Origin of the sequence: Vibrio hippocampi (genome assembly GCF_921292975.1) — a bacterium.
Lineage (GTDB): Bacteria > Pseudomonadota > Gammaproteobacteria > Enterobacterales > Vibrionaceae > Vibrio > Vibrio hippocampi.
On sequence record NZ_CAKLCM010000001.1, the window covers coordinates 288,358 to 497,506 of the forward strand.

Below are 209,149 nucleotides of genomic sequence, written 5' to 3' on the forward strand. Positions count from 1 at the left end.
TAATAGGTTGGGCAAAAAAGTTGACTGAGTTAGGTTTTTGTTCCGGTAATGCAAGCCATCACTTAATATTGTCTATCAATGTGATCTTAATCATGTTTTATGTTGGGCAAAATGCAGATTTAGCCCAGAGAGTAATAAAAATAACCAATGGAAATCACCATGAACCATAAAAACTGGCAGCCTACGGCAAGTATGGCGTTGTTGAAGCAACGTTCTGAAATTATTAATAATATTCGTCAGTTTTTTGTATCAAGAAATGTAATGGAAGTTGATACGCCGGCAATGAGTCATGCCACTGTAACCGATGTTCACTTGCATACTTTCAAGACTGATTTTGTCGGTCCTGGCTATGCCGATGGTCAGACGCTTTATTTGATGACAAGTCCTGAGTTCCATATGAAACGATTGCTGGCAGCGGGCAGTGGCTCAATCTTTCAAATCAATAAAGCATTTCGCAACGAGGAAAGTGGTCGTTACCACAACCCGGAATTTACCATGTTGGAGTGGTATCGCGTTGGTTTCGATCATCATCAACTGATGGATGAGATGGACGAGTTGTTGCAAGGGGTACTCACAACGACCCAAGCAGAGCGTATGACTTATCAGCAGGCATTTATGACTCATTTAGATTTATGTCCGTTATCGGCAGACATCCAGATATTGCGAGATAAGGCGACAGAACTGGGGTTAGGTGATATTGCTGAAAATGAGCAGGATAGAGATACGCTATTGCAACTCTTGTTTAGTTTGCATGTTGAAACAAATATTGGTCAATCGTGCCCTGCATTTGTCTACGATTTTCCGGCTTCTCAAGCCGCTTTGGCTAAAGTGAACCCATCTGACTCAAGAGTGGCTGACCGCTTTGAGGTTTACTTTAAAGGTATTGAATTGGCGAATGGTTTCCACGAGCTTGATAACCCGAGTGAGCAACTGCAAAGGTTTGAGCAAGATAATCAAAAGCGCGTGCAAATGGGACTGAAACCTCAGCAAATCGACGACCATTTGATTGAAGCATTGAAAGCAGGATTACCGTCTTGCGCTGGAGTCGCGTTAGGTATTGATAGACTAATTATGTTGGCGCTGGGCGCCAAACACATCGACCAAGTTGTGGCTTTTCCTTTCGATATTGCTTAACTCACCAAGATGCTGGTACCGATAACGGCAAGTATCGCACCCGCCCAAGCGTAACGGTTTGGGCGTTGTCGTGTGTATAGCCACAAGAGAGGCAGAATCATAATCGGAGTAGTAGAGGAGAGCAGTGCCACCATACCGACATTGCCGGTCTGAAGCGCATACAGAATCAAGGTCATCCCTACCGCCATCGCCAAAAAGCCATTCAGTGCAGTGATACCAAAGATAGACACGTTTATAGGCTGAGTCGCTTTGGCAAGCTTTGCCCCGCTGATAAAAAATAGACTGTGGGCGATAAACGCAGAAATCATACGGATGGCTGACGCGGCGATAGGATCAACATCGGTCAACATCACTGGTTTAGCGATCACGCCTCCCAAAGCCTGACAGATGGCGGCTGTGATCCCAAGTCCAACACCCACCCAAATATTGCCGCTCATTGAGTCAAGTTGATGGGTATTATTCTTGCGACCAAAAAAGATTGCTGTGGCTACCCCAGCAAACACCAGTGATGAACCGAGTAATTCCCAAGAGGTCATGGTTTCAGAAAATAGAAAGTAACCCAGAATGGCAGAGAAAACGGCATGGCAAGAGAATAACAGTCCAGCCTGACGAGGTCCCATTCGATTCAAGCAAGCAAATAGCGCAGTATCACCAATAAAGATGCCAATCAGTCCGGACAACACCATCGGTAGGATATGTGGGCTTTCTATACTTGCCCATCCTCCAAACACAGCGGCCATGATGGTAAGAATCACAGATACGCATCCCATGCGCCAGCGACTGTATGCGAAGGTACCAAGGTGTTTGGCGGGTTTGACGGAAATAATACTGGCGACAGCCCACAAAAAGGCCGCTAAGAGGGCAAGCCACTCGAAACCCATAATTGTCCTACTTTACGTGTTAAATATTGGCTAGGTTTTTACTACGTGACTGCACAAAGTGCAAACGATAGCGGAAGTGAGCGAATGAAATGTTGTTGTTCAACAGTACATCCGCCACACCACAATGAACAACTTGATTTGTCGAGCATGCCAATTAAGTCAATATTAACGCGGCAATGTAGACAATCACTAAGCCGATCATCCCCATGAGTAAGCCAGTTTTTGCCATATCTTTGCTCTCAATCAGCCCGGTTGAATAGGCTAATGAGTTAGGAGGCGTGGAGACGGGGAGTATCATCCCCAATGAGGCAGAAAAGGCGACGACAACCAGCAGACCTTGCAGCCCACCCACATCGCTCAATCCCTGCATCGAAGCGCCAATAGCTGCCGCAATCGGCATTAATAGGTTAGCCGTTGCGGTATTAGACATAAAGTTGGCCATTAACCAGCAGATGATGGATAAGGTTAGCAAAACGGCAATAGGACTGAGCATGTCATAATCTATCGCGTGAGCTAATGCGACGGCCAGTCCGGTTTTATCAAGCCCGATACCAATCGCAATACCACCGGCAACGAGCCACAGCACATCCCAGTTAATCAGTTTAAGTTCCTCTTTACCCATAATGCCGGTAAGAGTGAAGACCGCCAATGGGACGACAGAAACCACATAGGTGTTCATGCCATGCAGCTGAGTCGTCATCCACAGTAAAATCGTTGCAGCAAAGGTGACGTAGACCACGAGCGCACGCCAGTTAGTTTGAAAGGCTCCGCCTAGCTTGAGGGTGAGGCTTTGCTGGGAACAGGGAAAAAGTTTTTGTAGCAGTATCCAGGCAATGGCGAGTTGCACAATAACAAAAGGCAACCCCATCATCATCCATTCCAAAAAGGTGATGGCGTTCTCTCCGGTGAGGTATTGCAATGCAATGGCATTGGGCGGCGTACCGATAGGTGTCGCAATGCCCCCCGTATTCGCCGCAATAGGGATACACAACACTAAGGCTTTGATACCGAGATCGCCTTTTGGTGCGGAAGCAACAATAGGTCCAAGCAGCGCCAGCATCATAACGGTCGTTGCCGTGTTAGACATAAACATGGAAAACACCGCAGTGATGAGCATAAGACCCAACATGATAAATTTGGGTTGGTGACCAAATGGCTTAAGTAAAACTCGGGCGAGGTTGTTGTCTAGTTCATACTTTGAGGCGGCAATCGCCAATGCAAAGCCCCCCATAAAGAGAATAATAATCGGTGATGAGAAGGCAGCAAGAATATCGGTATAAGGGATAAGTGCGCCAAGAGGTTGGCTGTCAGGCGATGCCCTAAAGTGCAATAAGCCTTTGTCTGAAATCATCACTAATTCAAGCGCAATGATTAAAATCGAGGTAGCAAACACGGGAACAGGCTCTAATACCCAAAGTAGCGCCGCGAGCAAAAAAATCGCCAGTAACCGATGTTGGATCAGCGTTAAATCATCAATCGGAATCGCGCTACTCGGCAGCGCTAGCACCAAAAGTGGGATAGCAAAACAGATCAAAAGCTTTAATAACACGCTGAAATTAATTTTTGCCATAAACGTTATAGCCCTAAAAGTAAGCACTCAGCTTAGCTTAATTGAATCGGCAAATAGCAACTTAGAGTGAGATGGAATTTTTTGAATGTCGAGAAGTGTTTTTCGGGGAGTTTTGCTTTAGGTCAAAAGATGGGTAGGTTGGTTTGGTCAGTGAAGTAAACTTATTGATTGCCAGGACCTAGAGAGTGGTACGCACACTACCTTTTAAATTCATTGAATTGGTTTAATGGTTAATTGGTACTGTGCTAACTAAAAATGGTAAATTATTCGGATAGTATCTCTACGCCATAAATCGATAATCCGAGACTAGCGTTGCAACTGCCACCTAACAATAACATAACTTTCTTCTGTTGTGCCTGTGCGCTTGAGGCAGCAGAGAAAATCGGTTGAGTTCTGCTACTGCTACTGTTCGATAACGTTGCCATTTTTTTTCGGTTAGTAGTACTGCATGTCGTATTAGGAGTCTCTTCAACGTGAATCATCGTTCTGTAGCTATCTTTGATATATGTAGTAACTTTACTAATCGTGTAAGGACCGTACCAGTTGCTACCACTTGGAGCCCAAGAACTAGCAAAGCTATTGAAGCTTATAACAGTCGTAACTAACAAGCCTAATATCTGAATTGCCTTTAACATAATATTCCCACCTTAATTTAAATTATCAATCAATAGTAATAACAAACAGTGACGGAACTTTTAACAGGTATTAGGAAGAGTAATATAGTTGTAGAAAAAGGTTAAGAAATTAATTTAAATTAAAATATAGCGTGGGATTCTTAATTTAAATTAAATGTGACATGCTGCGGTTGACAATACTTTTCGTTAGTTTGAAACTGGTTTGGTCACATTTTTAGGAGAAGCTATGATTATCTTTCAAAGGAAAAAACTGGCTTTTATTATAGCGGCATTCTTAATTCTGTTGTTAATGGTGAATTATTTTATCTGGAATAATAAGAGATTGTTAATTCACAGTGATACCAATGCTAACTCCAGTGATGTTTACTATGATGACTATTCAGTGGATAAACTTAACTCGCAAGCACCTATAGTTAAATTACGTAAAGAATTGTTGAATCACAATGTGGATGAAATTCCATGGGATACATTACATCAAGGTGATGATGTAGTTGAAAGAATTAAAATGGTGGAAGAGAGAATAAGTAATCTAGAAGAAGGTATTAAGTAACGATCCATTAATGTCCACACTATGCAAAGAGTGTGAACAATTGAGGAATAGAACTCCACTTATACCGTATGGGATTTGTAAGGATGGGCACAATATGATACGTATTCTAATCTTTGTATATACTGCATTATTCTCAAATTTTGTGTCTTCTCAAGTAGGCACACTCCCCGGTGAATTAGTTGTCCAGCATGGTGTATCTCAATACCAAATACCCATTGAACTTCCAGAGGGTAGAGGTGGGAACACACCGCAACTTGGTCTTATATACTCAAGTCAAAACCCTGCTTCAGGCATAGTGGGTTCAGGTTTCTCTATTTCTGGCTTATCTGCCATTAGCCGATGTGGCATGCAAATTTCGATTGATGGCTATAGTCAAGCACCAAACAATGCATTAAATGATAACTTTTGTCTGGATGGCACTAGATTAATGTTATCTAAAGGCAGTAACGGATTGGATGGTGCAGAGTATCGCCCACACATTGATAACTTTAGTCATATTATTTTAAATAATAATGCTTCATCTGATGATAGCTACTTCAAAATATTCACCAAATCTGGTGATGTTTTAACTTATGGTAAAAAATTTGATAATAACTTATGGCTGTTGACGAAAATTGATGACCGAACAGGAAAAAATAGCATTGAGTATTATTACAATAATAATGCTCAGATTGAAAGGATAACTTATGACCAATATGAATTAGTGTTTGTTTATCGTTTGTATTCTGGTCTTAATGGTAAATATGTCAGTTATTTTAATAGAACTAATAACAATATACGTAAAAGCAATAAATTACTTGATAAAATTCAGATTAAGTTAAATGGTAAAATAAAAAATTACTATAAAATCAGAAGGAAAGGCAAAAGTTCTGATGATGTTACATCAGTGACAGGGCAGTTGATTTCGGGTATTACGTATTGTGATAAAAAAGGGGCTTGTCTACCAGAGACAAAATTCGAGTGGCTTAGTGAACGCCCATTTGATAGTTATTCTCGCCATCTAATCCCTAAATGGGGAGTAGATATTGGTGGGCAGTCAGGAAATGGTTTTATTGATGCAACGGGTGACCAAAATATTGACTATTGTCGCGTGTCAGCGAATAACAAGATAGAGTGCCAGTTTAATTTTGGTCAACAAGGAGGTGCAAATACACATGAGTTTTTATTATCTCCAGCGATAAATAAGTCCTATTGGTGGGGGTGGACAGACTTTAATGGTGATGGGAGAGATCAGTTATGCCGAATTAACAGTGGTCAGTTTGTTTGTACTGAGTTTCGTTCGAATGGTCAGCAGGTTAATACCAAAATCGCTGTCGATTATTTGCCTAAGAGTGTCCAAAAAACGTGGGTATTTGATTTTACTGGTAATGGATTGCCTGATTTATGTCGAATTACAGGTAACGACTCATTAGTATGCAACGAAAACACTGATGGACGTAAGTTAAACGATATATATATTTACCCACGATTAGAGTTAGCTCCAGATGACTATATGTGGTGGGCTGACATTGATGGGAACGGATTCCAAGACTTTTGTCGAGCGACTGATAGAAGTAGGAATGCTGAGCTCACTTGTACTCGTTTTAATGCGGGGCAAGTAATTGGTTCAAAAGATGAAAAATTGTCGATTACAGATTTAGGTTGGCGATGGTGGGTTGGTGGTCGTGGTTATGACACTCGTCGATGGTGGGTAGATGTTAATGGTGATGGTGCAACTGACTATTGCCGCAATACTGGGAATAAGTCAGGCACAGGTAGCAATATAACTTGTTCCTTAGGATCTTTGGGTGATATTGACCGTTTTGATGCTGATATTGTATTGGTCGGAGGAAGCGATTGGCAAGGGAATTGGGGTGATAGCCAAAGCCATTGGTGGCTGGATACTAATAAAGACGGTCAATTGGAATTTTGTCGCCTAATCAGTGGAACCATGCATTGTACTACGATGACTGGAGAAACATCAGTGTTTTCACTCAGCGAAAGTGGTTCCACGCAAGCGGGGACTGGCAGTCGTCGATGGTTTATGGATCTAAATGGTGATGGTGAAATAGAGTATTGCCGCAATGTTAATGCAACCTCAGGAAGCAGTAGCGCACTAGACTGCCAAAATATCCATACCGAATTATATTCGCCTTCATTGTTGAAAGCTGTGACAAATGGTCTAGGGTTCACTTCGCAAGTGGAATACGATCGTCATAAAAATATTGGTAAACCTCAATGGTCGACAGAGTTAAAACACCCATACGTTTCAGGTAACAAAAATGCATTACTTGTTTCTAAAATGGTGTCAGACAATGGCGTAGGTGGAAAAGCTTATACCGAATTTTTCTATGGTCCCACTCGTTATCATCTCCATGGAGAGGGACATTCCGGCTTTGCATGGATAAAGCAACGAGAATATCGTGATGAGGATAATATTGGTCGAGGACGAGAGATCTTCTACCGTACAGACTATCCTTTCACTCAATCGCTCTCTAAAAGTAAAGAGTATCTTTTAGATATGGAGCAACTTAATGGTGATAAATGGAATTTCTCCACCGCTAAATTGCTCAATCAAACGATCTTAACCTATGACGTAACAAGGTTCGGACAGAGTGGGAAAGCCAATAAACATGCCTACGACATTCAGACGATCTTAAATGAGCAAGCTCAACTTCCGATAACAGGGGTGGTGGAAGAGTATCGATATAAAGGAAAAACCTACATTAAGCCTATAGATAAAATTGATGGTTCGATATCAAATAACAAACTAGAACTTGAAAAGTACTATCTTCTGGAAAATAAAGCGGGAATTTATTCGAATATCAATTTTGTCGAAGGCAAGATTTTTATCGCGACTTATACAAAAGTAAGCGTTGAGCAATCAGCAGTACTTGACAAAGTTCTTAGAACCCCAACCTCGACCTACATTATCCCAAGTAATACCGATACAGGACCATTGGGATTACAGTATGAATATTCGCCAACTTCTGTTCGTTATGCAGTTTATGTCGATAAACAAATAGACACTAGTTACGATTTGAATGGTCGACTTCTTTCCAGCGTTACGACACAGAATCAGCAAATAGATTCCTTTGGTAATGTGGGACTTACCTCTGTTAGCACGACTTCAGTAAATCCAGTGTCGGGAAGATCAGAAACCTTTATTACTGAAACTCACAACCAATATGATAACGATGAGTCTCAATGGTTGCTTGGACGCTTGACTTCATCCAGGGTTATTCATACCGCACCTGACGGAGCGAAGTCTGCTAGACAGTCTAGTTTCTCCTATGACTCAAATACTGGATATTTAGTTGATGAGGTAATTGAACCTGATCATAAGCTGTCAGTGACTAAAGTGTATACGAGAAATGCTGAAGGTGTCATTGTTGGCACGCGCACGACAGCATGGAATGGTCAAGGGACACAGACGCGCAGAGGCGCAATGCTACTTACCTACTCGGGAGATTCTGTTAGCCAGTCCAGTACCAATGCGTTGGGATTCAAATCTTCGATAGTGACTGATCGCTATACAGGATTAAGCACTGCAAATGATATCAATAATCTAAAAACTATTACTGAACGAGATGGGTTTGGTCGAGTTGTTAAATCAAGAGTGCAAGCCAAGGTCGGATTTAATGATACTAGCATTCAATACCATCCTATTAATCGGAGCCAATGTATTCATAAGCCTCAGCATGCTGTGTATTGCGTGATTACCAATACACGAGGCTTGGGGATGGGGAACCAGATTGTCTATTACGATAGCTTACAACGTGAGCTACGAACGGCTCATTTGGGGCTCAATTATCGTTGGATTTTGAAAGACAGTATTTACAATAGTAAAGCTCAGTTATACAAAGTTTCTCGTCCATATTTTGCAGATGAAACTCCGCAATTTTCGATAACAAACTATGACGAACTTGGTAGGGTTATTTCAATTTCTGAGCCAGGGCCTGCGGGAGAAAAGCACTCACTTATTCGCTATCAATACGGCGCAAATTGGGTCAAACAATTTGATGCATTAGACAAAGTGACGACCACCTATTTCAATGCCAAAGGTTGGGAAATCAAAGTCGCACAGCCTCATGGTGCGAGTCTGGAAAAAAGTTATTCACCAACAGGTAAACTCATCCGGGCTAAAGGAGCGGACGGAGCGATTATTACCAATAGGTATGATGTCCTTGGTAATAAAGAGTTCACTGATGACCCAGATCTCGGACAGTGGCGTTATACCTACAATGGCTTTGGCGAGTTGATTTCGCAGACAGACGCAAAAGGGCAAACAACTCAAACCCACTACGACAAGCTGGGTCGCACGGTATCTAAAACGGTAGAAACGAAAGACAATAATGGAAAAGTGACCACGAATACCTCGCAGTGGTTTTATGATAGTTACGGCAACAATAAATGGAACGGGGCGCTGTTGAGAACACAAACCCCGGAGACGATCAAGAATCGTACTTTTGATAGCGTAGGGCAACTTTCTCGTGAACAACTGATTACTGCCAAACATACTTTTACCCGATCATTTACCTATAATAAATACGGACAAGTTACTCAAGAAAAACGACCAAATAGCTTTGAACTCAATTATGACTATGACTACTTTACCGGTGTTACCAAAGGAATTTGGGGCAATAAATCGCAAATATCGGTGCAGTTCTCAGAGGCTGAATATCGCAGTGTTATTCAGCCTTTGTTGATCGAGGCAGTCGAACGAGCGACACGCTATTTATCTCGAGCAAATGATCTTGTTGAACAGCTCAAATTTTATGATAAACGTATAGAGATTTATCAGCAATTAATCAGTCAAACTATGAATGTCTCGGAAGATAGCGCAGACATTTACACAGCAGCAGCAGGTAAGGCATTAACAGTCCATGAGCACTGGAATGGAGTTCAATACTTACAGATACCCGATACGATCATTGTTATTCCAAACCAACCTTTATTGATCAGTAGCATGCCCGCTAAGTTTCACCTAAAGCTTGAGGGTAACGCCTTGAGTAAGGTCAGTTTAGAAGAGTGGCAGCATGTGCAAGCACAACTAACTCAGAAAGAACGACAAGTGTTTTATGACCGACTCAATGGTCAAGGTATGATCATTGGTCAAGAGGTGATTGATGATATTCCAGAAATTTATGATGATCCAACACTGAGTGCGTTTGAAAAACTTAGACTATATGCGCAAGAGATCCAGAGGTTAGAGTATGTACAAAACAACCTACACCAACAAGCACACAGCTATGTTGATGCAGCAGAGCAGTTAGTCACCCTATCCAAACAAACACAGTTAATTGCGGATCGTTACAAAGCGATGAGGAGCGACAGTCTTAAGGAGTACTATAACCTTAGAGTATTACCATCCGCTGAGCTTGCAAAGGGTAAGATCTATTATTGGCGCATCAATGGATTAGATGCAGAAGGTCGAGTTCGCTCTGAACTTTATGGTAACGGATTGTCAAATGTTTACGATTATCATGAAGGCACAGGGCAACTGCTGAGCATTAACACGCAGTCAGGAGGGCAAACGCTTCGTCAACTGCATTATGTTTATGACCGAATGGATAATGTTCGTGAACGGCGTGATCTAGTTAATCATATTCAAGATAGATATCAATATGATCACCTTAATCGCCTTACCAATAACACGTTAACAGCACTGGGTGATCACCACACCTCAAATCCATTATTCAATAAGTCTTATCGGGTTAACTATAACAAAGCCGGTAATATTGCATTTAAAACCGACGTTGGTGCTTATCAATATACCGATAGTAAACATCGTCATGCCGTTACTAAAGCAGGCACCAAAATCTATACCTATGATGATAATGGAAATATGTTGTCAGGAGATGGTAGAACAATAAGCTGGAATGGCTTTAATAAGCCGATAAAAATTAGCAAAGGGAGTCAGTGGGTCCGCTTTTCTTATGATGAAAATCGCCAACGTTATCTAAAACAAAATCAACTGGGTGATAAAACGTGGTATTTAGGTAAAGACTATGAGCGGATTGATCTTGCCAACGGTGAAGTAGAGCATAAGCAGTTTATCAATGTCGGAGGTAAACTTATTGCGGTCAATATCGATCGTAAAAAATCAAATGCCAAGGGACAAACAGCCTCATTTGATCGACAAATCCGCTTTACTCACAGCGATGCATTAGGTTCTCACGATCTTATTACCGATATTTGGGGAAATATAGTCGAGAGAAAAAGCTATGACGCATGGGGTAAAGAGCGTGCTTTTGAGTGGGATAAAGGTACGTCATTTATTGAACAAGCATTATTTACAAATAGAGGCTATACCGGACACGAGCAACTAGATGAAGTCGATCTTATCCATATGAATGGTCGACTTTACGACGCCACATTAGCACGCTTTATTAGTGCAGACAGCTTTGTCCCCTCTCCAAGCGATAGTCAATCTTTTAATCGCTATAGCTATGTGCATAACAATCCGATGAAATACACCGATCCATCGGGACACTTTTTGAAGAAAGTTTTTAAAGAGATAGGACGGGTATTCAAGCAAATAGGAAACTTTATTAAAGATTACTGGCGTATTATAGCGACAATAGCGATCAGTATTATTGCCCCATATGCAGCGCCGTTCTTGCTTGGTGTCGCTTCGTTAACAGCAGCGCAAGCGATAATGGTGGGATTTGTCGCTGGTGCTATTGGGGGAGCTATTGCCGGGCGCTCTTTTAAATCAGCGTTGATCGGCGGAATATCAGGTGCGATGTTTGGTGCTTTACATGAGTTCAATCCGAGTGGGATTGAACAAATGGTAAGCAAAGCAGTAGCTCATGGTGTTGCAGGAGGGGCGTCATCAGTGATGCAAGGAGGCAGCTTTGGTGAGGGATTTCTGTCGGCGGCAGTGATGCAAAGTATTAGTTTAAGCCCTGCGGGTGGTGCCATGAGCAAACTGAGTTCTCATAACTTTGGGAACATGGTGTACAACGCGGTTGCCAGTGCAACTATAGGTGGAACGGTATCAGCACTGACGGGAGGTAAGTTTAAGAATGGTGCAGTGAGCGGTGCGTTTTCTCGGATGTTGAATGATATGCTAAATAGTATTGCAGCAGTAAGACAAAGTTTGGCAGAAGCCGCTTTAAATAGTGAGGGTGATACTCGCTATGCTCAAGCTGTAAAAAATGGACGTTTTAGAGAAGGTTCTTGGAAGTGTAACCAATTTGTTGCTGATAAGTTGGCTGAGGTAGGTATTAATCCGGTGATGCTTGAAGATGGAAGTCCTGAGTATATGACAGCAAATGGTTGGGCGAATCCTAACTATCATATATCAGGTTGGGAAATCGTAAATAGCCCTATGCCCGGAGATATTGCTGCTATTCCGCGCAGTGGAAGAGACTCTGGTCATGTAGGAATATATATCAAGGATAGAGGACCTTTTCGAAGTAATGTTATGGCAGCAAATAAACTTAGTGTTGGTTGGTCACAATCACACCTTCGAAATGATTATATTAATTCATGGGCTGGTGCTAGTGGTAATACAGTATATAGGAGATATGTAGGACAATGAAAAAAAGTAAAATTAACTCAACGTTACTACTAATAATTTCGTTATTAATGCTTACATTTGTAATGTATTCATGTTTTGATGAACCCAATGATACTATCTCAGATAAGTTATTGGTGATGAATGATAATGACGCCAAGCAATTGCTGCTTGAGAAAACAACAGTGTTACATCAATGGTTTGTGAAACAAAGTCGTAAGGACAATGCTACGGATCGATATGTGTTTGCCAATGCTTTGTATCAAGATTTATATCGGCATCCTTATCGGCATTTGCGATATACCAAAGAGCTACTAGTAGATGACAGTGTTGATTTAGAGGTAAAGAAACTATTAATTAAAGTCTCTCAGTGCTTAAGTTTTGAGGATTACCTTTCATTAGGTGATTTAATATTTGATGGTGGTAATTCAACCCTAATGCGTGTTTTTACTTTCCCAGGGCCTGAGTATGGTTTAGTGATAGTTGATAATTATCGTGACTCTTCTGTTATTGAATTATTAAATGCGATAGTTATTAAGTACCCAGAATTAGCAAGTTCGATAGAGTTAACTCAGTCTGGAAGTGATTATAGACTAACAAAAGCGTATAGAAATGCGGGTGAATCGTATCCGGTATTAAAGTGTCGTGATTAAGCTAAAAGTCGCACTGACTTTGAATGAGGCAGATCCTTTTACGCGGTAATGAATTAGACTCTCAATATTTTGAGAACATAAGAGATGGCTGTTTGAAGATGAAAATGAACTGGAAAGCAGTTTAGAATAGTACGATGGACGTGATTATAGAGAGAGTGCGAATGTACAGGTGCTGGGTGGATTAAACCGACCAGTAAGAATTAAAATTGAAAAGTTAAGGTTCATTGAGTTATTTATTGAGGGTTGATATTAATTGTTGGTGCTAGTGGTAATACGGTATATAGGAGGTATGTAGGACAATGAAAAAAAGTAAAATTAACCCAACGTTACTACTAATAATTCCGTTATTAATGTTTACACTTGTAATTCATTCATGTTTTGATGAACCCAATGAAACTATCTCAGACAAGTTATTGGTGATGAATGATAATGACGCCAAGCAATTGCTGCTTGAGAAAACAACAGTGTTACATCAATGGTTTGTGAAACAAAGTCGTAAGGACAATGCTACGGATCGATATGTGTTTGCCAATGCTTTGTATCAAGATTTATATCGGCATCCTTATCGGCATTTGCGATATACCAAAGAGCTACTAGTAGATGACAGTGTTGATTTAGAGGTAAAGAAACTATTAATTAAAGTCTCTCAGTGCTTAAGTTTTGAGGATTACCTTTCATTAGGTGATTTAATATTTGATGGCGGTGATTCAAGCCTAATGTATGTTTTTACTTTCCCAGGACCCGAGTATGGTTTAGTGATAGTTGATAATTATCGTGACTCTTCTGTTATTGAATTATTAAATGTGATAGTTATTAAGTACCCAGAATTAGCAAGTTCGATAGAGTTAATTCAGTCTGGTAGTAGTTATAGAAAAGCAAAAGCGTATAGAAATTCGGGTGAAGCGTATCCGGTATTAAAGTGTAGTGATTAAGCTTTGAAGGAGCGTTACGAACTTTACTCTGATTTTCAATGGAGCTGAACCGATTACTTCACAGTGAAGCTTAGCCTTTCACCATCTTTTGAAGAATCGTTTCATGGTGTACAACGCGGTTGCCAGTGCAACTATAGGTGGAACAGTATCAGAAGTGACTGGAGGTAAGTTTACGAATGGTGCGGTGAGCGGTGCGTTTTTTCGGATGTTGAATGATTGAGTAACTAACGCTCATCAGAAGATGATTAAGGCTAAGTTGCTAACAGTATTGGCTATGCATTATCACATACGGAACGTTTTAAAGATATTAAATATTTCTATCACCCCAGTACATTGCATCGTTCTTTAGATAGTATAGTGAACAAATAATGGAAATATAATCATGACACAAACTAAAAAAATGCTCTCTATGATTTTTTGTTACTTAAATCCAATTGCAATTTATTGGTATCTGTCTTTTTATCGCGACTTAGAGCAAGCTGTTTGTGTGTTATTGTTCTGTTTGATTTTTAGTCTTATCTATTTTCGGATGGTGCGTTTTGATAAATTAGAACTCAATTTAATTGTAAAGACAATGATTTTTAGTTCTATTTTGAGTGTCGTTTGCTCTATGTTATATCAATATGTGTTTGATGGGATGATATTTGGTGATGGATTTCATCATAACCCAATTATATTTGATGTGTTATTGTTTTACGTTGCCACCGTATTTATTACGCCTTGTTTTTGGGTGAATTTAGCCTGCTGCTTGGTTGTTTTCCTTAAACGTAAACACCTCAGTTATTTATATGGAAATAAGCTTTTTCATGCTATGTTTCTATCTTACTTTAACCCTGTTTTCGTTTTTTGGTTATATTTGTCTTACAAAGAAATATTTGAGCTTGTTTTTGTTTATATTCTTTCTTTTTTTACATCTTGTATCTTCATTGTTTGTCGAAAATACAAGATAAAACACATAGATGTGTTTTTCTTTCCTTTAGTTCAGTTTTTGTTCGTTCAATATCTATTTGTTTACATATACATTCATTTGTTTGGGTATTATTACTCTGTCACCATATGGTCAATAATTAAGGGTGCCTTTATTTCAATTTTTTCCACACCACTAGTTTGGATGTATATAACATGCTACTACTTGATTTTTAGAACATATAATTGCAATTTACTAGATAAAATTAGGCTGAATATTATAATTGGCAAGGAAACTACAATTGCAGTAGTTGTTTCTGTTTTTGTGTTTGGTATTGTATATTTGTCGACTATCAGTATGATTTCATTTCCTTTGCTTAGTATAAGCTATCCAGTGAAAGCCAGTTATTGTCATGGGATGTCTAATAATAATGGTTATAAGTTGCATATAGAGGGCGATGGTGACTATATCTCTTCGGGATTTTATATTGAATCAATAAGCAAAGAGCAGTGTGAAATTATCACAGACTCCATATCAAAAGCAAAATATTTAACAGTAAGTTACTTCTATAATGCTAAACGTTCCGAAGCTGTTATGGTATATAAGTTAGTTTCTGGTGGAGATGTGATATATAACCATAATATAAGTGCATACTTATCTGGGGGGTGAGTTATTATTCCTATGTGTTTTATTTGGTAACGATTTCATATGAACCAGTAGACAAAGGATATTATCCGAAAGGTATAAGGGGAGAAACTATGAGGTTGACGGACGTTATAGGTAAGCATGCTAACTATTTAACCTACATTAGTGCTTTTGATGGTGATGTTATGGAGCTTGACTTCACTTTAAGTCGCTCAGAGGTAGCGATTGTTAGTCGTCAATTTTATGTGGCAAATCCTTTTACATGTGACTAGAGTGTCGGGAATGCATTATCTAAAATACCAAGATTTAAAAATGTGAGTGGTTGGCATCCATCTAGGTTATAGCGGTCCTTGAGTAAGGAAATAGAAAAGTGATGAATATGAAGTCAACAAGGTTATATTGGTCATTGGATTTAGGTGTTTTTTCTATAGGAGTTACATTTTAGTGATTGATAAAATAATAATCATAGCGATGACACAGACTCTAGTTGAGCCTGTGTCATCGTTTTTTATGAGGCTAGGCTATCTTCAGGGTTCTCTTTATTCGCAGTCTTAGCACGCGCATACGCGGTTCCCATCACTGTTGGGCGATTGTTTTCCATACTTGAATCAAACTCAATCTGATCTTTAGCAAACAGGTTAATCACGGTTGAGCCAAGCTTGAAGCGACCCATCTCTTCACCTTTTTTAAGCACAATCGCTTTGGTGCCCTCTGCGGGATAGTCCCACTTGTAAACCGTGTTGCCTCTTGGTGGAGTCACTGTGCCACTCCAAATAAGCTCGATGCTGCCGACGATAGTGGCACCAACAAGCACTTGAGCCATAGGACCAAATTCAGTATCGAAGATACATACCACACGCTCGTTACGAGCAAACAGGTTAGGAACATTTTCAGCGGTCAGTGGATTCACCGAAAATAGGTCGCCGGGTACATAAATCATCTGGCGAAGTGTACCATCACAAGGCATATGCACGCGGTGGTAATCGCGAGGTGATAGGTAGAGTGTGGCAAATTCACCGCCAGCAAACTCCTCAGCAAGTTGGCTGTCGCCCCCCAGCAGCTCTAATGCAGAGTAGTGATGACCTTTCGCTTGGACTAAATTACCGTCGGTCAGTGGACCAAATTGGCTAACACAAGCATCGGCAGGGTGAGTGATCACCTCTGAGCCTTCAGTCAGCGGGCGGGCGTCAGGTTTTAGTTCTCGCACAAAGAAGTCATTAAAGGTTTTGTAGTGCGTTATTTCAGGATGTAAGGCTTCATCCATGTTCACTTTGTACTGTTTTACAAACCAACGAATGATCGCTGTTGTTAGGCCGCCAGCTTTAGCTGATGCAAGCTTACCAACTAAACGTGTTAGGCCGTGTTGAGGTATGCAATACTGCAGTCCAACCTTAATCTTATCCATTGTGTCGTATCCAATCTTGAGTTGAAAATGAGGTTAAAGGTTGGAGGTATCACGTTGACAACCTCCAACAAAAGAGTGGCAGAGTATACTAATTCCTAACTCGGGTATAGGGTTTGCCCGTCGGTTAGAATCAGTTTAGATCGGCTTTTTTGTTGCGAGAAAACTGTCGGTTAGCTTTTACTTCGCCCATGCTCTCGATGATTCTATGGTAGTTATCAAAGCGTACCGAATTGATTTTACCGTCTTCTACCGCCTCTCTGAGTATACAGCCGGGATCATCAAGGTGTTTACAGTCCCGGAATTTACAGCCGCCGAGGAAAGGACGAAACTCAACAAAGGCTTCGGTGACTTCTTGCGCTTCTAAATGCCAAAGCCCAAACTCACGAACGCCCGGAGAGTCGATCAAATCGCCCCCTGACGGAAAGTGATACAACCTTGCTGCGGTTGTCGTGTGTTGCCCCAAACCGGAATTAGTAGAGACTTCACCTTCTTCAACATTTAACTCGGGCATGAGTGCGTTGACTAGGCTAGATTTGCCCACACCAGACTGACCAACGAAGATATTGGTTTTATCTTTGAGGTGTTGTTCGAGTTCTGGGATACCTTCGCCACTCTCTTTGCTGACGCAGAGAACCGAGTAACCAATTTGTTTGTAGATCTCAAGCTGAGCATAAAACGCTTCACGGCTCTCTTCTGGCAATAAATCAATTTTATTGAGGACAATCAGTGGCGCAATTTGCAATGTTTCTGAGGCAATCAAATAGCGGTCAATAATGTTCAGAGATAGCTCAGGCACGACGGATGACACGATCACCATTTGATCGACGTTCGCAGCGACTGGCTTTAGACCATCGTAATAATCTGGGCGAGTCAGTACCGATGTTCTTGGTTCTACCGCTTCAACCACACCAGAAATACCGTGCATAGACTCCATGCCAATCCGCCAAGCGACTCTGTCTCCAGAGACTAGAGATTCGATACTGCGACGTAGGTTGCAACGATGGATCTCTTGGGTCTCCATATCCTCAATATCGGCATGTTGACCAAATCGAGAGATCACTAAACCCTGCTTAACATTACCAAGCATGGTTTCATCCCATTGGAATGCATCCTCTTGGTTGAGCTTCTTCTTTTGATTGCTGCGTACTCGACGTACTTGACCTTTGGTCAGTTTTTTCTTTTTCGCCACGTTATATCTCTGATGTAAATTACATCAAACCATTTGGGTTACTGAATTTAATTTGGTTATAGTACCTCTTTTGGCACAAAACAAATAGACGAGGACACCATGTCTTTTAGTGATGACAACCTAATCTGGGTCGATCTTGAGATGACAGGACTGGATCCTGAGCAACATAAAATTATCGAAATCGCCAGTATCGTAACGGATAGTCAGCTTAATATTTTGGCGGAAGGACCAGTGATTGCCATTTCTCAACCTCAACAAGAACTGGATAAGATGGATGACTGGTGCACCAACACACATACCAACAGTGGTTTAGTGGCAAGGGTACAAGCGAGCAGCATTACTGAACAGCAAGCGGTTGAGCAGACGATTGCTTTTCTTGAGCAATGGGTACCAAAAGGGAAGTCACCTATTTGTGGTAACAGTATTGGTCAAGATCGTCGTTTTTTATATAAGCATATGCCTGAGCTTGAGGAGTACTTCCATTATCGCTATGTGGATGTGAGTACGATTAAAGAGTTGACTCGTCGTTGGCAGCCAGAACTGTTGGATGGTTTTAGCAAAGCGGGTACGCATTTGGCGCTGGATGACATTCGAGAATCAATTGCTGAACTCAAGTACTACCGAGAAAACGTGTTTAAAATCTAAGTAAGCTATTGGGCTGTGGTCAAATAATGTCATTCAAGGGATGATTTTGAGTGTTTTTTCACCGATCGCAAAAAAAATGCATTTTTTTTAAAAGAGTGCTTGCATCACAAAAAAATGGTCTTATAATTCGCAGCCCTGAACGACGAAAGTCGTCAGTGCGACACTAGCTCAGTTGGTAGAGCGCAACCTTGCCAAGGTTGAGGTCACGAGTTCGAACCTCGTGTGTCGCTCCACTTTTTTCAAGTGGATTACAAAGTTTCATCGTACTTAACGGTGACGCAATACGGACGCGGGGTGGAGCAGCTTGGTAGCTCGTCGGGCTCATAACCCGAAGGTCGTCGGTTCAAATCCGGCCCCCGCAACCAAATTCAATCAATAGCGTTTGCTGTTGATATGCGACACTAGCTCAGTTGGTAGAGCGCAACCTTGCCAAGGTTGAGGTCACGAGTTCGAACCTCGTGTGTCGCTCCATTTTTCTTAAAATGGACACAAAGTTTTCATCGTACTTAACGGTGACACAATACGGACGCGGGGTGGAGCAGCTTGGTAGCTCGTCGGGCTCATAACCCGAAGGTCGTCGGTTCAAATCCGGCCCCCGCAACCAAATTCAGTCAATAGCGTTTGCTGTTGATATGCGACACTAGCTCAGTTGGTAGAGCGCAACCTTGCCAAGGTTGAGGTCACGAGTTCGAACCTCGTGTGTCGCTCCATTTTCTTAAAGTGGACACAAAGTTTTCATCGTACTTAACGGTGACACAATACGGACGCGGGGTGGAGCAGCTTGGTAGCTCGTCGGGCTCATAACCCGAAGGTCGTCGGTTCAAATCCGGCCCCCGCAACCAAATTCAATCAATAGCATTTGCTGTTGATATGCGACACTAGCTCAGTTGGTAGAGCGCAACCTTGCCAAGGTTGAGGTCACGAGTTCGAACCTCGTGTGTCGCTCCATTTTTCTTAAAATGGACACAAAGTTTTCATCGTACTTAACGATGACACAATACGGACGCGGGGTGGAGCAGCTTGGTAGCTCGTCGGGCTCATAACCCGAAGGTCGTCGGTTCAAATCCGGCCCCCGCAACCAAATTCAATCAATAGCGTTTGCTGTTGATATGCGACACTAGCTCAGTTGGTAGAGCGCAACCTTGCCAAGGTTGAGGTCACGAGTTCGAACCTCGTGTGTCGCTCCATTTTCTTTTTTGCGGAGTCTCTCTACGATTGGAGACACAAAGTTGCGAAACTTAGTCCTGCCCCGCTAGCTCTTTTCTCATGCTGAGAAGCATAATCAAAATAAAAAGCAACTTGTGATAAGCAAGCGATTTTTTGTCGCTGGTAACTCGTTATTTTTTACCGCAATACCCCATTAAGCATAGCTATCGCAGCCGCGGTTTGTCGGTCATTTACATTTAAGTCAACAGACTTATCCACACAATATGAACTGTGGATAACTTGGTTGATAAATTGCGACCAACCAAGATCTACCGATAATTCCTGAAAGCTACTTACAGCATGCTTGTATATAATTCAACAGTGAAAAATCACCTTATGCATTGTTTTTAAAGGCTTTTTGTCTTTTGGTGTTATTTTTGCTTAAGGGATCAAAAGATCAAAAACTGCTGTTTTTTTGATCCTTATCATATATTGACACTGTGTTTAACCTGATTTATCACCGACTAAGCTAGCGATATTATGTAGTTTTTCCACACATTCAAAATTGGGATGTTAGTCAAGAAAATTTTCTTGAATCCGCTATGTTACTGAAAGCTTTAAGCATCTCTTGGAAGCCCCTTTCGAATGACTCGGATAAGACGCAGGTTTTGGCGGTCATCAGTAAAGGAGGCTTGAGACAGTTGCTGATTGATTGCCCAGTCAATATGTTCATCTAAGAGTGCACTTTGACCCTTTATTTGTTCTAGGGCTTCAACATAAGCTTGTTTGAAAGCAGCATTACCGATAGCAATAACGATGTTTCTTTGCCATTGTTCATGTCCGATACGGCGGATTGCAGAGCCTTGCATTTGCTCTAAGAAGCGAGCCTCGTCCCACGCCAGTAAAGCAAGTAGATCGATATCCTGTAATGCATTTCTTCTTTGGAAATCCGGTCGTTCACTTAACGGTGCTTGTCTGTTCCAAGGGCAAACCAATTGGCAGTCATCGCAACCGTAAATACGATTGCCAATAGCCTTTCGGAATTCTTCAGGAATCACACCACTATATTCTATGGTGAGATAAGAGATACAGCGGCGTGCATCAATGACACCATTGTCTAAAATTGCATTCGTAGGGCATGAGGTTACGCACGCTTGGCATTTGCCACATTCATTGCTGACGGGAGAATTCACGGGTAAGGGGAGGTCTATGAACAGTTCACCGAGAAAGAACCACGAGCCAGCCTCTTTATCGAGTAATAGCGAATGTTTACCAATCCAACCTAATCCCGCTTTTTGAGCGATGGGTCTTTCTAGCACGGGGGCAGAGTCTACAAACGGACGGTAGCCGAGTTTGCTGGTTTCAAGTTCGATCCGTTGACCAAGCTTTTTTAGTTGATTGCGCATCAACTTATGATAATCGCGACCTAGCGCGTAGCGACTGATATAACCGGAATGTTTGTTCTCGAGGTTAGAGGCAAACTGAGCGTCTTCAGGAAGGTAATCCATACGCACACTGATAATACGACAGGTACTTGGGTGCAGTTTATCGGGATGGATACGAAGATCTCTATGGGTCTCCATCCATGCCATTTCACCGTGATATCCCTGACTTAGCCAATGCTCTAAAATAGGCTCTTGGTCTAAAAGATCGATATCACTGATGCCAACTTTCTGAAAGCCAAGCTCTTTTGCCCAGATTCTTATGTCGGCAGTTAACTGCTCTAAGTTCATATTACTCACTCATTTGAAACAACTTAGGCATACACAGTTTGTTACTAGAGTATACCCTTAATAGATGCTCATTTTTGTCGCAATATAGTAGGGTTCGCGACAAAAAAATGCTAAATTCGGCAACTTATCATTTTATCAGAACCTTAGTGATTATGTCGTTTCGTTGTCGCATCACTAAGGACTGAATACAAATATAGCGTCGAACCCAATTAGGTGACGGAATTTCTGCCTAGAGTAACTTGGGCTGAGAGTCTATTTTCTCTATTGGGTACACGAGTTAAAATGAAGTAATATCGATAGAATGATGATTGGCTAACGTGTTGCTTTGTATGCTAATTGTCATAAAATCACCCAGAGAAAATATAATGAGTACTAAAAAATTCGCCCTAAAGGATGAATCGGAAACGATTTTAATTGGAACTAAACTTGCCGCTCTTTGCTCAAAACAGACAACGATCTATTTGCATGGTGACCTAGGAGCGGGAAAAACCACATTTAGTCGTGGGTTTATCCAGAGCATGGGTCATGCAGGCAATGTGAAAAGTCCAACTTATACACTGGTAGAGCCGTATCAACTTGCTCTGTGGAATGTTTATCACTTTGACCTTTATCGTTTGGGCGATCCGGAAGAACTCGAATTTATGGGTATTCGTGACTATTTTTCTGATGATGCGATATGTCTGGTAGAGTGGCCTGAGAAAGGGCAAGGCTTATTACCTGAAGCAGATTTAGATATTGAACTTAAGTATGCGGACAACGCGAGAGAAATCGTGTTAACTGCCAATAATGAATATGGAAATAGGCTAGTCAGTCAATTGGAGCTAAATTGATTCAGAGTTTGGTCAACAACCTCATTCGTGTTGTGTTGTTATGTATAAGTTTTTTACCGGTCGTTGTGTTCGCTAATGCATTGGAAGGGGTGAGGGTTTGGCCGTCACCTGATGAAACACGAGTGGTGATCGATCTAAAGTCTGAAGCAGACTTTAGTTACTTCTCATTGTCGGAACCTCATCGAATCGTTATCGACCTGAAGAAGACTTCAATCAACACCAAATTGCCGATATCGGTAACCAAGAGCCCGGTATTGGGCAAAATTCGCAAAAGTTCACCGCCTGAAAAGTCGACCTCCCGACTCGTGTTTGAGCTTAAGCAATCTGTCACGCCTAATATCTTTAAGTTGAGCCCGACTCCGGGCGGTCAATATGGTCATCGCTTGGTGGTGGACTTACCCCATACAAAAGTGACGACAGCAGCTCCTTCCGCACCTCAAAGTGATACTAAAGTTAGCAAAGACGCTTCTCAGCTATTGGGCAACGCTGATATCGTCGTGGCGATTGATGCGGGTCATGGTGGAGAAGATCCTGGCTCTATTGGTCCGACTCGGAAATACGAAAAGCATGTGACCTTGAGTGTTTCTAAGAAGTTGGCAGCGCAACTCAATGCGATTCCAGGAATGAAAGCCGTTATGACTAGGCGCGGTGACTACTTTGTTAACCTAAACCGTCGTTCTGAAATTGCACGAAAGAATAAAGCGCATTTGTTGGTGTCGGTCCACGCCGATGCATTTACCACGCCTCAGCCTCGAGGTGCTTCGGTCTTCGTCCTCAATACTAAGCGAGCCAATACCGAGATCGCCCGCTGGGTCGAGAACCACGAGAAGCAATCTGAACTGCTCGGGGGAGCGGGTCAAGTACTGGCAAAGAACAATAACGACCGAAATGTAAGCCAGACACTGCTTGATTTGCAGTTTAGCCACTCTCAGAAAGAGGGCTATAAAGTTGCAAGCAAGATATTAAAAGAGATGGGCAAGGTCGCTCGTTTACATAAGAAAGAGCCAGTGAATGCGAGCCTCGCGGTGTTAAAATCGCCAGATATTCCCTCTGTTCTGGTTGAGACGGGCTTTATTTCTAATCCAGCAGAAGAGAAATTGCTGACCACAAGAAGCCATCAAGACAAGTTAGCAAGAGCCTTGGCAAAGGCCATTGTTCAGTACTTTGAAGCCAATCCACCGGAAGGCACTTTGTTTGCCAATCGCGGAAAACAGATCAAGCACTCTGTAAAACGTGGGGAGTCACTGTCAATCATTGCCCAGAAGTATGGTTCTTCAGTTTCGGCAATTAAATCCGCCAACAAGCTGAAAAGTTCTTCCCTGGCCATTGGTCAGGTATTAGTCATACCGGGAGCCGGCGCACCGATAGTTGTTAGCTCAAAAGTGAATACGGTGGAAACCAAAGAGATCACCCATACGGTTGTCAAAGGCGATTATCTCGGAAAGATTGCCAGCAAATATAAGGTGCCGGTGTCGGACATCAAACGGGAAAATAATCTCCGCTCAGACGTGTTAAAACTGGGGCAAAAACTGAAGATTACCGTCAGTCTCAAAGATCTTCCGGTTCGCAAGCACACAGTCAAGCGTGGAGAGTATCTAGGCAAGATTGCGTCTCAATATGGTGTGCCAATTCAGAGCATTAGAACGGCGAACAAACTCCGTTCAGATTCATTGGCGGTGGGTCAGGTTCTGGTCATTCCTAATAAATAACCAATCACAGTTGGAGTGAATCAATGACGATCAAAATCTTACCAGCTCGATTAGCTAACCAGATCGCTGCTGGTGAGGTCGTAGAGCGTCCTGCTTCAGTGGTCAAAGAGCTTGTCGAGAATAGCCTAGATTCTGGGGCAACTCGTATCGATATTGATATCGATAAGGGTGGTGCCAAGCTGATAAGGGTACGAGACAATGGCAAAGGGATCGTCAAAGACGAGTTGGAGCTTGCTCTTAGCCGTCACGCCACCTCAAAAATTCATACCCTAGATGACCTAGAGGCTATCATGAGCCTCGGTTTTCGTGGTGAGGCATTGGCAAGTATTAGCTCGGTAGCACGGTTAACGCTAACCTCTCGACCTGCGGCTCAGGAGCAGGCATGGAGTGCTTACGCCGAAGGACGTGATATGTCGGTAAAGCTCAAACCCGCTGCGCATCCCATTGGCACCACAGTCGAAGTGTTGGACCTGTTTTTTAACACTCCCGCTCGTCGTAAGTTTCTTCGAACCGATAAAACCGAATTTACCCATATTGACGAGTTGCTAAAGCGTATTGCTTTAAGCCGTTTTGATGTCTCGATTAACCTGAAGCACAACGGTAAATTAGTTCGCCAATACCGAGCCGCAAAAACCGAAATACAGGCAGAGAAACGAATTGCCTCTGTGTGTGGCGCACCATTTGTGCGAAATATGCTGCGAATTGAGTTAGAGCATCAAGGACTCACACTTTCCGGTTGGATTACGACTCCAGAGGGGGCAAGACCTCAAAGCGACTTGCAATACTGCTATGTCAATGGTCGCATGATGAGAGATAAGCTTATCAATCATGCCATCCGTCAGAGTTATGAGTCGAGTTTAGCGCCGGATCAGTATGCGGCATATGTGTTGTTTATTGAAATCGATGCTCATCAAGTGGATGTCAATGTCCACCCAGCAAAACATGAAGTTCGTTTCCATCAAGCGCGCCTGGTCCATGACTTTATCTATCAAGCATTAAGTAGTGCATTGTCTCAAGCATCGGCAATTGAAGCGCCAGAAGTCACTCAGTCAGCCTATCATATTGAAGAGCCAAAACTGGGCGCTGTCTCGCCGCAAACGGTAGCGGCAGAGGAAACAAAAGACACTTTGGCTGAGAGAGAATGGTCAGAAACGTCCTCCTCTTCGGTTTCGCCAAGTGTTCTAGAGGCGGTTGAAAATATCCCTGCTTATCCTGGTAGAACGGATTACGCGAAACCAGCGGCAAAAGAGGCGAACCGTGATTCTTCTCATCAATCCACGAGTCCGACGGATTATGGGCGACAAGGGTCAGAGTGGACAGCGACGAAAAATACAGGGTCTCAGCAGCGAAGTTCGCAACGTAAGCCGAATGAAAGCGGTCCATCATTAGAACAGTCGGCACTATATCAAGAACTCCTTAAAACGCCGGAAATTGAGAAACAATCACCGCGCCAACCTGAGCCATCTAACCGCCAGCAGAATGTGGTCGATTTACCTGCTATTACTCAGATAGGTAAGGCAGTGTCGATTGTCGCGCAGCGATTTGTGTTGGTACTGGACAAGCCGACCTCTGCGTGTGGTTTGGTGTCACTAGCGACGGCTGAACGCTATAAGTTATCGGCACAATTAAATCCTCAACTGCAAACGCTAAAATCACAACCATTACTGGTCCCTTTGTCGCTTAAGGTGAATGCTGAGCAGATGCAGGCTTTAGAAACTTGCCAACAGAAGTTGTTACCGTTCGGTATTGATATCAAGAAAAGAAACAATGAAACCGTGATGGTGATGGGAGTTCCAGCTCCGTTGCGTCAACAGAATTTACAATTGTTAATTGATGAAATGCTGTCATACTTAGCGACCCAAAGTGAATCTGAATTGTTTGCAAGTCAGCTAAACATTTGGCTGACAGACAAAGTTCTGCATACCCCAGCATCATACACCCTGTCTGAGGCGGTGCAGTTACTGGCGAATCTTGAGCAACTTTATAATGGCGATTTGCCACTTTCCGATACACAATTTGTGCGACCCGTTGATTTTTCTGCAACCTTAACAGCGTTTTTATTATGAATGAACCATTACCTTTAGTGATCTTTTTGATGGGGCCAACGGCTTCAGGAAAAACAGAGCTAGCTATCCGTTTGAGACAACAGTTCCCTGTAGAAATTATTAGTGTTGACTCGGCGCTGATTTATAAGGGGATGGATATTGGAACCGCTAAGCCTGATGCAGAAGAGTTGCGCTTAGCGCCACATCGTTTGATCGACATTTTGGATCCTGCGGAGTCGTACTCTGCGGCGGACTTTCGTCGTGATGCACTAGCAGAAATCGCGAAAATACACGCTGAAGGCAAGATCCCTCTTCTTGTCGGTGGCACTATGATGTATTTCAAAGCGCTGCTACAAGGTTTGTCGCCTTTACCGGCAGCCGATCCCACAATACGAGCACAGATTGAAGCGGAAGTGGCGGAAAAAGGTTGGCAGGCGCTGCATGATGAACTTTCTGCGATTGATCCTGTCTCAGCAAAGAGGATACATCCAAACGATCCTCAAAGGCTTTCACGAGCCATCGAGGTTTATCGTATTTCGGGTAAATCCCTCACTGAGTTAACGGAAACTAAGGGAGAACCTCTGCCGTTTCGAGTCAAGCAGTTTGCCGTTGCACCTGAAGACCGTTCAGTATTGCACAAGCGTATTGAAGCAAGATTCGAGAAAATGGTGCAATCAGGCTTTGAAGAAGAGGTAAGAGCATTGTATGCTCGTGAGGATCTGCATTTAGATCTTCCATCCATCCGTTGTGTGGGTTATCGACAGATGTGGGAATACTTGGATGGGCAAGGCACGTTAGAAGATGCAATTTATCGGGGCATCTGTGCCACCCGTCAATTGGCCAAACGTCAAATCACCTGGTTAAGGAGTTGGGATGATTTAGTTTGGTTGGATAGCGAACATATTGAGAATTCAACGAAAACTCTCTCACAGGCCGTAGCATCTGAAGGCTTTAACTGTGTATAATGTGTTCGCTTTTGCGTGTTTACTCCTAAAAAGGATCAGAGTTTTATTTTCAAAGTCCAGAGTTGATCTATGATTATAAAACTGAGGGGTACATATTTGGTTTAGCTCAGATGCAAGGGCCGCAGCGACATTGCAGTGCGCCGATAGCTAAATAATTAAAACTACAAATATTAATATAAGGAAAATAAAAATGGCTAAGGGGCAATCTCTTCAAGACCCATTCCTAAATGCGCTTCGTCGTGAGCGTATTCCAGTTTCAATCTACCTTGTGAACGGTATTAAACTTCAAGGTCAGATCGAGTCGTTTGATCAATTTGTGATCCTGTTGAAAAACACAGTAAACCAAATGGTATATAAGCATGCAATTTCAACGGTAGTGCCAGCACGCGCAGTGAGTCATCACACTGGTGAACGCACAGGTAGTGACCGTCAACAAGAGAAATCAGACGATTAATCACCATATAAACCCAGAACTTAATAGGAGTTGAACGCTTGTTTGACCGTTATGAATCCGGTGAACAGGCTGTACTTGTTCATATCAACTTCACGCAGGAAGGTGAGTGGGAAGACCTGAGCGAATTTGAAATGCTGGTCTCTTCTGCTGGCGTTAATACTTTACAAGTAGTAACAGGAAGTCGGCAGTCCCCTCTCCCGAGATACTACGTTGGAGAAGGTAAAGCCCAAGAAATTGCGCAAGTTGTGCAGTTAACTGGCGCTGATATCGTGATTTTCAATCATTCCTTGTCTCCAGCTCAAGAGCGTAACCTAGAAAGTCTATGCAAATGTCGAGTATTAGATCGTACTGGTCTGATCCTCGACATTTTTGCCCAAAGAGCGAGAACTTATGAGGGTAAATTGCAAGTAGAGCTTGCGCAATTGCGTCATATTTCAACTCGACTTATTCGTGGCTGGACTCACCTTGAGCGACAAAAAGGGGGGATCGGTCTGCGTGGTCCGGGTGAAACTCAGTTAGAGACGGATAGACGACTTTTACGAGATCGAATTAAAGCGATCTTGCGTCGTTTAGAAAAAGTTGCCAAGCAGCGTGAACAAGGCAGGCGTGCGCGGAATAGAGCAGAAATACCGACGATTTCTCTGGTTGGTTATACCAACGCAGGAAAGTCGACACTGTTCAATAGAATCACAGAGGCGGGAGTGTATGCAGCAGACCAACTGTTTGCCACACTGGACCCGACTTTAAGAAAGATACAACTAGCGGATGTGGGACCGGCGATATTGGCTGATACCGTTGGATTTATTCGACATCTACCTCATGATTTAGTGGCAGCATTTAAAGCGACCTTGCAAGAAACGCAAGAAGCTGACATTTTGTTACATGTTGTTGATGCCAGTGATGAACGTTTTCGTGAGAATATTCAAGCCGTTCATGATGTGCTAGAAGAAATCGAGGCGATCGAAGTTCCGTCTTTGGTCGTAATGAACAAAATAGACAATCTGGAAGGCCAACGTCCACGCATTGAGCGTGATGATGAAGGGCTTCCGAGAGCCGTATGGGTCTCGGCCATGGAAGGTCAGGGCATCGAGCTTCTATTTGAAGCCTTAACCGAGCGGCTAGCAAGCCAAATGGTTCAATATCAATTGCGAATTCCACCTCAGTATCAAGGGCGTTTTCGCAGTGTGTTTTATCAAATGAACTGTATTCAAAGTGAAGAATATGATTCAGATGGTAACTTATTGATTGATATTCGGATGCAGCAAACAGATTGGTCTAGACTTGATAAAAGAGAAGGGGCAGTTTTGAGTGACTTTATCGTTACTTAAAGGACTGCTACAGTATAACGTCATATTAAATGATGGAGCTTCCAAATGGCGTGGAATGAGCCTGGTAATAATAATGGAAACAATGGCCGCGATAATGACCCTTGGGGCAATAACAATCGTGGCGGTCGCAATTCAGGCGGCCGAGAACAAGGTCCGCCCGATCTAGATGAAGTTTTTAACAAGCTAAGTCAAAAACTGGGTGGTAAGTTTGGTAATCGCAGTGGAGGCAGCAAACGCTCTGGTGGCGGAGGCGGTTTTCTTGCTCTTATGGCAGTCGTTATTTTGGGTTTCGCTTGGTTTGTATCAGGCTTTTACACCATTAGCGAAGCCGAGCGAGGTGTTGTGCTGCGTTTAGGTAAGTTTGACCGTATTGTCGGACCTGGTCTGAACTGGCGTCCAACGTTCATCGACGAGTATCAAGCTGTTAACGTGCAAGCGATTCGCTCTCTTCGAGCATCAGGTACCATGTTAACTAAAGACGAAAACGTCGTAACGGTAGCAATGGATGTGCAATACCGCGTATCGGATCCCTATAAGTATCTGTATGTGGTAACTAACGCTGACGACAGCTTGAGCCAAGCAACAGACTCTGCGTTGCGTGCGGTGATTGGTGACTCGCTAATGGATAGTATCCTAACCAGTGGTCGTCAATTGATTCGTCAAAGCACTCAAGAAACCTTGAATGAGATTATCGACAACTATGACATGGGTCTATCGATTGTCGATGTGAACTTCCAGTCTGCGCGTCCGCCAGAGCAAGTAAAAGATGCATTTGATGATGCTATTGCAGCTCGAGAGGATGAGGAGCGTTATGTTCGTGAAGCGGAAGCTTATAAGAACGAAATTACGCCTAAAGCAACGGGTCGTGCTGAAAGACTGAAGAAAGAAGCACAAGGTTACTCTGAGCGCATCACTAACGAAGCGCTCGGTCAAGTAGCGCAGTTTGAGAAGCTGTTACCAGAATATCAAGCGGCTCCTGAAGTCACGCGAAATCGTCTTTACCTAGATACGATGGAAGAAGTGTACTCAGCGACGTCAAAAGTGCTGATCGATTCTGAATCCAGTGGCAACTTACTGTATCTGCCTATCGATAAGTTAGCGGGTCAAGAAGGAAGCAAAACTAACCGTAAGCCTCAAGAAACTTCAGTCTATGAAGAGATCCAGCTTGATGCTCCGATAGTTGATTCCTCGTCGAGCAACAGTTCGACTCGCAATAACACGACACGTCAAGGGAGATACTAATCATGCGTAAATTGGCAATACCTGTTATCGTCATTGCACTTGCATTGATGCTTATGTCTCTGTTCGTGATCCCTGAAAACGAGCGTGGCATTGTGATTCGATTTGGTCGAGTACTTAAAGACAATACGGAAACGGATATGTCTCGTATTTACGGACCGGGTCTGCACTTTAAGATGCCTCTGTTTGACCGTGTGCAAACATTGGATGCGCGTATTCAAACAATGGATGGTCAAGGCGACCGTTTTGTAACGTCAGAGAAAAAAGACGTGATCATCAATACCTATGTTAAGTGGAAAATCGAAGATTTCGGTCAATACTACCTAGCAACAGGTGGCGGTAATGCTTTGACTGCGCAGGCACTTTTAGAACGTAAAGTAACGGATGTTCTAAGGTCTGAAATTGGTTCAAGAGAGATCAAGCAGATTGTTTCTGGTCCACGCAACAAGGATATCCTCCCTGATAGCGACAGTGACGAAGTGACGACTGAAGCGGCTAAGCAGGCTTTAGAGATCGATGGTGAGCGTGACAAGGTCCAGCTAAACGTACTTCAAGATACTCAAGAAAGTGCTATGAAGGATTTGGGTGTGCGTGTGGTTGATTTCCGTATTAAGAAAATCAACCTACCTGATGAGATCAGTGACTCTATCTATCGCCGTATGAGAGCAGAGCGTGAGTCAGTGGCTCGTAAGCACCGTTCTCAAGGTCGTGAAAAAGCGGAAGTTATTCGTGCACAAGCAGAGCTAGAAGTGGCTACCGTACTGGCAGAAGCGGATAAGACAGCTCGAGTGACTCGAGGTGAAGCGGATGCACAAGCAGCGAAAATTTATTCTGGTGCTTATAGCAAAGATCCTGAATTTTATAGCTTCTTGCGTTCTCTAGACGCTTATAAAACTTCATTCTCTGATAAGAGTGACATCTTAGTGCTAGATCCGAGCAGTGACTTCTTCCGTTATATGAATGATGCGAACGGTCAAATGTCAAAATAATACTTTAACCTTTAAAGGTTGATGGTAATGTCAAAGGGGCTTCTTGATGGAAGCCCCTTTTTTATGCTTGTGGTTTGTTTTAGTGAATGGAGAACATCATGACGAATGCGTTATGGATAGCTTTTGGTTTAGTTTTAGTCGTAGAGGGGGTGGGACCGCTGCTCGCACCGACTCAGTGGCAAAGTATGGTGATGAAATTGTCACAACAACCTTCAACTTCTTTGCGCCGTATGGGTGGATGTTTAGTCGTCGCGGGTTTAGTTATCGTGTATATGATGACACGTTAGATCATTTTTTTGGGGCTAGGAAGCTTGGTGCTTCCAAGTTGTTATAACGAAGGTGAATTAAAAAAAACGGCGATAACCAAGGTTTGTTTTTGTTTTTAATAATTAGCAGCTTAGTCTCGAGGCATTCGTCGATGTTTAAAAAATGACTGCATGAATTCAAATTCGGTGCTAAAATCCATTTTTAACTAGCAATCAGATTGGAAAGATGGGTAATAACGTAGTTGTTCTGGGCACCCAATGGGGTGACGAAGGTAAAGGTAAAATCGTAGACCTTTTGACTGAAGATGCAAAATACGTGGTTCGCTATCAAGGCGGTCACAATGCAGGTCATACTCTTGTCATTGACGGTGAAAAAACCGTTCTTCACTTGATTCCATCAGGTATTCTTCGCGATAACATCAAATGTATCATTGGTAACGGTGTTGTACTTTCACCAGACGCGCTTATCAAGGAAATGAAGCCGCTTGAAGAACGCGGTATTCCAGTACGTGAACGTCTATTCATTTCTGAAGCTTGTCCTCTAATTCTTCCTTACCATATTGCGATTGACCAAGCGCGTGAAATCGCTCGTGGTAAAAAAGCGATTGGTACAACGGGTCGTGGTATCGGTCCGGCTTATGAAGACAAAGTTGCTCGTCGCGGTTTACGCGTCGGTGACCTGTTCGACAAAGAAGTCTTTGCTGAAAAGTTAAAAGAAGTGATGGAATTCCATAACTTCCAACTAGAGCATTTCTATAAAGCTGAAACGGTTAGCTATGAAGCCGTGCTTGAGCAAGTGATGGGTTATGCTGATCTGTTAACATCAATGGTTATTGACGTTACAGACGAACTTGACGCAGCTCGTAAACGTGGTGACAAGATCATGTTTGAAGGCGCTCAAGGTACATTGCTTGACATCGACCACGGTACTTATCCGTATGTAACGTCTTCAAACACAACCGCTGGTGGTGTTGCTGCAGGCTCAGGCTTTGGTCCTCGCCATATTGGTTACATTCTAGGTATCACAAAAGCTTACTGTACTCGAGTAGGCTCTGGTCCGTTCCCGACCGAACTTTATGATGGTCTAGACAAGCAAGACCCAGTGGGTAAACACCTTGGTGATGTAGGTCAAGAGTTTGGTGCAACAACGGGACGTTTACGTCGTACCGGTTGGTTTGATGCTGTTGCTATGCGTCGTGCTGTCCAGATTAACTCTATCTCTGGTTTCTGCCTAACTAAACTAGACGTATTAGACGGTCTAGAAGAGCTAAAAATCTGTACAGGTTACAAGATGAAAGATGGCTCTATTCTGGAAGTGTCTCCAATGGCGGCAGAGTCTTTTGAACAAGCAACGCCTATCTACGAAACCATGCCAGGTTGGTCTGAAAATACTTTTGGTGCAACGTCAATTGAGCAGCTTCCACAGACAGCGCTTGACTACATTAAACGTATCGAAGAGTTAACAGGCGTGCCTGTTGATATTATCTCTACCGGTCCAGACCGTAACGAGACGATTATTAAGATTCACCCATTCGAATCTTAATCCTAATCTTGAAAAAACCAGCTTCGGCTGGTTTTTTTGTCTCTATCATTCGTTAATCACAAAAAACACTCGGTAAGCTTATCGTGCCTATGGCAAAATATTGCCGTATTGCTGTTTTTTTGTCTAAAGCCCGGTATAAAGCTGCCGATAAAAAAGAACAGTAAGTAAACCAGTGAGGTTTGCTTAATAGGCTTGTAATGAATGAGAAGAGGTGGTCGTACGGTGATTAGGCGACACAAATTGGCAGCGTTGATATGTACAGCTCTTTTGAGTTGGTCTAGTGCTTCTCAGGCAAAGGAGATCAGTGCTCCGATCCCTATTTACTCAGAAAATGAGTTAATCAATCTTATTGAGCAAAATACCCATCTAGCACGCGTAAAAGCCGACAACTGCCAGCTTGTAGAAGATATTATGGCGCGCGCGACGCGTATCAGTTTACCTGCTTATGAGTTCCTTTATGGTGACATGTTAGCGTGGGGAGTCTGCGTTCAGCAGGACGTTGAACTCGGTCTATATTATATGGAGAATGCAGCGCATCAAGGCTTACCCGTCGCTTTAGAGCAATTGGGACGTTATTACTCCAGAGGTACCTTTGTTCAGCAAGACAAAGAGCGAGCCATTCCTTACTTTAGAGAGGCGGCGTCAATGGGTAATATTGATGCACGCATTCAATTAGCTGAACTACTGCTTCGTGATTATGGCAGCCCCCTCGACTATGAAGACGCCTATCGCTGGCTTTACAACTCAATCACGCCAGATAATCGTAAGCACAAACGTATTTCCATGCTGCGACTTGGTTTGGAACAGCGCATGCCACAAAATATTATTGCGAGAGCCAAGCGCCGAACTACTTTCTGGTAACCGCAACTACCATTAACAAACCCTTACCGACAGCAGAGGGTTTGCGGTATTCATTCTGGTGTTTTTTAAAAGCATTTCTGTAGCTTATTCAGAGACTCAGATATACTAGAGCCATACCTTCCTTTCTAGACAGGCCCGCGTATGTCAGAGACTATCCAAAACGACCCATTTGCCGATCGTGAATCCCAAAATTACTCCAACCCTATTCCTAGCCGAGAATTCATTATTGAATATTTGGAGCAGGCGGGTGTGCCTTTAAATCGCAATGATCTGTTTGAGGCTTTGCAATTAAAGGGAGAAGAACATTACGAGGGATTGCGTCGTCGACTGCGTGCGATGGAGCGAGATGGTCAACTGGTGTTTACCCGCCGTCAATGTTATGCGTTGCCGGAAAAACTGGAATTGATAAAAGGCTATGTTATTGGTCATAAAGATGGTCATGGTTGGGTACGTCCAGAAGGAAGCGTAGGCAAAGAGAGTGATATTCTGTTGCCTCATCATCAAATGCGTACACTTTTGCATGGTGACTTTGTTTTGGTTCAGCCATCAGGCACCGATAAACGAGGTCGTAAAGAAGGGCGTTTGGTACGTGTGCTGGAAGAGCGCAAAGCGCAAGTGGTTGGTCGCTTTTTCTTGGAATATGGTTATGCCTACGTTGTTGCCGATGATTCACGCATTAGCCAAGACATACTGATTCCTAACGAGCATCGTGGTGGTGCGAGAATGGGTAATGTCGTTGTGGTTGAAGTGACAGATAGAGGCAGTCGCTCGAAGGGCATGGTTGGGCGAGTAGTTGAGGTATTGGGTGAAAATATGGCACCCGGTATGGAGATTCAGATAGCAATTCGCACTCACCAAATCCCGCATGAATGGCCACAAGAGGTGGACAAGCAGGTAACGCAATTTGGCGAGTTTGTCCCTGAAGAGGCTAAGCAAGGGCGTGTAGACTTAAGAGATCTGCCTTTGGTCACTATTGATGGCGAAGATGCTCGCGACTTTGATGACGCGGTTTACTGTGAGCGTAAGAAAAGCGGTGGTTGGCGTCTTTGGGTCGCGATTGCAGATGTGAGTTATTACGTTCGTCCCGATACAGCTTTAGACAAAGAAGCGATTCAAAGAGGCAACTCAGTTTATTTCCCCTCTCAGGTCGTGCCGATGCTTCCAGAGGTATTGTCGAACGGTCTTTGCTCTCTTAATCCACAGGTTGACCGTCTCTGTATGGTGTGTGAAATGACGATCTCCGATACAGGTAAGCTATCGGGTTACAAGCACTATGAAGCGGTCATGAACTCTCATGCTCGACTCACTTACAATAAAGTGCATGACATCTTAGAAGGTGATGAAGAACTGACTCAGCGCTATCAATCCGTCGTTCCTCATTTGCAAGAGCTTCACAGCATGTATCAAGTGCTGAAAAACTCCAGAGATCAACGTGGTGCGATTGAGTTTGAAACCGTTGAAACCAAGTTTATTTTTAATGCGGAGAGAAAAATTGACCGCATAGAACCGGTTATCCGCAATGACGCGCACAAAATTATCGAAGAGTGTATGATTCTCGCCAATATCGCATCGGCTTCGCTAGTCGAAAAAGCGAAAGAGGCGGCGCTGTACCGTATTCATGAATCTCCCGGAGAGGAACGTTTACAGGGTTTCCGAGATTTTCTCGGTGAGTTAGGGCTTAACCTTTCGGGAGGCTTAGAGCCATCACCTACCGATTACGCCTCATTGATCAAACAAATTGGTGAGAGACAAGATAAAGAGCTGATCCAAACCATGCTGCTACGTTCGATGAAGCAAGCGGTCTATAATGCCGATAACGCAGGGCACTTTGGTCTAGCACTTAAACGTTATGCACACTTTACGTCACCGATTCGACGTTATCCGGATCTGCTGCTGCACCGCGCGATTAAGTATCTGATTGCCAAACAGAACGGCACTAACACCGAACGATGGACGCCAACGGGTGGATACCACTACTCGTTTGACGACATGGATTTCTATGGTGAGCAGTGTTCGATGACCGAGCGTCGAGCCGATGATGCGACTCGAGATGTGGCCGATTGGCTTAAGTGTGAGTATATGCAGGACCATGTGGGTGAAGAACTCGATGGTGTAATTGCCAATGTAACTGGCTTCGGTTTCTTTGTGCGTCTCACTGAGCTGCATATTGATGGTCTGGTACATATCTCGACACTCGCTAATGATTACTATCAATTTGACCCAATCGGACAGCGATTGATTGGTGAAAGCTTCGGTGCGATTTATCGCCTTGGTGATGCGGTTAAGGTGAAAGTTCTATCCGTTAACCTTGATGATAAACAGATTGATTTTGAGTTAGTCGAAACCAGTCGCCCGCTTCGTGGCAAAGGTAAAACAGCCAAGAAGCGGGCTGCAGAAGCACAAAAGAAAGCCAAAGAGAAAAAGCGTGGTGTTGCATCAAAGGGTAAAGCGACAAGAAAAGCCAAACCAATGGTGGAAGCGACGGTGCGTCCTGATGGTCAGCAAGATAGCAAACCAAACAAGCGCCACAAAAAATCGAAAGCGAGTAAAGCCCGTAAAAATAAGGCTCCTCGCTCTACTAGTAAGTAACTAATTAATAAAAGTAACCGATTCAAGGTCTAATCCATGAGTAATGAATTTATTTACGGCATCCATGCAGTAAAAGCGGTTTTAGATAAAGACCCTGCACGCTTCATCGAGGCGTTTGTATTGAAGGGACGTCAAGACGACCGTTTGATGCCAGTACTGAATGAACTGAACCAGTTTGGCATCTCAATCCAGCAAATGGGACGTAAGGCACTGGATGACAAAGCGAAAGGCGCCAATCATCAAGGGATTATTGCGCGCGTTAAGCCGGCAAAAGCGCTAAATGAACACGATTTAGAGCAAATCATTGCCCAAAGCAACCAGCCTTTGCTGCTGATTCTTGACGGTGTGACAGATCCTCATAACCTAGGTGCTTGTTTGCGTAATGCCGATGCCGCTGGTGTGGCTGCCGTGATCGTTCCTAAGGATAAATCAGCACCGTTAACGGCAACGGTGAGCAAAGTAGCCTGTGGCGCAGCGGAAACCGTTCCTTTGGTGCGAGTCACCAATCTAGCAAGAACAATGCGCGCTATTCAGGAGCAGGGTATTTGGATTGTTGGAACAGCGGGTGAAGCAACACATGATATATACCAAGCTAAGCTCGATGGTCCGCTCGCTATTGTCATGGGCGCAGAAGGTGACGGTATGCGCCGCCTAACTCGAGAAACGTGTGATGACTTAATTAAAATCCCTATGGCAGGTTCAGTCTCTAGCCTAAACGTATCGGTCGCCTCAGGTATCTGCCTGTTTGAAGCGGTAAGACAGCGCTTAAGTCGATAGCATCACCGCCAATCGAATCAATAATAAAAAGCGGACTTTCGATAATGAAAGTCCGCTTTTTTAGGTTTTTAACGCGGTTTCAGATAGGCGATACGGTGCATTAATAGTGTGGAGGCGGGGTTTCCTCTGTAGCGTCAGCAAGGTTCGAAGTGTCCATGTTTTTTACTTTTCCAACCACGTACTTCATCTGATCTTGCATCTTAGTGATCAGCAGTTGCTGTTGAGTCAGTGCGTCATTTAACTCTTCAATGGTTTGTTCTTGGAATGCGACTTTGCACTCCAAATCATTAATACGCTCTTCAAGAGTTTCAATTTGTGAATTATTCATCGCAATTACTCGTCAATTTGCCAAGCCTGTACTACGCCCGCTGATGAGGCTGAAACCACCATCTCTGAGCTATGGAATGCGGCATCATACACTACTCCTCTCGGTGGGCGCACATCTTTTAACATGGCAACTTCATAGCTGTCCATCAAAGAGCCTGTGGAGGTGTCCCATACCATTAATCTGGACGCCGGCGTGCCGGTAGCAAGTTTGCTGCCGTCGTCAGAAAAGCGTGCGCTTGAGAAGATCAACTGTCGATGCCAACTACTCAGTTTCGCTTGCTGTTGACCTGTACTCAGATCCCAAATGATAGCGTTGTTACCGCTGTCTGAAGTCAGAGCTAGGTGTCCGTCTCTCTGTAGTTCGGTCGTACCAACTCTTTGATCATGTTGGAAGCGGTGAATTATCTGTCCGGTGCTGGTATCCCAAAAATAGGCGTTATGGTCATTGCCACCGGATAGAGCATATTTTCCATTGGGTGATAAGGCAACCGTGTTGACTTTTTCTTGGTGGGCAAGGAACTCTAGGCGCCGACCAGTGACTAAGTCAATGAAGATGGCTTTTCCGTTACTTAAGCCAAGAAGTACCAATGTGCCGTTGTTACTGATTGCGATATCTTGAATCAACCCATCGGAAATGGACCATAGTCCTTTGGATTGTGACCATGCGAGATCCCAAATGGCGAAGTTGGTTTGAGTCGCGGTAATCGCAAAGCGCGCATTATCAGAAAATCTCATAAGAGAGATGATGTTTTGTTCAGGGTCTTGGATGCCAAGCTTAGCTAATAATGTGTTTTGCTCTAGATCCCACAACTGTAAATGTTGTTGCTTAGAGTAAAGCAAAGCAAATCGAGCATCGCGGCTCAGTGCTAAACTGGTTGAACCTTCTGGTGCGAGCGGCCAGGTTTTGTCAGCTTGGGTTTGAAAAAAACACCCATTTAACAGGCTGATGACAATAAGACAGGTTACAGAATGAGATATTATTCGCATCATTACCTATATTCCATGTTGAGACTTGAGCATTAGAGAGTATATTTATATTCTATAATCAAGAAAAATCACTAGATTTAGATAGTTACGCATACTGTCAATAATGACAAGCTTTGCAAATGTTAATGGCTGTTAGATCTATAATACTTCCATAATCGGAGAAATAAATGAAATCACTATTTAAAGTGTCGTTACTTGCAGCGACTGTTATGTTAGCTGTAGGTTGTCAAAAAGAAGAGGCACCGAAAGAAGTTAAGCCAACAGCACAAGTGGAAGCCGAAGCGCCTAAAGCGGTGGTATTCAAATCTGAAGATGACAAAGCGGCCTATGCGATTGGTGTTTCTTTTGCAAACTATCTAAGTGCGAGCCTAGACAAGCCAGCGGAATTCGGTATCGAGCTTAAGAAAGAGCTGGTACTTAAAGGTATTGAGCAAGCATTTGCAGACAAGGCTGAGTTGACAGAAGATGAGATTCGCCAAACGCTGGAAAGTTTGGATCAGCGCGTTGCAGAAACGATGCAAAAGCAAGTAGAAGAAAAAGCAGCAGCCACTAAACAAGAAGGCGATGCGTTCCGTGCTGAATTTGAGAAGCAAGAGGGCGTCGTAAAAGCCGATTCTGGTCTGCTATATCAAGTAGAGGCGCAAGGTGAAGGCGAGCAACCAAAAGAGACAGACACGGTTGTTGTGCACTATAAAGGTACATTAATCGACGGCACTCAGTTTGATAGCTCCTACGATCGTGGTGAGCCAGCCACTTTCCCACTTAACCGTGTTATTCCTGGTTGGACGGAAGGCGTACAGTTGATGAAGCCTGGTGCAAAATACAAATTTGTTATTCCGCCAGAGCTCGCATACGGTGAGCAAGATACCCCAACGATTCCAGCAAACTCAACGTTAGTATTTGAAGTTGAACTACTATCGGTTGAAAATGAACAAGCATCGGGTCAATAAGCCCTAAATTTAAATGATTAAAAGCTCGCTTCGGCGAGCTTTTTTTATTGCATCAGTAACCAAGTTTTTTGTCCTAAATCACTAGTTGATGACTTTGTTTGAGGTAGCGTTCAAAATTTCTGATAAACTTACATAAATTTTTTAAGTTTTCTCTATTGGACAGGGTCGACATATTGTGACGGACATAGCTAATCCTGATGAGTTGCTTGAAATGGAGTCGGTTGATGTGGCGCCATTTAGTGAGCACGATAAAATCATTTTAAAATCTTACGAAGCGGTGGTAGACGGATTGGCGAGTCTAATCGGTCCCTTTTGTGAGATTGTTTTGCACTCTTTAGAAGATCTCAACACTTCTGCAGTAAAGATAGCCAATGGTGAAAATACAGGTCGCCAGGTAGGTTCGCCGATTACGGACTTAGCACTAAAGATGCTAAAAGATATTGAAGGCTCTGAGCGTAACTTCTCTCGCTCTTACTTTACTCGAGCGAAAGGTGGCGTCTTTATGAAGTCGATCACGATTGCCATCAGGAACGGTGATAATCGAGTGATTGGTCTTTTGTGTATCAACGTTAATCTCGATGCCCCATTCTCTCAGATCCTACAATCATTCATGCCGACGCAAGAAGCTAAAGAGGCCGCTTCATCGGTAAACTTTGCCAGTGATGTAGAAGAACTTGTCGACCAAACGGTTGAACGTACGATTGAAGATATCAATGCAGACAAGTCAGTTTCAAATAACACTAAGAACAGACAGATCGTGATGGAACTGTTTGATAAAGGCATTTTTGATATTAAAGATGCGATTAACCGCGTCGCTGACAGATTGAACATCTCAAAGCATACGGTTTACCTCTATATCCGTCAGCGCAAAACTGAGGACGAGTAGCGTGTCTTCTCTGACTTACTCTTTGGTGGTTAACGGTTCTGTCTATGGCTCACAGTCTGCAAGAAGCGCTTATCTATTTGCTCAAGCGTTGATTGCTCGAGGGCATAAATTAGTCAGTGTGTTCTTTTACCAAGATGGCATTTTGAATGCATCGAGCCTGACGGTGCCCGCCAATGATGAGTTCGATTTGGTGAGAGCATGGCAAAAGTTGGCGGAAGAACATAACGTTAAACTAGAAACTTGTGTGGCTGCGTCGTTAAGGCGAGGGGTAGTCAGTTCAGAAGAGGCAAATCAGCACCAATTAACCGCGAGTAACTTAGCCCCAGGGTTTGAGTTAGCGGGTCTAGGTGGACTGGCGACAGCGTTATTAACCCAAGATAGAGTGGTGCAGTTCTAAATGTTAGGTTTTGTATTTCATTCTTTGCCTCACTCAAGCTCGTCTGGTCGAGAAGGACTGGACGCACTATTAGCGACGTCGGCATTTACTGAAGATATCAAAGTATTCTTTATTGCTGGTGGTGTGAATCAATTGCGTAAAGGGCAACAGGCAGAAACGGTACTAAGTAAAGACTATATTAGTGCGTATAGATTATTAGAACTTTACGATATTGAGCAGATCTATATTTGCGAGCAGAGCTTAAACCAATACGGACTAACGTTGACAGATTGCGTGATAGAAGGAGAGCTCCTATCACATCATGCGATAACCGCAGAACTTAGCCAATGCAGTAAAGTCGTGAGCTTTTAAGGTGCTTTATGTTACATATCATCAAAAATAAAGCGGGCTTAGAGGCTGCTTCTGTTTTTTTATCCTCGCAAGATGAGCTGATTTTGATTGAAGAGGCCAGCTATTTGACCAAACTTTGCTCAGAGAGTATCACTGAACGAAGTTTTGTATTACTTGAGGACCTTTTGGCTCGAGGGATCAATAAAGAGCAAGTGGCATCTTGTGAAGTTGTTGATTTTTCGGGTTTTGTTAGGCTTACTGAGCGTCACGATTCCAGCCTTACTTGGGAATAGAACCCCCATTCTATCTACGGATTATTGTTACAGGTTAAAAAAGATCTGTATATTTCTTGACACACCCCTCACTGCTGCATAGAATTTTGCGTCCCTAATTGCCATTGGTAGTTAGGGCTAGATTTTTCACAAAGCTTACTTTCAAGTAAATCAGGAGCTAGTTAATGGCAACTATTAACCAGTTGGTACGTAAGCCTCGTGCAAAGCAAGTTGTTAAAAGCAACGTGCCAGCACTAGAAGCGTGCCCACAAAAACGTGGTGTATGTACTCGTGTATATACTACTACACCTAAAAAACCTAACTCAGCACTTCGTAAAGTTTGTCGTGTACGTTTGACAAACGGTTTCGAAGTAACTTCGTACATCGGTGGTGAAGGTCACAACCTTCAAGAGCACTCGGTTGTTCTAATCCGTGGCGGTCGTGTTAAAGACCTTCCTGGTGTACGTTACCACACTGTTCGCGGCGCACTTGACTGTGCTGGCGTAAATGACCGTAAACAAGGTCGTTCTAAGTACGGTGTGAAGCGTCCTAAGTCTTAATGCCCTTCTTTTTAAAGAGAAGCGTTAAGTAAGGCCAAACACTAAAATTAAATTTTAATTTTTGAAGAAACTGTAAAGTTTTGGATAACCTGAAGAATAAGACAACGGAGAAATTCCATGCCACGTCGTCGCGTAATTGGTCAGCGTAAGATCCTTCCAGATCCGAAGTTTAAATCTGAACTGCTGGCAAAATTCGTTAACATCCTTATGGTTGACGGAAAAAAATCTACTGCAGAGAAAATCGTTTACACTGCACTAGATGCAATGGCTGAGAAGTCTGGCAAAGACCACTTAGCTGTATTTGAAGAAGCTCTTGAAAATGTTCGCCCAGCGGTAGAAGTTAAATCTCGCCGTGTAGGTGGTTCAACTTACCAAGTACCTGTAGAAGTTCGTCCGGTTCGCCGTAACGCACTTGCTATGCGTTGGTTGGTTGAAGCTGCGCGTAAGCGTGGTGAAAAATCTATGGCTCAACGCCTAGCTGCTGAAATGCTAGATGCGTCTGAGAACAAAGGTACTGCGGTTAAGAAACGTGAAGACGTTCACCGCATGGCTGATGCTAACAAAGCGTTTGCTCATTACCGTTGGTAATACCTTTTCAGTGCTGCGAGTCTCCCTCGCAGCACTTTTCTATACTCTAAGGAACCCCTTAGTAAGAGGATACAATCGTGGCTCGTAAAACTCCTATTGAGCGCTATCGTAATATCGGTATCGTTGCTCACGTAGATGCAGGTAAAACAACCACTTCAGAGCGTATTCTGTTCTACACTGGCCTTTCTCACAAAATCGGCGAAGTTCACGATGGTGCTGCAACCATGGACTGGATGGAGCAGGAGCAAGAGCGTGGTATTACTATCACATCTGCTGCTACAACTACCTTCTGGCGTGGTATGGAAGCACAATTCCAAGATCATCGCATCAACATCATTGATACCCCTGGACACGTAGACTTTACTATCGAAGTAGAGCGTTCTTTACGTGTGCTTGATGGTGCAGTGGTCGTATTCTGTGGCTCATCAGGTGTTGAACCTCAGTCTGAAACTGTATGGCGTCAAGCAGACAAGTACCACGTTCCACGTATGGTATTTGTTAATAAGATGGACCGTGCAGGCGCAGACTTCCTACGCGTTGTGAATCAAATTAAAGATCGTCTTGGTGCGAACCCAGTTCCTATCCAGTTAAATATTGGTGCGGAAGATGAGTTCACAGGTGTCATCGACCTTATCAAGATGAAAGCAATCAACTGGAATGATGCCGATCAAGGCATGACTTTCGAATACGAAGATATTCCAGCGGAATTGCAAGAAGAAGCGGAAGAGTGGCGTAACAATCTTGTTGAAGCCGCTGCTGAAGCGAATGAAGAACTCATGGACAAGTATCTTGAAGAAGGTGAGCTTTCTGAAGCTGACATCAAGACTGGTCTGCGTACACGTACACTAAATAACGAAATTGTACTCGCTACTTGCGGTAGTGCATTTAAAAATAAAGGTGTGCAAGCGGTACTGGACGCGGTTGTTGAGTATCTTCCTTCTCCAATTGATGTTCCTGCAATCAAAGGTGTGGATGAAAATGAAAACGAGGTCGAGCGTCATGCTGACGATAACGAACCGTTTTCTGCATTGGCATTTAAGATCGCAACAGACCCATTCGTGGGAACACTCGCATTTATGCGCGTCTATTCAGGCGTAGTGAATTCTGGTGATGCTGTTTATAACTCAGTCAAACAGCAAAAAGAGCGCTTTGGACGTATCGTTCAGATGCACTCGAATAAGCGTGAAGAAGTTAAAGAAGTTCGTGCGGGTGATATCGCAGCAGCGATTGGTCTAAAAGACGTTACAACAGGCGATACCTTATGCGACCTGAATCACAAGGTGATTCTAGAGCGCATGGAGTTCCCAGAACCTGTTATCCAAATTGCTGTAGAACCTCGTTCTCAGGCAGACCAAGAAAAAATGGGTATTGCACTAGGTAAACTAGCTGCAGAAGACCCATCGTTCCGTGTTGAAACTGATGATGAATCTGGCCAGACACTGATTTCTGGTATGGGTGAACTTCACCTCGATATCATCGTTGATCGCATGAAACGTGAATTCAGTGTTGATTGCAACGTGGGTAAACCTCAGGTTGCATACCGTGAAACTATTCGCGGCAGCACGGAAGTTGAAGGCAAATTTGTTCGTCAATCTGGTGGTCGTGGTCAATATGGTCACGTATGGCTGAAGCTTGAACCAGCAGAAGTGGGCGAAGGGTTTGTATTCGTTGACGAGATCGTGGGTGGTGCGGTTCCTAAGGAATACATCAGCTCGGTATCGAAAGGTATCGAAGAACAAATGAACAACGGTGTTCTCGCTGGTTATCCAGTACTGGATATTAAAGCGACCTTGTTCGACGGTTCTTACCATGATGTCGACTCAAATGAGATGGCGTTTAAGATCGCCGGCTCAATGGCTTTCAGGAAAGGTGCGTTAGAAGCGCAACCAGTGCTTCTTGAGCCTATGATGAAGGTTGAAGTAACGACTCCAGAAGATTGGATGGGTGATGTTGTAGGCGATCTAAACCGTCGTCGCGGCATGATCGAGGGTATGGATGAAGGCCACGCAGGTTTAAAAGTAATCCGTGCTCAAGTACCACTCTCTGCCATGTTTGGTTACGCAACTGATTTGCGCTCTGCAACTCAAGGTCGTGCGTCTTATTCGATGGAATTTAGTGAATATGCTGAAGTTCCAAAGAATGTGGCGGACGCAATTATTGCACAGCGTAGCTAATCAGCTATTGTTTAGTAATGAACCTATTGCGCTGAGTAAAATTGGCGCATAAAATAGCAATTTCTGGCGCGCTCCGAATTTTAATTGTTTATCGGGGTGAATCATAACTAGGAAGGAACACGATCGTGTCTAAAGAAAAATTTGAACGTACGAAACCGCACGTAAACGTTGGTACAATCGGCCACGTTGACCACGGTAAAACAACTCTTACTGCTGCAATCTGTACTACACTTGCAAAAGTTTACGGCGGTGTAGCGAAAGACTTCGCATCTATCGATAACGCTCCAGAAGAGCGTGAGCGCGGTATCACAATCGCAACTTCTCACGTTGAGTACGATACTCCAGCTCGTCACTACGCACACGTAGACTGCCCAGGACACGCGGATTATGTTAAAAACATGATCACTGGTGCTGCGCAAATGGACGGTGGTATCCTAGTTGTTGCTGCAACTGACGGTCCAATGCCTCAGACTCGTGAGCACATCCTACTTGGCCGTCAGGTTGGTATCCCATACATCATCGTGTTCATGAACAAATGTGACATGGTTGATGATGAAGAGCTTCTAGAGCTAGTAGAAATGGAAGTTCGTGAACTTCTATCTGAGTACGATTTCCCAGGTGATGACCTACCAGTTATCCAAGGTTCTGCACTAGGCGCTCTAAACGGCGAAGAGCAGTGGGAAGCGAAAATTGTTGAACTTGCTGAAGCACTAGACAGCTACATCCCAGAGCCAGAGCGTGCAGTAGACCTACCGTTCCTACTACCAATCGAAGACGTATTCTCGATCCAAGGTCGTGGTACAGTTGTAACTGGTCGTATCGAGCGCGGTATCCTACGTGTAGGTGACGAAGTAGAAATCGTTGGTATCAAAGATACGACTACAACGACTTGTACTGGTGTTGAAATGTTCCGTAAGCTTCTTGACGAAGGTCGTGCAGGTGAGAACGTTGGTGCACTTCTACGTGGTACTAAGCGTGATGACGTTGAACGTGGTCAAGTTCTAGCGGCACCGGGTTCAATCAACCCACATACTAAGTTCGAATCAGAAGTATACGTACTGTCTAAAGATGAAGGTGGTCGTCACACTCCATTCTTCAAAGGCTACCGTCCACAGTTCTACTTCCGTACAACTGACGTAACTGGTGATATCTCTCTACCAGAAGGCGTAGAAATGGTAATGCCAGGCGACAACATCCAAATGCAAGTTGAGCTAATCGCTCCAATCGCAATGGATGAAGGCCTACGTTTCGCTATCCGTGAAGGTGGCCGTACAGTAGGTGCTGGTGTTGTTGCTAAGATCTTTGACTAATATTGATTAGTTGAAATCTGCGATAATCGCATCGAAAAAGAGGAGCTTAAGCTCCTCTTTTTTTATTTGGAAAAATCATAAAATTATTCAATATGTTAGTGATGTCCAGGATGATAAGCTGCGAAATCAACACAAAAAGCACTAGAAACACTAACGATTCTCGTTTATATTCACCTTTAAGGTTTATTAAAGGTTCTATTATGTTTGTTTGTCTTTGCCACGGTGTCTCTGATAAGAAATTACGTAAGCTCGTCATTGAAGACGGTATCAGCGATATGCGTACCATTCGGAAGTGCACTTCTCTTGGCTCACAGTGCGGCAAATGCATCAAACAAGCGAAAGAAATCCTGGATGAAACTCAGTCTGTGATGTTTGCAAAAGTAAGCTAACACAAGACAACAGCCCTAGACTTTGACACTTCGCCGATTGGTTCTACAGTTAATAGTGAGCCAAAGAGGAGAGTTTGTCATGAAAGGCGATCCAATCATAATTCAACATCTCAATAAAATCCTAGGTAACGAACTCGTTGCCATCAATCAATATTTCCTACATGCAAGAATGTATAAAGACTGGGGTCTGAAACATTTGGCAGATAAGGAATACCATGAATCTATCGATGAAATGAAACATGCCGATCACCTTATCGAGCGCATTCTATTTCTTGAAGGACTACCCAACCTTCAAGACTTAGGGAAGTTAATGATAGGTGAAGATACCAAAGAGATGCTGGAATGCGACCTAAAGTTAGAAATGATGGCAATTCCAGATCTTAAAGATGCCATTGCTTACGCCGAAGATACCAGAGACTTTGTGTCGAGAGACCTGTTTCAGGATATCTTAGAGGATGAGGAAGAGCATGTAGATTGGCTAGAAACCCAACTTGGGTTAATTGACAAAGTCGGTCTTGAAAATTATCTACAAGCCCAGTTTATAGAAGAAGACTAACCGTCCCATCTCACTCTATAGTGAAAAATTTGGACTCTAGCAGAAGCTAGACAGTATATATCAAGCTGCTAGAGTTCGACCATTCCTGGAAACAGCCACTTGGCGTTATTTCTGATTATTTTTCCCGCAATGGTTGCATCATGAAATGTGATCTGTATAATGCACGCCACTGGTTAAGCCAGTTGTGAACCAATGAGCATCGAGGAGTAAGTATTACCCTAGGTAATGACTTAGTAATGTAGACTCAGCTTATGTTCGCGGTTAATACAATTAGCTATCTTTTCTTTGAGGAAAACTATCCCCGAACGTGATTTCGGCATATAGGGATAGTTAATAGAAAATTAACTGACAATACTTCCTAATCTTGGAGGTTACGGTTTCACATAAATCAATCGGCATTCACTCGTCTTAACGAGTTTGAGTGGCGATATTGTTTGTGTAATTAATTAATAATTGGAGCTCTGTCTCATGCAGAACCAACGTATTCGTATCCGTCTAAAGGCTTTCGATTACAAACTAATCGACCAGTCTACAGCGGAAATCGTTGAAACAGCAAAGCGTACCGGCGCACAGGTTCGTGGTCCAATTCCACTACCTACTCGTAAAGAGCGCTTCACTGTTCTTATCTCTCCACACGTCAACAAAGATGCACGTGACCAGTACGAAATTCGTACTCACAAGCGTTTGATCGACATCGTTGAGCCAACAGACAAAACTGTTGACGCTCTAATGCGTCTAGATCTTGCTGCTGGCGTTGATGTACAAATCAGCCTAGGTTAAGGGAGATTAGAATAATGATTGGTCTAGTCGGACGTAAAGTGGGTATGACCCGCGTATTTACTGATGAAGGCGTTTCTATCCCTGTAACAGTTGTTGAGGTTGAAGCGAACCGTGTAACTCAAGTGCGTTCACTTGAAGCAGATGGTTATGCAGCAATCCAGGTAACTGCAGGTGCTAAGAAAGCTAGCCGTGTATCAAAGCCAGAAGCTGGTCACTTTGCGAAAGCAGGTGTTGAAGCTGGTCGTGGTCTTTGGGAATTCCGTTTGGAAAACGGCGAAGAGTTCGAAGTTGGCGCTGAGCTAAACGTAGAACTATTCAACGACGTTAAAAAAGTAGACGTTACTGGTACATCTAAAGGTAAAGGCTTCCAAGGCGCTGTTAAGCGTTGGAACTTCTCTACTCAAGATATGACTCACGGTAACTCTTTGTCTCACCGTGCACCGGGTTCAATTGGTCAATGCCAAACTCCAGGTCGCGTATTTAAAGGCAAAAAAATGGCAGGTCACATGGGTGCTGAGCGTGTAACGACTCAAAACCTAGAGATCGTACGTGTTGACGCTGAGCGCAATCTGCTTCTTATTAAAGGTGCAGTCCCAGGCGCAACTGGCGGCAACGTGATCGTTAAACCAGCTATTAAAGCATAACGTCTAGGAGTAAGTAATGGAATTGATGGTTAAAGGTGCTGATGCACTAACTGTTTCCGAGACTACTTTCGGACGTGACTTCAACGAAGCTCTTGTACACCAAGTAGTTGTTGCTTATGCAGCAGGTGCTCGTCAAGGTACTCGTGCTCAAAAGACTCGTTCTGAAGTATCTGGCGGTGGCGCTAAGCCATGGCGCCAAAAAGGTACTGGCCGTGCACGTGCTGGTACAATTCGTAGCCCTATCTGGCGTACAGGTGGTGTTACTTTTGCTGCGAAACCACAAGATCACAGCCAAAAAGTAAACAAAAAAATGTACCGCGGTGCTATGAAGAGCATTCTTTCTGAGCTAGTTCGTCAAGAGCGTTTAATCGTTGTTGATAACTTCTCTGTAGAAGCTCCAAAGACTAAAGAGCTAGTTGCTAAGCTTAAAGAGCTTGAGCTAACTGACGCTTTAATCATAACTAGTGAAGTAGATGAAAATCTTTTCCTAGCGGCTCGTAACCTGTACAAAGTTGACGCTCGCGACGTAGCTGGTATTGACCCAGTTTCTCTAATCGCGTTTGACAAGGTTGTAATTACTGCAGAAGCAGTGAAGCAAGTTGAGGAGATGCTAGCATGATCACTGAAGAGCGTATCCTAAAAGTTCTACGTGCTCCACACATCTCTGAGAAAGCAACTATGGCTGCAGAGAAAGCGAACACTATCGTTTTCAAAGTAGCAAAAGATGCAACTAAGAAAGAGATCAAAGCAGCTGTAGAAAAGCTATTTGAAGTTGAAGTTAAGTCTGTAAATACTCTTGTTCTTAAGGGTAAGACTAAACGTCAAGGTCTACGCCAAGGTCGCCGCAGCGACGTTAAGAAAGCGTACGTTACTTTGGCGGAAGGTCAAGATCTTGACTTTGTTGGCGGCGCGGAATAACAGGAGTAGTTAAACAATGGCTATTGTTAAATGTAAGCCGACTTCCCCTGGTCGTCGTCACGTAGTTAAAGTTGTTAACGCTGACCTACACAAGGGTAAGCCATATGCACCACTTCTAGAGAAAAACTCTAAAAACGGTGGTCGTAACAACAACGGTCGTATCACAGTACGTCACATCGGTGGTGGTCACAAGCATCACTATCGTATCGTTGACTTTAAACGTACTAAAGATGGCATCCCAGCGAAAGTTGAGCGCCTAGAATACGATCCAAACCGTAGCGCAAATATTGCTCTAGTTCTGTACGCAGACGGTGAGCGCCGCTACATCATTGCACCAAAAGGCATCCAAGCGGGTGACCAAATCCAATCTGGTGTTGATGCGCCTATTAAAGCAGGTAACACTCTGCCAATGCGCAACATCCCAGTAGGTTCTACTGTTCACTGTGTTGAACTAAAACCTGGTAAAGGTGCACAAATTGCTCGTTCTGCAGGTGCATACGCACAAATCATCGCTCGCGATGGTGCATATGTAACTCTACGCCTACGTTCTGGCGAAATGCGCAAAGTACTTTCTGAAGGCCGTGCAACAATCGGTGAAGTTGGTAACTCTGAGCATATGCTACGTGAACTAGGTAAAGCTGGTGCTAGCCGCTGGCGCGGTGTTCGTCCAACCGTTCGCGGTGTGGTAATGAACCCGGTAGACCACCCACACGGTGGTGGTGAAGGCCGTACTTCTGGTGGTCGTCATCCAGTATCTCCTTGGGGTCAGCCAACTAAAGGCTTTAAGACTCGTAAGAACAAGCGCACTGACAAGTACATCGTACGTCGTCGTAATAAGTAATCTATAAAGAGGAATCGCCATGCCACGTTCTCTCAAGAAAGGTCCATTTATTGACCTACACTTGCTGAAGAAGGTAGAGAAAGCGGTGGAAAGCGGAGACAAAAAGCCTGTTAAGACTTGGTCCCGTCGTTCAATGATCATTCCATCAATGATTGGTTTGACCATCGCTGTCCATAATGGTCGTCAGCACGTACCAGTTTTCGTTACCGAAGAAATGATCGGTCACAAACTGGGTGAATTTGCACCAACTCGCACTTATCGCGGCCACGCTGCAGATAAGAAAGCTAAGAAGAAATAAGGAGTAGATGATGGAAGCTATCGCTAAACATAACTTTGCTCGTATTTCTCCTCAGAAAGCTCGCTTAGTTGCAGACCAAATCCGCGGTAAAAACGTGGATCAAGCTCTAGAACTTCTTACTTTCAGCAACAAGAAAGCTGCTGAACTAATCAAGAAAGTTCTAGAATCAGCAATCGCGAATGCGGAACATAACGAAGGTGCAGATATCGACGATCTTTCAGTCGCTAAAATCTTCGTAGATGAAGGTCCTATCATGAAGCGTATTATGCCTCGTGCTAAAGGCCGTGCCGACCGTATCTTGAAGCGTTCTTGCCACATCACAGTTGTTGTTGCAGACGCTTAAGACTAGGAGATAAGCAATGGGTCAGAAAGTACATCCAAATGGTATTCGTCTTGGCATCGTTAAGCCTTGGAATGCTACATGGTTTGCTAACACCAAAGAATTCGCTGACAACCTAGACGGCGACTTCAAGGTACGTCAGTTCCTTACTAAGGAACTAGCAAAAGCGTCTCTATCACGCATCGTTATCGAGCGTCCAGCGAAGAGCATCCGTGTGACTATTCACACTGCTCGCCCTGGTGTTGTTATCGGTAAGAAAGGTGAAGACGTTGAGAAGCTACGCGCAGCTGTAGCTAAAATCGCAGGTGTACCAGCGCAAATTAACATCGCTGAAGTACGTAAGCCTGAGCTAGACGGTCAATTAGTGGCTGATAGCATCGCGTCTCAACTTGAGCGTCGTGTTATGTTCCGTCGCGCTATGAAGCGTGCGGTACAAAATGCTATGCGTCTTGGCGCTAAAGGTATCAAAGTGGAAGTAAGCGGTCGTCTAGGCGGCGCTGAAATCGCACGTTCTGAATGGTATCGTGAAGGTCGTGTGCCTCTACATACTCTACGTGCAGACATTGATTACGCAACTTCTTCGGCTCACACTCAATACGGTGTGATCGGCATTAAAGTTTGGATCTTCAAAGGTGAGATTCTAGGCGGTATGCCAGCAGCTAACGCTGTAGAGCCAAAAGGCGACAAGCCTAAGAAGCAGCGCAAAGGCCGTAAGTAAGGAGTCGAACGATGCTACAACCTAAACGTACTAAGTTCCGTAAGGTTCAGACTGGTCGCAACCGCGGTCTAGCTAAAGGTACAGACGTAAGCTTCGGCACATTCGGTCTTAAGGCTGTTGGTCGTGGTCGTCTTACTGCTCGTCAGATCGAAGCGGCACGTCGTGCAATGACGCGTCATGTTAAGCGTCAAGGTAAAATCTGGATCCGTGTGTTCCCAGACAAACCAATCACAGAAAAACCACTTGAAGTTCGTCAAGGTAAGGGTAAAGGTAACGTTGAGTACTGGGTAGCCCAAATCCAACCTGGTAAGGTTATGTACGAAATGGACGGTGTACCTGAAGAGTTGGCACGTGAAGCGTTCCGCCTAGCGGCTCGCAAACTGCCGTTCAAAACTACATTTGTAACTAAGCAGGTGATGTGATGAAAGCACAAGAACTACGCGAAAAAAGCGTTGAAGAGCTTAACGCTGAGCTATTGAATTTGCTACGTGAACAGTTCAACTTGCGTATGCAAGCTGCAACTGGTCAGCTACAGCAAACTCATACTCTTAAAGCTGTACGCCGTGATATCGCACGTGTGAAAACTGTTTTGACTGAGAAGGCAGGCGCATAATGAGCGACAATATTCGTACTGAGCAAGGTCGTGTGATCAGCGACAAGATGGACAAGTCTATCGTAGTTGCGATCGAGCGTATGGTGAAACACCCAATTTACGGTAAATTCGTAAAGCGCACGACCAAACTACACGCACATGACGAGAACAACGAGTGTGGCCTAGGCGACACAGTTGAGATCCAAGAGTGCCGTCCACTGTCTAAGAAAAAGTCTTGGACACTGGTTAAAGTAGTAGAAAAGGCGAAAATTTAATCAATTTTCTCTTTTGAAATCAAGCGGCTCCAAATTTTTCTTGGGGCCGCTTATTTTTTGGCTACCCAATCTAAAAAAAGGGTGGTACAATTCGCGTCCCTTTTAAAGAGGCAGCCCGACCCGAGAGGGTCTAGTTTTTAATATTTAGCGGAGCACTAACAATGATCCAAATGCAAAGTACACTTGACGCTGCAGATAACTCTGGCGCGCGCAAGGTAATGTGTATTAAGGTTCTGGGTGGCTCACACCGTCGTTATGCACATATCGGTGATATCATCAAAGTTACTGTCAAGGAAGCAATTCCACGCGGTAAAGTAAAAAAAGGTGATGTACTGAAGGCGGTTGTAGTTCGCACCCGTAAAGGCGTACGTCGTCCAGACGGTTCTGTCATTCGCTTCGACCGCAATGCTTGTGTACTGTTGAACGACACTACTGAGCAACCAGTCGGCACACGTATCTTTGGTCCAGTGACTCGTGAACTTCGTAACGCGAAATTCATGAAGATTGTTTCACTAGCACCTGAAGTACTGTAAGGAGCTATAAAATGGCAGCTAAAATCCGTCGTAATGACGAAGTAATCGTTCTTGCTGGTAAAGATAAAGGCAAGAAAGGTAAAGTAACTAAGGTTCTAGCAACTGGTAAAGTTATCGTTGAAGGTATCAACCTTGTTAAGAAGCACCAAAAGCCGGTTCCGGCTATGGGGCAACAAGGTGGCATCGTTGAACAAGAAGCAGCTATTGATGCTTCTAACGTTGCAATCTTTAACGCGGCTACTGGTAAAGCAGACCGTATCGGTTTCCGTATCGAAGATGGTAAGAAAGTTCGTTTCTTTAAGTCTAACGGCGAAACTGTTTCTAACTAATTAGAAGTAATTTGGAGTTCTACTATGGCGAAACTGCATGATTACTACAAGTCGTCTGTAGTTGCTGAATTGACCAAACAATTCGGCTACTCAAGCGTCATGCAAGTCCCTAGGATTGATAAAATCACCCTAAACATGGGCGTTGGTGAAGCAATCAACGATAAGAAACTGCTAGAAAACGCAGCCTCTGATATGACTCTGATCGCTGGTCAGAAGCCTCTTATCACTAAAGCGCGTAAATCTGTTGCAGGTTTTAAAATTCGTGAAGGCTACCCAATTGGTTGTAAAGTAACCTTGCGTGGCGAACGCATGTGGGAATTTTTAGAGCGTTTAATCTCTATCGCACTTCCACGTGTACGTGATTTCCGTGGTGTTAGCGCTAAGTCTTTTGACGGTCGCGGTAACTACAGCATGGGCGTTCGCGAGCAAATCATCTTCCCGGAAATCGACTACGATAAAGTTGATCGCGTTCGCGGCCTAGACATCACTATTACGACGTCTGCTGCAAACGATGAGGAAGGCCGTGCTCTGCTGGCTGCCTTTAACTTCCCATTCCGTAAGTAAGGTGAAGGGTTACTGTTATGGCTAAACAATCAATGAAAGCGCGCGAAACTAAACGCGCGAAGCTAGTAGCAAAGTACGCTGAGAAGCGTGCAGCTCTAAAAGCTATCATCAGCGATGTAAACGCATCTGAAGAAGATCGTTGGAATGCAGTTCTTAAACTGCAAGCTCTTCCACGTGATTCAAGTGCCTCACGTCAGCGCAACCGTTGCAACCAAACTGGTCGTCCACACGGTTACCTACGTAAGTTCGGTCTAAGCCGCATCAAAGTTCGCGAAGCTTGCATGAAAGGCGAGATTCCTGGACTTCGTAAGGCTAGCTGGTAATTGCCACTTAATCATTTGGAGTAAAACATATGAGCATGCAAGATCCGATTTCGGATATGCTGACCCGCATTCGTAACGGTCAGGCAGCAAACAAAGTTGCTGTTAAAATGCCTTCTTCAAAGCTTAAAGTTGCAATTGCTGCTTTGCTAAAGGCTGAAGGTTATATCGTTGATTTCGCTGTTGAAGGCGAAACAAAACCTGAGCTAGAAGTTACACTTAAGTACTTCCAAGCTAAACCTGTAATCGAGCAAATCAAACGTGTATCTCGTCCTGGTCTTCGTGTTTACAAGAAGAACAACGAGCTACCATCTGTAATGGGTGGTTTGGGTATTGCTGTGGTATCTACTTCCAAGGGTCTGATGTCAGACCGCGCTGCTCGCAAAGCACGCCTTGGCGGTGAGATCATCTGCTACGTAGCTTAATAAGGAGTAGACTATGTCTCGTGTTGCTAAAGCACCTGTCGCTATTCCAGCTGGCGTAGAGGTGAAACTAAACGGCCAAGAAGTTACTGTTAAAGGTAGCAAAGGCGAACTAACTCGCGTTCTTAACGACGCTGTAGTTGTTGCACAGGAAGATAACAACCTAACTTTCGGTCCGAAAGAAGGTGTTGCTAACGCTTGGGCACAAGCAGGTACTGCTCGTGCACTAGTTAACAACATGGTTGTTGGTGTTACTGAAGGCTTTACTAAGAAGTTAACTCTTAAAGGTGTTGGTTACCGTGCTGCTATCAAAGGCAACGCTGTAGGTCTAACACTTGGGTTTTCTCACCCTGTTGAGCACGAGTTGCCAGCGGGAATTAAAGCAGAATGTCCAAGCCAAACTGAAATCGTGATCACCGGTTGTGACAAGCAACTAGTTGGTCAGGTTGCGGCTGACATTCGTTCTTACCGTGAGCCTGAGCCTTATAAAGGTAAAGGTGTTCGTTACGCAGATGAAAATGTGCGTACTAAAGAAGCTAAGAAGAAGTAAGGTAACACTATGGATAAGAAAGCATCTCGCATCCGTCGTGCTACACGCGCACGTCGTAAGATTGCAGTACTGGGTGCAACTCGCCTAGTAGTACACCGTACTCCTCGTCACGTGTACGCTCAGGTTATCGCATCAAACGGCTCTGAGGTTATCGCAGCTGCTTCTACTGTAGAAAAAGCGATCCGTGAGCAAGTGAAGAACACTGGTAACATCGATGCAGCTAAAGCAGTAGGTAAAGCTATTGCAGAACGCGCTCTTGAAAAAGGCGTTTCGGCTGTTGCATTTGATCGTTCTGGTTTCCAATACCACGGTCGAGTAGCGGCGCTAGCAGATTCTGCTCGCGAAGCTGGTCTGAAATTCTAAGGTAGGGTTGGAAGATGGCTAAAGAACAACAACAAGCTAATGATTTGCAAGAAAAGCTAATCGCAGTTAACCGTGTTTCTAAGACGGTTAAAGGTGGTCGAATCATGAGCTTCACTGCACTAACAGTAGTTGGTGACGGTAATGGTCGTGTAGGTTTCGGTTACGGCAAAGCTCGTGAAGTACCTGCAGCGATTCAAAAAGCAATGGAAAAAGCGCGTCGTAACATGACTACTATCGCGTTAAACGAAGGCACTCTTCACCACCCGGTGAAAGGTCGCCACTCTGGCTCTAAAGTTTACATGCAGCCAGCAGCAGAAGGTACGGGTGTTATCGCAGGTGGTGCGATGCGTGCAGTACTAGAAGTTGCAGGTGTACACAACGTACTATCTAAAGCATACGGTTCTACGAACCCTATCAACATCGTTCGTGCAACGATCGACGCTCTAGGTAGCATGAAGTCACCAGAAATGGTTGCTGCTAAACGTGGTCTAACTGTTGAATCTATTTCGGAGTAAGAACACCATGGCAACTATCAAAGTAACTCAAACTAAGAGCTCTATTGGTCGCCTACCTAAGCACAAAGCTACTTTGCGCGGTTTAGGCCTTCGTAAAATCAACCACACAGTAGAACTTGAAGATACACCGTGCGTTCGCGGTATGATCAACAAGGTTTACTACATGGTTAAAGTTGAGGAGTAATCAGAATGCGTTTGAATACTCTATCACCGGCTGCGGGTTCTAAGCCTTCTAAGAAGCGCGTAGGTCGTGGTATCGGTTCTGGCCTTGGTAAAACAGGTGGCCGTGGCCATAAAGGTCAAAAGTCTCGTTCTGGCGGCAGTGTTCGTCCAGGTTTTGAAGGCGGTCAAATGCCTTTGAAACAGCGTCTACCTAAGTTCGGTTTCACTTCTCGTAAGAGCCTAGTGTCTGCTGAAGTTCGTCTAGCTGAGCTAGCGAAAGTAACAGGTGACGTTGTTGATCTTAACAGCCTTAAAGCAGCTAACGTGATCACTAAGAACATCGAATTTGTTAAAGTTGTTCTTTCAGGTGAAATCACTAAAGCTGTGACTGTTAAAGGTCTACGCGTGACTAAAGGCGCTAAAGCTGCAATCGAAGCTGCAGGCGGTAAAATCGAGGAATAATCTCGAGGGATGAGGTACAGATGGCTAAGAAACCAGGACAAGATTTTAACAGTGCTAAGAGCGGCTTAAACGAGCTTAAGTCGAGACTTTTATTCGTGATAGGTGCACTTTTAGTGTTCCGTGCCGGCTCTTTTGTGCCGATTCCTGGTATTGACGCGGCTGTACTTGCCGATTTGTTCGAACAGCAAAAAGGTACCATCGTTGAAATGTTTAACATGTTCTCCGGTGGTGCATTAGAGCGTGCATCTATTTTAGCACTGGGCATCATGCCGTATATTTCGGCGTCGATTGTTGTCCAGTTGCTAACGGTAGTTCATCCAGCGTTAGCCGAACTCAAGAAAGAGGGTGAGGCAGGGCGTCGTAAGATTAGCCAATATACGCGTTATGGTACGCTTGTACTTGCAACATTCCAGGCAATAGGTATCGCAACTGGCCTTCCAAACATGGTCAATAATCTGGTTGTTATCAACCAAACCATGTTTACGCTAATTGCAACCGTAAGTTTAGTAACTGGTACCATGTTCTTAATGTGGTTAGGTGAACAAATTACAGAGCGTGGAATTGGTAATGGTATTTCCATTCTAATTTTTGCAGGTATTGTTGCTGGATTGCCTTCGGCAATTGGTCAAACAATCGAGCAAGCGCGTCAAGGTGAACTGCACGTACTTCTTCTACTGTTGATTGCTGTACTTGCTTTCGCAGTGATTTACTTTGTGGTGTATATGGAACGTGGTCAACGTCGTATCGTCGTTAACTACGCCAAACGCCAACAAGGCCGTAAGGTTTTCGCTGCACAAAGCACTCACTTGCCACTTAAAATTAATATGGCAGGTGTTATTCCAGCAATCTTTGCATCGAGCATTATTTTGTTCCCAGGAACATTAGCTCAGTGGTTTGGTCAGAATGGCGAGAGCAGCGCGTTCGGTTGGTTAACTGACGTGTCATTGGCTCTGAGCCCGGGTCAGCCATTATATGTAATGCTATATGCAGCAGCGATTATCTTCTTCTGTTTCTTCTACACGGCGTTGGTATTCAACCCGCGTGAAACAGCAGATAATCTGAAGAAGTCCGGTGCATTCGTACCCGGCATCCGCCCAGGAGAGCAGACAGCGAAGTATATTGATAAAGTAATGACCAGACTAACCCTAGCGGGTGCTCTATACATTACCTTTATCTGTCTGATTCCCGAGTTCATGATGGTCGCGTGGAACGTACGTTTCTACTTCGGCGGTACATCACTACTAATCGTAGTCGTTGTTATCATGGACTTTATGGCACAGGTACAGACTCATCTGATGTCACAACAGTATGATTCTGTGTTGAAGAAAGCAAATCTGAAGGGCTACGGTCGTTAATCGACGGTAGAACCAGATTTCATTTACGGAGTTTAGCAATGAAAGTTCGTGCTTCCGTTAAAAAAATCTGCCGTAACTGTAAAGTTATCAAGCGCAACGGTGTTGTTCGCGTAATTTGCAGTGAGCCAAAGCATAAACAGCGCCAAGGCTAATAAAGCAGAAATTTTTACTTGAAATATGAGGTATGGTCGAGTATATTCCTCGGCCTACCTTTTGCGTGCAAAAGAAGTAGCACCACCGCAGCGTATCCATAACGGGCTTTGCTGCGGCTATTCTTTTATGAAACTAGGAGTGAATAATGGCCCGTATAGCAGGCATTAACATTCCTGATCAAAAACATGCTGTAATCGCACTAACTGCGATCTACGGCGTTGGTAAGACTCGCTCTCAAGCTATCCTAGCTGAAGTGGGTATTGCTGAAAATGTTAAGATCAGTGAACTATCTGATGAACAGATCGATCAACTGCGTGATGGTGTAGCTAAATACACTGTAGAAGGTGATCTACGTCGTGAAGTATCAATGAACATCAAGCGTCTTATGGACCTTGGTTGTTATCGTGGTCTTCGTCATCGTCGCAGTCTACCACTACGTGGACAGCGTACTAAAACCAACGCTCGCACCCGCAAGGGTCCGCGTAAGCCGATCAAGAAATAATCGGGAAGGTAGAGTACAATGGCTAAACAACCAACTCGCGCTCGTAAGCGCGTACGCAAGCAAGTTGCCGATGGCGTTGCGCACATCCATGCTTCTTTCAATAACACAATCGTTACCATCACTGACCGTCAAGGTAATGCTCTAGCTTGGGCTACTGCAGGTGGTTCAGGTTTCCGTGGTTCTCGTAAGTCTACTCCGTTCGCTGCACAGGTTGCTGCTGAGCGTTGTGCTGAAATGGCTAAAGAATACGGTCTAAAGAACTTGGAAGTTATGGTTAAGGGTCCAGGTCCAGGTCGTGAATCTACGGTTCGCGCACTGAACGCTGCTGGTTTCCGTATCACAAACATTGTTGATGCGACACCAATCCCTCATAACGGTTGTCGTCCACCTAAGAAACGTCGCGTATAACGTTTCTAGGATATTTGGAGAAGAATCATGGCAAGATATTTGGGTCCTAAGCTGAAGCTTAGCCGTCGCGAAGGTACTGACTTATTCCTTAAGTCTGGTGTACGCGCGATCGATACCAAGTGTAAAATTGATAACGCACCAGGTGTACACGGCGCTCGTCGCGGTCGTCTATCTGAGTATGGCGTTCAGCTTCGTGAGAAGCAAAAAGTTCGTCGTATCTACGGCGTTCTAGAAAAACAATTCCGTAACTACTACAAAGAAGCAGCTCGCCTTAAAGGCAACACTGGTGAAAACCTACTTCAGCTTCTTGAAGGTCGTCTAGATAACGTAGTTTACCGCATGGGCTTTGGCGCAACTCGCGCAGAAGCACGTCAGCTAGTTAGCCATAAAGCTATCCTAGTTAACGGTAATGTTGTAAACGTTCCTTCTTTCAAAGTTGCGGCTAACGACGTTGTTTCAATCCGCGAGAAAGCTAAACAGCAATCTCGTATTAAAGCGGCTCTAGAAGTTGCTGAACAACGTGAAAAACCAACTTGGATTGAAGTAGATGCCGGTAAGATGGAAGGTACATTCAAGCGTATGCCTGAGCGTTCAGATCTATCTGCTGACATCAACGAACACTTGATCGTCGAGCTTTACTCTAAGTAAGGTTTAAACTAAAGAGAGGACACAATGCAGGGTTCTGTAACAGAATTTCTTAAGCCACGTCTTGTTGACATCGAACAAGTTAGCACGACACACGCAAAAGTAACTCTTGAGCCATTGGAGCGTGGTTTCGGCCATACTCTAGGTAATGCACTTCGCCGAATTTTGCTTTCGTCAATGCCAGGTTGCGCAGTGACTGAAGTTGAAATCGACGGCGTTCTGCACGAGTACAGCACTAAAGAAGGCGTTCAAGAGGATATCCTAGAGATACTTCTTAACTTGAAAGGTCTAGCTGTCCGCGTTGCCGAAGGCCGAGATGAAGTGTTTATTACACTAAACAAATCAGGCTCAGGCCCTGTTGTTGCAGGTGACATCACCCATGATGGTGATGTAGAGATCGCTAACCCAGAACACGTTATTTGTCACCTAACGGATGACAACGCTGAGATCGCTATGCGTATCAAAGTAGAACGTGGTCGCGGTTACGTTCCAGCTTCAGCTCGTATCCATACCGAAGAAGATGAGCGTCCAATTGGTCGTTTGCTTGTCGATGCTACTTACAGCCCAGTAGACAAAATTGCCTACGCAGTTGAAGCAGCACGTGTTGAGCAACGTACTGACTTAGACAAGCTTGTTATCGATATGGAAACGAACGGTACTCTTGAACCTGAGGAAGCAATCCGTCGCGCAGCTACTATCCTAGCTGAGCAATTGGATGCATTCGTAGATCTTCGTGATGTACGTGTTCCTGAGGAGAAAGAAGAGAAGCCGGAGTTCGATCCGATTCTACTGCGTCCTGTAGACGATCTTGAACTAACAGTTCGCTCTGCTAACTGTCTTAAAGCAGAAGCGATTCACTACATCGGTGATCTTGTACAGCGTACTGAGGTTGAGCTACTTAAAACGCCAAACCTTGGTAAAAAATCTCTTACTGAGATTAAAGACGTACTTGCATCACGTGGTCTGTCTCTGGGCATGCGCCTAGAAAACTGGCCACCAGCGTCTATCGCTGAAGATTAATCGATACTAGTTAGAAGGATTAGGTCATGCGCCATCGTAAGAGTGGTCGTCAACTCAACCGCAACAGCAGTCATCGCAAAGCGATGTTCAGCAATATGGCTAGCTCTCTTGTACGTCATGAAGTAATCAAGACTACATTGCCTAAAGCAAAAGAGCTACGTCGCGTAGTTGAGCCTTTGATTACACTAGCTAAGACTGACAGTGTTGCTAACCGTCGTCTTGCATTTGCACGTACTCGTGATAACGAAGTAGTTGCAAAACTATTTAACGAACTAGGTCCACGTTTTGCTGCTCGTCAGGGCGGTTACACTCGTATCCTAAAAGCTGGCTTCCGTGCTGGCGACAAAGCTCCAATGGCTTACATTGAGCTTGTAGATCGCCCAGAAGCATCTGAAGAAGCTGCTGCTGAGTAATCAGTAAGTTCGTAAGAAACACAAAAGCCGAGCAATAGCTCGGCTTTTTTGTATCTGAAATTCGCCTATTGCCATAAAGACGTTAACGAGTCCGTTAACCCTGAACTAGCTCCCTGAGTGCCTAAGTATTGCAAAATAATAGGTGCAAACTGGCTTATCATTGAAGGATCAAGTCCCACCGCAGAAAATGCGCTTTGTACACTCTCCATATTTTGTACCGACGACAATAGACCGCTATCGGTTAGGGTGCTCATTCCTGGAATTAAACTTGATAGCTCACTGGTTTGTGATTCTCCAAGGCTGCTTTGCGCCAGAGACAGTAATGCCCCCGCTCCAGCTGTTGCTTGCTGTGGTGAGACTGACAAACCACTCACCAAATTATCGATGACTGGCGTGGAATCTTGCTGACTTTGCGCTGATGATAAGAGGTTATTCACTGAATCCGAATTGAAACTGGATAGGTCAATCGCTGATGCTGACACGGATAGGCTCAGTGCCGAAATGAAAGTTACTGTTTTTAGCATAGTTCTAGTTCCTTTGAAGACTACACCTCTAATTTTAGACAAAAAAAAAGCAGTGAACAGTCACTGCTTTGATAATCTTAATAAAAAAGTGTTAAGCGATGATATCTAGAAGCTCAACTTCAAATACAAGTGCTGCGAATGGAGGAATTGCTGCACCTGCACCGCGCTCACCGTATGCAAGGTCTTGAGGGATATAAAGTTTCCACTTTGAGCCAACAGGCATCAATTGTAGCGCTTCTACCCAACCTTTGATTACACCTGTTACCGGGAATTCAGCGGGTTGACCGCGAGATACTGAGCTATCAAATACAGTACCGTCTGTTAGTTCACCGTGGTAGTGAACACGAACAGTTTTATCTGCCGATGGAACTTCACCGGTACCTTCAGTCAGTACTTCGTATTGAAGACCTGACTCAAGAACAGTCACTTCTGGGCGTAGTGCATTGTCTTTAAGGAATGCTTCACCGTCTGCAGCAGCAACTTTAGCCGCTTCTTGACGTAGTGCTTCTGCACGAGTGTGTAGCTCTTGCAGTGCTTGGTTAATTTCGTCTACTTCAATCTCTGGCATGTCACCAGTTAGTGCAGTGGCGATGCCTTTTGCAATAGCATCAACATTTAGGCCTTCTAGACCACTACCTGCAAGTTGTTGGCCCATTTGTAGACCAATACCGTAGCTTGCTTTTTGTTCTACAGTCTCTAATTTCACGTCAGACATGACGGTCTCTCTTAGCTTAACGAATGGAACGCAAAGGATAACAGTTTCGCAACTAAAGCTAAATGCTAACGATTGGATTTCCTTAATATTATCGATAGTCCGATCCAACGTGTGATTCTTAACATTAATCCCATGAAAAGGAGACGATTTTTCTATACTCTAACCTAAGCTTTTTTTAAACTGTTGGTCTTCGTATTGGGAGATATGGGTCAATGAATCGTCGCAATAAACCGCAAACTGAGCCACTTAGCCAACGTTTTTCACGTTGGTGTGATACTGCGCGAACCTCGCTATCGAGCAACGCTTCATCGACGCCGAACCAGTCGCGGTCTTTTAGAACGTTTTGGCATAACTTACCTATTATGCACCAACGTATTCTCATGGTAGTTGTTCCACTATATCTTTTGGTTATATTGCTCCCAAGCGAGATGTTTTCAGCAAAGCAACAGCCGTCAGCACAGGAACGTGTTGAAGTTTCTGTCTCTCCGCGCTCGCTAGCAGAAACGGATGTTGAAATCGTTACTGAGACTCCAGCAGAGCCTCAATGGAAAGAGTATACGGTCAAAAAAGGCGATACCTTGGCTCAAGTGTTCCGCGTTAACCGGATCTCAATGGCGGATCTTAATGCGTTAGCTCAAATCGAAGGTGAAGATAAGCCTTTGAGTCGTATAAAGCAGGGGCAGTTGATTCGTTTTAAATATGACGTTGAGGGTAAGTTGGACATTTTACAGATAGAAAAAGGGACGGATTCAGTGATGTTTTTCCGACTGTCCGATGGCGGCTTTGGTCGAAGCAAATAGTGATCTATTTGCTTCGATAGGTAATATTATCCTTTTAATTTCATATCGATATGAGGGATGTCATCCTCTAGATACTCTTCACTGCATGCGATAAATCCATGTCGGCCATAGTAATCTTGTAAATGGAATTGAGCACCAATCTTTATCTCTTCATTCGGCCATAGCTTTTGACACTCTTCAGTCGCGGTTTGTATTAGCAGATGTCCAAGTCCTTCCCCCCTTCTTGAGTGTGAGGTCGCCACTCTACCAATACTGACTTGTTGGTATGTGATCCCTTTAGGAAGTAGCCGCGCACAAGCAACGAGAGTTCTACCATCGTAACCGAGTAGATGATGAACGCCTGGTTTATCATCATTATTGTCGAGTTCAGGATAGGGACAATTTTGTTCCACCACGAATACGTCAACGCGAAGCTTGAGTAACTGGTAAAGTTCGGTGGTGCTCAGTTGCTCAAATAGTTTTAGTTTCCACTCTATCATGGTGCGATTCCTTTGTACTTCAATCACATCAGACTAAACCCAACGGCTAACAATTTCTACTAGTCGAGACGGTTTAATCCATTGAACTATTGGTTTTTGGAATAAAAAATGAAATTTTAGAATTTCAGGTAATATGCTTTGGTTGTCATAATGCAGCAATCACCTATACAAAGGATTGTTCCATGAGACCAGATATGCACCAAGATAAACAGGTAGAATCAACCCCAAGGCTGATTACTAACCAAGATAAACCAATATTAAACAAGTCGTCTCTTAACAAAGGTGAAGTTGCTTTGATTGGTGCTGGTCCCGGAGATCCAGAGCTACTGACCCTGAAAGCATTGAATTTGCTGCAACAAGCTGACGTCGTGCTATATGACTACTTAGTTTCTGACGAAATCATGAGCTTGATCCCTGACTCAACCAAGCTTGTCTGTGTAGGAAAAAAGGCGGGTTATCATAGCGTACCTCAAGAGCAAACAAACCAATTGTTGGTACAATACGCCCAACAAAACCTGCGTGTGGTTCGAATCAAAGGCGGTGATCCTTTTGTCTTCGGTCGAGGTGGGGAAGAGTTACAAGTACTTGCGCAACAAGGCATACCGTTTCAGGTTGTACCGGGGATCACTGCGGCAGCCGGTGCGACGGCTTATGCAGGCATCCCTCTTACACATAGAGACTACGCACAATCTGCTCTGTTTGTGACTGGGCACTTAAAGCCTGACAGCAATGATTTGGATTGGTCGACATTAGCTCGCGGTAATCAAACTCTAGTGATTTACATGGGATTACTTAAGTCCGAATCGATAGCCCAAAAGCTCATTCAGTACGGTCGCTCTCCTTCTGTTCCGGTTGCTATTATAGAGCGCGGGACTCAAGCGAACCAGAAGGTGTTGCGAGGTGAACTACAACACTTATCAGAATTGGCAAAGGGCGCGCAATCGCCTGCGTTGATCGTTGTGGGAGAAGTGGTTTCTTTGGCTGACGAGCTCGCTTGGTTTAATCGACAGCCCAATGAGCTGCCATTAGCAAAGTTGGCTTAAACGGTATGGTGGATCGGTCCTGATACATCGCCTTTCACAGTAAATTTTCGGTTGAGTAAATCGATTAATTTTTCTTGATAATGGGTGTTGATTCGGTTGCCCAGCAACTGGCATAACTCGATTCCGGTTGGAGTGAATCGATAGTAGGTGAGTGTTATCCCCTTAGACTTGGCATGTAGGGCGACTTCAGTACCTTGGTATGCCAGTTTAAGGGCAGAGTTGACCTCAATCTCTCCAGACTCAAGTTCAGTCGTTAATAAGATACCCAATTCCATCAAAAGCAGTAGACTGGAGTAGGGGAGTTGGAATTCCCCTAAACTGAGCTCATCAACACTTTCTCGTTTAGAAAAGCTAAAAAAGCCAGCTTGGTGTCGAACTCCAAGCAATAGCTTACGGCTACTATCGGTACCAAAAGTACAAGCCAGAGAGGCTGCTCTTTGCAGTGTTTGTGCTTCTTTTGGTGTCATATCCTTGAGCGTTTTTAGTGCTTTTAGTGAGGTTGAACCTGGATTAGTCACTTCCCTTTTCAGCACTTGAGCCCATAGTTTCTGCATCGAACTGTTATGGATCTCCTGAGCCATTTCAAAGTAACGCGTCAACCAATCAAAATCTGGCTCTCCTGCGACCTCTTTATTACAGGTGTCTAATGTTGCTTTGATAATCTGCTCAAGGTTTTTTTGGCGGTGTTCTTTGCGCTGTTTTTCTCTTAGCATCGCGCGTTCGAATAGAGTCTTGCTCGGCGCTTCTTCCGATACCATCGCATCCAGGGAGTGCGCTTGTGCAATGGCAATCACTTGACTTGCACTATCTTTCATATGTCGCTTTTTTGCCGAATGTTCAGCTTTATGAGTGGAATTTGTGGTCGATGTTTGGATTTCTGTAGGAAGCTTGCTACTCATAATCAACAGTCTCGTGCTTAGCCGAAAAATAACACAAGTGTTTAATTTAGCGATGTTTAGAGCAACTGACTAGCGATATTTTGTCTTTGAATACGGATAGAGAATATGGATGTGAACGAAAGGTGATTTATTGATAATAATTTGTTAATATTGTCGTATGGTTAAGGAGGCGCTTATGAGATATACGGATAATCACAGAGTGAGGCGTCATATGGCAACGGTTTTATTATTAGTGAGTTACGTTGCTATATTAGTATTTCTCTCACAATATATTGTGTGAAAGGGCTTAATGTTAGTTAAGCCCTTTTTTACATATGAGTAACAATATTGTGTTTACATATCGTCGTACGGCTCAATTTTGATGCCATCGATCAGGTAGCCAGTCTCGGCTAGATCAGAGGTGGTTGACTCAGTTTTTAACTGACCGACTACGTAGACGACATCCCATAATTGCTGTATCGGCGCACCTTGTTCGAATTTTACGTAGATAATTTGATTTGGTGGCGGTGGTGGTACGTGGATACAGGCACCAAAATACGGAACCAACAGAAATTCAGTGACTTTTTCTTCATCTCCCTCAAGTGGAATAACAAAGCCGGGAATTTTTACCGCGCTGCCATTGAGCTCTTGTCTTACCGTGCCTAATTTTGATTGTTCCGCTGTCATGCCTGAATGGTCAGGCATCGGCATCCCCATCGCATTAAACTGATTGCGTTCGGCTTCGGGTATTAGGTCTATCCAGTCCAAGGTAAGTACATCAGCATCTTCAATGCTAGCTTGAGCAGGGCTGATGAGCCCCAAGCTAAGAACGACAAGTACGCCCAGCAGCTTAATCAATTTCATTTGAGTGTTAAATCCTTATGGTCATGCCATCACTGAGTGACTGCCTATAGGCTCTTATTGCAGGGAAAATACCGATCACGATCCCCGCTAATTGAACCAAGAGCAATAGTGTCCACTCATGCGAGGTGATCGCCGTGAGGTTGATATTGATACCATAGTTTGCACTAATTATTGGGGCAGCGATAGCCAAAAGCGTGTACACACCAATGATTCCTACAGCGATACCGATAGCCGTCAGTGTACTTGCCTCACTCACCAATAAAATAAAGATATGTTTAGGTCTTGCCCCCATTGCTCTTAGTATTGCCATCTCGCGTCTGCGCTCTTGCAGGCTGGTCAATAAGCTCGACAGCATGCCCATTAGACCCGCCGCAACGACAAAGACAGAGACAATTAATAGAGCTTGCTCCGCAACAGCCATCATGCCCCAGAGTTCATGCAATGCCACACCAGGAAGAATAGCGCTCAGTGGCTCTTGTCGATAGGTATTGATTTCTCGTTGTAAGGCAAAGGTTTGGATTTTACTTTTCAGACCAATCAGCATCGCGGTGATCTGTTTGGGTTGGAACTGAGTGTTTTCTAGTTGTTGTTTACTAGGATTGTTGCCTAAATTCGCTCCCGACTCCCACCCAACGTGAATTGCTTCAATCGCCTCTAAAGAGACGTGAACTGATTTGTCGACAGGCGTCCCGGTTGGTGCCAAGATGCCGACCACTTTGAAGGGTAGATTGTCATGACGACTGAAACCCACATCACTAATTCCGTGCGCGATAATGATCTCACTACCTATCTGATATCCAAGTGCTTTTGCGACATCTGCCCCCAATACAGTTTCAAACAGACCCTCAAACTCTCTTCCTTGAGCCAAGGCTAAAGGCCGTTTCTGTCCATAGCGATAGTGTTCAAAATAACTATGATTGGTTCCAATCACACGAAAGCCTTTGTGCGAATCACCTAAAGAAATAGGGATAGCCCATTTGACGGTTCTGTGTTGGCTAAATTCCTGATAGCTTTTCCAATCAATATTATTAGTGGCATTGCCAATTCTAAATACCGAATATAGCAGCAAGTTTACTTGACCTGAGCGACCGCCCACGATCAAATCAGTTCCGGAAATCGTATTGGCGAAGCTGCTTTTGGCTTGAGTGCGAATTCGCTCTACACCCATTAAAAGGACAACGGAAATGGCGACCGTGATGATGGTGAGAATGGCGGTCGTTTTGCGGTTTAACAAACTTTTCCATGCGAGTTTGACAGTAATACTCATGATCCGGACACCTGATTAATATCCATAAGGTTTTCGCTGCGGGTGAAGAGTGATTCGAGAGTTGGGTCGTGACTAACAAAAACCAAGGTGGAATTGGCTTGGTTTGCTTGTTCCATTAACAACGAGATAAAGGCTTCTCGATTATCATGGTCAAGTGCTGAAGTTGGTTCGTCAGCAATCAGTAATTCGGGTTGACCGATCAATGCTCTTGCCGCAGCGACTCTTTGTTGTTGACCGATACTCAGCTCAACAACGGGCTTATTGATGAGTGATTTTGGTAGCCTCAACTGATCGAGTAGTAATTTGGCTTCTTGATCGAGTGACCCTTGTACCTTACTTTTTCGCTTAGGGGAGAAGCGACAAGGTAAGGTGACATTGTCAATAACAGATAGATAAGGTAGCAAGTTAAATTGCTGAAAAATATAGCCGACATGATCAGCCCTAAAGCGATCTCTTTGACTGGCGGAAAGCGCGTTTAGCTCTTGACCAAGCGCAGATAAAGAGCCGCTGGAAACCGTGTTTATACCCGTAATCAAACTGAGTAAGGTCGACTTACCGCAACCGCTCGGTCCTTTTAAAAATAGGTGCTGTCCTTGCTCAATATTAAGGCTGGGTATGTCTAACGTGGGGGCTTGGTCTGCTTTCCAGCGAAAGGTTGCGTTGGATAAGGTGATGATGGGCGCCATACGTTCCTCAAAAGATTAGCGAGGGTAACCGATGATTGGATTACCCTCGTGACAGACTAAAATTGAATTCTAGTTTGTTTAGATGTTAGTTCAGTCGCAGTTTGTGCACTATCAGTCAGTAAGTTTACTGACACTTTTTCAGTGGATGGGAACAGTGTAAACCACTTGGTATCGACATAGTCCAATTTTTCTAGATTCTGGCATGAGAACTGGTATTGCGCAGTAAATTCACCATGCCCGTCATGCCCGTCGTGGTCTTTGTGATCATCATGGTGCTTGCCATGATCGTGGTCTTTGTGATCATCGTGATGCTTGTCATGGTCATGATCTTTGTGATCGTCATGGTCTTTATGATCATCATGATGTTTCTCGTGGTCATGCTCCTTATGTTCGTCATGACCATGTTCATCGTGTGACTCTAAAGTATTGTCAACGTGAACATCAGCAAGCACGCAGTTTGCAGCACTTGGAATGGTGAAAATACCGTCAACAGCTTTTAATGTTTTGACCGCGTCGGCAATTTTTTGCTTGTCGGCGTCGTTTACTGGCGCGTGTTCAAAGCCAACGATATCCGCGCCAGGTGCGGTGATTTCGACTAGAAGGTCACTGCCATCCTGAGCAATATTGAACTCAACATGCCCATGAACGTGGGCATCATGTTGACGAAACTCATCAGCTGCAATCGCAGAGTGGCAAGCGATTAAGCCAGCAATTAAAGTCAATTGGGTTTTCATTAAAGTATCTCTCCATGTCAATTCGAGGAAAAACTCAGGTGCTTGAGAAACGCCCGAGTTTTCAAAAGTGTGTGAGGAGTGAGCAAGTTTAATGAATCACGACCGCAAACGACGGAGCGTGTCATCCTTTGAAGTTTAACGACTAAAGGCTAAAACTGACTCAAGTTCTCGATAATCTCACAGTAAATTTGTTATGTTATACTATAACAATTACTGGCTTATGTCAGAGGTATTATAATGATAATCAATCAATTTGACGCTAAAGCGACAAAGGAAGCGAATGGCTTCCTGTTTTGTAATGCGATGCAATTAAGCCAAATGATACAACTAAGCTAAATATTATCAGAAATGAGAGTGAGTACAGTTTGGCGCTCTTGTTCTGACAGTGCACCCTGTTTGATAAATAACACTTTACCTACTTTGTCGAGAACGATGATGGTTGACGTCTCTTCAGGCAACTTCCAAAACGAAGTGACAATGCCGTGTTGATCTAACACCATTGAAGACCAAGGAAATTCTCTTTTACTCTCTTCGGCTGAAGACTTTACAAACGAACCTGTGCCCCAAATGGCGTCATCTTGGTTGATAATTGTTGTGGTTTGATAGTCTGCTTCTGGGTAATTAGCGGCAGTGATATCTGCCATCAGTGGTGCATTCATTTTTTTTGCACTACTTCTTCCAGCGATTGCTTGAATCACTCGTACTTTACCGAGCATCTGCTGGCTATCCCATACTTGATAGTTAATTTCATCAGCTTGAATAATGAGTTCGCCATAATCTTTTACTGATACTGAAGGAATGGCTTGGCCTACGTTCAGATTGAGAGCAAGTGCTAAGGAGGGGAAACAAAATAGCGATGCAAGTAAAGTCAGTTTTTTCATTTTATTGTTCCAGTACAGTCGGTTGAGTTTCTAAACCTTAGGCTAAGGAGTGGATAAGCTCAACTAAAGGTTAGATAAATGAGTGCAATAAACTTATAAAACTCACGCACTAATATAATGATTTATAGCAATTAACTCTAAATGTTAATAACCCTTTTCTAGTGTTGATTTTTGAGTATACTTGTTGCGTGGAATAGTGGGTGCAGTCAAGGACTATTGACAACAATAAGTTTCGCTAGAAACAACAAAAAAAGCACTTTTACCCAAATGGATTATTGAGGCTAGGTTCGTTCATGTTACGTAATTTTTCAGTTTATCGCCCGAGGCAGATAGCAAAGTTTGTCAAAGTTTTGTTTAAGGGGCAGTTTTTTATCTCAGGGATTGGTCTTTTCTGCTTTGACAACGGTAAGGTGCTATTGCCAGACGTCGAAGATCAGCGAAAATTAGATGCTTACAAAGAAATTAATTTAGCGATTGCGCTGCTTTAGTCGTGGGAATTCAGTTGCGACAATTTAGTTGCGACAATAAGCAAAAGCCCTTCTCGGTTTGATACCGAGAAGGGCTTTTGATTGTGGTGATAATTATCAACTCATTAGTGATAGCCGCAAGCTACGCTTTAGGTTGCAAGCTCGGAGGGAAACAGATGCCTGTACCGCCAATGCCGCAGTAACCGTCGGGATTTTTTGCTAAATATTGTTGATGGTACAGCTCGGCAAAATAGTAGTCACCCAGTGGCAGTATTTCGGTTGTGATCGTGTCGCTGTCACCTAGAAGTTGTTGATAAGTTTGCAACGTCTGTTGGGCAACCTCGGTCTGTTCAGCATTGCGAGTGTAGATGGCTGAACGGTACTGAGTGCCTTTGTCGTTTCCTTGTTGCATGCCTTGTGTTGGGTCGTGTTTTTCCCAAAATAGCTTCAAAATTTCAACCAGTGAGGTGACTTGGGTATCAAGCACAACACGAACCACTTCGGTATGTCCGGTTAAACCGGTGCAGACTTCTTCATAAGTTGGGTTGGGAGTGAATCCTCCAGAGTAACCAACTGAGGTGGAAACGACGCCATCAAGTTGCCAGAGCAAGCGTTCAGCACCCCAAAAGCAGCCAAGACCCAGCACAATGCTATCTTCATGGCTTTGCAATGGTGCGGTTAAGCAACTTTGATTTACAAAATGTGGCTCTGTGATTGTGATTGGTGTTTCTCTACCGGGCAGTGCATCTGCCGCTGAGATCATATCCATTTTTCCCATCAAGGATTCCTTTTGTGATCTATTATTGTTCTAAATGCTGACAATAAAACCTATAAATAATCTTTATTCATTAAAGGTTTACTAGTCTATTACAGACATGATTTTTTTTTGCGGTTATTATCTTAGATAACCTTTTGACCAACTACTATAGCCTCGACCATAAGCATGATAAAGAGAGTACTAACACCTCTAATTGTTTTTTTTCTATCAGCCCCAGCAGCTGCCAACGATATCTCTTTAGATATTGAAGGGTTGAGTGGTGCTTTGGAGGATAATGTAGAGGCCTATATTTCTGCCATTAAACCGAGTGAGTACTCCACCTCTCTGCGTTTCCAATCGCGTTTAACCAAAGAGATTCAAACCGCTTTGAATGCACTGGGTTATTACAATTCTACGATAGACTTTGTGGTAAGTGATCAAAACGACGAAATAACGGTCAATGTGAAACCTGGGAAGCCGACTCTATTGACGGAGGTGGATATTGTCATTGACGGTGAGGCAAGAACGGACAAAGACTTTTCGCAAGTGATTAGTGAGTCGAAGCTCAAGCTAGGCAAACGCCTTAATCACGGTGACTACGATGCACTCAAGTCAACCTTACGTAATCTTGCTTTGCAAAAAGGGTATTTTGATGGTGAGTATACCGCCAGTCGCCTTGAGGTGATTCCAGAGTTAAACCAGGCGAGGGTAAAGCTACATTATGATAGTGGAATTCGATATCAGTTCGGTCAATCGACGATTACAGGCAGCCAGATAGATGAACAGAAGGTTCAGTCATTACAACCTTACCAAGTCGGCGATGATTATCAGGTCGCTAAGGTTGGTGAACATAACCAGAATCTTTCCAACACAGAGTGGTTTTCCTCCGTGTTTGTTGAGCCAGACTTAAGCCAAGTTGATAAAGGTCGTGAGATACCAATGAAAGTCTCGCTGGCGCCACAGGTGCGAAACCAATTTGAGACCGGCTTGGGTTATTCCACTGACGTTGGTGCAAAAGTGCAGTTTAAATGGAAGAAGCCTTGGTTTAATGAAAAAGGTCATAGTTTTAATACCAGTCTTGATCTCTCTCTTCCCGAGCAACAGGTAACGGCTAGCTATAAGATCCCGCTTGACGATGTATTGAAAGATTATTATGTCATTCAATATGGGCTTAAAAATGTTGATCGAAGCGATAAACAAACCCTCGAATCTAACCTCTCTTTTGAGCGTCATTGGCGTCTAGATAGTGGCTGGCATCGCACCGCTTATATTCGCTATCTGTTGGAAAGTTATGAATTTAATGACAATGGAGAGTTAGGGCACTTTGTCCTGCCAGGTATTTCATATTCTAGGGTAGTAACACGCGGTGGTGCGCTGCCAATGGGAGGGAATAAGCACACCATTATGTTTGAAGTTGGTGAGCAGAATGCGTTATCAGAAACTTCGGTGTTTCGTTTTCGTGGCACCTCGGGTTGGGTGAGCAGCATTGGTAATAACCATCGTGGACTGCTTAAACTTGATATCGGTGCCAACTTCGCGACTGACCCCGATAAACTCTCCCCATCATTACGTTTCTATGCGGGTGGTGACAATAGTATCCGTGGTTACGCGTATGAAGATATTTCACCGGAAGATGATTCGGGCAATAAAACCGGTGGCGAGTATCTCGCTACCGCGAGCGTCGAGTATCAATATCGTATAACCGGTAATTGGTGGGGGGCGACGTTCTTTGATATTGGTGACGCCTTTAATGATTCACCCACTTGGAAACGAGGTGCGGGCGTAGGTATTCGCTGGGTGTCTCCTGTAGGACCAGTGAAGTTTGATTTTGCTCGTGGGTTAGATGCCGATCCTCAAGAGTGGCGTGTTCACTTTAGTTTGGGGCCAGACTTATGATGTTAAAAGCTTGGCAAGTCACCAAGTGGACCAGTATTACCTTGGTCACGATTTTGTTGCTGGTGGTTCTTTTGATCGCTTTTGCACTGTTCAGTAACGCAGGATTGAAGAGTGTACTTTGGGGCGCTCAACAGGTGCTTCCTCAATTACAAGTGACTAATGCCACTGGTGCTTTATTTCCCCGTTTTACTCTTGAGCAACTCAGCTATAAAGACGATGAACTGTTTATCGACTTGCAAGCCGAGTCCATCACTTTGGCGATAGACCTCCACTGTTTAACCCAGCCTAAACTCTGTGTTGATGAAATCGCTTTGCAAGGTGTGAGATTTGCAATGCCAGAAGTGGCGGCGTCAGAATCGACTTCCCCTGAAAGCGAGCCAATCAGCGAGTCAACAACGGTATCGACGCCGTTACCGATTGAAATCCGTGCCATTGATTTGTCTGATATTGAATTGTCGATTTTAGGCAATGATATCCGTTGGCAGCGTTTTGCAACGTCACTGGCGATGTCGGGTTCGGAATTGACGATAGGCAAGACTCAATTAGAAGATCCGCTGGTTAAGTTAGCGACCGCTGATGACTCAAGCCCTGAGCCAGAAACGTCGAAGGAGAGCAGCAGCGCCCCTATCGTTTTACCTGAGGTTGAAATCCCTCTTACTATCAAGGTTGAGGGAATTGAAATCGTTCGTTTTAAGCTGGAGCAAGAAACGCCAGTCGTCGTCAACGCCTTGAGTCTCGTCGCTGATGCGAGTGACTATCAGGTCAATGTCGATGCGCTAAATCTCGATATGCCGCAGGTTGATGCCTCATTGCAGGGTGGGATCGAGCTTAAGGGCGGTTACCCTTTAAAACTGGCATTGCAAGCCGCCATGAAGCAAACCGAGCTGAAAGGTCAAAAGCTTGATCTTAATGTCAGCGGTAGCGTCGAATCATTGAATTTGCAGAGCGAGTTCTCAGGACTGCTGCTCGGTAAGCTGCAAGGCAAGCTTGAACCACTCAATAGCAAGTTACCCTTTGATGCAACCTTATCGGATGTGAGTGTTCAATGGCCATTAACTGGAGAGAGTGAATATCAGGCATCGATTACACAGCTATCGGCGTCAGGGTCTCTTGATGGCTATAAGGTTAGCTTACAAGGTAAGGCTTTAGGGCAACCGATCCCAGATGTTGCACTGGAGCTAGAAGGTTCAGGAGATTTGCAGCATATCGAACTTGCCCAGCTATCCGTCAAAGGACTAGGCGGTTCGGTAGATGGCAAAGTCATGGTTGACTGGCAATCTCCTATCAATTGGGATGGCGATATCAATCTCACTCATATTCAACCTGGATTGCAGTGGCCAGAGGCGGAAGGGGATCTCAGTGGGCGAATTGTGACCAACGGGTCTTTAACGGAGGCTGGGGGCTGGCAAGTTGCCGTACCTACTCTGGATATTGTTGGTGTGTTACGAGATTATCCTCTCGATATTGACGGTGAGGTGATCGCCTCTGACAAACAAGGTCAAGGAGAGTTGCACATTGAGACTCAGGGATTAAATATTGCCCATGGACCCAATAAGATAAGTGCATCGGGATCGCTCGATAAAAATTGGGATATGGCTCTGCAATTAGACTTTCCCGACCTTTCAAAATCGGTACCCGATTTGGCTGGGCAGTTGAGCGGTGATTTGAGTTTAAAAGGCGCGATGTTAGCGCCGGATGTCGATGTGAATTTGGGGATTCAACAAGTTAACTGGAAGCAGGAAGCGGGTTTGCAACAGCTAAAGCTGGTGGGTCAATTAGCGCCTTTACCCTTAGCACAAGCAAAAGCTGATATTGAGTTGACAGCAAAAGGGTTGCGCTATCAAGAGCAGAGCGTAGAAAGCTTGGATGTTACTTTTATTGGAACGCAAGCCGCACATACCTTAAAACTCGCCATGATTTCAGAGTTATTGTCAGCCAATTTAGAGGTTGATGGTCAGTTGCAATTGAAGCCAGCTATGGCATGGCTTGGCAATTTAAATCAAGCTCGCTTTGAAACCGAACAAGGACCGATTGAATTAGATAAAGCCGTTGATATCAATGTCGATATCGACAAGCAATTAGCGAAGGTGTCGGCACATTGCTGGAAACAAGGTGGGTCGAGTTTATGCCTAGATAAAGATGCCGAATTGGGTCAGAGCGGTGAGGCTTATGTCAGTATCAATCAGTTCAACTTTGAGCAAATAAAAGACTATATCCCTAACGATACCGAGATCGCTGGTTTGGTGAATGCTAAAGCGTGGGCAAAGTGGGCACCTGAATCGAAACCAGAAGCGAGCGTGAAAGTTGAAATGCCGAAAGGCAATGTGACTCAATCCTTGGAAGTGCCGCTGGTGGTTGGTTGGGAGAAGGTGGAAGTCGACGCAAAACTGACCAATGATAAGCTGCAAGCCAAGTGGCTTATTGATGTGACAGACAATGGCGATCTGTTGGGTAATATTGAGTTGCCAGACGTATTGAGTGAACAGAGAAAGATAGATGGTCAGATAGAGCTTACTCGTTTCAACCTCGACTTTTTACAACCCCTGTTTGGTGAGTTCAACCAAGTTAAAGCGAATATCGATAGTAAAATCGACATTAAAGGGGATGCGATGCATCCACAACTGTTTGGTGATTTTCATATTAGCGACTTACTGCTGACCGGCGATATCTCCCCAGTTCAAGTCTCTTCTGGTGAAGTCGTACTTGCGTTTGATGGCTATGAGGCAAAACTCGATGCCAATATCCAGACCAAAGATGGTGAGTTAAAAGTCGATGGTGAAGGAAACTGGCAAGACTTGGCACAATGGCAAAGCAAGGTTCGTATTTTTTCAGATGCTTTGAATGTCGATGTACCACCAATGGTCAAGGTAAAGGTGGTGCCCGATATGGAAATTGTTGCGGGTCCACAGTTTGCCAAGATCGATGGCTCTATTGGTCTGCCTTGGGGGCGAATTGTGGTGGAAGAACTTCCTCAAAGTGCCGTCGCGGTGTCTAGTGATCAAGTGTTGTTGAACTCAGATCTGACTCCGGAGGATGAGAGATCTTCCCTGCCGTTTAACGTTGAAACCAATATCTTAATTGATATAGGCAATGACTTTACGATTTCTGCCTTTGGTCTAGAAGGTGACTTGCGAGGCAATCTTAAGGTGACCCAGAAAGACAAAGGACCGTTTGTTCAAGGTGAGATCAACATTGTTGACGGTTCTTATAGCTCCTTTGGTCAGGATCTTATTATTGAAGAAGGTAAGATCTTGATGACAGGACCGGTGGATCAGCCTTATGTCAATATCACGGCAATCCGAAATCCAGACACGACCGCTGATGATGTTGAAGCGGGAGTGAAAGTGACTGGGTTAGCGACCGAACCTAAAGTTGAAATATTTTCAGACCCAAGTATGCCGCAAGCTAACGCGCTTTCCTATTTGTTACGGGGGCAAGATATTGATGGAGAAACCGGAGGCAATGCCTTAACCACGACGCTTATCGGTTTGAGTCTAGCTCGCAGCGGTAAAGTGGTGGGAGAGATAGGTCAAGCCTTTGGTGTTAAGGACCTACAACTTGATACAGCAGGTACAGGGGATGATTCTCAGGTGACGGTCAGTGGTTACGTTTTACCGGGGCTACAGGTGAAGTATGGGGTCGGTATATTTAACTCATTAGGGGAATTTACCGTGCGCTACCGGATTATCGAGGATTTTTATGTTGAGGCGGTCTCTGGTCTCTATAGCTCGGTCATCTTTTTGTATCAATTTGAAGTCGATTAAGAATAAAGCCCCCGATAATGGATTGTCCAACGATCGGGGGCAGTTCAACTTGAGGCTTTATTGTTTAAGGGAGTCGCCACTTAAGTCATTGCGCTCCACTGCACTGGTATTGCACTCCACTCGACATTTGAGTTGGCCATTTACTTGTCTTGAGCGCGTTGATAAGACGTAAGTATTTCTTCACGGGCCGCTTCAGCGTCTGCCCAGCCATCCACTTTTACCCATTTTCCGGCTTCTAGCTCTTTGTATCGCTCGAAGAACTGGGTGATTTGTGCCTTTAATAACTCAGAAATATCATCCACATCTTGGATATGTTCATACTCTTTGCTGAGTTTACTGTGTGGAACGGCAAACACTTTCGCATCTTCACCTGACTCATCCGTCATTTTCAATACACCAACCGGACGACAACGAATGACTGAACCCGGCATAAGAGGGTAAGGCGTCGGAACCAGTACATCAACGGGATCACCGTCTAGAGATAGGGTTTGATTCACGTAACCATAGTTACATGGGTAGAACATCGGCGCGGACATAAAGCGGTCGACAAACACAGCCCCAGAATCTTTATCTACTTCGTATTTAATGGGGTCAGCATTCGCAGGGATCTCAATCACCACATAAATATCATCTGGCAGCGATTTGCCCGCAGGGACTAGATTTAAACTCATTGTTGATTTCCTTTCTTTGACTTTTCCTAAGCGATAATGGCTATCGATAACTAGTATAGGAGATGAAATTGAATGGGAACAATGAGATAAAAAAAAGGTGCCTCGCAGTGGAGGCACCTTTAGCAGTAGACAATGAAGATTAGTCTTCTTTGTATGTTTCTAAGAACTCTTCAACTTTATGGACCATATTCTCTGAACCAACGAAGAATGGTACGCGTTGGTGAAGCTCAGTAGGTTTGATGTCCATGATGCGACGTGTCCCATCGGTCGCTAGACCGCCAGCTTGTTCCATAATGAACGCCATTGGGTTGCATTCATAAAGCAGGCGCAGCTTACCATCTGGATGGCTTTGCGTGCTTGGGTATAGATAGATGCCGCCCTTAAGTAGGTTGCGGTGGAAATCTGATACCAGTGAACCAATATAGCGTGAAACATAAGGGCGATTATCCGTTGGCTCATTCTCTTGGCAGTACTTAATGTACTTTTTTACACCTTGAGGGAAACGAATGTAGTTGCCTTCGTTGATGGAATAGATGTTGCCATCTTTTGGAATCATCATATTCTCGTGTGAAAGACAGAAAGTGCCGATAGATGGGTCATAGGTAAAGCCGTTTACACCTTTACCTGTGGTATACACGAGCATGGTAGATGAGCCGTAAACCACATAACCTGCTGCAACCTGTTTGTTACCAGGCTGTAGAAAATCTTCTTCTGTTGGTGGGGTGCCGATAGGTGATACACGACGATAGATAGAGAAAATGGTGCCGACCGATACGTTAACATCAATATTGGAAGATCCATCCAGTGGGTCCATCAATACAACGTATTTAGCGTTTTTATTTAGCTCTTTATTGAACGCTACAGCTTCATCTTCTTCTTCACTTGCAACGCCGCAAACTTGGTCGCGGGCTTCAAGCGCAGATTTGAACTTATCATTAGCGTAAACGTCGAGTTTTTGCTGTGCCTCGCCCTGAACATTTTCAGTGCCGACTGCGCCAGTAATATCTTCAACAAGACCTGCTTTGTTGATTTCTCGGTTTACGATTTTGGCTGCGAGTCGAATCGAAGACAAAAGAGAAGACAAATCACCACTTGCATGTGGGAAGTCATGTTGTTTCTCAACGATGAATTCTCCAAGGGTGCGCATTTCAGACATGGATATATCCTTAACTTTTCTGACTGATTTCTTGGGGGAAATAAATAGTGGGGGACTTGGGGGTAATTCTCTCCACTATAAGCTATTGTAGGTCTTAGAACTTTTTAATGGTAACAAAGAAACCCTCTGAAGTGTCAATTTGTATGATAAATGTCACAAATCTCGGTTTGACCACACTCTTTCTCGCTTTTCGCTTTGGGTTTGGGTATATATAGCGCAAGGCGTGCAGATTAGAGAGAGCGCAAACTATGCACATACATATTTTAGGAATTTGCGGCACCTTTATGGGTGGCGCTGCGGTATTGGCAAAACAACTGGGTCACAAGGTGACGGGTTGTGATGCCAATGTTTATCCTCCAATGAGTACTCTATTGGAGTCGCAAGGTATTGAAATTATACAGGGTTTTGATCCTGTGCAGTTAGATCCCGCGCCAGACCTCGTTGTTATTGGTAATGCGATGAGTCGGGGCAACCCTTGTGTTGAGCACGTACTTAATCACAACCTAAAGTACACCTCTGGACCGCAATGGTTGCAAGATTTTCTGCTGCATGACCGCTGGGTGCTGGCGGTGGCGGGGACTCACGGCAAAACCACTACATCGAGTATGTTGAGTTGGATTTTAGAAGATTGTGGATACCAGCCCGGCTTTTTAGTCGGCGGTGTATTGGGCAACTTTGGTCAGTCTGCTCGCTTAGGTGAATCGATGTTTTTTGTGGTTGAAGCGGATGAATATGACAGCGCATTTTTTGATAAGCGTTCCAAGTTTGTTCACTACCATCCTAAAACATTGATCATGAATAACTTAGAGTTTGATCATGCTGATATCTTCGATGATCTTGAAGCGATCAAGCGTCAATTCCATCACCTCGTGCGCACGGTGCCTGGCGTAGGGCGCGTGCTAGCACCGAAAGGCGACAAAGCGCTATCCGATGTTTTGAGTCGAGGCTGTTGGAGTGAAGTCGAGCATACTGGCGAAGACGGAGATTGGGTAGTCAACAAGCTTGAAAAGGATGGCTCTCAGTTTGAGGTTTATCTGCATGGAAATCGAGTCGGCACGGTGACTTGGGATCTGGTCGGAGACCACAATGTAGACAATGCATTAATGGCTATCGCGGCGGCAAGGCATGTGGGTGTGACGCCTGATCTTGCATGTGAAGCTTTAGGTAAATTTATCAACACCAAGCGTCGTCTGGAAAATCGTGGCGAAGTCAACCAAGTGACGGTTTATGACGACTTTGCGCACCATCCAACGGCGATTACCCTGACTTTAGAGGGATTACGCAACAAGGTAGGCGATAAGCGCATTCTCGCCGTGGTGGAGCCTAGGTCGGCGACGATGAAGCGTGGTGTGCATAAGGAGACTCTGGCGAACTCACTTGCACAGGCGGATCAAGTGTTCCTTTACCAACCAGAAGATATTGATTGGTCGGTGGGTGATATTGCCGCCAACTGCCAACAACCGGCTTTTGTCTCGGATTCTATTGATGCCTTGGTCCAATCCGTGGTCGATAGCGCTCGTCCGGGTGACCAAATATTAGTGATGAGCAATGGTGGGTTTGGCAACATTCACAATAAGCTATTGGAGGCTTTGGCTTGATGACATCAAAAAGCATCACATTAGCGTTTACGGGAGCCTCGGGTGCTCCTTATGGTATGCGCTTGTTGGAGTGCTTGTTAGCACAGGACTATACGGTTTACTTGTTAGTGTCCTCTGCTGCGCGTGTCGTGCTGGCGACAGAGCATGATACCAAGCTACCCGCCAGTCCTTCAGCAATGCACAAAGCCTTAGTGGAGCGACTCCACTGTTCAGCAGATAAGCTCGTGGTTTGCGGAAAAGAAGATTGGTTCTCGCCAGTGGCATCGGGCTCTGCTGCGCCTAAGCAGATGATAGTCTGTCCATGTTCGGCTGGCAGTTTAGCATCGATTGCTCACGGCCTATCGGACAATCTTATTGAACGTGCCGCCGATGTGGTGATCAAAGAAAAAGGCCAACTGCTTCTTGTGGTTCGAGAGACGCCGTTCTCCACCATCCACCTGGAAAATATGCACAAGCTTTCGCAAATGGGTGTCACGATTATGCCAGCGGCACCGGGCTTTTATCATCAACCTCAATCGATCGATGATCTGGTCGACTTTATGGTGGCACGCGTGTTGGATCATATTGGCGCAGAGCAAACCTTGGTTCCTCGTTGGGGATATGACCAAAGGTAACCCATCGGTTATTTTTTATTTAAGAGCCAATTGTTTATTTAAGCGCAAATTTTTTAGTGAAAAACAAGCCATTGAATAAAGGCTTACACGATTTAGTTTGGCGTTTTTGTAACGAAACCGTTACAATTCGCCCTTCACTGTACAGTGAACAACGGTAACTCACGGGGTGCGCACAGTAAGCGCTGAGAGTAAGCATGGCTTAAAACCCGTAGACCTGATCCAGATAATGCTGGCGTAGGGATTGAGCAGTCAATAGATACAAAGCGAATCTGGGTTCTGAACCATCTCATGTAGGTTAGTATTTTCATTAATCTTACATGGAAGCAGTTATTATACTAAGGACAGATCCTGTGAAAGTAAGTCACCTTTTAAAAACCACTTTAGCCACTTCTTTACTCACTGTTGCGCAGGCTTCTGCCGCGGACACGTTGACCGTTTATACCTACGACTCATTTGCTTCTGATTGGGGACCTGGACCTGCGATTGAAAAAGCCTTTGAAGCAAAATGTGGCTGTGATCTTCAGTTTGTTGCGCTTGACGATGGCGTCTCTATTTTAAATCGCCTGCGCTTAGAAGGCTCTAGCAGCAAGGCTGATGTGATTTTAGGTCTTGATAACAACTTAATTAGCGAGGCTAAGGCATCAGGATTGTTGGCGCAACATCAAGTGAATACTCAAGCGTTAACGCTGCCGGGTGGTTGGAATGACTCAGTATTTGTTCCTTTTGATTACGGTTACTTTGCTTTTGTCTACAACAAAGAAAAACTATCAAACCCACCTAAGAGCCTAAAACAACTGGTCGAGCAGCGCGATGACATTAAAGTTATCTATCAAGATCCTCGTACCTCGACACCGGGACAAGGTTTACTGCTGTGGATGAAATCTGTCTACGGTGATCACGCTTCACAGGCTTGGCAGCAAATGGCTAAGAAGACCGTCACAGTGACAAAGGGTTGGTCAGAAGCCTATTCTATGTTCCTCAATGGCGAGGCGGATATGGTGTTGTCTTATACCACTTCTCCGGCCTATCACATCATCGCTGAAAAAGATCAGCGTTTTGCCGCAGCCAGCTTTGAAGAGGGGCATTACACCCAAGTGGAAGTGGTGGCAAAAGTGGCTAAGAGCCAGCCAAATCCGCTCGCGGATGAGTTTATGCAGTTTGTGGTTTCTGAGGAATTTCAGTCGCAAATCCCAACAGGGAACTGGATGTATCCGGTAGTGGATACGGCTCTGCCAAGCGGCTTCGAGCAACTGAGCGTGCCAAGCACCGCTTTATCATTCAATTCTGATGAAGTAGCGAAGCATCGTAAAACTTGGATTCGAGAGTGGCAGTCAGCTCTAATTAAGTAGTGATTGAGCGGCTCTTTGGAGCCGCTCTGTTTTTTTGAGGTGAGTGTGAATCGAACGCCCAAATTAGGCTTAGCCATTTTGCTGGTGATTGCCGTTTATGTGGTTACCGCATTGTGGAAGCTATTGTCCTTTTCTTCATGGCAAGATATCAGTTGGATTATTGGTGATCCGTATTATCAACATGTCGTGAAATTTAGTTTTCTGCAGGCAAGCGCATCGACACTGCTCAGTGTTGGTTTAGCGATCCCAGTGGCGCACGCCCTGTCGAGACGACACTTTTTCGGTCGGGACATATTGCTTAAATTGTTCGCGACGACTCTAGTGTTGCCGGTTTTGATCGGTGTATTTGGGATCCTAGCGATTTATGGTCAACAGGGACTGCTTGCCAAACTCTTTGCTCTGTATGGTACGGAGATGCCTTTTTCCATTTACGGTTTATCCGGTATCTTGCTGACTCACGTTTTTTTTAACCTTCCTTTCTCAGCCCGACTGCTACTCACCAGTATCGAGAGTGTGCCTATTGAGCAGCGCAAGCTGGCTTCGCAATTAGGAATGAATAGCTGGCAAGTGTTTAAATTTGCAGAATGGCCTCGCTTAAAACAGCATTTACCCCATGTGGTTGGTTTGGTATTTATGCTCTGCTTTACCAGTTTTGCCACTGTCATGGCGCTGGGTGGAGGACCAAAAGCGACCACGATTGAGCTTGCCATTTATCAGGCAATAAAGTTTGATTTTGACCTACAAACTGGAGCGGCGTTGGCGCTGGGTCAAATGCTATTTTGTGCCTCTTTGGTTCTGCTGCTTGGTCGCTTTCACTCGCAACCACAAAGCCGCAGTCATTATGGGGCAGTAGAGGGCATTTTTATTCGGGACTCAAGATTGAAGAAGAGTTGGGATAGCTTTTGGATCATGGGTGTTCTCGTCCTACTCTTGCCCCCCCTTGCCAGTATTGTGGTAGCTGGACTGAATCCCAAATTGATCGAGGTGCTAAGCCATGAAAAGTTTTGGCATGCTCTATTTAATTCGTTCAAAGTCGCATTGATGTCGGCTAGCCTTGCGTTGGTGTCGGGAATATTGCTGTTGCAATCATCTCGACATCTCAGACTTCAGGGGCAACTCAATCGAGCAAATGGCGTTGAGTTTATCGGCAGTATTATATTAGTGACGCCAGCCTTAGTGTTGAGTACCGCCACCTTTTTGCTATTTCGTACGCTCAGCGATGTGTTTAGCTTGGCCTTTGTCATTGTGGTTTTGGTGAATGCATTAATGGCGCTCCCTTATGTGATTAAAACCTTGAGTTCACCTATGTACCGCCTTGCTCAGCAGTACACCTTACTTTGGCAACATCTAGGTATCAAAGGTGGGTCTGGATTTCGACTTATGGAGTGGCGCGCACTGCGCAGTTCCATTGTCTACGCGTTCTCGATTAGTTTTGTTTTGTCTTTAGGCGACCTGACGGTCATTGCTCTGTTTGGTAGTCAGGACTTTAATACCTTGCCTCTATATTTGTATCAGTTACTGGGTAGTTATCAGATGGAAGCGGCGGGTGTTGTCTCTTTGGTATTGTTTGCCATTAGTATTGGTGTCTTTGTGATCATAGAAAAAATCAGCCATGAAAAAGGCGAAGTCAGTGGAGTGAGTTCCAATGCTTAATGTTGAAAATCTGATCTATTACTATGACCAAACTAAGTTTGATTTTAACTTGCAGGTGCAGCAGGGTGAAATATTAGCGTTGATTGGTCCAAGCGGAGCGGGTAAGTCTACGTTGCTTGCGCTGATTGCTGGCTTTTGTCAGCCTCATTCTGGGCAGGTAGAAGTGGAGCGAGCGAGCATTGCGCACATGATGCCAGCAGAGCGTCCCATATCGATGTTGTTTCAAGAGCATAATCTCTTTGAACATTTAACGGCTTATGACAATATCGCGCTTGGCATTCACCCTAATCTAAAGCTGAATTCGCAACAGAGATCCTATGTCGAAGATGCCGCTCAAAACGTTGGTTTAGGGGATCTATTGCAACGGCTTCCTTCTGAGCTGTCGGGAGGTCAGAAACAAAGAGTGGCACTTGCTCGTTGCTTTGTGCAATCTAAGCCTATTTGGTTGCTGGATGAACCCTTTTCAGCACTAGATCCCGTTCTCAGAAAAGAGATGCTTAGTGTGGTGAAAGCTTTGGCAGACAAAAGGGGGGCGACCGTGATTATGGTAACGCATCACCTTAATGATGCTTGGAGTATCGCCAGTCATTATGCTTATTTAGCCAATGGTCAAGTGATTGAACAAGGTGAGGTCGAAGCGTTAACCTCTGAACATGTGAATCCCAAAGTAGCGGAATTTGTTACTGCTGCGTCACTATGAAGATTGAACCCGAATAAAAAACGGCGAATGGTACTATCATTCGCCGTTTTATTATCATCAAGGAACAAGGAGAGAGATTAGATTTCCTCTTGCTCTTCTTGTTTCAGAATTTGGAAAATTTCACGGTAGGCTTTAGCCGGTTTACCCGCTTTTTTCTCTTTGTTCGCCTGACGTGCAAGTTGACGCAGACGTTGACGATCTAGGTTAGGGTATAGCTCAAGAGCATCACCAATCGCACTGTCACCTTCTTCAACAATACGATCTCTTAGTTGCTCAAGCTTGTGCAGAGCCGCCGTCGACTGTGAGTGCTTATTACGGATTTTATCCAACGCAGCCTGAATAGGCTCTGGATCCGTGGTACGCATTAATTTGCCAATGTATTGAAGTTGACGACGTTTTGCTTCATTTTTAAAGCGTTGCGCGTCAGCGATTGCGTCGCGTAGATCATCTTCAAGTGGGATTTTATGTAATACCGAAGGTTTGAGTGCAACGAGTTCTTCACCGAGTTTCTGCAACTCTTCCATATCGATTTTCATCTCGGTTTTACTCACCCAGATGATTTCCTCTTCTTCTTCCCAAGGCGCCTTTTGGTTTTTACGAGCCATCTTTGTTTGCCTTTTATCACTGTCTAATTACGAATATGCCCTATTTTAGCAAGAAATGTGGGGCGATGGCGAAAACCTTGTTATTCTACAGCTAAACAAATAATAAAAAGTTAGATGGATTATGGATCTCAAACAGCAAGTTGCTCAGCAAAAAGCTGAGTTAGAGGCCGCAGTAGCAAAAGCTTTGGATATGGCTTCAGCGTCTGCAGACGCAGCCGAAGTCGCAATCACTAAGAGTACTGGGCTGAGTGTTTCTACTCGTATGTGTGAAGTAGAAAATGTTGAATTTAACAGTGATGGTGCTCTGGGCATCACGGTTTACCGTGGTCAGAAAAAGGGCAGCGCCTCTACGTCTGATCTGAGTGAAAAAGCGATTGCTCAAACGGTTGCTGCAGCATTGGATATTGCTCAATACACATCCGAAGATCCCTTTGCAGGTCCAGCGCCTAAAGAGCTGATGGTTAAAGAGATCCCAGATCTTGATCTTTTCCATCCAGATGCGGCAGATCCAGATACTGCAGCACAAAAAGCCATTGCCGCTGAAACTGCGGCACTGGCTTATAGCGATAGAATCAAGCAGTCGGATGGTGCCAGCTATGACAGCCACTATGGCGTCAAAGTTTATGGTAATAGCCATGGTTTGGTGGCTGGTTACGCATCGAGTCGCCATAGCATCAGTTGCAGTGTTATTGGTCAAGGCAGTGATGGTCAGATGGAGCGTGATTATAGCTACACCGTCGCTCGACATATTGATGACTTATGGACGCCAGAAACGGTTGGGATTAAAGCCGCCACTAAAACGGTTGAGCGCCTCGACCCAAGAAAAATTAAAACGGGTCAGTATCCGGTGTTATTTGCCAATGATGTCGCAACAGGGCTAATGGGGCATTTAGTGATGGCGATTAGTGGTGGCAACCTCTATCGTAAATCCTCTTTCTTGTTGGATAAACTCGGGGAAACGATTCTTCCTAGCTGGTTCAATATTGAAGAAAAGCCTCACCTATTGCGTGGCTTGGCTTCGAGCCCGTTCGATAATGAGGGTGTGATTACGCAAGACAAAACCATTATCAGAGAGGGTCAGCTAGCCACTTATCTATTGACCAGTTATGCAGCGCGTAAGATGAATATGACGCCAACAGGTCATGCGGGTGGTATTCACAACTGGTTTGTTGCCTCTTCTGACAATGATGACTTCCAAGCCATGCTCAATAAGTTGGGCACTGGTCTTCTCGTGACAGAAGTCATGGGACAGGGCGTTAACATTGTGACTGGTGACTACTCTCGCGGTGCGGCTGGTTTTTGGGTTGAAAATGGTCAGATTCAGTTCCCAGTGTCAGAGATCACGGTGGCGGGTAATCTAAGCCAGATGTTCAGTAACATTGTTGCGGTTGGTAATGACGTGGAAACGCGTTCACAAATCCAGACCGGTTCTATCTTACTGGAATCAATGAAAGTGGCGGGTGAATAAGCCTTACTGGTTACGGTCTGAATAAAATAAAAGCCATCATTTCTGTTTGAAATGATGGCTTTTTACTATCTCGAGTATCAGTAGACTAGAGCATCAGTAAACCTAAGTATCGTAAAATAAAGCATCGCTAAAATAAAGCGCCAGCAGAATCGGCTTAAAACAGGCTTTCTTCCCCAGACTCATCTGTAGAGTAAAGAGATTCGTTCAGACCTTCTTGTACATACTCTGTCGGCTCTGTCCCACTTTTGAAATATTCAAACATGGTTGAACTGTCGGTCTTCTTGGTGAGAAGCCCTGATTCACGATCGATTCTTACACGAGTAATATCGTTTGGAATCGCTTTCTGAACTGTTGGTTTACCCTCTACCGCTACCGCCATAAAATCAACCCAAGCAGGGAGTGCGGTCTTGGCACCAGACTCAGCACCAGAGATGGTTTGTAGCTTACCCAGGTTGCTGTTGTTGGTTGTGCGACCGAGTTTACGCTGGTGATCATCAAAGCCAACCCAGGCGGTGGCGACAATGCCGGGACCGTAGCCATTGTACCAAGCGTCTTTTGAGTCGTTGGTTGTGCCTGTTTTACCACCGATATCGCGGCGTTCTAGTTTCTGGGCGCGCCAGCCGGTACCGTTCCATCCGGTTTTTTGACGCCAATTACCGCCCCCCCAAACGTTGCTGTACAACATCTCTCTGGCGAGGAACGCAGTTTGCTCAGAAATCACTTGTGGTGCATAGTGAGGTTCGTTTGCGTCGACATCAAGATCTTGTTCGTTGAAACCATCGATACTTAGAGGTTCGATACTGGTGGCGCTAGTGGCGTCCTCAATCGTTACCTCAGTGTCATTCATGCTTACAACAGGCATGGACTCTGTCGATACGTCATCACAATTTTGCTGGCAAACGACTTTTGGACTTGCCAAAAATTCGACTTCACCAAATGGGTCTTCGACTCGAGTTATGTAATAAGGTTCTACATAGTAGCCACCGTTAGCAAACACCGAAAAGCCTTGAGCCATTTTCACTGGCGTTAAGCTACCCGCACCCAAAGCAATGGTTTCTGAACGAGGCAGTTTGCTCTTGTCGAAGCCAAAGCGAGTCAGGAAGTCTCTGGTTTCATCCAAGCCGACTTCACGCAGCACGCGCACCGCCATGACGTTTTTAGATTGAGCGAGACCGATACGTAACCTAGTAGGGCCAGTATAGGTTGGCGGTGAGTTCTTTGGTCGCCATGCCGTACCAGCACTTTTGTCCCACTTATTGATTGGCGCATCGTTGATCAGGCTTGCTAGTGTTAAACCTTTATCGAGTGCAGCCGCGTAGATAAAGGGTTTGATACTAGAACCGACTTGGCGCACCGATTGCGTTGCTCGGTTGAACTTGCTATGGACAAAGTTAAAGCCTCCCACTAGCGCCAAAACAGCGCCATTTTCGGGATCCATCGCAACAAATGCCGTGTTGGCGTTAGGGACCTGACTAAGGTGCCATGTTGTGGTGATGTCGGTGGGTTGTTCAGTATCAGATTCTGAAATCGGTTCATCAAGGTCGAGACTTCTTACCCAGATTTGCTCACCAACCGCGGCAATGTCACTTGCTTTCTTCGGTGCTGAACCTTGACGATCATCGGTTCTGAATGGGCGAGCCCATTTCATATTGTCCCAATTGATGATTTGCAGACCATAGCTTTTGACCCATACCGTGAGTTGCTTATCTTCAACCTTTTGAACAACGGCAGGTCTTAGCTCGCCATAGGTAGGCTGTTTGCGCAGATGCTCGTTGATTTTTGCTTCATCCCAAGCAGGTTGCTCCGACGTCCAAAGCACTTTCTCGGCACCTCGATAACCATGTCGCTCATCGTAGTTAAGCAGATTGTTGATGGCAGCATTGTGCGCAGCCTGTTGAAGCTTAGAATCAACCGTAGTGGTTACCCTCATACCTGACTCATAGACTGCTTCGCCATAGCGACTGACCATCCAAGCGCGGGCAATTTCAGCAACGTATGGAGCATTTATCTCGATTTCTGAGCCGTGATACTGAGAGATGATGGGCTCTGCTCGTGCTTCATCATATTGCTGTTGCGTAATGTAGTTTTCTACCAACATTCGAGACAGAACAACGTTGCGTCGTGTGGTTGCACGATCAACAGAATAGATCGGGTTCATTGTCGAGGGTGCTTTTGGTAGACCAGCAAGTACTGCGATTTCACTTAGAGTTAATTGATCGAGGTTGCGACCGAAATACGCTTGCGCAGCGGCACCAAAACCATAAGAGCGATAGCCTAAAAAGATCTTGTTAACGTAGAGCTCCATGATCTCCTGCTTTGTTAGCAGTTGCTCAATGTGAATGGCAATGAAGATCTCTTTCACTTTACGTATCACTTTCTTCTCGTTGGATAAGAAGAAGTTTCTGGCTAGCTGCTGCGTAATGGTACTTGCACCTTGTGAAGCTGAGCCTGAAGCAATAACAGCGACGGCTGCTCGGGTAATGCCAATCGGGTCAAAACCGTAATGGTCATAATAACGACTGTCTTCGGTTGCAATGAGTGCGTTGATAAGATCCTGAGGAATATCGTCGTACGCGACAGGAATGCGTCTTTTCTCACCAAACTGTGCCATCAATTTCCCATCTTGGCTAAATACCTGCATTGGGGTTTGCAGTTGCACGTCTTTGATCGTCGCCACATCGGGTAGATCGGGTTTTACGTAGTAGTAGAACCCAATAATTGTACCAACGCCAAAGAGTATGCAAATTAATGCAAAAATGAACAGTCTCTTTATGAACTTCACCGGAGAATCCCTGAGTAATTAAGGTTATGTGTGAGCAATTACTTGTACTCTAGTCCAAAAATTGCCAATGGGGTTAATTAACGCTTATTTGCGCATCAATCTCAACCTTTTCACCCTGTTATTGTCTTTTAGGGAGTAAATTTATGCCGAAAAAATGGATAACGGGTATCGACATTGGTCGTCACAGCACAAAAGCAGTCACGCTCATTTGTGATGGAGAACAGTTTATTTTAGACAATTATGTTGAGTGCAAGAGTGATGATGCTATTTATACTGATGGTCATAGTTTGAAACATCAACCTACGGTCAAAATTTTGGCTAAATTGCGAAAAATTACCCCTAAATATCGTAATCATGTCGCACTGATATTGCCATCGGGTGTCGTCCATAACCGACTTCTTTCATTACCGTCTTTTCTTTCAACTCAAGAGGTTGAGAACGCTCTGGGTCAGAAACTGCAACAACTGATGCCACAACTTTCTCAAGGGTTGGAGATAGATTTCAGCAGCCTGCCTTGCCCCGACAATAGTCAGCAGCGAAGCCATTTAGTTCATTTTTCACAAACATCGGTTATTGAGACTTGGCTGAAACCATGCGAGGAAGTGGGGTATAAAGTCGTGTTATTACAACCCCATGAAAGTGCAGCAACAGGGTTATTACAGACGATTGCACATCAGATGCCGGCTTATAAGCGCTGGGGGTTACTTGAGCTAGGGTTAGGTCATATCACCTTTTATCCACCGAGTGACATGCCGATTGAAACCAAAGCGAGTTGGAGTATTCCCCTAGCAAATAATCGGCGGGACTTAGCGGATTGGCTAACGGTTTCGGAAGTGATGAAAATTAATGCGCATATCCAACAGGTTTCGGATTTATCTGAAGATGGCGCGATAGAAGGTCTGTGGTTATGTGGTGGAGGCGCAACTCATTTCCAAGGCGAGCTGTTTCGAACAACTCAACCTCAAGACGAAAACTCTCAAAACCAGTTCACTGAAAATAATCTCTTTCAAAATGAACGCTCTCAAACCGAATGCTCTCAAAAACAAACAAGCTTCATCAGTCAATTCAATCCTAATTTAACCATTAAAAAGCTAGTGTTGGAGGAGTTAATATTCCCCAAAAAACAGCCAGTAAACCCTATTCCCCCTCAATTTATGTTAGCGACAGGATGTGCAATAAACGCCTTAACATGGCGAGCAGGGGAGCGCTATGGACAAGGTTAATTTATTGCCTTGGCGGCAAGAGTGGAGACAAAAACAGCGCAGGCGGTTTATACAAATATCGAGTCTGGCTTTGGTTTTTTTATCGGCACTATTCGCTTTGCTGGGGTTTCGTTGGCAGTCGGCAATTAATGAATTACACCAAAATAATGCCCAGCTAGAACTGGTCGTGACGAACATCTATCAGCAAGGAGAGGAGGCAAAAGAGCGACAGAACCAAATAGAGCAATTACAGCATCAGATAGAGAGGCAACAGCTTAATAACACTCGTTCCTTAGCGCTATTGTTGGCTTTGTCACCGTTGGTTCAGTTTGTACCTCATCGGATTCGCATCAACACCGTATCATTCGAATCCAGTCGGATTTTGCTCGAGGGGCAGACTGATCATGCACAGCATATTCAAGCATTGCAGGGAGCGCTGACGACCAGCGCTTGCTTTGTGGATGTCGAACTCTACTCAATTAAACAGCTCAATGATGGTAGTGGTGGAGAGCAGTTCAAGATCTCTTATCAGGTCGCAACCGCGATGTTAGATGTTTGTATGGAGGAATGGTTATCTGATGAGGTGAGGCATGATTGAAGCTCACCGAAAAACATCGCCTTTGTACCTCAAATCTATCAAAGCCCAACTCGGCTCGATTGCGATGGTGGCTGCGATGGTCGCCCTGCTGATGTTTCTATTGGTTTTTAATCCTATCTTAGGAGAGTTGAGCGAGAGTCAGGAACGCTATGTTTTTCTGCAACAACAGGTGGCCAATAGTACAAATTTGAACACCGTTGCTCCAAATCTAAATCAAGAACAGCAACGTCTTGAATCGTTATTCGTTCAATGGCAGCCAAAAGTCGATCAAGGTTTGTTGCAAGCCGATGTTCTGAGCTCGTTGCGCCAACATGCTAACGATCATGGCTTACAACTCCATCAGGCTGCTTGGCATGAGACGAAACCGCTAGCCACATCAAGACGCCTTACTCTTGAGTTGAGAGGGGAGTTTTATCCATTACTTGAATTTGCCAAGTCTAGCGTGAGCTTAGGGTATTTGTTATTGCCGATATCTTTAAAGTTATCGAATACCTCCTCTGATCTAGCGCAAATTCATTTGTCACTGGATCTCTTCGTTGACGGGCAAAGTGGTCGCCCACTGATGATAGCGCAAACGGCGAAGGCTCAACTTGAACAGTGGTTACGTCAAATGCCATTAACGGCGAAAAAGCCGATATCTTCTGAGATAGAAAGTCGTTTCGCGAATGCTGTTGATTCGGAGTTGGCGGTTTGTGCTGGTTCGGGGGAGCTATCTCTACCTAGTTTCGTTGGTCGTTTTACTGATAGGAAGCAAGTCTGGGCGGTGGTGCATTTCTCTGACTCTGGATTGAGGTTTGTGAGCCAAGGTGAGCGATTTGAAAACTGGTTGATCACAGAAATCAGTACTGACTACCTTGTGGTCAAAAAAGAGGCAGTGAAAGATTGTCGAATACCAAGGCGGGGAAAGTGGCAATGAAAAGACAGTTGTTATTGATGGTTGGAATGGTTGCCTTATTGGCTTTATTGGGTATCACTCAAGCCAGTGAGCCCCGCTTGTCCATTGATGTTCAGGAAGCATCAATTTCAGGGTTGCTTCATCAGTTAGCTCAACACAAATCTTATAACCTCGTGGTAGACCAAGATGTTGCTGGTGATATCACCGTCAATCTACAGCAGGTGACTTGGCAGCAAGCGTTGGATACGGTGTTAAATTTGGCTCAATTGCAGGCAAAGAAGATGGGCAATACCTTATATATCGCCCCGCGCTCTCACTTTATTGAGTTACAACAACATCAACTGTCAGCCCATGAATATGCATTGCAACATACGCCTCTGACAACCGAAGTGATTGCCATCCACTATGCCGATGTCGCGGTATTGCATGAAACGTTAAATCAGCAGGGAGGCGTTGGTCTACTGTCTCAAAGGGGCAGTTTAAGATTTGATGAGCGCACCAGCAGCTTAATTATTCATGATCGCCCAGATGTGATTACGCGTTTTGAAGCGCTGGTAAAGCAACTCGATATACCGGTGGAACAGGTGCGTATTGAAGCCCGTATTGTCACGATTAATGAAGACAACCTTGATGAGTTAGGGGTGCGTTGGGGGCTGACAAAGAGAAGAGGCGACCTTATTCTTGCACCGAATGTAGATGCTTTATATCCAGATACGTCGAGCGAAGGCGCTAACGGACAAAACTCTCCGCAATTCAATGTCAATCTTGCCGTCGCCTCAGATAACGCTGCGAGTATTGGCTTTCAACTTGGTAATTTGGGGCGTGATTTTCTTCTTGATTTAGAGTTATCGGCACTACAAAGCGAGTCAAAGGCAGAGATCATTGCGACACCAAGGTTGCTGACCATGGATAAGCAACCTGCCTATATTGAACAGGGGACAGAAATCCCCTATTTAGCCGCCGCATCCAGTGGCGCGACATCGGTGGAATTTAAGAAAGCCGTATTGTCATTAACGGTGACACCTCATATTACGCCTGATAAGCAGCTGATTTTAGTATTAGATATGACTCAAGATACCCAAGGAACCGTTGTTAAAACCGGGGAGGGGGAAGCGGTGGCAATTAATACGCAAAGAATCAGTACTAGGGTATTAGTTAATAACGGTGAAACCTTGGTGCTCGGAGGCATAATTCAACAACTCACCAATCAAGGCGTCGATAAAGTCCCCTTGCTTGCGGATATTCCCGTCGTTGGTCATCTATTCAAGAGAGAATATCAACAAAGCCGAAAACAAGAGCTGCTGATATTTGTCACCCCAAACATAGTCACACCAAATACGGTCACACCAAATATAGTTACACCAAATACAGTCATATCAAGCACAGCTTCACCGTAACTGGTTGTTAGTTATATATAAAACAGCAATTTATACAAAAGAACCAAAAATAAAGTTGCAATCACTGCACCTAACCTTGATAATTTCGGGTCTTATCACGACTTATCTGTGAGGAATTGGTGCCACAATACCTTTTTCCGATGTTCCTTTTCGGTCTTTTCTTGTGGCGATGTCATTGAATTAACGTTGTAAATTACTGCTAAACATGGCTGAGAAACGTAATATTTTCCTTGTTGGCCCGATGGGCGCCGGCAAAAGTACTATTGGTAGACACCTGGCTCAACAACTTCACATGGAGTTTGTTGATTCTGATACCGTTATCGAAGAGCGCACTGGCGCAGATATCGCTTGGGTGTTTGATGTTGAAGGTGAAGAGGGCTTCCGTAAACGCGAAGAAACTGTCATCAACGACTTAACCGAAGAGCAAGGTATTGTTCTAGCGACAGGCGGCGGCTCTGTTAAGAGCAAAGAAAACCGCAACCGTCTATCGGCTCGCGGAATTGTTGTCTATTTAGAAACAACCATTGAGAAACAACTTGCTCGCACTAACCGCGATAAAAAGCGTCCACTACTACAGACTGATAACCCTCGTGAGGTACTTGAGTCTCTAGCGGGCGAGCGCAACGACCTTTACAAAGAAGTTGCAGACTATGTGGTTCGCACTGATGATCAAAGTGCTAAAGTTGTCGCTAATCAGATTGTAAAAATGCTAGAAGAGGGTTAATCCCCTCTTTTCATTTAGGAGAGCAAACCATGGAACGGATTACAGTTAATCTTGGTGAGCGTAGCTACCCCATTTCAATTGGTGCCGGGTTATTTGATGACTCGGCACAATTTTCTCAAATCCCTGATGGCAAGCCAGTCGTTGTTATTACCAACACCACGGTTTCGCCTCTCTATTCGCAAGTGATTATCTCGCAACTTGAGGGTAAGGACTGTAACGTCTCTCTACTCGAGTTACCGGATGGCGAGCAATACAAAACACTCGACACATTTAACCAAGTTATGACCCACTTACTGTCTGGTAACTATGGTCGTGATGTGGTGGTCGTCGCACTGGGTGGCGGCGTTATCGGTGATTTAGTTGGCTTCTCTGCAGCATGCTATCAACGCGGTGTGGATTTTATTCAGATCCCAACCACTTTGTTGTCACAAGTTGACTCTTCTGTTGGCGGCAAAACAGCGGTTAACCACAAGTTAGGTAAGAACATGATTGGCGCTTTTTATCAGCCACAATCCGTGATTATCGATACTGATTGCTTAAAAACCTTGCCAGAACGTGAATTCGCTGCTGGTATCGCTGAAGTGATCAAATATGGCATTATTTATGATGCCGATTTCTTTGAATGGTTAGAGAAAAATCTCGATAAGCTATATCAATTGGATCAGCAAGCGCTAACTTATGCGATTGCCCGTTGTTGTGCTATCAAGGCCGAAGTTGTGGCACTGGATGAAAAAGAGTCGGGTATTCGAGCATTATTGAATCTTGGTCATACATTTGGTCATGCCATTGAAGCTGAACTAGGGTATGGTAATTGGTTACATGGAGAGGCTGTTTCATCTGGAACGGCAATGGCAGCTTATACTGCCTATCTGTTAGGTGACATATCACTTCAACAAGCAGAGCGTATGATAGCACTGCTAAAACGTGCCAAGTTGCCAGTACATACACCGGAAACGATGAGCTTTGATGACTTTATGACGCATATGATGCGTGATAAAAAAGTGTTATCTGGAAAGCTACGCCTAGTGCTACCGACTTCAATTGGTACTGCTCAGGTAACTGCTGATGTACCGACAGAGATTATTCAACAAGCGATTGACCGCTGCCGATTATAGTGTTGCGTGCAGTGTTCTATGGTTTGTTAAGATTTAAAGGCTCCTGTGAGGAGCCTTTTTTGTATCAAATTACCGAGCAGGATATCGATGAGTTTGTCATATGAGATGCGAGTGTTAGAGTTGGACTCGCAAACTAACTTGTTAAACCGAATGCAACTGTTGACTCAGTTTGCGTCTAATATGGTTGTGGTAAAAGGTGAGCAAGGAGCCGGTAAAACTTGGCTAGCACACCGTTTTTTAGAGGCTTGGTCACAAGAAAAAAACCAATCCTTGGTGACGGGTCGCTCGCAGCAAGATGATGCAGCACTGCGTGGCAATATTCTGCAACAGCTATTCCCTCATCAGATGTACAACACTTCAGACCGTTTACTTGAGAGTATTGATAGAATCCTAGATCGCGAGCCTTGTAACATAGTGATCGTGGTGGACAATGCTCAGCACGTCTCGATGAACTTGATTTCAGAGTTATGGGAGCTAGTGATTGCAGCACAAGACAATGCTAAGCAGTCATTTAGTATCGTTTTATTCACCACACAAGATACGACCTATACTCACACTAAAGCGTTAGCCAAAGGCGCTGAAGTGAACCCAGTTTCTTTAGAGGTCTCTCCTCTTTCTTCTGATGAGAGTGAGCGATTTTTTAGGATAATGGTATTACGTTACCTTGATGAAAACGTTGTAAAAAAAGTCGAAACAGCGTTTACTAATACTCCCCCAATACCGGGAAGGATTATGGCTCTGGGAGAGCAAAAGATGGAAAGGAAAGTCATTATTCGCTCATTGGTCGGCTCGCCGGTTAGGATTGCTGTCACGGTTGTGGTGATTGCACTGCTATTAATGCTTGGCTATGGCTGGTTGTTAAAAGGTGACGATCCGCAATCAGTGACTCCGTCTGTTGTTGATAGTACGTCTACACAGCAAAGTGATGGTTCGCTGGAAGCGAATAATGTTGAGGGCTCTGCTTCAACGGTGATTGAGTCGTCATCTTCTAACAGTGATGCTGATAACGATAATTTGATCGAGGATGACGCATCAGCTTTGCCACCTGTCGTTACCTCAGAAACTGCCAGTGTTGGAGTGTCTGAATCGGGAGAGCGAGTCGTGATCACTTCGGATGTTGTTGATGCTTTATTGGACAATCGCCCAGAAGTGGCGGAGGTCAAGGCGCCAGAGATAAAACAAGCGGTTGCTCCGGAGACACAAGGTCAATCTACCGAAAGCCAATCTATAGGGGTACAAACGCCGCCAGAACAAAATGTGGTGAACAGTGATGCTATTGTGGCACTGCAAAACCCAATCAGTTTCTCTTTTGCTCGAGAGGAGCTAAATCAGCTTTCTGCGAACAGCTACACCCTACAGTTAGCGGCAATGACGGAAATGCGTGACGTTCAGGATTTTCTTGATAAGCATAATTTTGATAAGCCTGTGCGAATTTATCCGACATTGAGAGGGGAAGAAAAATGGTATATCGTCACTTACGACAATTACCCGAGTATTCAGACAGCCCGCGATGCTGCAGAGCAACTCTCAGCAGAACTGCAATCTCTCGGTCCTTGGGCTAAATCGCTGCGACAAGTTCATCGAGAAATCGCACGCGGTCAAGAATAACGCTTGGTGAAACTAGGCGAATCCGATGTTGACCTTGACGCTGAAAGCTTAGAGAAAGGTCAACATAATAATTTGAATTATGGTATATTCCCGCCCTAAATTTTTACAGGCGGTAAACGACGAGCAAGTAATGAAAAAGCAACGTGCCTTTCTAAAATGGGCTGGTGGAAAATATGGCTTAGTTGAAGATATAAGAAAGCACTTGCCGGATGCTCGTAAGTTGGTAGAGCCCTTCGTTGGAGCCGGTTCTATCTTCCTTAATACCGATTACGATAAGTATTTGCTTGCGGACATTAATCCCGATCTTATCAACCTGTACAACCTGATTAAAGAGTCGCCAGAGCTGTATATCTCAGAAGCGAAGCGATTTTTTACCCCAGAACATAACCGCAAAGAGGTCTACCTCGATATTCGTGCTCAGTTTAATCAAACTGACGACGTGCTGTTTCGTTCGGTGGCGTTTTTGTATATGAACCGTTTTGGTTTTAATGGCTTGTGCCGTTATAACAAAAAAGGTGGCTTTAACGTTCCGTTTGGCTCTTACAAAAAACCTTACTTTCCAGAAGATGAAATGATTTTCTTTTCCGAAAAAGCTAAGAAAGCCACTTTTATCTGTGAAGGTTATACCGAGACCTTTAAACGCGCTCGAAAAGGCAGCGTGGTCTACTGTGATCCTCCTTATGCGCCTTTATCAACCACCGCCAACTTTACCTCTTATGCTGGAAACGGCTTCTCACTCGATGATCAAGCTGCATTGGCAGATGTTGCAGAGCACACCGCATTTGACCGTGGCATTCCAGTACTGATTTCTAACCATGACACCACATTGACGCGTCGTCTTTATCATGGGGCGGATCTCAATGTCGTCAAAGTAAAGCGTACAATCAGCCGCAACGGTGCCAATCGCAATAAGGTCAATGAATTACTGGCATTGTTTAAAGCCAGTGAGTAATTGGGACTAGGATTTAAATCTGGCCTTGGGTAGAATTGCGGGCACGATATGCGCGTCTATTTATTCTACTGAGGTCAGGTATGACAGATTTTCTTATTGCTCCATCTATTCTTTCTGCGGATTTTGCTCGTTTAGGCGAAGACGTAGAAAAGGTTCTAGCCGCCGGTGCTGACGTGGTTCACTTTGATGTGATGGATAACCATTATGTACCTAACCTAACGTTCGGCGCACCTATCTGTCAGGCTCTGCGTGACTACGGCATCACTGCGCCCATTGATGTCCATCTTATGGTTAAACCGGTAGACCGCATTATTCCAGATTTTGCAAAAGCAGGCGCATCCATGATCACTTTTCACGTTGAAGCCTCAGAGCACGTTGATCGCACGCTACAGCTAATCAAAGAACACGGCTGTCAGGCTGGCGTGGTGCTTAACCCAGCAACGCCACTTTCTTGTTTAGACTACATCATGGATAAGGTCGATATGATCCTATTGATGTCGGTGAACCCTGGCTTTGGTGGTCAATCTTTTATTCCCAACACCCTAGATAAATTACGTGAAGTTCGTAAACGTATTGATGCATCGGGTCGCAATATTCGCCTAGAGATCGACGGTGGTGTTAAGGTCGACAATATTCGTGAAATTGCCGAGGCAGGTGCTGATATGTTTGTTGCGGGTTCTGCCATCTTCAGTCGCCCAGATTACAAAGAAGTTATCGATGAAATGCGCGCCGAGTTAGCGCAAGTTTCAAAATAAGGGGCTTGTTTGGTATGACGCAGATTAAACTTGTTGTATTCGATCTTGATGGCACGTTGTTAGACAGTGTTCCTGACCTTGCCATCGCGGCCGATCAAGCGGTTCAAGCTCTTGGCTATCCAAGCGTGAGCGAAGTAGAAGTCCGAGATTATGTGGGTAATGGCGCCGACATCCTCATTGGTCGCAGCCTGAGCCGAAGTCTTGAGGTCGATAGTTCATTAACACCGGAGCTACTCAAACAAGCTCGGGTGTTGTTTGATGACTTCTACCAAGCGAGCGGTCATAAGCTTAGTCATCTCTATCCTGCGGTGAAAGAGACGTTAGAAGGTCTTACTCAAGCGGGTATTACGGTTGCATTGCTGACCAATAAGCCCTCAAAATTTGTTCCCGAGGTTTTGCAGCAGCATCAACTGACTCGTTACTTTAAGTATGTGCTTGGTGGTGATGCGTTCGATAAACGTAAGCCGGATCCTATTGCCCTGCATTGGTTGATGGAGCAAGAGCAACTGACTGCACAGCAAGTGTTGATGGTGGGCGACTCTAAGAACGATATCTTAGCGGCACGCAATGCGGGTTGCTACGCTTTTGGTCTCACTTATGGTTACAATCACGGAGAGCCTATCTCAGACTCCAAGCCAGATTTCGTTGCTGATAACGTTTCTGACGTGTTAAGTGCGGTCGGTGTGGCGAAACAAAGTGTCGCTGGGGACTAAATTCCGTCGTAACTAAGCGAAAAGCACCGCAAACTACTAGAAAAATACTCGTTAATGAGTACACTGCTAAAACCGCATATTGATGATGCGGTTTTATTTATTGTTAAGAAGTCAAAGGAAACTAATATCATGAGCAAACCCATCGTATTGAGTGGTGTTCAGCCTTCAGGTGAACTGAGTATCGGTAACTATTTGGGTGCTCTACGTCAATGGCAACAGATGCAAGATGATTACGATTGCCAATACTGCGTCGTTGATCTGCATGCGATTACGGTTCGTCAAGATCCTAAAGCACTGCACGAAGCAACACTGGACGCATTAGCTATCTGTCTTGCGGTTGGCGTTGATCCGAAGAAGAGCACGCTATTTGTTCAGTCCCATGTACCGGAGCATGCTCAACTTGGTTGGCTTCTTAACTGTTATACCCAAATGGGTGAACTGAACCGCATGACTCAGTTCAAAGATAAATCGGCTCGCTATGCGAACGATGTTAACGTGGGTCTTTATGATTACCCAGTGTTGATGGCTGCGGATATCTTGCTTTACGGCGCACACCAAGTCCCAGTGGGAAGCGACCAAAAGCAGCACCTTGAATTGGCGCGCGATATTGCGACCCGTTTCAATAATATCTATAGCCCTGAATCGCCAATCTTCACCATTCCTGAGCCTTATATTCCAACGGTGAATGCTCGAGTGATGAGCCTACAAGACGCAACTAAGAAGATGTCTAAGTCTGATGATAACCGTAAGAACGTTATCACGTTGCTAGAAGAACCTAAGTCGATCCTCAAGAAGATCAACAAGGCTCAAACCGATACTGAGACGCCGCCACGTATTGCCAATGACTGGGAAAATAAAGCGGGTATCTCTAACCTAATGGGTCTTTATTCTGCAGCAACAGGTAAAACCTTCGAGGAGATCGAAGCACAATACGCTGGTGTTGAGATGTATGGTCCGTTCAAGAAAGATGTCGGTGAGGCTATCGTTGCGATGCTAGAGCCGATTCAATCAGAGTATAAGCGTATCCGTGAAGATCGCGCCTATATGGATGAAGTGATGCGCCAAGGGGCGGAAAAAGCCTCTGCAGTGGCTGCGAAGACGCTGGCTAAAGCTTATGAAGCGGTCGGTTTTGTTGCACGTCCATAGTTTTAGCGGCTGTTGGATGTGAATGATATAGCCCCCTAGCTGAGCTTGGGGGCTTTTTCTTGCTTGCAATTTCACTCTGTTGCTGCAAAATACCGCCTAATTTGGCGTCTTCTATATCGTATCTCACTATCATGCTACTTATTATCGACAACTACGACTCCTTCACTTACAACCTATATCAGTACTTTTCTGAGTTGGGTGCAGAAGTGCAGGTGGTTCGCAACGATGAGATTGATATTGAGGGAATTGAAGCACTCAAACCTACCCACTTGGTCATCTCACCAGGACCTTGTACACCAAATGAAGCGGGCATCTCTCTTGCGGCGATTGCACATTTTGCCGGAAAGCTCCCTTTACTGGGTGTCTGTTTAGGGCACCAAGCTATCGCACAGGTGTTTGGTGGTGAAGTTGTGCGAGCACGCCAAGTGATGCATGGCAAAACCTCTCCAATCCAACATACTAATGGCAGTGTTTTCTCTGGGTTAAACAATCCACTGACGGTCACGCGCTACCACTCACTTATCGTCTCTGAAAAAAGTTTACCAGACTGTTTTGAGGTCACGGCTTGGACCACGCTGGCTGATGGTCAACGTGATGAGATTATGGGGTTTCAACATAAAACGCTGAATATTCATGGCGTGCAATTTCATCCAGAATCGATTAAAACCGAACAAGGGCACGAGCTGCTGAACAATTTCCTGTCGAATTAGAATGTGATCTGGATCGCCATTTCTCCTTTTCTTATCTTTAATAAGTTTTACTTATGGAAATGCAAGACTATTCGATTTTTCTAATAACCAAGCACCAATTCCCCTCCTTTCTTGCTAATTAAGCAAAATTTGTAAATAACACTTCATTTAAATTCATTTTTAATGCATAAATATTTGAGTAAGGAGTGAGATTCATTAGCCAAATTAAATCTAAGGCGATCATTTGGCTATTGAAACCGTTAAATAAGTGTAAATACAATGCAGCTCGTGGATGAAGGGGCTTTTCTATCGCTTTGGCGGTTTGAGTTCTCAGTGACTGATGAATATCGTCAAGTTACTTGTTCTCCCTTCCCACATGCAGTCACGATAAGGAATGTGCTATGACGATGGAAACAGCGGTTACGCGTGAATGGTTTGATGAGGTGATGGTGCCTTGTTACAACCCGATGGAGATAATTCCGGTAAAAGGTAGCGGCGCGAGAGTTTGGGATCAACAAGATAACGAATACATTGATTTTGCTGGTGGTATTGCGGTGAGCTGTTTGGGTCATTGTCACCCAGTGATGGTGAATGCCATTACGGAGCAAGCCAATAAAATTTGGCATCTGAGTAATGTTATGACCAATGAGCCAGCACTGCGACTAGCGAAAAAGCTAACCGAGCTGAGTTTCGCTGAGCGAGTCTTTTTTGCCAACTCAGGTGCGGAAGCGAATGAGGCCGCGCTCAAGCTTGCCCGTCGCTGGGCAACCGAGGTACACGGTCCAGAAAAGTCAGAGATTATTGCATTTAATCAAGGCTTCCACGGTCGTACCTTTTTCACAGTAACCGTCGGTGGACAGGCAAGTTATTCGGATGGTTTTGGTCCAAAGCCTGGTGACATCAAGCATATTCCTTACAACGATCTCGCAGCATTAGAAGCACAAATGTCTGATAAAACCTGCGCGATCATGATGGAACCATTACAAGGGGAAGGCGGTGTTGTATCGCCTGAGCCTGAGTTTGTACAAGCAGTACGTGAACTGTGTGACAAATACAATGCGCTGCTGATCTTTGATGAGGTACAGACGGGTAATGGTCGTACGGGTGACTTTTATGCTTACCAAGGCTTGGGTGTGACCCCTGATATTCTTAGCACGGCTAAATCTTTAGGCGGTGGTTTCCCCATTGGCGCTATGCTAACAACCAAAGCTTTGGCAGATCACTTTAAAGTGGGAACACACGGTTCGACTTATGGCGGTAACCCATTGGCTTGTGCTGTGGCTGAAGCGGTGATTGACGAAGTGTCTAAGCCAGAAGTCTTAGCAGGCGTTGCTGAGCGTGAGGCATGGTTTAGAGAGGGTCTAGAGCAGATCAATCAAAAATATGGTGTGTTTCAAGAAATTCGCGGTAAAGGATTGTTGATTGGTGCCGCTCTCAACGAGGAATGGCAAGGACGTGCACGAGATGTGTTGGTCGCTGCCGGTAAACATGGTCTGTTGCTTTTGGTTGCAGGCGCTAACGTCGTTCGCTTTACTCCGTCCCTAGTGATTACTCAACAAGAGGTTGAAGAAGGTTTGACCAAACTCGATCAGGCTATCGCTAGCCTGGTATAAAAAATTGACTGTGCTCTCTAGGTATTGGATGTACTAGAGAGCCTGCATCAGGAGGGATTATTGATGCTGGTTATTCGTCCTATAACATCATCTGACTACGACGCTTTGAATACGTGTGCGGTCGAGTCAGGACATGGATTTACTTCTCTGCCGGTTAACGAAGAACTGTTAACCAATCGAATCACCCATTCCGAATACAGTTTTGCTAAACCTGACGTCACTGAGCCAGGTGATGAGGGCTACCTTATGGTAGGCGTCGATAGTGAAACAGGAGAAGTTGCTGGTACCACTGGTATTGAAGCGGCGATTGGCTGGGATGTTCCTTTCTATTCTTATCACATTAGCACCGTGGTGCATTCCTCCCCTAAGCTTGGGGTCAATAATGTGGTGAAGTTGTTGACCTTTGGTAACAATTACACGGGTTGCAGTGAGATCTGTACTCTGTTCCTTAGACCTCAATTTCGCCAAGGTTTAAATGGTCGCTTAATGTCTAAGAGCCGTTTTTTGATGATGGCAGAACACCCACACCGATTCTCTAAAACGGTGTTTGCAGAGATGCGCGGTGTGTCGGATGAACATGGCAATTCCCCCTTCTGGCAGTGGTTACAAGAGCATTTCTTTTCTATTGATTTTACGCTTGCCGATTATCTTACTGGAATCGGCAAGAAAGGCTTTATTGCCGACTTGATGCCCAAACTGCCTATCTATATCAACCTGCTGTCCAAAGAGGCACAAGCGGTGATTGGTAAGGTGCATGACAATACGGCACCCGCTTTAGCACTGTTAGAAAAAGAGGGCTTCACCTGTCGTAATTACGTGGATATTTTTGATGCGGGTCCGACGGTGGAATGTGATGTGCGAAATATTAACGCCGTTCGGGATTCGTTTAAGGTTACCGTGAAGATCGCATCGCACCAATCGAACAGTACCTACCTGATAGCCAATACCTCGTTTGAGGATTTCAGAGCCACAGCGGCAACGGCGTCAGTGGATAGAGAGACGGGAATCGCTCTGCTCTCGGCAGAGGTTGCTCAGGCGCTTAATGTCGCTGAGGGTGAAAGTGTCCGTTTGTTGGCTCAATAATAGATAGGAACGTTTTATGACTCAATGGATCGCAGGAGAGTGGTTAGAGGGCAAGGGCGAAGCGTTTACTTCTTTGACACCTTATAGTGAGGAAGTGATTTGGCAAGGCAATAGCGCCACTCAACCACAAGTAGAACAAGCGGTATCAGCAGCCCGTCAGGCGTTGATTGCATGGAAAAAGCGCCCTTTCAGCGAGCGTGAAGCTATTGTTGTTAACTTTGCTGAAAAGGTAAAGCAGCACAGCGAAGAGATCGCAATAGCTATTGCCAAAGAGACGGGTAAGCCTTTGTGGGAAACGCGTACTGAGGCCGCGGCGATGGCGGGTAAAATTGCCATTTCTATTCGAGCCTATCATCAGAGGACCGGTGAATCACAGCGCGAAGCGGCAGGCAATCAAATCGTATTGCGCCACAAACCGTTGGGAGTCATGGCTGTTTTTGGTCCTTACAACTTTCCTGGTCATCTTCCTAACGGTCATATTGTGCCTGCTTTGCTAGCGGGCAATAGTGTGGTGTTCAAACCTTCAGAGCAGACTCCGTTAGTGGGTGAATTAGCGATGAAGCTTTGGGAGCAATCAGGCTTACCCAAAGGTGTCATTAACTTAGTTCAAGGTGGCAAAGAAACCGGTATTGCTCTTGCTGCGGCTAAAGGTATTGATGGGGTGTTATTTACCGGTAGTGCTAATACGGGGCATCTACTTCATCAACAGTTTGCTGGTCAGCCAGATAAGATGTTAGCGCTGGAAATGGGGGGCAATAACCCTCTGGTCGTCAGTGAAGACTATGGTGAACTGAATGCGGCGGTGTATACCGTTTTGCAATCGGCCTACATTAGCGCGGGTCAGCGCTGCACCTGTGCTCGACGTCTGTATGTACCTGTTGGTGATAAAGGGGATGCCTTGGTCGCGGCGCTGAGTACGTCAGTTGCAAAGATTGCCGTTGATCAGCCCTTTGCTGACCCTGCACCGTTTATGGGACCTCAGATTTCGTCTCAAGCTGCCGATCATATTGTCCAAGTGCAGCAGGATTTAGTGGCATTAGGGGCGCATGCTTTAGTTCCCGCGATGCGTAAACACGCCGCTTTTGTGACTCCGGGGCTGATTGATGTCACCGCCGTCACAGAGCTACCTGATGAAGAATACTTCGGTCCTTTGTTGCAATTGGTACGTTACCAAACCTTTGAACAAGCGGTAGAACTGGCTAATGATACGCGGTTTGGTTTATCAGCAGGGTTAATTTCTCAAGACGATGAACAGTGGCTGTACTTTGTCGACCATATCCGAGCTGGTATCGTCAATCGCAATCGACAGCTAACAGGGGCAAGTGGCGATGCCCCCTTTGGTGGACCCGGTGCCTCTGGAAACCTCAGACCGAGTGCTTTTTACGCCGCTGACTATTGCGCGTACCCAATGGCGTCGATGGAAGGTGAAGCCACGGTATTACCAGAAACACTCAGCCCGGGAATCGAACTCTAATGTAATCTATGAGATCTATTTTATCTATGTGAGGTGCGTCATGGCAGTAGAACAACTGTTTAATCTTTTGTGGCAAGACTATATCGCTCGTCTATGTCCATCCGCTCACCAAGTGCAGCAACTACTGCAAGAGGATGAGGCGTTAAACAATGATCATATTGCCTTGCGTACCTTTAACCTTGCCCCTGTGGGGATAGAGACGCTGGCTAAGCCATTTATTGCCTTGGGCTATGAGGTAGTTGGTCACTATAGCTTTGCAGCTAAAAAGCTCGATGCTATCCATCTACAACATGCCGATCTCAGTTTGCCAAAAGTGTTTATTAGTGAACTAAAAGTTGAACAGTGTTCGGCGGAATTACAGGACATTGTTCATCGTTTGGTGAAACAAATTGATCGTTCGACACTGCAATCGTCAGCCTTTTTGTTCGCTGGTCGTCTTTGGGATTTAAGCTTTAGCGATTATCAGCAACTAGCTCAAGAGAGCGAATACGCTGCTTGGCTTGCCGCACACGGTTATGGCGCGAATCATTTCACCGTTAACGTCAATCAACTGCAGCGCTTAACCAGTGTTGAGCAGGTTAACCAACGATTGGCAGAGTCAGGTTTTACCATTAATCAATCTGGCGGTGCTGTGAAAGGCAATCCCAAGGTAATGCTTGAGCAATCCTCGACCATGGCAGATATGGTAAGCGTTAGGTTTCAAGATGGAGAGCAGACGATTCCCGGCGGTTTCTACGAATTTGCCAAGCGCTATCCCACAGCGGAAGGACCGTTGTATCAAGGCTTTGTCACTGCGTCCGCGGACAAGATATTTGAAAGTACTCATCAGTAGTTGCAACAGAACGGTCGTTGCGATAAACAGCGAAATACGACCCGTGATTGAATAAAAAAATCCCCAACCTTTCGGTTAGGGATTTTTTATTACACGATAAATATACGCGATAAATGCTTAGCGAGTACCGTACACTACGATGGTTTTACCATGCGCAGAAATCAGGTTTTGCTCTTCTAGCATCTTCAGGATACGACCAACGGTCTCACGAGAACAACCCACAATCTGACCAATCTCTTGGCGAGTGATCTTGATTTGCATGCCGTCTGGGTGAGTCATCGCATCCGGTTGTTTAGCCAGGTTCAATAGCGTTTGTGCAATGCGACCCGTTACGTCTAGGAATGCTAGGTCACCAACTTTTTGGCTGGTAACTTGAAGACGACTTGCCATCTGTGCAGATAGACGCATTAGAATGTCAGGGTTAACTTGGATTAGCTGGCGGAATTTCTTGAATGAAATTTCAGCGACTTCACAAGGTGATTTTGCACGAACCCAGGCAGTACGCTCTTGGTCTTCTTCAAATAGACCAAGTTCACCGATGAAGTCACCTTGGTTAAGGTAAGACAAGATCATCTCTTTGCCTTCTTCATCTTTAATAAGTACCGCAACAGAACCTTTTACGATGTAGTAAAGCGTTTCTGCTTTTTCGCCCGCGTGAATAAGCGTGCTTTTTGAAGGGTACTTATGAATATGACAGTGTGATAGGAACCACTCTAACGTTGGATCGGTTTGAGGTTTACCTAGAACCATATATCTCTCTTCCTCTGCGGGTTAGCTTGCTGCTTTCCATATTGTTAGCAAGGACACAATAATGCCTACTAGCATAAAAGCATGGTGAAGTCAGCGCAAGCCGACTTCTTTATTGATAAGAATAGTAGCGCTTTTTTAGTCTGATTTCTTGATTTTAATCGTATCAAATCCACATTTTTCTATACAAAAATGTGCTTATGATCACGGTATAAAAAAACACCATGTCCACTCAGGCATTTTACCTGAGAAGCCCTAGCCAATTTTACCGGTTTCGATAAGTTGTTGGAGGATGGGGCGAACAATTAATTCCATTGCGAAGCTCATTTTTCCACCAGGAACAACAATGGTGTTATGACGTGACATAAACGACCCCTCTATCATGGCGAGTAGGTACGGGAAGTCAACATTCTTAATGCCCCTGAGGCGAATAACCACAAAACTTTCATCCAGACTTGGAATGCCCTTGGCATTTAACGGGTTGGAAGTATCAACGGTTGGCACTCTTTGGAAGTTGATATGGGTGCGAGAAAACTGTGGCGTGATGTAGCTGAGATAATCATCCATCGAACGCACAATTGAGTCAGTCACCGCTTCTCTTGAATGTCCACGGTCTCGCGTGTCTCGGACAAACTTCTGAATCCACTCTAAGTTGACAATCGGCACCATGCCGATGAGCAAATCGACATGCTTTGCTGCATTGACCTCGCCGTCAACAACCCCACCGTGAAGCCCTTCATAAAAAAGAACATCTGAGCCTTGCAGTAGATCTTGCCATGGCGTAAAGGTGCCGGGCATCTGATTGTAAGGAACTGCCTCATCAAAAGAATGCAGGTAACGGCGATATTGACCTGTACCATCTTCACCATAGGTTTTGAAGAATTGCTCCAAACCTGGGAAATCATTGGCTTGCGGACCAAAGTAACTGATGTGTTTGCCTTGTTCTTTAGCTTTACGTATCTCGACATCCATTTCTGGGCGGGTGTAGCGATGAAAACTATCTCCTTCTACAAATGCCGCTTTGACGTTCATCATATTAAACATTTTTCTGAACGCTTCTGATGATGTTGTTGTCCCCGCGCCAGATGAGCCGGTGACAGCAATGATAGGATGTTTTGCAGACATAACACTTCCTGTGTTGGAACTAAACGATAGTCTCGATTAGATTCAATAGTGGGTTGAGGGTTCAATAATTCAGCGAACGACTCGATTTAATATCAAAGGTCTCATGGAGTTCCGAGTAGACGATGACCGCGTCGCCGTTGCTTAACTGCTGTTTTACGGATGTGATTTTTTGTTCTAGCGAGCTTTCTATTTCTCCGTAATCCGTCCCTTCTCTCAATACAAACTCTTTGAGCAGGTTATCCAATGTATCAGGATTAATCTCTTGCCAAGGGATGATCATCTTGTTTCTCTTTATGTTTTGACAGCCAATGGTTTTAACTGCAAATGGTTTTGACAGCAAATGGCTATGACAATGAATTGTTATAACAGCGAATCAGTATTATCGCGACTCGCTATTCAAGCTAACGTTGCTGTTGTTGTCGTTAAGAAACCCAATTATATACCGAATCGCCAGCAAAGGCAGAGGAGGTATTGGAAAGGATTCTAGCAACTTGCAAGTGACCGTTAAAATTGAGTCGAAGAAGCAGTATAGAACATACGGCTCAATCTGCCTTGTTATGCGGCACTGGTCTAAGGTCTCCGCTAAGTAAAACTTTGATGCCATTCAGGCAGTATCTGCTCCAACCAAAATTGAGGCTGCTTAAGGCTGCCAGTAACAAATCCCACATGTCCACCATGTTGCTGTAGGCAGTAGTGAATATTTTCAGGCAGTGGTTGTTTTGGGATCACGGCGTCCGTCATAAAGGGATCGTCCTTAGCATGGATAATCTGGGTCGGGATCGTGATCTCAGATAGGCGAGCGAGACCAGAACATTGCTGATAATAGTCATTTGCGTTGCGAAAGCCATGCAGTGGCGCGGTAATCAGATCATCAAACTGGTACAGTTTACGCGTGCTGTTGATCTTTTCCGGAGTCAGTCCCAGTTCATTATTGAGCAGCGTGATTTTTTTCAAACTGTTTTTCTTCATCGAGGTGAGCAGATAGTTACGATAAACTTTGGAAAACCCCTGTTCAATTCTCTGTGAGCACGCCGCTAAGTCAAGCGGTGCTGACACCACACTGGCTGCTGTTAACTTGGTGTCATCTTGATAGTGAGCAAGATAATTCACCAGCATATTGCCCCCCAAACTGATGCCGACTGCCACCTTGTTACTGTTTGGATAGCGCTCGTCCAGCATCGTCAGAAAGTGTCTTGCATCGCCAATTTCGCCCGAATGATAACTGCGAGCTAAGCGATTCGGTGTTGGACCACAGCCTCGAAAATGCATCATGACCGATAGCCATCCTTGTTGCGCGAAAGCATGCATCAAGCCATTAGCGTAGGGGCTAGAAAAACTCCCCTCAAGTCCATGAAACAGCACAAAAATAGGCTTGTTAAGCTCGTTGTTAGGTTGTTCACTCCAAGCCAGTTCCACAAAATCACCGTCGGGGGTTTCCAATGTTTCCCAGTGAGGTGTAAACAGGGGCCGACGACGAACGATGCGCGGAAGCAGGGTTTGTAGGTGAGGGTTGCGAAGCCCTTTTGCTGCGATAAAGCTGGGTTTTGTCATAGTGTAAACTCGCCTGTCGGTGTGTGATTTAACAGTGTGACTAGGGTGTCTAGCCCGCGACGCATCTGTTCAATGCTTTGTGGAGAACTGAGTGACAAGCGAATCGCTGGTGTCACAGCATTGCCCGGTAGTGCAAAGAGTTCACTGCTTTTCACGTTGATTTTGTTCATAGTGGCTTGGGCAATAAAATCGCTCAATCGCCAGTGTTGAGGCAGCGTTAACCATAGATGAAAGCCGCCTTGCTGGACGGTGAATTCGAACCCTTTGAGTTTTTGTACTGCAATTTCTATTCTAGCGTTCATTTCTTGTTTGATGATCTGCAAACTTTTGTCTGCATCACCTTTGGAAAGCATCTCGCAGGTCAAGGATGTCAGTAACGGACTGACCATCCAGCAATGATTTTGTAGGGTGCTCGTTAATTGTGGATACAATCTCTCGGGGGCATGGATAAAGCCTACCCTTAAACCCGGAGCCAAAAACTTAGAGAAAGCCCCAATATACAGCACGGACTCTGGCGCTAGGTTAACCATGGGCTCGGGGGCATTGTCTAGCAATAGGCTATTGATATCATCTTCAATCACGTAGACGTCGTATCTCTTGCAGATGTCGAGGATCTCTCGCCTGCGCTGTATTGGCATCACTGCGGTGGTGGGGTTTTGTAAGGTTGGAATGAGATAGATCAATCGAGGTGAATAACGTTTGCAGCACAACTCTAACGATTCGGGTAAGACACCATACTTATCCATCTCAACCCCTTTTAGGGTGAGTTGGTTTTGCTTCGCCACATTGATGATCCCTGGATAGGTGTATTGCTCAACGAGGATCGTGTCTCCCGCGCGACTAAAGGTATCCAAGATCAGTTGGATGGCGTGCTGGGCACCTGAGCTAAACAACATGGATTGCGGATTGAGATGGATCTGCTGCGCCCTCATCCAATTACATACCACCCCTTTGTGACTCTCGATGCCGGTTGGGGATTGATAGAGCATGATTTGATTGAGGTGTTGTGGTGAGGTGGCGATGCGTTGCATCGCGGATTGCAACATATCGCTGCGATCAAACCGTGGTGGAATATTGTATCCCAAATGGCACTCTAATTCGTCACTGGGATCTTGTTCAAATGCCCAACTCGGCTTGTTGTGATCAACAACAAAGGTGCCAGCACCCACTCGGGCTTCTATGTGTCCGCGGCGCTCCAATTCAGCGTAGGCTCTTGTGATGGTCCCCACGGTGACCTCAAGCCGATCCGCAAGCCAGCGATGGGTGGGTAACTTGCTGTTGCTTAGCAAGGTTCCGTTGTCGATCCTCGCACCAATTTGATCGGCGATCTGTTTGTAGATCGGCACACTACCGTGTCGGTTAAGTTCCATTTCTTCAATTGTCATGGTGACAATAAACCTTTTGCATCAATTCAATCCCATTGTTATGGTTATTTTGTCGACAAAAAGCGTATTTTTCAACCTTTATCTTTAAATTGTACCCATACAATAAGGGGCGAACATGGACAGTGGATTTGTTTGGGCGGTAGCCCTATTTGCGATTGTGATGGTAGGAACACCTGGACCGAATAATGTTATGTTAACGAATTCGGGCGCTAACTTTGGCTATATTCGGTCGATCCCGCACTTCATCGGTATCGGTGTTGGTCTTATTAGCTTGCTGCTGCTTAATGGTGCGGGACTCGGGGTTGTGTTTACTTCTTATCCTGTGGTGCAAGAGGTTCTGAAATGGTTAGGCAGTGCTTATCTGTTGTATCTTGCTTGGCGAATCTTGACGGCTAAGAGAGGGGCGGAAGATGAGGCGGAAGATATCAAACCGATGAACTCCTTTGAGGCTATTTTATTTCAATATATTAATCCAAAAGCTTGGATGATGTGTATCACCGCAGTCAGCTCGTTTTCTCTGCCGGGGGAGCAGTATTGGCAATCTCTAGCGGTTATTTGTGCCACTTTTTTACTGGTGCAACTGCCAACTTCTTCGGTATGGGTGGGGTTTGGAATTGTTATTCGTCAGTGGCTGTCAACCCCCTTGGCGTGGCGTCGCTTTAACCGCGTGATGTCGTTACTAACGGTGCTGTGTATTGCGTTTATTTGGTAGTGTCAGCGCCATCATCAAAGTGTTGGCATAGGTGATCAGCCCCTAGTTCTTGGCAGTACATATCGACTAAGTGTGAGGCGGATGTAGTGGCTAAGGGCAGGCTGTTAATGGTTTCAATAAGGTGGGATTGTTGCAGCTGCTCAAGGGACAATTCGAAATTGAGAGCCTCGCGATAGAGGGTATCGGTAACCTGTGTTTTTAGCTGTTTACGCAGTTGCCGATATTGAGCCAGTAATTGTTCACTGGCATCAAGGCTGGCTTTTACTTGCGGCCATTGCTCTAAAGTAAAAGCCAGATGATTCACGTCTAACCATTTAAGTAGCAGCAGCAGGTTAACGTTGCCGTGATAATGATTCTGCAGACTCAGACAAGCTTCTTTCACACCGCGCTCAGCGTAGTAGGCTAGGCTAAATTGCCATAGCGCTTCGTGGGTAAGTGACTTAGATTGAGTCGTTGTTGTCATTATTGGCTGAATTCCTGTTCCATCTCTTCAAGTTGCTCTTGCAAGCTCATCCACTCCATCTCTACTTCTTCCAGTTCGGATTTGTTCGATGCTTGCTTAGCGAGTATCTCATTGAGTTTAGACTTATTTTCCGCGTCATACAGGGATGAATCCGATAATTGTGTTTCCGCTTCTGTTAGTGCGGAACTCAACTTATCCATCTGCTTTTCTAAACTTTGCAGGGATTTACGAATCGGAGCGGTCTGTTTTCTAAACTCAGCCTCTTTGCGTTTCTGTTCTTTTTTGGCAGCGGCGCTATTGTGGCTGCTTTTGTCAGGTTCGTTCTCTTGGCTCTCTTTGCGCTCTTGACGTTGCTGCTCGGTGAGCCACTTGTAGTAATCGACAAGATCACCATCAAAAGGGGCAACCTGACGGTCATGAACTAAGTATAGATCGTCTGTTGTTGCGCGTAGTAGGTAACGGTCGTGACTGACAATGACCATTGCCCCTTCAAAGGTTTGCAGAGCAAAAGTGAGTGCTTGACGCATATCCAAATCAAGGTGGTTGGTGGGTTCATCGAGGAGCAATAGATTGGGTTTTTGCCAGACGACGAGTGCCAGCACCAGACGAGCCTTTTCGCCCCCGGAGAAAGGCGCGACTTTTTCTAACGCTTTATCGCCTTGAAAACCAAAGCTACCCAGATAGTCACGAAGCTGTTGTTCGGTATGATTGGGCGCAATTTGCATCAGGTGTTGCAGTGGCGTCTCTTCAGGGTGCAATGTTTCCAGTTGATGCTGAGCAAAGTAACCAATCTTTACCCCTTGCGAGTAGGTAAGGTCGCCGCCCTTTGCGTTCAACTCATTGGATAGCAGTTTAATCAGGGTCGATTTACCGGCACCGTTGCGACCCAATAGACCAATGCGACTACCGGGCACCAGATTGAGGCGAATTTTTTCTAGGATAATATTGTCATCGTAACCCGCAGAGACATCGTCCATCATAATGATTGGGTTCGGTAACGCCGCAGGCTCTCTAAACTCAAAACTGAACGGGTTATCAAACTGCGCAGGTAATACTTTTTCCATACGCTCAAGCGCCTTGATTCGGCTTTGCGCCTGACGAGCTTTAGACGCTTTATAGCGGAAGCGATCAATGTACTTCTGCATATGTGACATCTGCTTTTGTTGCTTCTGGAACTGAGCCTGTTGCAGGATGAGCTTTTGCGCGCGTTGTTCTTCAAATGATGAGTAGTTACCGGTGTACTCATTAAGCTGTTGGTTTTCAATATGGATAATGCGACCCACAATCGGGTCAAGAAAATCGCGGTCGTGGGAAATCAAAATCAGCGTGCCCGGATAGTTCTGTAACCATCGCTCCAGCCACATCACGGCATCGAGATCTAAGTGGTTGGTCGGTTCGTCAAGCAATAACAGGTCAGAGCGACACAATAGCGCTTGTGCCAAGTTTAAACGCATGCGCCAACCACCAGAGAACTGAGTAAGATTCCAACTCATCTGTTCTTGGCTAAAGCCAAGTCCATCAAGTAGCTCTGCTGCTCGAGCGCGAATACTGTAGCCACCAATCACTTCAATTTTACCGTGCAACTCTGCGACTAAAGTGCCGTTGTCTTGCTGCTCAGCGTCAACGAGGGCTTGTTCCAGTGCGCGGTATTCTCGGTCACCATCAATCACATATTCAATCGCGGTTCGCTCTAGCGCCGGCGTTTCCTGTGCCACCCAAGCTAATTCCCAGCCAGAAGGCTGATGAAATGAGCCTGCATCAATAGTGAGTTCGTCTTTCAGCAAGGCAAATAGTGTGGATTTACCACAACCATTTTTGCCGACTAGACCGACTTTATCGCCGGGGTGAATGGTTGCGCTAGCTTGGTCAAGAAGTGGTTTTCCACCACGAAGCAGTTGAATGTCAGAGAAGGTGATCATGGTTATCTATAGAGCCTTTGATTGATTGCTCTCGAATACTAGGGGCAAAGCGGATAAATGTCGATCATTATCCGTTTTGCGTTATGATGGGAAAACCCAGATTAGATACGTATACTTAACCAACCATTAACAACTTGATTTAAAGCGCGAGAAGCAAAGCAGCAAAACAATGATCAACGCGATAAAAGGGAACATTTCACGGAATGAAGTACGCAAACAGCCAGATCCCCCGTAGCGGCAAAGTCCTCGTCGTTTATGCTCACCCTGAGCCACACAACTCTGTGGTCAATCAAATGCTGGTTGAGGCGATTAAAGGTTTGAGTCATGTGACATTCCGTGATCTCTACTCTCTCTATCCCGACTTTTTTATCGACGTCAAAGCCGAACACCAACTGTTGCTTGAGCATGACGTTATTGTGTTTCAACACCCGCTCTATATGTACTCGTGTCCTGCATTACTTAAAGAGTGGATTGATCGCGTTGTGGGCAAAGGCTTTGCGTTTGGCGATGATTGCGCCCTTGAAGGCAAGATTTGGCGCAGTGTCATTACGACCGGAGGCCAGAAATCGGCTTTTAGCCAAACCGGTTACAACAAATATCCCTTAGAGCAAATCTTGCAACCTTTCGAGTTGACCGCCGCCCTTTGTAAGATGCATTGGGTGGAGCCCTTAGTGCTTTATTGGGCGCGGCGAGTCGACCAACAAACCCAGCAGCAGCATGCCAAGCGATACCGCCATTGGCTGCTTAACCCCGTTGTAGACATTTCGGAAGAGAACAAGGGGGAGCAATTATGACCAATGACCTGTTGCAAAGCAGTGTGATTTTTCTTGGCGCGGCGGTGGTGGCGGTGCCGATTGCTCAGCGTTTGGGGTTAGGCTCGGTACTCGGCTATTTGCTTGCCGGTATCGCAATTGGTCCATGGGGACTCGGACTGATTAGTGATGTGGATGAAATCTTACACTTCGCCGAGTTTGGTGTGGTTTTACTGCTGTTTTTAATTGGACTGGAACTCAACCCGAAAAAACTGTGGCAGATGCGAGTACCGATATTGGGATTAGGAGGAGCGCAAGTTGTGGTGACCACATGCGTACTCTCCGCGTTAGTTTCTATGTTTGGGCTTAGTTGGCAAACCAGTCTTGTTATCGGTATGGGGTTAGCGCTCTCTTCAACCGCGATTGCATTACGAGTGATTGAAGAGCAAGGGCTAGCCGGGGGAGAGACAGGTCAGTCCGGCTTTGCGGTTCTATTATTCCAAGACATTGCCGTGATTCCTATGCTCGCCATGTTGCCGGTATTAGCAGGCAATACCAGTGGTAATTGGGATGATATTTTGTGGATGTTGGCAGGGGTTGCAGGCTTAGTGATTGGCGGTCATTACCTGATTCGTCCTCTGTTTCGTTATGTTTTGCTCAGTGGCGTGCGCGAACTCTTCACCGTGGCGGCGCTGCTTTTGGTGATTGGTATTGCGACCTTTATGCAAAAGCTCGGTCTTTCTATGGCATTGGGGACATTCTTGGCTGGAGTGCTGTTAGCGGAGAGTGAATATCGTCATGAGCTGGAAACCGCTATAGAGCCATTTAAAGGTTTGCTATTGGGGCTGTTTTTTATCGCCGTGGGTATGGCGGTGAATCTCGGTCTGCTGTTTGCTTCACCATTGGAAATTTTGGCAGCCGTGACGGCATTGATTGTGATTAAAGGCTTGCTGCTCTATTTACTCGCTCGTTTATTTGGTATTCGCGCTAAAGCGCGCAGCAAGATGGCGGCAATTTTGAGCCAAGGTGGTGAATTTGCCTTTGTGATTTTTACCGCTGCGAGCAGTCAGGGGCTACTCGCACAGAATGAATCGTCGTTTTTATTGGTCGTGGTCAGCTTGTCGATGGTGACTACGCCGCTGCTGTTGATGGCGCAGAAAAAGTGGTTTGAGCGCTCGCTCAATCCACAAGAGTTTGAGTCACTACAAAGCGATGTTGAAGATCGTCAACCTAAAGTCATTATTGCCGGCTTTGGTCGCTTTGGGCAGATCGTTGGTCGCTTGATGTATGCCAACAAGGTGAGGGTGACGATTTTAGAAAGCGATGCCAGTCAGATCCATCTGTTAAGGAAGTATGGCTATAAGGTGTTTTATGGTGATGCGACTCAGATTGACCTGCTGCGCTCCGCAGGAGCTGAACGAGCGGAAGCGATTGTGGTGTGTACCGATTCACCGGAAGAGGTGATGAATGTGGTCGATATTTGCCATCAACATTTTCCCAATCTTAAAGTGTTGGCTCGCGCACGCAGTCGTGTGGAAGCGTATCAATTAATGAGCCATGGCGTCAGTTCCTATTCTCGAGAAACTTTCTTAGGCGCTTTGGATCTTGGTCGTCAAACACTTATCGAACTGGGCTTTCATCCTTATGAAGCCAAACGCGCCGAAGCGCATTTCAAAAAATTAGATAATGCCATGCTGAAAGAGCTATTACCTCAGCATAGTGAAGATAAACAACTTGCCCAGCGTTCAAAAGAGGCACGTAAAGAATTAGAAGAAATATTCGATCGTGAAATGGAGAACGATCGTCAATCGAGAAATTTTTGGGATTAAATCCAAAAAGCTCAACTGGAAGCGTTACAAGAGTAGTGATTATGAAAAAACGATTTATTGCTGGAGCGGTCTGTCCCAAGTGTTCACAACAAGACAGCCTGCGCTGGTGGATTGAGCAAAATATTGAGTGGGTAGAGTGTGTTGAATGTCAGTTCACCGAGCAGAGAAAGCCAAAATCTGTTGAGCAGAGTGAACGTGGTAGTGAGGAATTGATTGGCATTTTTAAGCCGCAATGATTGAGTTTCCATTTTTAATCCCCCATATATCTGAGTTACCTCAAGATGCAGAGTTCAGAGGACCTCGCTGAACCTCGCATCTTGAGGTAACTTAGGTATAATGACAAGCATAGGCCGCCAACGTGCGGCACTTTTTGTTGAGGACATTCCTCTAAGCCAATCATTTGGAGTTGACATGAAAATTACTCAAAACTCGGTAGTAAGCCTAGCGTACCAAGTAAAAACTGAAGACGGTGTTGTTGTAGACCAGTCTACTGTTGATGCACCTCTAGATTACCTACACGGTCATAACAACTTAATCGTAGGTCTAGAAAAAGAGCTAGAAGGCAAAGAAGCGGGTGAGAAGTTCTCTGCAACTGTGACTCCAGAAGACGCATACGGCGAACACAACGACGCACTTGTTCAACGTGTCCCTGCTGACGTATTCCAAGGTGTGGATGAAATTGAAGTAGGCATGCGCTTCCTAGCGGATACTGACCAAGGTCCAATTCCTGTTGAAGTAACAGAAGTTGATGGTGATGAAGTTGTGGTTGATGGCAACCATATGCTTGCAGGTCAAACTTTGACGTTTGACGTTGAAGTGGTTGCAATTCGTGAAGCGACAGCGGAAGAAATCGAACACGGTCACATCCACCAAGGCGGTGGTTGCTGTGGCGGTGACGGTGAAGAAGGCTGTTGTAGCAGCGACGAAGGTGAAGAGAAAGAAGGCTGCTGCGGTGGCGGTGGTGACTGCAAGTCTCACTAATCTTATCTTTTTAATAAGGCCTCCATTTTGGAGGTCTTATTTTATGTCAGCATTTCATTTTTTATAGAGTTCGACTATTCGAGCGATTCCAACATTTATCTCGCCGCATTGCCAATGTTCTCGTGTGAATCTAGGTTTTTGAATCTTTTAGAATTTAAGTTTTTCACAGCTTTCACCTTTCGGCTTCTATCTCTTTGAGCCACTGTGTTTTCCCACTGTTTACGTCCTTCCTGTTTATTTACGTCCTTCCTGTTTATTTACGTCTTTCCCGCGAAGGCAGGAATCTAGCTGAGTGGGGCGCTTGTGGTGAGTAGGTCCCTGCCTTCACAGGGATGACGTTATATAGTGCAGGGGTGACGTTATATAATGCAGGGATGACGATAGATATTAAAGTAAAGAGGGGGGGAATGCAGAAAGACTCAGATACTTCCTCCTTCATATTCCGACAACCTCAGCACTACCAATAAAGTTTGGCTTTTGCTATTAATACCTCACAATCCAAAACTCAATCACAAGGAAGTCGGTATGTCCCAACCCTTTGCTATTGCCGTTCATGGCGGTGCTGGCACGATTTTACGCGAGCAGATGACACCAGAGTTGCATCAAGAAATCACAGAAACCCTAGCTCGAGCTGTACAGGCGGGCGAGACATTGTTGCGAACGGGTGCCGATGCTTTAGACGCGGCTGTGGTTGCGGTGAAGGTATTAGAAGACTCGCCATTGTTTAATGCCGGAAAAGGTTCGGTATTAACCCATACTGAAATGGTCGAAATGGATGCGTCGGTGATGCATGGCAAGCAAATGGACGCCGGTGCGGTAGCGGGCATTAAGCATATTAAAAACCCGATTGAACTGGCTAAAGATGTGATGTTGGATAGCGAGCATGTGATGCTGATTGGTGAGGGCGCTGAAAAGTTTGCCTTTGAAAATGGTCATGACTACACCGAGCAAGACTATTTCTACACAGAACGACGCTATGAGCAGTTGATGTCGATGAAACAGAAAGGGCAGTTTGCGCTCTCTGAGTCTAAATATCCGGATGATAAAAAGTATGGCACTGTTGGAGCCGTCGCTTTAGATAAGCAAGGGAACCTTGCTGCGGCGACCAGTACCGGAGGCATCACCAACAAGCAGTATGGGCGTGTTGGTGACACGGCGATTATTGGCGCAGGTACCTTTGCGGAAAATGGCAACGTGGCGGTGTCTACGACGGGGATGGGTGAGTATTTTATTCGTAAAACGGTCGCGAGCGATGTGGCGGCGCGTATGCGTTATCTTAAAGAGGATATTCACCAAGCTTGTGAAAGTGTTATTCAAGGTGAGCTAAAAACCATGGGTGGAGAGGGTGGTTTGATCGCGGTGGATGCGCAGGGGAATATCCATTTTGCAATGAACAGTTCTGGCATGTATCGCGCCTCATTAAATAGTGATAATGAATTGCTGGTGAAGATCTATGCCGATGAATAATTCGCACGGGTGTGCGGAATACAGTGCCAGCTGATGTTGATTGAAAAATTGCACATAAAATCGCTTGCTTATTTCTCACTCATTCAGTAACATCTGCCGTCCTTATTTCTCGGTCAATTTTATTCGTTCCTTGCTTCCTCTGGACGACCGGGCCACTCGTGGAAGCTAATAATCCGTAAGGAGCAACCTATGCGTCATTACGAAATCGTATTCATGGTGCACCCTGATCAAAGCGAGCAAGTTGCTGGCATGATCGAGCGTTACACTGGTTCTATCACTGAAGTTGGCGGTACTATCCACCGTCTAGAAGATTGGGGTCGTCGTCAACTGGCTTACCCAATCAACAAGCTTCACAAAGCTCACTACGTTCTTATGAACGTTGAAGCGCCACAAGAAGCTATTGATGAGCTAGAAACTGCTTTCCGTTTTAACGATGCAGTTCTACGTAACATGATTATGCGTACTAAAGCAGCTATCACTGAGCCTTCTATCATGCTTAAGCAGAAAGAAGAGCGTGCTCCTCGTCGTGAAGAGCGCAGCGAAGCTAGCCAAGAAGCAGCAGCTGAGTAATTTATTACTCTAGTTAGTTCGAGGTAATAACTCTGACTGTTTACAGGCAGGTTATTGCTGCAACAAGACTCAAATTTAAGATCAGGAGATAGCCCATGGCTCGTTTCTTCCGTCGTCGTAAATTCTGCCGTTTCACTGCAGAAGGCGTACAAGAGATTGATTACAAAGACGTAGCAACTCTTAAAAACTACATCACTGAAGCTGGTAAAATCGTACCTAGCCGTATCACTGGTACTAGCGCTAAGTATCAACGTCAGCTAGCTCGTGCAATCAAGCGTTCACGCTACCTAGCTCTACTGCCTTACACTGACAAGCATCAGTAATCGGCACCGTTTATTTAGAAAGAGGATTAAGCAATGCAAGTTATTCTACTTGATAAAATCGGTAACCTAGGTGGTCTTGGCGATACAGTTAACGTTAAATCTGGTTACGCTCGTAACTTCCTTATCCCACAAGGTAAGGCTGTAATGGCAACTAAATCTAACGTTGAAATGTTCGAAGCTCGTCGTGCTGAACTAGAAGCTAAAGTTGCTGAGCAACTAACTGCTTCTGAAGCGCGCGCTGAGAAAGTTAACGCTCTAGAAGCTGTTGTTATCGCTTCTAAAGCTGGTGACGAAGGCAAACTATTCGGTTCTATCGGTACTCGTGACATCGCTGACGCAATCACTGCGGCTGGCGTTGAAGTTGCTAAGAGCGAAGTTCGCCTACCTGAAGGTGCTCTACGTACAACTGGTGAGTTTGAAATCAGCATCCAACTTCATTCTGAAGTATTTGCTACTATCAACCTACAAGTTGTTGCTGCTGAGTAATTTTCAGTTACAAGAACACCAAAACACCCGCTTCGGCGGGTGTTTTTTTATGTCTGAAAAATAGAATTAGAATTTGAATAGTAGATTAACAGTGAAAATGCTGTCATTTTTACTCAGATCACCGGGCACTTTATCGTGATACTGACTGCTGTAGACAATCTTCAGTGCAATGGTTTCGGTAATGGCATTGGTCGCATTGAGCTCGGTGTCATAACGAGAGTTACTATCACCCATTGTCACGGTCAACTTACTGCCGAATGAGAGCGTGGCGAGAGGATTCCACACTAAGTTGAGGTTTGCTCTTACGATGGCTTCTTTCACCGTATTGGGAAAGATAATGTCATCATCATCAATTTCATCCAAATTAGGCTCTTGATAGCGATAACCCGGACCGGCTTCGAATTCCAATAGCAATTGCTCAGTATTACTCAACTGATAACCAAAACCGATAGACAGCGTATGGTCTTCATAATAGGAGTTATATAACGAACTCACGCCGTTATAGTTACCATACAAATAGCTACGGGGCCCCAGCTTATAGTCGCTTTGTGCCAAGTAGTTGTGTTGGTTTTTGTCCTCTTCCCCATCTTTGTAAAGCTGATAGTATTTCCATTCACCACTGGTACGGTGGCGTCCTTCTATGTATTCCGCCGCGATGCGCGCATTCAGGGATTGCGAGTCTGTGTTACCTGAGTGAGATTGATAACCAAACTCTATCTCTGAGTGTAATGGCTTTGGCGGTGGGGAAGTTTCGTCACTGTCACCATCACTATCAGTGGCAGAAACAGTGGCAGAAACAGTGGCAGTGGAAGAAAACTCTTCAGCAAATATCGCAGGCGCAGTCACTAAGCACAGACTAAGCAGTAACTTTTTTGGCACTAGAACCTCGCGATTAAAAGATGGGGTACGGATTATATTTATCGAATATTCGCCGATCGTCAGCAATAGGTCAAATTTTACTGTCAAATAGTGTCTATACCCAAGTTACCTCAAGGACCTAGTTGAACCTCGTATCTTGAGGTGACTTGGGTATAAAGTCAGTGAGTTTCTTTGCTTTAGGTAACGCCTAATTTAAGTATAATGGTCGGCTGTAGTTTGTAGTGGGATTAGTCGGATAGGGTCATGGCGGAAAACCGAAATCAAAAAGTCAAAGATGCTCAAGTGGATGCGATCAAAGTACCTCCACATTCGCTTGAAGCAGAGCAGTCTGTGCTTGGTGGTCTTTTATTAGATAATGCTCGCTGGGACACAGTCGCGGAAAAGGTTGTCGCTTCTGATTTTTACAGTCGCCCACATCGCCTTATTTTTGAAGGTATTAAGGCGTTGCTGGAAGATAGTCATCCTCTTGACTTGATCACCCTATCTGAATACCTAGAGCAGCGCGAACAGCTTGAAGATGTTGGGGGCTTTGCTTATCTAACGGATCTGGCTAAAAACACCCCGAGTGCCGCCAACATTAACGCTTATGCTGGTATCGTTGCGGAACGTGCCTTAGTGAGAAGCCTCATTGGTGTCGCCAATGAGATTGCTGACTCAGGCTATGATCCTCAAGGTCGAGACTCGGACGAACTGCTTAACCTTGCCGAGAGCAAAGTATTTGCTATCGCAGAGGGACGCACCAGTGAGAATGAGGGACCACAGAACGTGGACTCTATTCTTGAAAAGACCCTTGAGCGCATCGAAATCCTCTATAAAACCCCGCAAGATGGCGTCACCGGTGTTAACACGGGCTTTAATGATCTCAACAAGAAAACCGCCGGTCTGCAAGGTTCTGACTTGGTTATTGTTGCGGCAAGACCGTCGATGGGTAAAACCACCTTTGCCATGAACCTGTGCGAAAATGCCGCAATGGCGCAAGAGAAACCGGTGCTAATTTTCTCGCTAGAGATGCCAGCGGATCAGTTGATGATGCGTATGCTGGCATCGCTTTCACGCGTTGACCAAACTAAGATCCGTACAGGTCAACTTGATGACGAAGATTGGGCGAAGATCTCGACTACCATGGGCTTGTTGATGGAAAAGAAAAACATGTTCATCGACGACAGTTCAGGTCTGACTCCAACGGAACTGAGAAGCCGTGCACGACGTATCGCACGTGAACATGGTGGTTTAAGCCTTATCATGGTCGACTACTTGCAGTTAATGCGCGTTCCGTCATTGTCCGATAACCGTACCTTGGAAATCGCTGAGATCTCACGCTCACTCAAAGCCTTGGCCAAAGAACTTAATGTGCCTGTGGTGGCGCTTTCCCAGCTTAACCGTTCCTTGGAGCAACGAGCCGATAAGCGTCCAGTAAACTCGGATTTGCGTGAATCAGGCTCGATCGAGCAGGATGCGGACTTAATCATGTTTATCTATCGTGATGAGGTTTATCATCCGGACAGCACTCTAAAAGGGATTGCAGAAATCATCATAGGTAAGCAACGTAACGGTCCTATCGGCTCGGTACGTTTAACATTCCAAGGTCAATACTCGCGCTTTGACAATTACGCAGGTCCTGCGTTTGACGAAGAGTAGGGCAGCGTATGAGTTATATGAAAGCGGCCACCGCACATATTAATTTATCTGCGTTGTCTCATAACTTGCAGCGCATCAAACAAGAAGCGCCGAACAGCAAAGTCATGGCGGTGGTAAAAGCCAATGGTTATGGTCATGGTCTGAATACGATCGCTAAACATGCCACTCAGGCGGATGGTTTTGGCGTCGCTCGCATTGAGGAAGCTCTGCAACTGCGTATGACAGGGATTGTGAAGTCAATTTTGCTACTGGAAGGCTTCTATTCTGCTAACGATTTGCCTATCTTGGTGACCAACAATATCCAAACAGTGATTCATTGTGTTGAGCAGCTTGAAGCGCTTGAACAGGCTGAACTTGATGTCCCCGTTGTTGTCTGGTTAAAGATTGACAGCGGTATGCACCGCCTTGGCATCCGTGAAGAGCAGTACACCGAGTTTGTAGAGCGCCTAAACCGTTGCCCGAACGTGGCGAAACCTCTGCGTTATATGAGCCACTTTGGTAGTGCTGATGAATTAGATAATTCAGTCACCAATGAACAAATTGCCTTGTTTGAAAGATTGACCTCACAGCAAAATGGCGAGCGTTCCATGGCGGCATCAGCTGGCTTTTTGGCATGGCCGATGAGTCATTACGATTGGATTCGACCTGGTATTATCATGTATGGCGTGTCCCCATTTGTGGAGAAAAATGCCCAAGATCTGGGATATCAGCCAGTAATGACGCTAAAGTCGCATCTTATTGCTGTGCGTGAGGTAAAAAAAGGCGAAAGTGTTGGTTACGGTGGCATTTGGACCAGCGAGCGAGACACTAAAGTGGGTGTTATCGCCATTGGTTATGGTGATGGCTACCCAAGAACGGCACCTAATGGCACGCCAGTGTTAGTGAATGGTCGCATTGTGCCTATCGCTGGGCGAGTCTCCATGGATATGCTGACCGTCGACCTTGGACCGGATGCAGTAGATAAAGTCGGTGATGAAGCGACGCTTTGGGGCGAGGCACTTCCCGCAGAGCAAGTGGCTCACTATATCGGCACCATCGCATACGAATTGGTGACTAAGCTGACGTCTCGTGTCGAGATGTGTTATCACCAGTAATTGAATCTCCCCTGCTTTATTAAGGTAGCGAACCTAGCTACCTTAATTCCCTCTGTAGCATTCTCCTTGTAGCATCGCGATGACTTGGCGTTCACCCCCATGATTTCTATGCTCACCCAGATAAATCCCCTGCCAAGTCCCTAAAGCCAAGCGTCCATTGATAATAGGTATGGTTATGTTAACGCCTAAGAGTGAGCTTTTGATATGAGCGGGCATATCATCCCAACCCTCATAGGTATGTCGGTAATAAGGCGCATTCTCCGGCACAAAGTGATTAAAGTGCGCTTCCATATCCTGACGCACGGTAGGATCGGCATTTTCATTCAGTGTTAAGCTTGCAGAAGTGTGCTGCATAAAAAGATGCAGCATGCCACAACGATAGTCTTCAATCTGTGGTAACTGCTTTACCACCTCTGATGTGATGAGATGGAAGCCTCGTGTATACTGTTGAAAGTATAGGGTTTGCTGTTGCCACATAGAGAATCCTTAACTGAGAGTTGTTACTGATGATAATACTTTTGTATAGTGAGGGAGTTCAAGTTTGTCTTAGGACAGGGTTGGCTGGGTAGATTGAAGTTATTCTTCTTTCCACCACATATTAAGTGGTGGTTAGTTTTATTTGATTATATTGCGTTTCATTAAACTGACTTGCAGCCTGATTAAGCTAGATTGTGACTAAAGCGAGCTTAACGAACTAATATTAGTGCAGTTATCAGTGAAAGGTGAGTCGATAAAGCTAACGCTATTTGCGACAGAATCCATTGAAATGGGGGGCTTACTTCCTTGGGGGGAAGTAAGCAAACAGTAAAAATAAATTAGGACGATAAACCATGTTGAAAAACATTAACCCGACACATACCAAAGCTTGGCAGGCATTGACTGCGCATTTTGAATCCGCTCAAGACCTAGAACTGGGTGAGCTATTTGCTCAAGATGCAGAGCGCTTTAATACATTCTCTACAAGCTTTGGCTCTGATATGTTGCTGGACTACTCCAAGAACCTTATCACTGAAGAAACCATGCAGCACCTGTTTGCATTAGCGAATGAGACCGATCTACAAAGTGCGATTAAAGCGATGTTCTCTGGCGACACCATCAACCAAACTGAGGGTCGTTCCGTACTGCACGTTGCGCTAAGAAACCGCAGTAATACACCGATCATGGTCAATGGCGAAGATGTGATGCCAGCGGTCAACGCTGTACTAGAGAAAATGAAAGGCTTCTCTGAGCGCATCATCTCTGGTGACTGGAAAGGTTATACGGGTAAGGCGATCACGGATGTGGTTAACATTGGTATCGGTGGTTCGGACTTAGGTCCATACATGGTGACTGAGGCGTTAGCCCCTTACACCAACCATCTCAACATGCACTTTGTGTCGAACGTTGATGGCACTCATATCGCAGAAACACTCAAGAAAGTGAATCCAGAAACCACGTTATTCCTAGTGGCTTCAAAAACATTCACGACTCAAGAAACCATGACCAACGCACACTCGGCACGCGATTGGTTCCTTGCGTCCGCGTCGGATGAGGCACATGTCGCCAAGCACTTTGCGGCACTCTCTACCAATGCGACAGCCGTATCTGAGTTTGGTATCGATACCGACAACATGTTTGAGTTCTGGGATTGGGTTGGCGGTCGCTATTCACTATGGTCAGCAATTGGTCTTTCAATTGTCCTTGCCGTTGGCTACGACAACTTTATAGAGTTGCTAGCGGGCGCGCATGATATGGATAAGCACTTTGCTGAAACCGATCTTGCGGACAACGTACCGGTTATCTTGGCGTTGATCGGCATTTGGTACAATAACTTCCATGGTGCAGAGTCAGAAGCGATTCTGCCGTACGACCAGTACATGCATCGTTTTGCTGCGTATTTCCAACAAGGTAACATGGAATCTAATGGTAAGTTTACTGACCGTAACGGCGATGCCGTGGATTACCAAACAGGTCCAATTATTTGGGGTGAACCGGGTACTAACGGTCAGCACGCCTTCTATCAGTTGATTCACCAAGGCACCAAGCTGATTCCATGTGACTTTATCGCGCCAGCACTCTCTCATAACCAAGTGAGTGATCACCATCAGAAATTGATGTCTAACTTCTTTGCTCAAACAGAAGCATTAGCATTCGGTAAGTCTAAACAGACGGTGGAAGCGGAGTTCACAGCCGCCGGTAAGAGCGCTGATGAGGTAAAAGACCTAGTTCCATTTAAAGTGTTTGAGGGCAACCGACCAACGAACTCTATCTTGGTAAAACAGATCACTCCTCGTTCATTGGGTAGCTTGATTGCCATGTATGAACACAAGATCTTCACCCAAGGTGTGATTTGGAATATCTTTAGCTTTGATCAGTGGGGTGTAGAGCTTGGTAAGCAACTGGCGAACCAAATCCTTCCAGAGCTAGCAGATGACAGTGCCATCAGCTCACACGATAGCTCAACCAACGGTCTTATTAATGCGTATAAAGCATTCAAAGCCTAATGATTGAGAAATAACAAAAAAGCGCCGAATAAGGCGCTTTTTTTGTGTCTGATGACTTTTTGTGTCTGATAACTTAGCTTGCTATTGCTCGCCCTAGCGAGCTTTTGGCAGCACCACGACTTGCGTCTTGGCCCAAATATCATGAAAGCCACGCTTTTGTGGATCAAGGGGCACCAGTAAGTTAGCGAGACCAAAGGCTGAGGTAGCAATACGAATGAGTGCTTGAGTGGTGCTGATTCGTCCACCTTGCTCGTTTTGCAATTCAAGTTTCCATGCTCGCATGCCAAGAGTTTGTCCGGCTCTTACCCAGAAAAAAGTGAGAAAACCAATCCAGACAATGGCAAGGTAAGCAGTATAAATCGGTCCCCAGAAAGGATGAGATGTTAGAAAGTCGCCCACATCGGTATAGGGAGCGTAGCTTATTACTCCCGATGCAACCAAGGCTTGCAGTAAAGCGACAACCACACCAGCGGCCATCATAACCACCGCAGCAATAATGAAACTATCATAGACAAAAGCCGCCAAACGTCGAATAAGACCAGCAGGAGGAAGAGATTGTGCGTTCATGGAATCACTCATATAAAATCCGTAGGCTCACAGAATAGCCAAGCTTGCTTGCGGAGAAAACCCCATAGCACCGAAGTAGCTCACAGAGTGGCGAAATAATCAGCAAACAAAAGCGCATTGCGTGTTTTACGCTTGCGCATAACGACGGCATACGTATAATGCCAAACATCAAAGGACATTAGTCCAAGATGCCGGTGTGGTGAAATTGGTATACACGACGGATTCAAAATCCGTTGCCTTCGGGCGTGGCGGTTCAAGTCCGCCCACCGGTACCATATTTAAACAAAAAAGCCTCAGCTAACGCTGGGGCTTTTTTGTATCTAAGGCTAATCAAAAGTTTGCAATTATACCTTTTTAAACAAGAGACTGTTCGCAAATTAAAAAGTACCTAGCACCAAATCGCTAGTTTGTCTTATCACAGACGATCAAGGCTCCTTCTGCCACTTCAGTAATAAAATTAGGGCGATATGTCGTCGGTACGGAGACGGCAATAGGTTCACCCGTTTCGTATGACAAGCCTACCTGTGAGCCATAAATATAAAAGTCACTCTGCAGTTGCATCATAGCTTCTGATCCCCAAGGCTGAAGTCGTCCTAGAGTGAGTTGTTTCTCTGCACAATAATCTGACGCTTGCTCTGGTGTGAACGTTTTATAGTCTTGGGTGAACACTTGAGTTTCTGGATCGGCTAGCGTTTCTTTTTCCGTGTAGACATACTGACCGTCAAACTCGTATTCGTCATTTTGAGTGAAATAGCCTAATGTTCCGGGGTAGTTCACGATGATATTCGCTTGCTGCATAAAGTTGTCGCTGCTGCCTGCGCTCAACATAAGAGTGGTTGGTGCAGCAATGCTATTTGCTTGCCCTGAGGTGGGGGTTGCAAAGGTTAACACCAGTTTTTCTGCTTGATAGTCGGCACTATTTATATCATCGACAGTTTGTGCTGTTATCGTCGGTATCTGATCAAAAATATAGCTATTACCATCATTGGCTATTTTATCGGCGTTAAGTCGTGTTGTGACTTGTTGGGAGTCAATATGCTCAGCACTTTTTAGCATAAGGCTGTCGGTAACAACCAGTAAAAACTGGTCAATACTTTTGCTTGAGTCGCTATCGGCTTGTTTATCGACAAATTCAAAGGCTATTTTGACGCCTTCTTCACTAGCTTGGGTTTGGTAAAACACGGCTAAACTCGGTGTTTCTTGTTCTACGGCGCCTAATTGATAGAAGTTATCGCCCCAATATTGGCTCACAAAGTTAGTGATTTGTGCCGGATAACCATAGGTCATTCCTCCACTGTGATTAAAGCCATGGTTGTGCATTTTTTCATGTAAAAAGGTATCTTTTGGCGCAACAGCACCTTCTGTAGGCAAGCGGAAATCTCGAACGGCTAACCAACCATCAGCTATAGTCGCTTGCCCCCAACCACCAGAATTAAGCATCCCGTATCTGGCGCTTGGTTTATGGATCATATAACTCAAATGCTTATCGCTATTGGATGAAGTATCGTTAGCTTTAAATTGAGCAAAGTCACCACTTGAAGGTAGTGAGAAAAGAGAGTGCGTAGTTTGGTGCAACTCACACCATTGTCCTTTAGCAAGTTGTTCTTTCGTAAGCTGGGTCTGCGATGTCGTTGCCGACATATATTCTTCGATATAATAGACAAACTCCTTGCTGTAGGTGTAGTTGTTCAGCACATTCTTAAGACCACGTAACTCTTTTTCGTATTGGTCGATGTTTTCTAATGTGGGTTCACTATAGGTATCACTACTTTCATTCGGATCCACATAGGCCGCTACCTGCGCTTTAAAGAAGGGTTGCTCCTCGACATATTGCGCAGTGCTCAAAGGCATGATGTGTTGCGGCAACTCAAGAGTGATGACTTCAAAGGGTTGAACAGATTGCTCAACTTTGAACAGAGAATGATTAAGCATAAGCAATGGATTGGCTAGAAACCTTGGTGTGTGATTGATCAGCTGTATGCTTGTTTCGTTTACTTTTTTTATGCTGATATCATCAAGGTCATAACCATCCCATCGACTGCGTGAAACAGTGTCAACCTGATTGGTGGCAGAAAGCGAGTAGGAGAGGCTTTCATCAGGTTTCGATGACGAGTTTTCATCACTACAGCCCATGGAACTCAGAGCAGTGGTAAGTATTAGTATTCTCAGGGGCACAGGTATGCTCGGTGTGGTTAACATTACTTTTGATTGGCGCATAGATACACACTTTTATTATAAGTTGGAAAGATAAGGAATCAGTGTGTTGTGCATACTATCATTAGCGAGGATTCTAATATGGCCGGTGCTTTCTGGTGTGTTTGTAGGGTTTATCTCATAGTTTTGGTTGTGACTTTTGAATCCATTTACGTTCCAAAAATTCGAGTAAATGACAAAATTACTAGAAATCGCTCGTGTCGATGATAGTAATGATGATTTTTGTTTGTAAAGTGTTAATGTCTTACTTTGGCTTGATATTCATTTTCATATACTGGATGAGTGGCGACTTTGTGGTTTATTCATCTTAAAATCGCCCTTTATGCTGATTTATACGTCGATTTTCAGCACATAACTTCAGCTAATATCAGTTCGGCTCGGCTTTGATTCTCAATGGATTGTATAGTATGGTTTTTCTTGCTCTAGTTTTTATAACTAATTTTTTACAATCGATAAGGGAATATCAATGAAAAAGTTATTGTGCGTAACCGCACTGTCGTTAGCTGCCTCTGCACCATCATTTGCTGATCCAATTCTTGACGACATTAAAGCGTCTGGCGAGTTAAAAGTTTGTTTTGACTCTGGCTATATGCCGTTTGAGATGACGGCGAAAAATGGTCAATATATTGGTTTTGACATCGATTTAGGTAAACAGATGGCTCGTGCCATTGGTGTGAAATATGTACCTGTTAATACCGCTTGGGATGGGATTATTCCAACGCTGCTAACGGGTAAATGCCACATGATCATGGGTGGTATGACGATTACTCCAATGCGAAACATTCAGGTTAACTTTGCTGACCCTTATGTTGTTATTGGTCAATCTATCCTGATGAACCCTAAGCACGAAGGCAAGATTGCCAACTACCGTGATCTTAACAGCAGCGACTTTGTTGTGGCGACTAAGTTAGGCACAACAGGCGAGCAGGCGATTAAACGCTATCTACCTAAAGCGAAAGTTAATCTTTATGAAACTCAATCTGAAGCTGTGCTAGAAGTTGCCAATGGTAAGGTTGATGCGTTCATCTATGACCTACCGTACAACGCTATCTACAATGCTGAGAACAAAGGTCAACTTGTTCACCTATCTCAGCCTTTCACTTATGAACCATTAGGTTGGGCGGTTCCTCAGGGCAACCCTGACACTATCAACTTCTTGAATGGCTACTTACGCCAAATCAAGGGTGATGGTACTTATGATCGTATCTATAACAAATGGTTTAATGACGACAAGTGGTTGAAGCAAGTTAAATAAACTTCAGCTTACCTACCTCTTTGATTCGCATAATCTTTGAATCGGTTAAGCACGATTTTGAGATTATGCGACTTTATCGGCTTTTGTCGAAGATGCACTTCAACCTATTCTTGGTAGCACATGCAAAATAATAATAAGTCTTTGTTGTGGAATGCCGTTTTTGTTTTAGTTTTGGTGGCGATTGCTAGTCTGGTTTACTTATCAGGCAAGCGAATCAACTACAACTGGAACTGGGACCGCGTTGTTCCTTATATTGCCACTAATGCGGCGTCGGCAGTGACGGCGCCTGAAGATGGTAATATTGTTGTTGGTGAAAATAACCAACTGGTTTTAGAAAACCTGAGCGGAGAAGTCGTCGTTGACCTCAGTGCTTACGACACGGTCGACGTGTATGAAGGTGATTTAATTTTTGAAGGTGATGTTCTCGCCAGCGTCGAAGAGTGGCGAAAAGGTCCGATTCTGGATGGTGTTATTGTCACTGTTAAAATCTCTCTATGGTCACTAGCGATTGCTCTGGCTCTCGGCTTGGTGATTGGCTTGATGCGGATTTCCAGTAATCCAGCACTAAAGAAGTTGTCGATTGTTTATATCGAAATCATTCGCGGCACCCCTTTACTGGTTCAGATCTTTATCGTTTATTTCTTCATCGGCACAGTATTAGATTTAGAGCGCTTTACTGCCGGTGTCGTTGCCCTATCTGTCTTTACTGCGGCTTATGTTGCCGAGATTGTCCGTTCGGGTATTCAATCCATCCCGCGTGGGCAGATGGAAGCGGCTCGTTCACTGGGGATGAATTACCCCAAGGCGATGATCTACGTGATCTTGCCGCAAGCCTTTAAGCAAACATTGCCACCCTTAGCTGGGCAGTTTATTAACCTTATTAAAGACTCATCACTAGTCTCTGTGATTTCAATTACTGATTTGACTAAAGCAGGTCGTGAGGTTGTGAGTGGGAGCTTTGCTCCATTTGAGGTGTGGTTTACCGTTGCGGCGCTATACCTTGTACTGACAGGCGGTCTATCTTGGGCTATTCAACTGTTAGAAAAGAAACTGTCTGCGAGCGATTAATCTGAGGGTGACATGATGGAACATATAATTACCGCTGAGAAGGTAAACAAAATTTATCCCAATGGCTGCCACGCTCTGAAAGATGTCTCGGTCTCTGTCGACAAAGGTGAAGTCATCGTGATCGTTGGACCATCGGGTTCAGGTAAGTCGACGTTCTTGCGTAGCCTTAATCAACTTGAGCAAATCAATAGTGGCAACATTGTTGTTGATGGTATGGATATGTATGCCAAGTCAACAGACATCAATAAGCTACGAGCGGATGTCGGCATGGTCTTTCAAAGCTTCAATCTATTCCCGCATATGAGTGCTCTGGGAAATGTGATGCTAGCGCCGCTAAAAGTCGCTAACCGTGATAAACAAGAAGTCGAAGCGGAAGCAAAGCAGTTGCTGTATAAGGTTGGGCTTGCAGAGCGAATGGACAATTATCCGGCGCACCTTTCTGGAGGTCAGCAACAGCGTGTGGCGATTGCTAGAGCATTAGCAATGCAGCCTAACATCATGCTGTTTGATGAACCGACTTCTGCTCTTGATCCAGAAATGGTGGGTGAAGTGTTGGATGTCATGAAAGAGTTGGCCCAAGACGGCATGACTATGGTCGTGGTGACTCATGAAATGGGCTTTGCGAGAGAAGTGGCTGATCGAGTGTTATTTATGGAAGATGGTGAGTTATTGGTTTCCGATACCCCGGATGCTTTTTTTGATAACCCGACCAACCCAAGATTAAAGCAGTTTCTTTCTAAGGTGCTGTAACCGCATTGAATACTCACTTTTTTACACAGAAGTAACCGTTATATTTAAGGGTACAAGCACGGCTATATAGTGAAAAATAGACTTTTAAAACGATGGATACAGCATAAGCTGCTCGAATGAGCAGCTTTTTTTATGTTAATTATTTGGTGTCTAGTTGAGTTGAATTTATACGAAACGTAATTTAATGTAATTTTTTGTTTAGTTATTTATAATCATTGGCTTAGCCTAAAGATGATTTAGTTTGTCTTTAACTTCATGAGTATCAACTGATAACTAAAATAAAGGGAATTGTTTATGTTTAACATACGTTTCTTGGCGCTTGCCGTGGGCATGGGCTGTGTTTCTAGCTCCGCTTTTTCTAATACTTTCTCAGCCGATGCCCGCTCTATGGCAATGGGTAATACCGGGGTTGTTTCAGCCGACTTTCTTACGGCTCCTTTTCACAACCCAGCATTGGGCGCGGCATACCGTACAGAAGATGACTTTGGTATCTTGATTCCAGCGATTGGTGCCACTGTGTATGATAAAGATGATGCACTGACGACCATTGATGACGCGCAAGACCTCTATGACGGCTTAGGTAACACGCCATCTCAGAGTGACCTCGATAAACTGGATGATTACTTGACTGACTTGTCAGAAGCTCAGCCACTTAACGTGAATGCCGGTCTGGCAATGGCCATTTCGATTCCAAACCAATACATGTCAACCAACTTGTTTGCTTCAAGCTATGTAGAGCTGATTACTGATGCGGAGATTGGAAATGAAACGGATCCGCAAGACCGTTATGACAATGCAGAAATTGCCACTACCGGATTTGGTCTTGTGGAATTTGGTGTAGCGTTGGCTAAAGAATTTACTATCGCAGGTGAGCGTGTTTCTTTTGGTGTTAGCCCTAAATATCAAGATCTACGTACTTACAGTGATATTTCAACGTTAGATGACTTTGATCTTGACGACTACGATCAAAGTGAGATTTCGGAAAGCGCGTTTAACCTTGATTTAGGTGCGGTTTGGTACAAAGGCAACTGGCGTGTTGGTGTGGTTGGTAAGAACTTGATTAAGCAAGAGATTGACACCATGTATACCGATCTCACTTATACCTTATCGCCAACTTATACCCTAGGTGCAGGTTATGCCGCTCAACTATTGACGGCGACGGTAGATGTTGATCTAACCGAGCAAGAGCGCTTTGACTTTGAGGGTGATGAAACACAATTCTTACGCCTAGGTTTAGAACTTAATGCATGGGACTGGGCTCAGTTGCGCGCAGGTTACGAGAAAGATCTTGCAGATAATCTAGAAGATAGCTTCACCGCTGGTATTGGTATCAGCCCATGGGATCTTGTGTCACTTGATCTAGCGGGTTCTTATGCTGGTGATAATCAATTTGGAGCCTCAGCCAACCTAGCTTTTACCTTCTAATGAGTGCTTAAGTGATTTAGCTTTTATAGCGCCACTGACTTGCCAATGAGTGAGTAAAAAAAGCCTTAGCAGTCATGCTAAGGCTTTGTTATTACGTAGGTTATTTGTAATTACATAGGTTAATTGCTAGCTAGCAGCTTGTTCAGTTTGCTTCTCGACAGCGTCATCGACCGCTTTGACTAGAAGTAGACCAACACCCAATACAATCGCACCACACAGAACGAAGGTTAGTCGACCCCACAGTGGGTTAGGTAGGGCAAACATAGCCATTACACCAACACCTGAGATCGCGATTAGAGAACCCAACATCTTTCTTTGTTTGTTGTCTAGTTTCTTCTGGTCAGTTGAATCGTTGACTAGAGGAGTCGCTAGGTTGCTAAAGAATAGATCCACGTCTTTTTGGCGTTTTTCTTCAAGTGGTTTGTAGAACAGTGTTGTTGCGCAGAAGAAACCTGCAGTAATCACCATGTGACCAACTAGACCAACAGCCACTTTCAGATCAGCCCACTCACGTTTTGTTAGCTCGTTTAGACCAAACCAAGATTCGATATGATCTGCTGTGATGATAAAGCCAACAATGTAAGAAACGATAGCACCAACGATTAGTGTGCCCCAACCTGCCCAGTCAGGTGTCTTCTTAATGAAGAAACCACAGAATGCTGGAATGGTCATTGGGAAGCTGATCAGTGCACCCACATACATCATGGTGTCAAATAGACTCAATCCTTTTAGCGAGTTGATAAATAGCGCGATAAGGATGATGGCAATACCAAAGAACGCAGAAGTCAGTTTAGAGACAATCATCAACTCTTTTTCAGTCGCGTTAGGGCGAATGATAGGTTGATAGAAGTTCATAACAAAGATACCTGAGTTACGGTTAAGACCTGAGTCCATAGAAGACATGGTCGCTGCAAACATTGCCGCAATCAATAATCCAACCATACCGACAGGCATGTATTTCTCTACGAAATAAAGGTAAGCAAAGTCTGCCGCTTTTTTACCAGCTTCAGGGTAGTGAGCCGCTAGATCCACACCTTGACCTGCGATAAACCATGAAGGTAGGAACCAAATGATTGGACCCATAGTCATCAATACACAAGCTAGAAGTGCCGCTTTTTTCGCGTTCTTCGAGTCTTTTGCTGCTAGGTAACGGTACGAGTTAAGCATGTTGTTGGTAATGCTGAACTGCTTCATAAAGATACAGAAAGCCCAGATACCAAAGATGCTAACGTAGTTTAGGTTGTTACCAGAAACGAATGATGCGCCTTCTTGAACAGGGAAGCTGTTGATGATGTTGTCAACACCGCCGCCGTGAATCACTGCTACAACCGCACATGTTACGGTTACCGCCATGATGATCACCATCTGCATGAAGTCAGAGGCGATAACTGCCCATGAACCACCACTTACGGACATAACAAGAACCACTAAACCGGTTAACCAGATAGTTGTTTCCATATCAAAGCCAAAAATGCCAGAGGCGATAATGGCAAGACCGTTTAGCCAGATACCTGCAGAGATAACGCTGTTAGGCATAGAAGACCAAGTAAATACTTGTTCGTTCTTCGAACCAAAACGCATACGAATTGCGTCAATAGGCGTGACGACTCGCAGTTGACGGAATTTTGGAGCGAAGTATAAGTAGTTCATTAGATAGCCAAATGCGTTAGCAACAAAGATCATCGCTACAGCAAAACCATCGTTGTACGCTTTACCAGCCGCACCGGTGAAGGTCCAAGCACTGAACTGGGTCATAAACGCGGTTGCACCTACCATCCACCACAGCATATTACCGCCCCCACGGAAGTAATCACTGGTCGTGCTAGTAAATGTACGGAACATCCATCCAATTGCAATTAGAAATAGGAAGTAGATGCCAACAATAAAAGTATTGAGTTCCATTTTTGGTATTCTCACATTCGTTGAAATATGCGCACATAATATCCAGCGCTTTTTTTATTTGTAGTATTATATTTTCAATGTGTGATGCTATTTTGAATATTGGAAAATAAATAAATGTTGGGTAATTGTTTCGATATGTGCTGATGTGTGTATATGTCATTTAAAACAGTTACTTATGCTTGTTGTTGGTACTTTAATTTAGAGATTAAAAGGTTTTTTATCCATAGGATAAATATAATTGAATTTACTTTTTATTAATTATTGAAAAGCGTTTGTTGCTGGGTGTTTTGTGGTTATTTCTAAGGGCTGGAATGTATTGTTAATTAATTTTCTTGGCTTTTTACTACTCAATGTTGTTTATAAATTGAGCGTCTAAAATTAAATATTTGTTCTTTTGTGTTACAAAAGAAAGAGAATAGTGAAGTTTGCATTTTGAGAGTGTTGGCGGGATAACTAAGAGCATTGAGGTCACTTGGGTATAGAGCGTGGGGCTCTCGAAATTGTCCTGTTAAAACCGCCTTGTTTGGGCTGTGTGACAGTTTTTCTCAGAATAATGCGTAGGATGTAGGTCTGTGATTTGTTTCTGGCATATTGAAACGCTAGAATCACAGGATACAGATAGGAGATTGACTGTGAGCGCAAAGTTTACCCATATTGCTTGGCAACAAACTCATATAGAGGCCAATGAAAAGCTAGTATTACTCAAATTGGCCGATTTATCGGGTCATGATGGTTCTGTAGCGATTTCATTAAAAGAGATAGCCGCTGAATGCTTGATGGGAGAGTTTGCTTTAGCTGATATGTTGACCGCTCTTGCCAACAAGGGATTAGTGCACAAAGTTCGAACGGATAATCACGTTAAGCCTCAGGTCCATCACTTGCGCTTAACGATAGTGGAGTCGAATCAACTACCGGTTATCGAGACTTCAGCACCAAAAGATCAGCCTGAGCCACAAGTCACGACAATGCAAAACTCCAATGCACCTGGCTGGTCTTTTCAAACCTTTGATCTTTATAAAGTGCCTCCTCATTGCCGTGATGTGGTTTGGCAAAACTTTGCACGACAAAATGGCGTCACAACCACCAATATTAATCGACTAGCGCGGCAGCTAGAGGATTGGTTGGAGTTTGCTAAGCGTTCAGGTCAGTTACAAGAGCTGATAGGTGAACCGAAAGTGGCTAACCATTCGAGTAACCATGCGAGTAACAAGTCGAATAAGAAGTCATCACCACAGATGCCAGAGTCCAGTCAAAGCAGTCAGTATATTTCGACTCATGAGCTTAATGAGTTCGCGATACCCGATTGGGCGATGCAGACCATCACTTTTTCTCGTTTAGAGGTCGACCCCAAGCTGTTTTGGGAAAAATTTGTGGTCTATTACAAAGCGCGTGCGAATGAATTTACCACTATTAATCAAATATTAAATAAATTACGCTTGTGGATTGTTAATGAAAAACAAGCGGAAGACAGACGTAAACAGTCAGAAGAGCGTCGTCGTCAATCGTATCAGGGAAATCCATCGCAGGATGTCAGTCCATCGGAAGAGTTCAGAGAGTTCTTGCGTGGTCAGGGTAAGAACCCTAACTTTTAATTCATTGTTCGTGAGGTAATGGTGTATGAGCAACAGTAACAAGCCTAAAAATCTCGACTTCGGTGCAATGGAGCAGAAGTTGAGAAAAATGGGGGTGAACAGTAATCTGGACCACCTCAAAAGAACGCAATCGAATTCAGAAGTGAGTCCGCCCCAAACGCCGTCTAGTCAAGTGCCGGCAACGCAAGAGCAGCAAATAAAGCCGCAACAAATAAAAGAGCAACAAACACAACTGATGGCGGCTCAGCAGTCAATTGCTACAACCAATCAAGAAAATGAACGTGCCCCAAGCGATTGGTGTAACTATATTTTTGGCACGCTGCTTAGTATCTATGAATCGACATGGATCAAGTCTTATGGTCGCCGTCCAACGGGTCGTTTTCTCGATTTTGCCGATAGTGTCACGGAAGCTGAATTGATGCGAATCATGCAACACTGCCGTGAGCGATTACAAGCGGGGGAGAAGTGGCCGCCGATCATGGGTGAATTGACGCTGTTAAAGAATCAGCCCACGGAGTCGGAATTAGCAGAATCATTCAACCGAGTTTCAGCCAAAGATCCGCAGAACCAGATTGAAAAATGGATCATGCAAAATAAGGGCTATGAACTGCGTCGCCTGCCACAGTCAATGATCAACAAGCGTTTTAAAGAGTTCTATTTGGAAGCGCAAAGTTTGCAAGAGAAAGGCAAGTTAGTCACTGAACCGCCAAAGGCGTTGGCTCAGTATTCTGTGAAGAACCTTGTCGATGTGAAGCGTGAGGAATACCAGCGTAAGCATGGTGGTGAATTAGACCCAAGAATACAGGCGATTCTCGATAGTAAAAAAGAGAGCTAATCAGCCGGAGCAAAAGAAAGTCGATCACCAGAAACGAAAAAAGAGTGCTTGGATAGCACTCTTTTTTGTGTCCGCAGGACGCTATTTACGTACTGCGATAGCTTCGATTTCGATACCAACATCTTTAGGTAGACGAGCCACCTCGACACAAGAGCGAGCTGGGTAGTTGGCAACGTTATGATCATCAAAGAACTGACCATAGACCTCGTTGACCGCGCCGAAATCATTAAGATCTTTGACAAATACGGTCATTTTTACGATGTCACCCACAGTCAGACAAGAAGACTCAACCACAGCTTTTACGTTGTTCAGTGACTGCAGTGCTTGTTCTGTGATGGCTACAGGAATCTCCCCTGTTTCTGGGTTAATTGGGATCTGTCCAGAAGTCAAAACCATGTTGCCTAGGTCAATACCTTGAATGTAAGGGCCGATAGCGGCGGGTGCAGATTCTGTGTGAAGAACTTTGGTCATCGTATTATCCATATTGATGTATAGGAACACTAGACTGCCAAGCAGTCAGAAAAAAATCAAGCTAACATAAAGTCAGCTTGATTTCATTTTTTGGTGTTTTCGCTCGTGTTTTACGAAGAGGTTAGCTCTCAGTGACGATATCACGAGAGAACACTTTCTCGCAGTACTTACATTTCAGGCGAATATCTTGGTGTTTCTCAAACACTTTAAAGCTGCTATCAACAGGCTCATTGTGCGTAATACAGTTGCTGTTTGGGCACTCAAATACGCCAGTGACGACTTCAGGTAGTGATAAGGCTAGCTTCTTACATACCTGATAGTTTTCGATCTGATTAACCGTTGCGTGTGGCGCATACAGTGCCAGCTTGTTTGCTTGCTCTTCGGTAATAAAGGTGTTTTCAATCTTTAACAGATCTTTGTGTCCTAGCGCTGACGATGGCAGGTTTAGACCAATCGTCACTTTTTGCTTTGACTTATCCATACCAAATAACTTCAGTACCTTAACGCCAATGGTCGCGGGAATATGGTCAATCACAGTACCGTCTTTAATCGCTTCTACTTGTAGTTGCTTCTCTTTAGCCATGATGATTGATTCCTTATAACAATGCTTGAGTTGAGACAGTTTCATTCAGCACAAGTGCTAGCAGAGCTTCACGGGCATAAACACCGTTCTCTGCTTGTTGGAAGTAGTATGCGTGCGGTGTTTTATCCACATCAGTCGTGATTTCATCGACACGTGGAAGCGGGTGTAGCACCTTGAGGTTTTCTCTCGCCGATTTTAAAGTCGCAGCGGTCAGCACATAGGCTGATTTAATATGGGCGTATTCTGACTCATCGAAACGCTCTTTTTGTACTCGAGTCATATAGAGAATGTCTAACTCAGGAATCACACTTTCCATGTCGTTGTGCAGACTGAACTGAATGCCTGATTCTTCCAATTCTTCGCAGATATAGTCAGGCATTGCTAACGCATCCGGTGCGATAAAGAAGAAACGAATATTATCGAACTTAGCCAGTGCTTGCGTCAGAGAGTGGACGGTACGCCCATATTTCAAGTCACCCACAAAGGCGACATTGATGTTATCAAGGCGTCCTTGCGTCTCGTATATGCTGTATAGATCAAGCAGGGTTTGCGTTGGGTGTTGGTTAGCGCCGTCACCAGCATTAATCACCGGTGTGCCATTGGAAAATTCAGACGCAAGGCGCGCTGCCCCCTCTTGAGGGTGGCGCATCACAAATGCGTCAACATAAGAAGAGATAACATTAACCGAGTCTGCTAGGGTTTCTCCTTTCTTTGCTAGCGAGGTGTTACCACCGCTATCAAAGCCGATAACATCGCCACCGATACGTTGGATGGCGGTTTCGAAAGAGAGACGAGTACGAGTTGAAGGTTCAAAGAAACAACTTGCTACCACTTTATTTTTGATAAGTTCGGGTTGCGGGCTTGATTTAAGTTGACCTGCAGTCGTGACGATGAGTTCCAGTTCCTCACGTGACAGTTCCGGAATCGAGATAATGTGCTTTTGATAGAGCGAGTTCGCCATGTTTATCTTCCCTTAAGTTGAAAAGTGAACAGTCATAAAAAAGCCCCCCAATAATGGGAGGCTTAAATAATTATTATGGGATAATCAACAGAGCCATATTCAGCAACAAACAGTGTATTACCACTTTGTATTATGAATATTTTCGGCATCATTGAGTGAGTTCCCTTAGACAAATTGCCGGGAATTATACTCTTAAGATAAATTAGCGCAAGCGTTTGCGTTGCTAAGCTTGATTCTTATCAATTACACACCATTATGCGCCTAGCGTTGCTACCATCACCGCCTTAATCGTGTGCATGCGGTTTTCAGCTTCATCGAAGACAATCGAGTATTCAGATTCAAAAACATCGTTGGTCACTTCCAAACCATTTAAACCGTATTTATCGGCGATCTCTTTACCAATCGTGGTTTGGTCATCATGGAAAGCGGGTAGGCAGTGCATAAATTTCACATTGCTATTTTCGGTCGCCTCAATCATAGCCTTGTTGACTTGATAGGGTTTCATTAGCTTAATGCGTTCTTCCCAAGCAGAAGCGGATTCACCCATCGAAACCCAAACATCCGTGTACAAGAAGTCACAGCCTTTAACTCCTGACGTGACATCGTCAGTAAGCGTGATGCTTGCTCCGGTTTTCTCGGCAATCGCCAAGCATTCATTAACCAGTGATTGTTCCGGCCAGAAAGCTTTGGGCGCGACCAATCGAATATCCATTCCCATCTTTGCCGCGCCAACCATAAGAGAGTTCCCCATGTTATTGCGAGCATCGCCAAGATAAGCAAAAGAGAGTTGGTTAAGTTGCTTACCCTGTCCGTGTTCTAGCATGGTTAAAAAGTCGGCCAGAATTTGGGTAGGGTGAAATTCATCGGTCAGACCATTCCAAACAGGCACGCCAGCATGAGCACCGAGTTCTTCAACAATAGATTGACCAAAACCGCGGTATTCAATGCCATCGTACATTCGACCTAATACGCGAGCGGTGTCTTTCATTGACTCTTTATGACCGATTTGCGAACCAGATGGACCAATATAAGAGACTTGTGCGCCTTGATCGAAAGCGGCGACTTCGAAAGCACAGCGAGTTCGTGTCGAGGCTTTTTCAAATATCAACGCAATGTTTTTACCGACTAATCGTTTCTGCTCAGTACCCGCATATTTAGCCGCTTTCAGTTGCTGAGACAGATCAAGTAAGAACTGGATTTCTTTGGGAGTGAAATCGAGAAGTTTGAGAAAATTTCTATTGCGAAGATTGTAAGCCATCATACATTCCTTTTTGCTAGACTTAGTATGATTTATACATATAAATGCTCTTAATGTGAATATTTATTTTGATTAATTGCCAAAAAAGCCTCATTTAAGAGGCTTTGGTAAATAAATATGTCATAATCCGTCGCGTTCAATCGGACAACTCATGCAACGAGCGCCGCCTCGTCCTCGTCCTAACTCATTACCAGGAATGGTGAGAACTTCGATGCCCGCCTTATCATATTTTTCGTTGGTGTAAACGTTACGCTCATAGCCAATGACGACACCCGGTTTTACGGTGAGCACATTATTGGCGTCGTTCCATTGTTCCCGTTCGGCTTCATAGTTATCCCCACCCGTTGTGATGATCTTAAGGTGATCGAGGTTGAGTGCCGACTCCAACGCATTGAGATAACTGGGGAGTTTCTCCACCTTCATATGATCATTTGCGGCTGGAGTTAAACGCCAAGTATCAAGTTTACTGCTGATGATCTCTGGGTAGACAGAGAAAGTGTCAACATCCATGTGTGTCATGACCGTATCAAGGTGCATACAGGAACGGTGTTTAGGAAGATCAATCGCGATTACCTGAGACGCTTGCTTAGTTCGGAACAAACTGGCCGCGAGGTTTTCTACGCCTTGTGGCGTGGTGCGCTCAGAGATACCAATTAATACCGCACCGTTACCAATTACGAGCACATCCCCGCCTTCGATATTGGCATTGTCGTAGTGCAGATCATCATCACCGAAGTAGTTGATAAAGTCTTGTCCGGCGAATGTCGGATGCCAGCGGTAGATCGCTCTTAGATGATTAGTCTCTCTTTGTCTTGCGGGTTTCATCATCGGATTTAATGAGACACCATTATACAGCCAGCAAGAAGTATCTCGGGTGAACAGATGATTAGGCAGTGGCTCAATCACAAAGTCGAGAGGTCGACTCATTTTTTGCAAAATGGACGGCGTTTTGATGGGAAGCTCAGAGTAAGCCAAACCACCTAACAGTATGGTCGCAAGATGCTCATTGTCCATCTCTGCGAGATACAGCCTCAACTCTTCGGCAAAAATAGGACCATAGCGAAAGTCAGAAATCTGGGTGTTAAGCAACCACTCTCTTGCTTCTTTGACGGCTAATGTTTCTACCAGTAGATCGTGCAGCAGCAAGACCTCGACATCTTGCTGACGCAGAGTGTCAGCAAACACATCATGTTCCTCTCCAGCCGCTTCAACGGCCAGTACATCATCAAACAGTAGTTCATGACAGTTTGATGGGGTGAGATGCGTGAGGGCTCTTTCTGGACGATTCAGTAGAACTCGGCGTAACTGTCCGACTTCTGATCCAACGTACAACTTACTCATTGTGATTCCTTTCAACTTTGGGTAGCCGTATTTATGACAAGCTTGGGGTTAAGTTGCAAGCGAGCCACTAGGGTGAAACTGACGGTTATGGAGAGATATCGCAGGGATATTTAGCATGCAAATATCAAGATTCAGTCCTATTCACTGCCTTATTGTATTGAAAGGTAATGTTTTTACTTTGACTTAATATGCACAGAAGTGACAAAAATCCAGCAGATAAACCCTGAACAATAATGAATAAATAGGCAGAAATAGGCGGTATGATTAGTGAGAAAACAAAAAACTAAGCAAAATCGAGACATGAATTAAAAGATGACAACTTGTGACGAGGTAAATAGTTTTTCTCTAGACAGTTTCCAAATACAGCGGCTCGTGAATCGGCTTGCCATCGGACGGAATTAAGAAAGTGTTAAAAGGTTCTTAGTGTGATCTAAGTCACTTTTTGGGTGTGTGACTATTTGTCATGTTGCGAGGTGCATGATTTGAGCAACGGGGGAAACAGCAAATAATGTTGGGAAACATCTTATTGGGATCTTTCGATTTATAGAGAGTTACCGTATCATTCACAGCGTTAACCTAATTTTAGCTGGAGCACATTTATGTCTCAACAAGATGAGTATCTAACCGTTGAACAATTGATCGAGATTCAGAAAGAAGATACTCGTGATATTATTCAAGCCTTAATTGAAGATGGCAGCGATCCAGATGCGCTATATGAGATCGAACACCACTTGTTTGCTGAAGACTTTGATCGACTTGAAAAAGCGGTAGTTGAAGCATTCAAAATGGGCTTTGAGGTGTTAGAAGCCGAAGAGACAGAAGACGAAGACGGCAATAAACTGCTTTGTTGTGACGCGACAATGGAGTCAGCTCTTAATCCTGAGCAGATTGATGCTCAAGTTGAAAAACTGGTTCAATTAGCAGAAAAGTACGACATCATCTACGATGGCTGGGGTACTTATTATGAAGGTGAAGATGCTATCTATGACGATTCTGATGAGGATGATGAAGAGTAATCTCGCTCTTAATACATTCATCGCTATAGCATGAAATTTGAAGGTCAGTATTACTGGCCTTTTTTGTTATCTGTGAAGCGATTTTGTTGTCTATCTTTCTGTTGATGATTTCACTATACTCTGAAAAATTGATCTAAATCATCTAATTCAATGAGATTAAACCTGCAAGGATTGTGGCAACTGTCGCCACTGACTGACCTATCGATTCCCCAAGATGACCTGCAACTCCCCGGAGCAATCAGCCAAGTTTTGCCTAAGCATTTATCAGAACAAATGATCGCCGAGCAGGAGTGGCATTTGATGCACGACTTTGAACTGACCCAACAGCAGTTCGCGGCTTCAGCTATTGATATTGTATTGTCCGCTGTGAGTGGGTACTCACAAATAAGAATTAATGGACGCGCTGTTATGGACTGTGATGGCAAGCACCAACGATATCGAAAAGAGATAAAAGGCTATCTGCAACTCGGCTTAAACCGTATCGAAATACTTTTTCTTGAGCAGGACGAAGAGGACTTGCTGCTTGATGAGGAGAGTGTTTCTTCACACTGCTCTTTGGTCAATCAGGCGCAGACGGAAGGGACGGTGTTGGGGATTTGGGACATGCCGTATCTGCAGTTTATTCCTCATACTCGCCTCGAACACATTACGATGCAACAAATCTGGCATCATGGTGGTGGCTGCGAGTTTAAAGTGGATGTCTATTTTCAAACCTATCGCGCCGGTTTAGTGTCAGCGACCATTAAATTTGATGGCGTCAGTTTTACATTACCCGTGGATGTGCGTTGCGATAAGGTCTCAGCTCTGTTTCAGATTGAAGCGCCACTGGTGAATGCGTCGGATAAGCCTTATCAGTTGGATGTGATGTTAGATGGGCAGAGTGAGTCTGTGGATGTGGTACTGGATCCACAGACCAACGTGCAGCACTGCGTGGTGTAACTTGTGACCTAACTAAAGCAGTTGCTTCAAGCGATAGAGTTCGTTTAACGCTTCTCTCGGACTGAGGTTATCAGGATCAATCTGTGATAATGCCTGCTCAACCTCGCTCGGCTCAGGGATCAAACTCAGCTGATTGGCGGTATCGACTTCTCCTTGAGGCTCTGTATGAGTCGGTAACTGTTCCAACTGGGTCAATTTTTGGCGTGCATTTTTGATGACGGTTTTAGGAACACCGGCTAATCCCGCCACTGCGAGACCATAAGATTTGCTTGCTGCTCCCTCTTGCACGGCATGCATAAAGGCGATGGTGTCGCCATGCTCAACAGCATCAAGGTGAACATTCGCCAGAGTTGGGTATTGGCTTGGCAATTCGGTAAGCTCAAAGTAGTGAGTAGCAAACAGCGTCATAGCACCAATTTTAGTCGCTAACCATTGTGCACTTGCCCACGCCAGAGACAGACCATCGTAGGTACTGGTGCCGCGACCAATTTCATCCATCAACACCAGACTGTTCTCTGTGGCATTGTGCAAGATGTTGGCGGTTTCCGTCATTTCAACCATAAAGGTTGAGCGCCCCGATGCCAGATCATCCGAAGCACCAATGCGGGTGAAGATACGGTCGATAAGTCCAATTTCGGCACTCTCTGCCGGAACATAACAACCAATATGAGCCATCAGAGCAATAAGCGCAGTTTGACGCATATAAGTCGATTTACCCCCCATGTTAGGACCGGTGATAATCAGCATTTTTCGCTGAGGATTTAGAGCAATCGGGTTAGCAATAAAGGGTTCATTGGTGACTTGTTCAACCACAGGGTGGCGACCCGCCTGAATATTTACCATAGGCGCTTCAGTGAGTTGCGGACGGCAATAGTCTAAACTGTCTGCTCGTTCAGCTAGGTTTTGTAGCACGTCGAGCTGCGAAAGCGCAGACGCTAGGTTTTGTAGTGTCTCTAATTCCGGCAGCAACAGATCAAAGAGTTGTTCCCAGAGTTGCTTCTCTAATGCCAATGCCTTGGAGCGAGAGTTAAGCACCTTATCTTCATGCTTTTTAAGTTCAGGAATGATATAGCGCTCGGCATTTTTGAGCGTTTGACGACGAATATAATGCGCTGGAACAAGGTGGCTTTGACCTCGGCTCACCTGAATATAAAAGCCGTGGACATTGTTGTAACCGACTTTAAGCGTGTCGATATCGTGACGCTCTCTCTCGTCTCGCTCTAGCTGTTCAAGGTATTCGGTTGCCCCATTGGCTAGGTTGCGCCACTCATCCAGTTCTGCGTTGTAGCCATCGGCCATGACGCCGCCATCGCGAATGACAACGGGAGGATTCTCTTTGATCGCTCGCTCAAGCAATTCACAGGTTTGAACCATTGGAGCGGTAAACTTGGCCAGTTTTAGTAAATAAGGGTGCTCGACGGATTGCAATGACTGAGATAACTCAGGCAGCTGCTGCATTGCATTGCGCAGACGTGCCATATCTCGAGGTCTTGCGCTGCGTAGCGCTAATCGAGCCACAATACGCTCGATATCACCAATCTGTTTGAGTACTGGCGCTAATTCCGTGAACAGCGCATGCTGCTTTAATTCGCTGATCGCATCAAGACGGAAATTGAGGGTTTTAAGACAGCGCATTGGCTGATGAATCCAGCGCTTCAGCATGCGGCTACCCATTGCTGTTGCGGTGTGATCTAATACCTCTGAGAGAGTGTTATCTTGACCGCCAGAGAGATTTTGCGTCAGTTCTAAATTGCGTCTTGTTGCGGCATCTAAGATAACCGACTGGTCTTGGCTGACTAAGGTCAAAGAACGAATATGAGGCAGGGCAGTACGTTGCGTGTCTTTAACGTATTGAATCAAGCAGCCAGCGGCACAAAGACCCAAATGACATTTTTCCACCCCAAAGCCAACCAGATCTTTGGTTCCAAACTGCTGATTGAGCTGTTGTTTGGCGGTATCTAATTCAAATTCCCATACTGGACGGCGACGATTACCGTTGCGACTCTCCATTAGATCGACGGGTTCAAAATCTTCAGGAAATAGAAGCTCCTTTGGGGCTGTGCGTTGTAATTCCGCTAGCATCGCTTCGTGGGTTTCTGGCTCGCAAAGTTGGAAGCGACCCGAAGTAATATCGAGCGTGGCGTAGCCGAATTGACCATTGTGATGATAAATGGCAGCAATCAGGTTATCGATACGTTCTGACAATAAGGCTTCGTCAGACACCGTTCCGGGGGTAACAATACGCACGACTTTGCGTTCCACCGGTCCTTTGCTGGTGGCAGGATCGCCAATTTGCTCACAGATAGCGACCGATTCCCCCAACTGAACTAATTTGGCTAGGTAACCTTCAACTGCGTGATAAGGCACACCTGCCATCGGAATCGGTTCACCGGCGGAAGCGCCTCGTTTAGTTAATGAAATATCGAGCAACGCCGAAGCGCGCTTGGCGTCATCGTAAAACAACTCATAAAAATCCCCCATGCGATAAAACAGCAGAATATCGGGATTCTCTGCCTTTAGTTTTAGATATTGCTGCATCATCGGGGTATGTTTTTGTTCGCTTTTCATCACAATCTTACGGCCAGTGTCTTAGTGGGCATAAGGATACGTGAAACCGAACAATGCGAAAAGAGTTAGGGTAAAAGTTGCGAGTAGCTGGCAAAATATTGTTATGCTGAAACGGACACAAAGGAGAGTTCAATGCACAACATTCAACAATTGAGTGAAGCTCTGGGGCAGCTGCTGCGTGAGAGTCAGTATGTACTAACTACGGCGGAATCATGCACGGGTGGCGGTATCGCGACAGCGATCACGGATATCGCAGGCAGCTCTGCGTGGTTTGACCGTTCATTTGTGACTTACAGCAACGAGGCTAAAATGGAAATGTTGGGTGTACAGTTGAGCACCCTAGAGACGGTCGGTGCGGTCAGCGAACAGACCGTGATAGAGATGGCACAAGGTGCGTTGAAGTATTCTCATGCCACTCACTCGATTGCGATCAGTGGTATTGCCGGACCGGGGGGAGGCACAGATGATAAGCCAGTAGGAACCGTTTGTTTTGCTTGGGCGGATAAAGCGGACTGGCAGCAGGTCGAGACTTGTTTGTTTTTGGGCGATAGAAGTGCAGTCAGACAACAGGCAATCATGCATGCCTTACTTGTGTTGTACAGACAGCTAACGGAAGAAGTGGATTTGTCTCACTAATAAAAATAAAATTTTCACACAGGTATGGACACTGTATGAATCAACAGTATAATGATTGCCAAGTTGCGGTATTAGCTCAACACGACACCGCTAAGCAATTTGCAATCGAATTTAGAATTTAGCATGTTATCCAAGCTGGGTAATTTTGGAGAAAGTAATGGATGAGAATAAACAGAAAGCGTTAGCCGCTGCACTGGGTCAGATTGAAAAGCAATTTGGTAAGGGTTCTATTATGCGCCTTGGTGATAACCGCACCATGGACGTAGAAACCATCTCAACCGGCTCTCTTTCTTTAGATATCGCGCTGGGTGCAGGCGGTCTGCCGATGGGTCGTATCGTTGAGGTTTATGGTCCAGAATCATCAGGTAAAACGACGCTAACTCTTGAGTTGATTGCGGCAGCGCAACGTGAAGGTAAAACTTGTGCCTTTATCGATGCTGAACACGCACTGGATCCTATCTATGCTAAGAAACTGGGTGTGGATATTGACGCTCTATTGGTTTCTCAGCCAGATACTGGTGAACAAGCGCTTGAAATCTGTGATGCGCTTGCTCGTTCAGGTGCTATTGATGTTATGGTTATCGACTCGGTTGCGGCTCTGACACCAAAAGCTGAAATTGAAGGCGAGATGGGTGATAGCCACATGGGTCTGCAAGCACGTATGCTTTCTCAAGCAATGCGTAAGCTAACGGGTAACCTAAAGCAGTCTAACTGTATGTGTATCTTCATCAACCAAATCCGTATGAAGATTGGTGTGATGTTTGGTAACCCAGAAACCACGACGGGCGGTAACGCACTTAAATTCTACGCTTCTGTTCGTCTAGACATCCGTCGTACCGGTGCTATCAAGAGCGGTGATGAGGTTGTCGGCAACGAAACCCGTATCAAAGTGGTTAAGAACAAGATTGCAGCACCATTTAAAGAAGCGCACACACAGATCATGTACGGTGCAGGCTTTAACCGTGAAGGCGAGTTGATTGACCTAGGCGTGAAGCACAAGCTTGTTGAAAAGTCAGGTGCTTGGTATAGCTATAATGGCGACAAGATTGGTCAAGGTAAAGCGAACGCAAGTAAGTACTTACTAGAGAACCCAGAGATCTCTTCAACTATCGATAAAAAACTTCGTGAAATGCTACTGACTCCAGAGACGCTAGAAGAGCCAGAAGCGGGTGAAGCGCCAGCAGAAGAAGAGTTCTAAATTCAAATTGTCATGAACGACCGTTTCTGACACTAAGTATATAAAAGCCCTGCAATGCAGGGCTTTGTTGTATCCAAGACTGACAGGTTTTTTGCTTATGTATTCTCGCAAACCACCGACGCTTTCTGTCAAGGAAGCCGCGATAGCACTCTTAAGTCGCCGTGACCATGGTGAATATGAATTGCAGCAGAAGCTGCAACTCAAAGGTTATGATGACACAGAGATCGACTCAGCCATCATATTCTGTAAGGAGTGCAATTATCTTGATGACCTTCGTTATGCTAAAAGCCAAGTGCGTCAGCATATCTACAAAGGGCACGGTGAACGTCGCATCAGACAGGAGCTTAACCAAAAAAGAGTCACGGAATCGGTGGTGGATACAGCGATGGCTGAAGAAGCCACCGATTGGTTTGAATTAGCCAAATTGACTGCGGAAAAAAAGTTCAAAGCGGGTAAAGCGAAAGAGCCTAAAGAGTACGCAAAGCAGGTGCGCTTTTTGCAGTATCGAGGCTACAGTTTTGAGCAGATCAGCTACGCTTTAAATGCATTGAATGGGGAGCTTGAGTAACCGCACCACAGGTTGAAAAGGCGATTATGGTCAATTTTTTCGGCTTTTGTGCCTTTTTTATCAGAATACTAGGCGAATCCTTATTCATGAGGTTACAATACGTCCCCAAAATCTAACTCGAATTATTTCAGGAAGAGCTGCATGTACATGAGCACAGACGAGGTTCGCAACGCGTTCCTTAAGTTCTTTGAGAGCAAAGGGCACCAAATCGTAGACAGTTCATCGTTGGTTCCACACGATGACCCAACTCTGCTTTTCACTAACGCCGGTATGAACCAGTTTAAAGACTGTTTCCTTGGTCTTGAAAAGCGTAACTACACTCGTGCCACCACAGCACAGCGTTGTGTTCGCGCTGGTGGTAAGCATAACGATTTAGAAAACGTTGGCTTTACTGCTCGTCACCATACTTTCTTTGAGATGCTGGGTAACTTCAGCTTTGGTGATTATTTTAAAGAAGATGCCATCAGCTTTGCCTGGGAATTTTTAACCGTCGTTCTAAAGCTACCGACAGAGCGTCTGTTGGTGACCGTATACGAAACCGATGATGAAGCGTTCGAGATCTGGAACAAACAAGTGGGTGTTCCTGCGGATCGCATTATTCGTATCGGTGACAAGGAAGGCGGCAAGCCATACGAGTCAGATAACTTCTGGCAAATGGGCGACACCGGTCCTTGCGGTCCTTGTACCGAAATTTTCTATGATCATGGTGATCACATCTGGGGCGGCCGTCCAGGCACGCCGGAAGAAGATGGCGACCGCTTTATCGAGATCTGGAACAACGTATTTATGCAGTTCAACCGTCACGCTGACGGTACTATGGAGCCGCTTCCGAAACCTTCGGTAGATACTGGCATGGGTATTGAGCGTATTTCTGCCATCATGCAGGGCGTACACTCAAACTACGAAATCGATGTATTCCAAGCATTAATCAAAGCGGCAGCAGACGTTATCGGTTATGAAGACCTTTCAAACCAATCTTTGCGCGTGATTGCCGACCATATTCGTTCATGCTCATTTCTTATTGTTGATGGTGTTATGCCATCGAACGAAGGTCGTGGTTATGTACTTCGCCGCATTATTCGTCGTGCAGTCCGTCATGGTAATAAGTTGGGTGCGCAAGGCTCATTCTTCTACAAACTGGTTGGTCAGTTAGCGGCAGTGATGGGTACGGCGGGCGAAGAGCTTAAGAAGCAGCAAGCTGTGGTAGAGAAAGTGCTACGCATCGAAGAAGAAAACTTCGGTCGCACTCTTGAGCGCGGCATGACGATCCTTTCTGAAGCACTAGATAGCTTAGGCGAGCAAAAAACACTGGATGGTGAAACAGTATTCAAACTTTATGATACATATGGTTTCCCAGCAGATTTAACCAACGACGTTGCTCGTGAGCGCGGTTTCGCGATTGATGAGCAGGGCTTTGAAAAAGCGATGGAAGCTCAGCGTCAGCGAGCGCGTGAAGCTGGTCAGTTTGGTACCGACTACAATGCAGTAATCAAGGTTGATGCACAGACTGAGTTCTGCGGTTACACCGGTACACAAGGTCAAAGCTCTGTGGCGGCTCTTTTTGTTGAAGGCGCAGAGGTTGAAGCACTATCGGCAGGCGATAAGGCGATTGTGGTACTGGATGAAACGCCATTCTATGCAGAATCGGGTGGTCAATGTGGCGACGCGGGCGTACTAAAAACCAATGCGGGTCTATTCAAAGTCGTTGACACTCAGAAGCTAGGTAACGCGATTGCTCACCATGGTGAATTGGTTGAGGGCGTGCTAGCTAACAATGATAACGTTGAAGCGATGGTCGATGCAGAGCGCCGCGCAGCGATTTCTCTCAACCACTCGGCGACCCACTTGTTGCACGCCGCATTGCGTCAAGTGCTTGGTGAACACGTCACTCAGAAAGGCTCTCTAGTAAGACCTGAAAACCTACGTTTTGACTTCTCGCACCTTGAAGCAATGACCAAGGCAGAAATCAAAGAGGTTGAGCGTCTAGTGAATGCTCAAATTCGAACCAACCACGTTATTCAAACCGAGTTGATGGACATTGAGTCTGCAAAAGCGAAAGGCGCGATGGCGCTATTCGGTGAGAAGTATGACGATGAAGTTCGCGTACTCTCTATGGGTGAGTTCTCCACCGAGCTTTGTGGTGGTATCCACGCGAGCAACACGGGCGACATCGGTCTATTCAAGATCACATCGGAAGGTGGTATTGCTGCGGGTATCCGTCGAATCGAAGCGGTAACGGGCGATGCTGCGCTTGATGCGATTGAGACCCAAGTGGCTGAATTTGAAGCTAAGATTGGTGATGCAGCCAATAAAGCCAAAGCGCTTGAGAAAGAGAACCAACAACTGAAAGAGAAGTTAGCTAACGTCGCAAGTGCTAACATCATGGGTAAAGTAGAGCAAATCAATGGCACTAAAGTGCTTGTTGCTGCTCTTGATGGCGCAGATAGTAAGAACCTGCGTACCATGATTGACAATGCCAAGAACCAAATGGGTAGCGGTATTGCACTGATTGCCAACGTTGCTGATGGTAAAATTGGTCTCATCGCGGGTGTGACCAAAGACCTAACCAGTAAGGTAAAAGCAGGCGATCTAGTTAAGATGGTAGCTGAACAAGTCGGCGGTAAAGGTGGCGGTCGTCCAGATATGGCTCAAGCGGGCGGTACTGACGTTGAAGCGTTGCCTGACGCCCTTAAGTCTGTTAGCGCTTGGTTAGAAGAACGTTTGTAATTTAAGCGATAGATAATCAGTGCCCAGTCAATTTCGGTTGATTGGGCATTGTTACTTTTAAGCCGAATAAAAATGAATGACCTAGGCTAAAAGTAGACGTTGCGCAGCAATATTGATGTTGTTGCATGTTTTTGAACTGACAGTTATTACACTGTCTTAGGAAGGTGAAGACTGGTGAAAAGACCACTAATCGTACAAAAATTCGGAGGTACCTCCGTTGGTTCTGTCGAGCGAATTGAAAATGTCGCAGAACATGTGATTAGAGCAAAGTACTCTGGCAAACAAGTGGTCGTCGTTGTGTCGGCGATGTCGGGAGAGACTAATAGATTGATGGCGCTTGCCAAACAGGTCGATAAGGTCCCCAATGCGAGAGAATTAGATGTGCTACTTTCTGCTGGTGAGCAAGTTTCCATGGCTTTGCTGGCAATGACGCTGGACCGTATGGGGCATAAAGCCGTGTCATTAACAGGCGCACAAGCTGGAATCAAAACTAACCGCATCCATAATGATGCAACGATTAGTGATATTGACACTCAAGCGATAGAACACTATCTGCAACAAGATCAGATTGTTATTGTGGCTGGCTTTCAGGGCATCAATGACCTTGGGGATATTACAACCCTTGGAAGAGGCGGCTCTGATACCACGGCCGTGACATTGGCTGGTGCGCTCAAAGCTGAAGAATGTCAAATATTTACCGATGTCGATGGCGTTTATAGTTGCGATCCGAGAGTGGTTAGCAATGCCAAACGGATAGCGCAAATTGATTATCCCACTATGGAAGAGATGGCGCGAAAAGGGGCAAAGGTTCTGCATTTACCTTGCGTTCAATATGCACGAAACAATCGGGTTCCAGTGCGTGTTGTGTCGAGTTTCACTGAGGGCAGTGGAACATTAGTGTGTGGCGAATCGGTCTGTACGGGCTTAACGGGGATCGCGATTCAAAAAGACCTCGTTGCCATTGGCGTTGCCGCAGCACAAGTGGAATCCGTTGATAAACAATGCAAGATGCTAGGCATTGAGAGTTATTGGTTAACGCAAGCCAATCAAAATGAGCTGTTAATCAAAGCCGAACACAGTGACAAGCTAAAATTGGTGATTGAAGATAAGATCACCCAAGAGCAACAAGTAGGCTTGTTGACGTTAGTGGGAACCAAAGCGCGCGAGCAAGTGTCACATTATCAACAACTTCTCAAATTTTCTGATATATCTGTTCTACACTTCTTTGAAGATGAGCACTCAATTAGCTTAGTGTTGACCCCTAGTACTATCGATAGGGCAGCAAATCTTCTACATGACGGTCACATTATCAATGATGGTGCCTTATCTCGTGAAGAAAAACAGGTATATTTAGGTTAAATTTTCTTATAATACTGTTTACGAAAATATAACTTTTAGTGGATAATAGCTTTCGTAGCAAGATAAATACAGAATACTCAAGGAGCAACAGAATGCTAATTTTGACTCGCCGTGTTGGTGAAACGCTAATGATTGGTGACGAAGTCACAGTCACTGTTCTAGGTGTAAAAGGAAACCAAGTTCGTATCGGTGTTAATGCACCTAAAGAAGTATCGGTTCACCGTGAAGAAATCTACATGCGCATTCAAGCGGAAAAAGGTAATGGGAACGTTGCACCAGGCAACTACTAATTACCATCGATTAGACTGGCCAATATGCCGGTCTTTTTTATGTCTAAAAATCGTCATTATCCTGTGACAAAAAGACAAAATTATTCATTGAAAGCTATGATTAAATGGCACTTTGGTCAATTTGCCAACGTTTAGTCCGTTTTTTACTAATTTTGCCAAGAAAAGGTTTGACTTATTTTTCGTAAATCGTAATATGTGCCTCCGCAAGACGGTGAGGTGGCCGAGAGGCTGAAGGCGCTCCCCTGCTAAGGGAGTATACGGTTTGTAGCCGTATCGAGGGTTCGAATCCCTCCTTCACCGCCATTCTTGCGATGTGTTGTATAACACGCTTCTTTGACAACAAAGAAAAATGCGCGCTCGTAGCTCAGCTGGATAGAGTACCTGGCTACGAACCAGGCGGTCGAAGGTTCGAATCCTTCCGAGCGCGCCATTCCTTTTAGGAATATGCGGTGAGGTGGCCGAGAGGCTGAAGGCGCTCCCCTGCTAAGGGAGTATACGGTTTGTAGCCGTATCGAGGGTTCGAATCCCTCCCTCACCGCCATTTATTGACCTTTGGGTCATTTTTTTGTTCAAAAAGAAATATTGTGTGATATGCTTCACAACCTTGCGCGCTCGTAGCTCAGCTGGATAGAGTACCTGGCTACGAACCAGGCGGTCGAAGGTTCGAATCCTTCCGAGCGCGCCATTCTTTACTTTGTAAGAATTAAGGGTAATGCCCTATATTGTCCTAGGATGATGTAAAAACTTGTTGCGCGCTCGTAGCTCAGCTGGATAGAGTACCTGGCTACGAACCAGGCGGTCGAAGGTTCGAATCCTTCCGAGCGCGCCATTCTTTACTTAGTAAGATTTATGGGTAATGCCCAGTATGACCTTAGGGTGATACAAAATTTGTTGCGCGCTCGTAGCTCAGCTGGATAGAGTACCTGGCTACGAACCAGGCGGTCGAAGGTTCGAATCCTTCCGAGCGCGCCATCATTCGACATTAAGATAGTTTGGCATTGTCAGCGATCTTAGGGTCACACAAAATTTATTGCGCGCTCGTAGCTCAGCTGGATAGAGTACCTGGCTACGAACCAGGCGGTCGAAGGTTCGAATCCTTCCGAGCGCGCCATTCTTCCGACATTAAGATACATTGGCATCGCCAGCGATCTTAGGGTCACACAAAATTTGTTGCGCGCTCGTAGCTCAGCTGGATAGAGTACCTGGCTACGAACCAGGCGGTCGAAGGTTCGAATCCTTCCGAGCGCGCCATTATTTAAAACCTTGCTTATCGAGCAAGGTTTTTTTATGCCTGCTGTTTTCTCTTTCCTTATATTTACTCTATGACGTAGTGGTATTATTAACCATCTCTCAGTTTTTTAGATGATTTTTGATATCGTACTATTAGTTTGCTGCTAATAGTCGTTTGTCGCTGATAATAGCTTGCTGCCAATAGTAGTTTGCCGCCAATAGCTTGATGCAAATAACTTGATGCAAATAGCTTGATGCCGACGGGGAAGGGCTCGCCGAGCTTGTGATCCTCTTATGCATCTTGGGGTGTATTTAATAGTGTCAAACTGTCGTATTCATCAAAAAAATTGAACTTACCGTGTTAACAAGCAGGGTGAGATATCAAACAAAATTGACAAACATTCAACAATCGAGATAATCCTAGGTCTGTTTTTGCACAACAGCATAAGAAATTAGGAAATATCGAGTTACTGTTCACATTGGTAGCATCAGTAGTATTATCGATATGTTGACTTGTCAGGATGACAAAGAAAGGAAGCAATATGACCAATATAGGAAGCCTGTTGGGCGATGCCGCTGCTTTGATGGTAACTGGTATGGCAGTGGTATTTGTGTTCCTCACGATCCTCGTTTATCTCGTTCGCTTGATGTCTAAGCTTGTGCCCGCAGAAGCACCGCAAAACATCCCCGTTCCCACAACGATAAAATCTAAGCCAGCCTCTTCAAGTCAGGTTAGTCCACAGGTCGTTGCTGCTATCTCAGCGGCTGTACATCAGCATAGAAAAGCTGCGATTAAGTAAGTAGACAGAGTTTAGGTAAAAGGAGTTTATGAGTATGTCTAAGCCACTCGCGATTACAGATGTGGTTCTTCGTGATGCCCATCAGTCATTATTTGCCACGAGAATGCGCATCGAGGATATGTTGCCTATAGCAGCAGAACTCGACAAAATCGGTTATTGGTCACTAGAAACATGGGGAGGCGCTACCTTTGACGCCTGTATCCGCTTTTTGGGAGAAGACCCATGGGAGCGTTTACGTGAGCTGAAAAAAGCCATGCCTAACACGCCGATGCAGATGCTGCTGCGTGGCCAAAATCTACTGGGTTATCGTCACTATGCCGATGACGTGGTCGAAAAATTTGTTGAGCGTGCTCATGCCAATGGTATGGACGTATTCCGTATCTTTGATGCGATGAATGATGTACGCAACTTCCAGACCGCGGTAAAAGCAGCAGTGGATGTCGGCGCGCACGCGCAGGGCACACTCTCTTATACCACCAGTCCCGTTCACAATACGCAAACCTGGGTAGACCTCGCTAAGCGACTTGAAGACCTTGGCTGCCACTCGCTTTGTATCAAAGATATGTCAGGTCTGTTGAAGCCTTATGAAGCAGAAGAACTGATTTCCAAGATTAAGTCGTCTTGTGAGGTGCCTCTAGCTCTTCACTGCCATGCGACTACAGGTCTTTCAACTGCCACCGCCGTTAAAGCGGTCGAAGCTGGCGTTGATATTCTTGATACCGCTATCTCGTCTATGAGTCAGACCTATGGTCACACGCCAACAGAAACGGTGGTGGCGATGTTAGAGGGCACTGAACGAGATACCAATCTAAAGCTCGAGCAGATCGAACCTATCGCCGCCTACTTCCGTGAAGTGCGTAAGAAATACGCCAAGTGGGAAGGTCAGCTAAAAGGGGTTGATTCTCGAATCCTGATTGCTCAAGTTCCAGGTGGCATGTTGACCAATATGGAAGGTCAGCTAAAAGAGCAAGGTGCCGCTGATCGTATTGATGAAGTATTGCTAGAGATCCCGAAAGTTCGCAAAGATCTTGGCTACATTCCTCTAGTGACGCCAACCTCACAAATTGTCGGCACTCAAGCGGTGATTAACGTCCTAACGGGTGAGCGCTATAAGAGCATCACCAAAGAGACCGCAGGTGTACTGAAAGGTGAATACGGTACTGCGCCAGCCCCTGTCAATGCAGAGTTGCAAGCGAAGGTATTGGACGGTGCTGAGCCAATTACGGTTCGACCTGCTGATCTGTTGCAGTCTGAGTTAAATACGCTGACGGATGACTTACTGACTAAAGCGAAAGTAGATGGCATTTCACTGGCTCAAGATACCGTTGATGATGTGTTGACCTATGCGCTGTTCCCACAAGTCGGTCTTAAATTCCTTAAGAATCGTCATAACCCAGAGGCATTTGAGCCGGCACCAACAGCGACACCTGCTGTAGAATCTGCACCTGCTCCTGTTGCAGCAAGTGGTTCAATTGAAGCCTACAGCGTGAAAGTCGATGGTCAGGTATACGATGTTGAGGTGGGTCCTAGGGGCGAACTGACATCGGTAACCCCTGCAACAGCATCGGCGGCTAGTGCGCCCGTAGCTTCTGTAGCCGCGGCAGATGTCGCTTCAGTGGCTGCGCCATTGGCAGGTAACATCTTTAAAGTTCATGTGGTGAATGGTGCGCAAGTTCAAGAGGGCGATGTACTGCTTATCCTTGAAGCGATGAAGATGGAGACGGAAGTCCGCGCTGCACACAGTGGTATTGTTCATGATGTACACGTTAAAGAGGGTGACGCCGTTGTCGTTGGTGCACCTCTCGTCAGTTTAGCGTAAGGGAGTACCATGGAAGGATTGATGATCTTATGGTCAGAGACAGGTATTGCCAATTTTAAATTTGGTCAGATCTGTATGATGCTCGTGGGCGTTGTACTGCTGTTTCTTGCGATTAAGAAGGGCTTTGAGCCACTACTGCTATTACCGATTGGATTTGGTGCCATTCTGGCCAATATCCCCAACTCCGGCTTCACGGAACCCGGTGGTCTGCTGTATTACGTTTACTACATAGGGATTGAGTCGGGCGTGTTCCCACTGCTTATCTTTATGGGTGTGGGCGCAATGACAGACTTTGGGGCCTTGATTGCTAACCCGAAAACACTTTGGTTAGGCGCGGCTGCGCAGTTTGGTATCTTTGCCACCCTGTTTGGTGCCATTTTGCTTAACTATGTGCCGGGCATGGAGTTCTCTATGCAGGACGCAGCCTCGATTGCAATTATTGGTGGCGCGGATGGTCCAACGGCGATCTTCCTAGCCAGCCGTCTGTCTCCAGATCTTTTGGGAGCGATTGCGGTTGCCGCCTACAGCTATATGGCTTTGGTTCCTATCATTCAGCCACCGATTATGAAAGCACTCACGACACCTGAAGAGCGCATGATTAAGATGGACCAGCTGCGTGAAGTCAGCAAAGGGGAGAAAGTGATTTTCCCACTTGCGGTATTGCTGATGACCATACTGTTTTTGCCTTCGGCGACGCCATTGGTGGGGATGTTCTGTCTGGGTAATCTTATGCGTGAAGCCGGCGTGGTTGATCGTTTATCCAAGACTGCACAGAATGAGCTGATTAATATCGTAACCATCTTCCTTGGTCTTGGCGTAGGCTCTAAGCTTCAGGCTGAGCAGTTCCTTAACGTGGAGACATTAGGTATTTTGGCGCTTGGCGCGGTAGCGTTCAGTATTGGTACTGGCGCTGGTGTGCTTATGGCGAAACTACTGAACAAGTTCTCGAAAGAAAACATCAACCCACTGATTGGTGCGGCGGGTGTCTCTGCGGTACCGATGGCAGCAAGGGTAGTGAACAAGGTGGGTTTAGACGCTAACCCACAAAACTTCCTATTGATGCATGCGATGGGTCCCAACGTCGCTGGTGTTCTTGGTTCGGCAGTTGCGGCGGGTATCTTGCTTGCCTTAGCGGGATAAACAGCAGGCTCAAACGTTGGATCAAAGTTAACCAACTTAATCCACAATGTGAAAGCAAAACAGAGAGGGAGCTGCGGCTCCCTTTTATTTTTGCCATCATATCGAGGTGACAGGAGGATAACGACAACGAAAGATTTAGTTTCGTTCTCAATTTGGACTCAAATGAAAAATTGACTAGTATTGAGTCAATTAGCGATAAGGATAGTGTGATGAAGTGTGAACAGGTCGTCATTCCAGAGTTTGGAACCGCAGAAGTATTGTCACTGCAACAGATTGAGATCCCAGAGCCGAAAGCTGGGGAAGTGCTGGTTAAGGTAGCATTTGCTTCGGTGAATCCCATTGATGTAAAAACTCGTGCTGGTTTAGGCTGGGCCGCGGCAGAGAATAAAGATAAATTGCCTTGGACCCCAGGTTATGACATCTCTGGTAAAGTCGTCAGCTTGGCGAGCGACTGCAGCCGATTGTCTGCTGGCGACGAGGTCGCCGGTTTTATCGGCTTCCCTTTAAGAGGCGGAGGCTATAGTCAGTATATTTGCGTACCTGAATCTGAACTGACGCGTGTCCCTAACTCTGTGACACTAGAAGCTGCCGCCGCTCTGCCTCTGGCAGGTCAAACCGCAGCGCAAGCGGTGAATAAAGCTCAGGTCAAAGAGGGAGAGCGAGTCCTTATTTTGGCTGGCGCGGGTGGTGTTGGCCATATCGCAGTGCAAATAGCGATAGCGGCAAAAGCGGAAGTGTACACTACCTGCAGTGAGAAAAATCTCGATTATCTGGCGACACTGGGCGCTCATGCGATTAACTATCACTTTGCTCCGGTATCTGAACGATTACAGGACGTGGATGTGCTTATTGATCTTGTCGGAGGCGATGCCGCGTTAGATGCCCTAAAGTGCCTACGTGATGAGGCGAGAGTCATCACTGTCCCTACGATCACGGCTGAACTGATTTGTGACAAAGCTAAGCTACTGGGATTCCAAGCGTCAGGCATGTTGGTTCAGCCCGATATTGAGCAACTGGATACCCTGCTGTATATGGTGGGTGTGGGTTTGCTTAAAACGGAGATCCAACATATTTATCCTTATACACAAGTGACTGAGGCGCATCTGCAACTGGAAACTGGCCGCACACGCGGTAAAGTGCTGCTTGATATGCAATGTTAGAGTCGTTGTCTCACTATTTGGCAGAGTCTTGGTTTGCTGACTCTGCCCTCGCGGTACTATTTGTCTCGGGTTTTTTAAGTGCCACTTTGCTACCTGGTGGCTCAGAAGCGGGACTTATCGCGACGTTGAGTCTCAACCTATATTCTCCTGCTATGGTTATTTTAGTGGCTACCTTAGGTAATACACTGGGTGGCTTAACTAACTATTGGCTGGGAATTTGGTTGCCAAATAAAACTAATAACGAAAAACAGAGTCATAAAGCGATAACGTGGTTACAGCGCTATGGCATCTGGACTTTATTACTGAGTTGGTTGCCCATCATTGGCGACCCGTTGTGTCTTGCTGCGGGTTGGCTACGTTTGAATTTTTGGCCTTGTGCAGTGTTAATTGCGATGGGCAAGGCACTTCGCTACGCGCTACTTACAGCGATTTTTTACGGTTTCTTTTAAGGAGTAATAGATGAAAAGAATCTGGATCGGCATCCTATCCCTTGTCTTCATGTACGGTTGCACCAGTCTCTCATCAACAAATCATGCTTTGCCTGATGGTATCACCCTGATAGAGCAGGTTGACGCCGAGCCGGGCAAGGCGATGATCCCATATTCTAAATATCGTCTTGATAACGGTTTGACGGTGATCTTAACGCCAGATACCTCCGATCCTTTGGTGCATGTCGATGTGACTTACCACGTAGGATCAGCGCGTGAGGAGATCGGCAAGTCAGGCTTTGCGCATTTCTTTGAACATATGATGTTCCAAGGCTCGGAACATGTTGGGGATCAACAACACTTTAAGATCGTCACCGAAGCCGGTGGTTCGTTAAATGGATCAACCACGCGTGATAGAACCAACTACTACCAAACCGTGCCAGCCAATCAGCTAGAAAAAGTGCTCTGGTTGGAAGCGGATAGAATGGGGTTCCTAGTCGGAGCAGTATCGCAAAGAAAGTTTGAGATACAGCGTGATACGGTAAAAAATGAACGTGCCCAAAATTATGATAATCGCCCTTATGGTTTGATGTGGGAACGTATCGGGGAAGCCATGTATCCAGAAGGGCATCCCTATTCATGGCAACCGATCGGCTATGTTGAAGATCTTGATCGTGTCAATGTGAATGATCTTAAAGCGTTTTTCCTACGCTGGTATGGTCCAAATAACGCGGTATTAACCATAGGTGGCGATATTGATAAACAACAGACCTTACAGTGGATCAGCCAATATTTCTCTACCATACCGAAAGGTCCTGAAGTGGATTTCGCACCGAAGCAGCCTGCGGTATTGACTGAGGATCGCTATATCACTTTAGAGGATAGAATCCGACAGCCGATGGTGATCATTGGCTGGCCAACGGATCTTTATCGCGGCGCTCAGGGTCAGGTTGCACTGGATGCGATGGCGGATGCTATTGGTGGCGGCACAAACAGTATTCTCTATCAACAACTGGTCAAAACTCAGAAAGCGCTTGATGCTGGAGCATTCGCTGATTGTAGTGAATTAGCCTGTAATTTTTATCTCTATGCTATGGGTTCCTCGACAGATAAAGAGGGCTTAAGAGAGCTAAACGATCACTTGCTTGATGCTCTAGAGGACTTTTCTCAGCAAGGAATCAGTCAAGAAAAACTGGATCAGATCATCGGTAGCTCAGAAACATCTGCTGTATTCGCATTGCAGAGTGTGCGCGGAAAAGTATCGCAATTGGCGTCGAATGAAACTTTCTTCAATACACCCGATAGACTTCAGCCTCAGTTAGAGCGAATTCGCGCGTTGACGCCTCAAGCGGTCATGGCTCAGTATCAAAAGTATATTGAAGGTAAACCGACCCTCACACTCAGTGTGGTGCCAAAGGGAAGTTCGGATATTGCGGTGCACCCTGCGACTTTTGTGACACCGGCTCGAACTCTACCTGATTATAAGACGATGACAGAGAGCGACTTGGTGTTGCGTCGTGCCGTGGATAACTTTGATCGCAGCGTGATGCCAGAAGTGGCGGAAGCGGTAGAAGCGAAGATCCCCGAACTTTATCGTTTAAATTTTGCCAACGGCAGCCAACTGTTGGGTACGGTTAGCACAGAGACTCCGACCGTAGAAATGCACTTCCGACTGCCTGCTGGTGAACGTTACGTTGCTAAAGGTAAAGAAGGTTTGGCTGGTTTAACCGCTGCGATGATGGAGGAGGGGACAACGTCCGCAACTGTGGAGCAGTTGCAAGCTAAGCTGGATATGCTGGGAAGCCAAGTCAGCATCTCGACTCAGACTTACACCACTCGAATCTCGGTATCCAGTTTATCTACCCATTTACCACAAACCTTGGGAATTATGGCAGATGTTTTGTTTAATCCAGCGATGAAGCAAGAGGATTTTGATCGCATTAAGGCGCAGATGCTCGAAGGTTTGGTGTATCAACAGCAACAGCCAAAATGGATGGCGTCACAGGCAACCAGACAGGTGATGTTTGGTGATAGTGTTTTTGGGCGTTCATCGGACGGTACAAAAGAATCGCTGACATCCATTACTCTTGATGATGTGAAGTCTTTCTATCGCAAGCATTATACGCCAGAATCCGCTCAGGTGGTGGTTGTCGGTGATATCACACCGGAAGAAGTGAATAAGCAACTGGGATTCTGGAGCGCATGGCGTGGGCAAAATGCACCGCTGATTCGTCCTGAAGCGGTCGACGAGGTTGGCGAGTCGTCGCTATATCTGGTGGACAAACCCGGCGCACCACAGAGTATCGTCCGTATGGTTCGTCGAGGTTTACCTTTTGATGCAACAGGTGAGCAGTTTAAGAGCGAGTTAGCCAATTTTAATCTGGCCGGTAATTTTAACAGCCGCATTAACCAAAACTTGCGCGAAGACAAAGGCTACACCTATGGTGCAAGTGGCTACTTTGCTAGCAATAAAGAGGTGGGTATTGTGGTTTTTAATGCTCAAGTTAGAGCCGATGCCACATTAGCCTCAATCCAAGAGTTGATAAAGGAAATGGACAACTACAGCCAAAATGGCATCACTGATGAGGAAATCCAGTTTATGCGTTTGGCCGTTGGACAGCAAGACGCGCTCAGCTATGAAACACCAAGGCAGAAAGCCGGGTTGCTGGCGAGCATGCTTTCCAACGACTTGCCTGCTGACTATTTGAAGGAGCAGAATCAGCTAGTCGCCACGATTGATAAGACCGTGCTTGATGCACTTGCCGCGAAGTGGTTTGATCCTCAAGGGTATCAAGTGATCGTGGTTGGCGATGCCAAGCGTCTAGAGCCTGAGTTGCTAAAGCTCAATATTCCTATCAAGACTCTTGAATTATTTCAATAGAGTGACCATATTGGAGGGACGGATGAAATAGACCGAAATACAGTGATGCACTGTTTAGAATCGGCTTCGTCCTCCCTTTAAAAAAACAAACAACAACCTATAAGCGAATTGCATTGTGACAAATTTTGCGACGCGACTTGAGAGAGTTGCACAGAACCCCTCGATTTTTAAGCAGTATGGGCGTGGTGTCGAGCGCGAGTCATTACGTTACACGGAGAATGGACGCCTAGCGTTGACTCCGCACCCAAAAGCCTTGGGTTCTGCATTAACCAATAGCTATATCACGACGGATTTTTCTGAGTCGCTGCTGGAATTTATTACACCTGTTTCTCACGATGTTGATACCTTAATTGGTCAATTGTCGGATATTCATCATTACACCCAAAGCCACCTTGGTGACGAAAAACTGTGGCCGCTTTCTATGCCATGTTACGTCGCTTCTGAAGAGGATATTGCTCTAGCGCAATATGGCAGCTCGAATTCGGGTCGTATGAAGACGCTTTATAGGCAGGGGCTAAAGCATCGCTATGGCAGCCTGATGCAGATTATTTCTGGTGTGCATTTCAACTTCTCATTCCCAGACACTTTTTGGGATGCGCTGTTTGGTCAGCAAGAGAAGAGTCAACGTCAGGACGCCAAATCGGACGCCTACTTTGGTGTGATTCGAAACTATTACCGCTTCGGTTGGTTGATCCCTTATTTCTTTGGTGCCTCTCCGGCTATCTGTTCCTCTTTCTTGCAAGGCAAGAAGAGTACGCTACCGTTTGAAAATATCGAGCAAACCTTATATCTGCCTCACGCAACGTCGCTTCGCTTAAGTGATCTTGGCTATACCAACAGTGCGCAGAGTTCGCTGAAAATTGGCTTTAACAGTTTAGGGCAATATCTTGAAGGGCTGAATCAAGCGATTCATACCCCTTCACAAGACTTTGCTAAGCTTGGTGTTAAGGTTGACGGTGAATATCGCCAATTGAACGATTATGTATTGCAGATCGAAAATGAGCTTTATGCACCAATTCGACCAAAACGTGTTGCTAAAAGTGGCGAAAAGCCGTCTGAGGCGCTGTGTCGTGGTGGCGTTGAGTATATTGAGGTTCGCTCTCTGGATGTTAACCCGTTCAGCCCGATTGGTATTACTGCCGATCAAGTGCGTTTCTTAGATCTCTTTATTACTTGGTGTGCGCTCAGTGATTCTGATCCTATGGATAACTGTGAGCTAGAGTGTTGGAGACAGAACTGGAACAAGGTGATTGTCGAAGGTCGTAAACCAGGACTAGAGCTGCAAATTGGTTGCCGAGGAGAAGTGCTAGATAGCCAGACTTGGGTTAAACGCGTATTTGTTGAGTTACGCCAAATCGCACAGCAAATGGATGCGGTTCATGGCGGTGATGCATACCAACAAGTTTGCGCTCAGTTAGAGGCGTGGAATGAGAACCCAGAGCTTTCTATTTCAGGTCAACTGCTAGCGCAGACAAAAGCCGCTGGTGGCTTAGGGAATATTGGCAAACAATTAGGCGCAAGCTATCAACAGCACAATTTGTCGCATCAATATTCGACCTACAGCCAAAGTTACCTTGATGACGAGGTGGCGCATTCGTTTGTGGTTCAAAAAGAGATTGAGCAGGCGGATACGGTGAGCTTTGACGATTATCTTGCTAACTACTTTGCTCACCTTAGCTAGGGTTGCACCGCGGTGGTCAGCACACTAGAATCACTTAAATCAAATTAGACGATGAGCTGCCAGTCGGACAGCTCAAGGAGAAGTCACATGCCATTACTAGACAGCTTTACCGTAGACCACACACGTATGAATGCTCCGGCAGTACGAGTAGCGAAAACGATGCAAACGCCTAAAGGCGATACCATTACTGTGTTTGATTTGCGTTTTACTGCGCCAAACAAGGACATTCTTTCTGAGAAAGGTATCCATACGCTAGAACATCTCTACGCCGGCTTTATGCGTGCTCATCTGAACGGTGATGAGGTTGAAATCATCGATATTTCGCCAATGGGTTGTCGTACTGGTTTTTACATGAGCTTAATCGGAACACCGTCTGAAGAACGCGTGGTTGCTGCTTGGATGGCTGCAATGCAAGACGTGCTGAAAGTTGAAGCGCAAAATCAGATCCCAGAGCTGAATGAATATCAGTGTGGCACCGCGGCAATGCACTCTCTTGATGACGCAAAAGCGATTGCCCAAGCGATTATTGATGCGGGTATTCAGGTGAATCGTAATGATGACTTAGCGTTGCCAGAAGCGATGCTGCAAGAGCTTAAGGTTAACTAGTCAACAATATGTCGTCATTACCCGACGACTTATTGCAGTCAATTAATTGAAACGTCCAATGTCTTTCATTGGGCGTTTTTTTATTTTTGTATTTTGAGTATGCAGTCACTTTAATGTAAATCACTTGATATTAATGAGGTTTAAACCGTAACCTTGTTCAGGTTTTTAATATTATTCATTGCTATTGCAATTTTGTTACATTAGAATGAATTTAAGTTAATTAATATAACAAGGTGTTGATATAATGGATAGATTATGGATGTTTCTTTTTCTACTAACCCCTTTTGCTGTTAATGCATCTAACTACAATATAGGAGAGGGTGTTACTATCGCAAGCATCTCTACGTGGGAAAGTTCAGATAGTAAAGGTTTGTATTTTATGCGCTCTGATGACGTGTGGTGTTATATTCCTAGCGGTGATGGTAATGTTAATTCAAGGTCGTTAATTCTCACTCTGTATGCCACAGGGAAAAAAGCGGATATATATTGTTATACAGATACAAAATTACTAAGTAATGGACTGCCCGCTTCGCATAAACTCCATCAAATTATTGCTAAATAACATGGAGATTAAGAGGGTGGGGCTATCTAGTGAATAAACTAGCACTATTAACTGCTGTTGCGATTGGATTAATAATCGGCTTGATGTTGATAGGAAAGCAGCATGATTATAATATCGATAGTGTTAATGGTACTGTTATAAGTATCAATGAGCGTGATTCCGAACCAAATTTTGTTCAACTTTCGCAAAGCGCAAGTCATAGTTATCCCGTTCGTCAACTTCAGCACACACTCTCAAGTAAACCTGAGTTTCTCAGCCTTCCTGATAACGTTACGTTTGATTCCACGAAAATTAAAAAGACTTCACCAATTAAAGATGAGTTGCAGGGTAAAAAGGCAAAGATTGAAACGCTAAAACAATATATTACGACAGAGTAGACCAATGATAACGATCAATAATATTAAAGGCCTTATTGGAGGTCTCGGTTTCCTATGCGCATTTTTTTCCTCAGCGATGACCATCGATGAGTCGATGATACTTAAAGGGGAGATGGAAGTTGTCGGGGGACAAGCTGAATATAGTCTTCCAATCAACCTACCCAAAGGAAGAAATAATCACGTACCGAGCTTAGAGATTAAATATCGGAGTGATGCAGGAGTGAGCAGCCTGGGCCTTGGCTTTCGAATTAACGGTATTTCTTCTATCTATCGCTGTGGGAAAAATTTGCCAATCGATGGTCAGTGGGGCGGAGTTAACCTTGATGAAGAAGATCGATATTGCTTAGATGGTGAACGTCTAATTGCTATCAGTGGTGAAGATGGCGCGGATGGTGCGGAGTACCGTTTAGAGAAAAACGGTACTGAAAGGATTATATCATACGGAAAATCCGGTCCAGAATACTTCAAAGTATGGGCTTTAGATGGTTCGGTTAAAGAGTATGGCAATACAGAAGACTCCAAATTAGCACTGTCAAATGGTGGTATCGTTAAGTGGAGTATTAGCCAAGACAAAGATATATCTGACAATAGTATATTTTATAACTACCAGACGGTGAAAGGTGATATCTATGTGTCAGACATAGAATACGTTGGTGGGAAAGTCAGTTTTTCATATAAAAAGTCCCGACCAGAGGATAATTTCTACCATTACATCCTAGGGGATAAAAAATATCATATTTATCGAGTTGTCGATAAGATTACTTTATTTGGTAATAATGAAAGTGAAATTGGATCTTATCGCTTCAGTTATGCCATTTCTTCAGGGCAGACGCCTCTTAATCGTTTGGAGTCGTTATCCTATTGTTCTGCAAGTTTTGAGTGTAGTACACCAATACATTTTAGTTGGACTGGTCAGACAGAAACCAGTTATTTTGATGACTATACCTATCAATTAGAAGGGGCCTCTTTAGACTTTATTGATGTTAATAGAGATGGTCGATATCAACACTTTGGTAATTATGAAAAAATTGACTCTTTATTTGAGGTTGGGCGTGGTTATTCAATTAAGCAACTAGATGGTACTACTATCACTAAGGGTAAGGAAGGGTATGGTCATGGAGGGTATGCATTAAAAGGCAATGAAGGTAACCTTGAATTAGAAACGCAATATTGGCACCAATATACATACTGGGAAAGCGTAGGTTCCAAGGGTACTTACCACAAACGAACAGCGTATAGTTTAGAGGGACCGCAAGTTTTCAATACAAGTGTAACCACATGCTCTCTTGAACCATGGGGTTCAAGACATGATAAAATGGTTTGTTCCAGCGACAGTAGTCAAGTTGTTGGAGGTGGATTATTACCTTCATATCGCCCTAGCCTTGATAAGATAAATCAATACTTAGAAAATCACACGTTGCCTGGTGAGCAAGATGACTATATAGGTGGCTATACACTAATACCACACCACCCAAAACATTTATCCGGTGATTTTAATGGCGATGGTTTTGATACTTTAATTGACGATAAAGGTGGTGACTCGATAACTGTTGATATTAATGGCGATGGCAGAGATGATTACTTACGTTTAAAATCGAATGATTTCAAAACACTTTACTACGCTTTTTCAGGTAATGTAGATGAAGAAAAAGAGCTATCACTGGCAGAGTTTGAATTGATTAGATTTGCCGATATCAATGGAGATGGGTATCAAGATATTATAACTAAATCCAAAGATAATATCGTTCGAATTTATCCATTTGATGGTAATGAATATTTAGATGCTCCCATAGAAGCTACAGTGAAAAATATGGACCATGGGCAGTTGATAGATACTACGGAACGGAATACTTACTATGACGATGAGGGGCATGAATACTATAGCGAGAATAGATGGTTTGGTGTTCAAGGATATGAGTTTACAGACACTACAAACGATACCCATCAGCTATTTACTTTATATGATGTGAATGGTGATGGTTTTGTCGATATATTTGATGGTAAACAATTATACTTGAATCAAATGAACTACACATTTACACCAAGTGTCTATGAGTACGATGCAATATCGAATAAAGATGATGAAATTCGTTTTTTGGATTTGGACAGCAATACTGCCCCCTCTTTGTTGTCACTTAAAGATAATGTGATAACAGTAAGAAGGAATGCTTACCATAAAGGGAATGTAAACTATCAAGGCGTTACCAAGGTAGAACAAATTCAAGAGCATAAAAACCTATATAAACTGCGTTATGTTTCGGTTTCAAGCAGAGCTAATGAATACGCCGCAGACTATGAATATCAAGCGCCGTTTAGCTTTCCTAATGTCAAATTTACACCAGTAAAAAATGTAGTGTCATTGATTCAAAAAATCACACCACAAGCGGGTGATTATAAAAATCTATATTCAAAGTTTAGCTATGGTGGTGCTAAGCACTCAATGAATGGACATGGTTTTCTCGGTTTTGAGGAAATTAAAGAAACAAAGGTGGCAAATAAAAAAGTATACGAGGTAATCACCACCAATTTTAATCAAGACAATGAACACCTGATTGGATTGCCCAGTGCTACGACAATAGAAAAGTATAATGACTTATCTGAGGAGCTTAGTGTTTACAAGCAACTCGACTTTAGTTACGAAGTGAAGGTTAACTCTGGTGACAGTGGGGATTACTACTATGCATATAATAATAAAACCCTAACCAAAGAGTATGATCCATACACGGGTTCGTTAGAAAAGCAATCTACTATTACTCAAACACTAAACGATATTGGTTTGCCGACATCAACAACTGAGGTCATAACCGGTGGTTATGAACACAGTGGTCAGTTTAATATAACGAACGACTATACATATCGAGTAAACGAGCAACAACTCGACGCATCCCCTGATGACTTTTGGAAACGTGGTGCTATTACTTTAGCTAGCAGATCGATAGTCGATCTAGACACTCGCCTTCAGAATCAAACGACTAACACGTACACTTATAGCGCATCAGGGTTGCTCATTAGTGATACAAAAACAGGTAACATAGTCGAATCAGAAAGCCTTGGTGCCGACACTGGAGCAAACAAAGAACTCAAACATCGCTACGCTTATGACCAATATGGCAATATTGCACAGGTTGAAATGTCGGGGAGCGGTTTATCATCGAGTACGACTCAATATCTCTATGACCACAAAGGTCTGCATATCGAAAAGATGACCAATGCACTAGGGCACGCATTCCTTTATCAATATAATAATTTTGGCCAACTGACCAGTGAAGTTAACTTGGCAACCAACAGAGAAACTAGTTATACCTATGATGATTTCCAACGCCTAACAAGGCAGATTAATCCAGGGAAAAAACGTCTCAACCTCGTTGATTTTGAGTACTTTACCGCACAATATTGCGAAACACATTTTAACATTCCCTCCCCAGAGCTAGGGGTAACTTGCCAACGTACATACTCACCGGATAAAGGCGAGGTGGTGACCTTCTATAACAGTAATGGAGGAGAACTGAGGCAAGCGCATCAAGGCTTCGATGGTCAATGGATTGTAAAAGATACCGAGATTGATCTACTTGGACGTATAACGACAATTTCACGACCTCAGTTTTTGTCAGTCACAACACCGGCTCCGGTTGTCTCTTTTAATTATGACACTCTTGGTCGAGAAGTACTTAAGGTTGAACCAGCAGCAAGTGATGCAACGGTCAGTACGATTACTTCAACGCGTTATGCCAATGGACAAGTGTCCAAAGTGGATGCAAAAGGTCATGTGCATACTGCTACCTATAATGTGCTCGGCCATGTTATCAAGAAAACTGAACCATTAGTCAGCACACCTGAGAGGGGAAAACAGACGCCATATCAGTTGTACAAATACTATCCCAATGGCTTGTTAAGACATTCAATCGACTCTACTGGCAATGAAACGCATATTCGCTATGACGTCTTTGGGCACCGTACCTTACTGGATGACCCAAGTTTAGGTCAATGGCATTACGAATATGATGCGCTTGGAAAGTTAATTAACAAAACCGATGCGAATGGCATTGTTACGACCATTGACTATGACAAATTGGGACGCAAATTGTCAGCCACAGAAGGAGAGCGAACATCATCATGGGAGTATGGTCAATCGACAGGTTTATTAACGGCAGTCGAAGGCGGTGGGCTTAAAACGACATATCAATACAACGATGTCGGACAAGTGGCCCAAGAGACTAAATCCTTTGAAGGTGAAGCGTTTGTGGTTGAATATGAGTATGATGACTACGAGCGATTAACCAGAGAAGTGCGTCCAAATGGCAATGGTGAACTTGCCTCCTCAGCAGGAGACAATCCACAAAACCGATTAGCGGTAGAGTATATCTATAATCCATATGGCTATATTTCAGCCATCAGAAGCCCCAAAACCTATGCCGATAAAGTGTTCACGAGTGCGAAGTTCCGTCAAGACATTAAAACACTTCTCGAAGAGACGTTAGAGCAAGCCAATCAATATCTCACACTAGCCGAAGAATTTTGGCTGCAACAGACTTACTTTGAACAAAAGGCAACCGAGTATACCAATTTAATTGGGGTTGAGTACGCTCTTGATGCCGCATCACAGCGCCTATTAGAAAACCAACAAAGCTATATTCAACAATGTAATGACGCTCGTGAATGCTATTTACGACCAACGGTTTGGTTGGTCAGTGATTTCTATGGTTCTGTAGTGAGTCAGGTGCCGTCGGAAGAGGGTGTCATCTATCGTTTAGACCATAATGGCTCAGTCAATGAACGGGGCGTCACTCAATATTCTGGCAATTTAGTAGCCGTTACTTTGGACGAATATGAGCAACAGAATTTGTTGGAGGCGAGTACTCTGTATGTTGCAGAGGATGAGCAAGGACAGCTCTATTTATCCAGTTCTTATCTGGAGTTAGACGATGAGACGTATCAACATTTAATCAAGGCTCGGCATGATTACGTCGAAGCCGCCATCGTGGCAACGACAAACTATCATTCCGCCACTCAAATTGCCGATACGCTGATTGAGTATTCGCAAGCCGTCATCGAGGTGAGTGGCTTATATTGTGAAGCGGCGAATCAACTTGGCGGAGCCTTGATCGACGATCAACGCGTGCAGTGTGAGAATAACAAATCTCAAAGTCAGGCAGAGCAGCTCAATTTAATTTTGACTCAGTCTGAGCTAGAAGATTCTATGGCTGACCCCGCTTATGTCTATTATTGGCAACGACGTGAAACCGACGCCTATGGTCATACACTATCGGAGATGCTTGGAAATGGACTGGTTAATAGCTATCGACATAATGCTCGTACTGGTCGCCCGGATTTAATAACCACTCACAAAGCAGGTGAACTAGGTGCCGGTCAACAACTCGGTCTAAATTCCCCCAACTTGGTTCGTTCCTTATCCTATCGATATGATGTCAATAATAATGTCACGCGTAGATACGATTCGATACTTGGTATACAGGATGATTATACCTTTGATGGTCTTGATCGTGTTATCGGCAATAAGGTTACACTGGATGATAACTTACAGCATGGTTTAAACAACCCAACACTGCAAAGCGGTAGTTACCAGTACGACTTAACGGGTAATCTAGTCCTAAAAAGTGATATTGGCGAGTTAAACTATGCTGATAGCCCTTATGCCGTGTCGAGTGCTAATGGTCTTGATTATAGTTACGATAAGGCGGGAAATTTAACTAAAGCGGTGAATCAAGCCACAGGAGCCATTGAAAGAACGGTTGTTTGGAGCGAATTCAATAAGCCAGAATTTTTATCCCGTGATGGGCAAAGCGCAGAGTTTTCTTACGACGCGAATCACAACCGATATCTAAAACAATCGAGTTCAGGATTGAGCACTTTTTACTTTAACAAAGTGTATGAACGTGAACAGGATACCCTCACCGGAGAAGTGACCCACAAGCATTTTATTTATGCTGAAGGAAAGTTGATTGCACTTAACTCACAGCATATGGATGCCGATAATGAACTGAGCAATAAACAGACCCGTTATCTGCATTATGATGCGTTAGAGTCAGTGGACCTTATCACGAATGGCTATGGTGACGTTGTTGAGCGTCGCAGTTATGATATTTGGGGGAATGAGCGTGAAGTTACATGGGAGACTAGCTTTGTTCAAGAGTTGATAACCAATCGCGGTTATACTGGGCATGAACATATTGAAGAAGTGGGTCTGATTCATATGAATGGTCGGGTGTATGATGCTGAGTTAGGTCGGTTTTTAAGTCCTGATCCGGTTATTCAATCTCCTTTGACTACGAATAATTTTAATCGTTACTCATATGTTTTGAATAACCCTAATAAGTATACAGATCCGACGGGGTTTAGGCATATAGAAGATTCAGACAGTCAGGGCAGTGCTATAGCAGGGAGAGATAGTATTGATCTAGGTGGGCCTCAAGATCTAAAAAGAGAAGGTTATAGAGCACGTAATGGAAACAGTAGAGATACGGGAAGACCGGTTACTGACCGAGGTATTTTAGACTTGTATATTGGCTTAAAGTCTCTATTTGGATTTAATATCTCGGATGACGAAAGGGATTATTTGCGGTGGAAAACAGTTAGTAGATATGTAAGAGGTCTAACGTATAAGGGCTACCAAGATATCCGTTATGAGATCAACAGATATGGGGGCTTGATCGAAGGTGTCTACGACCCCAATTTTACTGAGTCAAATGGATTCGTTGGTAAGGTTTTTGTTGAATATAACGGACTGCAATATGGTATTTTTACTCACATTGCCACAAGTGAAAAGGTAATCGTTTTTGCCGGAACTCAAATTACTGATATCAATGATTGGAAGGCGAATGTAGCTCAAGCAGTAGGTTTAACAACTGCTCAATATACACGGGCAGTTGCCATAGGTCGGGCTTACATAGGACAAGATATCACATTCGCGGGACACTCGTTGGGAGGAGGGTTGGCTACCGTAGCGGCCATTGCTTCGGCAAATAAAGCGGTCACAATCAATTCAGCTGGTGTCCATAACAATACTATAGAAGGTGTAGTTAGAGATGGGTGGTCGGTTAATAATTATTTTAGTGGCGAAGATGGCATTCGAACTTTAAATGCAATGACTCCGACTAGACTGAGAGGTAATACCATAAATGTCGGCTATGCGGGCGTACATGGCTTAAGCAGTTTTAGAAAAAAATTTGAATAGTAATTGGAAGTGAAATGAAAAGTCTTATCTATAAAATTTTCTTTGTGGTTATCTTACAATTATTGGCTGGATGCAATAAAAGCATGATCTATTATCTTGATCCTGTATATAGAAAATCGGTCAATAATTTAAAAGCGACCAGCGTATATTTTATGTCGGTAGAAACGATGTTTACTGACCCAATGGTTAGGCGTACGGCTGTAGCTGCTCAAAATGGAGATATTAGTGAATTAGAGCGTCTAATCTCCCAAGGTGTGGATATAAACACGCTCGGAACGAGCAATGCAACAATACTATTTTGTGCACTATTGAACAAAGACTCTTTCGAATATTTGCTTAAACAAGGGGCTAACCCTAATGTGCAATTTAAAAGTGGCGGGTCAGTAATCCATGCAGCAGCCGTATTGGAAAGTACAGCCCTGTTGGAACTCGTGCTAAGGTATGGCGGAGACCCCAATATAAAGGATTTGGTATTGGGAGAGACCCCGCTATTTAGTGCTGTTCTAGTCGACAATGCCGAGGCAATAAGAGTATTGATAGAGTATGGCGCGGATACCTCTGTTTATGCAGACGATCTATTAGCTGGCGAGCTGTTTGGGAATTCGCCCTTAATATTTGCCTTATATGTTGAGCACGTCGATAGCTTTGCGATGCTTGTGGAAATGGGCGCGGATATCTACCAAATGGATAAAAACTGGGGCGTTCCTGTGGCACAAGCCGCAAAGGATCTAAATAGTATGCTAGAGCGACCTTCTGAAGAACTAAAGCAGATAATCCAATTGATAGAAAATAAGCAAAAAGAGCTAGAAGGCGAATATGTAGAGTAAAGTAGGTTCAACTGATAATAGGGTATCTGTATTGACGGTGCCTTGTGTAAGATAATCTTGCTAGTCGATTCAGTCGCCTTTTACCCCCACTGTGCCTCAAACCAACTCTCCAAAATGACTACCGCAGACTGACAATCCACATTACCTTTGGTCAGCGCTTTATAGCCTCCCATGCTAAAGAGATCCTCACGGGCTTGGGTGGTGGAGAGGCGCTCATCGTGCAGTTCCACCGGCAGACCAAAACGACCATGCAGTCGGTTGGCAAATTTCTTTGCTGCCGCAGTGATACGCTCTAGCTCTTTACCGTGGAGGTCGGCAGGCTGTCCAACGACCAAAAGGTCAGGTTGCCACTCCTTAAGAGTCGCTTCTATGTCATCCCAATTGGGAATGCCATCTTTGGCCTTGAATGCTTTTAAAGGGTTGGCGGTTCCGGTGATATCTTGACCGATGGCGCTACCAATGCTTTTGGTGCCAAAATCGAAAGCAATGATGGTTCTTGAACTCATATTGATGTCTTATCTGTGTAAAGGGTTATGCGTGTCCGACTTGAGAAGAGAGCTGCGCTACATCAATACCTAACATGGTGACGGCTCGGCTCCAACGTTGCTCAACGGGGGTTTCGAAGATAATGTTAGGGTCTGCTTCTACGGTTAGCCAAGAGTTTTCCGCTAATTCGGCTTCCAGTTGCCCCGCGCTCCAACCTGCATAACCCAGCGCCACTAAATAGTTGTCCGGTTGGGCATCTGTCCCTAGCACCGCTAAAATGTCTTTTGAGGTCGTGACAGAGACACGGTCAGTGATTTGGATACTCGATTGGTAGTTATCTTTTGGGTTGTGCAGGATAAAGCCTCTGTCCTCGGCAACGGGTCCGCCGTTTAACACCGGTTCTTCGAGGCTTTTACTGTGTCTAATCGTGGTAGAAACGGGCAGATCCACTTGAACCTGTTTAAGCATATTGGCGACGGTGACATCAATAGGCGTATTGATCATAATGCCCATTGCTCCCTCGTCGTTGTGCTCACACATATAGATAACACTGCGCTGAAAATAGGGATCATTCATCCCCGGCATCGCGACAAGAAAATGGTTAACTAGATTCATAGCGGTCCCCTTTCTCAATTACTTTTGCAAACGGCGCTCGATTGCGTCCATTAATTTACCAGTAATCGAGATGTCAAAGGCTGCCTCTATTTCTCTAATGCAGGTAGGGCTAGTGACGTTGATTTCGGTAAGCTTGTCACCAATGACATCCAGACCTACAAATATTAACCCTTTCTGCTTCAGAATGGGAGCGACAGTTTCTGCGATCTGTTTATCTGTCTCACTTAATGGACGAGCTTCACCACGACCGCCCGCAGCTAGGTTGCCACGAGTTTCGCCTTTAGCCGGAATACGCGCTAGGCAGTATGGCATTGGTTCACCGTCGACCACTAAGATGCGTTTGTCACCGTTACTAATGTCTGGAACAAACGTCTGAGCCATGGCGTAGTTGTTGCCGTGGTTGGTTAAGGTTTCGATGATCACCGATACGTTTGGATCGCCCTGTTTAACACGGAAAATCGACGCGCCACCCATGCCATCAAGTGGCTTAAGGATCACATCACCGTGTTGCTGCTGAAATTGTTTAATTTTTTCAGCTTTCCGCGTCACGATGGTGGTTGGCGTTAGTTCTGGGAACCAAGCAGTAAACAGCTTTTCGTTACAGTCACGTAGGCTTTGTGGCTTGTTGACGATCAGCGTTCCTTCATCTTCAGCACGTTCCAAGATATACGTGGCATAGATATACTCGGTGTCGAAAGGGGGATCTTTACGCATCAATACCGCATCGAGTTCACTGAGCTTAATGGTTTGCTCTGACTCAAAACGATACCAGTCGGCAGGATCTTCTTTTAGCGAAACCACTTTGGTATCCGCTACCGCCACACCTTGATCAAGGTGAAGATCATCCATCTCCATATAGTGAATTTGGTAGCCACGACGCTGTGCTTCCAGCATCATGGCAAAGCTTGAGTCTTTTTTAATATTGATGGATGAGATGGGATCCATCACGATGCCAAGTTTGATCATAGTTTTCTCCAGTTAACCCAAGTCGTCTTAGCCCAGATCACCAAAGCGAACTTGCAGTGCAGTGATCGCTGTGAGTGCTGCGGTTTCTGTTCTGAGAACTCGCGGGCCTAATAGGGTTTCTTCAAATTGATATTGTTCCGTCATCTCAATTTCGGTTTGAGATAGTCCGCCCTCTGGACCAATCAGCAGTCTGACTTTTTCGACTGGTTCAGGGAGGGTATTGATAGAGTATTTTGCTCTTGGGTGCAGATTGAGCTTGAGAGCCTCTGAGGGCTCGGCACACCACTGTTCCAGTGACATGATAGGGCGAATGACTGGCACGCTGTTGCGACCGCACTGTTCACACGCGCTAATGGCTATTTTTTGCCACTGTTGCATTTTTTTCTCGAAACGCTTGGCATCAAGTTTGACTCCGCAGCGCTCGGAAATCAGTGGAGTAATGGTATTTACGCCCAATTCAACCGATTTTTGGATGGTAAATTCCATCTTGTCACCACGGGAAACCACTTGTCCAAGGTGCAGGTTCAGTGGGGATTCAATACTGTTTGCTACTTTATCGTTGATCGTGACTTCGACCGTTTTCTTGCTGACCTCTGAGATGGTGGCAGGAAATTCAAAACCAGAACCGTCGAATAACACCAGCTCTTGCCCCTCTTTCATACGTAACACTCGACCAATGTGTCCAGCCGCATCATCACTTAGCGGCAAGGAGCCTAATGAGTCGATAGGAGTCGGGTGATAAATACGAGGTATGCGCATAGGTTTGTCCAAATAGATAAGGCGTTGAGATAACTTAAGTGTATAAGATGGATGCAAGCCCTAAAAAATACAAGGGCTTGCAGGCGTTAATTTTATCACAGTGAGCGATTTTGGCAGGCTTGTAAAACGAAAGGGTTATGGTTGCCTTGTTGGAGGCTGATTCGTTGGTCTCTTGTGCATTCCCACGCATTCACAGGATAGGTTTTATCCCATGCTTTCATGAGCTGCGTCTGTTGTTTAGAAAGCGCAAAACCATACTCTTGGCTCATGTAGAGATAGGTGCGAGCAATCGCGCCTCGGGCACGCTCTGGAGGCATGGCACGTCGCTGCTTAAAGTTAACCTGCATTTCACACTGACCATAGCTGACACCGTCCACTCCATTCCATTGTGAGAAATGGTAGTTGGAGCGATCGCCATTGACCTCACCAATCGTCGGTGTCAGGTTATGCAGATCCGCTTCCATCAAGCGAAAAGTCTTATCATTTTTGCTGCAATTCTTGCGACCACCGTTTTGCCAGCACTGGCGTTGATGACCAAATTGCCATGCAGGAACCACATGCTCCCACTCAATACGACTGGCTCGTTTTAGCTGTTTACGGACTTTATAGCCACAAGACTCGAGTTTAGGTAAGCCTTTCTTGCCATTCCATTCAATATCGCAATCGCAATAGAAGGATTTTGGATGGTCTTGATAAATGGTGACGGCAATTTTCTTTGCCTTGCTGAAGCTACTTGGTGGTGCAGAAACGGCAACAGAGGGCAGTAGCATCAGCCCAATAGCGGGTAAAAAGGGGGCAATACGGAACATCAAAAAGTCTTAGAAAAGTATTAAGTTGTCCAGTGTAGATCACATTAAATAGACAAGCTACTCGGGGGAGGGGATTAGGTGAGTTGTTTACCCGTAAATGTGAGGTTTTGCCCGCAACTGACACAGCGGTAATTTGCCTGCCCACGTTCCACCTTGTTATGACGACGAATGGTCATGGATGTACTGCGACAGCCACACACATATTCAAAGGTTTTACCTTGAACGGAGCGGATGTTCATGCTGTGGGTGGTGTTGGCAGAAACCGAGAAGACTTGTTGCATGACTGCGCGCCACTCTTTTCCGTGCGGCTTTACTCGTCCAAAACAGGCGTAGGTGATCAGATGGGCCGCTTCGTGTGCGATAACTTGAGTGAGAAATGCGTCAGGGTTTTCGGCAAATAAAACGGGGTTTAACCGAATTTCCCAAATCTGTAGATACGCCTTGCCCGCCGCTTTGCCACGTAAGTCAAACCTCAAACTCGGTTTCGGGAATGATCGAGAGAAATAGTGCTGTGCTTGTAGCATGCAATCATCAAGCGCTTGCTGAGCCTGCTGCTTGAGTGAAGGAGATAAACGGTGTTGCAAGGAGAAACCACTAATAAAAACTCACGTAGAGCTGCATTGTATACCCACACCACTCAAAAGAGAACGTCTTGAGTGGTGTGGCGTCGGGGAATATTTATGGGTGGTGTTTCTTGTAAATGGTTTCGTGATAAGCGTGCCAAGTGCCATACCCTAAGATGGGCATTACGACGATCATTCCGAGTCCAAAGGTCGCGAAGCCGACCAAAATACCGGCGCAGATAATAAATGCCCAAACAATCATCGCAGGTTTGTTTTGACTCACGGCGTTGAAACTGGTGAAGACGGCCGTCATAACGTCCACTCTTCGCTCCATCATCAATGGGATAGAGAACGCGGAAATGCCAAAAATAAGCGCCGCAATGACAGCGCCCACCGCTGAGCCGATGATAAGGAACGGTGCAAAGTCAATCAGTGGCGCGCCTTGAACCGACGGGTACAGAGCATGCAGAAGCGCGGCAATCCTCATCCAGAAAATCATCGCAACCACCAGTATCACAGCAAACGCCCATTGCGAGGTGGAATTGCGCCCAATCGCTTTCATTGAGTGCAGTAGACTCGGCTTATGACCCTTTTCTCGTTCCCAAGACGCATCATATAACCCGAGAGCCAGAAAAGGACCGATCAGCATGTAAACCACAAGGCTTGGCATTATGACGAGGTGAGTACCTTGCCACTGAACAAGTTGCACAATGGCAACGGCCGCGGCAGTGAAGCAGAGTCCATAAAATGCGCTAATAATAGGCATGCGAATGAAATCATTTAACCCTAATGCTAACCAATGAAGCGGTGCTGAAATGGATACCTTTCGACATGGAATCGTTCTAGCGTATTCAGTGTCTTTGACTTGAGTCGTACGCTGGAAGTCTTCAGTGTGTACAGTTCGAGGCATAATTCCTCCCTGATGAGACAAACTGGCAATTAAAAAATTTGTACGAAGTAAGACGACCATTGAGGTCATCGTGTACTTCAAAAAGGTTTTTTCTATTGGCGGAAAGTCAGTCGTCAACAGGCGAATGGCTTAGTCCCCGCTCAATAACTATTGACCTAGTTGTCAGAAAACACAATGTTTCATTGGTTTGATGTAGTAGGTGTGAACCGGTTGTATTAGGTGGTACCAAGCTCTGATTTAATTTAGAACATTGAATTTACTTTGGTTATAAAAAACAAAAAGCTCTCAGATAGTCTGAGAGCTTTTTTAAAGATATTGCTTATTCGAAGATGACTTGTTTGAAGATGACTTAGACGGATGAATCAGTCAGTCACCCGCAAGGCTTACTTCAGACCAGCAAATTCACGCAGAATAGCGGCTTTGTCCGTCGCTTCCCAAGGGAACTCTTCGCGACCGAAGTGACCGTAAGCAGCCGTCTTCTTATAAATAGGTTGAAGAAGATTTAGCATCTCTTGTAGGCCGTAAGGGCGTAGGTCGAAGTGCTGACGTACTGCTTCGATAATGATGTCCTGTGATACTTTTTCAGTACCGAATGTCTCAACCATGATAGAGGTTGGATCCGCTACACCGATAGCGTATGAAAGCTGGATTTCACAACGGTCAGCTAGACCTGCAGCAACGATATTCTTTGCTACATAACGTGCAGCGTATGCCGCACTACGGTCTACTTTTGATGGATCTTTACCAGAGAACGCACCGCCACCGTGACGAGCTGCACCGCCGTAGGTATCAACGATGATCTTACGACCGGTTAGACCACAGTCACCCATAGGACCGCCGATAACGAAACGACCGGTTGGGTTAATAAAGAAGTTAGTCTCTTTGTTGATCCACTCTGATGGAAGCACTGGCTTGATGATCTCTTCCATAACCGCTTCACGCAGTTCTGGCGTAGAGATAGAGTCACAGTGTTGAGTCGAGAGTACCACTGCATCAATACCAACGATCTTGCCTTGGTCGTACTGGAAGGTCACCTGAGATTTAGCATCTGGGCGCAACCATGGTAGCGTGCCGTTCTTGCGCACTTCCGCTTGTTTTTGAACTAGGCGGTGAGAGTAAGTGATTGGCGCTGGCATCAGGATTTCGGTTTCGTTTGTTGCGTAACCGAACATGATACCTTGGTCACCGGCGCCTTGCTCTTTTGGATCGGACTTATCAACACCTTGGTTGATGTCTGGAGACTGCTTACCGATGGTGTTTAGAACGGCACAAGAATCAGCATCGAAACCCATATCAGAGTGAACATAGCCGATTTCACGGACTGTTTCGCGAGTTAATTCTTCGATATCTACCCACGCTGATGTGGTGATTTCACCACCGACCATGACCATGCCAGTCTTAACGTAAGTTTCACAAGCAACACGCGCTTTAGGATCTTGTTCAAGAATGGCGTCTAGTACTGCGTCTGAAATTTGGTCAGCGATTTTATCCGGATGTCCCTCTGAAACGGATTCAGAAGTAAACAGGTGCTTAGCCATGGGAGCTCCAATAAAAGGTTGTTTGAGTAAGCCGATTATCCAAGGCTCACTTCAGGGAAATTCAATATATGTTGTAGGTGTATCTACATCTAGACGTCTATTCTAGTCATGGATGTCTGATAAGCAAGTGATTTTTGCTCTATCTTACGAGCAAATTGCTTTTATCTTATAGCCAAACGTTTGCTCTATAGCTAAATCAAAAATGCACCTTGCGCCTTGTAACCTTAGCAAAAGTGACCAAAATGTTAGCTTGCTGCTGATTATCTACCCGCTTTATCTCTCGAATGAGGCAGTTAGGGTACAAAAAGTTTGCGCACACTCTAGGGCTTTGCGACAATACTCGGCGCTGAATAATCGATCAGCAAAGAAAAACTTGGATTTCGCTTAATGCACTCAGGAGCAGACATGTCTTCTCGTAAACAACTCGCAAATGCAATTCGTGCTCTTAGCATGGATGGTGTTCAACAAGCTAACTCAGGTCACCCAGGTGCACCTATGGGTATGGCTGATATCGCCGAAGTTCTTTGGCGTTCTCATTTAAATCACAACCCAACTAACCCAAACTGGGCTGACCGAGACCGCTTTGTTCTGTCAAATGGTCATGGTTCGATGCTGATTTATTCTCTGCTTCACCTAGCAGGCTACGAGCTATCAATTGACGATTTGAAAAACTTCCGTCAACTGCACTCTAAAACGCCAGGTCACCCTGAGTACGGCTATGCTCCAGGCATCGAGACGACAACAGGTCCTCTTGGTCAAGGTGTTACCAACGCGGTTGGTATGGCATTAGCTGAAAAATCTCTAGCGGCTCAGTTTAACAAAGAAGGCCACGACATCGTTGACCACTTCACTTATGTCTTTATGGGTGATGGTTGTTTGATGGAAGGTATCTCTCACGAGGCGTGTTCACTTGCTGGTACGCTTGGTCTTGGTAAGCTGATCGCGTTCTGGGATGACAACGGCATCTCAATCGATGGTGAAGTAGAAGGCTGGTTTACTGACGATACACCTAAGCGTTTTGAGTCTTACGGCTGGCATGTGATTCCTGCGGTTGATGGTCACGATCCTCAAGCGATTGAAGCTGCGATCCAAGCTGCTAAAGCAGAAACAGGTAAGCCAACACTTATCTGTACTAAAACGATTATCGGTTTTGGTTCTCCAAACAAAGCGGGTTCTCACGACTGTCACGGTGCACCACTCGGCCACGACGAGATCAAAGCGGCGCGTGAATTCCTTGGTTGGGAACACGGTCCTTTCGAAATCCCAGCAGATATCTATGCTGAGTGGGATGCCAAAGAAGCTGGTCAAACAAAAGAAGCGGCATGGAACGAGAAGCTTGCTGCTTATGAAGCGGCTTACCCAGAGCTGGCTGCTGAGTTTAAGCGTCGCGTCAATGGCGAGCTACCAGCACAGTGGGAAGCGGAAACCAGCAAGATCATTGAAGATCTGCAAGCAAACCCTGCCAACATTGCTTCACGTAAAGCATCACAAAATGCACTAGAAGCTTTTGGTAAGATGCTTCCTGAGTTTATGGGCGGCTCTGCTGACCTTGCGCCATCTAACCTAACAATGTGGTCTGGCTCTAAGTCATTGACGGCAGATGATGCATCTGGCAACTACATTCACTACGGTGTGCGTGAATTTGGTATGACAGCCATTATTAACGGTATTGCGCTACACGGTGGCTTTGTTCCTTACGGTGCGACTTTCCTTATGTTCATGGAATATGCACGTAACGCAATGCGTATGGCTGCTCTGATGAAAGTTCAGAACATCCAAGTTTACACTCACGACTCTATCGGTCTGGGTGAAGATGGTCCAACGCACCAACCCGTTGAGCAGATCGCTTCTCTGCGCGTAACGCCAAACATGAGCACATGGCGTCCATGTGACCAAGTTGAGTCTGCGATTGCGTGGAAACATGCTATCGAGCGTAAAGATGGTCCAACATCGTTGATTTTCTCTCGTCAAAACCTTGCTCAGCAAGATCGTGACGCAGAGCAGCTAGCGAACGTTGCCAAGGGTGGTTACATCCTGAAAGACTGTGACGGTGCGCCAGAGCTTATCTTGATTGCGACAGGTTCTGAAGTTGAGCTGACAGTGAATGCTTACCAAGAACTGACGGCTGCAGGTCACAAAGTTCGCGTGGTTTCGATGCCATCAACCAACGTGTTTGATGCTCAAGATGATGCTTACCGTGAAGCGGTACTTCCAGCAGCCGTGACTAAGCGTATTGCTGTGGAAGCAGGTATTGCGGATTACTGGTACAAGTACGTTGGCTTTGGCGGTAAGATCATCGGCATGACGACGTTCGGTGAATCTGCTCCAGCGGGTGAATTGTTCAAGATGTTTGGCTTCACCACTGAAAATGTGGTTGCGACAGCGAAAGAGTTACTCGCTTAAGCGAAACAACGACACTGAAATCAGTGAAAGCCGAGATGTGAAAAGCATCTCGGCTTTTTTTGTTTCCACCTTGAGCCTGCCCTTAATGATCCGCTAGTATGCGAAGCAGGATAGATAAAACGGAATGACAAGAGATGTTGAAGGTTGCCATTAATGGTTTTGGCCGTATCGGGCGAAGTGTGGTTCGAGCGATTTATGAAAGTGGTAAGAACGAGCAAATCCAAGTGGTTGCTATCAATGAGCTAGCTCAACCAGAGGCGATGTCGCACTTATTGCAATACGATACTAGCCACGGGCGTTTTGCCTACAAGGTCAGCCACGATCAAGAGCACCTGTATATTCAGCATCAAGATGGTCGCAGTGATGCAATGCGAATCCTACACTTATCGGATATTGCTCTACTTCCTTGGCGCGATCTGGATGTGGATATCGTTCTTGATTGTACCGGTGTATTTGGCAGTCGCGATGATGGCTTGCAGCATATTGAGGCGGGCGCTAACAAGGTACTGTTTTCTCATCCAGGTGGTCATGATTTAGATAACACTATCATTTACGGCGTTAATCATCAGACACTACAAGCGGATCATAAAATCGTCTCCAATGGCTCTTGCACCACCAACTGTATTGTGCCGATTATTCAAACCTTAGATGACGCTTTCGGTATTGAGTCAGGCACCATTACCACGATTCATTCAGCCATGAACGATCAGCAAGTCATCGATGCGTACCACAATGACCTACGAAGAACCCGTGCCGCGAGCCAATCGATCATTCCCGTTGATACTAAGTTGCACAAAGGGATTGAACGGATTTTTCCTAAGTTTTCCAATAAGTTTGAAGCGATCTCTGTTAGAGTGCCGACCATTAATGTCACCGCTATGGATTTAAGCGTCACCATTAAAACCAAAGTAAAAGTTAATGACGTAAATCAAACCATTGTTGACGCATCTCGGTGTACATTATGCGGCATTGTTGACTATACTGAAGCGCCGCTTGTTTCCACGGACTTTAACCATGATCCACACAGTGCGATCGTCGATGGTACTCAAACCCGAGTGAGTGATGGCAAGCTGGTTAAAATGCTGGTTTGGTGCGATAACGAATGGGGATTTGCCAACCGAATGTTGGATACGGCTCTCGCCATGCATGCTTTTTAAGCAAAAATTGAGATGTCGTTAGGCAAAGATTAATTTTGAGGGTTGAAATTAATCCATAATCGCTCAAAATAGTAAGTAGTTTATGAATTCTTAGACTTGGCAAGATGCCGAGTTTTCAAAAACATTGTTAATTTAGTTGAGAGGACTAAAAATGTCTGTAATCAAGATGACTGACCTGGAACTAGCAGGTAAACGCGTATTCATCCGTGCTGATCTAAACGTACCTGTAAAAGACGGTAAAGTAACTTCTGACGCTCGTATCCTTGCGTCTCTACCAACTATCAAGCACTGCCTAGCAGCGGGCGCTAAAGTGATGGTAACGTCTCATCTAGGTCGTCCAACTGAAGGCGAGTACGCGGAAGAGTTCTCTCTACAACCTGTAGTGAACTATCTAAACGATGCACTAGAGTGTGAAGTTAAGCTAGCAAAAGATTACCTAGACGGTCTTGAATTAAACGCTGGTGAGTTGGTTGTTCTTGAAAACGTTCGTTTCAACGAAGGTGAGAAAAAGAACGAAGAAGCCCTTTCTAAGAAGTACGCAGCACTATGTGACGTATTCGTCATGGACGCATTTGGTACGGCTCACCGTGCTCAAGCTTCTACTCACGGTGTTGGTATGCACGCAGCTGTTGCTTGCGCAGGTCCACTACTGGCTAACGAACTAGACGCACTAGGTAAAGCAATGGACAAGCCTGCTCGTCCAATGGTTGCTATCGTAGGTGGTTCTAAAGTATCGACTAAACTGACGGTTCTTGAGTCTCTATCTAAAATTGCTGACCAACTTGTGGTTGGTGGCGGTATTGCTAACACCTTTATTGCAGCTGCGGGTCACAACGTAGGTAAATCTCTATATGAAGCAGACCTTGTAGGTACTGCTAAGAAACTTATGGATGAGTGTGCAATTCCAGTCGCAACAGACGTTGCTTGTGCAAAAGCATTCGATGAGAACGCAGAAGCGGAAATCAAACACGTATCTGAAGTTCAAGACGACGACATGATTTTCGACCTTGGTCCTGACTCAACGGCAGAATTGGCGAAAATCCTAAAAGATGCTAAAACTATTCTATGGAACGGTCCTGTAGGTGTATTCGAATTCAAGAACTTCGAAGCGGGTACTGAGGGCATTTCAAAAGCGATCGCTGAATCTGAAGGCTTCTCTGTTGCAGGTGGTGGTGACACACTAGCAGCAATCGATAAGTTTGGTATTAAAGCTGATGTGTCTTACATCTCTACTGGCGGCGGTGCATTCCTTGAGTTTGTTGAAGGTAAAGTACTTCCAGCGGTAGCTATGCTTGAAGAGCGTGCTAAGGCTTAATCATCCTTTTCTTTGAAGCGGGCATTGCCCGCTTTTGTTTGTACTGCAATAGGCAGTTTGGCAATGATGCCGTGTTAGCCCATCGTTTCTATTTAGAAACACAATTTACGGTATATAGCGGTTGCCTTTTTAATTTTTAACGACAGAAAATAGGACTTATTCCATGTCTAAGATCTTCGATTTTGTAAAACCTGGTGTTATCTCTGGTGATGACGTTCAGAAAGTATTTGAAGTTGCGAAAGAAAACAAATTTGCTCTTCCTGCAGTAAACGTTGTTGGTACTGACTCAGTAAACGCAGTACTAGAAGCAGCAGCTAAAGTTAAATCTCCAGTTGTTGTTCAGTTCTCTAACGGCGGCGCAGCTTTCTTCGTTGGTAAAGGCGTTAAACTTGAAGGTCAAGGTGCTCAAGTTCTTGGTGCTGTAGCCGGTGCTAAATACGTTCACGCTGTTGCTGAAGCTTACGGTGTGCCAGTAATCCTACACACTGACCACGCTGCTAAGAAACTTCTACCATGGATCGACGGTCTACTAGACGCAGGTGAAGAGTTCTTCGCTCAAACTGGTAAGCCTCTATTCTCTTCTCACATGCTAGACCTTTCTGAAGAGTCTCTAGAAGAGAACATCGAAACATGTGCTAAGTACCTAGAGCGCATGGCTAAAATGAACATGACAATCGAGATCGAACTTGGTTGTACTGGTGGTGAAGAAGACGGCGTTGATAACTCTGATATGGACGCATCTGAGCTTTACACTTCACCAGAAGACGTTGCATACGCATACGAGAAACTAAGCGCTATTAGCCCACGTTTCACTATCGCAGCATCTTTCGGTAACGTACACGGTGTTTACAAGCCAGGTAACGTTGTTCTAACTCCAACTATCCTGCGTGATTCTCAAGCATACTGTGCAGAGAAGTTCGGTATTGCACCAAATGCGCTAAACTTCGTATTCCACGGCGGTTCTGGTTCTACTGAAGCAGAAATCCAAGAGTCTATCGGCTACGGTGTTATCAAAATGAACATCGATACAGATACTCAGTGGGCAACTTGGGACGGTGTTCGCGCGTACGAAGCTGACAACCGCGATTACCTACAAGGTCAAATCGGTAACCCAACTGGCGAAGATGCGCCGAACAAGAAGTACTACGATCCACGTGTATGGCTACGTGCTGGTCAAGCTTCAATGGTCGCTCGTCTAGAGAAAGCATTTGCTGACCTAAACGCAGTAGACGTATTGTAATTTATGACGATTTAGTCATATGCTAATGCATAGTAAGCCGCTCTTGGGGAGCGGCTTTTTTTGTGGGTAAAGAAATTAATATTAATTACGACAAAAAAACTAGCGCAAATCACAACTATTGCGTAACCTTTTGTTAGGTAATATTCGTTAAAAATTAAAGTCTTAATATTACCCTAACTTTATTTAGGCATATCTAACCTTCAGTGTTAGGCAGAACTCTACACTTAAGTTACCTGTATCCTTGGGCTACTTGGTGTACATAATATTCAAATTGGTTAATTTTTTGAGAGGGAAACAGTATGGCTGGTGAGTCAGTGGGTCTTGAAACGTCGATCGTTGATAGTCTTTCCAGTGTGGAAAAGTGGGTATCGAATAACTCTGATCTTTTGGTGCAGTATGGTGTCAATATCATCTCAGCACTGCTAATACTTTTTATTGGTAACATTTTCGTCAAAGTGATTGCGGGTAGTGTCGCTAAGGTACTGCGCAAGAAAGGTATGGATAAAGCCGTAGTGGAATTTATCCACGGTATTGTGCGCTACACCTTGTTTGTGATTGTTCTTATTGCCGCGTTAAGCCGAGTTGGTGTACAGACGGCGTCCGTTGTTGCTGTTATTGGTGCAGCGGGTTTAGCGATTGGTTTAGCTCTGCAAGGTTCACTATCTAACTTTGCGGCAGGTGTTCTTATTGTTGGTTTCCGTCCGTTTAAATCTGGAGACTATGTTGAGATTGGCGGCGTAGCTGGTTCGGTAGATGCAATTCAGATCTTCCAAACTATTTTAACTACAGTCGACAATAAAATGGTGGTTGTGCCTAACTCGTCTGTCATTGGCTCTCCAATTACTAACTATTCTCGTCATGCGACACGTCGAATTGACCATGTGATCGGTGTTTCTTATGGAGCAGACCTTAAGAAGACTAAAGAAGTGATTCAAAAAGCGCTGGAAGCGGATGAGCGTATTTTGAAAGATCCTGCCATCACTATTGGTGTGGTAGCACTCGCGGATTCTTCAGTTAACTTTGTTGTTCGTCCTTGGGTGCGTACAGAAGACTATTGGGCGGTCTATTTTGATTCGCTACAAGCGGTTAAAGAGGCATTGGATGCAGAGGGTATCGAAATCCCATTCCCACAAATGGATGTGCATCTAAACAAAGCTGAATCCTAATGGAATGAGTAGAAAAGCAAAAGGTGAAGCATGTGCTTCACCTTTTTTATGCCAACTTTTTTATATCCCTGTTTTTATATCACAAACAGCGGATTGGGAAGTGCCTCAAGAGTACGTTTTAAATCCGCCCCTGAAATTGCAAATGTGTAATCAGGCTTGCCAGGAGTATAAAGAATCTCAGCGCACTGAAATAAGTGTGCTTCAACTAATAGGGTAATGTGCTTATCCAAACCAATGGGGCATACCGCACCGGGAATGCAGCCAATTTGCTCTGTCATCTCATCATTGCTGCAAATCGACGTTCGCTTAGCTAGTGCCAGCTTCACCTTTGCTTTATCTAATCGACTATCTTTATCAGTGAGATAGAGGGCGTAACCACCCCCTTTAACTTTGAGAAATAAGCTTTTGCTATGAGTTCCACTCCAACCTAGTCGTTCGGCAACTTTTACATCGGTAGCGAAATCAACAATAGGCTCATGTTGCCATTTTTGGTAACTGACGGAGAGTTCCGAAAGCAAGGTTTTGTTGTATTGGTAGAGAGTGTCGATGTTATTCATATTACCGTTACTGAGTTGAATTTGGTTGTGATTACTTACTCATAAGTTGATGGGCGAGCGCGATGGCAATGGCAAACATCATGGTAGCAATACCAATGTCGATACCTTTTTTCACTTTCGGTTTAGACAGTGTTGGTCCGAGTTTCGCCGCGCCTAATGATAGCGAGTAAAACCAGACAAATGATGCGAGTACGGTGCCGATGGCGAATGAAACTCTATCGTTACCTTCAAACTGCCCCCCAATTGAACCTAAGATAACCACAGTATCTAGGTATAAATGTGGATTGAGTACCGTTACCGCTAATGCACCAAGCACGACAGTCCGTCGACCTCTTGCCAACACTTCACTCTTTGACTCTGAGGTTGCTGGCGTTTTAAAAGCACTTTTTAGTGACAATAAGCCATATACCGTCAAGAATGCAATACCACCTAAGGTCACTAGAGTGAGCAGCAATTCATTCTGAGACAAAATAGCGCCACCGCCAAATATGCCTAGAGAGATAAACAGCATATCTAGCACACTGCAAATCGTTGCTGTTGTCAGGTGGTGGTGACGTTTAATGCCTTGATTGAGTACATAGGCATTTTGCGCACCGATAGGAATAATCATCGTTGCACCTAAGCCAAAACCTTGAAGAAGCACCCAAAAATTCACGTTCCAATCCTTATCCGCGTATAAAATAGAGCGCGAGAATAGCGACTATATTATGATTAGTGAAATTAATGATTTTAATATTTCATAAGTAACTCTAATTTTATTAAACAGGAAGTCACATGCGTGGATTGGACTACAAATGGATTGAGGCATTGGATGCGATTGTTGAGCAGCGCAGTTTTGAAAAAGCCGCAGAACATCTCTATATTTCTCAGTCGGCGGTATCTCAGAGAGTTAAGCAGCTTGAAAAATGGCTCTCACAGCCGGTATTGATTAGAGAGCAGCCCCCAAGACCCACTGCAGTCGGTAAGAAGCTGTTGGGCTTATATCGCCGAGTACGTCTGTTAGAGCAAGAACTGGTTCCTGAGTTGGCAGCAGAGTTAGCGGATAAACCTTACTCTGTGTCATTGGCAACCAATGCGGATAGTTTAGCTACTTGGTTATTGCCTAGCCTTTCAAACTTACTTGAGGCGAAGCGCATCGAGTTGGATCTTATTGTTGATGATGAAGCCAGAACGATTGAAAAGCTAAGAAATGGTGAGGTGATTGGTGCGATCAGTAGTGAATCTCAATCAATATCGGGTTGTATCGCCGATTATTTAGGTCGAATAGATTATCACTGCGTTGCGAGTCCGAGCTTTATCAAGCGCTACTTTTCTCAAGGCGTTAATCGTGAAAGCTTGATGAAAGCGCCAGCGGTCGCCTTTGACCAATACGATAAGATGCACCAAGAGTTTGTTAACCAGCATTTTAATATTGTGCCAGGCACTATCCTCAAGCACACCGTGCGCAGTTCGGAAGCGTTTGTCAAACTGGCGTTGTCAGGTGTCGCGTATTGTCTGATCCCGAAACTTCAGATCCAAGATGAATTGGAGCGTGGTGAACTGGTCGAGATCACGCCAAAGATCGTGCTGTCTCATCATATGTACTGGCATCACTGGCAGCTCGAAAGTGGCGTGTTATCTGAGGTGTCAGAGGCAATTACTGGCTATGCTCGGCAATATTTACCACAAGCTTAATACGTCAAAGTTGTGTCAGCATATTAATTATTGAGAACCGTCATTCTGTTATGTTGTCTAAATTTGGCTATAAGTAGATTTGTAACGTCTTATAAATTAAAGAAATCCGCCGGTGATAAAGCGGAATTTAACCAACCCAGAGGAACGGTTTAATGATGAAACCAGTCATGACGTTAAGTGCTTTGTTGTTATCAGTATGCTCATTGAATACCTTGGCAGCCGAGCCTAGTTTTCCCCACCTATCAACATCGGGGTACGGCGAAATTGAAGTGACTCCCGATATGGCAGAATTTACGGTCCGTATCGTCAAGACGGAGTTAGATGCTGAAAAGGCAAAAAAAAGAGTGGATGCGATCGTTGATAATTTTATTGCCGGTTTGACTGCGAAAGGGGTTAAAAAAGAGTCGTTTACCAGTTCCAATCTCTATATTTCTCCCGAGTACCAATACCCGGAACGCGGTAAGCAGGAGTTGGTTGGTTACCAAGCATCACGCACTATGACGGTGAAAGTAGAGCAGTTAGACAGACTCAACCTTTATTTGGATCTTGCGCTGGCTTCTGGCATCAATCAAGTGGATAACATTCAGCTTAAAGTTCGGGATCAAGGTCAGTACCAGCAAGCAGCGCGCTTAGCCGCGATTAAAGATGCGCAGACTAAAGCGGCGTCATTGGCACAAGGTTTTGGTTATGATTTGGGGCAAGTGTGGCGAATTGTCTATCGCCAACCGTCCAATCAGCCGGTATTAATGCGAAGTATGGCGATGGACAGTAACGTTGAATCCGCGAGTTATCAGGATTCGCTTATCAAGATTCATGATCGTGTTGAAGTGATTTATCAGATAGAGCAGCCATAGTTTTCTTCGGTTACGTCGTCGATATCCCCATTCGGTACTCGACATAAAAAAGACCTCTGGTTCGATTGAACCAGAGGTCTTTTTTTAGCTGAATCTATACTTAGTGAAGAATGCGAGCACGCAGTGTGCCTTCAATCTCTTTAAGCTTAGCAAGCGCTTCTGCAGAACGAGCCGTTTCTACATCAATAACAACATAACCAATGTCAGCAGAGGTTTGCAGATACTGAGCCGCAATGTTGATACCGTCTTGAGCAAAGATAGTGTTGATTTGCGTCAGGATACCAGGGCGGTTTTGGTGAATGTGTAGCAGACGCGAACATTCAGTGTGCTGAGGTAAGGAGACTTCAGGGAAGTTAACACTAGACAGTGTTGAGCCGTTGTCTGAGTATTTCGCCAGTTTACCCGCGACTTCTACGCCGATATTCTCTTGAGCTTCTTGAGTTGAGCCACCAACGTGAGGAGTGAGGATCACGTTATCAAACTTCATTAACGGCGACTCAAATGGGTCTGCGTTAGTTTTTGGCTCTTCCGGGAATACGTCAACGGCTGCGCCACCAATGTGACCACTTTCTAACGCAGCTGCGAGTGCCGGAATATCTACCACCGTACCACGAGCCGCATTAATGAAGATCGAGCCGGGCTTCATGCGAGCGAACTCTTCCGCGCCCATCATGTTTTTAGTCCCTGCTGTCTCTGGCACATGCAGAGAAATCACGTCACACTTGTTAAGCAGTTCAGTCATCGTCGCAACTTGAGTCGCATTACCCAATGAAAGTTTGTTCTCGATATCGTAGAAGTAAACTTTCATACCGAGGTTTTCTGCAATAATACTCAATTGAGTACCGATGTGACCGTAGCCAATAATACCTAGACGTTTACCACGAGCTTCATAGGAGTTATCTGCGCTCTTCTTCCAGATACCACGGTGTGCGAGTGCATTTTTCTCTGGGATACCACGTAGCAGTAATAAAATTTGACCAAGCACGAGTTCTGCCACACTACGGGTGTTGGAGAACGGAGCGTTAAATACGGGCACGCCTCGTTTGGCAGCAGCGGCAAGATCAACTTGGTTAGTACCAATGCAGAAACAACCAATCGCAACTAATTTTTCGGCGGCGTTGATCACCTCTTCCGTAAGGTTAGATCGGGAACGAATACCGATAAAATGGACATCTTTAACCGCTTCAATTAATTCTTCTTCAGGTAATGAACCCTTGTGATAAGTGATGTTGGTGTATCCAGCCGCCTCCAACACTTCAACCGAAGATGGGTGCAAGCCTTCAAGAAGAAGAATTTTGATCTTGTCTTTTTCGAGTGAAACTTTGGCCATTTAATTCATCCTTAAAATGGAAAATAGAGGAAAAGTGGGCGCACATATCACAGCGGGATGATAGAAGAGGGTATCCCAGCTAGGATCACATAACATTTTCCTTGTGCGTCTTGTGAGCAATAAAGTAACAAAAAACTCTCAGTTTGGGTAAGAAAATTACGGTATAAGACATAAATTTATTATATTCAGAAACAAAAACGGCGCTCTAGGCGCCGTTTGTAAACAAATAACGTAATACTTACTCTTCGACTTTGGCGCCTTCTGGAGTACCCGTGATGACAACATCCGCCCCACGGTGAGCAAAAAGCCCCACAGTTACAACACCGGCAAGGGCATTGATTTTGTCTTCCAAGCCTTTAGGATCGGTAATCTTAAGACCGTATACGTCAAGGATCACGTTGCCATTGTCCGTTGTCACGCCTTCACGGTAAACCGGATCACCACCCAACTTCACCAGTTCACGTGCAACGTATGAGCGTGCCATTGGAATAACTTCAACCGGCAGTGGGAATTCGCCCAAAGTTGTCACCGCTTTGCTACCATCAACAATGCATACAAACTTGTTGGCAATAGCGGCTACGATCTTTTCGCGAGTCAGTGCTGCACCGCCCCCTTTGATCATATGACGCGCCGCATTGATTTCATCGGCACCATCAACATAGACATCTAGGTAAGCCACATCGTTGCAATCGAATACTTCAATGCCTAGGGCCTTCAGCTTTTCAGTCGATGCTACTGAGCTAGATACCGCACCTTTAATATCGTCTTTGATGCTGCCTAGAGCATCAATAAAGTGGTTAACGGTAGAACCTGTGCCAACACCGACAATACTGTCTTTCTCTACATATTTTAATGCTGCCCAGCCAGCAGCTTTTTTCATCTCATCTTGAGTCATGCTTGAGTCCTAGAGCTAGAGTTAAAATGTTACCCAAAGAGTTGTGATTTTAGCTCTTGAGTACCAATACCGCGGGATTATATATCAAAAATTGATAATGTTTTATTGAAAAGTAATCGATTGCCTTGCGAGAGATCGTTAATAGACACTAGATAAAGAAAAGTTTACCAACACCAAATTCTTTGGGGAGTAACGATGGTGGCAAGAGGAACATCCCAAGCTTCGGTTGGTAATTGTTCCACTAACTGACAATGGTGAGCCAACCCAATTGCACTCGGTCCTTTGTTGTTATGACGCCAAGGCTGCAATGTGCGGTCGTAATAACCCCCGCCCATGCCGAGTCGTTGCCCAGTTCGGTCAAACGCAACAAGGGGAGTAAAGATGATATCAAGTTCTGCGACCGGGCATATTTGGGTCTTATCTAGTTTGGGTTCTCGTATTTGGTAGCGATTGTGCACCAGTGGTGTCTCCGAGTGATAACGGAGAAACAACAAATGTCCTTTTGAGAAGGGATGGATCACAGGCAGATATGTTTCGATGCCGTTATCCCAAAACCAGTTTATCGCTGGTGTGACATCCAGCTCACCATCAGCCGCGAGATAAAGAGCAACGCGCTTCGCTTTTGCAATGCCATCAAGGTTAGCCAATTGCACAACTAAATCCTGTGCTGCCTGCTGTTGTTCATCGTAAGAGAGAGATTGTCTTTGTTGACGAATAAGCTGACGGAGAGATTGTCGCTGTGTCATAGAGGAGTACCCCAGAGTGCCGTTGAGGATTGTGGCCCTTGAACCAGCTGGTTCAAGGCGGATCAGCAATGATAACCGTAGGCTTCTCAGTTCAAGCCGAGCTTGCTCAATAGCTACCAAGTACTAACCCTTAAGGATTGCTTATCGGCTCAGGGACTTAAATCCACTGACGCACACTCCAGGGTAAATTTAGGCTTGCTGTCCTTGCTTAACTTTGCTTAATACTTCTTCTAGAGAAGCGGTGAGCTTTTCCATTCGCTCATCCATTTCAGTCATGGTTTCGGATGATGCCGCATCCCGACTGTTGAGTTCGTAAGACATGTTTAACGCAGCAATCGTTAAAAGCTTAACCTCGTTGGTTACTTTAGTCTTTTGCGCCATCTGTTGCAATCGTTCATCAAGATCTTTTGCTGCTTTGATAAGGGTCTCTTCCTGACCAGCAGGACAGTTTACCTGAGTTAATTTACCCAGAATTTCTACTTCAACAGCTTGATTATCCATAATGAAAGCAACTCGTTTGTCTGTGCCTAGAATTTACTTAAAGCGAATTGCTCTAAGTTTCACTAAGCATATCACCATAGGTGGTAATCTTGAGGGAGAAACTATAGAAAAAGCCTCTTTAAGATTCAAGCTTTTCCGAACCTTGACAGGTAAATGCGTGGTCAATCACACAGGAAATGGGCAATTCGTACAAAAGCTATCCACTAAGGTCGTCATGTACGTTTTCGCAATGGAACGGAAGTGGTAGCATAACAGTATAAAGTCTATTATCCGAAGTGACTCACTTAAGTATTGGAACAGTTTGCTGATTCTTAAGGAAGTGTCATTTACATTGCAACGAAATCCGATGAGAGCAGATATGAGCGAAACATCTTTACCAAATTACATTAGTGTGGCCACAGAATTACAACAAGCCGGTTTGGCGGTATCGCCTGCAGAGCTTCATGGCTTACTGGTCGGTATGCTTAGTGGTGGTTTAGGGCTCAAGGATAATAGTTGGCAGCCACTACTGTTTGATTACACCAACGATGGAATGGGCTGGCCGCAAAGTACGTTGCAGCGCGCTCAACAACTGTTAAATAAGTCATCGGAAGAATTGACGGATACCACCGGTTTTGAGCTTTCTCTATTTATCCCTGATGAGCAAGTTGATGCAACGGTATTTGAATTGGCAGATGGCTTAAGCGAATGGGTGAATCACTTTATCTCAGGCATCGGTTTGATTGGTGCCGATTTGAAGAAAGCCTCCGTTGACAGCAAAGAAGCATTGCAAGATCTTGAGGAGATTGCTCGTCTGGGGATTGATGAAGATGATGATCTTGAAGAGCAAGCCCAGTTATTAGAACAGGTTATCGATCATGTTAAAGTTTGCGTACTCACACTGCACGCTGAATTTGGTGCCAAACCGTCAGATAAGCAAGAAAAGCCGGTGATTCATTAAGTCTAATGCACGTTTACCATAGGGAGGTGAGTACTGATGGAACCGTATGATGTGGTGATCGTCGGTGGCGCTATGTCTGGCGCGACATTGGCTTTGGCATTAGATCAAGCGAGCCAACAGCAGCTAAAGATTGCGGTTGTTGAGTCTTATCAAATCAATGATCATGCACACCCCGGCTTTGATGCTCGCTCTATAGCCTTATCGTTAGGAACCGTGAATCTGTTAAAGCAGTGGCACCTATGGTCACTGATTGCTGATCATGGCACCGCCATTAAGCACATTCATGTTTCAGACCAGGGTCATGCGGGCATGACAGAGTTTACCGCGTCAGATTACCATCTTCCTGCAATGGGGTATGTGGTTGAATTAGCTGAAGTGGGTAAACGCTTCAATCAAGCACTGCGGCAAAATGACAATATAACGCTCTATTGTCCTTATCAGCTAGAGAACCTTGATCAAACCAGTGATTCAGTGCTGATATCACTTAAGGATGGTCAAGAAGGCGAGATAATACAGTTAAGCGCTAAACTGCTGGTGGCGGCTGATGGGGCAGACTCAAACAGTTGCCAAGCCATTGGCTTAGAGCAGAAGATCGAGTCATTTTCTCAGTTTGGTTTGATTGCCAATGTGCAAACATCTCAGCCCCACCAAGGACAAGCTTTCGAGCGATTCACCCGCTATGGACCGATAGCGTTATTGCCTATGAGCAATAAGCGCAGTTCGTTGGTTTGGTGTATGCCAGAACATGAAGCAAAGCGTCTTTCTCAATTGCCAGAACAAGCATTTTGTTCAGAACTACAAGCAGCTTTTGGCTGGCGTTTAGGGCGTATTGAAAAGAGTGGTGAGCGTTCAATTTACCCGTTAACTCTTCGTTATCGAGAACAGATTATTTCCCACCGTTTTGCCGCAGTCGGTAATGCAGCTCAAACGTTACACCCTATTGCTGGGCAGGGATTCAATCTTGGTATCCGGGATGTTGCTTCGTTAGTCGATACCATAGTCGAAAATCTTCAAGATGTTGGTGGCTATACCCCGCTCATTCAGTATCAGCAACGTCGTGCTCAAGACCGACAGCAAACGATAGCGATGACTTCAGGATTGGTGCATTTATTTTCTAATCCCTTTTTTCCGTTATTGGTTAGCCGTAATATTGGTCTCGGGATCATGGATAATCTCCCGCAACTTAAACGTCCACTTTTTCAACGCGCATTAGGCAATGTGGATAGGTAAAAAAATATGATGCATAACTTTGATTTGACCATCGTCGGTGGCGGTATGGTTGGTCTGGCTTTAGCTAGGGCATTAGAAGAAAGCGATTTTCGTATTGCGATTATTGAAGGTATTACGCCCTCAGAAACGTTGTCTCCGGTTGCCGATAGTCGAGTGTCCGCTTTAAGTCGTGCAAGCGAAGTCATGCTGCGCAAGCTTGGGGTATGGCAAGAGATTGAAAAGTATCGTTGTAGCGATTACACCGGTATGGAGATTTGGGAACAAGACAGCTTTGCTAAAATTGAGTTTCAAGCTGAGCAGATGTTACAGCAGAACTTAGGGCATATTGTAGAAAACCAAGTGATACAACGATCGCTACTTGAGGTGGTCAAGAAACAGAGTAATGTCACGCTCTTTATGCCCAACCGCTGTCAAACGATGGCGGTTGGTGAAAGTGAAGTGTGGATGACCCTTGATGATGGCAATGTTTTGACGACTAAGCTTGTTGTCGGGGCGGATGGCGCAAATTCATGGGTGAGAAAGCAACAAAACACTCCATTGACTCACTGGGATTATGGCCACAGCGCGTTAGTGGCGAATATCAAAGTTACTCAGCCACATGATAAGGTCGCAAGGCAAATATTTACCCCTCATGGTCCATTGGCGTTTTTGCCATTAGATGAACACAACCTCTGCTCTATCGTTTGGTCAACGGATCCATTGCGAGCGGAAAATTTAGTCTCAATGCCAGACGCTGAGTTCAATAAAGTGCTCGCAGCAGAGTTTGATTGTCGTTTGGGTCTGTGTGAGGTGGTGACTGAACGTCGCCTGTTTCCATTAAAAATGAGATATGCCCGAGATTTTGTCACGGAAAGGGTGGCATTAGTTGGCGATGCGGCACATACCATACATCCACTAGCGGGGCAGGGCGTTAATCTTGGTTTGTTGGATGCGGCAAGTCTTGCCGAAGAGTTATTGAAATTGTGGAGTGCAGGCAAGGATATTGGTCGCAAACGTAACCTTAGGTATTACGAACGTTGGCGAAAAGCAGAAGCCGCGCAAATGATCGCCGTCATGCAAGGGTTTAAAGATCTGTTTGATGGCAGTCATCCTGCCAAAAAGCTGTTTAGAGGTTTAGGTATGAGCCTAGTTGATAAACTACCACCGATGAAGCAAGACATTATTGACCGCGCATTGGGGCTAAAGGGTGAGTTACCGCAACTTGCTCGTGAGAGTTATGATTAGTCTTAAGATATAAAAAATCCCCAATGGGGATTTTTTATATCTTTCGCAAGAAATTATTCGAAGCAAATCTCGATAAAAGCATTGCCCCATTCAGAGGTGAACGGCATTAAAATAATCGCTCCCTCACATTTATGGCGAATCGTGTGACCTTTACCTGAGACAACGACAGGCGTTGCCATATCAAAATCAAAACCACTTTCGGCCAAGATACGCTTGGCGCCACCAGTGACCATATTAGTGATTTCACCAACCATATCAGTGACTTCTTCATTTAGGCCATTAGGTCTTTCACCTAACATATTTTGCATAATTTCTAATGCAAGACCTTCTTCAAAAGTGATAGACATGGAGCCGCGAGATTGGCTTGCGACCATCCCGATCAGTCCAGAGACATCGCCTCTTGCCACTTCATCCTTTTTGATTCTTGGTTTCAGTGGTTTTAGCTCCATCGACGCCATGGTCTTTAATACATTCATTAGAGAGGCGAGAAACGGGTTTACAAATTCAGCACGCATAACTTTTTCTATTGTTGTTTATTTTTCCAATGATGAACAGTTTTTACATGTACCATGTGATTCTATAACATGATTGGAAAACTGAAATTGGTGTTTATCTATATTTTTATCGAGTAAGGCTATCAGATTATCATCTTGCAGTTCAACGACATTGCCACATTTGTCACAAATCAGTAAATGCGAAAAGTGCTTCTGCTCGCCAAATGAGCAACAAGAAACAAAACTATTGGTAGATTCCACACGATGAATGAAGCCTTGTTCCAACAGGAAGTCTAGCGCTCGGTATACGGTAGGAGGCTTCGCTTGTGGTTCGACAGCTTTGAGTTGCTCTAGTAACTCGTAAGCACTCGACGCTTTTTTATTTTTACTAATCAGTTCAAATACCAGTCTCCGTTGAGGAGTAAGACGCACGCCTCGGTCGGAACATATAGCTTCTATTTGTTGAATGAGTGATTGTTTCAAGTGACTACCTACATAATTGCACTCGGCACATGTTAACCTATTTATCTTTTGCCGTCGCTATTTAGAGGTTTGTTTCCTGACGAAATTTATTGAATTTTGAGCGTATTATCATATTAAGTGACCAATCCATTGATTTATGTTTGCAAAGTTTAGTTGTTAAGAATTCCTATAAAAATCATGCTGATATATTCAAAGTAGAACATTGCTTTGAATCTTGAGGGTTCTGTGTGTATGATCGCCTGCTTTTTATTCATGGTGATATGCGCATCTATATCGATTGCGGACATTTATCATCGTGAGTTATGCCATTGTTCAGCGTAGTGATTTCGCAATATCTAGCGAAATGAAAAGATGAAATTAATAGGTAAACCAATGACCAAGCCAGACACCACAAGCCAATTCAATGCAAGTCGCCTTTCAGTAGCACCCATGCTCGATTGGACGGATAGACATTGTCGCTACTTTCATCGCTTATTATCCTCTCAGACTTTGCTTTATACCGAGATGATAACGACAGGTGCGATTATTCATGGCAAAGGTGACTTTCTGGCTTATAACCAAGAGGAGCATCCTGTTGCCTTGCAACTGGGTGGCTCAAACCCCACCGATCTTGCGACTTGCGCTAAACTGGGTGCAGAGCGTGGCTATGATGAAATCAACCTAAATGTAGGCTGCCCGTCAGATCGTGTGCAAAATGGTCGTTTTGGTGCCTGTCTAATGGCAGAGCCGGACTTAGTGGCTGAATGTGTTGCTGCGATGAAAGAAGTGGTTGATATTCCCGTTACGGTAAAAACACGAATAGGAATTGACGATCAAGATAGCTACGAGTTTCTTACCTCGTTTGTATCGACAGTCTCTGAAAAAGCCGCTTGTGAGCATTTTACGATTCATGCAAGAAAAGCTTGGCTTAGTGGTTTAAGCCCAAAAGAAAATCGTGAAATTCCACCACTGGATTATCCAAGGGCTTATCAGATTAAGCAGGACTTCCCACATCTTGATATTGCCGTTAACGGTGGCATTAAAACTTTAGATGAGGCTCTTGAACACCTTAAATTTCTTGATGGTGTGATGATTGGTCGTGAAGCTTACCAGAACCCATATATCTTAGCTGAGGTTGACCAGCGAATCTTCGGTCTATCGACACCGGTAAAAAAGCGTAAGCAAGTTGTTGAAGAGATGTACCCATATATCGAGGAGCAATTATCTAAAGGTTCTTATCTTGGTCATATTTCTCGTCATATGATTGGTCTTTTCCAAGCGATGCCAGGTGCAAGACAGTGGAGAAGATACATCAGTGAAAACGCTCATAAAAAAGGTGCAGGTATCGAAGTTTTGCAAACTGCATTAAACAAAATCCCCCAAGAGTTGGATGTATGATTTAGCCTATAAATGGTGAAATTTACCAACGCCGAAGTATCTTACGATACTTCGGCGTTTTTTATTTTATCTAAGTTTATGATTACATTGCGTTTGATGAAGTTGGAATGAGTTGTGCAATAGTAAATACAGTTGTATCAGCCTTATAAGGTGAATGTATGTTTGAATTGGTATTTGTTCTGGTGTTTCTGGCTATCTTGGTGATGACGGGTGTGACTGCTTTGACGGTGACCTTAGCGATAGCGGGATCGTTTTTAGTGATGGTGATGCTCGGTATGATAGGCGTTATGCTGCAACTGCTACCTTATGTGTTGGCGTTTCTTATTGCGATATGGATATATAAGCGCTTTGTGGCTCAGTCCAATTAATGAAACCGTAGTGAGAAAGTCATCATAAATAAGTTTCAATTGCTATAGTTAAGATAATCAGTGACAGGAACCGGTAGAGTTCTCACATGGACAATGGATGCTGGAGCAAAACATGACTATAACGGAATTGAAGCAACTCTATTATCAGAATCAACTCATTGAGGCGATCATCGAACCCTCTTCTGCAGAGGGTGGATGGATCGTCGAGTTTCGTCACTGCCAAGGTGGATTTTTGATGCTAACCGACACCCATGGCGCAGAGTGCCAATACACGGATCTCGATACCGCATCGAAATCTGCTTTGGCTGTCGGCTTTAGTGAGGTCCGTATCGAAGCCAAGTAATTCCCCTCTTCTTCCAAAAAGTTATAAAACATACATATCTATTCTTTCTTGTTATTAAATTCGTTGGTTAATCTATCGTCACGCAATGATTAGGAATGTCGTGACTATGTCATCAAATGGAAATATAAAACCTCAAGACCCATTGGGTTTGACTGCGCCGATTAATGAGCAGCAGTTATCACAACTTCAGCAAGTTTCTGCAGAATTATCATCAAGTCAAATGGCTTGGTTAAGCGGTTATTTCTGGGGAATCAGTCAAGCACAGGCTCCTGCACAATTATCTCCAGTCGCGACAGCAGTCAGTTCTGCTGCCACTCAGCCTGCTGGGAAGCTAACCATTATTTTCGCTTCTCAAACTGGTAATGCAAAAGGAGTTGCAGAATCACTAGAGCAAGAAGCAAAAGCTTTGGGTATTGAAGCGCAGCTTTTTGATGCGAGTGATTATAAAGGTAAAAACCTCGCGAAAGAGACGCACGTAATTATTGTTGCGTCGACTAATGGTGAAGGTGAAGCCCCTGACAATGCAATAGAGCTGCATGAATTTTTGCAATCAAAGAAAGCACCTAAGTTACCGAACCTTAAATATGGTGTTATCGGTTTAGGTGACTCTAGCTACGAATTCTTTTGCCAAACAGGTAAGGACTTTGATGCTTATCTGGGCAAACTCGGGGCGACGGCATTTATTGAGCGTATTGACTGCGACGTCGACTACGATGAAGCGGCTGCTCAGTGGAAAAAAAGTGCCTTGGAAGTCGTTCAATCCGATATCGCTTCTCATCAAGCCGATGTGGTCACTCTACCTGTATCGACCGCTGCCGCATCTATTAGCTATACCAAGCAATCGCCCTATACAGCAACATTGCTGACCAGTCAAAAAATCACAGGTCGTGATTCAGGTAAAGATGTACGTCATATCGAGATTGATTTGGAAGGTTCGGGTCTAACGTATCAACCAGGTGATGCGCTTGGGGTGTGGTATGAAAACAGCGCGGAGTTAGTCGATAAAATCTTACATCAAGTCGGTCTTTCTGGCGTCGAAAGCGTCAATGTGGATGAGCAGAGTCTTTCAATTCGCTCTGCATTAATTGGTTACTATGAGATTACTGCATCGAACCCACAACTTGTGACCAAGTACGCTGAACTCGCAGACAGCAAAAAGCTGCTCAAGCTGGTTGAAGATAAAGAGAAACTAAGAAATTACGCAGCCAATACACAAGTACTGGATGTGTTCAAAGAGAAAAAAGCCAAGCTTGATCCTGAAGCATTACTTTCTTTGCTGCGTCGTTTAACGCCACGTCTCTACTCTATTGCATCAAGCCAAGAAGAGGTTGGAGAAGAAGTTCACCTCACCGTGGGTTTAGTGGAATACCAAGCAGGTGATGAATCTCGCTTTGGCGGCGCATCGAAATTCTTATCTCACGGTCTTGAAGAAGGCGGGGAAGTTAAGGTTTACGTAGAGAGTAACAATCACTTTAAACTGCCAGAAGATGACAATACTCCGATCATCATGGTAGGACCAGGAACGGGCATTGCACCGTTTAGGAGCTTTGTTCAAGAGCGCGAAAATAGTGATGCGCAAGGTAAAAACTGGTTGTTCTTTGGTGATAGGACCTTCACTCAAGACTTCTTGTATCAAGTTGAATGGCAGAAATATCTTAAGTCAGGTGTTTTATCTCGCCTTGATGTGGCATTTAGCCGTGACCAACATGAGAAAGTCTATGTTCAGCACCGCTTACTTGCACAAGGACAACAAGTTTGGCAATGGTTAGAAGAGGGGGCTCACGTCTATGTATGTGGTGATGCCAACCATATGGCCAAAGATGTACACGCTGCATTGATCGAGATTGTAAAACAGCATGGTGGTAAAGACTTAGATCAAGCAGAGGAATATGTAAACCAACTACGTAAAGCAAAACGTTATCAAAAGGATGTGTACTAATGAGTAAGCAAGAAGTATTAGGCGAAGTATTAGGACCTCTATCTGATAACGAACGTCTTAAAAAGCAGAGTAATTTGCTGCGAGGCACTATTGAGCAAGATCTCCAAGATCCCATTACAGGAGGCTTTACTGCCGATAATTTTCAGCTGATCCGTTTCCACGGTATGTATCAGCAAGATGACCGTGACATTCGTAACGAGCGAGCGAAGCAAAAATTGGAACCACTGCACAACGTTATGTTGCGTGCGAGAATGCCCGGTGGTGTCATTACACCAAAGCAGTGGTTAGCTATCGATAAGTTTGCAACAGAGCATTCGCTGTATGGCAGTATCCGTCTGACGACTCGTCAAACGTTTCAGTTTCATGGTGTGTTAAAGCCAAACATCAAACTGATGCACCAGACTCTTAACCAAATCGGTATTGACTCGATTGCCACCGCTGGTGATGTCAACCGAAACGTACTCTGCACCACCAACCCAGTTGAATCAGAGCTGCATCAAGAAGCTTATGAATGGGCGAAGAAAATCAGCGAACACCTTCTTCCAAAGACAAAAGCGTATGCAGAGATCTGGTTAGATGGTGAGAAAGTCGAGACCACAGAAGAAGATGAACCGATTCTGGGTAAAACTTATCTTCCTCGTAAATTTAAAACAACGGTCGTGATTCCACCGCAGAATGATGTGGATGTGCATGCTAATGATCTTAACTTTGTTGCCATAGCCGAAAACGGCAAACTGGTGGGGTTCAATGTACTCGTCGGGGGTGGTCTTGCTATGACGCATGGGGACACTTCTACTTATGCTAGGAGAGCCGATGATTTCGGCTTCATTCCTGTCGAGAAAACTCTGGCTGTTGCCGAGGCGGTTGTCACCACCCAGCGCGATTGGGGTAATCGTTCAAATCGTAAAAATGCCAAAACGAAATACACATTAGACCGTGTCGGTATTGATGTCTTTAAGGCAGAGGTCGAGCGTCGAGCTGAAACCCAGTTTGCGGTCAGTCGTGACTACGAGTTTACAGGTCGTGGGGATCGTATTGGTTGGGTTGAAGGCATTGATGGTAAACATCACTTAGCTCTGTTTATCGAGAATGGTCGTTTACTCGATTATCCAGGCAAACCACTTAAGACAGGTATGGCGGAGATTGCAAAAATCCACAAAGGGGATTTTCGCATGACAGCAAACCAGAACTTGATTGTTGCGGGAGTGGCTAAGTCGAATAAAAACAAAATTGAAGCGATTGCTCGTCAGCATGGTTTGATGAGTGATGAGACATCGGAGCAAAGAAAGAACTCAATGGCGTGTGTTGCGTTTCCTACCTGTCCATTAGCGATGGCGGAAGCGGAACGTTTCTTACCGGACTTTGTCACTCAAGTTGAGAATGTGTTTGATAAACACTCGGTACCTAAAGGTGAGAGTATCGTCTTGCGTGTCACAGGCTGTCCAAATGGTTGTGGTAGAGCGATGTTGGCAGAAATTGGTTTAGTGGGTAAAGCACCAGGTCGATACAATCTACACCTAGGTGGCAATCCGCAAGGAACTCGTATTCCTAAGATGTATAAAGAGAACATCACAGATAAAGAGATCCTAGAACATATTGACCAACTGGTTGGGCAATGGATTGAACAACGCCAAGATAAAGAAGCGTTCGGCGATTTTGTTATTCGCGCGGGCATTATAGCGGAAGTGAAAGTATCAAAGAGGGATCTGTATGCTTAAAACCCAGGACAACTTTAAACTCGACGATTTACTTTCGCTGACCAAGACTGAACAGATCATTAAGTTGGCCGAGCTGAATAGTGAATTGGAACGACTCACTGCAGTAGAGAGAATCTGTTGGGCTTTAGAGTATTTGCCTGGTGAGCATATCCTCAGTTCAAGTTTCGGAATACAAGCGGCAGTGATGTTGCATCTGGTTAATAGTGTTAAACCGGATATTCCGGTGGTATTAACGGATACTGGTCATCTATTTTCTGAAACCTACAGCTTTATAGACCACTTGACCGAGACCTTAAATTTAAACCTACATATATATAGGGCGGAGATCAGTACTGCCTGGCAAGAAGCTCGCTATGGTAAGTTATGGGAGCAAGGATTAGAGGGGCTGAAGCGTTATAATCAGATCAACAAGGTTGAACCGATGAAAAAAGCGCTTGAAACCCTCAATGTACAGACTTGGTTTTCAGGCTTGCGACGTGAACAGTCAGAGAGTCGATCACATCTACCCGTGTTAGCGATCCAAAATGGACGCTTTAAATTCTTGCCAATCATCGATTGGAGTAGCAAGCAGGTACATGAATATCTAGTGGAACATAACTTAAGTTATCATCCACTAAGAGATCAAGGCTATCTATCTGTAGGGGATACACACTCCACTAAGAAGTGGGAAGCGGGCCTAAAAGAAGAGGAAACCCGTTTTAATGGATTGAAACGCGAGTGTGGTCTGCATGAAGATGATGCTGAGCAAGATGGTTCAGGTATATAGATAACGAAATCTTGAATTTAAAAGGGAGCATTTGCTCCCTTTTTTAATAACTCTGTGGATAACTTGTAGTCATGCTTAGGATAAAACTTGAAGATTTGGCGGTTTGATTCAAAATTCGACAAATAGACGTTATTTTTGCATTTTTCTTAAAAAAGCGCTTGCCAATAAACTAAAGCTCCCTATAATGCGACCTCACTGACACGGCAGAGCCAATAAGGCTTCAAGCCAATAGTCAGAACGACGAGCCGTCGGAAAAGATAAAAGTTTGTTTGATTCAAAAAAGAAAAAAATAAACAAGAAAGTGGTTGACACTGAAGATTATCTCGCTAAAATGGCCGTCCACTTTGAGAGAAAGCTCACAAAGTAAAACGCTCTTTAACAATATAAACCTATCAATCTGTGTGGGCACTCGTTGATGATAATCAAAAAGAGATACTTCGGTATCCATTTAGATTTCAATGAACTGAGTGACCAAACAAGTCGAAAGACTTGGCACAGTCAATTCATTGTTGTTCTGTTGGAACAACAATAGCTTTAAAATGACTTCTTACTTTCGAGTAAGGACAGTTTTGAAGTCAGTATTCGTTGAGTCTCCCCTATTTATAGGGAATCAAAATCTTAAATTGAAGAGTTTGATCATGGCTCAGATTGAACGCTGGCGGCAGGCCTAACACATGCAAGTCGAGCGGAAACGAGTTATCTGAACCTTCGGGGAACGATAGCGGCGTCGAGCGGCGGACGGGTGAGTAATGCCTGGGAATATGCCTTGATGTGGGGGATAACCATTGGAAACGATGGCTAATACCGCATAATGCCTTCGGGCCAAAGAGGGGGATCTTCGGACCTCTCGCGTCAAGATTAGCCCAGGTGGGATTAGCTAGTTGGTGAGGTAATGGCTCACCAAGGCGACGATCCCTAGCTGGTCTGAGAGGATGATCAGCCACACTGGAACTGAGACACGGTCCAGACTCCTACGGGAGGCAGCAGTGGGGAATATTGCACAATGGGCGCAAGCCTGATGCAGCCATGCCGCGTGTGTGAAGAAGGCCTTCGGGTTGTAAAGCACTTTCAGTCGTGAGGAAGGGGTATACGTTAATAGCGTATATCTTTGACGTTAGCGACAGAAGAAGCACCGGCTAACTCCGTGCCAGCAGCCGCGGTAATACGGAGGGTGCGAGCGTTAATCGGAATTACTGGGCGTAAAGCGCATGCAGGTGGTTCGTTAAGTCAGATGTGAAAGCCCGGGGCTCAACCTCGGAACTGCATTTGAAACTGGCGGACTAGAGTACTGTAGAGGGGGGTAGAATTTCAGGTGTAGCGGTGAAATGCGTAGAGATCTGAAGGAATACCGGTGGCGAAGGCGGCCCCCTGGACAGATACTGACACTCAGATGCGAAAGCGTGGGGAGCAAACAGGATTAGATACCCTGGTAGTCCACGCCGTAAACGATGTCTACTTGGAGGTTGTTCCCTTGAGGAGTGGCTTTCGGAGCTAACGCGTTAAGTAGACCGCCTGGGGAGTACGGTCGCAAGATTAAAACTCAAATGAATTGACGGGGGCCCGCACAAGCGGTGGAGCATGTGGTTTAATTCGATGCAACGCGAAGAACCTTACCTACTCTTGACATCCAGAGAAGCCGGAAGAGATTCTGGTGTGCCTTCGGGAGCTCTGAGACAGGTGCTGCATGGCTGTCGTCAGCTCGTGTTGTGAAATGTTGGGTTAAGTCCCGCAACGAGCGCAACCCTTATCCTTGTTTGCCAGCGAGTAATGTCGGGAACTCCAGGGAGACTGCCGGTGATAAACCGGAGGAAGGTGGGGACGACGTCAAGTCATCATGGCCCTTACGAGTAGGGCTACACACGTGCTACAATGGCGCATACAGAGGGCGGCCAACCAGCGATGGTGAGCGAATCCCAAAAAGTGCGTCGTAGTCCGGATTGGAGTCTGCAACTCGACTCCATGAAGTCGGAATCGCTAGTAATCGTAGATCAGAATGCTACGGTGAATACGTTCCCGGGCCTTGTACACACCGCCCGTCACACCATGGGAGTGGGCTGCAAAAGAAGTGGGTAGTTTAACCTTCGGGAGGACGCTCACCACTTTGTGGTTCATGACTGGGGTGAAGTCGTAACAAGGTAGCGCTAGGGGAACCTGGCGCTGGATCACCTCCTTAACGATAAGATTATTGCGATGAGTGTTCACACAGATTGATATGGTTTTTAGAGCAAGTAGAAAGGATTATGCTACTACCAGATGGGGCTATAGCTCAGCTGGGAGAGCGCTTGCCTGGCAGGCAAGAGGTCACCGGTTCGATCCCGGTTAGCTCCACCATCTTTAAGTGTTTTCTTTCGGCATTTGCTTGAGAATATTTAGAAATGGTTTCCTTCTTTATAGAGAAGGTGAAACATTGCTCTTTAACAATTTGGAAAGCTGACGAATAACAACAATCCCCTTATCTTTTAGATAAGCGTTGTTATTCAAATAAAAGTTCTCAAATCCTAGTGATTCTTTTCAATAAAGAATGATTAGGTACCAACACACATTCAAGTGTTCTTGGAAACAACATAACTTCGGTTGTGTTTGTTCACTTTTTGCTTCTGCTTTTTTATAAAAAGCGGAAATAAAGAGTTATTTGAGTCCGGCAAAATCAAAGCTATCTCGCTCATTCAAATAATGAGATAGCGACTTTGGTTGTTTAACGACAGCGCCAAGATTTCTTTAGAAACTCTTTGGGGTTGTATGGTTAAGTGACTAAGCGTACACGGTGGATGCCTTGGCAGTCAGAGGCGATGAAAGACGTAGTAACTTGCGATAAGCCCAGATTAGGTAGTAACAACCTGTGAGTCTGGGATGTCTGAATGGGGAAACCCACTAGCATAAGCTAGTATCATTAACTGAATACATAGGTTAATGAGGCGAACCGGGGGAACTGAAACATCTAAGTACCCCGAGGAAAAGAAATCAACCGAGATTCCGAAAGTAGCGGCGAGCGAAATTGGATTAGCCCTTAAGCTTTTAGCACGTCAGGTGAAGA

At 44.8% G+C, this 209,149-nt stretch carries 195 protein-coding genes, 19 tRNA genes, 2 rRNA genes, 1 other RNA gene and 1 riboswitch; of the genes, 161 read left to right on the forward strand and 56 right to left on the reverse strand.

Going from position 1 to position 209,149, the window contains the following annotated elements:
• The first annotated feature begins 159 nt into the window (after window positions 1–159).
• Entirely contained in the window at window positions 160–1,134 is a 975-nt protein-coding gene (gene epmA / locus L9Q39_RS01395) for an elongation factor P--(R)-beta-lysine ligase (protein WP_237483371.1), read from the forward strand.
• On the opposite strand, the gene L9Q39_RS01400 is transcribed toward epmA, so the two are convergent.
• The gene (locus L9Q39_RS01400; protein WP_237483372.1) at window positions 1,131–2,015 is read right to left on the reverse strand and encodes a DMT family transporter; all 885 of its coding nucleotides are present in this window, start codon (window positions 2,013–2,015) and stop codon (window positions 1,131–1,133) included. The genes epmA and L9Q39_RS01400 overlap by 4 nt on opposite strands.
• Window positions 2,016–2,169: 154 nt before the next feature.
• The gene (locus L9Q39_RS01405; protein WP_237483373.1) at window positions 2,170–3,585 is read right to left on the reverse strand and encodes an SLC13 family permease; all 1,416 of its coding nucleotides are present in this window, start codon (window positions 3,583–3,585) and stop codon (window positions 2,170–2,172) included.
• Window positions 3,586–4,446: 861 nt separating this feature from the next.
• On the opposite strand from L9Q39_RS01405, the gene L9Q39_RS01410 reads away from it, so the two are divergent.
• From L9Q39_RS01410 to L9Q39_RS01430, 5 genes are all read left to right on the forward strand, one after another.
• Window positions 4,447–4,770, forward strand: coding sequence for a hypothetical protein (locus L9Q39_RS01410; protein WP_237483374.1), 324 nt, complete (start codon window positions 4,447–4,449; stop codon window positions 4,768–4,770).
• A gap of 94 nt (window positions 4,771–4,864) precedes the next feature.
• Window positions 4,865–12,298, forward strand: a complete 7,434-nt coding sequence (locus L9Q39_RS01415; RefSeq protein WP_237483375.1) for an RHS repeat-associated core domain-containing protein — start codon at window positions 4,865–4,867, stop codon at window positions 12,296–12,298.
• Window positions 12,295–12,927, forward strand: a complete 633-nt coding sequence (locus tag L9Q39_RS01420) for a hypothetical protein (protein ID WP_237483376.1) — start codon at window positions 12,295–12,297, stop codon at window positions 12,925–12,927. The genes L9Q39_RS01415 and L9Q39_RS01420 overlap by 4 nt, the downstream gene beginning before the upstream one ends.
• Window positions 12,928–13,226: 299 nt before the next feature.
• Window positions 13,227–13,859, forward strand: coding sequence for a hypothetical protein (locus tag L9Q39_RS01425; RefSeq protein ID WP_237483377.1), 633 nt, complete (start codon window positions 13,227–13,229; stop codon window positions 13,857–13,859).
• Window positions 13,860–14,241: 382 nt separating this feature from the next.
• Window positions 14,242–15,435, forward strand: coding sequence for a hypothetical protein (locus L9Q39_RS01430; RefSeq protein ID WP_237483378.1), 1,194 nt, complete (start codon window positions 14,242–14,244; stop codon window positions 15,433–15,435).
• Window positions 15,436–15,919: 484 nt separating this feature from the next.
• On the opposite strand, the gene asd is transcribed toward L9Q39_RS01430, so the two are convergent.
• Both asd and rsgA read right to left on the reverse strand, forming a co-directional pair.
• On the reverse strand, window positions 15,920–16,816 hold the full coding sequence (gene asd, locus L9Q39_RS01435; protein ID WP_237483379.1) for an archaetidylserine decarboxylase: 897 nt from the start codon (window positions 16,814–16,816) through the stop codon (window positions 15,920–15,922).
• 130 nt (window positions 16,817–16,946) lie between these two features.
• Complete coding sequence (rsgA, locus tag L9Q39_RS01440) at window positions 16,947–18,005, reverse strand: small ribosomal subunit biogenesis GTPase RsgA (RefSeq protein WP_237483380.1); 1,059 nt, start codon at window positions 18,003–18,005, stop codon at window positions 16,947–16,949.
• A 99-nt stretch (window positions 18,006–18,104) separates the two neighbouring features.
• Here rsgA and orn point away from each other — a divergent pair, with 99 nt between their 5' ends.
• The 10 genes from orn (at window position 18,105) to L9Q39_RS01490 (ending at window position 19,837) form a co-directional block, all read left to right on the forward strand.
• Complete coding sequence (gene orn, locus L9Q39_RS01445) at window positions 18,105–18,650, forward strand: oligoribonuclease (protein WP_237483381.1); 546 nt, start codon at window positions 18,105–18,107, stop codon at window positions 18,648–18,650.
• Between the two features lie 157 nt (window positions 18,651–18,807).
• A tRNA-Gly gene (locus L9Q39_RS01450) sits at window positions 18,808–18,883 on the forward strand.
• A gap of 55 nt (window positions 18,884–18,938) precedes the next feature.
• Window positions 18,939–19,015, forward strand: a tRNA-Met gene (locus L9Q39_RS01455).
• A gap of 30 nt (window positions 19,016–19,045) precedes the next feature.
• Window positions 19,046–19,121, forward strand: a tRNA-Gly gene (locus L9Q39_RS01460).
• A 56-nt stretch (window positions 19,122–19,177) separates the two neighbouring features.
• Window positions 19,178–19,254, forward strand: a tRNA-Met gene (locus tag L9Q39_RS01465).
• Window positions 19,255–19,284: 30 nt separating this feature from the next.
• Window positions 19,285–19,360 (forward strand) — tRNA-Gly (locus tag L9Q39_RS01470).
• A gap of 55 nt (window positions 19,361–19,415) precedes the next feature.
• A tRNA-Met gene (locus L9Q39_RS01475) sits at window positions 19,416–19,492 on the forward strand.
• A gap of 30 nt (window positions 19,493–19,522) precedes the next feature.
• Window positions 19,523–19,598: transfer RNA gene (locus tag L9Q39_RS01480), tRNA-Gly, on the forward strand.
• A 56-nt stretch (window positions 19,599–19,654) separates the two neighbouring features.
• A tRNA-Met gene (locus tag L9Q39_RS01485) sits at window positions 19,655–19,731 on the forward strand.
• A gap of 30 nt (window positions 19,732–19,761) precedes the next feature.
• Window positions 19,762–19,837: transfer RNA gene (locus L9Q39_RS01490), tRNA-Gly, on the forward strand.
• Between the two features lie 576 nt (window positions 19,838–20,413).
• Here the strand turns inward: L9Q39_RS01490 and queG are convergent.
• A complete protein-coding gene (gene queG, locus L9Q39_RS01495) occupies window positions 20,414–21,529 on the reverse strand; it encodes a tRNA epoxyqueuosine(34) reductase QueG (protein ID WP_237483382.1) in 1,116 nt (371 codons plus the stop codon).
• A 365-nt stretch (window positions 21,530–21,894) separates the two neighbouring features.
• Between queG and tsaE the strand changes: the two genes are divergently transcribed.
• The 13 genes from tsaE (at window position 21,895) to rlmB (ending at window position 37,124) form a co-directional block, all read left to right on the forward strand.
• A complete protein-coding gene (gene tsaE, locus L9Q39_RS01500; RefSeq protein WP_237483383.1) occupies window positions 21,895–22,359 on the forward strand; it encodes a tRNA (adenosine(37)-N6)-threonylcarbamoyltransferase complex ATPase subunit type 1 TsaE in 465 nt (154 codons plus the stop codon).
• A gap of 32 nt (window positions 22,360–22,391) precedes the next feature.
• Entirely contained in the window at window positions 22,392–24,068 is a 1,677-nt protein-coding gene (locus L9Q39_RS01505; protein WP_237483546.1) for an N-acetylmuramoyl-L-alanine amidase, read from the forward strand.
• Window positions 24,069–24,091: 23 nt separating this feature from the next.
• A complete protein-coding gene (gene mutL / locus L9Q39_RS01510) occupies window positions 24,092–26,134 on the forward strand; it encodes a DNA mismatch repair endonuclease MutL (protein WP_237483384.1) in 2,043 nt (680 codons plus the stop codon).
• On the forward strand, window positions 26,131–27,078 hold the full coding sequence (miaA, locus tag L9Q39_RS01515; RefSeq protein WP_237483385.1) for a tRNA (adenosine(37)-N6)-dimethylallyltransferase MiaA: 948 nt from the start codon (window positions 26,131–26,133) through the stop codon (window positions 27,076–27,078). Before mutL ends, miaA begins: the two co-directional genes overlap by 4 nt.
• Window positions 27,079–27,268: 190 nt before the next feature.
• Window positions 27,269–27,532, forward strand: a complete 264-nt coding sequence (gene hfq, locus L9Q39_RS01520; protein ID WP_237483386.1) for an RNA chaperone Hfq — start codon at window positions 27,269–27,271, stop codon at window positions 27,530–27,532.
• Window positions 27,533–27,570: 38 nt separating this feature from the next.
• Window positions 27,571–28,860: a ribosome rescue GTPase HflX gene (hflX, locus tag L9Q39_RS01525; RefSeq protein ID WP_237483387.1), complete on the forward strand. Its 1,290-nt coding sequence runs from the start codon at window positions 27,571–27,573 to the stop codon at window positions 28,858–28,860.
• A 45-nt stretch (window positions 28,861–28,905) separates the two neighbouring features.
• The gene (gene hflK, locus L9Q39_RS01530) at window positions 28,906–30,102 is read left to right on the forward strand and encodes an FtsH protease activity modulator HflK (protein WP_237483388.1); all 1,197 of its coding nucleotides are present in this window, start codon (window positions 28,906–28,908) and stop codon (window positions 30,100–30,102) included.
• Between the two features lie 2 nt (window positions 30,103–30,104).
• Window positions 30,105–31,088 (forward strand): protease modulator HflC, encoded by a 984-nt coding sequence (gene hflC / locus L9Q39_RS01535; RefSeq protein ID WP_237483389.1) that lies wholly within the window; start codon window positions 30,105–30,107, stop codon window positions 31,086–31,088.
• A gap of 98 nt (window positions 31,089–31,186) precedes the next feature.
• Complete coding sequence (locus tag L9Q39_RS01540; protein ID WP_237483390.1) at window positions 31,187–31,375, forward strand: DUF2065 domain-containing protein; 189 nt, start codon at window positions 31,187–31,189, stop codon at window positions 31,373–31,375.
• Between the two features lie 205 nt (window positions 31,376–31,580).
• A complete protein-coding gene (locus tag L9Q39_RS01545; protein WP_237483391.1) occupies window positions 31,581–32,897 on the forward strand; it encodes an adenylosuccinate synthase in 1,317 nt (438 codons plus the stop codon).
• Between the two features lie 201 nt (window positions 32,898–33,098).
• Window positions 33,099–33,758, forward strand: a complete 660-nt coding sequence (gene motX, locus L9Q39_RS01550) for a flagellar protein MotX (RefSeq protein ID WP_237483392.1) — start codon at window positions 33,099–33,101, stop codon at window positions 33,756–33,758.
• A 141-nt stretch (window positions 33,759–33,899) separates the two neighbouring features.
• Window positions 33,900–36,347 (forward strand): ribonuclease R, encoded by a 2,448-nt coding sequence (rnr, locus tag L9Q39_RS01555; RefSeq protein ID WP_237483393.1) that lies wholly within the window; start codon window positions 33,900–33,902, stop codon window positions 36,345–36,347.
• Between the two features lie 36 nt (window positions 36,348–36,383).
• Window positions 36,384–37,124 carry a 23S rRNA (guanosine(2251)-2'-O)-methyltransferase RlmB gene (gene rlmB, locus L9Q39_RS01560; RefSeq protein ID WP_237483394.1) on the forward strand — a complete coding sequence of 247 codons (741 nt, stop codon included), beginning with the start codon at window positions 36,384–36,386 and terminating at the stop codon, window positions 37,122–37,124.
• A 100-nt stretch (window positions 37,125–37,224) separates the two neighbouring features.
• Here rlmB and L9Q39_RS01565 read toward each other — a convergent pair whose 3' ends face one another.
• Both L9Q39_RS01565 and L9Q39_RS01570 read right to left on the reverse strand, forming a co-directional pair.
• On the reverse strand, window positions 37,225–37,452 hold the full coding sequence (locus L9Q39_RS01565) for a SlyX family protein (protein WP_237483395.1): 228 nt from the start codon (window positions 37,450–37,452) through the stop codon (window positions 37,225–37,227).
• Between the two features lie 5 nt (window positions 37,453–37,457).
• On the reverse strand, window positions 37,458–38,441 hold the full coding sequence (locus tag L9Q39_RS01570) for a WD40 repeat domain-containing protein (RefSeq protein ID WP_237483396.1): 984 nt from the start codon (window positions 38,439–38,441) through the stop codon (window positions 37,458–37,460).
• Between the two features lie 164 nt (window positions 38,442–38,605).
• On the opposite strand from L9Q39_RS01570, the gene fkpA reads away from it, so the two are divergent.
• From fkpA to rplQ, 39 genes are all read left to right on the forward strand, one after another.
• Window positions 38,606–39,388: an FKBP-type peptidyl-prolyl cis-trans isomerase gene (fkpA, locus tag L9Q39_RS01575; RefSeq protein ID WP_237483397.1), complete on the forward strand. Its 783-nt coding sequence runs from the start codon at window positions 38,606–38,608 to the stop codon at window positions 39,386–39,388.
• A 211-nt stretch (window positions 39,389–39,599) separates the two neighbouring features.
• Window positions 39,600–40,274, forward strand: coding sequence for a helix-turn-helix transcriptional regulator (locus L9Q39_RS01580; protein ID WP_237483547.1), 675 nt, complete (start codon window positions 39,600–39,602; stop codon window positions 40,272–40,274).
• Between the two features lies 1 nt (window position 40,275).
• Window positions 40,276–40,671 (forward strand): sulfurtransferase complex subunit TusD, encoded by a 396-nt coding sequence (gene tusD, locus L9Q39_RS01585; protein WP_237483398.1) that lies wholly within the window; start codon window positions 40,276–40,278, stop codon window positions 40,669–40,671.
• Window positions 40,672–41,022 carry a sulfurtransferase complex subunit TusC gene (gene tusC, locus L9Q39_RS01590; protein ID WP_237483399.1) on the forward strand — a complete coding sequence of 117 codons (351 nt, stop codon included), beginning with the start codon at window positions 40,672–40,674 and terminating at the stop codon, window positions 41,020–41,022.
• 8 nt (window positions 41,023–41,030) lie between these two features.
• Complete coding sequence (gene tusB, locus L9Q39_RS01595) at window positions 41,031–41,294, forward strand: sulfurtransferase complex subunit TusB (protein ID WP_237483400.1); 264 nt, start codon at window positions 41,031–41,033, stop codon at window positions 41,292–41,294.
• Between the two features lie 164 nt (window positions 41,295–41,458).
• The gene (rpsL, locus tag L9Q39_RS01600; RefSeq protein ID WP_004399892.1) at window positions 41,459–41,833 is read left to right on the forward strand and encodes a 30S ribosomal protein S12; all 375 of its coding nucleotides are present in this window, start codon (window positions 41,459–41,461) and stop codon (window positions 41,831–41,833) included.
• 117 nt (window positions 41,834–41,950) lie between these two features.
• A complete protein-coding gene (gene rpsG, locus L9Q39_RS01605; RefSeq protein WP_004415829.1) occupies window positions 41,951–42,421 on the forward strand; it encodes a 30S ribosomal protein S7 in 471 nt (156 codons plus the stop codon).
• 77 nt (window positions 42,422–42,498) lie between these two features.
• Window positions 42,499–44,595 (forward strand): elongation factor G, encoded by a 2,097-nt coding sequence (gene fusA, locus L9Q39_RS01610; RefSeq protein WP_237483401.1) that lies wholly within the window; start codon window positions 42,499–42,501, stop codon window positions 44,593–44,595.
• A gap of 125 nt (window positions 44,596–44,720) precedes the next feature.
• Window positions 44,721–45,905 (forward strand): elongation factor Tu, encoded by a 1,185-nt coding sequence (gene tuf, locus L9Q39_RS01615; RefSeq protein WP_237483402.1) that lies wholly within the window; start codon window positions 44,721–44,723, stop codon window positions 45,903–45,905.
• Between the two features lie 200 nt (window positions 45,906–46,105).
• Window positions 46,106–46,294, forward strand: a complete 189-nt coding sequence (locus L9Q39_RS01620; RefSeq protein ID WP_237483403.1) for a (2Fe-2S)-binding protein — start codon at window positions 46,106–46,108, stop codon at window positions 46,292–46,294.
• Between the two features lie 79 nt (window positions 46,295–46,373).
• On the forward strand, window positions 46,374–46,850 hold the full coding sequence (bfr, locus tag L9Q39_RS01625; protein ID WP_237483404.1) for a bacterioferritin: 477 nt from the start codon (window positions 46,374–46,376) through the stop codon (window positions 46,848–46,850).
• Between the two features lie 468 nt (window positions 46,851–47,318).
• Window positions 47,319–47,630, forward strand: a complete 312-nt coding sequence (rpsJ, locus tag L9Q39_RS01630) for a 30S ribosomal protein S10 (RefSeq protein ID WP_031495630.1) — start codon at window positions 47,319–47,321, stop codon at window positions 47,628–47,630.
• Window positions 47,631–47,644: 14 nt separating this feature from the next.
• Window positions 47,645–48,274: a 50S ribosomal protein L3 gene (rplC, locus tag L9Q39_RS01635; protein WP_237483405.1), complete on the forward strand. Its 630-nt coding sequence runs from the start codon at window positions 47,645–47,647 to the stop codon at window positions 48,272–48,274.
• 16 nt (window positions 48,275–48,290) lie between these two features.
• Complete coding sequence (rplD, locus tag L9Q39_RS01640) at window positions 48,291–48,893, forward strand: 50S ribosomal protein L4 (protein WP_237483406.1); 603 nt, start codon at window positions 48,291–48,293, stop codon at window positions 48,891–48,893.
• Complete coding sequence (gene rplW / locus L9Q39_RS01645) at window positions 48,890–49,192, forward strand: 50S ribosomal protein L23 (RefSeq protein ID WP_042502749.1); 303 nt, start codon at window positions 48,890–48,892, stop codon at window positions 49,190–49,192. Before rplD ends, rplW begins: the two co-directional genes overlap by 4 nt.
• A gap of 16 nt (window positions 49,193–49,208) precedes the next feature.
• Window positions 49,209–50,033: a 50S ribosomal protein L2 gene (gene rplB / locus L9Q39_RS01650; RefSeq protein WP_237483407.1), complete on the forward strand. Its 825-nt coding sequence runs from the start codon at window positions 49,209–49,211 to the stop codon at window positions 50,031–50,033.
• Window positions 50,034–50,052: 19 nt separating this feature from the next.
• Window positions 50,053–50,331, forward strand: coding sequence for a 30S ribosomal protein S19 (gene rpsS / locus L9Q39_RS01655; RefSeq protein WP_031495622.1), 279 nt, complete (start codon window positions 50,053–50,055; stop codon window positions 50,329–50,331).
• A gap of 10 nt (window positions 50,332–50,341) precedes the next feature.
• Window positions 50,342–50,674 (forward strand): 50S ribosomal protein L22, encoded by a 333-nt coding sequence (rplV, locus tag L9Q39_RS01660; protein WP_237483408.1) that lies wholly within the window; start codon window positions 50,342–50,344, stop codon window positions 50,672–50,674.
• 16 nt (window positions 50,675–50,690) lie between these two features.
• Complete coding sequence (gene rpsC / locus L9Q39_RS01665; protein ID WP_103881809.1) at window positions 50,691–51,389, forward strand: 30S ribosomal protein S3; 699 nt, start codon at window positions 50,691–50,693, stop codon at window positions 51,387–51,389.
• 11 nt (window positions 51,390–51,400) lie between these two features.
• Window positions 51,401–51,811, forward strand: a complete 411-nt coding sequence (gene rplP / locus L9Q39_RS01670) for a 50S ribosomal protein L16 (RefSeq protein ID WP_006075723.1) — start codon at window positions 51,401–51,403, stop codon at window positions 51,809–51,811.
• A complete protein-coding gene (gene rpmC / locus L9Q39_RS01675; RefSeq protein ID WP_164647220.1) occupies window positions 51,811–52,002 on the forward strand; it encodes a 50S ribosomal protein L29 in 192 nt (63 codons plus the stop codon). The genes rplP and rpmC overlap by 1 nt, the downstream gene beginning before the upstream one ends.
• A complete protein-coding gene (gene rpsQ / locus L9Q39_RS01680; RefSeq protein ID WP_237483409.1) occupies window positions 52,002–52,256 on the forward strand; it encodes a 30S ribosomal protein S17 in 255 nt (84 codons plus the stop codon). Before rpmC ends, rpsQ begins: the two co-directional genes overlap by 1 nt.
• Before the next feature lie 161 nt (window positions 52,257–52,417).
• The gene (gene rplN, locus L9Q39_RS01685) at window positions 52,418–52,789 is read left to right on the forward strand and encodes a 50S ribosomal protein L14 (RefSeq protein WP_006075569.1); all 372 of its coding nucleotides are present in this window, start codon (window positions 52,418–52,420) and stop codon (window positions 52,787–52,789) included.
• A gap of 11 nt (window positions 52,790–52,800) precedes the next feature.
• Window positions 52,801–53,118, forward strand: a complete 318-nt coding sequence (gene rplX, locus L9Q39_RS01690) for a 50S ribosomal protein L24 (RefSeq protein ID WP_237483410.1) — start codon at window positions 52,801–52,803, stop codon at window positions 53,116–53,118.
• Window positions 53,119–53,142: 24 nt separating this feature from the next.
• Window positions 53,143–53,682, forward strand: a complete 540-nt coding sequence (gene rplE, locus L9Q39_RS01695) for a 50S ribosomal protein L5 (protein ID WP_237483411.1) — start codon at window positions 53,143–53,145, stop codon at window positions 53,680–53,682.
• A gap of 17 nt (window positions 53,683–53,699) precedes the next feature.
• The gene (rpsN, locus tag L9Q39_RS01700; RefSeq protein WP_237483412.1) at window positions 53,700–54,005 is read left to right on the forward strand and encodes a 30S ribosomal protein S14; all 306 of its coding nucleotides are present in this window, start codon (window positions 53,700–53,702) and stop codon (window positions 54,003–54,005) included.
• 29 nt (window positions 54,006–54,034) lie between these two features.
• A complete protein-coding gene (rpsH, locus tag L9Q39_RS01705; protein WP_237483413.1) occupies window positions 54,035–54,427 on the forward strand; it encodes a 30S ribosomal protein S8 in 393 nt (130 codons plus the stop codon).
• A 13-nt stretch (window positions 54,428–54,440) separates the two neighbouring features.
• On the forward strand, window positions 54,441–54,974 hold the full coding sequence (gene rplF, locus L9Q39_RS01710) for a 50S ribosomal protein L6 (protein ID WP_237483414.1): 534 nt from the start codon (window positions 54,441–54,443) through the stop codon (window positions 54,972–54,974).
• Between the two features lie 9 nt (window positions 54,975–54,983).
• Window positions 54,984–55,337 carry a 50S ribosomal protein L18 gene (rplR, locus tag L9Q39_RS01715; RefSeq protein WP_237483415.1) on the forward strand — a complete coding sequence of 118 codons (354 nt, stop codon included), beginning with the start codon at window positions 54,984–54,986 and terminating at the stop codon, window positions 55,335–55,337.
• Between the two features lie 14 nt (window positions 55,338–55,351).
• Entirely contained in the window at window positions 55,352–55,852 is a 501-nt protein-coding gene (rpsE, locus tag L9Q39_RS01720; protein WP_047047658.1) for a 30S ribosomal protein S5, read from the forward strand.
• A gap of 7 nt (window positions 55,853–55,859) precedes the next feature.
• Window positions 55,860–56,036 carry a 50S ribosomal protein L30 gene (gene rpmD, locus L9Q39_RS01725; RefSeq protein WP_000201159.1) on the forward strand — a complete coding sequence of 59 codons (177 nt, stop codon included), beginning with the start codon at window positions 55,860–55,862 and terminating at the stop codon, window positions 56,034–56,036.
• A 5-nt stretch (window positions 56,037–56,041) separates the two neighbouring features.
• Window positions 56,042–56,476 (forward strand): 50S ribosomal protein L15, encoded by a 435-nt coding sequence (gene rplO / locus L9Q39_RS01730; protein WP_237483416.1) that lies wholly within the window; start codon window positions 56,042–56,044, stop codon window positions 56,474–56,476.
• A gap of 20 nt (window positions 56,477–56,496) precedes the next feature.
• Window positions 56,497–57,831: a preprotein translocase subunit SecY gene (gene secY, locus L9Q39_RS01735; RefSeq protein WP_237483417.1), complete on the forward strand. Its 1,335-nt coding sequence runs from the start codon at window positions 56,497–56,499 to the stop codon at window positions 57,829–57,831.
• Between the two features lie 38 nt (window positions 57,832–57,869).
• Window positions 57,870–57,983, forward strand: coding sequence for a 50S ribosomal protein L36 (rpmJ, locus tag L9Q39_RS01740; protein WP_000868186.1), 114 nt, complete (start codon window positions 57,870–57,872; stop codon window positions 57,981–57,983).
• Between the two features lie 146 nt (window positions 57,984–58,129).
• Window positions 58,130–58,486 (forward strand): 30S ribosomal protein S13, encoded by a 357-nt coding sequence (rpsM, locus tag L9Q39_RS01745; RefSeq protein ID WP_237483418.1) that lies wholly within the window; start codon window positions 58,130–58,132, stop codon window positions 58,484–58,486.
• An 18-nt stretch (window positions 58,487–58,504) separates the two neighbouring features.
• Complete coding sequence (rpsK, locus tag L9Q39_RS01750) at window positions 58,505–58,894, forward strand: 30S ribosomal protein S11 (RefSeq protein WP_001118870.1); 390 nt, start codon at window positions 58,505–58,507, stop codon at window positions 58,892–58,894.
• Between the two features lie 27 nt (window positions 58,895–58,921).
• Window positions 58,922–59,542 carry a 30S ribosomal protein S4 gene (gene rpsD, locus L9Q39_RS01755; protein ID WP_237483419.1) on the forward strand — a complete coding sequence of 207 codons (621 nt, stop codon included), beginning with the start codon at window positions 58,922–58,924 and terminating at the stop codon, window positions 59,540–59,542.
• Between the two features lie 24 nt (window positions 59,543–59,566).
• Window positions 59,567–60,559, forward strand: coding sequence for a DNA-directed RNA polymerase subunit alpha (locus L9Q39_RS01760; RefSeq protein ID WP_237483420.1), 993 nt, complete (start codon window positions 59,567–59,569; stop codon window positions 60,557–60,559).
• A 26-nt stretch (window positions 60,560–60,585) separates the two neighbouring features.
• Window positions 60,586–60,972, forward strand: coding sequence for a 50S ribosomal protein L17 (gene rplQ, locus L9Q39_RS01765; RefSeq protein WP_031493230.1), 387 nt, complete (start codon window positions 60,586–60,588; stop codon window positions 60,970–60,972).
• Window positions 60,973–61,037: 65 nt separating this feature from the next.
• Here rplQ and L9Q39_RS01770 read toward each other — a convergent pair whose 3' ends face one another.
• Both L9Q39_RS01770 and bamJ read right to left on the reverse strand, forming a co-directional pair.
• Window positions 61,038–61,496 carry a DUF2780 domain-containing protein gene (locus L9Q39_RS01770; protein WP_237483421.1) on the reverse strand — a complete coding sequence of 153 codons (459 nt, stop codon included), beginning with the start codon at window positions 61,494–61,496 and terminating at the stop codon, window positions 61,038–61,040.
• Between the two features lie 91 nt (window positions 61,497–61,587).
• Window positions 61,588–62,211, reverse strand: a complete 624-nt coding sequence (gene bamJ, locus L9Q39_RS01775) for a BamJ family beta-barrel-assembly machinery protein (protein ID WP_237483422.1) — start codon at window positions 62,209–62,211, stop codon at window positions 61,588–61,590.
• A gap of 212 nt (window positions 62,212–62,423) precedes the next feature.
• Here bamJ and L9Q39_RS01780 point away from each other — a divergent pair, with 212 nt between their 5' ends.
• Window positions 62,424–63,011 carry a LysM-like peptidoglycan-binding domain-containing protein gene (locus tag L9Q39_RS01780; RefSeq protein ID WP_237483423.1) on the forward strand — a complete coding sequence of 196 codons (588 nt, stop codon included), beginning with the start codon at window positions 62,424–62,426 and terminating at the stop codon, window positions 63,009–63,011.
• Window positions 63,012–63,037: 26 nt separating this feature from the next.
• Here L9Q39_RS01780 and L9Q39_RS01785 read toward each other — a convergent pair whose 3' ends face one another.
• A complete protein-coding gene (locus L9Q39_RS01785) occupies window positions 63,038–63,490 on the reverse strand; it encodes a GNAT family N-acetyltransferase (protein ID WP_237483424.1) in 453 nt (150 codons plus the stop codon).
• Between the two features lie 182 nt (window positions 63,491–63,672).
• On the opposite strand from L9Q39_RS01785, the gene cobA reads away from it, so the two are divergent.
• Complete coding sequence (gene cobA / locus L9Q39_RS01790; RefSeq protein WP_237483425.1) at window positions 63,673–64,533, forward strand: uroporphyrinogen-III C-methyltransferase; 861 nt, start codon at window positions 63,673–63,675, stop codon at window positions 64,531–64,533.
• Here the strand turns inward: cobA and L9Q39_RS01795 are convergent.
• The 6 genes from L9Q39_RS01795 to L9Q39_RS01820 form a co-directional block, all read right to left on the reverse strand.
• Window positions 64,530–65,438 (reverse strand): TIGR03899 family protein, encoded by a 909-nt coding sequence (locus L9Q39_RS01795; protein WP_435532796.1) that lies wholly within the window; start codon window positions 65,436–65,438, stop codon window positions 64,530–64,532. The two genes, cobA and L9Q39_RS01795, sit on opposite strands and share 4 nt — an antisense overlap.
• Before the next feature lie 327 nt (window positions 65,439–65,765).
• Window positions 65,766–66,275 carry a DUF3299 domain-containing protein gene (locus L9Q39_RS01800; RefSeq protein ID WP_237483427.1) on the reverse strand — a complete coding sequence of 170 codons (510 nt, stop codon included), beginning with the start codon at window positions 66,273–66,275 and terminating at the stop codon, window positions 65,766–65,768.
• 7 nt (window positions 66,276–66,282) lie between these two features.
• Window positions 66,283–67,542 carry an ABC transporter permease gene (locus L9Q39_RS01805; protein WP_237483428.1) on the reverse strand — a complete coding sequence of 420 codons (1,260 nt, stop codon included), beginning with the start codon at window positions 67,540–67,542 and terminating at the stop codon, window positions 66,283–66,285.
• Window positions 67,539–68,228, reverse strand: coding sequence for an ABC transporter ATP-binding protein (locus tag L9Q39_RS01810; protein ID WP_237483429.1), 690 nt, complete (start codon window positions 68,226–68,228; stop codon window positions 67,539–67,541). The genes L9Q39_RS01805 and L9Q39_RS01810 overlap by 4 nt, the downstream gene beginning before the upstream one ends.
• A gap of 56 nt (window positions 68,229–68,284) precedes the next feature.
• Window positions 68,285–68,962, reverse strand: a complete 678-nt coding sequence (gene zrgA / locus L9Q39_RS01815; RefSeq protein ID WP_237483430.1) for a zinc uptake protein ZrgA — start codon at window positions 68,960–68,962, stop codon at window positions 68,285–68,287.
• A 332-nt stretch (window positions 68,963–69,294) separates the two neighbouring features.
• Window positions 69,295–69,843, reverse strand: coding sequence for a YtfJ family protein (locus L9Q39_RS01820; RefSeq protein WP_237483431.1), 549 nt, complete (start codon window positions 69,841–69,843; stop codon window positions 69,295–69,297).
• Between the two features lie 293 nt (window positions 69,844–70,136).
• Between L9Q39_RS01820 and L9Q39_RS01825 the strand changes: the two genes are divergently transcribed.
• Window positions 70,137–70,331 (forward strand): DUF1107 domain-containing protein, encoded by a 195-nt coding sequence (locus tag L9Q39_RS01825; protein WP_237483432.1) that lies wholly within the window; start codon window positions 70,137–70,139, stop codon window positions 70,329–70,331.
• A gap of 121 nt (window positions 70,332–70,452) precedes the next feature.
• Here L9Q39_RS01825 and msrA read toward each other — a convergent pair whose 3' ends face one another.
• A complete protein-coding gene (gene msrA / locus L9Q39_RS01830) occupies window positions 70,453–71,091 on the reverse strand; it encodes a peptide-methionine (S)-S-oxide reductase MsrA (protein WP_237483433.1) in 639 nt (212 codons plus the stop codon).
• Window positions 71,092–71,253: 162 nt separating this feature from the next.
• Between msrA and tamA the strand changes: the two genes are divergently transcribed.
• Together tamA and tamB are read left to right on the forward strand one after the other, a co-directional pair.
• On the forward strand, window positions 71,254–72,963 hold the full coding sequence (gene tamA, locus L9Q39_RS01835; RefSeq protein WP_237483434.1) for an autotransporter assembly complex protein TamA: 1,710 nt from the start codon (window positions 71,254–71,256) through the stop codon (window positions 72,961–72,963).
• On the forward strand, window positions 72,963–76,727 hold the full coding sequence (gene tamB, locus L9Q39_RS01840; protein ID WP_237483548.1) for an autotransporter assembly complex protein TamB: 3,765 nt from the start codon (window positions 72,963–72,965) through the stop codon (window positions 76,725–76,727). Before tamA ends, tamB begins: the two co-directional genes overlap by 1 nt.
• Window positions 76,728–76,867: 140 nt before the next feature.
• Here the strand turns inward: tamB and ppa are convergent, their stop codons facing one another.
• Together ppa and fbp are read right to left on the reverse strand one after the other, a co-directional pair.
• On the reverse strand, window positions 76,868–77,398 hold the full coding sequence (ppa, locus tag L9Q39_RS01845; RefSeq protein WP_237483435.1) for an inorganic diphosphatase: 531 nt from the start codon (window positions 77,396–77,398) through the stop codon (window positions 76,868–76,870).
• A gap of 139 nt (window positions 77,399–77,537) precedes the next feature.
• Window positions 77,538–78,554 carry a class 1 fructose-bisphosphatase gene (gene fbp, locus L9Q39_RS01850; RefSeq protein WP_237483436.1) on the reverse strand — a complete coding sequence of 339 codons (1,017 nt, stop codon included), beginning with the start codon at window positions 78,552–78,554 and terminating at the stop codon, window positions 77,538–77,540.
• A gap of 248 nt (window positions 78,555–78,802) precedes the next feature.
• Here fbp and mpl point away from each other — a divergent pair, with 248 nt between their 5' ends.
• From mpl to thiQ, 5 genes are all read left to right on the forward strand, one after another.
• Window positions 78,803–80,152, forward strand: a complete 1,350-nt coding sequence (mpl, locus tag L9Q39_RS01855; protein WP_237483437.1) for a UDP-N-acetylmuramate:L-alanyl-gamma-D-glutamyl-meso-diaminopimelate ligase — start codon at window positions 78,803–78,805, stop codon at window positions 80,150–80,152.
• Window positions 80,152–80,766 carry a flavin prenyltransferase UbiX gene (locus tag L9Q39_RS01860; protein ID WP_290369108.1) on the forward strand — a complete coding sequence of 205 codons (615 nt, stop codon included), beginning with the start codon at window positions 80,152–80,154 and terminating at the stop codon, window positions 80,764–80,766. Before mpl ends, L9Q39_RS01860 begins: the two co-directional genes overlap by 1 nt.
• 152 nt (window positions 80,767–80,918) lie before the next feature.
• A riboswitch (TPP riboswitch) is annotated at window positions 80,919–81,025 on the forward strand.
• 91 nt (window positions 81,026–81,116) lie between these two features.
• On the forward strand, window positions 81,117–82,115 hold the full coding sequence (gene thiB / locus L9Q39_RS01865; protein ID WP_435532797.1) for a thiamine ABC transporter substrate binding subunit: 999 nt from the start codon (window positions 81,117–81,119) through the stop codon (window positions 82,113–82,115).
• Between the two features lie 45 nt (window positions 82,116–82,160).
• Window positions 82,161–83,768, forward strand: coding sequence for a thiamine/thiamine pyrophosphate ABC transporter permease (gene thiP / locus L9Q39_RS01870; RefSeq protein WP_237483440.1), 1,608 nt, complete (start codon window positions 82,161–82,163; stop codon window positions 83,766–83,768).
• Window positions 83,761–84,468: a thiamine ABC transporter ATP-binding protein gene (gene thiQ, locus L9Q39_RS01875; RefSeq protein ID WP_237483441.1), complete on the forward strand. Its 708-nt coding sequence runs from the start codon at window positions 83,761–83,763 to the stop codon at window positions 84,466–84,468. Before thiP ends, thiQ begins: the two co-directional genes overlap by 8 nt.
• 77 nt (window positions 84,469–84,545) lie before the next feature.
• On the opposite strand, the gene yjgA is transcribed toward thiQ, so the two are convergent.
• The gene (gene yjgA, locus L9Q39_RS01880; RefSeq protein WP_237483442.1) at window positions 84,546–85,073 is read right to left on the reverse strand and encodes a ribosome biogenesis factor YjgA; all 528 of its coding nucleotides are present in this window, start codon (window positions 85,071–85,073) and stop codon (window positions 84,546–84,548) included.
• A gap of 121 nt (window positions 85,074–85,194) precedes the next feature.
• Here yjgA and pmbA point away from each other — a divergent pair, with 121 nt between their 5' ends.
• Window positions 85,195–86,541 carry a metalloprotease PmbA gene (gene pmbA, locus L9Q39_RS01885; RefSeq protein WP_237483443.1) on the forward strand — a complete coding sequence of 449 codons (1,347 nt, stop codon included), beginning with the start codon at window positions 85,195–85,197 and terminating at the stop codon, window positions 86,539–86,541.
• Between the two features lie 154 nt (window positions 86,542–86,695).
• Here the strand turns inward: pmbA and L9Q39_RS01890 are convergent, their stop codons facing one another.
• Entirely contained in the window at window positions 86,696–89,323 is a 2,628-nt protein-coding gene (locus L9Q39_RS01890) for a penicillin-binding protein 1A (RefSeq protein WP_237483444.1), read from the reverse strand.
• A 143-nt stretch (window positions 89,324–89,466) separates the two neighbouring features.
• Between L9Q39_RS01890 and pilM the strand changes: the two genes are divergently transcribed.
• From pilM to L9Q39_RS01970, 16 genes are all read left to right on the forward strand, one after another.
• Window positions 89,467–90,546, forward strand: coding sequence for a pilus assembly protein PilM (pilM, locus tag L9Q39_RS01895; protein WP_237483445.1), 1,080 nt, complete (start codon window positions 89,467–89,469; stop codon window positions 90,544–90,546).
• Window positions 90,533–91,123, forward strand: a complete 591-nt coding sequence (locus tag L9Q39_RS01900) for a PilN domain-containing protein (protein ID WP_237483446.1) — start codon at window positions 90,533–90,535, stop codon at window positions 91,121–91,123. Before pilM ends, L9Q39_RS01900 begins: the two co-directional genes overlap by 14 nt.
• Window positions 91,116–92,039 carry a hypothetical protein gene (locus tag L9Q39_RS01905; RefSeq protein ID WP_237483447.1) on the forward strand — a complete coding sequence of 308 codons (924 nt, stop codon included), beginning with the start codon at window positions 91,116–91,118 and terminating at the stop codon, window positions 92,037–92,039. The genes L9Q39_RS01900 and L9Q39_RS01905 overlap by 8 nt, the downstream gene beginning before the upstream one ends.
• Window positions 92,036–93,415, forward strand: coding sequence for a type IV pilus secretin PilQ (locus L9Q39_RS01910; RefSeq protein ID WP_237483448.1), 1,380 nt, complete (start codon window positions 92,036–92,038; stop codon window positions 93,413–93,415). The genes L9Q39_RS01905 and L9Q39_RS01910 overlap by 4 nt, the downstream gene beginning before the upstream one ends.
• Window positions 93,416–93,620: 205 nt before the next feature.
• Window positions 93,621–94,139, forward strand: coding sequence for a shikimate kinase AroK (aroK, locus tag L9Q39_RS01915; RefSeq protein ID WP_237483449.1), 519 nt, complete (start codon window positions 93,621–93,623; stop codon window positions 94,137–94,139).
• A gap of 29 nt (window positions 94,140–94,168) precedes the next feature.
• Window positions 94,169–95,254, forward strand: coding sequence for a 3-dehydroquinate synthase (aroB, locus tag L9Q39_RS01920; protein WP_237483450.1), 1,086 nt, complete (start codon window positions 94,169–94,171; stop codon window positions 95,252–95,254).
• Between the two features lie 87 nt (window positions 95,255–95,341).
• The gene (locus tag L9Q39_RS01925; protein WP_237483451.1) at window positions 95,342–96,862 is read left to right on the forward strand and encodes an AAA family ATPase; all 1,521 of its coding nucleotides are present in this window, start codon (window positions 95,342–95,344) and stop codon (window positions 96,860–96,862) included.
• A gap of 130 nt (window positions 96,863–96,992) precedes the next feature.
• Window positions 96,993–97,814: a Dam family site-specific DNA-(adenine-N6)-methyltransferase gene (locus tag L9Q39_RS01930; protein WP_237483452.1), complete on the forward strand. Its 822-nt coding sequence runs from the start codon at window positions 96,993–96,995 to the stop codon at window positions 97,812–97,814.
• Window positions 97,815–97,894: 80 nt separating this feature from the next.
• Window positions 97,895–98,569 (forward strand): ribulose-phosphate 3-epimerase, encoded by a 675-nt coding sequence (gene rpe, locus L9Q39_RS01935; protein ID WP_237483453.1) that lies wholly within the window; start codon window positions 97,895–97,897, stop codon window positions 98,567–98,569.
• 14 nt (window positions 98,570–98,583) lie between these two features.
• Entirely contained in the window at window positions 98,584–99,282 is a 699-nt protein-coding gene (locus L9Q39_RS01940; protein WP_237483454.1) for a phosphoglycolate phosphatase, read from the forward strand.
• A 129-nt stretch (window positions 99,283–99,411) separates the two neighbouring features.
• Entirely contained in the window at window positions 99,412–100,428 is a 1,017-nt protein-coding gene (gene trpS / locus L9Q39_RS01945; protein ID WP_237483455.1) for a tryptophan--tRNA ligase, read from the forward strand.
• A gap of 131 nt (window positions 100,429–100,559) precedes the next feature.
• Window positions 100,560–101,138: an aminodeoxychorismate/anthranilate synthase component II gene (locus L9Q39_RS01950; RefSeq protein WP_237483456.1), complete on the forward strand. Its 579-nt coding sequence runs from the start codon at window positions 100,560–100,562 to the stop codon at window positions 101,136–101,138.
• A 380-nt stretch (window positions 101,139–101,518) separates the two neighbouring features.
• Entirely contained in the window at window positions 101,519–102,730 is a 1,212-nt protein-coding gene (locus L9Q39_RS01955; RefSeq protein ID WP_237483457.1) for an aspartate aminotransferase family protein, read from the forward strand.
• A gap of 63 nt (window positions 102,731–102,793) precedes the next feature.
• On the forward strand, window positions 102,794–103,813 hold the full coding sequence (astA, locus tag L9Q39_RS01960) for an arginine N-succinyltransferase (RefSeq protein ID WP_237483458.1): 1,020 nt from the start codon (window positions 102,794–102,796) through the stop codon (window positions 103,811–103,813).
• A 16-nt stretch (window positions 103,814–103,829) separates the two neighbouring features.
• On the forward strand, window positions 103,830–105,287 hold the full coding sequence (gene astD, locus L9Q39_RS01965; protein WP_237483459.1) for a succinylglutamate-semialdehyde dehydrogenase: 1,458 nt from the start codon (window positions 103,830–103,832) through the stop codon (window positions 105,285–105,287).
• A gap of 28 nt (window positions 105,288–105,315) precedes the next feature.
• Complete coding sequence (locus tag L9Q39_RS01970) at window positions 105,316–106,119, forward strand: DUF1338 domain-containing protein (RefSeq protein ID WP_435532798.1); 804 nt, start codon at window positions 105,316–105,318, stop codon at window positions 106,117–106,119.
• A gap of 117 nt (window positions 106,120–106,236) precedes the next feature.
• Here the strand turns inward: L9Q39_RS01970 and crp are convergent, their stop codons facing one another.
• From crp to L9Q39_RS01995, 5 genes are all read right to left on the reverse strand, one after another.
• Entirely contained in the window at window positions 106,237–106,869 is a 633-nt protein-coding gene (gene crp / locus L9Q39_RS01975) for a cAMP-activated global transcriptional regulator CRP (protein ID WP_004410522.1), read from the reverse strand.
• Window positions 106,870–107,121: 252 nt separating this feature from the next.
• Complete coding sequence (locus L9Q39_RS01980; protein WP_237483461.1) at window positions 107,122–107,991, reverse strand: phosphoribulokinase; 870 nt, start codon at window positions 107,989–107,991, stop codon at window positions 107,122–107,124.
• Window positions 107,992–108,052: 61 nt separating this feature from the next.
• On the reverse strand, window positions 108,053–108,271 hold the full coding sequence (locus L9Q39_RS01985) for a YheU family protein (RefSeq protein ID WP_237483462.1): 219 nt from the start codon (window positions 108,269–108,271) through the stop codon (window positions 108,053–108,055).
• Window positions 108,272–108,573: 302 nt separating this feature from the next.
• On the reverse strand, window positions 108,574–109,542 hold the full coding sequence (locus L9Q39_RS01990; protein WP_237483463.1) for a hydrolase: 969 nt from the start codon (window positions 109,540–109,542) through the stop codon (window positions 108,574–108,576).
• On the reverse strand, window positions 109,539–110,927 hold the full coding sequence (locus L9Q39_RS01995) for an aminotransferase-like domain-containing protein (RefSeq protein WP_237483464.1): 1,389 nt from the start codon (window positions 110,925–110,927) through the stop codon (window positions 109,539–109,541). The genes L9Q39_RS01990 and L9Q39_RS01995 overlap by 4 nt, the downstream gene beginning before the upstream one ends.
• A 115-nt stretch (window positions 110,928–111,042) precedes the next feature.
• Between L9Q39_RS01995 and L9Q39_RS02000 the strand changes: the two genes are divergently transcribed.
• Window positions 111,043–111,639 (forward strand): LysE family translocator, encoded by a 597-nt coding sequence (locus L9Q39_RS02000; RefSeq protein WP_237483465.1) that lies wholly within the window; start codon window positions 111,043–111,045, stop codon window positions 111,637–111,639.
• Here L9Q39_RS02000 and L9Q39_RS02005 read toward each other — a convergent pair.
• Window positions 111,629–112,102 (reverse strand): TIGR02444 family protein, encoded by a 474-nt coding sequence (locus L9Q39_RS02005; RefSeq protein WP_237483466.1) that lies wholly within the window; start codon window positions 112,100–112,102, stop codon window positions 111,629–111,631. The two genes, L9Q39_RS02000 and L9Q39_RS02005, sit on opposite strands and share 11 nt — an antisense overlap.
• Complete coding sequence (locus L9Q39_RS02010; RefSeq protein ID WP_237483467.1) at window positions 112,102–114,021, reverse strand: ABC transporter ATP-binding protein; 1,920 nt, start codon at window positions 114,019–114,021, stop codon at window positions 112,102–112,104. The genes L9Q39_RS02005 and L9Q39_RS02010 overlap by 1 nt, the downstream gene beginning before the upstream one ends.
• A 203-nt stretch (window positions 114,022–114,224) precedes the next feature.
• On the opposite strand from L9Q39_RS02010, the gene kefG reads away from it, so the two are divergent.
• The 8 genes from kefG (at window position 114,225) to rplI (ending at window position 120,429) form a co-directional block, all read left to right on the forward strand.
• Complete coding sequence (gene kefG, locus L9Q39_RS02015; protein WP_237483468.1) at window positions 114,225–114,815, forward strand: glutathione-regulated potassium-efflux system ancillary protein KefG; 591 nt, start codon at window positions 114,225–114,227, stop codon at window positions 114,813–114,815.
• The gene (gene kefB / locus L9Q39_RS02020) at window positions 114,812–116,602 is read left to right on the forward strand and encodes a glutathione-regulated potassium-efflux system protein KefB (RefSeq protein WP_237483469.1); all 1,791 of its coding nucleotides are present in this window, start codon (window positions 114,812–114,814) and stop codon (window positions 116,600–116,602) included. The genes kefG and kefB overlap by 4 nt, the downstream gene beginning before the upstream one ends.
• Before the next feature lie 35 nt (window positions 116,603–116,637).
• The gene (locus L9Q39_RS02025) at window positions 116,638–116,838 is read left to right on the forward strand and encodes a YheV family putative zinc ribbon protein (protein WP_237483470.1); all 201 of its coding nucleotides are present in this window, start codon (window positions 116,638–116,640) and stop codon (window positions 116,836–116,838) included.
• A gap of 175 nt (window positions 116,839–117,013) precedes the next feature.
• Window positions 117,014–117,583 (forward strand): peptidylprolyl isomerase, encoded by a 570-nt coding sequence (gene slyD / locus L9Q39_RS02030; protein WP_237483471.1) that lies wholly within the window; start codon window positions 117,014–117,016, stop codon window positions 117,581–117,583.
• A 525-nt stretch (window positions 117,584–118,108) separates the two neighbouring features.
• On the forward strand, window positions 118,109–119,050 hold the full coding sequence (locus tag L9Q39_RS02035) for an isoaspartyl peptidase/L-asparaginase family protein (protein ID WP_237483472.1): 942 nt from the start codon (window positions 118,109–118,111) through the stop codon (window positions 119,048–119,050).
• Between the two features lie 189 nt (window positions 119,051–119,239).
• The gene (gene rpsF, locus L9Q39_RS02040) at window positions 119,240–119,620 is read left to right on the forward strand and encodes a 30S ribosomal protein S6 (protein WP_237483473.1); all 381 of its coding nucleotides are present in this window, start codon (window positions 119,240–119,242) and stop codon (window positions 119,618–119,620) included.
• A 95-nt stretch (window positions 119,621–119,715) separates the two neighbouring features.
• Window positions 119,716–119,943, forward strand: a complete 228-nt coding sequence (gene rpsR, locus L9Q39_RS02045; protein ID WP_000090472.1) for a 30S ribosomal protein S18 — start codon at window positions 119,716–119,718, stop codon at window positions 119,941–119,943.
• A 33-nt stretch (window positions 119,944–119,976) separates the two neighbouring features.
• On the forward strand, window positions 119,977–120,429 hold the full coding sequence (gene rplI / locus L9Q39_RS02050) for a 50S ribosomal protein L9 (RefSeq protein WP_237483474.1): 453 nt from the start codon (window positions 119,977–119,979) through the stop codon (window positions 120,427–120,429).
• Window positions 120,430–120,495: 66 nt separating this feature from the next.
• On the opposite strand, the gene L9Q39_RS02055 is transcribed toward rplI, so the two are convergent.
• The gene (locus L9Q39_RS02055) at window positions 120,496–121,260 is read right to left on the reverse strand and encodes a DUF481 domain-containing protein (protein ID WP_435532801.1); all 765 of its coding nucleotides are present in this window, start codon (window positions 121,258–121,260) and stop codon (window positions 120,496–120,498) included.
• 291 nt (window positions 121,261–121,551) lie between these two features.
• Here L9Q39_RS02055 and L9Q39_RS02060 point away from each other — a divergent pair, with 291 nt between their 5' ends.
• Together L9Q39_RS02060 and alr are read left to right on the forward strand one after the other, a co-directional pair.
• Window positions 121,552–122,946 carry a replicative DNA helicase gene (locus tag L9Q39_RS02060; protein ID WP_237483476.1) on the forward strand — a complete coding sequence of 465 codons (1,395 nt, stop codon included), beginning with the start codon at window positions 121,552–121,554 and terminating at the stop codon, window positions 122,944–122,946.
• Window positions 122,947–122,963: 17 nt separating this feature from the next.
• The gene (alr, locus tag L9Q39_RS02065) at window positions 122,964–124,040 is read left to right on the forward strand and encodes an alanine racemase (protein WP_237483549.1); all 1,077 of its coding nucleotides are present in this window, start codon (window positions 122,964–122,966) and stop codon (window positions 124,038–124,040) included.
• Between the two features lie 42 nt (window positions 124,041–124,082).
• Here the strand turns inward: alr and L9Q39_RS02070 are convergent, their stop codons facing one another.
• Window positions 124,083–124,517: a secondary thiamine-phosphate synthase enzyme YjbQ gene (locus L9Q39_RS02070; protein WP_237483477.1), complete on the reverse strand. Its 435-nt coding sequence runs from the start codon at window positions 124,515–124,517 to the stop codon at window positions 124,083–124,085.
• 353 nt (window positions 124,518–124,870) lie between these two features.
• Between L9Q39_RS02070 and pgi the strand changes: the two genes are divergently transcribed.
• Window positions 124,871–126,523, forward strand: a complete 1,653-nt coding sequence (gene pgi, locus L9Q39_RS02075) for a glucose-6-phosphate isomerase (RefSeq protein ID WP_237483478.1) — start codon at window positions 124,871–124,873, stop codon at window positions 126,521–126,523.
• A 93-nt stretch (window positions 126,524–126,616) separates the two neighbouring features.
• Here pgi and L9Q39_RS02080 read toward each other — a convergent pair whose 3' ends face one another.
• Window positions 126,617–127,090: an RDD family protein gene (locus tag L9Q39_RS02080; protein ID WP_237483550.1), complete on the reverse strand. Its 474-nt coding sequence runs from the start codon at window positions 127,088–127,090 to the stop codon at window positions 126,617–126,619.
• A 190-nt stretch (window positions 127,091–127,280) separates the two neighbouring features.
• Between L9Q39_RS02080 and L9Q39_RS02085 the strand changes: the two genes are divergently transcribed.
• Window positions 127,281–127,365, forward strand: a tRNA-Leu gene (locus tag L9Q39_RS02085).
• 127 nt (window positions 127,366–127,492) lie between these two features.
• On the opposite strand, the gene L9Q39_RS02090 is transcribed toward L9Q39_RS02085, so the two are convergent.
• Complete coding sequence (locus L9Q39_RS02090; RefSeq protein WP_237483479.1) at window positions 127,493–129,307, reverse strand: hypothetical protein; 1,815 nt, start codon at window positions 129,305–129,307, stop codon at window positions 127,493–127,495.
• Window positions 129,308–129,770: 463 nt separating this feature from the next.
• Here L9Q39_RS02090 and L9Q39_RS02095 point away from each other — a divergent pair, with 463 nt between their 5' ends.
• The 4 genes from L9Q39_RS02095 to L9Q39_RS02110 all read left to right on the forward strand — a co-directional run bounded on the left by L9Q39_RS02095 (window position 129,771) and on the right by L9Q39_RS02110 (window position 133,802).
• Window positions 129,771–130,559, forward strand: coding sequence for a transporter substrate-binding domain-containing protein (locus tag L9Q39_RS02095; RefSeq protein ID WP_237483480.1), 789 nt, complete (start codon window positions 129,771–129,773; stop codon window positions 130,557–130,559).
• A 120-nt stretch (window positions 130,560–130,679) separates the two neighbouring features.
• Complete coding sequence (locus tag L9Q39_RS02100; RefSeq protein WP_237483481.1) at window positions 130,680–131,627, forward strand: amino acid ABC transporter permease; 948 nt, start codon at window positions 130,680–130,682, stop codon at window positions 131,625–131,627.
• 15 nt (window positions 131,628–131,642) lie between these two features.
• Complete coding sequence (locus tag L9Q39_RS02105) at window positions 131,643–132,377, forward strand: amino acid ABC transporter ATP-binding protein (protein WP_237483551.1); 735 nt, start codon at window positions 131,643–131,645, stop codon at window positions 132,375–132,377.
• Between the two features lie 294 nt (window positions 132,378–132,671).
• A complete protein-coding gene (locus L9Q39_RS02110) occupies window positions 132,672–133,802 on the forward strand; it encodes a conjugal transfer protein TraF (RefSeq protein WP_237483482.1) in 1,131 nt (376 codons plus the stop codon).
• Between the two features lie 126 nt (window positions 133,803–133,928).
• Here L9Q39_RS02110 and L9Q39_RS02115 read toward each other — a convergent pair whose 3' ends face one another.
• Window positions 133,929–135,704: a sodium:solute symporter family transporter gene (locus L9Q39_RS02115; protein ID WP_237483483.1), complete on the reverse strand. Its 1,776-nt coding sequence runs from the start codon at window positions 135,702–135,704 to the stop codon at window positions 133,929–133,931.
• A 632-nt stretch (window positions 135,705–136,336) separates the two neighbouring features.
• Between L9Q39_RS02115 and L9Q39_RS02120 the strand changes: the two genes are divergently transcribed.
• Window positions 136,337–137,296: a helix-turn-helix domain-containing protein gene (locus tag L9Q39_RS02120; RefSeq protein ID WP_237483484.1), complete on the forward strand. Its 960-nt coding sequence runs from the start codon at window positions 136,337–136,339 to the stop codon at window positions 137,294–137,296.
• Window positions 137,297–137,321: 25 nt separating this feature from the next.
• Entirely contained in the window at window positions 137,322–138,131 is an 810-nt protein-coding gene (locus tag L9Q39_RS02125) for a hypothetical protein (protein ID WP_237483485.1), read from the forward strand.
• A gap of 81 nt (window positions 138,132–138,212) precedes the next feature.
• Here L9Q39_RS02125 and L9Q39_RS02130 read toward each other — a convergent pair whose 3' ends face one another.
• The 5 genes from L9Q39_RS02130 to arcA form a co-directional block, all read right to left on the reverse strand.
• Entirely contained in the window at window positions 138,213–138,602 is a 390-nt protein-coding gene (locus L9Q39_RS02130) for a RidA family protein (protein WP_237483486.1), read from the reverse strand.
• Window positions 138,603–138,723: 121 nt separating this feature from the next.
• On the reverse strand, window positions 138,724–139,185 hold the full coding sequence (gene pyrI / locus L9Q39_RS02135) for an aspartate carbamoyltransferase regulatory subunit (RefSeq protein ID WP_237483487.1): 462 nt from the start codon (window positions 139,183–139,185) through the stop codon (window positions 138,724–138,726).
• 13 nt (window positions 139,186–139,198) lie between these two features.
• Window positions 139,199–140,146, reverse strand: coding sequence for an aspartate carbamoyltransferase (pyrB, locus tag L9Q39_RS02140; RefSeq protein WP_237483488.1), 948 nt, complete (start codon window positions 140,144–140,146; stop codon window positions 139,199–139,201).
• Between the two features lie 253 nt (window positions 140,147–140,399).
• On the reverse strand, window positions 140,400–141,404 hold the full coding sequence (argF, locus tag L9Q39_RS02145) for an ornithine carbamoyltransferase (protein ID WP_237483489.1): 1,005 nt from the start codon (window positions 141,402–141,404) through the stop codon (window positions 140,400–140,402).
• Between the two features lie 120 nt (window positions 141,405–141,524).
• Entirely contained in the window at window positions 141,525–142,745 is a 1,221-nt protein-coding gene (gene arcA, locus L9Q39_RS02150; RefSeq protein ID WP_237483490.1) for an arginine deiminase, read from the reverse strand.
• A gap of 599 nt (window positions 142,746–143,344) precedes the next feature.
• Between arcA and rraB the strand changes: the two genes are divergently transcribed.
• Together rraB and L9Q39_RS02160 are read left to right on the forward strand one after the other, a co-directional pair.
• Window positions 143,345–143,761, forward strand: a complete 417-nt coding sequence (gene rraB / locus L9Q39_RS02155) for a ribonuclease E inhibitor RraB (protein ID WP_237483491.1) — start codon at window positions 143,345–143,347, stop codon at window positions 143,759–143,761.
• A gap of 150 nt (window positions 143,762–143,911) precedes the next feature.
• On the forward strand, window positions 143,912–144,700 hold the full coding sequence (locus L9Q39_RS02160; protein ID WP_237483492.1) for a glycosyl hydrolase 2 galactose-binding domain-containing protein: 789 nt from the start codon (window positions 143,912–143,914) through the stop codon (window positions 144,698–144,700).
• Window positions 144,701–144,712: 12 nt separating this feature from the next.
• Here L9Q39_RS02160 and mutS read toward each other — a convergent pair whose 3' ends face one another.
• Window positions 144,713–147,268: a DNA mismatch repair protein MutS gene (mutS, locus tag L9Q39_RS02165; protein ID WP_237483493.1), complete on the reverse strand. Its 2,556-nt coding sequence runs from the start codon at window positions 147,266–147,268 to the stop codon at window positions 144,713–144,715.
• Window positions 147,269–147,400: 132 nt separating this feature from the next.
• On the opposite strand from mutS, the gene pncC reads away from it, so the two are divergent.
• The 26 genes from pncC (at window position 147,401) to L9Q39_RS02295 (ending at window position 174,749) form a co-directional block, all read left to right on the forward strand.
• Window positions 147,401–147,904 (forward strand): nicotinamide-nucleotide amidase, encoded by a 504-nt coding sequence (pncC, locus tag L9Q39_RS02170; RefSeq protein ID WP_237483494.1) that lies wholly within the window; start codon window positions 147,401–147,403, stop codon window positions 147,902–147,904.
• Window positions 147,905–148,061: 157 nt separating this feature from the next.
• The gene (gene recA / locus L9Q39_RS02175) at window positions 148,062–149,102 is read left to right on the forward strand and encodes a recombinase RecA (protein WP_237483495.1); all 1,041 of its coding nucleotides are present in this window, start codon (window positions 148,062–148,064) and stop codon (window positions 149,100–149,102) included.
• Between the two features lie 97 nt (window positions 149,103–149,199).
• Window positions 149,200–149,670 (forward strand): recombination regulator RecX, encoded by a 471-nt coding sequence (gene recX, locus L9Q39_RS02180; protein ID WP_237483496.1) that lies wholly within the window; start codon window positions 149,200–149,202, stop codon window positions 149,668–149,670.
• A gap of 141 nt (window positions 149,671–149,811) precedes the next feature.
• Window positions 149,812–152,397 (forward strand): alanine--tRNA ligase, encoded by a 2,586-nt coding sequence (alaS, locus tag L9Q39_RS02185; RefSeq protein WP_237483497.1) that lies wholly within the window; start codon window positions 149,812–149,814, stop codon window positions 152,395–152,397.
• Between the two features lie 174 nt (window positions 152,398–152,571).
• Complete coding sequence (locus L9Q39_RS02190; RefSeq protein ID WP_237483498.1) at window positions 152,572–153,756, forward strand: aspartate kinase; 1,185 nt, start codon at window positions 152,572–152,574, stop codon at window positions 153,754–153,756.
• A 92-nt stretch (window positions 153,757–153,848) separates the two neighbouring features.
• Window positions 153,849–154,046 carry a carbon storage regulator CsrA gene (gene csrA, locus L9Q39_RS02195; protein ID WP_009847619.1) on the forward strand — a complete coding sequence of 66 codons (198 nt, stop codon included), beginning with the start codon at window positions 153,849–153,851 and terminating at the stop codon, window positions 154,044–154,046.
• Between the two features lie 210 nt (window positions 154,047–154,256).
• Window positions 154,257–154,349: transfer RNA gene (locus tag L9Q39_RS02200), tRNA-Ser, on the forward strand.
• A 50-nt stretch (window positions 154,350–154,399) separates the two neighbouring features.
• Window positions 154,400–154,476: transfer RNA gene (locus L9Q39_RS02205), tRNA-Arg, on the forward strand.
• An 18-nt stretch (window positions 154,477–154,494) separates the two neighbouring features.
• A tRNA-Ser gene (locus L9Q39_RS02210) sits at window positions 154,495–154,587 on the forward strand.
• A gap of 67 nt (window positions 154,588–154,654) precedes the next feature.
• A tRNA-Arg gene (locus tag L9Q39_RS02215) sits at window positions 154,655–154,731 on the forward strand.
• Window positions 154,732–154,798: 67 nt separating this feature from the next.
• Window positions 154,799–154,875, forward strand: a tRNA-Arg gene (locus tag L9Q39_RS02220).
• 66 nt (window positions 154,876–154,941) lie between these two features.
• Window positions 154,942–155,018 (forward strand) — tRNA-Arg (locus L9Q39_RS02225).
• A 62-nt stretch (window positions 155,019–155,080) separates the two neighbouring features.
• Window positions 155,081–155,157 (forward strand) — tRNA-Arg (locus L9Q39_RS02230).
• Window positions 155,158–155,220: 63 nt separating this feature from the next.
• A tRNA-Arg gene (locus L9Q39_RS02235) sits at window positions 155,221–155,297 on the forward strand.
• A 521-nt stretch (window positions 155,298–155,818) separates the two neighbouring features.
• Window positions 155,819–156,076: an oxaloacetate decarboxylase subunit gamma gene (locus L9Q39_RS02240; RefSeq protein ID WP_237483499.1), complete on the forward strand. Its 258-nt coding sequence runs from the start codon at window positions 155,819–155,821 to the stop codon at window positions 156,074–156,076.
• 34 nt (window positions 156,077–156,110) lie between these two features.
• Entirely contained in the window at window positions 156,111–157,895 is a 1,785-nt protein-coding gene (oadA, locus tag L9Q39_RS02245; RefSeq protein ID WP_237483500.1) for a sodium-extruding oxaloacetate decarboxylase subunit alpha, read from the forward strand.
• Between the two features lie 9 nt (window positions 157,896–157,904).
• Complete coding sequence (locus L9Q39_RS02250; RefSeq protein WP_237483501.1) at window positions 157,905–159,035, forward strand: sodium ion-translocating decarboxylase subunit beta; 1,131 nt, start codon at window positions 157,905–157,907, stop codon at window positions 159,033–159,035.
• Window positions 159,036–159,244: 209 nt separating this feature from the next.
• Window positions 159,245–160,195: an NADP-dependent oxidoreductase gene (locus L9Q39_RS02255; RefSeq protein WP_237483502.1), complete on the forward strand. Its 951-nt coding sequence runs from the start codon at window positions 159,245–159,247 to the stop codon at window positions 160,193–160,195.
• The gene (locus tag L9Q39_RS02260; protein WP_237483503.1) at window positions 160,189–160,644 is read left to right on the forward strand and encodes a YqaA family protein; all 456 of its coding nucleotides are present in this window, start codon (window positions 160,189–160,191) and stop codon (window positions 160,642–160,644) included. The genes L9Q39_RS02255 and L9Q39_RS02260 overlap by 7 nt, the downstream gene beginning before the upstream one ends.
• 10 nt (window positions 160,645–160,654) lie before the next feature.
• Window positions 160,655–163,504 (forward strand): M16 family metallopeptidase, encoded by a 2,850-nt coding sequence (locus L9Q39_RS02265; RefSeq protein ID WP_237483504.1) that lies wholly within the window; start codon window positions 160,655–160,657, stop codon window positions 163,502–163,504.
• 115 nt (window positions 163,505–163,619) lie between these two features.
• Window positions 163,620–165,185 carry a glutamate--cysteine ligase gene (gshA, locus tag L9Q39_RS02270; RefSeq protein WP_237483505.1) on the forward strand — a complete coding sequence of 522 codons (1,566 nt, stop codon included), beginning with the start codon at window positions 163,620–163,622 and terminating at the stop codon, window positions 165,183–165,185.
• Window positions 165,186–165,272: 87 nt separating this feature from the next.
• Window positions 165,273–165,791, forward strand: coding sequence for an S-ribosylhomocysteine lyase (gene luxS, locus L9Q39_RS02275; protein ID WP_237483506.1), 519 nt, complete (start codon window positions 165,273–165,275; stop codon window positions 165,789–165,791).
• Between the two features lie 244 nt (window positions 165,792–166,035).
• A complete protein-coding gene (locus L9Q39_RS02280; protein ID WP_237483507.1) occupies window positions 166,036–166,353 on the forward strand; it encodes a hypothetical protein in 318 nt (105 codons plus the stop codon).
• 29 nt (window positions 166,354–166,382) lie between these two features.
• Entirely contained in the window at window positions 166,383–166,730 is a 348-nt protein-coding gene (locus L9Q39_RS02285; RefSeq protein ID WP_237483508.1) for a hypothetical protein, read from the forward strand.
• A 4-nt stretch (window positions 166,731–166,734) separates the two neighbouring features.
• Window positions 166,735–173,922 carry a Tle-like phospholipase domain-containing protein gene (locus tag L9Q39_RS02290; protein ID WP_237483509.1) on the forward strand — a complete coding sequence of 2,396 codons (7,188 nt, stop codon included), beginning with the start codon at window positions 166,735–166,737 and terminating at the stop codon, window positions 173,920–173,922.
• A 14-nt stretch (window positions 173,923–173,936) separates the two neighbouring features.
• The gene (locus tag L9Q39_RS02295; protein WP_237483510.1) at window positions 173,937–174,749 is read left to right on the forward strand and encodes an ankyrin repeat domain-containing protein; all 813 of its coding nucleotides are present in this window, start codon (window positions 173,937–173,939) and stop codon (window positions 174,747–174,749) included.
• Between the two features lie 80 nt (window positions 174,750–174,829).
• On the opposite strand, the gene ruvX is transcribed toward L9Q39_RS02295, so the two are convergent.
• The 8 genes from ruvX to metK form a co-directional block, all read right to left on the reverse strand.
• A complete protein-coding gene (gene ruvX / locus L9Q39_RS02300) occupies window positions 174,830–175,255 on the reverse strand; it encodes a Holliday junction resolvase RuvX (protein WP_237483511.1) in 426 nt (141 codons plus the stop codon).
• 25 nt (window positions 175,256–175,280) lie between these two features.
• Window positions 175,281–175,850: a YqgE/AlgH family protein gene (locus tag L9Q39_RS02305; RefSeq protein ID WP_237483512.1), complete on the reverse strand. Its 570-nt coding sequence runs from the start codon at window positions 175,848–175,850 to the stop codon at window positions 175,281–175,283.
• Window positions 175,851–175,868: 18 nt separating this feature from the next.
• Window positions 175,869–176,816, reverse strand: a complete 948-nt coding sequence (gene gshB, locus L9Q39_RS02310; RefSeq protein WP_237483513.1) for a glutathione synthase — start codon at window positions 176,814–176,816, stop codon at window positions 175,869–175,871.
• 27 nt (window positions 176,817–176,843) lie between these two features.
• Window positions 176,844–177,575: a 16S rRNA (uracil(1498)-N(3))-methyltransferase gene (gene rsmE / locus L9Q39_RS02315; protein ID WP_237483514.1), complete on the reverse strand. Its 732-nt coding sequence runs from the start codon at window positions 177,573–177,575 to the stop codon at window positions 176,844–176,846.
• 95 nt (window positions 177,576–177,670) lie between these two features.
• Window positions 177,671–178,345 (reverse strand): endonuclease, encoded by a 675-nt coding sequence (locus L9Q39_RS02320; protein ID WP_237483552.1) that lies wholly within the window; start codon window positions 178,343–178,345, stop codon window positions 177,671–177,673.
• Window positions 178,346–178,458: 113 nt separating this feature from the next.
• Window positions 178,459–178,968: a SprT family zinc-dependent metalloprotease gene (locus L9Q39_RS02325; protein ID WP_290369110.1), complete on the reverse strand. Its 510-nt coding sequence runs from the start codon at window positions 178,966–178,968 to the stop codon at window positions 178,459–178,461.
• 94 nt (window positions 178,969–179,062) lie between these two features.
• The gene (locus tag L9Q39_RS02330; RefSeq protein ID WP_237483515.1) at window positions 179,063–179,857 is read right to left on the reverse strand and encodes a DUF2189 domain-containing protein; all 795 of its coding nucleotides are present in this window, start codon (window positions 179,855–179,857) and stop codon (window positions 179,063–179,065) included.
• 383 nt (window positions 179,858–180,240) lie between these two features.
• The gene (gene metK / locus L9Q39_RS02335; protein WP_237483516.1) at window positions 180,241–181,395 is read right to left on the reverse strand and encodes a methionine adenosyltransferase; all 1,155 of its coding nucleotides are present in this window, start codon (window positions 181,393–181,395) and stop codon (window positions 180,241–180,243) included.
• A gap of 405 nt (window positions 181,396–181,800) precedes the next feature.
• Here metK and tkt point away from each other — a divergent pair, with 405 nt between their 5' ends.
• The 5 genes from tkt (at window position 181,801) to L9Q39_RS02360 (ending at window position 188,676) form a co-directional block, all read left to right on the forward strand.
• On the forward strand, window positions 181,801–183,798 hold the full coding sequence (gene tkt / locus L9Q39_RS02340) for a transketolase (protein ID WP_237483517.1): 1,998 nt from the start codon (window positions 181,801–181,803) through the stop codon (window positions 183,796–183,798).
• Between the two features lie 134 nt (window positions 183,799–183,932).
• Window positions 183,933–184,955: an erythrose-4-phosphate dehydrogenase gene (gene epd / locus L9Q39_RS02345; protein ID WP_237483518.1), complete on the forward strand. Its 1,023-nt coding sequence runs from the start codon at window positions 183,933–183,935 to the stop codon at window positions 184,953–184,955.
• 151 nt (window positions 184,956–185,106) lie between these two features.
• Window positions 185,107–186,270 carry a phosphoglycerate kinase gene (locus L9Q39_RS02350; RefSeq protein ID WP_237483519.1) on the forward strand — a complete coding sequence of 388 codons (1,164 nt, stop codon included), beginning with the start codon at window positions 185,107–185,109 and terminating at the stop codon, window positions 186,268–186,270.
• Window positions 186,271–186,433: 163 nt separating this feature from the next.
• Window positions 186,434–187,510, forward strand: a complete 1,077-nt coding sequence (gene fbaA / locus L9Q39_RS02355; RefSeq protein WP_237483520.1) for a class II fructose-bisphosphate aldolase — start codon at window positions 186,434–186,436, stop codon at window positions 187,508–187,510.
• Window positions 187,511–187,809: 299 nt separating this feature from the next.
• On the forward strand, window positions 187,810–188,676 hold the full coding sequence (locus L9Q39_RS02360) for a mechanosensitive ion channel domain-containing protein (protein ID WP_237483521.1): 867 nt from the start codon (window positions 187,810–187,812) through the stop codon (window positions 188,674–188,676).
• A 74-nt stretch (window positions 188,677–188,750) separates the two neighbouring features.
• On the opposite strand, the gene L9Q39_RS02365 is transcribed toward L9Q39_RS02360, so the two are convergent.
• Window positions 188,751–189,233, reverse strand: a complete 483-nt coding sequence (locus tag L9Q39_RS02365; RefSeq protein WP_237483522.1) for a YbaK/EbsC family protein — start codon at window positions 189,231–189,233, stop codon at window positions 188,751–188,753.
• 31 nt (window positions 189,234–189,264) lie between these two features.
• On the reverse strand, window positions 189,265–189,888 hold the full coding sequence (locus tag L9Q39_RS02370; RefSeq protein ID WP_237483523.1) for a LysE/ArgO family amino acid transporter: 624 nt from the start codon (window positions 189,886–189,888) through the stop codon (window positions 189,265–189,267).
• A gap of 119 nt (window positions 189,889–190,007) precedes the next feature.
• Between L9Q39_RS02370 and L9Q39_RS02375 the strand changes: the two genes are divergently transcribed.
• A complete protein-coding gene (locus L9Q39_RS02375) occupies window positions 190,008–190,907 on the forward strand; it encodes a LysR family transcriptional regulator ArgP (RefSeq protein ID WP_237483524.1) in 900 nt (299 codons plus the stop codon).
• A 155-nt stretch (window positions 190,908–191,062) separates the two neighbouring features.
• Window positions 191,063–191,761, forward strand: coding sequence for an oxidative stress defense protein (locus tag L9Q39_RS02380; protein WP_237483554.1), 699 nt, complete (start codon window positions 191,063–191,065; stop codon window positions 191,759–191,761).
• A 100-nt stretch (window positions 191,762–191,861) separates the two neighbouring features.
• Here the strand turns inward: L9Q39_RS02380 and serA are convergent, their stop codons facing one another.
• The 5 genes from serA to zapA all read right to left on the reverse strand — a co-directional run bounded on the left by serA (window position 191,862) and on the right by zapA (window position 195,233).
• The gene (gene serA, locus L9Q39_RS02385) at window positions 191,862–193,091 is read right to left on the reverse strand and encodes a phosphoglycerate dehydrogenase (protein WP_237483525.1); all 1,230 of its coding nucleotides are present in this window, start codon (window positions 193,089–193,091) and stop codon (window positions 191,862–191,864) included.
• A gap of 238 nt (window positions 193,092–193,329) precedes the next feature.
• Window positions 193,330–193,986: a ribose-5-phosphate isomerase RpiA gene (gene rpiA, locus L9Q39_RS02390; protein WP_237483526.1), complete on the reverse strand. Its 657-nt coding sequence runs from the start codon at window positions 193,984–193,986 to the stop codon at window positions 193,330–193,332.
• A gap of 164 nt (window positions 193,987–194,150) precedes the next feature.
• Window positions 194,151–194,732: a 5-formyltetrahydrofolate cyclo-ligase gene (locus L9Q39_RS02395; protein WP_237483527.1), complete on the reverse strand. Its 582-nt coding sequence runs from the start codon at window positions 194,730–194,732 to the stop codon at window positions 194,151–194,153.
• Window positions 194,733–194,736: 4 nt separating this feature from the next.
• Window positions 194,737–194,920, reverse strand: a non-coding RNA gene (gene ssrS, locus L9Q39_RS02400) — 6S RNA.
• 1 nt (window position 194,921) lies between these two features.
• Window positions 194,922–195,233: a cell division protein ZapA gene (zapA, locus tag L9Q39_RS02405; RefSeq protein ID WP_237483528.1), complete on the reverse strand. Its 312-nt coding sequence runs from the start codon at window positions 195,231–195,233 to the stop codon at window positions 194,922–194,924.
• A 358-nt stretch (window positions 195,234–195,591) separates the two neighbouring features.
• Here zapA and L9Q39_RS02410 point away from each other — a divergent pair, with 358 nt between their 5' ends.
• From L9Q39_RS02410 to L9Q39_RS02420, 3 genes are read left to right on the forward strand one after another with little or no spacing between them, the layout of a single operon-like run.
• Window positions 195,592–196,173, forward strand: a complete 582-nt coding sequence (locus tag L9Q39_RS02410; RefSeq protein WP_237483529.1) for a YecA/YgfB family protein — start codon at window positions 195,592–195,594, stop codon at window positions 196,171–196,173.
• A gap of 36 nt (window positions 196,174–196,209) precedes the next feature.
• Window positions 196,210–197,403, forward strand: coding sequence for a 2-octaprenyl-6-methoxyphenyl hydroxylase (gene ubiH, locus L9Q39_RS02415; protein WP_237483530.1), 1,194 nt, complete (start codon window positions 196,210–196,212; stop codon window positions 197,401–197,403).
• 6 nt (window positions 197,404–197,409) lie between these two features.
• On the forward strand, window positions 197,410–198,627 hold the full coding sequence (locus L9Q39_RS02420) for an FAD-dependent 2-octaprenylphenol hydroxylase (RefSeq protein WP_237483531.1): 1,218 nt from the start codon (window positions 197,410–197,412) through the stop codon (window positions 198,625–198,627).
• A gap of 53 nt (window positions 198,628–198,680) precedes the next feature.
• On the opposite strand, the gene L9Q39_RS02425 is transcribed toward L9Q39_RS02420, so the two are convergent.
• Together L9Q39_RS02425 and zur are read right to left on the reverse strand one after the other, a co-directional pair.
• Window positions 198,681–199,142, reverse strand: coding sequence for a chemotaxis protein CheX (locus tag L9Q39_RS02425; RefSeq protein ID WP_237483532.1), 462 nt, complete (start codon window positions 199,140–199,142; stop codon window positions 198,681–198,683).
• Between the two features lie 18 nt (window positions 199,143–199,160).
• Window positions 199,161–199,604 carry a zinc uptake transcriptional repressor Zur gene (gene zur / locus L9Q39_RS02430; RefSeq protein WP_237483533.1) on the reverse strand — a complete coding sequence of 148 codons (444 nt, stop codon included), beginning with the start codon at window positions 199,602–199,604 and terminating at the stop codon, window positions 199,161–199,163.
• A gap of 372 nt (window positions 199,605–199,976) precedes the next feature.
• Between zur and dusA the strand changes: the two genes are divergently transcribed.
• The 9 genes from dusA to L9Q39_RS02475 all read left to right on the forward strand — a co-directional run.
• Entirely contained in the window at window positions 199,977–200,981 is a 1,005-nt protein-coding gene (gene dusA, locus L9Q39_RS02435; protein ID WP_237483534.1) for a tRNA dihydrouridine(20/20a) synthase DusA, read from the forward strand.
• A 158-nt stretch (window positions 200,982–201,139) separates the two neighbouring features.
• Entirely contained in the window at window positions 201,140–201,349 is a 210-nt protein-coding gene (locus tag L9Q39_RS02440) for an envelope stress response protein PspG (protein ID WP_237483535.1), read from the forward strand.
• A 112-nt stretch (window positions 201,350–201,461) separates the two neighbouring features.
• Window positions 201,462–201,692: a thymidylate kinase gene (locus L9Q39_RS02445; RefSeq protein WP_237483536.1), complete on the forward strand. Its 231-nt coding sequence runs from the start codon at window positions 201,462–201,464 to the stop codon at window positions 201,690–201,692.
• 106 nt (window positions 201,693–201,798) lie between these two features.
• Window positions 201,799–203,631 carry an assimilatory sulfite reductase (NADPH) flavoprotein subunit gene (locus L9Q39_RS02450; RefSeq protein ID WP_237483537.1) on the forward strand — a complete coding sequence of 611 codons (1,833 nt, stop codon included), beginning with the start codon at window positions 201,799–201,801 and terminating at the stop codon, window positions 203,629–203,631.
• Window positions 203,631–205,349, forward strand: a complete 1,719-nt coding sequence (gene cysI, locus L9Q39_RS02455; RefSeq protein ID WP_237483538.1) for an assimilatory sulfite reductase (NADPH) hemoprotein subunit — start codon at window positions 203,631–203,633, stop codon at window positions 205,347–205,349. Before L9Q39_RS02450 ends, cysI begins: the two co-directional genes overlap by 1 nt.
• The gene (locus tag L9Q39_RS02460) at window positions 205,342–206,115 is read left to right on the forward strand and encodes a phosphoadenylyl-sulfate reductase (protein ID WP_237483539.1); all 774 of its coding nucleotides are present in this window, start codon (window positions 205,342–205,344) and stop codon (window positions 206,113–206,115) included. Before cysI ends, L9Q39_RS02460 begins: the two co-directional genes overlap by 8 nt.
• A gap of 620 nt (window positions 206,116–206,735) precedes the next feature.
• Window positions 206,736–208,288, forward strand: a 16S ribosomal RNA gene (locus tag L9Q39_RS02465).
• Window positions 208,289–208,370: 82 nt separating this feature from the next.
• Window positions 208,371–208,446 (forward strand) — tRNA-Ala (locus tag L9Q39_RS02470).
• Window positions 208,447–208,856: 410 nt separating this feature from the next.
• Window positions 208,857–209,149: ribosomal RNA gene (locus L9Q39_RS02475) — 23S ribosomal RNA — on the forward strand; the annotation flags it as partial.

Excerpts from the sequence above, each read along its gene's own strand:
- L9Q39_RS01825 (WP_237483432.1), top strand. The coding sequence starts at position 70,137 with ATGTTACGTAATTTTTCAGTTTATCGCCCGAGGCAGATAGCAAAGTTT.
- rpmD (WP_000201159.1), top strand. The coding sequence starts at position 55,860 with ATGGCAACTATCAAAGTAACTCAAACTAAGAGCTCTATTGGTCGCCTA.
- L9Q39_RS01805 (WP_237483428.1), bottom strand. The coding sequence starts at position 67,542 with ATGAGTATTACTGTCAAACTCGCATGGAAAAGTTTGTTAAACCGCAAA.
- serA (WP_237483525.1), bottom strand. The coding sequence starts at position 193,091 with ATGGCCAAAGTTTCACTCGAAAAAGACAAGATCAAAATTCTTCTTCTT.
- L9Q39_RS02350 (WP_237483519.1), top strand. The coding sequence starts at position 185,107 with ATGTCTGTAATCAAGATGACTGACCTGGAACTAGCAGGTAAACGCGTA.
- L9Q39_RS02260 (WP_237483503.1), top strand. The coding sequence starts at position 160,189 with ATGTTAGAGTCGTTGTCTCACTATTTGGCAGAGTCTTGGTTTGCTGAC.
- L9Q39_RS01400 (WP_237483372.1), bottom strand. The coding sequence starts at position 2,015 with ATGGGTTTCGAGTGGCTTGCCCTCTTAGCGGCCTTTTTGTGGGCTGTC.
- tamB (WP_237483548.1), top strand. The coding sequence starts at position 72,963 with ATGTTAAAAGCTTGGCAAGTCACCAAGTGGACCAGTATTACCTTGGTC.
- secY (WP_237483417.1), top strand. The coding sequence starts at position 56,497 with ATGGCTAAGAAACCAGGACAAGATTTTAACAGTGCTAAGAGCGGCTTA.
- L9Q39_RS02320 (WP_237483552.1), bottom strand. The coding sequence starts at position 178,345 with ATGCTACTGCCCTCTGTTGCCGTTTCTGCACCACCAAGTAGCTTCAGC.
- rplP (WP_006075723.1), top strand. The coding sequence starts at position 51,401 with ATGCTACAACCTAAACGTACTAAGTTCCGTAAGGTTCAGACTGGTCGC.
- rplR (WP_237483415.1), top strand. The coding sequence starts at position 54,984 with ATGGATAAGAAAGCATCTCGCATCCGTCGTGCTACACGCGCACGTCGT.
- mutS (WP_237483493.1), bottom strand. The coding sequence starts at position 147,268 with ATGAAAAGCGAACAAAAACATACCCCGATGATGCAGCAATATCTAAAA.
- L9Q39_RS02460 (WP_237483539.1), top strand. The coding sequence starts at position 205,342 with ATGCTTAAAACCCAGGACAACTTTAAACTCGACGATTTACTTTCGCTG.
- aroB (WP_237483450.1), top strand. The coding sequence starts at position 94,169 with ATGGAACGGATTACAGTTAATCTTGGTGAGCGTAGCTACCCCATTTCA.
- L9Q39_RS01570 (WP_237483396.1), bottom strand. The coding sequence starts at position 38,441 with ATGATGCGAATAATATCTCATTCTGTAACCTGTCTTATTGTCATCAGC.
- fkpA (WP_237483397.1), top strand. The coding sequence starts at position 38,606 with ATGAAATCACTATTTAAAGTGTCGTTACTTGCAGCGACTGTTATGTTA.
- rplW (WP_042502749.1), top strand. The coding sequence starts at position 48,890 with ATGATCACTGAAGAGCGTATCCTAAAAGTTCTACGTGCTCCACACATC.
- rpiA (WP_237483526.1), bottom strand. The coding sequence starts at position 193,986 with ATGACTCAAGATGAGATGAAAAAAGCTGCTGGCTGGGCAGCATTAAAA.
- hfq (WP_237483386.1), top strand. The coding sequence starts at position 27,269 with ATGGCTAAGGGGCAATCTCTTCAAGACCCATTCCTAAATGCGCTTCGT.
- pyrB (WP_237483488.1), bottom strand. The coding sequence starts at position 140,146 with ATGGCGAACTCGCTCTATCAAAAGCACATTATCTCGATTCCGGAACTG.
- rpsR (WP_000090472.1), top strand. The coding sequence starts at position 119,716 with ATGGCTCGTTTCTTCCGTCGTCGTAAATTCTGCCGTTTCACTGCAGAA.
- rsmE (WP_237483514.1), bottom strand. The coding sequence starts at position 177,575 with ATGCGCATACCTCGTATTTATCACCCGACTCCTATCGACTCATTAGGC.
- rnr (WP_237483393.1), top strand. The coding sequence starts at position 33,900 with ATGTCAGAGACTATCCAAAACGACCCATTTGCCGATCGTGAATCCCAA.
- L9Q39_RS02250 (WP_237483501.1), top strand. The coding sequence starts at position 157,905 with ATGGAAGGATTGATGATCTTATGGTCAGAGACAGGTATTGCCAATTTT.
- orn (WP_237483381.1), top strand. The coding sequence starts at position 18,105 with ATGTCTTTTAGTGATGACAACCTAATCTGGGTCGATCTTGAGATGACA.
- L9Q39_RS01430 (WP_237483378.1), top strand. The coding sequence starts at position 14,242 with ATGACACAAACTAAAAAAATGCTCTCTATGATTTTTTGTTACTTAAAT.
- rpsN (WP_237483412.1), top strand. The coding sequence starts at position 53,700 with ATGGCTAAACAATCAATGAAAGCGCGCGAAACTAAACGCGCGAAGCTA.
- rpsJ (WP_031495630.1), top strand. The coding sequence starts at position 47,319 with ATGCAGAACCAACGTATTCGTATCCGTCTAAAGGCTTTCGATTACAAA.
- L9Q39_RS02330 (WP_237483515.1), bottom strand. The coding sequence starts at position 179,857 with ATGCCTCGAACTGTACACACTGAAGACTTCCAGCGTACGACTCAAGTC.
- L9Q39_RS02080 (WP_237483550.1), bottom strand. The coding sequence starts at position 127,090 with ATGAACGCACAATCTCTTCCTCCTGCTGGTCTTATTCGACGTTTGGCG.
- rplX (WP_237483410.1), top strand. The coding sequence starts at position 52,801 with ATGGCAGCTAAAATCCGTCGTAATGACGAAGTAATCGTTCTTGCTGGT.
- L9Q39_RS01990 (WP_237483463.1), bottom strand. The coding sequence starts at position 109,542 with ATGACAAAACCCAGCTTTATCGCAGCAAAAGGGCTTCGCAACCCTCAC.
- L9Q39_RS02295 (WP_237483510.1), top strand. The coding sequence starts at position 173,937 with ATGAAAAGTCTTATCTATAAAATTTTCTTTGTGGTTATCTTACAATTA.
- rpsH (WP_237483413.1), top strand. The coding sequence starts at position 54,035 with ATGAGCATGCAAGATCCGATTTCGGATATGCTGACCCGCATTCGTAAC.
- rplN (WP_006075569.1), top strand. The coding sequence starts at position 52,418 with ATGATCCAAATGCAAAGTACACTTGACGCTGCAGATAACTCTGGCGCG.
- L9Q39_RS02000 (WP_237483465.1), top strand. The coding sequence starts at position 111,043 with ATGGACAGTGGATTTGTTTGGGCGGTAGCCCTATTTGCGATTGTGATG.
- L9Q39_RS02445 (WP_237483536.1), top strand. The coding sequence starts at position 201,462 with ATGACTATAACGGAATTGAAGCAACTCTATTATCAGAATCAACTCATT.
- L9Q39_RS02095 (WP_237483480.1), top strand. The coding sequence starts at position 129,771 with ATGAAAAAGTTATTGTGCGTAACCGCACTGTCGTTAGCTGCCTCTGCA.
- L9Q39_RS02035 (WP_237483472.1), top strand. The coding sequence starts at position 118,109 with ATGTCCCAACCCTTTGCTATTGCCGTTCATGGCGGTGCTGGCACGATT.
- L9Q39_RS02060 (WP_237483476.1), top strand. The coding sequence starts at position 121,552 with ATGGCGGAAAACCGAAATCAAAAAGTCAAAGATGCTCAAGTGGATGCG.
- L9Q39_RS02450 (WP_237483537.1), top strand. The coding sequence starts at position 201,799 with ATGTCATCAAATGGAAATATAAAACCTCAAGACCCATTGGGTTTGACT.
- L9Q39_RS02240 (WP_237483499.1), top strand. The coding sequence starts at position 155,819 with ATGACCAATATAGGAAGCCTGTTGGGCGATGCCGCTGCTTTGATGGTA.
- zrgA (WP_237483430.1), bottom strand. The coding sequence starts at position 68,962 with ATGAAAACCCAATTGACTTTAATTGCTGGCTTAATCGCTTGCCACTCT.
- kefG (WP_237483468.1), top strand. The coding sequence starts at position 114,225 with ATGAAGTACGCAAACAGCCAGATCCCCCGTAGCGGCAAAGTCCTCGTC.
- pilM (WP_237483445.1), top strand. The coding sequence starts at position 89,467 with ATGCCGAAAAAATGGATAACGGGTATCGACATTGGTCGTCACAGCACA.
- L9Q39_RS01580 (WP_237483547.1), top strand. The coding sequence starts at position 39,600 with ATGGAGTCGGTTGATGTGGCGCCATTTAGTGAGCACGATAAAATCATT.
- L9Q39_RS01770 (WP_237483421.1), bottom strand. The coding sequence starts at position 61,496 with ATGCTAAAAACAGTAACTTTCATTTCGGCACTGAGCCTATCCGTGTCA.
- mpl (WP_237483437.1), top strand. The coding sequence starts at position 78,803 with ATGCACATACATATTTTAGGAATTTGCGGCACCTTTATGGGTGGCGCT.
- L9Q39_RS02425 (WP_237483532.1), bottom strand. The coding sequence starts at position 199,142 with ATGCGTGCTGAATTTGTAAACCCGTTTCTCGCCTCTCTAATGAATGTA.
- ruvX (WP_237483511.1), bottom strand. The coding sequence starts at position 175,255 with ATGAGTTCAAGAACCATCATTGCTTTCGATTTTGGCACCAAAAGCATT.
- L9Q39_RS01995 (WP_237483464.1), bottom strand. The coding sequence starts at position 110,927 with ATGACAATTGAAGAAATGGAACTTAACCGACACGGTAGTGTGCCGATC.
- queG (WP_237483382.1), bottom strand. The coding sequence starts at position 21,529 with ATGAACTTAGAGCAGTTAACTGCCGACATAAGAATCTGGGCAAAAGAG.
- rpsM (WP_237483418.1), top strand. The coding sequence starts at position 58,130 with ATGGCCCGTATAGCAGGCATTAACATTCCTGATCAAAAACATGCTGTA.
- rplC (WP_237483405.1), top strand. The coding sequence starts at position 47,645 with ATGATTGGTCTAGTCGGACGTAAAGTGGGTATGACCCGCGTATTTACT.
- alaS (WP_237483497.1), top strand. The coding sequence starts at position 149,812 with ATGTACATGAGCACAGACGAGGTTCGCAACGCGTTCCTTAAGTTCTTT.
- asd (WP_237483379.1), bottom strand. The coding sequence starts at position 16,816 with ATGGATAAGATTAAGGTTGGACTGCAGTATTGCATACCTCAACACGGC.
- L9Q39_RS02100 (WP_237483481.1), top strand. The coding sequence starts at position 130,680 with ATGCAAAATAATAATAAGTCTTTGTTGTGGAATGCCGTTTTTGTTTTA.
- astA (WP_237483458.1), top strand. The coding sequence starts at position 102,794 with ATGCTGGTTATTCGTCCTATAACATCATCTGACTACGACGCTTTGAAT.
- rpsE (WP_047047658.1), top strand. The coding sequence starts at position 55,352 with ATGGCTAAAGAACAACAACAAGCTAATGATTTGCAAGAAAAGCTAATC.
- L9Q39_RS01905 (WP_237483447.1), top strand. The coding sequence starts at position 91,116 with ATGATTGAAGCTCACCGAAAAACATCGCCTTTGTACCTCAAATCTATC.
- L9Q39_RS02070 (WP_237483477.1), bottom strand. The coding sequence starts at position 124,517 with ATGTGGCAACAGCAAACCCTATACTTTCAACAGTATACACGAGGCTTC.
- alr (WP_237483549.1), top strand. The coding sequence starts at position 122,964 with ATGAAAGCGGCCACCGCACATATTAATTTATCTGCGTTGTCTCATAAC.
- L9Q39_RS01925 (WP_237483451.1), top strand. The coding sequence starts at position 95,342 with ATGAGTTTGTCATATGAGATGCGAGTGTTAGAGTTGGACTCGCAAACT.
- L9Q39_RS01620 (WP_237483403.1), top strand. The coding sequence starts at position 46,106 with ATGTTTGTTTGTCTTTGCCACGGTGTCTCTGATAAGAAATTACGTAAG.
- L9Q39_RS02440 (WP_237483535.1), top strand. The coding sequence starts at position 201,140 with ATGTTTGAATTGGTATTTGTTCTGGTGTTTCTGGCTATCTTGGTGATG.
- pyrI (WP_237483487.1), bottom strand. The coding sequence starts at position 139,185 with ATGGCTAAAGAGAAGCAACTACAAGTAGAAGCGATTAAAGACGGTACT.
- rpe (WP_237483453.1), top strand. The coding sequence starts at position 97,895 with ATGACAGATTTTCTTATTGCTCCATCTATTCTTTCTGCGGATTTTGCT.
- cobA (WP_237483425.1), top strand. The coding sequence starts at position 63,673 with ATGAGACCAGATATGCACCAAGATAAACAGGTAGAATCAACCCCAAGG.
- argF (WP_237483489.1), bottom strand. The coding sequence starts at position 141,404 with ATGGCTTACAATCTTCGCAATAGAAATTTTCTCAAACTTCTCGATTTC.
- L9Q39_RS02365 (WP_237483522.1), bottom strand. The coding sequence starts at position 189,233 with ATGAATAACATCGACACTCTCTACCAATACAACAAAACCTTGCTTTCG.
- L9Q39_RS01910 (WP_237483448.1), top strand. The coding sequence starts at position 92,036 with ATGAAAAGACAGTTGTTATTGATGGTTGGAATGGTTGCCTTATTGGCT.
- L9Q39_RS02010 (WP_237483467.1), bottom strand. The coding sequence starts at position 114,021 with ATGATCACCTTCTCTGACATTCAACTGCTTCGTGGTGGAAAACCACTT.
- L9Q39_RS02395 (WP_237483527.1), bottom strand. The coding sequence starts at position 194,732 with ATGACACAGCGACAATCTCTCCGTCAGCTTATTCGTCAACAAAGACAA.
- rpsL (WP_004399892.1), top strand. The coding sequence starts at position 41,459 with ATGGCAACTATTAACCAGTTGGTACGTAAGCCTCGTGCAAAGCAAGTT.
- L9Q39_RS01415 (WP_237483375.1), top strand. The coding sequence starts at position 4,865 with ATGATACGTATTCTAATCTTTGTATATACTGCATTATTCTCAAATTTT.
- rraB (WP_237483491.1), top strand. The coding sequence starts at position 143,345 with ATGTCTCAACAAGATGAGTATCTAACCGTTGAACAATTGATCGAGATT.
- tamA (WP_237483434.1), top strand. The coding sequence starts at position 71,254 with ATGATAAAGAGAGTACTAACACCTCTAATTGTTTTTTTTCTATCAGCC.
- L9Q39_RS02130 (WP_237483486.1), bottom strand. The coding sequence starts at position 138,602 with ATGACCAAAGTTCTTCACACAGAATCTGCACCCGCCGCTATCGGCCCT.
- pgi (WP_237483478.1), top strand. The coding sequence starts at position 124,871 with ATGTTGAAAAACATTAACCCGACACATACCAAAGCTTGGCAGGCATTG.
- trpS (WP_237483455.1), top strand. The coding sequence starts at position 99,412 with ATGAGCAAACCCATCGTATTGAGTGGTGTTCAGCCTTCAGGTGAACTG.
- ppa (WP_237483435.1), bottom strand. The coding sequence starts at position 77,398 with ATGAGTTTAAATCTAGTCCCTGCGGGCAAATCGCTGCCAGATGATATT.
- tkt (WP_237483517.1), top strand. The coding sequence starts at position 181,801 with ATGTCTTCTCGTAAACAACTCGCAAATGCAATTCGTGCTCTTAGCATG.
- rpsQ (WP_237483409.1), top strand. The coding sequence starts at position 52,002 with ATGAGCGACAATATTCGTACTGAGCAAGGTCGTGTGATCAGCGACAAG.
- L9Q39_RS02380 (WP_237483554.1), top strand. The coding sequence starts at position 191,063 with ATGAAACCAGTCATGACGTTAAGTGCTTTGTTGTTATCAGTATGCTCA.
- rpsG (WP_004415829.1), top strand. The coding sequence starts at position 41,951 with ATGCCACGTCGTCGCGTAATTGGTCAGCGTAAGATCCTTCCAGATCCG.
- dusA (WP_237483534.1), top strand. The coding sequence starts at position 199,977 with ATGACCAAGCCAGACACCACAAGCCAATTCAATGCAAGTCGCCTTTCA.
- L9Q39_RS01985 (WP_237483462.1), bottom strand. The coding sequence starts at position 108,271 with ATGATCATCCCTTGGCAAGAGATTAATCCTGATACATTGGATAACCTG.
- L9Q39_RS02115 (WP_237483483.1), bottom strand. The coding sequence starts at position 135,704 with ATGGAACTCAATACTTTTATTGTTGGCATCTACTTCCTATTTCTAATT.
- csrA (WP_009847619.1), top strand. The coding sequence starts at position 153,849 with ATGCTAATTTTGACTCGCCGTGTTGGTGAAACGCTAATGATTGGTGAC.
- L9Q39_RS01955 (WP_237483457.1), top strand. The coding sequence starts at position 101,519 with ATGACGATGGAAACAGCGGTTACGCGTGAATGGTTTGATGAGGTGATG.
- rplQ (WP_031493230.1), top strand. The coding sequence starts at position 60,586 with ATGCGCCATCGTAAGAGTGGTCGTCAACTCAACCGCAACAGCAGTCAT.
- L9Q39_RS02265 (WP_237483504.1), top strand. The coding sequence starts at position 160,655 with ATGAAAAGAATCTGGATCGGCATCCTATCCCTTGTCTTCATGTACGGT.
- L9Q39_RS02160 (WP_237483492.1), top strand. The coding sequence starts at position 143,912 with ATGAGATTAAACCTGCAAGGATTGTGGCAACTGTCGCCACTGACTGAC.
- epmA (WP_237483371.1), top strand. The coding sequence starts at position 160 with ATGAACCATAAAAACTGGCAGCCTACGGCAAGTATGGCGTTGTTGAAG.
- L9Q39_RS02410 (WP_237483529.1), top strand. The coding sequence starts at position 195,592 with ATGAGCGAAACATCTTTACCAAATTACATTAGTGTGGCCACAGAATTA.
- arcA (WP_237483490.1), bottom strand. The coding sequence starts at position 142,745 with ATGAGTAAGTTGTACGTTGGATCAGAAGTCGGACAGTTACGCCGAGTT.
- L9Q39_RS02305 (WP_237483512.1), bottom strand. The coding sequence starts at position 175,850 with ATGAATCTAGTTAACCATTTTCTTGTCGCGATGCCGGGGATGAATGAT.
- L9Q39_RS02280 (WP_237483507.1), top strand. The coding sequence starts at position 166,036 with ATGGATAGATTATGGATGTTTCTTTTTCTACTAACCCCTTTTGCTGTT.
- rplD (WP_237483406.1), top strand. The coding sequence starts at position 48,291 with ATGGAATTGATGGTTAAAGGTGCTGATGCACTAACTGTTTCCGAGACT.
- L9Q39_RS01800 (WP_237483427.1), bottom strand. The coding sequence starts at position 66,275 with ATGAAATTGATTAAGCTGCTGGGCGTACTTGTCGTTCTTAGCTTGGGG.
- L9Q39_RS01980 (WP_237483461.1), bottom strand. The coding sequence starts at position 107,991 with ATGTCTGCAAAACATCCTATCATTGCTGTCACCGGCTCATCTGGCGCG.
- L9Q39_RS01900 (WP_237483446.1), top strand. The coding sequence starts at position 90,533 with ATGGACAAGGTTAATTTATTGCCTTGGCGGCAAGAGTGGAGACAAAAA.
- rplB (WP_237483407.1), top strand. The coding sequence starts at position 49,209 with ATGGCTATTGTTAAATGTAAGCCGACTTCCCCTGGTCGTCGTCACGTA.
- fbaA (WP_237483520.1), top strand. The coding sequence starts at position 186,434 with ATGTCTAAGATCTTCGATTTTGTAAAACCTGGTGTTATCTCTGGTGAT.
- L9Q39_RS01780 (WP_237483423.1), top strand. The coding sequence starts at position 62,424 with ATGAATCGTCGCAATAAACCGCAAACTGAGCCACTTAGCCAACGTTTT.
- tsaE (WP_237483383.1), top strand. The coding sequence starts at position 21,895 with ATGAGTACTAAAAAATTCGCCCTAAAGGATGAATCGGAAACGATTTTA.
- L9Q39_RS02125 (WP_237483485.1), top strand. The coding sequence starts at position 137,322 with ATGAGCAACAGTAACAAGCCTAAAAATCTCGACTTCGGTGCAATGGAG.
- rpsS (WP_031495622.1), top strand. The coding sequence starts at position 50,053 with ATGCCACGTTCTCTCAAGAAAGGTCCATTTATTGACCTACACTTGCTG.
- L9Q39_RS02375 (WP_237483524.1), top strand. The coding sequence starts at position 190,008 with ATGCGTGGATTGGACTACAAATGGATTGAGGCATTGGATGCGATTGTT.
- ubiH (WP_237483530.1), top strand. The coding sequence starts at position 196,210 with ATGGAACCGTATGATGTGGTGATCGTCGGTGGCGCTATGTCTGGCGCG.
- rplI (WP_237483474.1), top strand. The coding sequence starts at position 119,977 with ATGCAAGTTATTCTACTTGATAAAATCGGTAACCTAGGTGGTCTTGGC.
- bamJ (WP_237483422.1), bottom strand. The coding sequence starts at position 62,211 with ATGTCTGACGTGAAATTAGAGACTGTAGAACAAAAAGCAAGCTACGGT.
- L9Q39_RS02090 (WP_237483479.1), bottom strand. The coding sequence starts at position 129,307 with ATGCGCCAATCAAAAGTAATGTTAACCACACCGAGCATACCTGTGCCC.
- L9Q39_RS01425 (WP_237483377.1), top strand. The coding sequence starts at position 13,227 with ATGAAAAAAAGTAAAATTAACCCAACGTTACTACTAATAATTCCGTTA.
- aroK (WP_237483449.1), top strand. The coding sequence starts at position 93,621 with ATGGCTGAGAAACGTAATATTTTCCTTGTTGGCCCGATGGGCGCCGGC.
- slyD (WP_237483471.1), top strand. The coding sequence starts at position 117,014 with ATGAAAATTACTCAAAACTCGGTAGTAAGCCTAGCGTACCAAGTAAAA.
- L9Q39_RS01410 (WP_237483374.1), top strand. The coding sequence starts at position 4,447 with ATGATTATCTTTCAAAGGAAAAAACTGGCTTTTATTATAGCGGCATTC.
- luxS (WP_237483506.1), top strand. The coding sequence starts at position 165,273 with ATGCCATTACTAGACAGCTTTACCGTAGACCACACACGTATGAATGCT.
- rplF (WP_237483414.1), top strand. The coding sequence starts at position 54,441 with ATGTCTCGTGTTGCTAAAGCACCTGTCGCTATTCCAGCTGGCGTAGAG.
- oadA (WP_237483500.1), top strand. The coding sequence starts at position 156,111 with ATGTCTAAGCCACTCGCGATTACAGATGTGGTTCTTCGTGATGCCCAT.
- rpsK (WP_001118870.1), top strand. The coding sequence starts at position 58,505 with ATGGCTAAACAACCAACTCGCGCTCGTAAGCGCGTACGCAAGCAAGTT.
- tusC (WP_237483399.1), top strand. The coding sequence starts at position 40,672 with ATGTTAGGTTTTGTATTTCATTCTTTGCCTCACTCAAGCTCGTCTGGT.
- kefB (WP_237483469.1), top strand. The coding sequence starts at position 114,812 with ATGACCAATGACCTGTTGCAAAGCAGTGTGATTTTTCTTGGCGCGGCG.
- L9Q39_RS01405 (WP_237483373.1), bottom strand. The coding sequence starts at position 3,585 with ATGGCAAAAATTAATTTCAGCGTGTTATTAAAGCTTTTGATCTGTTTT.
- L9Q39_RS02005 (WP_237483466.1), bottom strand. The coding sequence starts at position 112,102 with ATGACAACAACGACTCAATCTAAGTCACTTACCCACGAAGCGCTATGG.
- motX (WP_237483392.1), top strand. The coding sequence starts at position 33,099 with ATGAGAAGAGGTGGTCGTACGGTGATTAGGCGACACAAATTGGCAGCG.
- zapA (WP_237483528.1), bottom strand. The coding sequence starts at position 195,233 with ATGGATAATCAAGCTGTTGAAGTAGAAATTCTGGGTAAATTAACTCAG.
- pncC (WP_237483494.1), top strand. The coding sequence starts at position 147,401 with ATGCACAACATTCAACAATTGAGTGAAGCTCTGGGGCAGCTGCTGCGT.
- recX (WP_237483496.1), top strand. The coding sequence starts at position 149,200 with ATGTATTCTCGCAAACCACCGACGCTTTCTGTCAAGGAAGCCGCGATA.
- tusB (WP_237483400.1), top strand. The coding sequence starts at position 41,031 with ATGTTACATATCATCAAAAATAAAGCGGGCTTAGAGGCTGCTTCTGTT.
- rplE (WP_237483411.1), top strand. The coding sequence starts at position 53,143 with ATGGCGAAACTGCATGATTACTACAAGTCGTCTGTAGTTGCTGAATTG.
- L9Q39_RS02290 (WP_237483509.1), top strand. The coding sequence starts at position 166,735 with ATGATAACGATCAATAATATTAAAGGCCTTATTGGAGGTCTCGGTTTC.
- miaA (WP_237483385.1), top strand. The coding sequence starts at position 26,131 with ATGAATGAACCATTACCTTTAGTGATCTTTTTGATGGGGCCAACGGCT.
- L9Q39_RS01420 (WP_237483376.1), top strand. The coding sequence starts at position 12,295 with ATGAAAAAAAGTAAAATTAACTCAACGTTACTACTAATAATTTCGTTA.
- L9Q39_RS02360 (WP_237483521.1), top strand. The coding sequence starts at position 187,810 with ATGGCTGGTGAGTCAGTGGGTCTTGAAACGTCGATCGTTGATAGTCTT.
- mutL (WP_237483384.1), top strand. The coding sequence starts at position 24,092 with ATGACGATCAAAATCTTACCAGCTCGATTAGCTAACCAGATCGCTGCT.
- L9Q39_RS01940 (WP_237483454.1), top strand. The coding sequence starts at position 98,584 with ATGACGCAGATTAAACTTGTTGTATTCGATCTTGATGGCACGTTGTTA.
- recA (WP_237483495.1), top strand. The coding sequence starts at position 148,062 with ATGGATGAGAATAAACAGAAAGCGTTAGCCGCTGCACTGGGTCAGATT.
- rpsC (WP_103881809.1), top strand. The coding sequence starts at position 50,691 with ATGGGTCAGAAAGTACATCCAAATGGTATTCGTCTTGGCATCGTTAAG.
- rplV (WP_237483408.1), top strand. The coding sequence starts at position 50,342 with ATGGAAGCTATCGCTAAACATAACTTTGCTCGTATTTCTCCTCAGAAA.
- L9Q39_RS01565 (WP_237483395.1), bottom strand. The coding sequence starts at position 37,452 with ATGAATAATTCACAAATTGAAACTCTTGAAGAGCGTATTAATGATTTG.
- L9Q39_RS02105 (WP_237483551.1), top strand. The coding sequence starts at position 131,643 with ATGGAACATATAATTACCGCTGAGAAGGTAAACAAAATTTATCCCAAT.
- thiQ (WP_237483441.1), top strand. The coding sequence starts at position 83,761 with ATGCTTAATGTTGAAAATCTGATCTATTACTATGACCAAACTAAGTTT.
- rpsD (WP_237483419.1), top strand. The coding sequence starts at position 58,922 with ATGGCAAGATATTTGGGTCCTAAGCTGAAGCTTAGCCGTCGCGAAGGT.
- cysI (WP_237483538.1), top strand. The coding sequence starts at position 203,631 with ATGAGTAAGCAAGAAGTATTAGGCGAAGTATTAGGACCTCTATCTGAT.
- L9Q39_RS02420 (WP_237483531.1), top strand. The coding sequence starts at position 197,410 with ATGATGCATAACTTTGATTTGACCATCGTCGGTGGCGGTATGGTTGGT.
- fbp (WP_237483436.1), bottom strand. The coding sequence starts at position 78,554 with ATGTCTGAAATGCGCACCCTTGGAGAATTCATCGTTGAGAAACAACAT.
- L9Q39_RS01540 (WP_237483390.1), top strand. The coding sequence starts at position 31,187 with ATGACGAATGCGTTATGGATAGCTTTTGGTTTAGTTTTAGTCGTAGAG.
- hflK (WP_237483388.1), top strand. The coding sequence starts at position 28,906 with ATGGCGTGGAATGAGCCTGGTAATAATAATGGAAACAATGGCCGCGAT.
- rpsF (WP_237483473.1), top strand. The coding sequence starts at position 119,240 with ATGCGTCATTACGAAATCGTATTCATGGTGCACCCTGATCAAAGCGAG.
- rlmB (WP_237483394.1), top strand. The coding sequence starts at position 36,384 with ATGAGTAATGAATTTATTTACGGCATCCATGCAGTAAAAGCGGTTTTA.
- hflC (WP_237483389.1), top strand. The coding sequence starts at position 30,105 with ATGCGTAAATTGGCAATACCTGTTATCGTCATTGCACTTGCATTGATG.
- L9Q39_RS01810 (WP_237483429.1), bottom strand. The coding sequence starts at position 68,228 with ATGGCGCCCATCATCACCTTATCCAACGCAACCTTTCGCTGGAAAGCA.
- L9Q39_RS01950 (WP_237483456.1), top strand. The coding sequence starts at position 100,560 with ATGCTACTTATTATCGACAACTACGACTCCTTCACTTACAACCTATAT.
- L9Q39_RS01820 (WP_237483431.1), bottom strand. The coding sequence starts at position 69,843 with ATGAAAAAACTGACTTTACTTGCATCGCTATTTTGTTTCCCCTCCTTA.
- crp (WP_004410522.1), bottom strand. The coding sequence starts at position 106,869 with ATGGTTCTAGGTAAACCTCAAACCGATCCAACGTTAGAGTGGTTCCTA.
- metK (WP_237483516.1), bottom strand. The coding sequence starts at position 181,395 with ATGGCTAAGCACCTGTTTACTTCTGAATCCGTTTCAGAGGGACATCCG.
- gshB (WP_237483513.1), bottom strand. The coding sequence starts at position 176,816 with ATGATCAAACTTGGCATCGTGATGGATCCCATCTCATCCATCAATATT.
- rpmJ (WP_000868186.1), top strand. The coding sequence starts at position 57,870 with ATGAAAGTTCGTGCTTCCGTTAAAAAAATCTGCCGTAACTGTAAAGTT.
- bfr (WP_237483404.1), top strand. The coding sequence starts at position 46,374 with ATGAAAGGCGATCCAATCATAATTCAACATCTCAATAAAATCCTAGGT.
- L9Q39_RS01760 (WP_237483420.1), top strand. The coding sequence starts at position 59,567 with ATGCAGGGTTCTGTAACAGAATTTCTTAAGCCACGTCTTGTTGACATC.
- yjgA (WP_237483442.1), bottom strand. The coding sequence starts at position 85,073 with ATGGCTCGTAAAAACCAAAAGGCGCCTTGGGAAGAAGAAGAGGAAATC.
- L9Q39_RS01785 (WP_237483424.1), bottom strand. The coding sequence starts at position 63,490 with ATGATAGAGTGGAAACTAAAACTATTTGAGCAACTGAGCACCACCGAA.
- L9Q39_RS01860 (WP_290369108.1), top strand. The coding sequence starts at position 80,152 with ATGACATCAAAAAGCATCACATTAGCGTTTACGGGAGCCTCGGGTGCT.
- rplO (WP_237483416.1), top strand. The coding sequence starts at position 56,042 with ATGCGTTTGAATACTCTATCACCGGCTGCGGGTTCTAAGCCTTCTAAG.
- L9Q39_RS01930 (WP_237483452.1), top strand. The coding sequence starts at position 96,993 with ATGAAAAAGCAACGTGCCTTTCTAAAATGGGCTGGTGGAAAATATGGC.
- L9Q39_RS01545 (WP_237483391.1), top strand. The coding sequence starts at position 31,581 with ATGGGTAATAACGTAGTTGTTCTGGGCACCCAATGGGGTGACGAAGGT.
- L9Q39_RS02255 (WP_237483502.1), top strand. The coding sequence starts at position 159,245 with ATGAAGTGTGAACAGGTCGTCATTCCAGAGTTTGGAACCGCAGAAGTA.
- L9Q39_RS02110 (WP_237483482.1), top strand. The coding sequence starts at position 132,672 with ATGTTTAACATACGTTTCTTGGCGCTTGCCGTGGGCATGGGCTGTGTT.
- astD (WP_237483459.1), top strand. The coding sequence starts at position 103,830 with ATGACTCAATGGATCGCAGGAGAGTGGTTAGAGGGCAAGGGCGAAGCG.
- epd (WP_237483518.1), top strand. The coding sequence starts at position 183,933 with ATGTTGAAGGTTGCCATTAATGGTTTTGGCCGTATCGGGCGAAGTGTG.
- rpmC (WP_164647220.1), top strand. The coding sequence starts at position 51,811 with ATGAAAGCACAAGAACTACGCGAAAAAAGCGTTGAAGAGCTTAACGCT.
- pmbA (WP_237483443.1), top strand. The coding sequence starts at position 85,195 with ATGGATCTCAAACAGCAAGTTGCTCAGCAAAAAGCTGAGTTAGAGGCC.